Origin of the sequence: Streptomyces sp. NRRL F-525 (genome assembly GCF_000716605.1) — a bacterium.
In the GTDB taxonomy this organism is placed as follows: Bacteria; Actinomycetota; Actinomycetes; order Streptomycetales; family Streptomycetaceae; genus Streptomyces.
Genome location: NZ_JNXE01000005.1, coordinates 167,488 through 376,076 on the forward strand (window position 1 = coordinate 167,488; position 208,589 = coordinate 376,076).

Annotated in this window: 201 protein-coding genes, 3 pseudogenes and 1 riboswitch (1 of these 205 running past the window's edge); of the genes and pseudogenes, 108 read left to right on the forward strand and 96 right to left on the reverse strand. The window is 70.1% G+C overall.

Features of this window, described 5'->3' with window-relative positions:
- Window positions 1-284, forward strand: the 3' portion of a protein-coding gene (locus tag OO69_RS09825; protein ID WP_033280085.1) for a DoxX family protein. The gene continues 247 nt to the left of window position 1, outside the view; only the last 284 of its 531 coding nucleotides appear in the window; the start codon falls outside the window, past its left edge; its stop codon occupies window positions 282-284.
- Window positions 285-362: 78 nt separating this feature from the next.
- Here OO69_RS09825 and OO69_RS09830 read toward each other — a convergent pair whose 3' ends face one another.
- Window positions 363-605: a hypothetical protein gene (locus OO69_RS09830; RefSeq protein ID WP_033280086.1), complete on the reverse strand. Its 243-nt coding sequence runs from the start codon at window positions 603-605 to the stop codon at window positions 363-365.
- Window positions 592-2,013 carry a PspC domain-containing protein gene (locus OO69_RS09835; protein ID WP_078652357.1) on the reverse strand — a complete coding sequence of 474 codons (1,422 nt, stop codon included), beginning with the start codon at window positions 2,011-2,013 and terminating at the stop codon, window positions 592-594. Before OO69_RS09835 ends, OO69_RS09830 begins: the two co-directional genes overlap by 14 nt.
- Window positions 2,014-2,518: 505 nt before the next feature.
- Between OO69_RS09835 and OO69_RS09840 the strand changes: the two genes are divergently transcribed.
- Window positions 2,519-3,811, forward strand: a complete 1,293-nt coding sequence (locus tag OO69_RS09840) for an ATP-binding protein (protein ID WP_033280271.1) — start codon at window positions 2,519-2,521, stop codon at window positions 3,809-3,811.
- A complete protein-coding gene (locus OO69_RS09845; RefSeq protein WP_033280087.1) occupies window positions 3,808-4,527 on the forward strand; it encodes a LuxR C-terminal-related transcriptional regulator in 720 nt (239 codons plus the stop codon). The genes OO69_RS09840 and OO69_RS09845 overlap by 4 nt, the downstream gene beginning before the upstream one ends.
- Window positions 4,528-4,573: 46 nt before the next feature.
- Here the strand turns inward: OO69_RS09845 and OO69_RS09850 are convergent, their stop codons facing one another.
- Window positions 4,574-5,647, reverse strand: coding sequence for a C40 family peptidase (locus OO69_RS09850; RefSeq protein WP_033280088.1), 1,074 nt, complete (start codon window positions 5,645-5,647; stop codon window positions 4,574-4,576).
- 415 nt (window positions 5,648-6,062) lie between these two features.
- Between OO69_RS09850 and OO69_RS09855 the strand changes: the two genes are divergently transcribed.
- Window positions 6,063-6,416: a hypothetical protein gene (locus tag OO69_RS09855; protein WP_033280089.1), complete on the forward strand. Its 354-nt coding sequence runs from the start codon at window positions 6,063-6,065 to the stop codon at window positions 6,414-6,416.
- Here the strand turns inward: OO69_RS09855 and OO69_RS09860 are convergent.
- Window positions 6,394-7,383: a tellurite resistance/C4-dicarboxylate transporter family protein gene (locus OO69_RS09860; RefSeq protein WP_033280090.1), complete on the reverse strand. Its 990-nt coding sequence runs from the start codon at window positions 7,381-7,383 to the stop codon at window positions 6,394-6,396. The two genes, OO69_RS09855 and OO69_RS09860, sit on opposite strands and share 23 nt — an antisense overlap.
- A 97-nt stretch (window positions 7,384-7,480) precedes the next feature.
- The gene (locus OO69_RS09865; protein WP_420707863.1) at window positions 7,481-8,341 is read right to left on the reverse strand and encodes a C40 family peptidase; all 861 of its coding nucleotides are present in this window, start codon (window positions 8,339-8,341) and stop codon (window positions 7,481-7,483) included.
- Between the two features lie 325 nt (window positions 8,342-8,666).
- On the opposite strand from OO69_RS09865, the gene pcrA reads away from it, so the two are divergent.
- Window positions 8,667-11,162: a DNA helicase PcrA gene (gene pcrA / locus OO69_RS09870; RefSeq protein ID WP_033280092.1), complete on the forward strand. Its 2,496-nt coding sequence runs from the start codon at window positions 8,667-8,669 to the stop codon at window positions 11,160-11,162.
- A 40-nt stretch (window positions 11,163-11,202) separates the two neighbouring features.
- Here the strand turns inward: pcrA and OO69_RS09875 are convergent, their stop codons facing one another.
- Both OO69_RS09875 and OO69_RS09880 read right to left on the reverse strand, forming a co-directional pair.
- A complete protein-coding gene (locus tag OO69_RS09875) occupies window positions 11,203-12,723 on the reverse strand; it encodes a M23 family metallopeptidase (RefSeq protein WP_033280093.1) in 1,521 nt (506 codons plus the stop codon).
- Between the two features lie 239 nt (window positions 12,724-12,962).
- On the reverse strand, window positions 12,963-13,853 hold the full coding sequence (locus OO69_RS09880; protein WP_033280094.1) for an esterase/lipase family protein: 891 nt from the start codon (window positions 13,851-13,853) through the stop codon (window positions 12,963-12,965).
- Between the two features lie 476 nt (window positions 13,854-14,329).
- Between OO69_RS09880 and OO69_RS09885 the strand changes: the two genes are divergently transcribed.
- Entirely contained in the window at window positions 14,330-14,746 is a 417-nt protein-coding gene (locus OO69_RS09885) for a cobalamin B12-binding domain-containing protein (RefSeq protein WP_033280095.1), read from the forward strand.
- Between the two features lie 110 nt (window positions 14,747-14,856).
- Here the strand turns inward: OO69_RS09885 and OO69_RS09890 are convergent, their stop codons facing one another.
- Together OO69_RS09890 and OO69_RS09895 are read right to left on the reverse strand one after the other, a co-directional pair.
- Window positions 14,857-16,482, reverse strand: a complete 1,626-nt coding sequence (locus OO69_RS09890; RefSeq protein ID WP_033280096.1) for a DUF5691 domain-containing protein — start codon at window positions 16,480-16,482, stop codon at window positions 14,857-14,859.
- A 31-nt stretch (window positions 16,483-16,513) separates the two neighbouring features.
- Window positions 16,514-17,866, reverse strand: a complete 1,353-nt coding sequence (locus OO69_RS09895) for an SWIM zinc finger family protein (RefSeq protein ID WP_033280097.1) — start codon at window positions 17,864-17,866, stop codon at window positions 16,514-16,516.
- 216 nt (window positions 17,867-18,082) lie between these two features.
- On the opposite strand from OO69_RS09895, the gene OO69_RS09900 reads away from it, so the two are divergent.
- The 8 genes from OO69_RS09900 (at window position 18,083) to sucD (ending at window position 26,759) form a co-directional block, all read left to right on the forward strand.
- Window positions 18,083-19,213 (forward strand): ATP-binding protein, encoded by a 1,131-nt coding sequence (locus tag OO69_RS09900; protein ID WP_033280098.1) that lies wholly within the window; start codon window positions 18,083-18,085, stop codon window positions 19,211-19,213.
- 66 nt (window positions 19,214-19,279) lie between these two features.
- Window positions 19,280-21,763 carry a DUF5682 family protein gene (locus tag OO69_RS09905; protein WP_033280099.1) on the forward strand — a complete coding sequence of 828 codons (2,484 nt, stop codon included), beginning with the start codon at window positions 19,280-19,282 and terminating at the stop codon, window positions 21,761-21,763.
- Window positions 21,760-21,903, forward strand: coding sequence for a hypothetical protein (locus OO69_RS51900; RefSeq protein ID WP_158713368.1), 144 nt, complete (start codon window positions 21,760-21,762; stop codon window positions 21,901-21,903). The genes OO69_RS09905 and OO69_RS51900 overlap by 4 nt, the downstream gene beginning before the upstream one ends.
- Complete coding sequence (locus OO69_RS09910) at window positions 21,900-23,090, forward strand: vWA domain-containing protein (protein WP_033280100.1); 1,191 nt, start codon at window positions 21,900-21,902, stop codon at window positions 23,088-23,090. Before OO69_RS51900 ends, OO69_RS09910 begins: the two co-directional genes overlap by 4 nt.
- A 65-nt stretch (window positions 23,091-23,155) precedes the next feature.
- The gene (locus OO69_RS09915) at window positions 23,156-24,010 is read left to right on the forward strand and encodes a hypothetical protein (RefSeq protein WP_033280101.1); all 855 of its coding nucleotides are present in this window, start codon (window positions 23,156-23,158) and stop codon (window positions 24,008-24,010) included.
- 80 nt (window positions 24,011-24,090) lie between these two features.
- Window positions 24,091-24,276 (forward strand): hypothetical protein, encoded by a 186-nt coding sequence (locus tag OO69_RS50055; RefSeq protein WP_078652358.1) that lies wholly within the window; start codon window positions 24,091-24,093, stop codon window positions 24,274-24,276.
- A 398-nt stretch (window positions 24,277-24,674) separates the two neighbouring features.
- Entirely contained in the window at window positions 24,675-25,853 is a 1,179-nt protein-coding gene (sucC, locus tag OO69_RS09920) for an ADP-forming succinate--CoA ligase subunit beta (protein ID WP_033280102.1), read from the forward strand.
- Window positions 25,854-25,874: 21 nt separating this feature from the next.
- Window positions 25,875-26,759, forward strand: a complete 885-nt coding sequence (sucD, locus tag OO69_RS09925) for a succinate--CoA ligase subunit alpha (protein WP_019066811.1) — start codon at window positions 25,875-25,877, stop codon at window positions 26,757-26,759.
- Between the two features lie 350 nt (window positions 26,760-27,109).
- Here the strand turns inward: sucD and OO69_RS09930 are convergent, their stop codons facing one another.
- Window positions 27,110-28,309 carry a helix-turn-helix domain-containing protein gene (locus OO69_RS09930; protein ID WP_033280103.1) on the reverse strand — a complete coding sequence of 400 codons (1,200 nt, stop codon included), beginning with the start codon at window positions 28,307-28,309 and terminating at the stop codon, window positions 27,110-27,112.
- Window positions 28,310-28,405: 96 nt separating this feature from the next.
- Here OO69_RS09930 and OO69_RS09935 point away from each other — a divergent pair, with 96 nt between their 5' ends.
- Window positions 28,406-30,268, forward strand: a complete 1,863-nt coding sequence (locus tag OO69_RS09935; protein ID WP_033280104.1) for a DUF6350 family protein — start codon at window positions 28,406-28,408, stop codon at window positions 30,266-30,268.
- A 1-nt stretch (window position 30,269) separates the two neighbouring features.
- Here OO69_RS09935 and OO69_RS09940 read toward each other — a convergent pair whose 3' ends face one another.
- Window positions 30,270-31,034 carry a hypothetical protein gene (locus tag OO69_RS09940; protein ID WP_033280105.1) on the reverse strand — a complete coding sequence of 255 codons (765 nt, stop codon included), beginning with the start codon at window positions 31,032-31,034 and terminating at the stop codon, window positions 30,270-30,272.
- Window positions 31,035-31,317: 283 nt separating this feature from the next.
- On the opposite strand from OO69_RS09940, the gene purN reads away from it, so the two are divergent.
- Window positions 31,318-31,947, forward strand: coding sequence for a phosphoribosylglycinamide formyltransferase (gene purN / locus OO69_RS09945; RefSeq protein WP_033280106.1), 630 nt, complete (start codon window positions 31,318-31,320; stop codon window positions 31,945-31,947).
- Window positions 31,944-33,518 carry a bifunctional phosphoribosylaminoimidazolecarboxamide formyltransferase/IMP cyclohydrolase gene (gene purH / locus OO69_RS09950; RefSeq protein WP_033280107.1) on the forward strand — a complete coding sequence of 525 codons (1,575 nt, stop codon included), beginning with the start codon at window positions 31,944-31,946 and terminating at the stop codon, window positions 33,516-33,518. Before purN ends, purH begins: the two co-directional genes overlap by 4 nt.
- A gap of 78 nt (window positions 33,519-33,596) precedes the next feature.
- On the opposite strand, the gene OO69_RS09955 is transcribed toward purH, so the two are convergent.
- The 6 genes from OO69_RS09955 to OO69_RS09980 all read right to left on the reverse strand — a co-directional run bounded on the left by OO69_RS09955 (window position 33,597) and on the right by OO69_RS09980 (window position 38,173).
- The gene (locus tag OO69_RS09955; protein WP_033280108.1) at window positions 33,597-34,067 is read right to left on the reverse strand and encodes a hypothetical protein; all 471 of its coding nucleotides are present in this window, start codon (window positions 34,065-34,067) and stop codon (window positions 33,597-33,599) included.
- A 50-nt stretch (window positions 34,068-34,117) separates the two neighbouring features.
- Window positions 34,118-35,038 (reverse strand): hypothetical protein, encoded by a 921-nt coding sequence (locus tag OO69_RS09960; protein ID WP_033280109.1) that lies wholly within the window; start codon window positions 35,036-35,038, stop codon window positions 34,118-34,120.
- A gap of 94 nt (window positions 35,039-35,132) precedes the next feature.
- The gene (locus OO69_RS09965; protein ID WP_033280110.1) at window positions 35,133-36,686 is read right to left on the reverse strand and encodes a protein kinase domain-containing protein; all 1,554 of its coding nucleotides are present in this window, start codon (window positions 36,684-36,686) and stop codon (window positions 35,133-35,135) included.
- Window positions 36,683-37,450, reverse strand: coding sequence for an FHA domain-containing protein (locus OO69_RS09970; protein ID WP_033280111.1), 768 nt, complete (start codon window positions 37,448-37,450; stop codon window positions 36,683-36,685). Before OO69_RS09970 ends, OO69_RS09965 begins: the two co-directional genes overlap by 4 nt.
- Before the next feature lie 97 nt (window positions 37,451-37,547).
- The gene (locus tag OO69_RS09975) at window positions 37,548-37,967 is read right to left on the reverse strand and encodes an ATP-binding protein (protein ID WP_033280112.1); all 420 of its coding nucleotides are present in this window, start codon (window positions 37,965-37,967) and stop codon (window positions 37,548-37,550) included.
- Window positions 37,964-38,173, reverse strand: coding sequence for a hypothetical protein (locus OO69_RS09980; RefSeq protein WP_033280113.1), 210 nt, complete (start codon window positions 38,171-38,173; stop codon window positions 37,964-37,966). The genes OO69_RS09975 and OO69_RS09980 overlap by 4 nt, the downstream gene beginning before the upstream one ends.
- A 109-nt stretch (window positions 38,174-38,282) precedes the next feature.
- Between OO69_RS09980 and OO69_RS09985 the strand changes: the two genes are divergently transcribed.
- From OO69_RS09985 to OO69_RS10000, 4 genes are read left to right on the forward strand one after another with little or no spacing between them, the layout of a single operon-like run.
- Entirely contained in the window at window positions 38,283-39,134 is an 852-nt protein-coding gene (locus OO69_RS09985) for a helix-turn-helix domain-containing protein (protein WP_033280114.1), read from the forward strand.
- Window positions 39,115-39,318 (forward strand): DUF397 domain-containing protein, encoded by a 204-nt coding sequence (locus OO69_RS09990; protein ID WP_033280115.1) that lies wholly within the window; start codon window positions 39,115-39,117, stop codon window positions 39,316-39,318. The genes OO69_RS09985 and OO69_RS09990 overlap by 20 nt, the downstream gene beginning before the upstream one ends.
- A 25-nt stretch (window positions 39,319-39,343) precedes the next feature.
- Complete coding sequence (locus OO69_RS09995; RefSeq protein ID WP_033280116.1) at window positions 39,344-39,547, forward strand: DUF397 domain-containing protein; 204 nt, start codon at window positions 39,344-39,346, stop codon at window positions 39,545-39,547.
- A gap of 25 nt (window positions 39,548-39,572) precedes the next feature.
- Window positions 39,573-39,836, forward strand: a complete 264-nt coding sequence (locus OO69_RS10000; RefSeq protein WP_033280117.1) for a DUF397 domain-containing protein — start codon at window positions 39,573-39,575, stop codon at window positions 39,834-39,836.
- An 8-nt stretch (window positions 39,837-39,844) separates the two neighbouring features.
- Here OO69_RS10000 and OO69_RS10005 read toward each other — a convergent pair whose 3' ends face one another.
- Entirely contained in the window at window positions 39,845-40,219 is a 375-nt protein-coding gene (locus OO69_RS10005) for a VOC family protein (protein WP_033280118.1), read from the reverse strand.
- A 95-nt stretch (window positions 40,220-40,314) separates the two neighbouring features.
- Here OO69_RS10005 and OO69_RS10010 point away from each other — a divergent pair, with 95 nt between their 5' ends.
- Window positions 40,315-41,352 (forward strand): helix-turn-helix transcriptional regulator, encoded by a 1,038-nt coding sequence (locus tag OO69_RS10010; protein WP_051800893.1) that lies wholly within the window; start codon window positions 40,315-40,317, stop codon window positions 41,350-41,352.
- Window position 41,353: 1 nt separating this feature from the next.
- Here OO69_RS10010 and OO69_RS10015 read toward each other — a convergent pair whose 3' ends face one another.
- A complete protein-coding gene (locus OO69_RS10015; protein WP_033280119.1) occupies window positions 41,354-41,941 on the reverse strand; it encodes an RDD family protein in 588 nt (195 codons plus the stop codon).
- A 244-nt stretch (window positions 41,942-42,185) separates the two neighbouring features.
- Here OO69_RS10015 and OO69_RS10020 point away from each other — a divergent pair, with 244 nt between their 5' ends.
- From OO69_RS10020 to OO69_RS10045, 6 genes are all read left to right on the forward strand, one after another.
- Window positions 42,186-43,040, forward strand: coding sequence for a bifunctional methylenetetrahydrofolate dehydrogenase/methenyltetrahydrofolate cyclohydrolase (locus OO69_RS10020; RefSeq protein ID WP_033280120.1), 855 nt, complete (start codon window positions 42,186-42,188; stop codon window positions 43,038-43,040).
- On the forward strand, window positions 43,030-43,554 hold the full coding sequence (locus OO69_RS10025; protein WP_420707860.1) for a DUF3017 domain-containing protein: 525 nt from the start codon (window positions 43,030-43,032) through the stop codon (window positions 43,552-43,554). The genes OO69_RS10020 and OO69_RS10025 overlap by 11 nt, the downstream gene beginning before the upstream one ends.
- 255 nt (window positions 43,555-43,809) lie before the next feature.
- Window positions 43,810-44,271, forward strand: a complete 462-nt coding sequence (locus OO69_RS10030) for a helix-turn-helix domain-containing protein (RefSeq protein WP_033280121.1) — start codon at window positions 43,810-43,812, stop codon at window positions 44,269-44,271.
- 94 nt (window positions 44,272-44,365) lie between these two features.
- Window positions 44,366-45,514, forward strand: a complete 1,149-nt coding sequence (locus OO69_RS10035) for a helix-turn-helix domain-containing protein (RefSeq protein WP_033280122.1) — start codon at window positions 44,366-44,368, stop codon at window positions 45,512-45,514.
- Window positions 45,515-45,868: 354 nt separating this feature from the next.
- Window positions 45,869-46,858 (forward strand): malate dehydrogenase, encoded by a 990-nt coding sequence (locus OO69_RS10040; RefSeq protein WP_033280123.1) that lies wholly within the window; start codon window positions 45,869-45,871, stop codon window positions 46,856-46,858.
- A 157-nt stretch (window positions 46,859-47,015) separates the two neighbouring features.
- Window positions 47,016-47,783, forward strand: a complete 768-nt coding sequence (locus OO69_RS10045; RefSeq protein ID WP_033280124.1) for a hypothetical protein — start codon at window positions 47,016-47,018, stop codon at window positions 47,781-47,783.
- Between the two features lie 35 nt (window positions 47,784-47,818).
- On the opposite strand, the gene OO69_RS10050 is transcribed toward OO69_RS10045, so the two are convergent.
- Both OO69_RS10050 and OO69_RS10055 read right to left on the reverse strand, forming a co-directional pair.
- Entirely contained in the window at window positions 47,819-48,508 is a 690-nt protein-coding gene (locus tag OO69_RS10050; RefSeq protein ID WP_033280125.1) for a siderophore-interacting protein, read from the reverse strand.
- 42 nt (window positions 48,509-48,550) lie between these two features.
- Window positions 48,551-49,960 carry an MFS transporter gene (locus tag OO69_RS10055; RefSeq protein WP_033280126.1) on the reverse strand — a complete coding sequence of 470 codons (1,410 nt, stop codon included), beginning with the start codon at window positions 49,958-49,960 and terminating at the stop codon, window positions 48,551-48,553.
- A 94-nt stretch (window positions 49,961-50,054) separates the two neighbouring features.
- Between OO69_RS10055 and OO69_RS10060 the strand changes: the two genes are divergently transcribed.
- Complete coding sequence (locus OO69_RS10060; protein ID WP_051800894.1) at window positions 50,055-51,008, forward strand: LysR family transcriptional regulator; 954 nt, start codon at window positions 50,055-50,057, stop codon at window positions 51,006-51,008.
- On the opposite strand, the gene OO69_RS10065 is transcribed toward OO69_RS10060, so the two are convergent.
- Window positions 50,991-51,956: a bifunctional helix-turn-helix transcriptional regulator/GNAT family N-acetyltransferase gene (locus OO69_RS10065; protein WP_234444390.1), complete on the reverse strand. Its 966-nt coding sequence runs from the start codon at window positions 51,954-51,956 to the stop codon at window positions 50,991-50,993. The genes OO69_RS10060 and OO69_RS10065 overlap by 18 nt on opposite strands.
- Before the next feature lie 198 nt (window positions 51,957-52,154).
- Between OO69_RS10065 and OO69_RS10070 the strand changes: the two genes are divergently transcribed.
- Genes OO69_RS10070 through OO69_RS10090 form a run of 5 tightly spaced genes read left to right on the forward strand, consistent with a single transcriptional unit; the run spans window position 52,155 to window position 59,427 of the window.
- Window positions 52,155-53,681 (forward strand): aldehyde dehydrogenase family protein, encoded by a 1,527-nt coding sequence (locus tag OO69_RS10070; RefSeq protein WP_033280129.1) that lies wholly within the window; start codon window positions 52,155-52,157, stop codon window positions 53,679-53,681.
- 41 nt (window positions 53,682-53,722) lie between these two features.
- Entirely contained in the window at window positions 53,723-55,252 is a 1,530-nt protein-coding gene (locus OO69_RS10075) for a GMC family oxidoreductase (RefSeq protein WP_033280130.1), read from the forward strand.
- The gene (locus OO69_RS10080; protein WP_234444391.1) at window positions 55,252-56,514 is read left to right on the forward strand and encodes a quaternary amine ABC transporter ATP-binding protein; all 1,263 of its coding nucleotides are present in this window, start codon (window positions 55,252-55,254) and stop codon (window positions 56,512-56,514) included. The genes OO69_RS10075 and OO69_RS10080 overlap by 1 nt, the downstream gene beginning before the upstream one ends.
- Window positions 56,514-58,469: an ABC transporter permease gene (locus tag OO69_RS10085; RefSeq protein WP_033280131.1), complete on the forward strand. Its 1,956-nt coding sequence runs from the start codon at window positions 56,514-56,516 to the stop codon at window positions 58,467-58,469. The genes OO69_RS10080 and OO69_RS10085 overlap by 1 nt, the downstream gene beginning before the upstream one ends.
- Before the next feature lies 1 nt (window position 58,470).
- On the forward strand, window positions 58,471-59,427 hold the full coding sequence (locus tag OO69_RS10090) for an ABC transporter substrate-binding protein (RefSeq protein ID WP_033280132.1): 957 nt from the start codon (window positions 58,471-58,473) through the stop codon (window positions 59,425-59,427).
- Window positions 59,428-59,433: 6 nt separating this feature from the next.
- Here OO69_RS10090 and OO69_RS10095 read toward each other — a convergent pair whose 3' ends face one another.
- Both OO69_RS10095 and OO69_RS10100 read right to left on the reverse strand, forming a co-directional pair.
- Window positions 59,434-60,156, reverse strand: coding sequence for an isocitrate lyase/PEP mutase family protein (locus OO69_RS10095; protein WP_033280133.1), 723 nt, complete (start codon window positions 60,154-60,156; stop codon window positions 59,434-59,436).
- Between the two features lie 46 nt (window positions 60,157-60,202).
- On the reverse strand, window positions 60,203-60,700 hold the full coding sequence (locus OO69_RS10100; RefSeq protein WP_033280134.1) for a carboxymuconolactone decarboxylase family protein: 498 nt from the start codon (window positions 60,698-60,700) through the stop codon (window positions 60,203-60,205).
- Window positions 60,701-60,746: 46 nt separating this feature from the next.
- Here OO69_RS10100 and OO69_RS10105 point away from each other — a divergent pair, with 46 nt between their 5' ends.
- A complete protein-coding gene (locus OO69_RS10105; protein ID WP_033280135.1) occupies window positions 60,747-62,138 on the forward strand; it encodes a PLP-dependent aminotransferase family protein in 1,392 nt (463 codons plus the stop codon).
- 28 nt (window positions 62,139-62,166) lie between these two features.
- On the opposite strand, the gene OO69_RS10110 is transcribed toward OO69_RS10105, so the two are convergent.
- Window positions 62,167-63,012 (reverse strand): hypothetical protein, encoded by an 846-nt coding sequence (locus OO69_RS10110; protein WP_033280275.1) that lies wholly within the window; start codon window positions 63,010-63,012, stop codon window positions 62,167-62,169.
- Between the two features lie 95 nt (window positions 63,013-63,107).
- Window positions 63,108-64,325 carry an ornithine--oxo-acid transaminase gene (gene rocD / locus OO69_RS10115; RefSeq protein WP_033280136.1) on the reverse strand — a complete coding sequence of 406 codons (1,218 nt, stop codon included), beginning with the start codon at window positions 64,323-64,325 and terminating at the stop codon, window positions 63,108-63,110.
- Between the two features lie 91 nt (window positions 64,326-64,416).
- Window positions 64,417-64,506: riboswitch (ZMP/ZTP riboswitch) on the forward strand.
- 31 nt (window positions 64,507-64,537) lie between these two features.
- Between rocD and OO69_RS10120 the strand changes: the two genes are divergently transcribed.
- A complete protein-coding gene (locus OO69_RS10120) occupies window positions 64,538-66,001 on the forward strand; it encodes a glycine hydroxymethyltransferase (RefSeq protein ID WP_033280137.1) in 1,464 nt (487 codons plus the stop codon).
- Between the two features lie 43 nt (window positions 66,002-66,044).
- Here OO69_RS10120 and OO69_RS10125 read toward each other — a convergent pair whose 3' ends face one another.
- The 4 genes from OO69_RS10125 to OO69_RS10140 all read right to left on the reverse strand — a co-directional run bounded on the left by OO69_RS10125 (window position 66,045) and on the right by OO69_RS10140 (window position 69,274).
- Complete coding sequence (locus OO69_RS10125) at window positions 66,045-66,689, reverse strand: hypothetical protein (protein ID WP_234444392.1); 645 nt, start codon at window positions 66,687-66,689, stop codon at window positions 66,045-66,047.
- Window positions 66,690-66,762: 73 nt separating this feature from the next.
- A complete protein-coding gene (locus OO69_RS10130) occupies window positions 66,763-67,443 on the reverse strand; it encodes a hypothetical protein (RefSeq protein ID WP_033280139.1) in 681 nt (226 codons plus the stop codon).
- Between the two features lie 270 nt (window positions 67,444-67,713).
- The gene (locus OO69_RS10135; RefSeq protein WP_234444393.1) at window positions 67,714-68,685 is read right to left on the reverse strand and encodes a hypothetical protein; all 972 of its coding nucleotides are present in this window, start codon (window positions 68,683-68,685) and stop codon (window positions 67,714-67,716) included.
- Window positions 68,672-69,274, reverse strand: coding sequence for an RNA polymerase sigma factor (locus OO69_RS10140; protein ID WP_199810916.1), 603 nt, complete (start codon window positions 69,272-69,274; stop codon window positions 68,672-68,674). The genes OO69_RS10135 and OO69_RS10140 overlap by 14 nt, the downstream gene beginning before the upstream one ends.
- A 100-nt stretch (window positions 69,275-69,374) precedes the next feature.
- On the opposite strand from OO69_RS10140, the gene trpS reads away from it, so the two are divergent.
- Complete coding sequence (gene trpS, locus OO69_RS10145; protein ID WP_033280277.1) at window positions 69,375-70,388, forward strand: tryptophan--tRNA ligase; 1,014 nt, start codon at window positions 69,375-69,377, stop codon at window positions 70,386-70,388.
- Between the two features lie 186 nt (window positions 70,389-70,574).
- The gene (locus tag OO69_RS10150) at window positions 70,575-71,153 is read left to right on the forward strand and encodes a 2'-5' RNA ligase family protein (protein ID WP_033280278.1); all 579 of its coding nucleotides are present in this window, start codon (window positions 70,575-70,577) and stop codon (window positions 71,151-71,153) included.
- 6 nt (window positions 71,154-71,159) lie between these two features.
- Here OO69_RS10150 and OO69_RS10155 read toward each other — a convergent pair whose 3' ends face one another.
- Complete coding sequence (locus OO69_RS10155; RefSeq protein ID WP_033280141.1) at window positions 71,160-71,903, reverse strand: decaprenylphospho-beta-D-erythro-pentofuranosid-2-ulose 2-reductase; 744 nt, start codon at window positions 71,901-71,903, stop codon at window positions 71,160-71,162.
- 170 nt (window positions 71,904-72,073) lie between these two features.
- Here OO69_RS10155 and OO69_RS10160 point away from each other — a divergent pair, with 170 nt between their 5' ends.
- Complete coding sequence (locus OO69_RS10160; RefSeq protein ID WP_033280142.1) at window positions 72,074-73,027, forward strand: YihY/virulence factor BrkB family protein; 954 nt, start codon at window positions 72,074-72,076, stop codon at window positions 73,025-73,027.
- Here the strand turns inward: OO69_RS10160 and OO69_RS10165 are convergent.
- Window positions 72,975-74,282: a D-alanyl-D-alanine carboxypeptidase gene (locus OO69_RS10165; protein ID WP_324604550.1), complete on the reverse strand. Its 1,308-nt coding sequence runs from the start codon at window positions 74,280-74,282 to the stop codon at window positions 72,975-72,977. The genes OO69_RS10160 and OO69_RS10165 overlap by 53 nt on opposite strands.
- Before the next feature lie 91 nt (window positions 74,283-74,373).
- Between OO69_RS10165 and OO69_RS10170 the strand changes: the two genes are divergently transcribed.
- The 4 genes from OO69_RS10170 (at window position 74,374) to OO69_RS10185 (ending at window position 78,134) form a co-directional block, all read left to right on the forward strand.
- Window positions 74,374-74,613, forward strand: coding sequence for an SCO4848 family membrane protein (locus OO69_RS10170; protein ID WP_033280279.1), 240 nt, complete (start codon window positions 74,374-74,376; stop codon window positions 74,611-74,613).
- Window positions 74,614-74,617: 4 nt separating this feature from the next.
- Entirely contained in the window at window positions 74,618-75,853 is a 1,236-nt protein-coding gene (locus OO69_RS10175) for a metallophosphoesterase (RefSeq protein WP_033280144.1), read from the forward strand.
- A gap of 196 nt (window positions 75,854-76,049) precedes the next feature.
- Window positions 76,050-77,606 (forward strand): ABC transporter substrate-binding protein, encoded by a 1,557-nt coding sequence (locus tag OO69_RS10180; protein ID WP_033280145.1) that lies wholly within the window; start codon window positions 76,050-76,052, stop codon window positions 77,604-77,606.
- A 126-nt stretch (window positions 77,607-77,732) separates the two neighbouring features.
- Window positions 77,733-78,134: an ATP-binding protein gene (locus OO69_RS10185; RefSeq protein ID WP_033280146.1), complete on the forward strand. Its 402-nt coding sequence runs from the start codon at window positions 77,733-77,735 to the stop codon at window positions 78,132-78,134.
- Window positions 78,135-78,147: 13 nt separating this feature from the next.
- On the opposite strand, the gene OO69_RS10190 is transcribed toward OO69_RS10185, so the two are convergent.
- The gene (locus OO69_RS10190; protein WP_033280147.1) at window positions 78,148-79,605 is read right to left on the reverse strand and encodes a sensor histidine kinase; all 1,458 of its coding nucleotides are present in this window, start codon (window positions 79,603-79,605) and stop codon (window positions 78,148-78,150) included.
- The gene (locus tag OO69_RS10195; RefSeq protein ID WP_033280148.1) at window positions 79,602-80,288 is read right to left on the reverse strand and encodes a response regulator transcription factor; all 687 of its coding nucleotides are present in this window, start codon (window positions 80,286-80,288) and stop codon (window positions 79,602-79,604) included. The genes OO69_RS10190 and OO69_RS10195 overlap by 4 nt, the downstream gene beginning before the upstream one ends.
- Window positions 80,289-80,476: 188 nt before the next feature.
- Here OO69_RS10195 and OO69_RS10200 point away from each other — a divergent pair, with 188 nt between their 5' ends.
- The gene (locus OO69_RS10200) at window positions 80,477-82,879 is read left to right on the forward strand and encodes an MMPL family transporter (RefSeq protein ID WP_033280149.1); all 2,403 of its coding nucleotides are present in this window, start codon (window positions 80,477-80,479) and stop codon (window positions 82,877-82,879) included.
- 4 nt (window positions 82,880-82,883) lie between these two features.
- Here the strand turns inward: OO69_RS10200 and OO69_RS10205 are convergent, their stop codons facing one another.
- The 5 genes from OO69_RS10205 to OO69_RS10225 form a co-directional block, all read right to left on the reverse strand.
- Window positions 82,884-83,684 carry a TetR family transcriptional regulator gene (locus tag OO69_RS10205; protein ID WP_033280150.1) on the reverse strand — a complete coding sequence of 267 codons (801 nt, stop codon included), beginning with the start codon at window positions 83,682-83,684 and terminating at the stop codon, window positions 82,884-82,886.
- An 11-nt stretch (window positions 83,685-83,695) separates the two neighbouring features.
- Window positions 83,696-84,208 (reverse strand): thiol-disulfide oxidoreductase DCC family protein, encoded by a 513-nt coding sequence (locus tag OO69_RS10210; protein WP_033280151.1) that lies wholly within the window; start codon window positions 84,206-84,208, stop codon window positions 83,696-83,698.
- Window positions 84,209-84,212: 4 nt separating this feature from the next.
- Entirely contained in the window at window positions 84,213-84,620 is a 408-nt protein-coding gene (locus tag OO69_RS10215) for a hypothetical protein (RefSeq protein ID WP_033280152.1), read from the reverse strand.
- Between the two features lie 95 nt (window positions 84,621-84,715).
- Complete coding sequence (locus OO69_RS10220) at window positions 84,716-85,126, reverse strand: VOC family protein (protein ID WP_033280153.1); 411 nt, start codon at window positions 85,124-85,126, stop codon at window positions 84,716-84,718.
- Window positions 85,127-85,219: 93 nt separating this feature from the next.
- Window positions 85,220-85,681 (reverse strand): MarR family winged helix-turn-helix transcriptional regulator, encoded by a 462-nt coding sequence (locus OO69_RS10225; RefSeq protein WP_033280154.1) that lies wholly within the window; start codon window positions 85,679-85,681, stop codon window positions 85,220-85,222.
- 63 nt (window positions 85,682-85,744) lie between these two features.
- Here OO69_RS10225 and OO69_RS10230 point away from each other — a divergent pair, with 63 nt between their 5' ends.
- On the forward strand, window positions 85,745-86,113 hold the full coding sequence (locus OO69_RS10230) for a VOC family protein (RefSeq protein WP_033280155.1): 369 nt from the start codon (window positions 85,745-85,747) through the stop codon (window positions 86,111-86,113).
- A 59-nt stretch (window positions 86,114-86,172) separates the two neighbouring features.
- Here the strand turns inward: OO69_RS10230 and OO69_RS10235 are convergent, their stop codons facing one another.
- From OO69_RS10235 to OO69_RS10260, 6 genes and pseudogenes are all read right to left on the reverse strand, one after another.
- On the reverse strand, window positions 86,173-86,781 hold the full coding sequence (locus tag OO69_RS10235; protein WP_033280156.1) for a Uma2 family endonuclease: 609 nt from the start codon (window positions 86,779-86,781) through the stop codon (window positions 86,173-86,175).
- Window positions 86,782-86,939: 158 nt separating this feature from the next.
- A complete protein-coding gene (locus tag OO69_RS10240; RefSeq protein WP_033280157.1) occupies window positions 86,940-87,719 on the reverse strand; it encodes a succinate dehydrogenase iron-sulfur subunit in 780 nt (259 codons plus the stop codon).
- Entirely contained in the window at window positions 87,719-89,473 is a 1,755-nt protein-coding gene (gene sdhA / locus OO69_RS10245) for a succinate dehydrogenase flavoprotein subunit (RefSeq protein WP_033280158.1), read from the reverse strand. Before sdhA ends, OO69_RS10240 begins: the two co-directional genes overlap by 1 nt.
- A 30-nt stretch (window positions 89,474-89,503) precedes the next feature.
- A complete protein-coding gene (locus tag OO69_RS10250) occupies window positions 89,504-89,983 on the reverse strand; it encodes a succinate dehydrogenase hydrophobic membrane anchor subunit (RefSeq protein ID WP_033280159.1) in 480 nt (159 codons plus the stop codon).
- A gap of 5 nt (window positions 89,984-89,988) precedes the next feature.
- Window positions 89,989-90,420 (reverse strand): annotated as a pseudogene (gene sdhC, locus OO69_RS10255) (succinate dehydrogenase, cytochrome b556 subunit); the annotation flags it as partial.
- 209 nt (window positions 90,421-90,629) lie between these two features.
- Window positions 90,630-91,211, reverse strand: a complete 582-nt coding sequence (locus OO69_RS10260) for a 2-oxo-4-hydroxy-4-carboxy-5-ureidoimidazoline decarboxylase (protein ID WP_033280280.1) — start codon at window positions 91,209-91,211, stop codon at window positions 90,630-90,632.
- A 201-nt stretch (window positions 91,212-91,412) separates the two neighbouring features.
- On the opposite strand from OO69_RS10260, the gene OO69_RS10265 reads away from it, so the two are divergent.
- From OO69_RS10265 to OO69_RS10285, 5 genes are all read left to right on the forward strand, one after another.
- The gene (locus OO69_RS10265; protein WP_078652360.1) at window positions 91,413-93,056 is read left to right on the forward strand and encodes a beta-N-acetylhexosaminidase; all 1,644 of its coding nucleotides are present in this window, start codon (window positions 91,413-91,415) and stop codon (window positions 93,054-93,056) included.
- Window positions 93,057-93,176: 120 nt separating this feature from the next.
- Window positions 93,177-93,860, forward strand: coding sequence for a DUF4328 domain-containing protein (locus tag OO69_RS10270; RefSeq protein ID WP_078652361.1), 684 nt, complete (start codon window positions 93,177-93,179; stop codon window positions 93,858-93,860).
- 145 nt (window positions 93,861-94,005) lie between these two features.
- Window positions 94,006-94,611, forward strand: a complete 606-nt coding sequence (locus OO69_RS10275; RefSeq protein WP_033280162.1) for a hypothetical protein — start codon at window positions 94,006-94,008, stop codon at window positions 94,609-94,611.
- Between the two features lie 112 nt (window positions 94,612-94,723).
- On the forward strand, window positions 94,724-95,125 hold the full coding sequence (locus OO69_RS10280) for a hypothetical protein (RefSeq protein ID WP_033280163.1): 402 nt from the start codon (window positions 94,724-94,726) through the stop codon (window positions 95,123-95,125).
- A gap of 140 nt (window positions 95,126-95,265) precedes the next feature.
- Window positions 95,266-96,741, forward strand: a complete 1,476-nt coding sequence (locus OO69_RS10285) for an MFS transporter (RefSeq protein WP_033280164.1) — start codon at window positions 95,266-95,268, stop codon at window positions 96,739-96,741.
- Here the strand turns inward: OO69_RS10285 and OO69_RS10290 are convergent.
- Complete coding sequence (locus OO69_RS10290; protein ID WP_033280165.1) at window positions 96,738-97,925, reverse strand: Gfo/Idh/MocA family protein; 1,188 nt, start codon at window positions 97,923-97,925, stop codon at window positions 96,738-96,740. The two genes, OO69_RS10285 and OO69_RS10290, sit on opposite strands and share 4 nt — an antisense overlap.
- Before the next feature lie 155 nt (window positions 97,926-98,080).
- Between OO69_RS10290 and OO69_RS10295 the strand changes: the two genes are divergently transcribed.
- Both OO69_RS10295 and OO69_RS10300 read left to right on the forward strand, forming a co-directional pair.
- A complete protein-coding gene (locus tag OO69_RS10295; protein ID WP_033280166.1) occupies window positions 98,081-98,680 on the forward strand; it encodes an RNA polymerase sigma factor in 600 nt (199 codons plus the stop codon).
- Window positions 98,673-98,855 carry a hypothetical protein gene (locus tag OO69_RS10300; RefSeq protein WP_063744424.1) on the forward strand — a complete coding sequence of 61 codons (183 nt, stop codon included), beginning with the start codon at window positions 98,673-98,675 and terminating at the stop codon, window positions 98,853-98,855. The genes OO69_RS10295 and OO69_RS10300 overlap by 8 nt, the downstream gene beginning before the upstream one ends.
- A 358-nt stretch (window positions 98,856-99,213) precedes the next feature.
- On the opposite strand, the pseudogene OO69_RS10305 reads toward OO69_RS10300, so the two are convergent.
- The 7 genes and pseudogenes from OO69_RS10305 to OO69_RS10335 form a co-directional block, all read right to left on the reverse strand.
- Window positions 99,214-100,028: pseudogene (locus OO69_RS10305) on the reverse strand (enoyl-CoA hydratase/isomerase family protein).
- Between the two features lie 8 nt (window positions 100,029-100,036).
- Window positions 100,037-101,284 (reverse strand): cytochrome P450, encoded by a 1,248-nt coding sequence (locus OO69_RS10310; RefSeq protein WP_033280168.1) that lies wholly within the window; start codon window positions 101,282-101,284, stop codon window positions 100,037-100,039.
- 89 nt (window positions 101,285-101,373) lie between these two features.
- Window positions 101,374-102,750 carry a cytochrome P450 gene (locus OO69_RS10315; RefSeq protein ID WP_033280169.1) on the reverse strand — a complete coding sequence of 459 codons (1,377 nt, stop codon included), beginning with the start codon at window positions 102,748-102,750 and terminating at the stop codon, window positions 101,374-101,376.
- 8 nt (window positions 102,751-102,758) lie between these two features.
- Window positions 102,759-103,319 (reverse strand): GTP-binding protein, encoded by a 561-nt coding sequence (locus OO69_RS10320; RefSeq protein ID WP_033280170.1) that lies wholly within the window; start codon window positions 103,317-103,319, stop codon window positions 102,759-102,761.
- Between the two features lie 4 nt (window positions 103,320-103,323).
- Entirely contained in the window at window positions 103,324-103,710 is a 387-nt protein-coding gene (locus tag OO69_RS10325) for a DUF742 domain-containing protein (RefSeq protein WP_033280171.1), read from the reverse strand.
- Window positions 103,703-104,530 carry a roadblock/LC7 domain-containing protein gene (locus OO69_RS10330; RefSeq protein ID WP_033280172.1) on the reverse strand — a complete coding sequence of 276 codons (828 nt, stop codon included), beginning with the start codon at window positions 104,528-104,530 and terminating at the stop codon, window positions 103,703-103,705. The genes OO69_RS10325 and OO69_RS10330 overlap by 8 nt, the downstream gene beginning before the upstream one ends.
- 20 nt (window positions 104,531-104,550) lie before the next feature.
- Window positions 104,551-105,648: an ATP-binding protein gene (locus tag OO69_RS10335; RefSeq protein WP_078652362.1), complete on the reverse strand. Its 1,098-nt coding sequence runs from the start codon at window positions 105,646-105,648 to the stop codon at window positions 104,551-104,553.
- Between the two features lie 670 nt (window positions 105,649-106,318).
- Here OO69_RS10335 and OO69_RS10340 point away from each other — a divergent pair.
- Entirely contained in the window at window positions 106,319-106,981 is a 663-nt protein-coding gene (locus tag OO69_RS10340; RefSeq protein WP_033280174.1) for an RNA polymerase sigma factor, read from the forward strand.
- A complete protein-coding gene (locus tag OO69_RS10345; RefSeq protein WP_051800895.1) occupies window positions 106,981-108,150 on the forward strand; it encodes a hypothetical protein in 1,170 nt (389 codons plus the stop codon). The genes OO69_RS10340 and OO69_RS10345 overlap by 1 nt, the downstream gene beginning before the upstream one ends.
- 208 nt (window positions 108,151-108,358) lie before the next feature.
- On the opposite strand, the gene OO69_RS10350 is transcribed toward OO69_RS10345, so the two are convergent.
- Complete coding sequence (locus OO69_RS10350) at window positions 108,359-109,183, reverse strand: L,D-transpeptidase family protein (RefSeq protein WP_033280175.1); 825 nt, start codon at window positions 109,181-109,183, stop codon at window positions 108,359-108,361.
- 197 nt (window positions 109,184-109,380) lie between these two features.
- Here OO69_RS10350 and leuE point away from each other — a divergent pair, with 197 nt between their 5' ends.
- The 4 genes from leuE to OO69_RS10375 all read left to right on the forward strand — a co-directional run bounded on the left by leuE (window position 109,381) and on the right by OO69_RS10375 (window position 112,014).
- Window positions 109,381-110,028, forward strand: coding sequence for a leucine efflux protein LeuE (gene leuE, locus OO69_RS10355; protein WP_033280176.1), 648 nt, complete (start codon window positions 109,381-109,383; stop codon window positions 110,026-110,028).
- Between the two features lie 451 nt (window positions 110,029-110,479).
- Complete coding sequence (locus OO69_RS10365; RefSeq protein ID WP_033280284.1) at window positions 110,480-110,686, forward strand: hypothetical protein; 207 nt, start codon at window positions 110,480-110,482, stop codon at window positions 110,684-110,686.
- Window positions 110,670-111,191 carry a DUF6879 family protein gene (locus OO69_RS10370; RefSeq protein ID WP_033280178.1) on the forward strand — a complete coding sequence of 174 codons (522 nt, stop codon included), beginning with the start codon at window positions 110,670-110,672 and terminating at the stop codon, window positions 111,189-111,191. Before OO69_RS10365 ends, OO69_RS10370 begins: the two co-directional genes overlap by 17 nt.
- Window positions 111,181-112,014, forward strand: a complete 834-nt coding sequence (locus OO69_RS10375) for a helix-turn-helix domain-containing protein (RefSeq protein ID WP_033280179.1) — start codon at window positions 111,181-111,183, stop codon at window positions 112,012-112,014. Before OO69_RS10370 ends, OO69_RS10375 begins: the two co-directional genes overlap by 11 nt.
- 1,332 nt (window positions 112,015-113,346) lie before the next feature.
- Here OO69_RS10375 and OO69_RS10385 read toward each other — a convergent pair.
- The gene (locus tag OO69_RS10385; protein ID WP_033280181.1) at window positions 113,347-114,516 is read right to left on the reverse strand and encodes a phage major capsid protein; all 1,170 of its coding nucleotides are present in this window, start codon (window positions 114,514-114,516) and stop codon (window positions 113,347-113,349) included.
- Window positions 114,517-115,108: 592 nt separating this feature from the next.
- Between OO69_RS10385 and OO69_RS10390 the strand changes: the two genes are divergently transcribed.
- Window positions 115,109-115,810, forward strand: a complete 702-nt coding sequence (locus OO69_RS10390) for a hypothetical protein (RefSeq protein WP_033280182.1) — start codon at window positions 115,109-115,111, stop codon at window positions 115,808-115,810.
- A 121-nt stretch (window positions 115,811-115,931) separates the two neighbouring features.
- On the opposite strand, the pseudogene OO69_RS53835 reads toward OO69_RS10390, so the two are convergent.
- The 3 genes and pseudogenes from OO69_RS53835 to OO69_RS49780 all read right to left on the reverse strand — a co-directional run.
- Window positions 115,932-116,012 (reverse strand): annotated as a pseudogene (locus tag OO69_RS53835) (HNH endonuclease); the annotation flags it as partial.
- A gap of 816 nt (window positions 116,013-116,828) precedes the next feature.
- Window positions 116,829-117,266 (reverse strand): hypothetical protein, encoded by a 438-nt coding sequence (locus OO69_RS10395; RefSeq protein WP_033280183.1) that lies wholly within the window; start codon window positions 117,264-117,266, stop codon window positions 116,829-116,831.
- Between the two features lie 408 nt (window positions 117,267-117,674).
- Window positions 117,675-119,252 (reverse strand): recombinase family protein, encoded by a 1,578-nt coding sequence (locus tag OO69_RS49780; RefSeq protein WP_033280184.1) that lies wholly within the window; start codon window positions 119,250-119,252, stop codon window positions 117,675-117,677.
- Window positions 119,253-119,272: 20 nt separating this feature from the next.
- Here OO69_RS49780 and OO69_RS10405 point away from each other — a divergent pair, with 20 nt between their 5' ends.
- On the forward strand, window positions 119,273-119,521 hold the full coding sequence (locus OO69_RS10405; RefSeq protein ID WP_078652363.1) for a LysE family transporter: 249 nt from the start codon (window positions 119,273-119,275) through the stop codon (window positions 119,519-119,521).
- On the opposite strand, the gene OO69_RS10410 is transcribed toward OO69_RS10405, so the two are convergent.
- Complete coding sequence (locus OO69_RS10410; protein ID WP_033280185.1) at window positions 119,522-120,928, reverse strand: FAD-dependent oxidoreductase; 1,407 nt, start codon at window positions 120,926-120,928, stop codon at window positions 119,522-119,524.
- A 72-nt stretch (window positions 120,929-121,000) separates the two neighbouring features.
- On the opposite strand from OO69_RS10410, the gene OO69_RS10415 reads away from it, so the two are divergent.
- Window positions 121,001-121,651: a TetR/AcrR family transcriptional regulator gene (locus tag OO69_RS10415; RefSeq protein ID WP_033280186.1), complete on the forward strand. Its 651-nt coding sequence runs from the start codon at window positions 121,001-121,003 to the stop codon at window positions 121,649-121,651.
- A gap of 3 nt (window positions 121,652-121,654) precedes the next feature.
- On the opposite strand, the gene OO69_RS10420 is transcribed toward OO69_RS10415, so the two are convergent.
- The 3 genes from OO69_RS10420 to OO69_RS52930 form a co-directional block, all read right to left on the reverse strand.
- The gene (locus OO69_RS10420; RefSeq protein WP_158713369.1) at window positions 121,655-122,143 is read right to left on the reverse strand and encodes an RICIN domain-containing protein; all 489 of its coding nucleotides are present in this window, start codon (window positions 122,141-122,143) and stop codon (window positions 121,655-121,657) included.
- A gap of 94 nt (window positions 122,144-122,237) precedes the next feature.
- Window positions 122,238-123,077: a helix-turn-helix domain-containing protein gene (locus OO69_RS10425; RefSeq protein ID WP_051800896.1), complete on the reverse strand. Its 840-nt coding sequence runs from the start codon at window positions 123,075-123,077 to the stop codon at window positions 122,238-122,240.
- 35 nt (window positions 123,078-123,112) lie between these two features.
- Complete coding sequence (locus OO69_RS52930; RefSeq protein WP_033280188.1) at window positions 123,113-124,066, reverse strand: helix-turn-helix domain-containing protein; 954 nt, start codon at window positions 124,064-124,066, stop codon at window positions 123,113-123,115.
- A gap of 203 nt (window positions 124,067-124,269) precedes the next feature.
- Here OO69_RS52930 and OO69_RS10435 point away from each other — a divergent pair, with 203 nt between their 5' ends.
- Both OO69_RS10435 and OO69_RS10440 read left to right on the forward strand, forming a co-directional pair.
- Window positions 124,270-125,256: a glycosyltransferase family 2 protein gene (locus OO69_RS10435; protein WP_033280189.1), complete on the forward strand. Its 987-nt coding sequence runs from the start codon at window positions 124,270-124,272 to the stop codon at window positions 125,254-125,256.
- The gene (locus OO69_RS10440; protein ID WP_033280190.1) at window positions 125,253-126,605 is read left to right on the forward strand and encodes a polysialyltransferase family glycosyltransferase; all 1,353 of its coding nucleotides are present in this window, start codon (window positions 125,253-125,255) and stop codon (window positions 126,603-126,605) included. Before OO69_RS10435 ends, OO69_RS10440 begins: the two co-directional genes overlap by 4 nt.
- Before the next feature lie 77 nt (window positions 126,606-126,682).
- On the opposite strand, the gene OO69_RS10445 is transcribed toward OO69_RS10440, so the two are convergent.
- From OO69_RS10445 to OO69_RS10455, 3 genes are all read right to left on the reverse strand, one after another.
- Window positions 126,683-127,858: an acyltransferase family protein gene (locus tag OO69_RS10445; protein ID WP_199810917.1), complete on the reverse strand. Its 1,176-nt coding sequence runs from the start codon at window positions 127,856-127,858 to the stop codon at window positions 126,683-126,685.
- A 143-nt stretch (window positions 127,859-128,001) separates the two neighbouring features.
- Window positions 128,002-129,342, reverse strand: a complete 1,341-nt coding sequence (locus OO69_RS10450) for a polysialyltransferase family glycosyltransferase (RefSeq protein WP_033280191.1) — start codon at window positions 129,340-129,342, stop codon at window positions 128,002-128,004.
- Window positions 129,342-130,322: a glycosyltransferase family 2 protein gene (locus tag OO69_RS10455; protein WP_033280288.1), complete on the reverse strand. Its 981-nt coding sequence runs from the start codon at window positions 130,320-130,322 to the stop codon at window positions 129,342-129,344. Before OO69_RS10455 ends, OO69_RS10450 begins: the two co-directional genes overlap by 1 nt.
- A 198-nt stretch (window positions 130,323-130,520) precedes the next feature.
- Here OO69_RS10455 and OO69_RS10460 point away from each other — a divergent pair, with 198 nt between their 5' ends.
- From OO69_RS10460 to OO69_RS10480, 5 genes are read left to right on the forward strand one after another with little or no spacing between them, the layout of a single operon-like run.
- Window positions 130,521-131,831 (forward strand): DUF6716 putative glycosyltransferase, encoded by a 1,311-nt coding sequence (locus tag OO69_RS10460; protein ID WP_033280192.1) that lies wholly within the window; start codon window positions 130,521-130,523, stop codon window positions 131,829-131,831.
- A gap of 32 nt (window positions 131,832-131,863) precedes the next feature.
- Complete coding sequence (locus OO69_RS10465; RefSeq protein ID WP_033280193.1) at window positions 131,864-133,165, forward strand: N-acylneuraminate cytidylyltransferase; 1,302 nt, start codon at window positions 131,864-131,866, stop codon at window positions 133,163-133,165.
- A gap of 14 nt (window positions 133,166-133,179) precedes the next feature.
- Entirely contained in the window at window positions 133,180-134,118 is a 939-nt protein-coding gene (locus OO69_RS10470) for an N-acetylneuraminate synthase family protein (protein ID WP_033280194.1), read from the forward strand.
- Between the two features lie 48 nt (window positions 134,119-134,166).
- Window positions 134,167-135,255: a hypothetical protein gene (locus OO69_RS10475; RefSeq protein WP_033280195.1), complete on the forward strand. Its 1,089-nt coding sequence runs from the start codon at window positions 134,167-134,169 to the stop codon at window positions 135,253-135,255.
- Between the two features lie 37 nt (window positions 135,256-135,292).
- Window positions 135,293-136,051, forward strand: a complete 759-nt coding sequence (locus OO69_RS10480; protein ID WP_033280196.1) for a hypothetical protein — start codon at window positions 135,293-135,295, stop codon at window positions 136,049-136,051.
- On the opposite strand, the gene OO69_RS10485 is transcribed toward OO69_RS10480, so the two are convergent.
- Window positions 136,027-136,704, reverse strand: coding sequence for a class I SAM-dependent methyltransferase (locus tag OO69_RS10485; RefSeq protein ID WP_033280197.1), 678 nt, complete (start codon window positions 136,702-136,704; stop codon window positions 136,027-136,029). The two genes, OO69_RS10480 and OO69_RS10485, sit on opposite strands and share 25 nt — an antisense overlap.
- A gap of 231 nt (window positions 136,705-136,935) precedes the next feature.
- On the opposite strand from OO69_RS10485, the gene OO69_RS10490 reads away from it, so the two are divergent.
- The 8 genes from OO69_RS10490 to OO69_RS10525 all read left to right on the forward strand — a co-directional run bounded on the left by OO69_RS10490 (window position 136,936) and on the right by OO69_RS10525 (window position 147,053).
- On the forward strand, window positions 136,936-138,165 hold the full coding sequence (locus OO69_RS10490) for an amidohydrolase (protein WP_033280198.1): 1,230 nt from the start codon (window positions 136,936-136,938) through the stop codon (window positions 138,163-138,165).
- Between the two features lie 276 nt (window positions 138,166-138,441).
- The gene (locus tag OO69_RS10495; RefSeq protein ID WP_033280199.1) at window positions 138,442-139,482 is read left to right on the forward strand and encodes a BMP family lipoprotein; all 1,041 of its coding nucleotides are present in this window, start codon (window positions 138,442-138,444) and stop codon (window positions 139,480-139,482) included.
- A 216-nt stretch (window positions 139,483-139,698) separates the two neighbouring features.
- Entirely contained in the window at window positions 139,699-140,757 is a 1,059-nt protein-coding gene (locus OO69_RS10500) for a BMP family lipoprotein (RefSeq protein ID WP_033280200.1), read from the forward strand.
- 445 nt (window positions 140,758-141,202) lie between these two features.
- Window positions 141,203-142,888, forward strand: a complete 1,686-nt coding sequence (locus OO69_RS10505; protein WP_033280201.1) for an ABC transporter ATP-binding protein — start codon at window positions 141,203-141,205, stop codon at window positions 142,886-142,888.
- Window positions 142,885-144,012, forward strand: coding sequence for an ABC transporter permease (locus OO69_RS10510; protein WP_033280202.1), 1,128 nt, complete (start codon window positions 142,885-142,887; stop codon window positions 144,010-144,012). The genes OO69_RS10505 and OO69_RS10510 overlap by 4 nt, the downstream gene beginning before the upstream one ends.
- Window positions 144,009-145,271, forward strand: coding sequence for an ABC transporter permease (locus OO69_RS10515; RefSeq protein ID WP_033280203.1), 1,263 nt, complete (start codon window positions 144,009-144,011; stop codon window positions 145,269-145,271). Before OO69_RS10510 ends, OO69_RS10515 begins: the two co-directional genes overlap by 4 nt.
- Complete coding sequence (locus tag OO69_RS10520) at window positions 145,268-145,678, forward strand: cytidine deaminase (protein ID WP_033280204.1); 411 nt, start codon at window positions 145,268-145,270, stop codon at window positions 145,676-145,678. Before OO69_RS10515 ends, OO69_RS10520 begins: the two co-directional genes overlap by 4 nt.
- 97 nt (window positions 145,679-145,775) lie before the next feature.
- Window positions 145,776-147,053 carry a thymidine phosphorylase gene (locus OO69_RS10525; RefSeq protein WP_033280289.1) on the forward strand — a complete coding sequence of 426 codons (1,278 nt, stop codon included), beginning with the start codon at window positions 145,776-145,778 and terminating at the stop codon, window positions 147,051-147,053.
- 176 nt (window positions 147,054-147,229) lie between these two features.
- On the opposite strand, the gene OO69_RS10530 is transcribed toward OO69_RS10525, so the two are convergent.
- Window positions 147,230-148,150: an AEC family transporter gene (locus OO69_RS10530; protein WP_033280205.1), complete on the reverse strand. Its 921-nt coding sequence runs from the start codon at window positions 148,148-148,150 to the stop codon at window positions 147,230-147,232.
- 100 nt (window positions 148,151-148,250) lie between these two features.
- Here OO69_RS10530 and OO69_RS50070 point away from each other — a divergent pair, with 100 nt between their 5' ends.
- A complete protein-coding gene (locus OO69_RS50070; RefSeq protein WP_158713370.1) occupies window positions 148,251-148,643 on the forward strand; it encodes an STAS domain-containing protein in 393 nt (130 codons plus the stop codon).
- Here the strand turns inward: OO69_RS50070 and OO69_RS10540 are convergent.
- Complete coding sequence (locus OO69_RS10540) at window positions 148,527-149,543, reverse strand: sigma-70 family RNA polymerase sigma factor (RefSeq protein WP_033280290.1); 1,017 nt, start codon at window positions 149,541-149,543, stop codon at window positions 148,527-148,529. The two genes, OO69_RS50070 and OO69_RS10540, sit on opposite strands and share 117 nt — an antisense overlap.
- 139 nt (window positions 149,544-149,682) lie before the next feature.
- On the reverse strand, window positions 149,683-150,966 hold the full coding sequence (locus OO69_RS10545) for an MFS transporter (protein WP_033280207.1): 1,284 nt from the start codon (window positions 150,964-150,966) through the stop codon (window positions 149,683-149,685).
- Between the two features lie 63 nt (window positions 150,967-151,029).
- Here OO69_RS10545 and OO69_RS10550 point away from each other — a divergent pair, with 63 nt between their 5' ends.
- The gene (locus OO69_RS10550; protein WP_033280208.1) at window positions 151,030-151,983 is read left to right on the forward strand and encodes a LysR family transcriptional regulator; all 954 of its coding nucleotides are present in this window, start codon (window positions 151,030-151,032) and stop codon (window positions 151,981-151,983) included.
- A 92-nt stretch (window positions 151,984-152,075) separates the two neighbouring features.
- On the forward strand, window positions 152,076-153,170 hold the full coding sequence (locus tag OO69_RS10555; RefSeq protein WP_078652366.1) for a MerR family transcriptional regulator: 1,095 nt from the start codon (window positions 152,076-152,078) through the stop codon (window positions 153,168-153,170).
- A 90-nt stretch (window positions 153,171-153,260) separates the two neighbouring features.
- Here OO69_RS10555 and OO69_RS10560 read toward each other — a convergent pair whose 3' ends face one another.
- Window positions 153,261-153,638, reverse strand: a complete 378-nt coding sequence (locus OO69_RS10560; RefSeq protein ID WP_033280209.1) for a nuclear transport factor 2 family protein — start codon at window positions 153,636-153,638, stop codon at window positions 153,261-153,263.
- Between the two features lie 175 nt (window positions 153,639-153,813).
- A complete protein-coding gene (locus OO69_RS10565; protein WP_033280210.1) occupies window positions 153,814-154,578 on the reverse strand; it encodes a prolyl oligopeptidase family serine peptidase in 765 nt (254 codons plus the stop codon).
- A 113-nt stretch (window positions 154,579-154,691) separates the two neighbouring features.
- On the opposite strand from OO69_RS10565, the gene OO69_RS10570 reads away from it, so the two are divergent.
- The gene (locus OO69_RS10570) at window positions 154,692-155,849 is read left to right on the forward strand and encodes an adenosine deaminase (RefSeq protein WP_033280211.1); all 1,158 of its coding nucleotides are present in this window, start codon (window positions 154,692-154,694) and stop codon (window positions 155,847-155,849) included.
- 140 nt (window positions 155,850-155,989) lie between these two features.
- Window positions 155,990-156,349 (forward strand): hypothetical protein, encoded by a 360-nt coding sequence (locus OO69_RS10575; protein ID WP_033280212.1) that lies wholly within the window; start codon window positions 155,990-155,992, stop codon window positions 156,347-156,349.
- Between the two features lie 82 nt (window positions 156,350-156,431).
- On the opposite strand, the gene OO69_RS10580 is transcribed toward OO69_RS10575, so the two are convergent.
- The 5 genes from OO69_RS10580 to afsQ1 form a co-directional block, all read right to left on the reverse strand.
- Complete coding sequence (locus tag OO69_RS10580) at window positions 156,432-156,635, reverse strand: PspC domain-containing protein (RefSeq protein ID WP_033280213.1); 204 nt, start codon at window positions 156,633-156,635, stop codon at window positions 156,432-156,434.
- 94 nt (window positions 156,636-156,729) lie between these two features.
- Window positions 156,730-157,281, reverse strand: coding sequence for a VanZ family protein (locus OO69_RS10585; RefSeq protein WP_033280214.1), 552 nt, complete (start codon window positions 157,279-157,281; stop codon window positions 156,730-156,732).
- A gap of 117 nt (window positions 157,282-157,398) precedes the next feature.
- Window positions 157,399-158,043, reverse strand: coding sequence for a hypothetical protein (locus OO69_RS10590; protein ID WP_078652367.1), 645 nt, complete (start codon window positions 158,041-158,043; stop codon window positions 157,399-157,401).
- Window positions 158,040-159,626 carry an ATP-binding protein gene (locus OO69_RS10595; RefSeq protein ID WP_033280215.1) on the reverse strand — a complete coding sequence of 529 codons (1,587 nt, stop codon included), beginning with the start codon at window positions 159,624-159,626 and terminating at the stop codon, window positions 158,040-158,042. The genes OO69_RS10590 and OO69_RS10595 overlap by 4 nt, the downstream gene beginning before the upstream one ends.
- Window positions 159,623-160,300 (reverse strand): two-component system response regulator AfsQ1, encoded by a 678-nt coding sequence (gene afsQ1 / locus OO69_RS10600; RefSeq protein WP_033280216.1) that lies wholly within the window; start codon window positions 160,298-160,300, stop codon window positions 159,623-159,625. The genes OO69_RS10595 and afsQ1 overlap by 4 nt, the downstream gene beginning before the upstream one ends.
- 277 nt (window positions 160,301-160,577) lie before the next feature.
- Here afsQ1 and OO69_RS10605 point away from each other — a divergent pair, with 277 nt between their 5' ends.
- Entirely contained in the window at window positions 160,578-161,315 is a 738-nt protein-coding gene (locus OO69_RS10605; protein WP_033280217.1) for a SigE family RNA polymerase sigma factor, read from the forward strand.
- Window positions 161,316-161,492: 177 nt separating this feature from the next.
- On the opposite strand, the gene OO69_RS10610 is transcribed toward OO69_RS10605, so the two are convergent.
- Window positions 161,493-162,140 (reverse strand): uridine kinase family protein, encoded by a 648-nt coding sequence (locus OO69_RS10610; RefSeq protein ID WP_078652368.1) that lies wholly within the window; start codon window positions 162,138-162,140, stop codon window positions 161,493-161,495.
- Window positions 162,141-162,267: 127 nt separating this feature from the next.
- Between OO69_RS10610 and OO69_RS10615 the strand changes: the two genes are divergently transcribed.
- Entirely contained in the window at window positions 162,268-162,672 is a 405-nt protein-coding gene (locus OO69_RS10615; protein ID WP_033280218.1) for a hypothetical protein, read from the forward strand.
- 108 nt (window positions 162,673-162,780) lie between these two features.
- Here OO69_RS10615 and OO69_RS10620 read toward each other — a convergent pair whose 3' ends face one another.
- The 3 genes from OO69_RS10620 to deoC are packed head-to-tail and all read right to left on the reverse strand — an operon-like array spanning window position 162,781 to window position 166,077.
- Window positions 162,781-163,689 carry an aldehyde dehydrogenase family protein gene (locus tag OO69_RS10620; RefSeq protein ID WP_051800897.1) on the reverse strand — a complete coding sequence of 303 codons (909 nt, stop codon included), beginning with the start codon at window positions 163,687-163,689 and terminating at the stop codon, window positions 162,781-162,783.
- Window positions 163,682-165,115, reverse strand: a complete 1,434-nt coding sequence (locus OO69_RS10625) for an aldehyde dehydrogenase family protein (protein ID WP_420707861.1) — start codon at window positions 165,113-165,115, stop codon at window positions 163,682-163,684. Before OO69_RS10625 ends, OO69_RS10620 begins: the two co-directional genes overlap by 8 nt.
- A gap of 5 nt (window positions 165,116-165,120) precedes the next feature.
- Window positions 165,121-166,077: a deoxyribose-phosphate aldolase gene (deoC, locus tag OO69_RS10630; protein ID WP_033280220.1), complete on the reverse strand. Its 957-nt coding sequence runs from the start codon at window positions 166,075-166,077 to the stop codon at window positions 165,121-165,123.
- Window positions 166,078-166,265: 188 nt separating this feature from the next.
- Here deoC and OO69_RS10635 point away from each other — a divergent pair, with 188 nt between their 5' ends.
- The 12 genes from OO69_RS10635 (at window position 166,266) to OO69_RS49380 (ending at window position 181,723) form a co-directional block, all read left to right on the forward strand.
- A complete protein-coding gene (locus OO69_RS10635; RefSeq protein ID WP_033280221.1) occupies window positions 166,266-166,961 on the forward strand; it encodes a PH domain-containing protein in 696 nt (231 codons plus the stop codon).
- A 53-nt stretch (window positions 166,962-167,014) separates the two neighbouring features.
- A complete protein-coding gene (locus OO69_RS10640; protein ID WP_033280222.1) occupies window positions 167,015-168,667 on the forward strand; it encodes a hypothetical protein in 1,653 nt (550 codons plus the stop codon).
- 296 nt (window positions 168,668-168,963) lie between these two features.
- Complete coding sequence (locus tag OO69_RS10645) at window positions 168,964-169,314, forward strand: hypothetical protein (protein WP_158713371.1); 351 nt, start codon at window positions 168,964-168,966, stop codon at window positions 169,312-169,314.
- Window positions 169,315-169,518: 204 nt separating this feature from the next.
- Window positions 169,519-170,523 carry a phosphate ABC transporter permease subunit PstC gene (gene pstC / locus OO69_RS10650; protein ID WP_051800898.1) on the forward strand — a complete coding sequence of 335 codons (1,005 nt, stop codon included), beginning with the start codon at window positions 169,519-169,521 and terminating at the stop codon, window positions 170,521-170,523.
- Between the two features lie 76 nt (window positions 170,524-170,599).
- Complete coding sequence (gene pstA, locus OO69_RS10655) at window positions 170,600-171,856, forward strand: phosphate ABC transporter permease PstA (protein ID WP_051800899.1); 1,257 nt, start codon at window positions 170,600-170,602, stop codon at window positions 171,854-171,856.
- Window positions 171,853-173,556 (forward strand): phosphate ABC transporter substrate-binding protein PstS, encoded by a 1,704-nt coding sequence (pstS, locus tag OO69_RS10660; protein WP_199810918.1) that lies wholly within the window; start codon window positions 171,853-171,855, stop codon window positions 173,554-173,556. Before pstA ends, pstS begins: the two co-directional genes overlap by 4 nt.
- Entirely contained in the window at window positions 173,556-176,009 is a 2,454-nt protein-coding gene (locus tag OO69_RS10665) for a hypothetical protein (protein ID WP_051800900.1), read from the forward strand. Before pstS ends, OO69_RS10665 begins: the two co-directional genes overlap by 1 nt.
- A gap of 262 nt (window positions 176,010-176,271) precedes the next feature.
- Window positions 176,272-177,249, forward strand: coding sequence for a substrate-binding domain-containing protein (locus OO69_RS10670; protein WP_051800901.1), 978 nt, complete (start codon window positions 176,272-176,274; stop codon window positions 177,247-177,249).
- Between the two features lie 99 nt (window positions 177,250-177,348).
- Entirely contained in the window at window positions 177,349-179,028 is a 1,680-nt protein-coding gene (locus OO69_RS10675; RefSeq protein ID WP_158713372.1) for a hypothetical protein, read from the forward strand.
- A 138-nt stretch (window positions 179,029-179,166) separates the two neighbouring features.
- A complete protein-coding gene (locus OO69_RS10680; RefSeq protein WP_051800902.1) occupies window positions 179,167-180,120 on the forward strand; it encodes a sortase in 954 nt (317 codons plus the stop codon).
- Between the two features lie 35 nt (window positions 180,121-180,155).
- Complete coding sequence (locus OO69_RS10685) at window positions 180,156-180,989, forward strand: phosphate ABC transporter ATP-binding protein (protein ID WP_033280225.1); 834 nt, start codon at window positions 180,156-180,158, stop codon at window positions 180,987-180,989.
- On the forward strand, window positions 180,986-181,723 hold the full coding sequence (locus tag OO69_RS49380; RefSeq protein ID WP_158713373.1) for a hypothetical protein: 738 nt from the start codon (window positions 180,986-180,988) through the stop codon (window positions 181,721-181,723). Before OO69_RS10685 ends, OO69_RS49380 begins: the two co-directional genes overlap by 4 nt.
- Window positions 181,724-181,735: 12 nt before the next feature.
- Here OO69_RS49380 and OO69_RS10695 read toward each other — a convergent pair whose 3' ends face one another.
- From OO69_RS10695 to OO69_RS10705, 3 genes are all read right to left on the reverse strand, one after another.
- Entirely contained in the window at window positions 181,736-183,376 is a 1,641-nt protein-coding gene (locus tag OO69_RS10695; protein ID WP_033280226.1) for a phospho-sugar mutase, read from the reverse strand.
- Window positions 183,377-183,454: 78 nt separating this feature from the next.
- The gene (locus tag OO69_RS10700; protein ID WP_033280227.1) at window positions 183,455-184,279 is read right to left on the reverse strand and encodes a purine-nucleoside phosphorylase; all 825 of its coding nucleotides are present in this window, start codon (window positions 184,277-184,279) and stop codon (window positions 183,455-183,457) included.
- A 117-nt stretch (window positions 184,280-184,396) separates the two neighbouring features.
- On the reverse strand, window positions 184,397-184,834 hold the full coding sequence (locus OO69_RS10705) for a gamma-glutamylcyclotransferase (RefSeq protein WP_019055782.1): 438 nt from the start codon (window positions 184,832-184,834) through the stop codon (window positions 184,397-184,399).
- Window positions 184,835-185,045: 211 nt separating this feature from the next.
- Here OO69_RS10705 and OO69_RS10710 point away from each other — a divergent pair, with 211 nt between their 5' ends.
- Window positions 185,046-186,494 carry an NAD(P)H-quinone dehydrogenase gene (locus tag OO69_RS10710; protein WP_033280228.1) on the forward strand — a complete coding sequence of 483 codons (1,449 nt, stop codon included), beginning with the start codon at window positions 185,046-185,048 and terminating at the stop codon, window positions 186,492-186,494.
- 164 nt (window positions 186,495-186,658) lie between these two features.
- Window positions 186,659-187,624, forward strand: coding sequence for a DeoR/GlpR family DNA-binding transcription regulator (locus OO69_RS10715; RefSeq protein WP_078652370.1), 966 nt, complete (start codon window positions 186,659-186,661; stop codon window positions 187,622-187,624).
- Window positions 187,625-187,835: 211 nt separating this feature from the next.
- Here OO69_RS10715 and OO69_RS10720 read toward each other — a convergent pair whose 3' ends face one another.
- On the reverse strand, window positions 187,836-188,402 hold the full coding sequence (locus OO69_RS10720; RefSeq protein WP_033280230.1) for a TetR/AcrR family transcriptional regulator: 567 nt from the start codon (window positions 188,400-188,402) through the stop codon (window positions 187,836-187,838).
- A 116-nt stretch (window positions 188,403-188,518) separates the two neighbouring features.
- Complete coding sequence (locus tag OO69_RS10725) at window positions 188,519-190,291, reverse strand: acetyl/propionyl/methylcrotonyl-CoA carboxylase subunit alpha (protein ID WP_033280231.1); 1,773 nt, start codon at window positions 190,289-190,291, stop codon at window positions 188,519-188,521.
- 389 nt (window positions 190,292-190,680) lie between these two features.
- On the opposite strand from OO69_RS10725, the gene OO69_RS10730 reads away from it, so the two are divergent.
- On the forward strand, window positions 190,681-191,142 hold the full coding sequence (locus OO69_RS10730; RefSeq protein ID WP_234444395.1) for a hypothetical protein: 462 nt from the start codon (window positions 190,681-190,683) through the stop codon (window positions 191,140-191,142).
- Here the strand turns inward: OO69_RS10730 and OO69_RS10735 are convergent, their stop codons facing one another.
- Window positions 191,143-191,763 carry a Maf family protein gene (locus OO69_RS10735; RefSeq protein WP_033280233.1) on the reverse strand — a complete coding sequence of 207 codons (621 nt, stop codon included), beginning with the start codon at window positions 191,761-191,763 and terminating at the stop codon, window positions 191,143-191,145. It abuts the gene before it with no gap.
- A 31-nt stretch (window positions 191,764-191,794) separates the two neighbouring features.
- On the reverse strand, window positions 191,795-191,923 hold the full coding sequence (gene mmpB, locus OO69_RS53510) for a morphogenic membrane protein MmpB (RefSeq protein WP_267885198.1): 129 nt from the start codon (window positions 191,921-191,923) through the stop codon (window positions 191,795-191,797).
- Window positions 191,924-192,062: 139 nt separating this feature from the next.
- Here mmpB and OO69_RS10740 point away from each other — a divergent pair, with 139 nt between their 5' ends.
- A complete protein-coding gene (locus OO69_RS10740; RefSeq protein ID WP_033280302.1) occupies window positions 192,063-193,154 on the forward strand; it encodes an SGNH/GDSL hydrolase family protein in 1,092 nt (363 codons plus the stop codon).
- A gap of 51 nt (window positions 193,155-193,205) precedes the next feature.
- Here the strand turns inward: OO69_RS10740 and OO69_RS50075 are convergent, their stop codons facing one another.
- Together OO69_RS50075 and OO69_RS10745 are read right to left on the reverse strand one after the other, a co-directional pair.
- Complete coding sequence (locus tag OO69_RS50075) at window positions 193,206-193,415, reverse strand: acyl-CoA carboxylase subunit epsilon (RefSeq protein WP_078652371.1); 210 nt, start codon at window positions 193,413-193,415, stop codon at window positions 193,206-193,208.
- A gap of 14 nt (window positions 193,416-193,429) precedes the next feature.
- Window positions 193,430-195,031: an acyl-CoA carboxylase subunit beta gene (locus tag OO69_RS10745; protein ID WP_033280234.1), complete on the reverse strand. Its 1,602-nt coding sequence runs from the start codon at window positions 195,029-195,031 to the stop codon at window positions 193,430-193,432.
- A gap of 136 nt (window positions 195,032-195,167) precedes the next feature.
- On the opposite strand from OO69_RS10745, the gene OO69_RS10750 reads away from it, so the two are divergent.
- Window positions 195,168-196,034 (forward strand): biotin--[acetyl-CoA-carboxylase] ligase, encoded by an 867-nt coding sequence (locus OO69_RS10750; RefSeq protein ID WP_033280235.1) that lies wholly within the window; start codon window positions 195,168-195,170, stop codon window positions 196,032-196,034.
- Between the two features lie 118 nt (window positions 196,035-196,152).
- Window positions 196,153-197,280 (forward strand): adenylate/guanylate cyclase domain-containing protein, encoded by a 1,128-nt coding sequence (locus OO69_RS10755; RefSeq protein ID WP_033280236.1) that lies wholly within the window; start codon window positions 196,153-196,155, stop codon window positions 197,278-197,280.
- Window positions 197,281-197,291: 11 nt separating this feature from the next.
- Here the strand turns inward: OO69_RS10755 and OO69_RS10760 are convergent, their stop codons facing one another.
- Window positions 197,292-197,882 carry a hypothetical protein gene (locus tag OO69_RS10760; protein ID WP_234444396.1) on the reverse strand — a complete coding sequence of 197 codons (591 nt, stop codon included), beginning with the start codon at window positions 197,880-197,882 and terminating at the stop codon, window positions 197,292-197,294.
- 146 nt (window positions 197,883-198,028) lie between these two features.
- Between OO69_RS10760 and OO69_RS10765 the strand changes: the two genes are divergently transcribed.
- The 3 genes from OO69_RS10765 (at window position 198,029) to hutH (ending at window position 201,982) form a co-directional block, all read left to right on the forward strand.
- The gene (locus OO69_RS10765) at window positions 198,029-198,847 is read left to right on the forward strand and encodes an enoyl-CoA hydratase/isomerase family protein (RefSeq protein WP_033280237.1); all 819 of its coding nucleotides are present in this window, start codon (window positions 198,029-198,031) and stop codon (window positions 198,845-198,847) included.
- A 375-nt stretch (window positions 198,848-199,222) separates the two neighbouring features.
- Window positions 199,223-200,368, forward strand: coding sequence for a sensor domain-containing diguanylate cyclase (locus OO69_RS10770; RefSeq protein ID WP_033280238.1), 1,146 nt, complete (start codon window positions 199,223-199,225; stop codon window positions 200,366-200,368).
- A gap of 75 nt (window positions 200,369-200,443) precedes the next feature.
- Window positions 200,444-201,982 carry a histidine ammonia-lyase gene (hutH, locus tag OO69_RS10775; protein WP_033280239.1) on the forward strand — a complete coding sequence of 513 codons (1,539 nt, stop codon included), beginning with the start codon at window positions 200,444-200,446 and terminating at the stop codon, window positions 201,980-201,982.
- 42 nt (window positions 201,983-202,024) lie between these two features.
- On the opposite strand, the gene OO69_RS10780 is transcribed toward hutH, so the two are convergent.
- The gene (locus tag OO69_RS10780; RefSeq protein ID WP_078652372.1) at window positions 202,025-202,837 is read right to left on the reverse strand and encodes a hypothetical protein; all 813 of its coding nucleotides are present in this window, start codon (window positions 202,835-202,837) and stop codon (window positions 202,025-202,027) included.
- A 41-nt stretch (window positions 202,838-202,878) separates the two neighbouring features.
- Window positions 202,879-203,172: an LAETG motif-containing sortase-dependent surface protein gene (locus tag OO69_RS10785; RefSeq protein WP_033280240.1), complete on the reverse strand. Its 294-nt coding sequence runs from the start codon at window positions 203,170-203,172 to the stop codon at window positions 202,879-202,881.
- A gap of 130 nt (window positions 203,173-203,302) precedes the next feature.
- On the opposite strand from OO69_RS10785, the gene OO69_RS10790 reads away from it, so the two are divergent.
- Window positions 203,303-203,656 carry a hypothetical protein gene (locus OO69_RS10790; RefSeq protein ID WP_033280241.1) on the forward strand — a complete coding sequence of 118 codons (354 nt, stop codon included), beginning with the start codon at window positions 203,303-203,305 and terminating at the stop codon, window positions 203,654-203,656.
- 211 nt (window positions 203,657-203,867) lie between these two features.
- Complete coding sequence (locus OO69_RS10795) at window positions 203,868-205,118, forward strand: L,D-transpeptidase (RefSeq protein WP_234444397.1); 1,251 nt, start codon at window positions 203,868-203,870, stop codon at window positions 205,116-205,118.
- 487 nt (window positions 205,119-205,605) lie between these two features.
- On the opposite strand, the gene OO69_RS10800 is transcribed toward OO69_RS10795, so the two are convergent.
- Both OO69_RS10800 and OO69_RS10805 read right to left on the reverse strand, forming a co-directional pair.
- Window positions 205,606-205,827 (reverse strand): DUF397 domain-containing protein, encoded by a 222-nt coding sequence (locus OO69_RS10800; protein WP_033280243.1) that lies wholly within the window; start codon window positions 205,825-205,827, stop codon window positions 205,606-205,608.
- Complete coding sequence (locus OO69_RS10805) at window positions 205,799-206,632, reverse strand: helix-turn-helix domain-containing protein (RefSeq protein ID WP_033280305.1); 834 nt, start codon at window positions 206,630-206,632, stop codon at window positions 205,799-205,801. The genes OO69_RS10800 and OO69_RS10805 overlap by 29 nt, the downstream gene beginning before the upstream one ends.
- A 141-nt stretch (window positions 206,633-206,773) precedes the next feature.
- Between OO69_RS10805 and OO69_RS10810 the strand changes: the two genes are divergently transcribed.
- Window positions 206,774-206,959, forward strand: coding sequence for a hypothetical protein (locus OO69_RS10810; protein ID WP_033280244.1), 186 nt, complete (start codon window positions 206,774-206,776; stop codon window positions 206,957-206,959).
- On the forward strand, window positions 206,956-207,336 hold the full coding sequence (locus OO69_RS10815) for an ATP-binding protein (protein WP_033280245.1): 381 nt from the start codon (window positions 206,956-206,958) through the stop codon (window positions 207,334-207,336). Before OO69_RS10810 ends, OO69_RS10815 begins: the two co-directional genes overlap by 4 nt.
- A gap of 17 nt (window positions 207,337-207,353) precedes the next feature.
- On the opposite strand, the gene OO69_RS10820 is transcribed toward OO69_RS10815, so the two are convergent.
- Both OO69_RS10820 and OO69_RS10825 read right to left on the reverse strand, forming a co-directional pair.
- On the reverse strand, window positions 207,354-207,920 hold the full coding sequence (locus tag OO69_RS10820) for a DUF6817 domain-containing protein (protein ID WP_051800904.1): 567 nt from the start codon (window positions 207,918-207,920) through the stop codon (window positions 207,354-207,356).
- A 74-nt stretch (window positions 207,921-207,994) separates the two neighbouring features.
- Window positions 207,995-208,330, reverse strand: coding sequence for an FAD-dependent oxidoreductase (locus tag OO69_RS10825; RefSeq protein ID WP_033280246.1), 336 nt, complete (start codon window positions 208,328-208,330; stop codon window positions 207,995-207,997).
- Window positions 208,331-208,589: the final 259 nt, after the last annotated feature.

Genomic DNA, 208,589 nt, shown 5'->3' on the forward strand with positions numbered 1-208,589 from the left:
TGAAGAGTCCCGTCGGCTTCGGCTACGCCATCGCCTTCGGTGAACTCGCCGTCGGCATCGGCACGTTGATCGGCCTGCTGGCCCGCCTCGCCGCACTCGGCGGCGCGCTGATCTCGCTCAGTCTGTGGCTGACCATCAGCTGGGCCAACGACCCGTACTACTACGGCAACGACCTCGCCTACCTGATGGCCTGGCTGCCCCTCGTCCTCGCCGGAGCCTCCATGTTCTCCCTGGACTCGATGATCCGCGGCAGGCGGAGGCAACGGGCGGGCGGCTACCGGTAGCTCCCGAGGAGGGTGCCGCCGGCGGCTCGCCGCCGGGCTCTTTCCGGGCGGGCTGTCGGTCCCGTCCGTAGACGATCTTCAGCCGGATATGTCCGGACCCGGGTCGGCCGTGTTCCCGCGGCCGGCCCCTCGGCGTCTGCGGACCGCGCCGTTGATACCCGCCACCACGCCGGCCAGCACCAGGCCGACCGTGACCAGCGGGATCACCGCGAACCACTCGGTCACCCACAGCCCGCCCGCGTCCCCGGCATAGACCACGCCGGCGGCGGCGAGGAAGAGACCGGCGACCAGCTTTCCTGGCTGGAACTCATGACGCAGCACGGCTGACCTCCGCCTGTCCGACGCCGACCTGGAGGTCCAGGTCCAGCGTGCCGGTGCTCTTGACGCCCGTCGCCGGGGTCAGGGTGACCTGCTTGTGCTTGCCCGGCTCCACGTCCACGTCCTTCTTGTCGTCACCGGGCAACTGGATGTCCCCGACGCGTACGTCCACACTCAGGTTCACCGTCACGTTCGGCGGCACGATCACCTTCAGCTGACCGACGCCCACCTCGGCGTCCGTCGAGACCGTCTGCCCCTTGGTCAGCCGCAGTTGGGTCAGGTCGAGCGTGCCCACCCCGTTCCCCAGGTCGTACTTCTGCTGCACCTCCGCCACCGCCGCGGGCTGCCAGGTGAGGTGTTCCCAGTGCGTGGTGAGGTCCTTGGGCAGGGCAGCCGAGGCGGCGAGCAGGCCGGCCGTGACGATCGCGAGGAACACCGAGCTTGCCCCCGTCCGCCCGAGGAACGCGCTGACCGCGATCCCCAGGCCGAAGACGACGAGCGCACAGGCCAGGCCCGCCTGCAGGCTGGTGCCGAGCGTCTGGTCGTCCCACTTCGCGGCGGTGCCGAGGCCCCCCGCGAGCAGCGCGAGCAGGAACACCCAGCCGCCGATCCAGCGCGGACCGCGCGTTTTCGGAGGCGCCGGGCGCGGGACCCGCTGGTCCGCGGGCCAGTGCGGGTAGGAAGGGGCGAGCCTGAAGTCGATCACGTCCGCGATGTCTCGGTCGCGGGAGTCGCCGGGGCCCCACAGATAACCGGTGCCACCGACGTGTGTGCCGTCCTTGACGATCGGATCACGCCACCAGGAGGGGTAGGCGGTGGCCACCGGCGGCGCCTGGGCCTCCGGCGGGGCGTCGGCGACGGCCTGCGCGGCGAGCGGGTCGGGGTCGGGGGCGCCGCGCTGCTGCGACCAGTACCCCGCGCCCGCCAGCAGGAGGGAGAGGACGACGGCGAAGGTCAGCACACTCGCGTTGTTCAGCATCGACAGGAACACACCGCAGCCGACCAGCGCGAACAGCACGGCGGCCAGGGCCTGGCCGTCCACGCGGCCGGTGAAGAGCTTGCGGACCTCGTTCTCCTCCTCGTCGTCGTACGGGACGAAGAGCCATGCGAAGCCGTAGAAGATGAGGCCGATGCCGCCCGTCGCCGAGAGCACGGCGAGCGTGATGCGGAAGATCACTGGGTCCATGTCGCACTGCCGCCCGAGCCCCGCGCACACCCCCGCGAGCACCTTGGACCGCCGGTCCCGCCGGAACCGGTGCGGAGCCGCGGCCGCGGTGCCGCCGCCGGGCACGGCACCCGGCGAAGAGGCGGCACCCGCGCCGGGCACGGCGTCCTGCGGCCCGCCGCCCGCTCGGGGACGTGGGCCGGAGCCGGGTCCGGGACCCGTCGCGGCGCGCTCGTGATCTGTCATGCGTCCATGCTGCCCGCCGCGAGCCGCCGATGGCAGTCGGGACGACCCTGGCCGAACCCTGAAATCCGCCCTGACCCGGACCGGGGGAGTGTTCGAGGGGCTGAGGCCGTGGTGCGCGCCGGTGGGCTGTGCCGCGAGCGAGCTGTTCGCCGGGCGGGTGCGGTCGCCGCGGGCGGCCGGTTGCCCGCAGGGCTCCCGTGCCGTCGTGACTGACACCGCGACCGGCACCCGCGACCGGCCCCACGACTGGTACCGCGACCGGCTCGTGTGCCGGTGGCGCTCAGATCCCCCGCAGCCGCAGCCGCAGCCGCAGCCGCAGCCGCAGCAGCCATCGCAGCCGCCACCGACCCACGGACCGCCGTCACCCGCCTCGCCTTCCGGCAACCCGTCAGAACCCCCGCGGCACGCCGTTTTCGCGGACCGAGCGTGCCGGATTCGAAGATCAGGGGAGTCTCGGGGGTCGACCCTGATGCCCTGAACGGCGGGGCGTGTGAACATCGGTGGCATGCCGGAAGCCGCAGCATTGCCCGTCGAGGACCCGCGGCCGCCGCGCAAGCTCTACCGCAGCAGTGACGGACGCTGGCTCGGTGGTGTGGCGCGGGGGCTCGCCGGGCATCTCGGGCTGCCGGTGATCTGGGTGCGGCTGGTGTTCGTGGGGCTGTTCCTCGCGGACGGACTCGGCGCGCTGCTGTACGCCTCGTTCTGGTTCTTCGTGCCGCTCGGCGTCGGCGGCGTCGCCGGTCAGCGGCCCCCGTCGCTCGTCTCCACCGAGACCTCGCCGGACGGCCGTCGCAGGCTCGTCGCCCGCAAGCCGGACAAGGGCCAGATCGTCGCCCTCCTCCTCATGGTCGTCGTGGCGCTGGTCTTCGTCGGCAATGTGAACCTGGGCAATGGCGCCAAGGCCTATCTCTTCCCGACCGTCCTCGTCGGCGCGGGCGTCGCCCTCGTCTGGCGCCAGGCGGACAACGCCCGCCGGGCCCGCTGGGCCGAGGTCGGCAGCCGCCGCCGTACGCTCAGCCTGCTGCGCGCGGGCGGCGGTGTCCTGCTGGTCACCGCCGGCGCCACCGCGATCTTCGTCCTCCAGGGCTCCGCCGACCACCTCGGCTCGGTCCTCCAGGCCGCCCTCGCGGTCCTCGTCGGCATCACCCTGCTCGCCGGCCCGTACCTCGTGCGGATGACCCAGGACCTCTCCGAGGAACGCCTGATGCGCATCCGCGCCCAGGAGCGTGCCGAGGTCGCCGCCCATGTCCACGACTCCGTGCTGCACACCCTGACCCTGATCCAGCGCAACGCGGAGAGCCCGAACGAAGTGCGCCGCCTGGCCCGCGCCCAGGAGCGCGACCTCCGGGCATGGCTCTACAAACCGGAGGGCACCGGCAAGGACGAGGCCGACGAACCCGACACCCTCGCCGAGGCGGTGCGCCGCAGCGCGGCCGAGGTCGAGGACAAGCACGGTGTCCCCATCGAGGTGGTCATCGTCGGCGACTGCCCGCTCGACGACAGGATCGGTGCCCAGATGCAGGCCGCGCGCGAAGCTATGGTCAACGCGGCCAAGTACGGTGGCGAGGGCGGCGCCGTACAGGTCTACGCCGAGGTGGAGGGGAAGACGGTCTTCGTGTCCGTCCGTGACCGCGGACCGGGTTTCGACCTCGACTCGATACCCGCCGACCGCATGGGTGTCAGAGAATCGATCATCGGCCGTATGGAGCGCCACGGCGGTACGGCCCGACTGCGCGCGGTGCCGGACGGCGGTACCGAGGTCGAGCTGGAGATGGAGAGGGCGGAGAAGACGTCATGAGCGACGCGACCGAGACGAACGAACCGGCGGAGCCGACCGGCGGGAGCGCGGGCGGGCGTCACGTGCGCGTGGTCCTCGTCGACGACCACCGCATGTTCCGCACGGGGGTCCAGGCCGAGATCGGCCGCACCGACGAGACCGGGGTCGAGGTGGTCGGCGAGGCCGCGGACGTCGATCAGGCGGTCACGGTGATCACCGCGACCCGCCCCGAGGTGGTCCTCCTCGACGTCCACCTCCCGGGTGGCGGCGGGGTCGAAGTCCTGCGCCGCTGCGCCCCGTTGATGAGCGACGCCGAGCAGCCCGTCCGCTTCCTCGCCCTGTCCGTGTCGGACGCGGCGGAGGACGTGATCGGGGTGATCCGCGGCGGTGCGCGCGGCTACGTCACCAAGACGATCACCGGCACGGACCTCGTGAGCTCCATCTTCCGGGTCCAGGAGGGCGACGCGGTCTTCTCGCCCCGCCTGGCCGGCTTCGTCCTCGACGCCTTCGCGTCGACCGACGCCCCGCCGGTCGACGAGGACCTCGACCGCCTCACCCAGCGCGAGCGCGAGGTGCTCCGCCTCATCGCGCGCGGCTACGCCTACAAGGAGATCGCCAAGCAGCTGTTCATCTCGGTGAAGACGGTCGAGTCCCATGTCTCGGCGGTACTGCGGAAGCTCCAGCTGTCGAACCGGCACGAGCTGACGCGGTGGGCGACGGCACGTCGACTGGTGTGACCCGTAAGGGAGTTCACCCGGGACCTCTGGGGGATACCCCGGGGATTCACACCACCCGGGTCGCCCCCGCGAACGGCATCTCGTCGATCGGCGCCAGCCGGACCGGCGCCGTCGGGTTCGGGGCGTGGATCATCTGGCCGTCGCCGACGTAGATGCCGACGTGACTGATGCCGGAGTAGAAGAACACCAGGTCGCCGGGGCGCAGTTCGGACCGGGAGACCCGCTGGCCCGCGTTGATCTGAGCGTAGGTCGTGCGGGGCAGGGAGACCCCGGCGGAGCTGTACGCGGCCTGGACGAGGCCCGAGCAGTCGAAGGCGTTGGGGCCTGTCGCGCCCCAGACGTAGGGGCTGCCGAGCTTCTGGTAGGCGTAGGAAACGGCCGCCGCCGCACGGGAGTTGGGGGCGTCGGCCCGAGCGGCGGAAGAACCGGGAGCGGCCAGCGCGCCCCGGGCCGTGGTCGACGACCGTGACGCGCGGCCGGTGCCACCCGCCTCGCCGACCTGCGCCCGCTGCTGCGGGGGCAGGGTGGACAGCAGGCGGCGGGCCTGGTCCAGCTTGCCGTTGATCGTCTTCTTCTGCTTGCCCAGCTCCGCCTGCCGGGACTTCAGCGAGGTCAGCTCGATGTGCGCGGCGCCGCGCAACTGCTCGATCTCGCGCAGCTGTTGGCGGACCAGTTCCACGGCCGCCGTCTGCCGGTGGCCCACCCGGTCGGCGAACTCGGCGCCGTCCAGATACCGTTCGGGGTTGTCCGAGAGCATGAGCTGCACCGCGGGGTCGATCCCGCCGCTGCGGTACTGCGCGGCGGCGACGTAACCCAGCGAGTCCCGGGCCGAGTTGAGCTTCTCCGTCTTGCGTGCCGCCTCGTCCCGCAGGGTGTTCAGCCGCTTCTCGGCCGCGTCCGCCTTCTCCTTCGCGCCGTCGTACTTCTCGGTCGCGACCTCCGCCTCCTGGTACAGCTTGTCCACCTTGGCCTTGACCTGCGTCGGTGTCAGCTGTGGCTCGGCGTGCGAGGTCCCGTCGAAGGCGGTCGCCGTCGCCGCGCCCGCGAGGGCGATCGTCGCCGCCGTCCGGGCTGTGTTGCCGCTGAGCGAGCGCTGTCGGGGCTTGCGGTGCGCTGCCACGTGGACTGCACGTCCTTTCGTACGACCGCCGGGGGAGCGGGCGATTGCGCGTCCGGCGGCGGCCTGCACAGGGGGAGCGGGCCGCCGCCGGACAGTCTTCGGCGGTGGTGGCCGACTGCCGCCCCTGGTCCGGGCGGCGGTGGGGAGCCGGTCACCTGGTGGAGGACGCTAAACCTGATGGTGACGGCCCGGTAACGCATGTCCACAACTGGCATGAGGTGATCGGCGATTGACCGCAAGTGACGGTGATCCCGGTCCGGGGCCGCCGCCTTCGCACGGAGCGCTGACCGAAGCGGCGGTTCCGACGCGGGGCGGGACGGGACGGTGCTATGGGCCGCATATATGCAAGGACCGGGAAGCGCTAACGAGGGCCGGTGTCGGACGGTCCCCGAGCCCCTGATTAGGCTCCGGACCCATGGACGTACTCATCCATCTCTTCGTCGGCCTGCACATCATCGGCATCGCCGCGCTGCTCGGCGGTTTCCTCACCCAGATGAAGGCGATGGGCCAGGGCACGGCCCGCTTCGTCCCCGGCATGCTGCACGGCGCGCTGACCATGCTGGTCACCGGCGCGATCCTGGTCGGCCTCAACCAGGCCGACGATCAGCACGTCAACAACATCAAGATCGGCATCAAGCTCGCGCTGCTGATCGTGATCCTCGGCCTCGTCTATGTGAAGCGCGACGAGGAGGCGGTCGACAAGAGCCAGTTCGCGCTGGTGGGCGGGCTGACCATGGTGAACATCTTCATCGCGGTCCTGTGGACGTGACCCCGGACGCGGCGGCGAGGTAGAACCGGACCGTCCCCGCGGCGACCACCAGCCAGGCCGCCACCGCGATCCACAGCACCACCTCCCCGGGCGTCCGCAGCCACGAGACGTCCACGGCGGTACCCACGGACAGCATGGTCGCCGCCGTCATCCCCAACGGGAACACGGTCGACCAGCGGCGCACGTCGAAGCGCAGCCGCGGCCAGGCGGCCTCGGCGGCCACCAGGACCACGCACCAGGCCACGTCGAGCACCAGCAGCACGACGGTCACGGCCCGCAGGACGCCCCGGTCGTCGGAGTTCCACAGGTACAGGCGCGCGCTGTCGGCGGCGATCAGCTTCGACCCGGCCAGCGCCGAGACGGCCAGCGCGCCGCCGACGATCCAGTGGTCCCCGGCCCCGGTGATCACCTGCTGCCACTCGAAACGGGCGAGCGCGAAGCCGTAGAGGACCAGCCCGAACCAGAACAGCACCAGCGCCGTGTGTGCGAGCCAGGCCACCGACTCGGCCGCGGCGATCGTCGCCCCCAGGACGGCCAGCGACTGGGTGGCCACACAGCCGAGGAACACGGTCCCGGGCATACGTCCTTGCCAGGTCCGTACGACCCGCACGAGCAGCCAGGGCCACAGCACCGCCGCCAGCGCCAGCAGCGCCTCGGCCACCGTCTGCCGACCCGCCGCCGAGAACCGCGTTCCCAGTACGGCGGTCGCGGCCGTGGCGGTCAGCGCGCCGGGCGTCCCCGCTTCCGTGAGCCACCGCCGCCGGTCCCACAGCAGGCGTACGGCGAAGTCCGCGGCCAGTCCCAGCCAGAAGGCGCACGCCACCACGAAGGCGATGCGGGACAGCACCCCGTACCCCGTGACCCGCAGGCCGACCGACACGATCGCGGTGGCCATCACGACGGCCCCGGCCGCCGGCGGACGCTGCGCCCACCAGGCGCGGAAGCGGGAGATACCGGTATCGGACATGGCCCGATGCTAGGGAGCGGCCCCGGTGCCGACGACGGGCCACGCGCGCGTGGGGCTCAAAAACACCTGCACGCGTGTGTGCGTGCCGAGAACCCGCTCAGGCCGGCCGCACCACGCTGTGGACGGTCGCCGCGCCGTCGTGGTGGACAGGCTCCTCGCGGACGTAGGCGCCGGGCTTCGGGGCGTGGATCATCGTGCCGTCGCCTACGTAGACACCGACGTGGGTGATGTCGTCGTGGAAGAAGACCAGGTCACCGGGTTGCGCGTCGGCAAGGGAGACCGTCGTGCCGGCGTTCGCCTGGTCGGTGATCACGCGCGGGAGGGTCACCCCGGCGGCCTTCCAGGCGGCCTGGGTGAGGCCCGAGGAGTCGTACGAGCCGGGTCCGGCGGCGCCCCAGACGTACGGCTTGCCGACCTGCGCGCGGGCGAAGGCGACTGCCTGCTGCTGCGCGAGCGCCGCCGCCTCCTGCCGCTTCCGCGCGGTCGGCCGCGCCAGCAGTTCGCGCGCGGTGGAGAGCTTCTTCTGGACCGTGGCCTTGGCCGTCCTCAGGTCGCTCTGCGTGTCGTCGGGCGTGGGGAGGCTCTCGGGCGTCTCATGCCGAACCGCGTTCTTCTGGCGGCTGGTCAGCCGGCTCATCAGCTGGGCCTGCTCGAAGTAGTCCTGTGGGGTGTCCGGGAGCAGGAACGTCGAGGCGTCCGGGGCGGAGGCCCTGGTGCGGTACTGCGCGGCGGTGAACGAACCCAGCCGCTCCCGCGCGGAGTTGAGCGTCCGCGCGAGCTTGGGCACGTCCTCCGGGCCGGTGTCGACGCGCCCGCGCTGCCTGGCCGCCCTCTCCCTGGTCGCGTTGTACGTCTCGGTCCCCGACTCCGCCCGCCGGTAGAGGTCGTCGACCTTCCGCTCGACCTCTCCGAGGCTCCGGTCGCCGTCGTCGGCGGCGGGGGTCCATATGCCTGCGATGCGCGAACCCGCGGAACGCGGCTTGCGGTGCGACGACGCCAAAGGAGACGACTCCTTCCAGATGATGCCTACGGTCCGTGCCCGGAACGGGAGTTGGACCGACGCACCCCAGGTCGGCGGGGTCGTACGGCTTGATCGAACGCTAACCAATTCGTGTGGCTTGTGTGAAGGTTGATGGCCGATATGCCCGGTACGCGGCCGTGAGCTTGGCCATGCTCGGGGTCGGTCGTCGCTGGTCGTGACCGACCGGTTCTGGACCGTGAATTTTCCCGAGTTTTCGGGGTGGCAGTCGGTTGTCAGTGGGGCGCCCTAAACTCGGAAGGCGATGAGCAGCCTCTTTGACGACAGCTTCCTGGCGGATCTCCAGGGCCCCCGTGCCCACGAGGGAGAGCCCCCGCCCCCGCCCGAGGACGAGCACGGACCGGAGCCGATTCCGGACGACCTGTTCGGCGGGAAGTTCGACGTGCCCGCGAGCAGAGACGCCCACTACCGGGACGGCGCCCCCCGTCCGGTGGCCGACCCGGCGGCGCTGCTCGACGGGCTGAACGAGAACCAGCGCGCGGCCGTCGTCCACTCCGACACCCCGCTGCTCATCGTGGCCGGCGCCGGCTCCGGCAAGACCCGCGTGCTCACCCACCGCATCGCCTACCTCCTCGGCGAGCGCAATGTGCACCCCGGGCAGATCCTCGCGATCACCTTCACGAACAAGGCCGCGGGCGAGATGAAGGAGCGCGTCGAGCAGCTCGTCGGCCCGCGCGCCAACGCGATGTGGGTGATGACCTTCCACAGCGCGTGCGTCCGCATCCTGCGCCGCGAGTCGAAGAAGCTCGGCTTCACGTCCTCGTTCTCGATCTACGACGCCGCCGACTCCAAGCGGCTGATGGCCCTGGTCTGCCGCGACCTGGACCTCGACCCGAAGCGCTTCCCCCCGAAGTCCTTCAGCGCCAAGATCTCGAACCTGAAGAACGAGCTGATCGACGAGGAGGACTTCGCCGCCCAGGCCGCCGACGGTTTCGAGAAGACCGTCGCCCAGGCCTACGCGATGTACCAGTCGCGGCTGCGCGAGGCCAACGCCCTCGACTTCGACGACCTCATCATGACGACGGTCAACCTGCTGCGCGCCTTCCCGGACGTCGCCGAGCACTACCGCCGCCGCTTTAGGCACGTCATGGTCGACGAGTACCAGGACACCAACCACGCGCAGTACGCGCTGGTGCGCGAGCTGGTCGGCACCTCCGAGCACCCGGTCGACGTCCCGCCCAGCGAACACGACCTGCCGCCCGCCGAGTTGTGCGTCGTGGGTGACGCCGACCAGTCGATCTACGCCTTCCGCGGGGCGACGATCCGCAACATCCTCCAGTTCGAGGAGGACTACCCGAACGCGACGACGATCCTCCTGGAGCAGAACTACCGCTCCACGCAGACGATCCTGAGCGCGGCCAACGCGGTCATCGAGCGCAACGAGTCCCGCCGCCCCAAGAACCTGTGGACCAACGCGGGCGCGGGCGCGCAGATCACCGGCTATGTCGCGGACACGGAGCACGACGAGGCGCAGTTCGTCGCCGAGGAGATAGACCGTCTCACCGACGCGGGTGACGCGAAGGCCGGAGACGTCGCCGTCTTCTACCGGACGAACGCCCAGTCCCGTGTCTTCGAGGAGATCTTCATCCGCGTCGGCCTGCCCTACAAGGTCGTCGGCGGTGTCCGCTTCTACGAGCGCAAGGAGGTCCGGGACGTCCTGGCCTACCTGCGCGTCCTGGCCAACCCGGAGGACGCGGTCCCGCTGCGCCGCATCCTCAACGTCCCCAAGCGCGGCATCGGCGAGCGCGCCGAGGCGATGATCGACGCCCTCTCGCAGCGCGAGAAGATCAGCTTCCCGCAGGCGTTGAAGCGCGTCGACGAGGCCTACGGCATGGCCGCGCGGTCGACGAACGCGGTCAAGAAGTTCAACACGCTGATGGAGGACCTCCGGACGATCGTCGAGTCCGGCGCGGGCCCGGCGACGGTCCTGGAGGCGATCCTCGAACGCACCGGCTACCTCGCCGAGTTGCAGGCCTCCACCGACCCGCAGGACGAGACCCGCATCGAGAACCTCCAGGAACTCGCCGCCGTAGCGCTCGAGTTCGAGCAGGAGAACAGTGACGGGGAGAGCGAGACGCCGGTCGGGCTCGCCGCCTTCCTGGAGCGGGTGGCGCTGGTCGCCGACTCCGACCAGATCCCCGACGAGGACGAGGACGGCTCCGGAGTCATCACGCTGATGACCCTGCACACCGCCAAGGGCCTCGAGTTCCCGGTCGTCTTCCTCACCGGCATGGAGGACGGCGTCTTCCCGCACATGCGCGCCCTCGGCCAGGCCAAGGAGCTGGAGGAGGAGCGGCGCCTCGCGTACGTGGGCATCACGCGCGCGCGGGAACGCCTCTACCTGACCCGCTCGTCGCTGCGCAGCGCGTGGGGACAGCCGTCGTACAACCCGCCCTCCCGCTTCCTGGAGGAGATCCCGGCGGCGCACGTGGAGTGGAAGCGGACCGGCGCGATGGCCGCTCCGCCGTCGACGGGACCGGCCTCGGGTATCGCGTCCTCGCTGTCCTCGTCCCGCTCGCGCTCGTCGGCGGCGGGCGCCTCGGGCTTCGCCACCCGCCGCACCTCGGAGAAGCCGGTCGTGGCACTGGCCGTCGGCGACCGGGTCACGCACGACCAGTTCGGGCTCGGCACGGTGGTCGGCGTGAACGGCACGGGGGCGAACGCGGAGGCGACGGTCGACTTCGGGGAGCCGAAGCCGAAGCGGCTGCTGCTGCGGTACGCGCCCGTGGAGAAGCTGTAAGCCGTACTGGCTTGAGTCGTAAGGGAGTTGGGGCGGCGGCTTAGGTCGGGTCGAGCCCGTGGCTGCGGAGCCACGGGAGCGGGTCGATCGCCGCCCCGCCCGCCGGGCGCACCTCGAAGTGCAGGTGCGGGCCGGTGGAGTTGCCGGAGTTCCCGGAGTACGCGATCGAGTCGCCGGCCTTCACCGTCGTACCGGAGGCGACCCGGTAGCTGGAGAGGTGGCAGTACCAGGTCTGCGTGCCGTCCTTCTCCGTGAGGATCAGCATGTTGCCGTAGGCGCTGTTCCACTTCGTGGAGACGACGCCGTCGGTCGCGGCCATCACGTTCGTGCCGTACGAGACGGGGAAGTCGATGCCCGTGTGCACGGACATCCAGTTGACGCCGGCCTGGCCGAAGTAGGCGCTGAGGCCCTTCTGCGTCACCGGCAGCACGTACTTGGGGCGCAGCCGCTCCTTGCGGGCCGCCTCCGCCGCCGCCTTCTTCTTCTCGGCCTCCTGCTGGGCCTTGAGGTCGATACGTTCCTGCGTACGGCTGGCCCGGTCGGCGAAGTCGTCGGCACCGGCCGACAGGCTCTTGATCTGGGCGTCCAGCTTGTTGTTCGCGACGGACGGCTTGACCGAGGTCGCGTCGGACGCGGAGGCCGTCGTGTCGCTGCCGCCGGTGAACGTGCCGACGGACGCGGCGGCGATCCCGGCGACCCCCATCACACACGCGGACGGTACGGCGATGGTCATCAGCGCGGACCGCTTCGGGGGCGTACGGCGGCGGGAACGGCTCCCGTTGCGGGCCGCGGCGCGCGAACCGGCCGGGGCCGCGGAGGGGGTGAACTCCTCCTGGTCGTCGAGGAGTTCGGGCTGCGACGAGGACGCGTCCGGTTCCGGCTCGGCCTCGTCGAGGACGGGCATCTCGCCGGTGGCGGTCAACTCGCCGGTCAACTCGCCGTCTTCCGGGGCGGGTTCGTCGTACGTGCCCTCGTGCGTCCCGTCGTACGACGCCTGTTCAAAGGTGGTGGTCGCGTCGGCGGCGGTGCCGTCGGCGTTCCACTGCGTGGCGTCGTACGTGCCGGTGTCGAAGGTCTGCGTGCCCCATTGCCACTGCTGGGTCTGGTCGGCGGGGGTGGCGGCATGCGCCGAAGTGTCGGGCTGGAGCCAGGCGTTCGCGTCCCACTGGCCGCTGACATCGGGGGCACCGGTCTGCGGCGGGATGGCGGACAGCTGCTGGTAGTCGGCCGACCAGGCGGTGGTCTCGTAGGCGCCCGTGTCGTAGGCGGCGTGGTGCTGGGCCGCGTACGGGTCGTAGTTCAGGGTGTGTTGGGCACCCGTGGACCAGCCGGAGGAGTCGTAGGCGCCGGTGTCGTGGCCGTGGCTCTGACCGCCGCCCGGCATGTCGCCGAAGAGGGGGTCGGTCGCGAAGGTCGCGGTGGCCTGGGCGGCCGCGCCCGGGTGGAAATCCGTGGCGGTGTGGTCGCCGTACGTGGTGAAGTCACCGTACTGGGCGTCCTGCCCGCCGTACGACGCGTAGTGCGCCGAGGTGGCATCGGAAGCCGGAGCCGGGGTGGTCATGGTCCCCGACGGGTGACGATCGTTCACCAACTTCTCTATTCGCCTCGACAACAGGGGCTGCCAGAGCAGTGCGGTGGACTGTACCCGGCAGTATGCGGGCACGACAATCTTCGTCAGGTTTCGCGTCAGCAGGAAACGGGCATTCGGCCGTGTTTCGGGGGACGGCGGGCACGGGTTTGGCCGTGGGTTCGAATAGCGTTCGATCTTCGGGGTGCTGTGTGCCCGCTGTCGGTATCCGGTCAGGCCACTGTCAGACCTCCGGCGTGGGGGCTCGCGTGGGCGCCGGTGCGGTTCGCGGCCGGGGTTTTTGGCAGCGGGGTGTCGAGGGCCTGGCGGATGCCGGTCGCGACGGCCGGGTGGACCGGCAGGGCGAGGTGGCCGATGCCGCTGACCTGGACGTTCTGGGCGATCAGGTCGGGATGGTCGACGCAGGCCGTCTCCAGCGGCTCCATCAGGTGGTCGAGGTCGCTCCAGAAACTGACGAAGTGCGTACGGCAGCCGGGCGCGGGGCGGGCCAGCTCCTCGATCACCGGCGAGCCGGGCCGCATCTGCCGGACGATCGGGTGGGCGTTGGCCAGCGGGACGACGGCCGTGCCGGAGTGCGGGGTGCCGAGCGTCACCAGCGTGCGGACCCGCAGGTCGCCGCCGAGCCGCTGCACGTAGTACCGCGCGATCAGCCCGCCGAGGCTGTGCCCAACGATGTCGACCTCCCGGCTGCCGGTGCGCTCGCAGATCTCCTCGATGTGTCGGCCGAGCAGTTCGGCGGCGGTGCGGATGTCGCAGGTCAGCGGCGAGTAGTTGAGGGACTCGACTTGTCGGCGGCCGTGCTGGGCCAGGGAACGGCGCAGCAGCACGAAGACCGAGCGGTTGTCGATGAACCCGTGCAGCAGCACCACCGGCGGCTTCGCCTCGGTCGGCAGCTGCGTCGCGTCCTCCGGTGCGGGCGGCTCGGGCAGGGGTTCCCGGTGTTCCTGGGTGATGCCGGAGGGATAGAGGAGGAGGTGGCCCGCGAGGATCACGATCTCCAGGGCGGTCGCTTTCAGGAGGGTCATCGAGAGGCCCGCCAGCCTGCTGGGCAGGAGGCGCTGACATAGCGGGAGAAAGGGCGCTGCGACCCCGGTGACCTTCATGGCCGACCTCCTGTCGGCACACGGAACGACAGCTCCGTCCCCCGTGTGCCCTCGTGGGAGGCCACGGCGAGGATCACCGGCGGTGCCCGAGGGGTACGCGTGGGGTGGGTGCGGCGCACGGCGTGACCGACGCCGTCGATGTACCGAGGAGCCCTGTCGGTCTGGCGACGAGGCTTCCCGCTGTCGTGCCGTACCTGCCCTGCGTGCCCTACGTGCCTGCGCCGATGCGCCGTACCACCGGGCCGCGCGGCCTGCGGCGCGGTGGTACGGCGACCTCGTTGCGGCTCCCGGTGCGCTTGTTCCCGCTGGAACGCTGCGCGGTGAACGTGTCCCATCGTGTGATTTCCCCCTCGGTATCCGCCGCGAAACTGCCGGTTGCGGGATGCTGGAGATAACGTTCGTTCACTTCCCGCACTGATGCGGGTACCGCGGTACCCGTGGGTAGGGATGAACGCAGTCGCTTCATGGAGGCAGTGATGGGTGTGGCAGCCGGTCCGATCCGCGTGGTGGTGGCCAAGCCGGGGCTCGACGGCCACGATCGCGGGGCCAAGGTGATCGCGCGGGCGCTGCGCGACGCAGGTATGGAGGTCATCTACACCGGCCTCCACCAGACCCCCGAGCAGATCGTCGACACCGCGATCCAGGAGGACGCCGACGCGATCGGCCTCTCCATCCTCTCCGGCGCCCACAACACCCTCTTCGCCGCGGTCATCGACCTCCTCAAGCAGCGCGAGGCGGAGGACATCCTCGTCTTCGGCGGCGGCATCATCCCGGAGGCGGACATCGCCCCCCTCAAGGAGAAGGGCGTCGCGGAGATCTTCACGCCCGGGGCGACGACGCAGGCGATCGTGGACTGGGTGCGGGAGAACGTCCGGCAGCCGGCCGGGGCGTAGGGCCTGCAGGGGTTTCTTTTCAGCGCGGGCCGGCGTTTTCAGCCCGTCCGGCGTTTGAGGACGAGGCCGTTCAGGCCGAAGGGGGGTTTGGGGGCACAGCCCCCAAGCTTCTACGGCGCCTCCAACACCCCTAGTTCCTCCGTCATCGCCGCGCGCAACCGCAACGTCGTGACCAGCCGCTGAAACGCCTCCGCCCAATAACCCCCCGCACCCGGCGCCGCATCCTCCGTCTCGTCCGGCACCGCCAGCAACCCGTCCAGCCGACCCGCCTCGCCCGGATCGAGACACCGCTCGGCCAGCCCCATCACCCCACTGAAACTCCACGGGTAACTCCCCGCGTCCCGCGCGATGTTGAGCGCGTCCACGACAGCCCGCCCAAGCGGCGCAGCCCACGGCACCGCACACACCCCGAGCAGCTGAAACGCCTCGGACAGCCCCTGCGCCGCGATGAACCCGGCGACCCAGTCGGCCCGTTCGCCCCCGCCCAGCGTGCTGAGCAGCTTGGCGCGCTCGGCCAGGGACACGGCCCCCGGCCCGCCCGCCTCCGGTGCCGACGGAGTCCCCAGCAGCGCCCGGGCCCACTCGGCGTTCCGCTGCCGTACCGCCGCCCGGCACCACGCGGCGTGCAACTCGCTCCGCCAGTCGTCCGCCACCGGAAGCGCCACGATCTCCGCGGGCGTACGTCCGCCGAGCCGCCGCTCCCAGGTCCCGAGCGGCGTCGCCTCCACCAACTGGCCGAGCCACCACGAGCGTTCACCCCGACCCGCCGGAGCCTTGGCCACCACACCGTCCCGCTCCATCCCCGAGTCGCACTCGTGCGGCGCCTCGACCACCAGGCCCGGTTCCTCGCGCGTACGGTCGACGGCCACGCAGGCCGACGCCCGGACCGCCATCCGCGCGGCGAGCGCCGAACCGGGGAGCGCCGACAGCAACTCCGCCGCCGTGGCACGGACGTTGCGGCTCCGGTCGGCCAACGCCTGCTCCAGGAAGGGCTCGTCCTCGGCGGAGAGCCTCATCCGCAGCGAGTCGAGGAACATCAGCCGGTCCTCGGCCCGCTCCGTCGCCCAGGTCGTGACGAGCAACTCCCGCGCGGCGGGCGGCCGGTGCGTCCGTATCGCCGCGAGCAGGGCGACCCGCTCGGCGAACAGCCCCTCCTGCCACAGCAGTTGGACCTGCTCCGGGTCGGCGAGGTCCGGCAGGGCCGTGCCGCCGCCCGGCGTCGCGCGCAGGGCGAACCGCCAGTCCGGGTTCAGCCGGGCCAGCCACAGCGCGCGCGGGCCCGCGAACTCCAGCGCCGCCGGCCGCAGATCCGTACGCCCCCGGGCCGCGTCCAGCAGCGCGGGCAAGGCCTGGACGGGGGCGGCGAACCCGCGCGCGTTGGCCGCCGTCAGCCACTGGGGCAGCAGCTCCATGAGATCCGGCGAGGTGCCCCTACGGCCCCCACCGCCCGTACCCGGACGGTCGGTCAGCAGCATCGCCAGCCTGCGCGCCGCCGCGGCGGGCAGCGCCGGACGCGCGTCGGGCGCGGCCGGTTCCGGACGCTCGGCCGCCCGCGTCGGAGTCAGCCCCGCCCGCCGCCGTACGGTCTCCACGGCCGCCGCGTCCAGCAGGGCCACGGGTGCGTCCTGGCCCGGCGCGCACCCCGGAGGCGTACGACGGTCCGTGCCGAGCAGCGCGGCGGTGACGAGCTCTTCCCAGTCGCCCGCCGGGGGCGCCGGAGCGGAGGTGCTGTTCATGCGGTGCCTTCCGTCGAGTTGGTGAGTGGGCTCAGCACAGGGACACCGGCTCTCCCGCCCCCTCCGGCCAGGCCGTCAGTGGGGTGAAACCCCGGTGGCCCAGTTCGCCGAAGACCTTCACCGGGGCGCCGCCGGAGAGGGCAACGAGCCGCCACAGGCCGGGGCGGGAACGGGCGGTGGGCGTGAGAGGGAGCGCCAAGTCCGCGTCGGCGTCCGCCAGTTGCCAGGAGTCGCCGTCCGGGGTGGGGACGACCCGGTCCAGCGTCACGGGGACGGAATCCAGCCAGGGGTCGTGCCGTAGCGCTTCCCCGTAGTGGACGGCGGCCTGAGCCGTCGTCACCCCTTGCGGCCGTGCCGTCGTAGGCGAAGGTGCCGCGAACTGCTCACCCAGGGACGCCCGGAGCTGTCCGGCGCCCGGGAACGCGGACACCTCCGCGTCCAGGGCGAGCCCCATGGGCAGCGCCAGCTCGGGGGCGCGGCCGGCGGCGCCGTAGGAGAGGAGGAGGGACGTGCGGCCCGAGTCCGTGCCGTGCAGCCAGATTCTTCGGGTCGTCAGTTTCGGGTCCGTCGTGTCGTACTGGGCGAGGACCAGCCAGTGGTCGCGCAGGGGCGGGCCGTCCGGTGCGGCGGGCAGGCCGATGCGGGAGCGGACCGTGGCCGCCAGGTCGTCGGGCAGGTGCTCGCGGCGCAGCCAGGCCTGGTCGAGGAGGTGGAGCAGGGCGCTCTCCTCCAGCAGGCGGACCGGCCAGCCGGGGCCCGAGGACGGGATCGCCCCCAACTCCCTTGCGCGCGCGGCCAGTCCGGGGGCCTGGGCGTCGACCATGCGGGCCGCGGTCTCCTCCCACAGTCCGTACCCCGCCTGCTCCGCCGAGGCCAGGCCGGTGCGCAGCAGGTCCGTCAGCCGCTGCTCCAGCTCGCCCGCACCCGCGGTGATCCGCTCGGCCCGGCGCTCCGCCCGGCGCCGCGCGGCTTCCGGATCAGCGGCGGCCGGGGAAGCGGACGCCCCCGCCGCCCGCTTCTCCTCCGTCCGCTTCCGCCGCCCCGCCAGCCACTCCTCGGCCCAGCCCGGCGCCTGCCGCGACGGGACCGCGCCGTCCTCGCCCGCCCACAACAGCAGCAGTCCCAGCGCGTGCTTGCACGGGAACTTGCGGCTCGGGCAACTGCACTTGTACGCCGGACCCGCGGTGTCCGCGATGTCGACGACCGTCTGATACGGCTTGCTGCCACTGCCCTTGCACAGCCCCCACACCGTCCCCTCGTCAGAACTGCCCGCCTCGGACCACGGCCCCGCCGCCCCGAGCTTGCTTCCCGCTTTGCGTGACGCTGCGTCAGGCGCCAGTGCCAGCACCTGATCAGCCGTCCAGCGCACCCCCTGCTGAGTCATGTCATCGAAGGTAGATCCCGGCACTGACAATCGGTCCGCGAGCGGGCGGCGGGCGGCTGGCGGGGCGCTGGGGTGCAGGCGGGCTGCGGGTGGTGGTGCGGACGGTCCCGCGACCGGCTTCGCGAACGCGTTTTCGCAGGTCGGAACGCGTTGTCAGTGGGGTCGTGCAAGGTGGACACCAGATCCGAACCGGCCGAGCTGGAGGGGGCCTCAGCCATGACTGTGTCCGTAGGAACCACGCCTGAGCAGGCGAACGAGAAGCCGTCGGACGAGGCGTTGCGGCCGCACGCCGAAGACGCCTTTGCCGGTGAACTCGCCGCGCTGGCCGCGCAGGACGACCGGCCGCGTCCGGTCCGCTGGAAGATGTCGCCGTGGGCGGTCGCCACCTATCTGCTCGGCGGCACGCTGCCGGACGGCACGGTGATCACGCCGAAGTACGTCGGCCCGCGCCGCATCGTCGAGGTCGCCGTCACCACCCTCGCCACCGACCGCGCCCTGCTGCTGCTCGGCGTGCCCGGCACGGCGAAGACCTGGGTGTCCGAGCACCTCGCGGCGGCGGTCAGCGGTGACTCGACCCTGATCGTGCAGGGCACCGCCGGCACCCCGGAGGAGGCGATCCGCTACGGCTGGAACTACGCGCAGCTGCTGGCCAACGGCCCGAGCCGTGGCGCCCTCGTGCCCAGCCCCGTCATGCGGGCCATGGCGGAGGGGATGACCGCGCGGGTCGAGGAGCTGACCCGGATCCCGGCCGACGTACAGGACTCGCTCATCACGATCCTGTCGGAAAAGACGTTGCCGATACCGGAGTTGGGGCAGGAGGTGCAGGCCGTCCGCGGCTTCAATCTCATCGCCACGGCCAACGACCGCGACCGTGGAGTCAACGACCTCTCCAGCGCGCTGCGCCGCCGTTTCAACACGGTGGTGCTGCCGTTGCCGGAGAGCGCGGACGCCGAGGTCGAGATCGTCGCCCGCCGCGTCGACCAGATCGGCCGCTCCCTCGACCTGCCCGCCGTGCCCGAGGGCGTCGACGAGATCCGCCGCGTGGTGACCGTCTTCCGCGAACTGCGCGACGGGATCACGGCGGACGGGCGGACGAAGCTCAAGTCGCCCAGCGGCACGCTGTCGACCGCTGAGGCGATCTCCGTCGTCACCAACGGCCTTGCCCTGGCGGCCCACTTCGGCGACGGACTGCTGCGGCCCAGCGATGTCGCCGCGGGCATCCTCGGCGCCGTCGTCCGCGATCCGGCGGCCGACCGGGTCATCTGGCAGGAGTACCTGGAGGCGGTCGTCCGCGAACGCGACGGCTGGAAGGACTTCTACCGGGCCTGCCGGGAGGTGAGCGCGTGAGCGGCTTCAGGGGGACGGTCGACGACGACTCCGCGTGGAGTCTGACCCGGAGGGGAGGGGGACGGAGTGGCAGGAGTTGAGGGGGGCCGGGGCGCCGGACCGCTGTTGCTCGGGGTGCGGCATCACGGGCCCGGTTCGGCGCGGGCCGTGCGGGCGGCGCTGGACGCGGCCCGGCCGCGGGTCGTCCTGATCGAAGGGCCGCCGGAGGCCGACGCGTTGATCCCGCTGGCCGCCGACGAGGACATGCGGCCGCCGGTCGCGCTCCTCGGCCACGCCGTGGACGAGCCGGGCCGCTCGGCCTTCTGGCCGCTGGCCGAGTTCTCCCCGGAGTGGGTCGCCATCCGATGGGCGCTGGAGCACGAGGTCCCGGCCCGTTTCATCGACCTCCCGGCCACGCACACGCTGGCGTGGGGAAAGGACGACGCCGAGGGCGAGTTGACGGGGGAGGAGCAGCCGCCGGGCCCGACTGCCGAGCCCCCGACCGCAGAGACCCCGGCCGCCGGGACTCCGTCCAGCGAATCCCCTTCCGCTTCGGATCCCTCCGGCCCGGACCCCTCAGACCCGGGCACCGACATCCGTGTCGATCCCCTCGCCGTCCTCGCCGAGGCCGCCGGCTACGACGATCCCGAGCGCTGGTGGGAGGACGTCGTCGAGCACCGGGGTGTGGGGGAGCGGGACGCGTTCGCGCCGTTCACCGCGCTGGAGGAGGCGATGGGGGCGCTGCGCGAGACGTACGGGGTCGGCGGGCACGAGCGGGATCTGGTGCGTGAGGCGTATATGCGGCTCCAAGTGCGGGCGGCGCAGCGGGAGTTCGAGGACGACGTGGCCGTGGTGTGCGGGGCCTGGCATGTGCCGGCGCTGCGGCAGAAGGCGTCCGTCGCCGCGGACCGTGCGCTGCTGAAGGGGCTGCCCAAGGTCAAGGCCGATCTGACCTGGGTGCCGTGGACGCACCGCCGGCTGTCGCGGGCCAGCGGGTACGGCGCGGGGATCGACTCGCCGGGCTGGTACGGCCATCTGTTCAGCGCCCCGGACCGGCCGGTCGAGCGGTGGATGACCAAGGTGGCGGGACTGTTCCGGGAGGAGGACCGGATCGTCTCCCCGGCCCATGTCATCGAGGCCGTACGGCTGGCGGAGACGCTTGCCGTGATGCGCGGGCGGCCGTTGCCGGGACTCGGGGAGACCACCGACGCGGTGCGGGCGGTGATGTGCGAGGGCTCGGACATCCCGCTGGCGCTGGTGCACGACCGGCTCGTCGTCGGGGATGTGCTGGGCGAGGTGCCGCCGGGTGCGCCTGCCGTGCCGTTGCAGCGTGACCTCGACCGGTCGCAGCGCAGGCTGCGGATCAAACCGGAGGCGCTGGAGCGGGAGTTGGAGCTCGACCTGCGCAAGGAGACCGACGCCGGGCGCAGCAGGCTCCTGCACCGGCTGCGGCTGCTGGGTGTCGAGTGGGGCGAGCCGACCGCGTCGCGGGGGAGCACGGGTACGTTCCGGGAGACCTGGCGGCTGCGCTGGGAGCCGGAGTTGGCGGTGCGGGTCGCCGAGGCGGGGGTCTGGGGGACCACCGTGCTCGCGGCGGCGACCGCGAAGGCGGAGGCGGACGCCGTCGGGGCGCAGAGCCTCGCCGACGTCACCGCCCTCGCCGAGCACTGCCTGCTGGCCGAACTGCCGGACGCGCTCCCAGTAGTGATGAAGGTCCTCGCCGACCGCGCGGCCCTCGACACCGACGTCGGTCATCTCGCCCAGGCGCTGCCCGCGTTGGTCCGTTCGCTGCGCTACGGCGACGTACGAGGCACCGACACCGGCGCGCTGACGGAGGTCGCGGCCGGCCTCGCCGAGCGCGTCTTCGTCGGGCTGCCCCCGGCCTGCGCGGCCCTCGACGCGGATGCCGCGGAGGAGATGCGGCGGCATGTGGACGCGGTGCACGGGGCGGTGGCGCTGTTGGGCGACGCCTCTGGAACCGGCCACGGTGACACCTCTGAGCCTGGGCAGAGCGACGGACATGGCCCGGGACCTGGTCACGGTGGCCTGCGTGACCGCTGGCGCGCGGTCCTCCGCACGCTCTCCGCGCGGGACACCGTCCCCGGCGTCATCCGGGGCCGAGCCGTACGACTCCTGCTGGACGAAGGCGAGTTGGGGCCGGACGAGGCGGCCCGGCTGATGGGGCTCGTGCTCTCGCCCGGGACACCGCCCGCCGACGCGGCCGCGTGGATCGAGGGGTTCGTCGGCGGCGGGGGTGGGCTGCTCCTCGTGCACGACGAGCGGTTGCTCGGACTGGTGGACGCGTGGCTGACCGGGGTGCCGGCGGAGGCGTTCACGGACGTACTGCCTTTGCTGCGGCGAACATTCTCGTCGTACGAGCCCGGAGTGCGCCGGACACTCGGGGAGTTGGTGCGGCGCGGACCGGGGAAGCAGGTGGGTACGGCGGCGACGGCGGCCGGGATACCCGGGTTCGGGGCAGAGTTGGACGCGGGGCGCGCGGACGCGGTGGTGCCGGTGCTGCGGCTGCTGCTGGGGCTGGACGACAACGAGCTTGTGGGGGTGGCGGGATGACGGGCAACAGCAGGCAGGGCACGCGGAGGCCGGGGGAGCGGGTCCAACTGGCGCGTGCCGGTGGGGGCGTGGACCGGCCGGTGACGGCCGCGCGGGTCGTACCGCTGTGGGAAGGACTGCGTACGGGGGTGCGCGGATGACGGCCGAGGCGGTCGCGGTCGGCGGGGTCGCGGATCCCGGGCAGCCCGGCCAGGAGCGGTTGCGGCGGTGGCGGCTGGTGCTCGGGGGTGACGCGGCGGACGGCACCGGGTGCGAGCTGTCCGGGCAGGACGCCGCGATGGACGGGGCGCTGGCCGCGCTGTACGGCAGGCAGGACAAGGGGCGGGCGGCGAAGGACCGTTCGGCGGGGCTCGGGGCGTCGGCGCCGTCCGTCGCGCGCTGGCTCGGGGACATCCGGACGTACTTCCCGTCCTCCGTCGTCCAGGTCATGCAGCGCGACGCCATCGACCGGCTCGGGCTGTCCGCGCTGCTTCTCGAACCGGAGATGCTGGAGGCGGTCGAGGCCGACGTGCATCTCGTCGGCACGCTGCTCTCCCTCAACAAGGCGATGCCGGAGACCACGAAGGAGACGGCGCGGGCGGTCGTCCGCAAGGTCGTCCAGGACCTGGAGAAGCGGCTCGCCTCCCGCACCCGGGCCACCCTCACCGGCGCGCTCGACCGCAGCGCCCGTATCAACCGGCCGCGCCACCACGACATCGACTGGAACCGCACGATCGCGGCCAACCTCAAGCACTACCTGCCCGAGTACCGGACGATCGTGCCGGAGCGGCTGATCGGATACGGGCGGGCGTCCCAGTCCGTGAAGAAGGAGGTCATCCTCTGCATCGACCAGTCCGGTTCGATGGCGGCGTCGGTCGTCTACGCCTCCGTGTTCGGGGCGGTGCTGGCGTCGATGCGGTCGATCAACATCCGGCTCGTCGTCTTCGACACGGCGGTCGTCGACCTCACCGACCAGCTCGACGACCCGGTGGACGTGCTCTTCGGGACCCAGCTCGGCGGCGGTACGGACATCAACAGGGCGCTCGCGTACTGCCAGTCGCAGATCACCCGGCCCGCCGAGACGGTGGTCGTGCTGATCAGCGACCTCTATGAGGGGGGCATTCGGAACGAGATGCTGAAGCGGGTGGCGGCGATGAAGGCGTCGGGGGTGCAGTTCGTGACCCTGCTCGCGCTCTCCGACGAGGGCACGCCCGCCTACGACCGCGAACACGCCTCCGCGCTGGCCGCGTTGGGCGCGCCGGCCTTCGCCTGTACGCCCGACCTGTTCCCGGAGGTGATGGCGGCGGCGATCGAGAAGCGGCCGTTGCCGATACCGGACACCGCGTGACGAACTGGCGTGTGCAGTAGGGGGCTTGTGCGTACAGGGGACACCCGTGCGAGGATCGTCGCCTCATGAACTGGCCCGCCGCACTGTCCGGTGCCGCTCTGCGCGTGACGCGTACGGCGGTTGGGCGGCGTGTGCGTCGACGGGTGCTTCAAGTCGCCCTGCTGGTCGGTGGGTTGTTCGTGCTCGGCGTTGTCTTCGGGGGGCAGGCGCAGGCGGCGGAGGGCGGTTCGGTCCCGGCGCGGCCGGTGCGTCTGGGCCAGCCGCGGCCGCAGCCGGTGCATCTGGGCGAGCCCGGGATTCCGGTGGTGGCTTCGGTGGTGAAGTCGGTTCCGGTGCTGGTTCCGGAGACCGCGGCTCAGGTCGTACAGCCGGTCGCCGAGGTCGTGAAGGCGGTGACCGAGGTGTTGGCCAAGGTCCAGGTGCCGCCGCTTTCGTCGCTGCCGGCTCTGCCCTCGTTGCCCGCCGAGCCGACTCTTCCGGTGCAGACGCTTCCGGCACAGTCGACACCGGTGCCGGTCCCCGCCACCCCACAGCCCTCGCACGGCGCCGGAAGCAACGTGGGCGTGGCCACCACGGCTCACAGGCACGCCTCGGAGCCCGCGGCGGTCTCCACCCACGTGGCCATCAGCGCCACGTACGGGCCGAACGTCGGGGCCGTGGGCCGCGCAGCCGCCGTACGTCCCGCCCCGTCTCCTTCCGCCGGACGCACCCCCGCTCAGCACCAGGCACCCGTCGGCGACCCCGACGGCGCGCAGCGCAATCAGGCGGGTGTGGACAACGGTGGCTCGCGGCACTGTGACGCGTGTGCGGTGACCTTGGGCTTCCGCGTACCCGTGCGGATCGTGCCCGGTGTCGTCGTGGGCGCGGACGCGGCGGAGACCCGGGACAGGTACCGGGACGTTCCCGTCTTCCCAGGCTAGGCAGGGCCCTTCCGGCAGTTGAGCTGCCCGGAATGTCGCCATGCCCCCCTTTTCGGAACGCCTGAGGAACCGACGTACGCATGAGCAGCAACACGAGCCCGAGCATGAGCACGAACATCGACATTGCCCCGGCCGAACTCCGGCGACGCCTCGTCGACGCCCACGTTTCCGTCCCGAGAGGCTCCCGAGTCAGGGCCGCCGCGGCCATCCAGGGTGCACGGGCCGCACGCAATGTCTGCGCCCGGACCGTTCGGCACTGGGAGTGACGACTCCGTGAGGCAGTGACCCCGGACGGCCGAATGCCGTCGGCCTGTCCGGAGTCCGTCTCGCGGTATGGGGCCTCGCCGGGCCAACCCCAACCCGGTGAGGCCCCGCCCGAACCACCGGCCCGGGCCGGCCTCCCGAATCACCCACCCGAACGACCTGCCCGTACGTCCCGCCCGCGGCACTCCGTGTCACGGAATCCGGCATCATGTGACAGGTATCACCGCTCAGGTGTGACCCTCGATTTAGGGGCCCCCTGCAAGCAGCGATAACCTGCGAGACGGACATGCCGCGCGCTCGGTCACCGTGTGCGCCTCCCTTGTGACAGCGGACGTCACGTTGCCCTTCGCGGCACGCCCACGCATCCAACGAACCGCGATATCACTGAGGACGGAAGCGCGTGGACCTGTTCGAGTATCAGGCGAGGGACCTCTTCGCCAAGCACGATGTACCGGTGCTGGCCGGTGAAGTCATCGACACGCCTGAGGCGGCCCGCGCAGCCACCGAGCGGCTCGGTGGCAAGTCCGTCGTCAAGGCCCAGGTGAAGGTCGGCGGCCGTGGCAAGGCCGGTGGCGTGAAGCTCGCCGCCACCCCGGACGAGGCCGTCGCGCGTGCGACGGACATCCTCGGCATGGACATCAAGGGCCACACGGTCCACAAGGTGATGATCGCCGAGACCGCGCCCGAGATCGTCGAGGAGTACTACGTCTCGTACCTCCTCGACCGCACCAACCGCACCTTCCTCGCCATGGCGTCCGTCCAGGGCGGCGTGGAGATCGAGGTCGTCGCGGAGGAGAACCCCGAGGCCCTCGCGAAGGTCCCGGTCAACGCCAACGAGGGCGTGAGCATCGAGAAGGCCCGCGAGATCGTGGCGCAGGCCAAGTTCCCGGCCGACGTCGCGGAGCAGGTCGCCGAGATCCTGGTGACGCTGTGGGACACCTTCGTCAAGGAGGACGCCCTCCTGGTCGAGGTCAACCCGCTCGCGAAGGTCGCCGACGGCCGCGTGATCGCGCTCGACGGCAAGGTCTCCCTCGACGAGAACGCCGAGTTCCGCCAGGCGGACCACGCGGCGCTCGAGGACAAGGACTCGGCGAACCCCCTTGAGGCGGCCGCCAAGGCCAAGAACCTCAACTACGTCAAGCTCGACGGCGAGGTCGGCATCATCGGCAACGGCGCGGGTCTCGTCATGAGCACCCTCGACGTCGTCGCGTACGCCGGTGAGAACCATGGTGGCGTGAAGCCGGCCAACTTCCTCGACATCGGCGGCGGCGCGTCCGCGGCCGTGATGGCGAACGGCCTGGAGATCATCCTCGGCGACCCGGACGTCAAGTCCGTGTTCGTCAACGTCTTCGGCGGCATCACCGCGTGCGACGAGGTCGCCAACGGCATCGTCCAGGCGCTGCAGCTGCTCGCGGACAAGGGCGAGGAAGTCACCAAGCCCCTCGTCGTCCGCCTCGACGGCAACAACGCCGAGCTGGGTCGCAAGATCCTCTCCGACGCCAACCACCCGCTGGTCCAGCGCGTGGACACCATGGACGGCGCGGCCGACAAGGCCGCCGAGCTCGCGGCTGCGAAGTAAGGGACGAGGGACAAAACAGCCATGGCTATCTTCCTCACCAAGGACAGCAAGGTCATCGTCCAGGGCATGACCGGCTCCACGGGCATGAAGCACACCAAGCTCATGCTGGCCGACGGCACGAACATCGTCGGTGGCGTGAACCCGCGTAAGGCGGGCACGTCCGTAGACGTCGACGGCACCGAGATCCCGGTCTTCGGCACGGTCGCCGAGGCGATCGAGAAGACGGGCGCGAACGTGTCCGTCCTCTTCGTACCGCCGGCCTTCTCCAAGGCCGCGGTCGTCGAGGCGATCGACGCCGAGATCCCGCTCGCGGTCGTCATCACCGAGGGCATCGCCGTCCACGACTCGGCCGCGTTCTACGCGTACGCGGTCGCGAAGGGCAACAAGACCCGGATCATCGGCCCGAACTGCCCCGGTCTCATCACCCCGGGGCAGTCGAACGCCGGCATCATCCCGGGCGACATCACCAAGCCGGGTCGTATCGGCCTGGTCTCGAAGTCCGGCACGCTGACGTACCAGATGATGTACGAGCTGCGTGACATCGGCTTCTCGTCCGCCGTCGGCATCGGTGGCGACCCGGTCATCGGCACCACGCACATCGACGCGCTGGCCGCGTTCGAGGCCGACCCCGACACCGACCTGATCGTGATGATCGGTGAGATCGGTGGCGACGCGGAGGAGCGGGCCGCGGACTTCATCGCGAAGAACGTGACGAAGCCGGTCGTCGGTTACGTCGCGGGCTTCACCGCGCCCGAGGGCAAGACGATGGGCCACGCCGGTGCCATCGTCTCCGGTTCCTCCGGTACGGCCGCCGCGAAGAAGGAGGCCCTCGAGGCCGCCGGCGTCAAGGTCGGCAAGACCCCGACCGAGACGGCCAAGCTCGCCCGCGAGATCCTGGCCGGCTGAGCCACCCCGCTTCACGTCGATGGGCCCGTCCCCTTGGGTGGGGGCGGGCCCATCGACGCGTCATGGGGTACCGGGTCCGGTCGTCGGGCGGCCGCGGGCACGTCGTGGCCGTTCGCGCAGTTCCCCGCGCCCCTAAAGGACGGGCCTGCTGAATGGGTTGTCGGGTGGCTGCGGGTGCGTCGTGGCTGGTCGCGCAGTTCCCCGCGCCCCTGAAAAGCGCGGGCCGGCCTGCGTTTTTGAGCGACGCAGTTCCGCGCGCCCCTTAAAAACGCAGGTCGGCTGAAACGGGGCCGTCTTTAAGGGGCGCGGGGAACTGCGCGACCAGCCCCCACCGGGCCGCAGTCGACGGACTACCGGCTCAGCGGCGCCAACCTCTCCGGACCGTTCGTCATCCCGCTTCGCAAACGGTCCCGGAGAGCAACCTCCTCCTCGGACAAGGAACCCTGCACCACCCGCGCAGGCACCCCCTCCACCCGTTCCCCCACCGGCACCGGCGCCTCATAACGCGTGGGCGCAACCCGCACGGTGAACGTCGTCGCCCCGATGATCGCGACGGTGAACGCGATCGCCGCCCGGGTCCAGAACACGGTCCGGCGTTCGCCCACGAACCGAACCGTCGGCGGCTTGGCCGCGTGCAACCGCCCCGTGGAGGCGAGTCCGGTCATCCGCCGGTGCAACTCGGTCGGGTCGGACAACTCCGGCAACTGCGCGGCAAGCGCCTCGCGCGCGTGCAGCAGCCGGTTGGCCGCCGCCGGCGTACTCGCCTCCGTCTCCGCCGCCGTCTCCGCGAGCCCGAGCCCGACCCCGTCGAAGAGGAGAAGCGTGCGGCGGTACGACGGCGGGAGCTTGAGGAGGGCGGTCAGCAGGGCGCGGTCGGCGGCGTCCGGCGGCGGGGGTTCCGGGTGGCGGTATCTGGGCCGGAACCGGTGCCAGGGGGAGAGCGCGTGCTCGTACGCCACCGCCCGCACCCAGCCGGCCGGGTCACGGTCGACCGCCACCTCCGGCCAGCGCTGCCACGCGACCTGGAACGCCCGCTCCACGGACTCCCGCGCCAACTCGCGCCGCCCGGTGAGCAGATACGCCTGCCGTACGAGGGCGGGCGCGCAGAACGCGTAGAGCGCGTCGAAGGCCTGAGCGGGCGTCAGGGGCGCGCGGGACGGTTCGTCGATCGGTACGGGGACCGGGACGGGGGCAGGGACGAGGACGGGTTCGAGCACGGCGGTGTCATCCACCACCTCGACCTCGACCACCTCGATCTCGGCCTCGGCCTTGGCCAACTCGACCTCGACCACCTCAACCCCGACCGACTCGACCGGCTCGACCGCCAGAGGCTTCGTCACCGTCTCCTCTTCACCCAGGCTGGTGAGCAATTTCGCGTACGCCTCCCGTTTCCGGCCACGTGGTGTCGTACGGCCGGTCTCCCACGACCGCACCGTCTCGCGGCTGACGCCCACCCGCTCGGCGACCTGAGCCTGCGTCAGCGAGCCCGCCTCGCGCAGGCGTCGGCGTTCCTTGGGCGGAGGGAGCGGGGTTGCAGGGCTCTGCGTCACCGAACGCCCCTTCGTACGAAAAAGTACATAAACGTATATTGAGCGACACTTCCGAGGTTCGCCTGTTACGACGATAAAGCGCGTGTCGTTGGGAGCATGGCGGGCGTGATGCCGATGACCCACCGCCGAGCGCTGTTGTCGCCCCTGCTCACCCGGATGCGCGACCGATCCCCCGGACTGGCCGCCAGCCTGTTGGGTGGCGCGGTCGCGGCCGGGCTCGGGCTCGGCTCGTTCGCGGTGCTCGTGATGGTGCTCTGGATCAGCTCGCCGTACCCCGACAGCGGGCCCGGCGGCGCCCTGCACATGGCCGCCGCCCTGTGGCTCCTTGCGCACGGCGTCGAACTCGTCCGCGCCGACACGCTCTCCGGGGTCCCCGCCCCCGTGGGCGTCACCCCGCTGCTCCTCCTCGCCCTGCCCCTGTGGCTGCTGCACCGCGCGGCCCGGCACGCGGTGCTGGGCGGGAGCGACGGCGAGGACGACTCCGATGCCCCGCCTCTGATCGCCGCCCGCACCGCCTGGACCGGCGTCGCCCTCGGCTACCTCGCCGTCGGCACCGCCGCCGCCCTCTACGCGTCCGGCGGCGAACTCTCCCCCTCCTGGAGCTGGACCGCGGTCTGTCTGCCGCTGCTCGCCGCGGGCGCGGCCGGTTCCGGCGTGTGGACGGCGTACGGCCGCCCGCGCGAACCCGTGCTGAGCGTGCTGATCCACCTGCCGGCCGGGCTGCGACGGCTCGTCCTCGGCCCGGAGGCCCGTGAGTCGAGGGCACGTATCGGTACCGCGGTGCGCGCGGCGGGACTCGGTGCGGCGGTGCTCGTCGGGGGCGGCGCGCTGCTGCTCGGCGCGTCCCTGGTCTGGCACGGCGGTGCCGCCCGGACGTCGTTCCTCCAGCTGACGGAGGGGATGTCGGGCCGGTTCGCCGTCCTGCTGCTCTGCCTCGCGCTGATCCCGAACGCGGCGGTGTGGTCCGCGTCCTACGGCCTCGGCCCCGGCTTCGCCCTCGGCGTCCACCACACGGTCGCCCCCCTCTCCTCGGCCCCGGCCCCGCTCCTCCCGCCCTTCCCCCTCCTCGCGGCGGTCCCGGACGCGGGCACCGGAACCCCGCTGAACTGGCTCGCCGGACTGGTGCCGGTGGCTGCCGCCGTGATGGTGGGGTGGTTCGTGGCCCGGGTCGCGGTGGGCGGCTCCGCGCGTCAACGGGGCGATGGAGCAGGCGAGTTGACGGAGGATCAGAAGCGGAAGGCGGCCGGCGCCGGACTCCGCCAACAGCCGCCGCACGCCTCCTCCGTGCACACCTCCTCCTCCTCCAACGCCCCCTCCGCGCACGCCCCTTGGGCGCAAGGCCGCACCGCCGCCACCGCCCTGCTCGCCGCCGCGCTCTGCGCCGTAGCGCTGGGTCTGCTCGCGGAGTTGTCCGGGGGGCCGCTCGGGAGTGCCGCGCTGGCACGGTTCGGGCCGGTGTGGTGGCAGATCGGGGGAGCGGCGCTGGCGTGGATCGCGGCGGTGGCGGTGCCTACGGCGCTGGGGTTGCGCGCGTGGCGGCTGCGGGAACGGCGGGTGTCGGTACCGACGATCGGGAAGCCGAGGGAAGCCGAGGTCGCCCCCGCCCCCGTCCCTGCCCCCACCCCCGTCGCAGGCGACCCGGTGCCCTGGTTCCGGCGGCCGCTCGCGGTCGGCCGGGGTTGGTTCACCCGCAAGCCGAAGAAGCCGCAGCAGCCGGTCCCCGTACCCGTCCCGGCGCAGGCCCCCGTCGATCAGCCGTACATCGCCTACGACCACGACCCCACGTTCGACCCGTACGACTTCCTGCCCGTCGACGTGCCGTCGGAGCTGGCGCCCACCCCCTGGTACGACGACGCCTCCCGCGAGGCCCGCTGGGCGGCCTTGAGGGAGGCGTCCACGTCGTCCACGCCACCGGAACCCGCGGAACACACGGACGAGCCGGAACCGCCGGTGGGTTGAGTCAGTCGGCGGTGCCCAGGAACCCCCGCAGCTCCTTCGGCAGCAGCTGGTTGCAGGACTGCTTGGCCTGGTTCGTGAGGGCGTCGTTCGCGCAGGTGTAGTAGTCCTTGTAGACCAGCTGCGCGACGAACATCGCGGCCACCAGGGCGATCGCCAGGGACGCGGTGACCAGGCCGCTGATCGCCGCCGTCGTCTGCGGGCGGGCCTGTGTGTCGGGCACCGCGGGGGTGTCCGGGTTCGGCGTGGGGGACTTGGCGCGCAGGGCGCTGCCGCCCCAGTAGAGGGCCAGCGAGCCGAGCAGCAGGGACACGTACGGCCAGCCGAAGAGGACGAAGAAGAAGGCCCACATACCGCTCAGCAGGGCGTAACGCGCGCGGCGCTGGGCCGGGTCCGTCGGGTCCCAGCGCATGCCGCCCTGGCGGGGGCCGCCGTTGCCCGGGCCCTCGGGGCCGCTCTGTCCGGTGGGGCCGCCGGGCCGGTCGCCGAAGTTGCCCGAGGAACGCCCCGGCTGCCGGTCGCTCCACTGACTGCCCCACGGCGAGTGACCGCCGTCACCCTGCGGGGCGTCGCCGTCCTCGCCGGACTCCGGGCGCCGCGGCTGCCAGGGCCGGTCCGGGGTGCCCTCGGGCGGCGGCGCGAAGGGATTGTCGTCCTGCCCCGCACCGCTCTTCCCGTCCGAGGGCGCGTCGGGCGGCGACGAGGGCCGCTCCCGGAGCAGCACGGACTGCGGCGGGAACGTGAGAAGTCGCAGACTGCGGTCCGGCATCAAATGAGCGTCTTCCCCTTGATGGATACGTCTTTGTGGATACGTCTCTCCGAGATGAGCTGTCAGTCCGTGAACGCGTCGCACGACAAGCGCGTTCCCGGACCCGCTCTCCGCAGACGCTACCTTCCGGCCACGCCCCCGTCCCGTGGGGGCTGTCCGGTGTGCCGGTATCGTTGCTGACGGTCGGCCGCTTCGTAGACTTCCCCGTATCCCAGGGCGCGAAGCATTCGTATGAACGCACGAGTCGACCTGACGACACGCTCCCCCGAGAAAGGGCCCCGCCGTGGCCGCCAAGCCCGTGGCCAAGCGCCTCGTCGTGCTGGTCTCCGGATCCGGTACGAATCTGCAGGCGCTCCTCGACGCCGTCGAGACCGCCGGCACCGAGGCGTACGGAGCCGAGATCGTGGCTGTGGGCGCGGACCGCGAGGGCATCGAGGGCCTCGCCCGTGCCGAGCGGGCCGGACTGCCCACCTACGTGTGCAGGGTGAAGGACTTCGGGACGCGTGAGGAGTGGGACGCGGCCCTCGCCGAGGCCACCGCCGCCCACGAGCCCGATCTGATCGTGTCGGCCGGGTTCATGAAGATCGTGGGCAAGGAGTTCCTGGCCCGCTTCGGCGGCCGGGTCGTGAACACGCACCCCGCCCTGCTGCCCAGTTTTCCGGGAGCCCACGGCGTACGGGACGCGCTCGCGTACGGCGCCCGGGTCACCGGCTGCACCGTCCACTTCGTCGACGACGGCGTCGACACCGGGCCGATCATCGCTCAGGGCGTGGTCGAGATCCGGGACGAGGACGACGAGAGCGCTCTGCACGAGCGCATCAAGGAAGTCGAGCGCACGCTGCTCGTCGATGTCGTGGGGCGGCTCGCCCGCAACGGCTATCGCATTGAGGGACGAAAGGTAGTTATCCAGTGACCGCCGAGAACATCGAGAGCGGCAAGCGGGCCATCCGTCGCGCGCTCGTCAGCGTCTACGACAAGACCGGCCTGGAGGAGCTGGCCCGCGGCCTGCACGAGGCGGGCGTGGAGCTCGTCTCCACGGGTTCCACCGCCGCCCGTATCGCCGCCGCCGGTGTCCCCGTCACCAAGGTCGAGGAGCTGACCGGCTTCCCCGAGTGCCTGGACGGCCGGGTCAAGACCCTGCACCCCAAGGTGCACGCCGGCATCCTCGCCGACCTGCGCCTGGAGAGCCACCGTCAGCAGCTCGACGAGCTGGGCGTGGCCCCCTTCGACCTGGTGGTCGTCAACCTGTACCCGTTCCGGGAGACGGTCGCCTCCGGCGCGTCCGCCGACGAGTGCGTCGAGCAGATCGACATCGGCGGCCCGTCGATGGTCCGCGCCGCCGCCAAGAACCACCCGTCGGTCGCGGTCGTCACCAGCCCCGCGCGCTACGCCGACGTCCTGAACGCCGTACAGAACGGCGGTTTCGACCTCTCCACCCGCAAGCGGCTCGCGGCGGAGGCGTTCCAGCACACGGCGGCCTACGACGTGGCGGTGGCGAGCTGGTTCGCGAGCGAGTACGCGCCCGTGGACGAGTCGCAGTTCCCCGACTTCCTGGGTGCCACCTGGGAGCGCGAGAACACCCTGCGCTACGGCGAGAACCCGCACCAGCCCGCAGCCCTCTACGTCGACGGCAGCGGTGGCGGTCTCGCGCAGGCCGAGCAGCTGCACGGCAAGGAGATGTCGTACAACAACTACACGGACACGGACGCCGCCCGCCGTGCCGCGTACGACTACGAAGAGCCCTGTGTCGCGATCATCAAGCACGCCAACCCGTGCGGTATCGCGATCGGTTCGGACGTCGCCGAGGCGCACCGCAAGGCGCACGCGTGTGACCCGCTGTCGGCGTTCGGCGGGGTGATCGCGGTCAACCGACCGGTGACGAAGGAGCTGGCCGAGCAGGTCGCGCCGATCTTCACCGAGGTCATCGTCGCGCCCGACTACGAGGAGGGCGCGCTGGAGATCCTCGCCAAGCGCAAGAACCTCCGGGTGCTGAAGACCCCGGCCGGTCCGTCGAACGCGGTCGAGGTCAAGCCGATCGACGGAGGCGTCCTGCTCCAGGTCACCGACCGGCTCCAGGCCGACGGCGACGACCCGGCCAACTGGACGCTGGCGACGGGCGACGCGCTCTCCGAGGCCGACCTCGCCGACCTCGCCTTCGCGTGGAAGGCCTGCCGCGCGGTGAAGTCCAACGCGATCCTGCTGGCCAAGGACGGTGCCTCGGTCGGCGTCGGCATGGGCCAGGTCAACCGCGTCGACTCCGCGAAGCTCGCCGTCGAGCGGGCGGGCGAGGAGCGGGCCCGGGGGTCGTTCGCGGCCTCGGACGCGTTCTTCCCGTTCCCGGACGGGCTCGAGGTCCTGACCGAGGCGGGCGTCAAGGCCGTTGTCCAGCCCGGCGGTTCGCTCCGCGACGAGCTGACGATCGAGGCCGCGAAGAAGGCGGGCGTCACGATGTACTTCACGGGGACGCGGCACTTCTTCCACTGACGGGTCGCGCACGCGCCAGGAGTACGGGGCTCCCGCACAGGTCGACCTGTGCGGGAGCCCCGTCGTTCGTGCGGTGGATCAGGTGAGCCAGACCGAGCAGGACGCGGACGTCACCCACTTGTGGGAGCGGATGTTGTTGTCCACGACGAAGCCGTTGCTGAAGTGGTTGTCGCTCAGGTTGTCCGCGAAGTACTCGTTCGGGGACAGGCAGGCGTAACCGCCGCCGTAGCCGGCCAGGTACCAGAACTGGACGACGTCGTTGCCGCCGGTGTAGCCGGCGTTCATGACGGACGACGCCCGGTCCCAGACTCCGGTGAAGCCGCCGCCCGCCGCGTTCCAGTCGCTGTCGTTGCCGGCCGTCGACCCCAGGAGCGTGCCCTGGCAGTCCAGGCCGTCCCAGGCGTAGACGTTGCCGTTGCGGCCCGGCCACTTGTTGTTGCAGCCGGTGACCTGGGCGCCGGTGTCGGACGCCTGGGCGGCCGTGGCGGGCACGCCGAGCCCCAGGGCGGTCAGGCCGACGACGGCCGCCGCGATGGCGAGTTTGCGCATGGTGGATCCCCCTTGTTCTCGTGTGGGTGCTACAGATCTGCTGCTGTGCGTCAGGCGCGTTGCGGCACGATCCGTACCGCCCGGTCGTACGCCTGCCGCTCAAGGCGCCGGTAGGTGTCCAGCGCCTCGCCGTAGCGGCCGGGCAGCCGGTCGACGTAGTACGTCTCCCGGGCCGTGGCCACGGTCTTCAGGGAGGTCGCGCGGGCGCACGTGGCGTCGGCGGCCGCGGTCCTCCGTTCGGTCGCGAACGCCTTTTCCGCGCCGCCGGCGCCCAGGCGGGCGGTGTTCTCCCGCACCGCGTCCCGGGCGGCCTGCGGGTCGGCATAGGAGAGCCCGGCCCGCTTCACGCACCGGGACCAGGCGGTCACGGCGGTGGTCAACTGCCGGTCGCGCAGCAGCTGTTCGTCGTACAGGGCGGGCAGGCCGGTCGCGGTCTTCGAGGCGCGGAACCAGTCGGCGGGGTCGCCGTAGAGCGCCTTCTCGGCCGCCTTAGTGCAGCCGCCGAGCCGGGTGCGGACCTCCTGGCCGCCGGGGAGTTGAGCCGAGAGGACCTGTACGTCGTCGCCGCCGTCGAGCGCCTTGTCGAAGGCGGCCCGGCGCGTGGCGGACAGGCTCTGGCGGTACGCCGCGATGGGGTTGTGCAGGCGCAGCCGGTCCTGCCGCGCCTCGATGCGGCCGCCGTAGCCGTACTGGCGGGCCCACGCCACGTCGTCCTGGACGTACCGCACCGGCATGCTCTCGCGCAGGGTCAGCGTGCGGTCCTCCCAGTACGCGAACCCGTGGCTGTTCATGCACCGCCTGGTCAGGCGCTGTTGGGCGTCGCCGATCCGGAGTTCCTGCTGCCAAGTCAGTGGCCGCGGTACCGCGGTGGCCGGCCCCGGGGTGCCGGAGTCCGGGCCGTGACCGCATCCGGTCACGACGGTCCCCGTCACCGCCAGGGCCGCACACAGCGAAGCGAACGCACGCTTCATGACACGCCCCCGTTTTTCCCCCGCCGCCCCGTCCTGGGCGGCACTCACACCGTGGGGCACGCGGGCGGCGCGGGGTACCTCGGAACTCTCAGGGTCACGTCCCGGCGGGAGGCGTGTACTCCTTGAGGTAGTGCGCGACACGGGCGGCGTAGGCACGGTTCTTCGGGGGAACGCCGCCCGTGTCGTTCACCTTCTTGTACGAGGTCCGGTAGGCGGCGGCGATCAGCACGCGCCGGTCTCCGGGCAGGGTGGACTTCAGCCCGCTGTCGATGAAGCACAGGTAGCGGCCCATGGCCGGGATCGACTGGGCCGGGGTCAGGGGCGGGGCCGGGGTCGCCGAGGCCGGGATGCCGTCGGCGCGGATCCACCAGCGCAGGACGGCCGGGGTCCAGCGGGCGATGCCGTACTCGCCGCCGCCCGGCACGGACGGGTCGGAGAGGTCCGGGTCGAAGTTGCTCTCGGTCTTCAGCATCGCCGCGACGAGGGCCGGCGTGACCTCGGGCAGGGCGCACTGGTGGGCGGCGTCGACGATCATCCGGCGGTACTGGACCGGGACGCCTTTGTCCGTGCGGAGTTCGGAGGCGCCGTAGACGGAGGCCGAACTCTTCGCGTCCGGGGTCGTGCCCGTGCCGGCCCAGTGGCTGATGCCGTACCCGGCGGCGGCGACGGCCACCGTGGCGAGCACCGAGCCGACGGTCACGGCGGTCCGGCGGCGCCGCGGCAACAGGCCGCGCGGCAGCCGGGGCGGGGTGCCGGTGCCGGCCGCCGACTCGACGCGGCGCAGCAGGGCGGCCGTGTCGACGCGGTCGGCGTGGGTGCGGGTGAGGCAGGCGCGGACGATCTCCCGCCAGGCGTCGGGGAGTTCGGGGGAGAGGCGTAACTCGTCGGTGCCGGAGGCGTAGGCGGCGGCCGCGTCCCGGCGGGCGGCCGGGGTGGTGCCGGGGAGCGGGAAGGAGTCGGCGAGGACCAGGTGGGTCAGGACACCGAAGGCCCAGACATCGGCGGAGGGGCGGATCCGGCGGCCGCGTTCGTCGATCTCCGACCAGAGGACTTCGGGGGGTGTGTAGTCCGGGGTGGAGAACGCCGGGGTGTACGCGTGCGTGCCTTCCAGCTCCGCCGCCATGTTGAAGTCCGCGAGCCGGGCCGAACCGTCCTTCATCAGCAGGACGTTGGCCGGTTTCAGGTCACCGTGCACCCAGCCCGCGCGGTGCAGCTGGGCCAGCCCCTCACAGATCTGCGCGAGGAGGAGGGGCCCGGTGTCGGGGCGCGGGGTGCCGGACAGCAGGGACGCCAGTGACCGTTCGGCCTTCTCCAGTACGAGCACGGTGGCGCCGTCGAGGGCGGGGCGGGACGGGTCGTCGACGGTGAGGGTGTCGTACATCCGGATCAGCCGGGGTCTCTTCAGGCGCCGGTGCAACTCGACCTCGCGCTCGACGAGTTCGCGCAGATGGGCGAGTTGGCGCGGGGTGCCCGTACCGGTCGGCAGGAACTTCAGGGCGGCGGTACGGGGGAGATCCTCGCCGACGACATCGGCGGTGCGGCGGGCCTCGTAGACGCTGCCGAACGCGCCCGTGGCGATCGGTGCCCGCACCTCCCACACGCCGACGCGGTAGCCCCGGGGGACGTCGACGGCGTACGGCTCGCTCACCGCGCCAACCGGCCTAACCGGTCCGTCGGTGCGGCGGCGAGGACGAGCAGGTCGTGCTCCCGGACGAGGTCGAAGCGGAGTGCCAGCGACACCAGGGACTCCTTCTTGCCGTTGAGGCGCGGGCCCTGGTCGGCCTCGTCCGGGCCGGGCTTCAGACGCAGCTTCACGGCCAGGTAGTCGATGTTCCACTGGACCGAAGTGCGGGACGCGGCGGGCCAGTTGGGGCGCAGCCGGTCGACGACCTGGTCGACCGTCGGCAGCGGGGCGTGCGGGTCGCCGCGCAGGCGGGGTTCGCACAGGGCGGCGAGGACCGCGAAGTAGCGCTTGGTGCGGTCGACGGAGAACGCGGGCGCGGTGGTGTCGCCGACAGCGTTGTCGCCACCGGCCTCCGCGTGCAGGTAGTCGTGGCGGGGCGCCCACACCTCGATGGGCAGCAGGTCACCGGCGGCGGGCAGCACGATCCGCGAGAACTCGAAGGGAACGGGGGCGTCCAGCCGCCCCGGTCCGACCTTGATGTGCTCGCCCGCGCCCTCCGGGTTCTCGACGACGTACGTCTGCTCCCGGCTGAGGTTGCTGAGCGTCCAGAACGCGCCCTGGGCGCCGATCTCACCCGCCCGGCGCGAGACGCCCTCGTGCGCGATCGGCAGGTCGGCGCCGCACCCGGCACGTCCGAAGGTGATCCGCTCACCGGGGGCGAGCCGGTGCTGGGTGCGGTTTCGCTCGTCCTCCGAGATGGGCGGAGGTACCACGACGATGCTGTACAAGGTGCGTCTCCCCGTGCCCGACAGCTACCCGTGCCAGGGTAGGGCGACGTACCGGGCCGGTGTCCCCCTTCGGCGGCCAAGGCCCGGGCCCCGGCTCTTATTGGCGCGAACTGTTCAGTGGGGCGGGGCGGGTTCCGGGGGTGAAGTCGGGCTCGGGCGGGGGGAGTTCGCACCACACCGTCTTGCCCTCGGGCCCCTGTTCCACGCCCCACCGCGTCGCGAGCGCATCCAGCAGCACGAGCCCGCGACCGCTCTCGTCGCGAGGCCCGGCCGTGCGGAGGACGAGCCAGGCGTACGGTTCCGGGTCCGTGACGGCGATTCGGGTACGGCCGTCGGTGTGGGCCACTGTCAGGGTCACCGGGGTGCCCTCGCCCAGGTGCTTGATCACGTTGGTCAGCAACTCGCTGACGCAGAGCTGGACTTCGGGACACGGGACGCCGAGGTGCTCGCGTACGGCACGGCGGGCCTCCGGCACGATGTGGGGGGCGGCGAGGAGTTCGAGGACGAGCGGAGTCACCGGCCGGCCGCCTTGCGGAGGGCGGCGGTGAGGGCCCTGGCGGTGTCGAGGTTGCAGTTGCCGAGTTCGACGAGCGGGGGGCCGTAGGTCTGGACGACGGAGGCCAGGTCGAGGCCGAGGGAGGGGAGGGTGATCCCGTGTGCCTTCAACGCGGCTTGGAGGTCGGCCACTTCGGCGTTGGCCTCGTGGGAGTAGGGGCTGGTCATTTCCGGCTGCCTCTCTCTGTGACGAATTGCTCACAGAGTGGCGCGAAGTCTCGTACCGTGACAGTGGTTTGGGTTGCACCCGGGAACTGGCAAAAGGCGGTGGTGAGTTGTGCCCCCACGCAAGGACACCGACGCGTCGGCGAATGTCCCCTCCTTCTACGGCGCGGAGTTGCGCTTCAGGAGGGAGGCGGCGGGCCTGACGCTCGAACAGTTGGCGGAGGGAAGCTTTCGCGGCATCCCGTTTCTGAGCCTGATCGAGCGGGGTGAGCGGCGAATGCCGTTGGACCTGGCCCGCCATGTCGACAAGCGGCTCGGTACGGATGGCTTTTTCGAGCGGCGTTGTGAAGACGCGCGGAAGGCGAAGCGGTCGGGGCATGCGGAGTACTTCGCGGATGTCGCGGAGATGGAGAAGCATGCGGAGTCGATCGAAGAGTGGGCGCCGACGTTGCTTCCGGGGCTGTTGCAGACCGAGGCGTACGCCTTGAAGGTCGTGCAGACAGGTCTGCCGTGGCTGCGGCCTGAGACCGTCGACAAGCAGGTCACGGCGCGCATGACACGTGCGAAACTCTGGCAGCGGGAGGAACGCCCGTCGTTCTGGGCGATCGTGCGCGAGGAGCTGATCCGCAAGCCGCTGGTGTCGCCCGAGGAGATGGCAGCACAGTTGGAGCACATCGCGCAGGTGGTCCGCTCCACGCAGGGCGTTCTGCAGATCCTTCCGGAAACGGCGGTGGCCTACCCGATGATGATGGGCATGATCAAGGTGATGACCTTTCCGGACGCACCGCCGGTGGTGTACACGGAGGGTCTGCACAGCGGCCAACTGATCGACTATCCGGCCCTCGTGAAGGACTACCGCAGGTCGTACGATCTGCTCAGGGCCGCGGCACTGGCGCCGGAGACGTCCCTGAACATGATCGAGCAGACGGCGGAGGACTACCGAAATGGCAAGCACAGGGCCTGACTTGAGCACTGCGGTGTGGCGCAAGAGCAGCTACAGCAACGCCAGCGGCGGTGACTGCGTCGAGGTCCGCGACGATCTCCCCGGTGTCGTCCCCGTGCGGGATTCCAAGGTCTCGGACGGTCCGGCGCTGTTCATTCCTGCTTCCGCGTGGGCGCCTTTTGTCGACTGGGCCGGTACTGCGTAGCCATCTATCTCGGAGGATGACGGAAATGGCAAGCACAGGGCCTGACTTGAGCACTGCGGTGTGGCGTAAGAGCAGCTACAGCAACGGCTCCGGCGGTGACTGCGTCGAGGTCCGCGACGATCTCCCCGGTGTCGTCCCCCTGCGGGATTCCAAGGTCCCGCACGGTCCGGCACTGCTCATTCCCGCTCTCGCGTGGGTGCCCTTCGTCGACTGGGCCGGTACTGCGTAGCCATCTATCTCGGAGGATGACGGAAATGGCAAGCACAGAGCCTGACTTGAGCACTGCGGTGTGGCGTAGGAGCAGCTACAGCAATGGCACGGGCGGCGAGTGCGTCGAGGTCGCCGGCCTCTGGCGCGCGAGCAGCTACAGCAACGGCTCCGGCGGCGAGTGTGTCGAAGTCCGCGACGACCTCCCCGGCCTCGTCCCCGTCCGTGACTCCAAGGTCCCGGACGGTCCCGCCCTCCTCATTCCCGCCCCCGCGTGGGCGCCCTTCGTCGGCTGGGCCGGTGCTGCCTAGGACGGGTGTCAGTCCCGGGGTGCGACGCGGATGCGGTTCCCGTCGGGATCGGCTGCGACGAAGGTCAGTCCGAAGCCCGCGTCGTGAGGCTCACGCAGGATCGTGACGCCCTTGGCCTGCCATCGCTTGAAGATCTCGTCGATCTCGTCGATCTCGTCGGGTCCGCTGTTGACGGCCAGGCAGACCTCACTGGTGCGGGGGACGTCCGGGGACAGGTCCTCGAACTGGCCGGACCACAGGGCGAGATCGGCGCCCGGCCCGAGGTCGAAGGTGATGTATCCCGGCGTCTCTAACGAGGGGCTCATGCCGAGGAGGCCGCCGTAGAAGCGCGCTGCGGCGGGAGCGTCGTTCACGTAGACGATGGACACGACGGATGTGGTCATGGATGTTCCTTCTCCCAGGTCCCGGTGGGTACGCGTCCACCAGCCTGGCCGGGATGTGCGCCGTATCGTGTCGCAATTCCTGAAAAACTTGGCGGGTGACCCCGGACCGCTTCTTCTCCCTGATGCTGCTCCTCGGATCGAGGGACGCGGTGACCACTCAGGAACTCGCCTCGGCGCTCGGGGTGTCCCTTCGGACCATCACCCGGGACCTGAACTGGCTCCGCGACGCCGGACTGCCGGTGACCGCGCAACGGGGCCGCCTCGGAGGCGTGACCATGCTGCCCGGGGCCGGGCCCGACCTCACGCGGCTCACGCCGGGCGAGCGTGATCAGCTGTCGCTCACCGGGCTGGACGAGAGGCAGCGCGCGGAGCTCGACGCGTCGGCCGAGAGCCGGCGCGCGCTCTCCAAGGTCATGGCCGCACAGTCACGTGGAGGTCAGGAGCTTCTGCCGCTCACCGATGTGGTGCACGTGGACAGCCGTCCCTGGCTCCAGACACGGGCCTCCGGCCCGGCTCCGGCTTCGCTGATCGGCCCGGTCCGGCGAGGCCGCCGGCTACGGATCGCGTACGACAGCCCGCGCGAGTCATGCCCACGCGACCTCGTCGTGGATCCCTACGGGCTGCTGGCCAAGGCCGGCACCTGGTACCTCGTCGCCGACCGCGCCCGCGTGCCGCGGATGTACCGACTCGAACGGATCACGACGTGGGAGGAAGTCGACCGGCCACGACGGATCCGCGAGAGCCAGACCCTGGCCACCGTCGCCGCGGCGCTCATGGATCAGTGGGAGCACGAGTACGCGACAGAGGTCAGCGCCACCATCGACCAGAGCCAGATCGAGCGAGCGCAACGGATCTTCGGCCAACGACTCGTCCGGGACGACCATGAAGAATCCGCCACGGGCCACAAGGTGACGATCCGCTTCCCGCGGCTGGAGGACGTGCGGGCACTGCTGCCGTTCGGGAGCGCCATCACTGTGCACGGCCCCACCGAAGCCAGGGCCCACCTCCACGACCTCGCCACCGACCTCGCCCACCACCACGCGCCGGAGAAACGCCCCGGGGCCGTGCCACCACGTGGTGACACGGCCCCGGAAAAAGCCACAACCCGGCGAGTCGGCAGGGCTGCCCGGTGAATTACTGGGTGCGGATCACGATCGTGCCGCAGATCTTGTCCGCGAACGTCTGGCGCTTCGCGTCCCACGCCGGCCACAGGAAGCCGATGTAGCAGGCGATCGCGTCCACGAAGTGGGCGAGGCGGCGGACGAACGCCATACCGACACCGAGCGGCTGGCCGTCGCTCTCGCGGACCAGGCGGATGCCGAGCGCCTGCTTGCCGACCGTCTGGCCGGTGCGGCCCTCGCGGATCAGCTGCCAGATGAAGACGCCGAGGACGAGGAGGGCGCCGATGGCCAGCAGCGCGCCGTTCTTGCTGGTCATGCCGACGATGTAGAGGACGTACGGCACGGCGAGGATGAGCCAGTCGACCAGCGTGCCGAGGAACCGCTGGCCCCAGTTCGCGTACGGCGGGGTCGCGCCGTAACCCGCCTGCTGGTACCCGGGGTAGGCCGGCTGCTGCTGCGGGTAGCCGTAACCCTGCTGCGGCGGGACACCCTGGGGCGCGCCCTGCGGGTAGCCGTAGCCGGGCTGGCCCTGGGGCTGGCCGTAGCCCTGCTGGGGGTTCTGCTGAGGTTGCCCGTAGGGATTGTTCGGGTCGTAACTCATGGCGGGATTTCCTCCGTCGGCAATGCGGGGACGATGCGGATTGCGCGGAGGTACGTCACGAGATGAGCGGTTTGCCCCCCAACACCTACCGCAGTACTGCGGCGTTCATCGTTCTAGCCGAGGCTGGATTTTGTCCAGCGGCATTCCATAGGTGTTGTGTAAGTGCAACATCAGTGATCATGGCGATACACCCGGGGTGTACCCGGATTGGAACCCGGAGGGCGTCATCCGCGAGGATGGGTCCATGACCGCCCAGATTCTCGATGGCAAGGCCACCGCAGCCGCGATCAAGTCCGATCTGACCGCCCGCGTGGCGGCGCTGAAGGAGAAGGGCGTCACGCCCGGCCTCGGCACGATCCTGGTCGGGGACGACCCCGGCAGCCAGAAGTACGTCGCCGGCAAGCACCGGGACTGCGCCCAGGTGGGCATCGCGTCCATCCAGCGCGAGCTGCCCGCCACCGCCTCCCAGGAGGAGATCGAGGCGGTCGTACGCGAGCTGAACGAGGACCCCACCTGCACCGGGTACATCGTCCAACTCCCGCTCCCCAAGGGCATCGACGAGAACCGCATCCTCGAACTGATGGACCCGGACAAGGACGCCGACGGCCTCCACCCGATGAACCTCGGCCGCCTCGTCCTCAACGAGCCCGCCCCCCTGCCCTGCACCCCGAACGGCGTCCTGACCCTGCTCCGCCGCTACGGCGTGGAGATCAAGGGTGCCGAGGTCGTGGTCGTAGGCCGCGGTGTCACCATCGGCCGCCCGATGCCGCTGCTCCTCACCCGGCGCAGCGAGAACGCCACCGTGACCCAGTGCCACACGGGCACCCGTGACCTCTCCTCGCACCTCAAGCGCGCCGACATCATCGTCGCCGCCGCCGGTTCCGCCCACCTGATCCGTCCCGAGGACGTGAAGCCGGGCGCCGCCGTCCTCGACGTGGGCGTCTCCCGCAACGCCGACGGCAAGATCGTGGGCGACGTCCACCCCGGCGTCGCCGAGGTGGCCGCCTGGATCTCCCCGAACCCCGGCGGGGTCGGCCCGATGACCCGCGCCCAGCTGCTCGTCAACGTGGTCGAGGCGGCGGAGCGCAGTGTCGCCTGACAGCAACCCCGGCAAGACCGAGGGCACCCAGGACATCCAGGACGCTCAGGACACCGAGAGCGCGGACGACATCGAGGTCACGGACCCGGTCAGCGCGCCCGACGCCGACGGGAAACCGCGCCGCGCCACCCGCCGCTTCCCCCTCTTCACCCGCGACACCGCGCGCCCCGAGGGCGGCGGCCGGGCCGCCCCGCGCGACGCCCCGGCCCCGGCCCGCCAGTGGCCGATCCTCGCCGTCCTCGGCACGGTCGGCCTCGGCCTCCTCCTGACCGCCTTCGACGTCTTCCGCTACGGCATCCTGCTGATCGGCGCCGCGCTGCTGGCCGGCGCAGTCCTGCGCTGGGTCATGCCGGACGTCGGCATGCTCGCCGTACGCTCCCGCTTCACCGACATCGTCACCTACGCGATCCTCGGCCTCGCGATCGTCCTGCTGGCGCTGATGGCGCAGCCCAAGCCGTGGCTGACGATCCCGTACCTGAAGGACACGCTGCACTACACGGTCAACAGCAACTAGCCCACGGCGTAGCGCAGTTCGCCACACACGACGGCGGCCCGTCCCCTCCCCCGAGCAAGGACGCGCCGCCGTCTGTGTTCACCGTGGCGCCCGGCGGGGGCGCGGCTCAATAGCTGTCAGCGCGCTGTGGCACGGAGGTGACCGTTTCGCTACGCGCTCCGCACCGCCCGGCGACGAGGGAACCGTTCCCCTTCCGGTGTCGTCATTTCGCTCGGAGCGGGCGCAAGGGGACACGGGGGACACCGGGGAGGTGCGATGCGCGGCTGGCAGCCGCTGCCGGACGAACTGCCGGCGGAGGTACGGCACTTCGTGGAACAGCTGCGCCTCCTCAAGGACCGCACCGGCCTGAGCCTGGTGGCCCTCGGCGCCCGCACCGCGTACAGCAAGTCCTCCTGGCACCGCTATCTCAACGCCACCCAGCCCCCGCCCCGACAGGCCGTGCTCGCCCTGTGCCGGGTCGCCGACGCCGACCCCGAACGCATCGGCGTGCGCTGGGAGTTGGCGGTCCAGGCGTGGCCCCGGCAGGTGCCGGTCCCCGAACGGGCGGACGGCGGGGACGGGTACCGGGACGATCCCACCCTTCCGTGGTGGGACACCCCGCCCGGGGAACCGGAGCGCGGGCCCGGGGGACGGTTGCTCCGGTACGCGCTGGTGCTGTTGCTTCTCCTGCTCCTCACCGCTGTCGTGGGAGTCGTGGTCCTTGTGTCGATGTATTGACAAGTTTGCGGATATGCAACGAAGCCGACCAACAACCGCGTTAGCGTGGGCAATTCAGGGCAGAGGGGGGAAAGCAATGCCTCGTTGGAGGGCCTTGCCGGATGAACTCGATCCGCAGGTCAGGGAGTTCGCGAGCCAGTTGCGCAGGCTCGTCGACCGCAGCGGCCTGAGCATCGCGGCGGTGGCCGACCGCACGGGCTACAGCAAGACGTCCTGGGACCGTTACCTCAACGGCCGGCTCCTCGCACCGAAGGGCGCGATCATCGCCCTGGCCGAGGTCACCGGCACCAATCCCGTTCATCTCACCACGATGTGGGAGCTCGCCGAGCGTTCCTGGAGCCGCTCGGAGATGCGGCACGACATGACCATGGAGGCGATCCGGGTCTCCCAGGCGCGGGCGGCGCTGGGGGAGTTCGGGGCGGCCCCGGCACCCACGACACCGGCGGCACCCGCGAAGGGCGGCAAGTCGGCCCGCAAGGGTGGCGGCAGTGCCACCGCGACCCCGGGGATCGCGGGCCCGGCGGGAGTGTCGCCGACGGTGCCGCCACAGCCGGCGGCGCCCGACAGCGACGTACGGGAAGGTCCTTCGAAGGTCGCCAACTCGTGGGGGATGGCGGGGTATTCGGCACCGAAGCAGTCGGGTGCCGAGGCCGCCGCCGTGACGCCCCGGCCCGAGACGCCGGTCCCGAACAGCGAACCGCCGCAGCCGCCTCGCCCCGCACGGCCCGACGGTGTGGGCGGTGCCAAGCGCCGGGCACTGATGTTCGGGGCCGGGGTCCTCGGGGTGCTGGTCGTGATCGCGGCGGTGTTCCTGTTCACGAACAACGGCGGCGGGGGCGAGAAGGCCGCCGCCAAGCACACCTCGGCCGCGCCGTCCGTCAGCGCGAACCCCGACCTGCCCGCCGGAGTGAAGTGCGTGGGCGCCGGCTGCACCGGCAAGGACGCCGAGGCGATGGGCTGCACGACGGAGGCGGGCGCGGTGACCACCGCCAAGACCGCGACCGTCGGGACCACCGTCGTCGAGGTCCGCTACAGCAAGACCTGCGGCGCCGCCTGGGGCCGGATCACCACGGGCGTGGCGGGGGACTCCGTGCAGGTCAGCGCGGGGACTGCCAAGGAGACCGACAGCATCACCGCGTCCGGTGACGCCATCGCGTACACCCCGATGGTGGCCGTGAAGGACGCCGGCGAGGCGAAGGCGTGCGTGACGCTGGCGTCGGGGCAGAAGGGGTGCACCACGTAGTCCGCGCGTGCGGCGACCGTTTGTGGGGATTCTGTGTACGTGCGGAATGACCGCTCCGGATCGGGGGCAGGCGGAAAGTACCCCCACGGGATTCCGGACCCCCGGTTCCCCCCACGGCGGTCGTCCGGTGTTCCTCTCCCGAGCCGGACGGCCGCCTTTTGTGTGCCCCGGTCCGCGTTTCCCATGCGCAGGACCCGGCGCTGTGGGGTGGGCCACACGGACCCGGGAGTCCGGGATCGCGGATGCGCGATAGCCTGACCGGTGGATCTCTTGACGCCAAGAGATCGATCATTTGTACGTCCCGCACCCCGGGGCAGTGCCGCCCCACCGCCAGCTGTCATAACGGAGAACGCCATGACCCGCACTCCCGTGAACGTCACCGTCACCGGCGCGGCCGGCCAGATCGGTTACGCCCTGCTCTTCCGTATCGCCTCCGGCCAGCTGCTCGGCGCGGACGTGCCGGTCAAGCTGCGTCTCCTGGAGATCACCCCGGCGCTCAAGGCCGCCGAGGGCACGGCGATGGAGCTCGACGACTGCGCCTTCCCGCTCCTTCAGGGCATCGACATCACGGACGACCCGAACGTCGCCTTCGCCGGTGCGAACGTAGCCCTCCTCGTCGGCGCCCGCCCCCGCACCAAGGGCATGGAGCGCGGTGACCTGCTCTCCGCGAACGGCGGCATCTTCAAGCCGCAGGGCAAGGCCATCAACGACAACGCCGCGGACGACATCAAGGTCCTCGTCGTCGGCAACCCGGCCAACACGAACGCGCTCATCGCGCAGGCCGCCGCCCCGGACGTACCGGCCGACCGCTTCACCGCGATGACCCGCCTGGACCACAACCGCGCGCTGACCCAGCTCGCGAAGAAGACGGGCACCACGGTCGCCGACATCAAGCGCCTGACCATCTGGGGCAACCACTCGGCCACCCAGTACCCCGACATCTTCCACGCCACGGTCGCCGGCAAGAACGCCGCCGAGACCGTGAACGACGAGCAGTGGCTCGCCGACGACTTCATCCCGACCGTCGCCAAGCGCGGCGCCGCGATCATCGAGGCCCGCGGCGCGTCCTCGGCGGCCTCCGCCGCGAACGCCGCGATCGACCACGTCCACACCTGGGTCAACGGCACGGCGGACGGCGACTGGACCTCCATGGGCATCCCGTCGGACGGCTCCTACGGCGTCCCCGAGGGCCTCATCTCCTCCTTCCCGGTCACCACGAAGGACGGCGTCTACGAGATCGTCCAGGGCCTGGACATCAACGAGTTCTCCCGCGCCCGCATCGACGCGTCGGTGAAGGAGCTGGAGGAGGAGCGCGAGGCGGTCCGCTCGCTCGGCCTGATCTAGTCATCGGCCTCATGTAGTTACCTGCGGGGCCGTTCTCGACGGCTCTGTCACGGGCTTGCGCGGGCCCTGTTCCGGTTACGGCCGGAGCGGGGCCCGTTTCCTGTTTCCGCCGCTAACTTCGGAAGAGGTACGTGGTGGGTGATTCGGGGGGTTCGTGATGAGTGACTGGGATCGTTTCGCGGCCGGGCACGGGCCGAGTGAGGAGCGCGGACAGGCGCCCTGGTCGGTGTGGTCCACGGCGGAGACGCAGACCTCGCTGACCGCGCCGGCGTGGGTGTCACCACCGGCTCCAACTCCCGTTCCCGCGCCGGTTCTTGCGCCCGCTTCCGGCCGTCGCGCCTGGCGGCTGGTCCTCGCGGTGGCTCTCGCGGTGGTGCTGGGCGCGGGTGCCGGGGGAGGGGTCTGGTACGTCACGCACGGCCGCGCGAAGGTGGGTGCGGGTGAGAGTGCGGGCGTGACCCGGTCGGCATCGGCGTACCGCACAGCCGAGGACCCCGCCGGCTACACGGTCGACGTCCCCCGGGGCTGGACCCGTACCCAACGGCAGGGCGCGAAGGCCCCGGTGGTCACCTACGGCTCCCCGGACGGCACCCGCCGCCTCCAGATCTTCCGCGTCTCGGAGGACTCCCCGGCCGAGTCCCTCGACCTCGCCGAGAACGACCCCGGCTACGGCTTCGTCCGCCAGCCCGGCTACCAGGTCATCGACCGTGCCACCGGCCCCAGTTGGGCGGAACTCACCTATCGCTACGACGGTGGTCGGGGCGAGGGTGCGCGCCGGGTGATCGACCGTCGTTTCGAGGCGGCGGGCGGCTCGCTCTACGCGGTCCGGTCCAGTGGCCCCGAGTCCCTCGATCCCGCGCTGGTCAGGGGCCCGCTCACCGCGGCGGTGGATTCCTTCTGCCCGGCGGGCGCGAACTGCCGCTAGTCGGGCGCGAACTGCCCTTGGGCGGGGGCGGGTTCCTACTCCAGCCCCCGCTTCCCCGGCGCCCAGAACGGCTTCGTGAGGACCGAGCGCCGGTCCCAGCCCAACTCCCGTACGAGCACCTGCCGGACGTGCTGCACGGTACGGGCCTCCCCGGCGACGTACGCGATGCCGCCGGGCTCGGGGGCCAGGTCCTGCACCGCGCCCGGGAGTGAAGTCCCGCCCCTGGTCAGCCAGTTGAGGCGGTCGGAGTGGGCCAGCGGCAGCCGGTCCGCCGCCGATTCCGTCTCCACGACACCGGAGACCCGAGCCTCCTCGGGCAGCGCGGCCAGCATCGCGCCGAAGGCGACCGAGGCCGTCTCCTCGCCGACGAAGACGTGGTGGGAGGCGTCGGGGCGGAGCGTGAAGGTGCCCTCGGGCTTGCGCAGGCGCACCTGGTCGCCGGTGCCGACGCTCTTCCCCCAGCGGGTCCCGGGTCCGTCCTCGGAGTGGTCCAGCACGCACAACTCGACGGTGCCGGACGGGTCGTAGCGCCAGATCGAGTACGTACGCAGGGTCAGGCCGGTGACCAGGACACGGACCTGCTGGCCGGGGCGGACGTCGAGACCCGCGAGGGTGTCGCTCTCGATGCGCAGGCGGCGCATGCGGGCGGTGATGGGTTCGGCGGTGGTGACGGTGGCCCGGAGGGTGACCAGGTCGAGGACGGGGTTCAGGAGGGCGGACGGCACAGGGGGCTCCTCAACTGGGGTGCTCGTGTGGGGAGTTGGCGATCAGGAGTGGCGGGCTGGACGCGATAGTACGCGTTTCTCGTCGGACGCGATAGTGCGTGTGGTGGTCCTGCGGTCGCGGTGTCCGACGATCACGACCGCGGTGGCCGCGAGGACGATCAGGGCGACCGTGCGCAGCGCCGGGGCAATGCCGTGGGCGAGGTCGGGGTGGGCGGCCAGGATCGTGCCGGTGACCGCCACGCCCAGGGCCGCGCCGAGTTCGCGGGCCGAGGTGCCCAGGCCGGAACCGAGTCCCGCCTGGTGCGGTGGGAGCGAGGTGACGACGCCGACCGTGAGCGCGGGCATGGAGAGCCCGGTGCCCGCCGAGATCACCAGCAGCCAGCAGGCGTACGTCCAGTACGGGGTGCCCGCGTCGGCGGTGGACGCGCCGAGCAGGCCCAGGCCGATGAGGGCGAGACCGGTGCCGATGACCGGGCGGGGGTGGTGTGCCCAGCGGACGGCGAGCTTCGGGACGAGGGCCATGCCGATCGTCAGCGGCACGATCGCGACGCCGGTGACGGCGGCACCGTAGCCCTTGATTCCTTGCAGGTACTGGGAGTTGACGTAGAAGAGGGAGAACAGGCCGAAGAAGCCGGTGGCCGTGCCGAGGGTGGCCGCGCGGAGGGTGGGGGAGGTGAAGACGCGCGGGTCGAGGAGCGGGGTGCGGGAGCGCAGGGCGTGGACGGTGAAGGCGGCGATCAGTACGGCGGCCGCCGCGAAGGCCGTGATGATGCGCGGGGAGGTCCAGCCGTAGGCCGGGCCCTCGATGATGCCGAAGAGGAGCGCGACCAGGCCGGTGGTCAGGAGGGCGGTGCCGGTGGGGTCGAGGTTGCTGTGCGCGGAGCGTGCCGTGCGGGGTGTGGTGAGGGTGACCGCGAGGGCGAGCAGGGCGGCCAGTGGGACCATCGCCCCGAACAGGGCGCGCCAGGACAGGAATTGGCCGACCAGGCCGCCGCCGAGGTTGCCCGCGAGTCCGCCGAGGCCGAGCGCGAGGGTCCAACTGCCCATGGCGCGGGCCCTGTTCTCCGGGGCGGACAGGTGCACGAGGATCGACATCGTCGCGGGCGTGATGAGTGCCGCGCCCGCGCCGGACAGGCCGCGGCCCGCGATCAGCGTCGCCGGGTTCTGCGCGAGCGCGCTGGTGGCGGCGCCCGCCGCGAACAGGGCGAGCCCGGCGAGCAGCGCGCCCTTGCGGCCGTGCCGGTCGCCGAGCGCGCCGGCCGGGATGAGGAGTCCGGCGAAGACGATGACGTACGCGTCGACCATCCACAGCAGTTCGGTGTGCGAGGGGTGCAGGGAGGACGAACTCAGCTGCGGGATGAGGAGGTTGATGGCGGCGACCATGCTCTGCGCGACGAGGACGCAGGCGCAGAGGGTGAGGAGGGTGGAGCGCTTCAGGGCAGGCGGGGGCATGGCTCCTCCGGGGAGCTTCGGTGTGGTGTGGGGTGCCCTGTCACCGTAGGCTCGGCAGTGACCTGCTTTCCAGTGCAACCTTTGCAAGGGGAGAATGCGTGTGACGCAATCCGCGAGTTCCGGGAGTTCCGGCAGCTCAGGGGGCTTGGATCTCAATCTGCTGGTCGCCCTGGACGTGCTGCTGGAGGAGCAGAGCGTGCAGCGCGCCGCGCACCGGCTGCATCTCTCCGAACCGGCGATGAGCCGCACGCTCGGCCGCATCCGCAAGGCGCTAGGCGATCCCGTGCTGGTCCGGGCCGGGCGGCGGATGGTGCCCACCCCGCACGCGCTGGCCGTACGGGCGGAGGTGAGCGCGGTGGTGGAGCGGGCGCGTGCGCTGTTCGCTCCGGGCCGGGACGCCGACCTCAGGACCGTCACCCGTACGTTCACGATCCTCGGCCACGACGCGATCGCCGCCCTGTATGGCGCGGCCCTGTTCGCGCGCGCCGCCCAGGAGGCGCCCGGCATCCGCATCCGGTTTCTGTCCGAGAGCCATGTCGACGCGCCGTTCCTGCGGCAGGGGACCGCCGACCTGGAGGTGGGGGTCATCGACTCCACGGCGCCCGAGGTGCGTGTGGAGACCCTGTACGAGGACCGGATGGTCGGGATCGTCCGGGCCGGACATCCGCTGCTGGAGGGGGAGTTGACCCCGAAGCGGTTCGCCGAGTCGGGGTCCCATCTGCTCGTGTCGCGGCGCGGCAAGCTGCACGGTCCCGTCGATGCCGCGCTCGCCGAACTCGGCCTGGAACGGCGGGTGGTGGGCTCCGTCGGCACCCTGCCCGCCTCGATGTTCGTGCTGCGCGACACCGACCTGATCGGGCTGACCAGCTCCTGGGGCCTGCCGATGGCCGCCGCGTTCGGACTGGTCACCTTCGAGGTGCCCCTCGAACTCCCCCCGCTCCCGCTGGGGTTGGCCTGGCATCCGCGTCATGAGGCCGACCCGGCGCACGCCTGGCTGCGGGGTGTCGTGCGGGAGTTGATGGGGGACCGGTCAGCCGCCGTCGCCTAGCCGCTTCTCGAACCAGTGGTCCGCGTAGACATGATCGACGTACGCCGGAATCTCCGCGTACCCGCACGCCCGGTACATCGCCTGCGCCTCCGTGAGCGCCGCGTGCGTGTCCAGCCGTACGACAGTGAACTCGTGCTCTACGGCGGCCAGTTCGAGCTCCGTGAGGACGCGGCGGGCGAGGCCGAGGCGGCGGGCGTCGGGGTGCACCCAGACGTGCCGGATCTCGCCGACGCCCGGCTCCAGGGTCCGCAGCGCCCCGCAGGCCACGGGCCGCCCCTCCTCGTACGCGACGAAGAACGCGCCCGCGTCCCCGGTGACCTCCTCCGGCCGTACGAGATCCGTCTTGTCGAAGCCCTCCGGGAACCGGGCGTCGATGTCGGCGGCGTAGGCGTCCAGGCAGGCGCGGGCGTCCTCGGCGGCGCCGTCGACGAGGGTGACCGTGATACCGGCGAGGCGGAGGAGGCGTCGGGTGGTCGCCAACGCGTGGGTGAGTTCGGCGCGTTGGGGTGTGGTGAGAGTGGCGAGGAGGCCGGCGGCGAGCGCGTTGGAACGGCGGTGCTGCTCCTCGACCTCGACGCGGCCGGCGTCGGTCAGCTCGATCAGGCGCAGCCGGGTGTCGTGCGGCGGCACGGTCAGCCGCACCAGGCCCTGCGCCTCCAGCGACTTCGCCATCCGGCTCAAGTAGCCCGCGTCCAGGGCGAGTCGGCCGCGCAGTTCGCGCAGCGAGACCCCGTCCCCGATCTCGAACAGCAGGCGCGCCTCGCCGAGGGGGCGGTTCTGGCCGAGGTAGTGGTCGTCGAGGGCGCCGATGCGGCGGGTGAAGTAGCGGTTGAAGCGCCGGAAGGCGGCTACGTCCTCCGCGGTCACCGGTGCCGGGGCCTCTGCCGGTGCCTGTGCCGATGCGGGTGTGGGTGCCGAAGCGGGTGTCGATTCCGTGACTGGCTCCATATTCTTTGACTTTAGTCAAAGGAATCCGAGGAGTCCACGGTCGCGATGCGGCTTTTGTCCCCCTGTTCAGTGGCTCGGCCCACTTTCGGCCACGGATTGCGCATGCATACGGACGTCCCGGGCAGGCGCTCGCAGTCCCCGAGAGTGACAGTTAGGTGACGCTGGGGCGCTGAACAGGAACGGAAGGCAATACCGATCATGGCCGACAACACGGAACAGCAGGCGGGGAAGACCATTCACGCGGGTGGGGACTGGCTCGAAGCGGTCTCCGGCGCCACGCGCGAGATCATCGACCCCGCGGACGCGCTGCCGTTCGCCGTGGTCGCGGAGGGCGACGAGAAGGACACCGACATAGCCGTCGCCGCCGCCCGTGCCGCCTTCGACGGCGGTCAGGGGGCCTGGCCGCTCACCCCCGTCACCGAGCGCGCCGCCCTGCTGCGCCGCGTCGCCGACCTCCTCGTGCGCGACCGCGAGGAGCTCGGCCTGCTGGAGAGCCGGGACGCGGGCAAGACCGTAGAGGAGGGTCGCGTCGACATCGACTGTGTCGCCGACGCCTTCCGCTACTTCGCCGACCTCGTCGCCGGCGAGGCCCCCGGCCGGGTCGTCGACGCGGGCACGCCCGAGGTGCACAGCGTCGTCGTGCACGAGCCCGTCGGCGTCTGCGCGCTGATCACCCCGTGGAACTACCCGCTGCTCCAGGCGAGTTGGAAGATCGCGCCCGCCCTCGCGGCCGGCAACACCTTCGTCGTCAAGCCCAGCGAGATCACCCCGCTGACGACGATCGCCCTGATCGACCTGCTCGTCGAGGCAGGTCTGCCCGCCGGTGTCGCCAACATCGTCACCGGGCCGGGCCACTCGGTCGGCGCCCGGCTCGCCGAGCACCCCGACGTCGACCTCGTCTCCTTCACCGGCGGCCTGATCAGCGGCACGAAGGTGGCCCAGGCCGCCGCCGTGACCGTGAAGAAGGTCGCCCTCGAACTCGGCGGCAAGAACCCCAACGTCGTCTTCGCCGACGCCTGCGCCACCGAGGAGGGCTTCGACACCGCCGTCGACCAGGCCCTCAACGCGGCCTTCATCCACAGCGGCCAGGTCTGCTCCGCGGGTGCCCGCCTCATCGTCGAGGAAACCGTCCGCGAGCGCTTCGTCGCCGAACTCGCCCGCCGCGCCGAGAAGATCCGCCTCGGCCGCGGCACCGAGGACGGCGTCGAGTGCGGCCCGCTCGTCTCCGAACAGCAGCGCGCCAAGACCGAGTCGTACGTCGCCGCCGCCCTCGCCGAGGGCGCGGTGCTGCGCTCCGGCGGCAAGCGCCCCGAGCCGACCGCGGCCCGGCCCGCCACCGGCTACTTCTACGAGCCGACCGTCCTCGACCAGTGCCACCGCGAGATGACCGTCGTACGCGAAGAGGTCTTCGGACCGGTCCTCACCGTCGAGACCTTCCGCACCGAGGACGAGGCGGTCGCTCTCGCCAACGACACCGAGTACGGCCTCGCGGGCGCCGTCTGGACCGCCGACGCGGGCCGCGCGCGCCGCGTCGCCGGACGACTCCGCCACGGCACCGTCTGGATCAACGACTTCCACCCCTACCTCCCGCAGGCGGAGTGGGGCGGCTTCGGAAAGAGCGGCGTGGGCCGGGAGTTGGGCCCCGCCGGACTCGCCGAGTACCGCGAGGCCAAGCACGTCTACCAGAACCTGGCGCCGAAGCCGGTCCGCTGGTTCGCGGGCTGAGCCCCCCCGCCTCTTTCTTTCCGACTGGAGTGAGTACCCCCATGCCCGAGAACGAGTACATGTACGACTATGTCGTCATCGGCGGCGGCACCGCAGGCTCCGTCATCGCCTCCCGCCTCACCGAGAACCCCGACGTCACCGTCGCCGTCATCGAAGGCGGCCCCAGCGACGTCGGCCGCGAGGACGTACTGACCCTGCGCCGCTGGATGGGCCTCCTCGGCGGCGAACTGGACTACGACTACCCGACCACCGAACAGCCGCGCGGCAACTCCCACATCCGGCACAGCCGCGCCCGCGTCCTCGGCGGCTGCTCCTCGCACAACACCCTCATCGCCTTCAAGCCGCTGCCGTCCGACTGGGACGAGTGGGAGGCGGCCGGCGCGAAGGGCTGGGGCGCGATCTCGATGGAGGCGTACTACGCCCGCCTCCTCAACAACATCGTCCCGGTCGACGAGAAGGACCGGAACGCCATCGCCCGCGACTTCGTCGAGGCGGCCCAGGAGGCACTCGACGTCCCGCGCGTGGAGGGCTTCAACCAGGCCCCGTTCACGGACGGCGTCGGCTTCTTCGACCTCGCCTACCACCCGGAGAACAACAAGCGGTCGTCGGCGTCCGTCGCGTACCTCCACCCGGTGATGGACGAGCGCCCCAACCTCCGTATCTTCCTTGAGACTTGGGCCCACCGCCTGGAGCTGAACGGCACCCGCGCCGAGGGCGTCCACGTCCGCACCAAGGACGGCGAGGAACTCCTCGTCCGCGCCCGCCGCGAGGTCGTCCTCTGCGCCGGCGCCGTCGACTCCCCGCGCCTGCTCCTGCACTCGGGCATCGGCCCCCGCAAGGATCTCGAAGCGCTGGGCATCCCCGTCGCCGTCGACCTCCCGGGCGTCGGCGAGAACCTCCTCGACCACCCCGAGTCGGTGATCGTCTGGGAGACCAACGGACCGATCCCGGAGAACTCCGCGATGGACTCCGACGCGGGCCTGTTCGTGCGCCGCGACCCCGAACACCAGGGCCCCGACCTGATGTTCCACTTCTACCAAGTGCCCTTCACGGACAACCCCGAGCGCCTCGGCTACGAACGCCCCGAGTTCGGCGTCTCCATGACCCCGAACATCCCCAAGCCGAAGAGCCGCGGCCGCCTGTACCTGGAGAGCGCCGACCCGGCGGTCAAACCCGCCCTGGACTTCCGGTACTTCACCGACGAGGACGACTACGACGGCCGCACCCTCGTCGACGGCATCCGCATCGCCCGCGAGATCGCGAAGACCGAACCCCTCGCCGGCTGGCTGAAGCGCGAGGTGTGCCCCGGCCCGGAGATCCTCGGCGACGCCGAACTCAGCGAGTACGCCCGCAAGGTTGCCCACACCGTCTACCACCCGGCCGGCACCTGCCGCATGGGCGCCGACTCCGACGAACTGGCCGTCGTCGACCCAGAGTTGAGGGTCCGCGGCCTGGACGGCATCCGGATCGCCGACGCCTCCGTCTTCCCGACCATGCCCGCCGTGAACCCGATGATCGGGGTGCTCATGGTCGGCGAGAGGGCTGTCGACCTGATCGGAGGTGGTGCGTGATGAGTACCGCGACGACGAGTACCCCCAGTACCCCCAGCGTCTCCGGCAACCCCGTGTTCTCGGTGGACGGCCTCTGGAAGGTCTTCGGCCCGAAGGCCGACGAGGTCCCCGCCGACCCCGAACTCACCGCCCTCGACGCCGCCGCCCTGCGCACCCGCACCGGCTGCACCGCCGCCGTCCGCGACGTCTCCTTCGACGTCCGCAAGGGCGAGGTCTTCGTGGTGATGGGCCTCTCCGGCTCCGGCAAGTCCACCCTGGTCCGCTGCCTCACCCGCCTCATCGAACCCACCGCCGGCACCATCGCCATCGACGGCGAGGACGTCCGCGCGATGGACAAGTCCCGGCTGCGCGAACTCCGCCGCCACCGCGCCGCGATGGTCTTCCAGCACTTCGGCCTCCTCCCGCACCGCACGGTCCTCGACAACGTCGCCTACGGCCTGGAGATCCAGGGCGTCGGCAAGGCCGAGCGCCGCCGCCGCGCCGCCGAGGTCGTCACCAAGGTCGGCCTGGAGGGTATGGAACAGCGCCGCCCCGGCCAGCTCTCCGGCGGCCAGCGCCAACGCGTCGGCCTGGCACGGGCGTTGGCGGTCGACCCCCAAGTCCTCCTCTTCGACGAGCCGTTCAGCGCGCTCGACCCGCTGATCCGGCGCGACATGCAGGAGGAGGTCGTCCGGCTGCACCAGGAAGAGGGCCGCACGATGGTCTTCATCACCCACGACCTGAACGAGGCCCTCAAGCTCGGCGACCGCATCGCCCTGATGCGCGACGGCCGCATCGTCCAGCTCGGCACCCCCGAGGAGATCGTCGGCTCACCCGCCGACGACTACGTCCGCGAGTTCGTACGCGACGTACCGCGCGCTGACGTCATGACGGTCCGTACGGCGATGCGGGCCGCGTCCGCGGAGGAGGCCGGCGGGGTCGGCGGCGCGGGCAGCGGTCCCGCCGTCGCGCCCGACGCCACCGTCTCCGAAGCCATCGAGGCGGTGGCGCGCGCCGGGGTCCCGGCGAGGGTCGTCGACCAGGGCCGCTGCGTCGGAATGGTGGACTCGGACGCGCTGCTCGGCGTGGTCGCGGGCACGGGGGACAGCGGTGGCGCGGGAGGCGGTGGCGGCGTGGGCGCCGGCATCGCGACCGGCGACGGCACCGGCGGCGGCCCCAGCAACGGCGGCGGCCCCAGCAACGGCGACGGCTCCGGCACCGGCGACGGCCCCGGCACCGGCGTCCGCAAGGAGCTCGCCGATACCGGCAAGGAGGCGGTCTGATGGCCACGGTCACCGCACCCGCCCCGCGCCCCGCCCTTCCCGGAATCCTCCGGCACCGGGCCGCGCACAAACTCCTCCTGCTCGCGCTCGCCGCCGCGATCCTCGTACCGCTCGCCAACGCGCATTGGGCCAGCGGCAGTTGGCCGCACGCTCTCACCGTCGACCTGTCCGGTCCGCTGGGCCGGGCCAACGACTGGATCATCGACAACCGCGACAGCTCCCCGCTGTTCCTCTATTTCTTCGGCTACATCAGCAACGCCGTCGTCCTCTCCGTACGCGCCGTCTACCTGGTCCTGCTCGCCGCGGGCTGGGCCGGCGTCACCGCGTTCGGCGCCCTCGTCGCCTGGCGGGTGGCGGGCGTTCGGCTCGCGATCGGGACCGGCGTCGCCTTCCTCGCCTGCGGGCTGCTCGGCATGTGGGTACCGACCATGCAAACCCTCGCGCTGATGGTGGTCGCGGTGCTCACCTCGGTCGTCGTGGGCGCGCTCCTCGGCCTGGCCGGTGGCCTCTCCGAACGCACGGACCGCGCGCTGCGCCCGGTCCTGGACACCATGCAGGTGCTCCCGGCCTTCGCCTACCTCCTCCCCGTCGTCCTCGTCTTCGGCATCGGCGTCCCCGCCGCCGTCCTCGCCACCGTCGTCTACGCCGCCCCGCCCATGGCCCGCCTCACCGCGCTCGGCCTGCGCGACGCCGACCCGGAGGTCCTCGAAGCCGTCGACTCCCTGGGCGCCACCGGACGCCAACGCCTGCTGACCGCACGGCTCCCGCTGGCCCGCAAGCAACTCCTCCTCGGCCTCAACCAGACGATCATGATGGCCCTCTCCATGGCCGTCATCGCCTCCGTCATCGGCGCCGGAGGCCTCGGCGACCGCGTCTACCAGGCACTCGCCTCCGTCGACGTGGGCGCGGCCCTGGCCGCCGGCATCCCGATCGTGCTCCTGGCCGTCGTACTGGACCGCGTCACCGCGGCGGCCGGTGAGCAGACCGACGCGTCCGCGGGCGAGCCGGGGTCGAGCCTCCGCCCGTGGCTGTACGCGCTCGGCGCCACCGTGGTCGTAGCGGTCGCCGTCCGGCTCGCCGGCGCCCTGGACTGGCCCTCCGGCTGGACCCTGAACATCGCCGAACCGGTGAACCGCGTCGTCGACTGGATGACCGCCCACCTCTACTCCGGCGTCCCCTACCTCGGCGGCACCGCCGACTGGGCCGGCCACTTCACCACCTGGGTCCTGGACCCCGTACGCGACGGCCTGCAGTGGCTGCCGTGGTGGTCGGTGCTGCTGATCGTCGCCGCCCTCGCCTGGGTGATCGGCACCTGGCGCACCGCGCTCACCGCCGTCCTCGCCATGGCCGCGATCGGCGTGCTCGGGGTGTGGAAGCCGTCGCTGGACACGCTGTCGCAGGTGCTGGCCGCCGTGGCCGTCACCCTCGTCCTCGGCTTCGCGACCGGCATCGCCGCCGCCCGCAGCGACCGTTTCGAACGCGCCCTGCGCCCCGTCCTCGACGTCTGCCAGACGATGCCGCAGTTCGTGTACCTGATCCCGGTCGTCGCCCTCTTCGGTGTCGGCCGCGCCCCCGCCGTCGCAGCGGCGGTCGTCTACGCCCTCCCCGCCGTCGTCCGCATCACCACCCAGGGCCTGCGCCAGGTCGACCCGGCGGCCCTGGAGTCGGCCCGCTCGCTCGGCGCGACCTGCACTCAGCAGCTGCGCCAGATCCAACTCCCGCTCGCCCGACCGGCGTTGCTCCTCGCCGTCAACCAGGGCGTGGTCCTGGTCCTCGCCGTCGTCATCATCGGCGGCCTGGTCGGCGGCGGCGCCCTCGGTTACGACGCCGTGTTCGGCCTGGCCCAGGGCGACTTGGCGACCGGACTCGTCGCCGGCGCCGCGATCGTCTGCCTCGGCCTGATGCTCGACCGGGTGACCCAACCGACGGAACGCCGCACCAAGAAGGGAGCGTGACATGCGAGTTCGTACGGCTTATTCAGTGGCCGCGGTGACGTCCCTCGCCCTGCTCTCGGGCTGTGGCGCCGCCGACATGACCAAGCAGGCCTCGCCCTTCGCCAACGCGCAGGGCGCCAAGACCGTGACCCTCTCCGTCCAGTCCTGGGTGGGCGCACAGGCCAACGTGGCTGTCGCGCAGTACCTGTTGGAGCACAAGCTCGGCTACCGCGTCGACACCGTCCAGGTCGACGAGGTCCCCGCGTGGGACGCGCTCAGCCAGGGCCGGGTCGACGCGATCCTGGAGGACTGGGGCCACCCCGACCAGGAGAAGCGCTACGTCGACGACAAGAAGACGATCACGCGCGCGGGCGGCCTCGGGGTGACCGGGCACATCGGCTGGTACGTCCCGACCTACCTGGTCAAGCAGCACCCGGACATCACCGACTGGAAGAACCTCAACAAGTACTCCTCGCTGTTCCGCACCGCCGAGAGCGGCAGCAAGGGCCAGTTGATGGACGGCTCGCCCTCCTACGTCACCAACGACAAGGCCCTGGTGACGAACCTGAAGCTGAACTACCAGGTGGTCTTCGCCGGTTCGGAGGCCGCGCAGATCACCCAGATGAAGCAGTTCGCCAAGGAGAAGAAGCCCTTCCTCACCTACTGGTACGCACCCCAGTGGCTCTTCAAGAAGGTCCCCATGACGGAGGTCAAACTCCCCGCCTACAAGGAGGGTTGCGACGCCGACGCCGCCAAGGTCGCCTGTGCCTACCCCCACACCCCGCTGCAGAAGTACCTCAACACGGACTTCGCCAAGCGCGGCGGCAAGGCAGCGGCCTTCCTGAAGAAGTTCAAGTGGACGACCGAGGACCAGAACGAGGTCTCCCTGATGATCGCCGACCAGAAACTCTCCCCGGCCGACGCCGCCAAGAAGTGGGTGGACAGCCACCCCTCCACCTGGAAGGCCTGGCTGTCCTGACCCCACTCACCGCTTCAGCTCCACGGCCCTCCCCTTGAGCGCGAGGGCCGCCCAGCGCTGGAGCCCCGGCCCGAACGTGATGCGCGTGGCCCCGAGTTCACCGAGTGTGGTGGGCGAGGGGCCCTCGCCGTCCAGCCGCGCGAGCGCGTTGACCGGCCCCTGGATACCGGACCGCAGCAACAGCAGCACCTCCGTCGGAGCCATGATCGGATAGACGCAGTCGGCACCCGCCGCGACGTACAACGCGGCCCGCTCGATGGCCCGTTCGGGGTTCCCGTCACCGTGCAGGAAGGTGTCGACCCGCGCGTTGACGAACAACCGCTCCGCCGCCACCGCCCGCACCTCGGCCAGCCAATCGGCGTGCCGCCGCGGGTCCTTGAGCACTCCGTCCTCGGAGTCCTCGAGGTTGCACCCGACCGCCCCCGCCTCCAGCAGCCGCTCCACCAGCTCCTTCGGCGCGAGCCCGTACCCGCCCTCGACATCGGCGGACACCGGCACGTCCACGGCCCGCACGATCCGCGCGACCGCCGCGAACATCTCGTCCGCCGGCACAGCCCCGTCCTCGTACCCGAGCGAGGCGGCGACCCCGGCACTGGGCGTGGCGAGCGCCGCGAACCCTGCCTCCACGAACACCCGCGCACTCACCGCGTCCCACGGCCCGGGCAGCACCAGCGGATCACCGGGCAGCCGCCGCCGATGCAGACTCCGGAACAGCTCCACCTTGCTCACGGCCGACGCCCCCGCACCTCGCGCTCCAACACCCGTGCGGGCGACGTCACTTGAACTGCCCCGCCTTGTAGTGCCCCGGCACCATCCGCGTGCTCACCCCGAACCGGTTCCACGCGTTGATCACCGTGATCGCGGCGATCAGCTGCGCCAGCTCGGCCTCCTCGAACCGCTCGGCCGCCCGCGCGTACACCTCGTCCGGCACGAAGCCGTCCGTGATGACGGTGACCGCCTCGGTCAGCTCGATCGCCGCCAGCTCCTTCTCGGTGTAGAAGTGCCGCGACTCCTCCCACGCGCCGAGCTGGATGATCCGCTCCACGCTCTCGCCCGCCGCGAGCGCGTCCTTGGTGTGCATGTCGAGGCAGTACGCGCAGTGGTTGAGCTGCGAGGCGCGGATCTTCACCAGTTCCAGCAGCTTGGGGTCGAGGCCCCGCCGGGCGGCGATGTCGAGACGGACCATCGCCTTGTAGACCTCGGGCGCGTGCTCGGCCCAGTTCAGGCGGGGGCTGTGCTCGTGGGCGTAAGGAGTTTCCTGTGCTGTGGTCATGTCTCGACTCTAGAAGTCAGGCAGCCCAGGAGTATGGTCCATTTTCATGGCGAAATCTTGGGCCACTTTCGGCGTAGACCTGCATCTGGATCCGACCGCCACCAGCACCGGCGTCCGCCGCGGCCTCACGGACGCCCTGCGTGACGCCGTCCGCACCGGCCGCCTCGCCCCCGGCACCCGGCTGCCCTCCTCCCGCTCCCTCGCCGCCGACCTGGGCATCGCGCGCAACACGGTCGCCGACGCCTACGCCGACCTCGTCGCCGAGGGCTGGCTCACCGCCCGCCAGGGTTCCGGCACCCGCGTCGCCGAACGCGCCGTCGTCCCGCCCACCGACACCACCCCGCCCCGCCGGCTCCGCACCCGCCCCGCTTACGACCTCGTCCCCGGCACCCCCGACCTCGCCGCCTTCCCCCGCACCGAGTGGCTCAAGGCCGCCCGCCGCGCCCTCACCAACGCCCCCTACCAGGCCCTCGGCTACGGTGACCCCCGCGGCCGCGTCGAACTCCGCACCGCCCTCGCCGCCTACCTCTCCCGCGCCCGCGGCGTCCGCGCCGACCCCGAGCACATCCTGATCAGCGCGGGCATCTCCAGCGGCCTCCGCCTCCTCGGTGCCGTCCTGCGGGCCCGCGGCGCCCACACCATCGCGGTGGAGTCCTACGGCCTCGCCGTCCACTGGCAGATCCTGAACGAGGCAGGCCTGCGCACCCGCCCCCTCCCCTTCGACGAACTGGGCGCGAACCCCGGCCAGTTGACGGACGAACCGGCGGTCCTCCTCACCCCCGCCCACCAGTTCCCCATGGGCGTCCCCCTCCGCCACGACCGCCGCTCCGCCGTCGTCGACTGGGCCCGACGCACCGGGGGCCTGGTCCTGGAGGACGACTACGACGGCGAGTTCCGCTACGACCGCCAGCCCATCGGCGCCCTCCAGGGCCTCGACCCGAACCAGGTCGTCTACCTCGGCACCGCCAGCAAGTCCCTCGCCCCCGGCCTCCGCCTGGCCTGGATGGTCCTGCCCCCCTCGCTGATGGAGGAGGTCGCGCAGGCGAAGGGCGGCATCGACACCTGCGGAGTCCTGGACCAGCTGACCCTCGCCGAGTTCATCACCTCCGGCGCCTACGACCGCCACGTCCGCGCCGCCCGCCTGCGCTACCGCCGGCGCCGCGACACCCTGGTCGACGCCCTCGCCCAGCACGCCCCCGACGTCCACGTCACCGGCATCGCGGCCGGCTTCCACGCCGTCCTCAGCCTCCCACCCGGGACCGAACAGTCCGTGGTCCAAGCCGCCGCCTGGCAGGGCCTCGCCCTCCACGCCCTGTCCTTCTACTGCCACGAACACGCCCTCGCCGACCCCCTGGACGCCCTGGTGGTGGGTTACGGAACGCCGCCGGACCATGCGTGGGCTGGGGCGGTGGAGGCGTTGTGCCGGGTGTTGCCGTGACCAGCGCCGCCGTCTTCGTGCGGCCTGCCTACGCCGTTTCCACGGGAGCTTCGTCGGCTGCTTCCGCCGGCGCCTCACCAAAGCGCGCCAACGCCAGCGCTCCCACCACCGCCACCACGAACCCCAGCACCGCGAGCCACTCCAGCCCCTCCCGCGTCCGGTCCCCGAGCCACACCACCCCCACCGCAGCCGGCCCGATCGTCTCCCCGATCACCAGCCCGGCGGTGGCCGTCGTCACCGACCCCCGCTGCAGAGCCGTCGTCAGCAGCAGAAACGCGGCGCCCCCACCGACGAGCAGCGCGTACGTCGCCGGATTGCCGACCAGCGTCGAGGGCTTCAGCGAGTCGATCAGCCGCACCGCCACCTCGACCACCCCGAACCCGAACCCGGCACCGAGACCGAGCGTCAACGCCCGCCCCCGCTCCGGCAGTCGCCCACCCACCAGCCCGAGCAGCAGCACCACCACCGCTGTCCCGAGCATCGCCCACTTCAACGCCATGGACCCGTCCCGGTGCCCCTCCGCCCCGGACGCCAGCCCCAGCATCGCGAGGCCCGCGCACACCACGCCGACGGCTCCCCACTCCACGCCGCTGAGCCGTACCTTCAGCAGCCGCGCGGCCACCATCGCCGTCACCGCGAGGCTCGACGCCAGTGCCGCGCCGACCGCGTAGATGGGGAGCGACCGCAGCGCCGCGATCTGGAACACGAACCCCAGCCCGTCCAGCCCCAGCCCCGCCAGATACCGCCACTGCCGCAGCGCCCGCAGCAACAGCGCCGCGTCCCCGCCTCCACCGGTCGTGGCCGCCCGCGCGGCGACCGCCTGCAACACCGTCGCCGTACCGAAGCAGACCGCCGCGCCGAGCGCGCACACCATTCCAAAGAGCACAAAGTGACTCTAGGGGAGGGGAGATCGCCGCGGCCTCCCGCGTGGGCTCTCTCACCCAACTCCAGGAACTCCCGGGATGGTGTCTAGACCCCCAGCACCGCCCGCAGTTGGGCCAGCCCCCAGTCCAGGTCCTCCCGGCTGATCATCAGCGGCGGCGCGATCCGGATCGTCGACCCGTGGGTGTCCTTCACCAGGACGCCCCGGTCCATCAGCCTCTCCGAGATCTCCCGGCCCGTCCCGACCGCCGGGGCGATGTCGACCCCCGCCCACAGACCCCGCCCGCGCACCGCCGTCACCCGCCCGGTACCGGTCAACTCCCGCAATTCCCGGTGCAGATGCTCCCCGAGCTCTGCGGCCCGCGCCTGGTACTCGCCCGACCGCAGCATCGCGATCACCTCCAGCGCCACCGCACACGCCAGCGGATTCCCGCCGAACGTCGACCCGTGCTCCCCGGGCCGGAACACGCCCAGCACCTCCGCACTCGACACCACCGCCGACACCGGCACCACTCCACCGCCCAGGGCCTTCCCGAGCACGTACATGTCGGGCACCACCCCCTCGTGCTCGCACGCGAAGGTCCGCCCCGTGCGCCCGAGCCCCGACTGGATCTCGTCGGCGATGAGGAGCACGTTCCGCTCCCGCGTCAACTCCCGCACCCCCGCCAGATATCCGGCCGGCGGCACCAGCACCCCCGCCTCCCCCTGGATCGGCTCCAGCAGCACGGCCACCGTGTTCTCACTCACCGCCGCCCGCATCGCGGTGAGATCCCCGTACGGCACGATCCCGAAGCCCGGTGTGTACGGCCCGAAGTCCGCCCGCGCCTCCAGGTCGGTCGAGAAGCTGACGATCGTCGTCGTACGGCCGTGGAAGTTGTTGCCCGCCACCACGATCTTCGCCCTGCCCTCGGGTACCCCCTTGACCCGGTACCCCCACTTCCGGGCCGTCTTCAGCGCGGTCTCCACCGCCTCCGCGCCCGTGTTCATCGGCAGCACCAGCTCCATGCCGCACAACTCGGCCAACTGCTTACAGAACGCGCCGAACCGGTCGTGATGGAACGCCCGCGACGTCAGCGTCACCCGCTCCAACTGAGCCTTCGCCGCCGCGATCAGCCGCGGATTGCCGTGCCCGAAATTGAGCGCCGAATACCCGGCCAGCAGATCGAGATAGCGCCGCCCCGCCACGTCCGTCATCCACGCGCCGTCGGCGGTGGCGACGACCACCGGCAGCGGGTGGTAGGTGTGCGCGGTGTGCGCCTCGGCGGCGGCGATGAGGGCTTCCGTACTGGCTTCCGCACTGGTCACGGCGTCTCCCGGGGGTGAGGGTGCCCCTTTCCTATCCTCGCCCGCATGGTGGACGCGGGAGCCGCACCGTCCGGCACGCCCGGTAGGCTGACCGGCGGGCCGTGACTGGCGCGCTGGGATGGGACCGACCATCGGGGAGCGGCCCGAGCTGGAATGTGTGCCGTGCGCCTGGGCCGTACCGAGAACGCCGAACGCCACGTCCGGAGGTCCCCATGCCCGACAATTCCGTGCCTCTCTCTGCCCTCTCCAACGAGTCCACCGCCTTCCGCGCCGCCCTCGATGTGATCCGCGCCGTCGAGCCGCGCGTCGCCGACGCCATCGGCCAGGAAGTCGCCGACCAGCGCGAGATGCTCAAGCTGATCGCCTCCGAGAACTACGCCTCCCCGGCCACCCTCCTGGCCATGGGCAACTGGTTCAGCGACAAGTACGCCGAGGGCACCATCGGCCGCCGCTTCTACGCCGGCTGCCGCAACGTCGACACCGTCGAGTCCCTCGCCGCCGAGCACGCGCGCGAACTCTTCGGCGCCCGCCACGCCTACGTCCAGCCGCACTCCGGCATCGACGCCAACCTCGTCGCCTTCTGGTCGATCCTCGCCGACCGCGTCGAGGTCCCGGCCCTCGCGAAGGCGGGCGTCCGCCAGGTCAACGACCTCTCCGACGCCGACTGGGCCGAACTCCGCCAGGCCTTCGGCAACCAGCGCATGCTCGGCATGTCCCTGGACGCCGGCGGCCACCTCACCCACGGCTTCCGCCCCAACATCTCCGGCAAGATGTTCGACCAGCGCTCCTACGGCACCGACCCCGTCACCGGCCTCATCGACTACGAGGCCCTGCGCGCCTCCGCTCGTGAGTTCAAGCCGCTGATCATCGTCGGCGGCTACTCCGCCTACCCGCGCCTGGTGAACTTCCGCATCATGCGCGAGATCGCCGACGAGGTCGGGGCGACCCTGATGGTCGACATGGCGCACTTCGCCGGCCTGGTCGCGGGCAAGGTGCTGACCGGTGACTTCGACCCGGTCCCGCACGCCCAGATCGTCACCACCACCACCCACAAGTCGCTGCGCGGCCCGCGCGGGGGCATGGTCCTGTGCGACGACTCCCTCAAGGACCAGGTCGACCGCGGCTGCCCGATGGTCCTCGGCGGCCCGCTCCCGCACGTCATGGCCGCCAAGGCCGTCGCCCTCGCCGAGGCCAGGCAGCCCTCCTTCCAGGACTACGCCCAGCGCATCGTCGACAACTCCCGCGCGCTGGCCGACGGCCTGATGCGCCGGGGCGCCACCCTCGTCACCGGCGGCACCGACAACCACCTCAACCTGATCGACGTCGCCTCCTCCTACGGCCTCACCGGTCGCCAGGCCGAGGCCGCCCTGCTCGACTCGGGCATCGTCACCAACCGCAACGCCATCCCCGCGGACCCCAACGGCGCCTGGTACACCTCCGGCATCCGCATCGGCACGCCCGCCCTGACCACCCGTGGCCTGGGCACCGCGGAGATGGACGAGGTCGCCGGTCTCATCGACCGCGTCCTCACCACCACGGAGCCCGGCACCACCGGCAAGGGCGCGCCGTCCAAGGCCCAGCACGTCCTCGACCCGAAGATCGCGGACGAGATCTCCCACCGCGCCACCGACCTCGTCGCCGGCTTCCCGCTCTACCCGGAGATCGACCTCGGCTGACAGCTGACCCACGCTCACTCTTGAGTTGTCAAAGACCGGCGACTCACAGATCGATGAGTTCCTGTCGTGGTTCCTCGCGCGGCGGTCCGGCCTCACGCCGGGCCGCCGCGCGGCGTATCAGCAGCGTGCCGCCGACCCCGACGGCCACCCCCGCCGCTGCCCACGAGACGGGTCCGGCCAGCCCCGCCGATCCAGGTCCGCCCCCAACTGCCTTGCCGGCGCCACCCGTTCCACCGAGCACCCCCGCCCGCTCCATCTGCGCGAAGACCGCACGCGGCGCCCGATGCCAGCGGATGTCGTCGTCCGCCACCTCCGGAGCCGGATCCGTCCGCACCCACGGGGTGCCGTCCGCGGCCACGAACAACTGGTCCTCCCGCTCCACCGCCACGTCACCACCCGGAGCCCGATTCGTCCGGGGCCAGCCCCCGACCCCGGTCAGCCCCCACACCACGGTGATCCGCACCGCCGGATACCGGCCCGCCTCCCACTCCGGCGACACCCGCTCCGTCCCCGCGTACGTCGGCTGCAGCAACGTCCACAGACGGGCGAACGACGACTGCCCGGAGCGCCAGGTCTCCGTCCGGCCGGTGTCACCCGCCACGACCAGCGCCAGATCCGGGATGTCCCGGCGCGGAGCCGCTTGGGCCTGGTGCATCCCGACCAGGGCCATCAGCACCGGCCCGGCCATGAGACACAGGGCCCGCGACCTCGCCCGTCCCCTCCCGAGTTCCATTCCTCCCCCCTCCGTCTCCTGCCGCCCCTCACACGTCCCGCAGCTCCTGCCGAGGCCCCTGCTCCCGCCCCTTCCGCCACCGGTCCAACGGCAGCCGCGCGGCGAACGGCCGCAGCACCAGGGCCAGTACCGCTCCGGCAGTCGCACCCGGTATCGCCCACCACCAGTCGGTGCCGCGACCCTTCTCCTGTGCCGCGACCCGCACCGTGGTGGTCCCCGTATCGGTGTCAGGCGCGGTGGTGGCGGGCTCGGTCGACTGCCACGGCGCCGGGAAGATCCCGGAGTAGCCGTCACCCGTGCCTTTGCCCGTCACGCCCAACTTCTTCAAGAGGGCGCGCAGTTGGGCGGGTTGCCCGGCCCGGTGCCAATAGCCGTTCAGGTTCGTGTTCTCCGACGGGTCGGCCGCCGTGTGGATCCAGACCGCCTGCGGCCGGGACTCGACCGGAAAGACCCGGTCGATCCGCCAGGGCGATATGTCGTGCGCCAGCCAGGTGACGTTGATCTGCCGGGCGTGGGCCAGATCGGCCTCGGGCGGCTTGTCGCGGGTGCCCTTGCCCTCCAGCCCGAGCAACTGCTGAAGCTTTCCGTACTGTTCGTCCGAGTAGTACAGCGCTTTGGCCTGCCCGCTCTCCGGAGAGGTCACGAGCACGCTCGTCGGCCCACCCGCCGCCGCGTCCGACGCGCCCCACACCATCAGGGCCAGCGTCATCGCCAACGCCCCGCTCAGAGCCGCCAGTTCACGAACTCCGCCCGCACTCCTCCTACGCCTGCCTGCACTCCCGCCCGTAACTCCGCCTGCCCCGCCCGTACTTCCGCCTCCGAACACCAGAACCCCCAACCAGCCGCTCCCCGTACGGCCCGTCCGTGAGCCGCCTGTCACTTCTGGTACACCGCTCGGCCCGCCGAGGTTCCCACCCCGCCCGAGCCGTCTGGACTACCCGCACTGCTCGCACGGTTCGCGCCACTTGCACAGCTCGCCCTACCCCCGCCGATCGAGCGACCGCGCGATCTCCAGGGCCCGCCCCTTCGACCCCACCCCCTCCAGACGGAACGTCAGATTCTCGCCCGGTACCCCACCGGCCACATGGGTCCACAGCAGCGTCGGCCCCGCCGTCCGCTCCTCCCGCGTATAACGGTCCCCGTCCGCGTCCACCAGCCAGAAGCTCAGCAGATGCGGTCGCGCGAACCACAGCGCCGGGTCCTGTATGCCCTCCGGCGGGACGGTCCCGCTCAGCGACAGCCACTCCGGCGGCTCGCGCACCGTCTTGGCGAAACCGATGTCCAGCCGCGCCGGATACTCGTCGACCCGGACCGTGCGACCGCCCTCCCGCCAGCACAGGCTCACCAGGAAACGCCCCCGCGGCTCGCCGGTCACCGTCACCGCGTCCGGTACGCCCAACGCGTCCGGCACCACCGGCTCGAACCCCGCCCGCCGACCGGCCTGCGCCAGCGTCACCGACCGCCCGCACCCGGGCACCTCGGCCCCGGCCGAGGGCACCGCCGACGGGTCGTACCGCACCTCGACCCCGCCGAAGCCGAACCAGTCGAAGACCGCCGCCCGCACCGGAGGCGTGAGCACGAGCACCGTCAGCACGCCGCACAGGGCCGCCACCAGCGACCGCCGCCGCATCCGCATCCAGCGCCGGACGGCACGCAGCCGCTCCCGGACCCCGGTCGGCCCGGCCTCCTGGACGGGGACCGGGATCTGCTCGGCCAATATCTGCGCCAGCACCCGCTCGACCATCGTCTCGGACCCCGAGGCCTCGCCCCCGTCACCACCCCGCGCGTCCAGCGAACGCCCCAACGCCCGCAACTCCGCGGGCAACCGAGAGGCATCCACGCGCCCATCGCGGCCCACCTGCCGACGCCCGGCCTCCTCACCCGTACCGGCACGGGCACCTTCATCGGCGCCCTCACCGTCGTACGACTCCCGTCCGTCACTCACACTCATCACCCCCTTCCCGAGGTCGGAAATCCGGCAGCAACCGCCCGAGTTTCTTCAGTGCGCGGTTCAGCCGGGACTTCACCGTGCCGCGTGGCCAGCCCAGGGCCTGGGCCGTCTCCGGTTCGTCCATCTCCAGGAGATAGCGGTAGGTCACGACCAGGCGGTGGTCCTCGCTCAGCTGGTCCAGGGCGGAGAGCAGGGCCGCGCGGCGCTCCGTCTCCAGCGTGGCGACCGCAGGGTCCGCCGATTCCGGTATCAGCGGCTCGGCCTCCGCGAACGCCGCCTCCCGGCCGGCGAGCGTGCGCTGACGCGCCGCTGTACGCACTGTGTTCCTCGTCTCATTGGCGACGATCGACAGCAGCCACGGCTTGAACGCCGCGCCGTCCCGGAACCTGCCCAGCGCGCAGTACGCCTTGACGAAGGCCTGCTGCACCACGTCTTCTCCGTCCGCTCCCGCCCCGAGTGCCGCGGCCGCCCTGAGTGCGATGCCCGTGTGGGCCCGCACCAGCTCCGCGTACGCCTCCGGCTCTCCGGCGCGTACGCGTGCGATCACCGCGGCCTCATCGACGATGCGGCCCCCCTCCCGCGTCTCCACACATTTGGTACACCGCCCGAACCGGATCGGTTCCCACCCGTGTCACATCTCTTCCGAACCAGTTCCGGACCGGGTCCCGAGACCTGAGAGAATGGTGAACATGGCGACAGACCGACCCCGCGTGCTCTCCGGAATCCAGCCCACAGCAGGCTCGTTCCACCTCGGCAACTACCTCGGCGCCGTCCGCCAGTGGGTGGCCCTGCAGGAGTCCCACGACGCGTTCTACATGGTCGTCGACCTGCACGCGATCACGGTCCCGCAGGACCCGGCGGACCTGCGCGCCAACACCCGGCTCGCCACCGCGCAGCTGCTGGCCGCCGGGCTCGACCCGGAGCGCTGCACGCTCTTCGTCCAGAGCCATGTCCCCGAGCACGCCCAGCTCGCCTGGGTCATGAACTGCCTGACCGGCTTCGGTGAGGCGTCCCGCATGACTCAGTTCAAGGACAAGTCCGCCAAGCAGGGCGCCGACCGCGCCAGCGTCGGCCTGTTCACGTACCCGATCCTCCAGGTCGCCGACATCCTGCTGTACCAGGCGCACGAGGTGCCGGTCGGCGAGGACCAGCGCCAGCACATCGAGCTGACCCGCGACCTCGCCGAGCGCTTCAACGGCCGCTTCGGCGAGACCTTCACGATCCCGAAGCCGTACATCCTCAAGGAGACGGCGAAGATCTACGACCTTCAGGACCCGTCGATCAAGATGAGCAAGTCGGCGTCGACCCCGAAGGGCCTCATCAACCTTCTCGACGACCCGAAGGCGACCGCCAAGAAGGTCAAGAGCGCGGTCACCGACACGGACACCGTGATCCGCTACGACGCGGAGCACAAGCCGGGCGTCAGCAACCTGCTCACCATCTACTCGACCCTCACCGGCACCGGAATCCCGGAACTGGAGCAGAAGTACGAGGGCAAGGGCTACGGTGCGCTCAAGACGGACCTCGCCGAGGTCATGGTCGAGTTCGTGACGCCCTTCAGGGAGCGCACCCAGCAGTATCTGGACGACCCGGAGACGCTCGACTCGATCCTGGCCAAGGGCGCGGAGAAGGCGCGAGCCGTCGCGGCCGAGACCCTCGCCCAGGTGTACGACCGGGTCGGCTTCCTGCCCGCCAAGCACTGAGGCGTACGGCCGCACCCAAGTACCGACTGACGTACCACTGGACAGAGCGCTGCACATCACTACGGTTGCGCCTGCCCACAACTCAGGTGTGGCCGTACAGTCGATAGCCGGGTGGCCGCGCGCGTGACCGCCCCGCTCACCATGAAGACCACCATCAGGACCATCGACAGGACGACAGGAGACGACGTGGGGACCGTAACGATCGGTGTGTCGATCGCGGTCCCGGAGCCTCACGGCAGCCTGCTCCAGGAGCGGCGCGCGGGCTTCGGCGACGCCGCTGCTCACGGCATCCCCACGCACGTCACGCTGTTGCCGCCGACCGAGGTGGACGCCTCACAACTCCCCGCGATCGAGGCCCACCTGGTCGACGTCGCCGCCGCCGGGCGCCCCTTCCCGATGCGGCTGTCCGGCACCGGGACCTTCCGGCCGCTGTCCCCGGTCGTCTACGTCCAGGTGGCCGAGGGAGCCTCCGCCTGCACCTGGCTGCAGAAGCAGATCCGCGACGCCTCCGGTCCCGTGGCGCGCGACCTGCACTTCCCGTACCACCCGCACGTCACCGTGGCGCACGGCATCGACGACGAGCTGATGGACCGCGCCTACGAAGCGCTCGCCGACTACCGCGCGGAGTGGTCGTGCACCGGCTTCGCGCTCTACGAACAGGGCCCCGACGGCGTCTGGCGCAAGATGCGCGAGTTCGCCTTCGGAGGGGCCGTCGTGCCGCCCCAGGCGGCCCACACCGAGCGCGGCACGATCCCCAGCCACTGAGCGCTCTCAGACCGCCAGCCGCCGGAACAGCCCGCGTGGCAGGTGCCGTACCAGCGATGTCACCACGCGCAGGGTTCCCGGTACCCACACCGTCTCCGAGCCGCGGCGCAGGCCCAGTTCGATGGCTGCGGCGACGGCTTCGGGGGTGGTCGTGAGCGACGCCGCCTTCGGGTCGGCCATGGTCCTCGACCGGACGAGCCCCGGGCGTACGATCATGACGTGCACGCCCGTGCCGTGCAGCGCGTCGCCCAGCCCCTGGGTGAAGGTGTCCAGGCCGGCCTTGCTGGAGCCGTAGATGAAGTTCGCGCGGCGGGCCCGTTCGCCGGCGACCGAGGAGAGCACCACCAGGGAGCCGTGTCCCTGGGTCTGCAACGCCCGCGCGCTGACCAGACCGGCCGCCACGGCACCGACGTAGTTGGTCCGCGCGACACGCACCGCGGCGGCCGGTTCGCGCTCGTCCCGCGCCTGGTCACCGAGGACGCCGAAGGCGAGCAGCACCATGTCGACGTCGCCCTCGGCGAAGACCTTGCCGAGGACCATCTCGTGGGAGTCGGGGTCGAGCGCGTCGAAGGCGACGGTGTGGACCTCGGCCCCCAGGGCGCGCAGTTCCGAAGCGGCACTCTCCAGGGCGGGTGACGGACGGCCCGCCAGCCACACCGTGCGGGTCCGGCGGGCGATGAGTCTGCGGGCGGTGGCCAGCGCGATCCGGGACGTACCGCCGAGGACGAGGAGGGACTGTGGAGGACGCATGCCGGTGACCGTATCGCCCGCTTATGGGCAGTTCACCGTACGGCGTCGGCGCCCTCCCTGAAATGGGCGATTAATCGGATGCCGTCCAATTGCCACTCCCCGGGACGCCACGCACGCGAGTTCCCTGGGTACCCGCACATCGGTCTCGCGGACGAGGGCAGAATCGGATCATGGACTGGCTGAAGAAGCTCCCCTTCATCGGGCCGCCGGTGGCGCGCCTGATGCTCACGCACGCGTGGCGGTCGTACGAGCGGCTGGACCGGGTGAAGTGGTCGCAGCTGGCCGCCGCGATGACGTTCATCAGCTTCATCGCGCTGTTCCCGCTGCTGACCGTGGCCGCCGCGATCGCCGCCGCCACCCTGAGCACCGACCAGCAGCACCAGCTGCAGGACAAGATCGCCGAGCAGGTCCCCGGCATCTCCGACCAGCTCAACATCGGTTCCCTGGTGGACAACGCGGGCACCATCGGTCTCATCGCCGGTGCCGTCCTGCTGTTCACCGGCATCGGCTGGGTCGGCTCGATGCGCGAGTGTCTGCGCGCGGTGTGGGAGCTGCCCGACCGCGACGAGAACCCCCTCCTGCGCAAACTCATCGACACCGGGGTGCTGATCGGCCTGGGCGGCGCCGTCCTCGCGACGATCGCCATCTCCACCGTCGCCTCCGCCCTGGTCGACTGGATCAGCCGCGAACTGGGCCTGGTGCAGGGCGGCTGGGGCGGGATCCTGCTGCGTATCGCCGCGTTCGCCGTCGCCGTGTTCGTCGACTTCCTGCTGCTGCTCTACGTCCTGACGCTGCTGCCCGGCGTCGAACCGCCGCGCCGCCGGCTCTCCGTGGCCGCGCTGATCGGCGCGGTCGGCTTCGAACTCCTGAAGCTGCTGCTCAGCGGCTACATCCAGGGCGTGGCCGCGAAGAGCATGTACGGCGCGTTCGGCGTCCCCGTGGCACTGCTCCTGTGGATGAACTTCACCTCGAAGCTGGTCCTGTTCTGCGCCGCCTGGACGGCGACGCCGAGCAAGGGGGACCCCGAGGACGACGAGTACGACCCGGCCGACGAGACCGAGAACCCGAAGGTCAGGGACGAGGGCGACGACGGACCAGATCCGGCAGCGGCCAGCGCCGGTTGACCAGGAAGACCCCGGCCGCGAGCAGCACCAGCAGCCCGCCGGCGACCGCGAGCGCGATCCCGACCCCGCTCGAACCGTCGTCCTCGGAGGCCGTCGCCGAGGCCGACCCGCCGGCGCTCGGCTTCGTGGAGGTGTCCCCGCCCGCCTCCCCGGTGGCCGTAGCACCCGGCTGTGCGCTCGCCTGCGGGACGTTCTTGGGTGCGACGAGCTCTCCCACCGGCTGGACCTTCCCGTCCGCCTGGAAGCCCCAGTCGAGGATCTTCGCGGCCTCCTTGTAGACCTCGTTGTGCTCGTCCTTCTCCGGGTTCATGACCGTCACCAGCAGCACCTTGCCGTTGCGCTCGGCGACTCCGGTGAAGGTCGCGCCCGCGTTGGTGGTGTTGCCGTTCTTGACGCCCGCGATGCCCGGGTACACCGACACGTCCGAGTCGCCGCTCAGCAGCCGGTTGGTGTTCTGGATGTCGAAGGTCCCGCGGACCGACTTGCCCTTCTTCTTCGTCGTCTCGCCCGGGAACTTCGCGCTCACCGTCGAGCAGTACTCCCTGAAGTCCTTCTTCTGCAGCCCGGAGCGCGCGAACAGCGTCAGGTCGTACGCCGACGAGACCTGCCCCGGCTCGTCGTAGCCGTCCGGCGTCACCACGCGCGTGTCGAGTGCCTGGAGGTCCTGGGCGTGCGCGTTCATGTCGGAGACGGTCTTGGCGACGCCCCCGTTCATGTGGGACAGGACGTGCACCGCGTCGTTGCCGGAGCGCAGGAAGACCCCGAGCCACAGGTCGTGGACCGTGTAGCTCTCGCCCTCCTTTATCCCGACGAGGCTGGAACCGGTGCCCATGCCCGCCAGGTCCGACGCGACGACCTTGTGCTCGGTCGTCTTCGGGAACTTCGGCAGCACGGTGTCCGCGAACAGCATCTTCAGGGTGCTCGCCGGAGGCAGCCGCCAGTGCGCGTTGTGCGAGGCGAGCACCGCGCCCGACTCGGCGTCGGACACGATCCACGACCGCGCGGTCACGTCCTTCGGCAGCACCGGGACGCCGGACGTCAGATTGACCTGGGTCCCCGCCTGGCCGAGGCGGGTGCCGCCCACCGACGACATGTTCGCCGGGGGAGTGGCCGTAGGACTCGCCGACGAACTCGAGGTCGGCGTCGGCGTCGGACTCGGGGCCGCGAGGGCGACGGGCGCGGTGAGCGCGAGGGACGACAGGGCGGCGGAAAGCACCAGCAGGGGTCGCCTGATGGTCTGCAGTGGAGCGGGCACGGACGAGAACGTACATGCCGGGGGACCCGAAGTCCCGTCACCGGCCCCACCCCGGACACGGGCCCCCGGGGACGACGGCGATACTGGACTCATGAAGCTCAGCCGCCCCGTCTCCTGGTTCCTGCTCGCCTTCGGGGTGTGGAGCTGGGTCATCTGGGTCACTTTCGTCAAGAACCTGGTCAAGGACACGAGCGGACTGGCCTTCGACGACGGCCATCCGACGGCGTACTTCTGGGTGCACCTGACCCTCGCCGTCGTCTCCTTCGTATTGGGGACGGTCATCGGGGGCCTCGGGTTGCGTGGACTGCGCGCACTGCGCGAGACGTCATAAAGAAGTGGCCGTCGTCGTCATCGCCCTCGTGGCCCTGGTCGCCGTCGCCGTCCTCGGCGGGCTCCACTGGTACGTCTGGCGCCGTCTCGTCCGCGACACCACGCGCGCGTGGGGCCCCGCCCGGATCACCGGCACGGCCGTGCTCGTCGCCGGCCCGGTGCTGATGATCGCGGCCCTGGTTGCCGAACGCGGCGGCGCGCCCTTCTGGCTCCAACAGGTCCTCGGCTGGCCCGGCTTCCTGTGGATGGCCCTGGCGATCTACCTGCTCCTGGCCGTCCTCGCGGGTGAGGTCCTACGACCGCTGCTGCGCCGGCTCCTCGAACGGCGTGGGCGGCCCGAGACGGCCGTGGAAGCGCACGAGGCCCCGGACTCCGCGACCGTTCCCGCAGAGGCCCCTGAAGCGCCGCGGAGCGCCCCCTCGCGTCGTCTCTTCGTCTCCCGTGTCGTCGGGGGTGCCGCCGCCGCTGCCGCCGTCGGGACCGTCGGATACGGCACCTACGGCGTGCTGCGCGGGCCGAGCGTCAAGCGGGTCACCGTGCCGTTGGCCAAACTGCCGCGGTCCGCGCACGGGTACAGGATCGCTGTCGTCAGTGACATCCACCTGGGGCCGCTTCTGGGGCGGGGTTTCGCGCAGAAGGTCGTCGACACGATCAACGCGACCCAGCCCGATCTCATCGCGGTCGTCGGCGACCTGGTCGACGGCAGTGTCAAGAACCTGGGGCCCGCCGCGGCACCCCTGGCCGGGCTGAAGGCGCGGCACGGCAGCTTCTTTGTCACGGGTAATCACGAGTACTTCTCCGGCGCCCAGCAGTGGCTGGAAGAAGTCCGCACGCTCGGGATCCACACCCTGGAGAACGCCCGTACCGAACTGGCCGGTTTCGACCTCGCCGGGGTCAACGACCTCCAGGGCGAGAGCGAGGGGCAGGGGCCCGACTTCGGGAAGGCGCTCGGGGACCGGGACACCACGCGCGCGTGCGTGCTGCTCGCGCACCAGCCCGTGCAGATCCACGAGGCCGTCAAGCACGGCGTCGACCTCCAGCTCTCAGGACACACCCACGGCGGCCAGTTGTGGCCCGGCAACTTCATCGCGGCGGCGGCCAATCCGACGGTCGCTGGCCTGGAGCGGTACGGCGACACCGAGCTGTACGTCAGCAGGGGCGCGGGCGCCTGGGGACCGCCCACGCGCGTGGGGGCGCCGTCGGACATCACGGTCGTCGAACTGGCCTCGAAACAGGCCTAGTTGCCCATGCCGGAGGATGCCTGCGCACTGGCTGAGAACCGCCTGTGAAACGGGCAATTAACACTGGTCGGTAAGTTCTTTCTCATCTCGGCAGAACCCTCTTCCCCCGGATGAAACTCCTGTGGTTAGGTGATCCGCGCCACTAGGGGAGTGGCATATGGGAGGGGCCCGGGAGGGCCCTCGGGAGGGCACACCGATGCGGTCGGTTCGCATACGGATTCTCGCGACGCTGCTGGTTCTGGCGGCCGTGGGAGTCGGGGGCTGGCAGTTGCTGCCCTCGGACGGGAGCAAGGACAAGACGATCACGGTCGGGACGACGGACGCTGTCACGTCCCTCGACCCGGCCGCCGCGTACGACGCCGGTTCGTGGGCGCTGTACAGCAACGTCTTCCAGTCGCTGATGACGTTCGACTCCGGCGGGACGACACCCGTGCCGGACGCGGCCAAGAGCTGCGCGTTCGTGGGCGGCGGGCTGACGACGTACCGCTGTGTGGTGCGCGAGGGGCTCACCTTCCCGAGCGGGCGCGCGATGACCGCCGAGGACGTGAAGTTCTCCTTCGACCGGGTCAAGAAGATCAACTCCGATGTGGGTCCGTCGTCGCTGCTCTCCACGCTCGGCTCGGTCGACGCCTCCGGGATGACGGTCACTTTCCATCTGTCGTCCCCGGACGCCACGTTCCCGTTCAAGGTGGCCACCGGTGCGGGCGCGATCGTCGACAGCACCAAGTACCCGAAGGACGCCCCGCGCAACGGCTACCAGGTCGACGGCACCGGGCCGTACACCCTGTCCGCGTATACGAAGGACAAGAAGGCGGTCCTTTCGCCGAACAGCCACTACAAGGGTGCCGTCAGCAGCACCGGGAGCCCGATCGAGCTGCGCTACTACGCCGACTCGGACGCGCTGCAGAAGGCGTACCAGGCGAAGCAGGTCCAGGTCGCCACCCGCCAGTTGCCCCCGAAGATGCTCTCCGGGCTCTCCGCGAGCGATCCCAACCAGCGCGTGTCGGAGGCGGACAGCTCCGAGACCCGCAACCTGTACCTCAACACCCGTAAGGGCACGCCCCTGCACGACGTCCTCGTCCGGCGGGCGATGGCCTGGCTGATCAACCGCGAGCAGCTGGCCGCCACGGTGTACGACGGCACGGTCGACCCGCTGTACTCGCTGATCCCCACCGGCATCGTCGGCCACACGACGTCCTTCTTCGACGACTACCCCTCCCAGAACGTCGAGAAGGCGAAGGAACTCCTCGAAGAGGCCGACGTCTCCGTCCCGGTGCACTTCACCTACGGCTACGGCATCGGGCACGGCGCCGGCAAGGAGGAGGCCGCCGAGCTGAAGAAGCAGCTGGAGGCGAGCGGGCTCTTCAAGGTGGACGTCAAGGGCTACGAGTGGACCGACTTCCAGAAGCGCTGGGCGACCGGCAAGCTGGACGCGTACGCCGTCGGCTGGGTCGCCGACTACCCCGACCCGGACACCTTCGGCTCCCCGCTCGTCGGCACCGGCTCCACCATGAACACCGGTTACAGCAACAAGATCGTCGACCAACTCATCCTCAGCAGCCAGAAGTTCGCCGACCGCAGCCGCGTCGACGACGACTTCCGCGACCTCCAGTCGGACGTGGCCGCGGACGTGCCGCTGATCCCGCTGTGGCAGCGCAAGGAGTACGTCGTGAGCAGCGAGGACGTCGGCGGCATCTCCTATCTCACGGACGGCACAGGCGTGTTCCGGCTGTGGGCGCTGGACTGGATCTGAGGTGGTCCCGCGGCACCGGACGTGATGCCGCGGGACTGACCTTTGTTCGATCTTTTGTCCGAGTGACGCCGGTGGGCCATCGCACGCAGCACCATGTGACGGAGGTGTGCGGGGTGAGGAGCCGACGTGGTCAGACGCAACGCCTTCCGGCTGCCCCGGCACCCGGCTTCCGTGGGTCTCGCCCGGCGCCGGGTCCGGGACCATCTGGCCGACTGGGGACACCGGAGTGACGACCCGGCGCTCCAGGACGCGGTGCTGCTGGTGTCCGAGCTGGCGACCAACGTCGTACGCCACGGGCCGCTCCTGGAGCGGGAGTTCGAGGTGGCGGTGACGGCCCTCGCGGACGGCTCCTGCCTCATAGAGGTGTCGGACGAGGGCCGCCTGGAGCCCCGCCTGCGGGTCGTGACGGCCCTGGAGGAGGCCGGCCGGGGTCTCCACCTCGTGGAGGGCATCGCGGCCGCCTGGGGCGTCTGGAGCCGCGGTCCGCACGGCAAGACGGTGTGGGCCCTGGTCCAGGCCGACACCTGACTCCCGCGGACTCCTACGACGGCACCGGCGTCCGCGTCGGCAGCGTCACCGTCACCGCGAGCCCCTCGCCCGGCGCCGTCCGCACCGCCACGTCCCCGCCGTGCGCCTTGACGACGCCCTGCACGATCGCCAGCCCCAGACCGCTGCCCGCGCCACCGCCCGCCCGGAAGAAGCGGTCGAAGACGCGCGCCGCGTCGTCCTCGCAGAGCCCCGGACCCTGGTCCGCGACACACAGCCGTACGACGCCGTCCTCGCGCTCCAGACCGAGCCGTACGGGCACGTCCGCGGGCGTGTGCGTGCGGACGTTGGTCACCAGGTTGCCGAGTACCTGGCGCAGGCCCGACTCGTCGGCGCGCACCAGGAGGGAGCCGTCGGCGCCGACCGTGACGGGCCGCTCCGGCTGCTGCACCCGGAGATCCTCGGCGGCGTCGCGCACCAGGCGGCTCAGATCGACGCTGCGGAAGCGCAGTTCGGGCTGCTGGTCCAGGCGGGCCAGCATGAGGAGTTCGTCGACGAGACGGCCCATGCGGTCCGCCTCCGCGTTCATCCGGTCCCAGGCCCGCTTGCGCTCGTCGGGCTCGGTCAGCATGCCCTTGTCGTACAGCTGGAGGTAGCCGCGTATCGCCGACAGCGGGGTGCGCAGCTCGTGCGAGGCGTCCGCCACGAAACGGCGTAGCTGGGCCGCCGTCCGCTCGCGCGTGCGGTACGCCGACTCCACCTGGTGGAGCATGGAGTTGAGGGCGACCCGCAGCTGCTCGACCTCCTGCGTCGGATGGTGGCTGGAGGGCACGCGCCGGGTCAGGTCGCCCTCGGCGATGGCCGTCGAGGTCTCGACCATGTCCTCCAGGGGCAGCATCCGCCGTCGCACGCTCATCATGGTCAGCGCGGCGAGCAGGACGAGCAGCAGGCTGCCGAAGGCGAGGTCCAGCTTGAGGGCCTTGGCCATGCCGTTGTGGAGGCCGCCGGTGGAGGCGGCGATCAGGATGTACGTGCCGTCGGCGAGCCGGGTCCCGATCGCCCGGTAGGGGGCGTGGCGCAGCGAGATGTCGCGCGGTGTGCCGTCGGCGGCCAGCGCTGCCGGGTCACTGAAGACGGCGGCGAGCGCCCGCTGGTCGGTGGTCGGGGCGAAGCCGGCGATCGTGAGCACCGTGCCCTGGGAGTCGACCGCCGCGAACACCTTGTCCGGGTTCGGTGAGTCGGCGCTCTCCTGGGGCATCAGATGGTCGCCGATGCCGGACAGCGTGCTCAGCATGTTGAGCTGCGGAATGGTGAGCTGCGAACCGCTCAGCGAGTCACGGGACTTGGTCAGCTCGGTGTCGACCTGGGCGAGCAGATAGTGCCGCATGCCCATCAGGCTGACGGCGGTGGCCATCACGATGCCGAGCGCCAGCAGCGCGAGGTTGGCCAGGGTCAGCTTGGCGCGCAGGGAGTGGGCGCCGCGCTCGCAGTTCGGGAGGGTGAACTTCCTCATGCGAGCCCGTATCCGACGCCCCGCCGCGTGGTGATCACGGGCGGTCCCAGGGTCTCCAGCTTGCGCCGCAGATAGCTGATGTAGGTCTCCACGACGGTCGACTCCGGCGGGGTGTGCTCGTACTGCCAGACGTGGCGCAGCAGTTGCTCCTTGGGCACGACCCGCCCGCCGTTGCGCACCAGGAAGCGCAGCAGGGCGTACTCCGTGGGGGTCAGCTCGACCGAGTTGCCCGCGCGGTGCACCGAGTACGTCGTCTCGTCCAGCTCCAGGTCGCCGTAGCGCAGGGGCGGGCGCTGGGGGAGGACGTCGGCGGGGCGGGTGCGGCGCAGGACGGCGGTGATGCGGGCGACGACCACGTCGATGTCGAAGGGCTTGGTGATGTAGTCGTCGCCGAAGCCCAGGGCGCCGACGATCTCGGCGGGCGCGTCCCGCGCGGTGAGGAAGACGACCGCCAGGTCCGGCCTGCGGGCGCGCAGTTCCTGCCCCAGGGCGCGGCCGTCGCCGTCCGGGAGCATCACGTCGAGCAGCGCGCAGTCCGGGCGGGTGCGCTCGGCGAGGGCGAGCGCCTCGCGCACGGTGCCCGCGACCATCACCTCGAAGCGGTGGTAGCGCAGCGCGATGGCGAGGACGTCCGCGATGCTCGGTTCGTCCTCCACCACCAGCACGGTTCCTGGAGCCGTCATGCCCCCAGTATCGGCCCGGGCACTGACAACCGGGCCGGTCCGGTCTTTGGAGTTCCTTGAGAGTCATGCCCGATGCGTGTCCACGCGTGCGTGCCGCCGCCAATTCTGTAGCGCAGGACCTGGGGGACCATCCGACCGATCGACCGGGTCAACCCGGTTGCGAATAAGGAGCGTTGAGCGTGGCGGCATTGGCACGGTGGTGCTATCGGCACCGGCTGGTGGTCCTGTTGCTGTGGGTGGGGGCGTTGTTCGGCCTGGGCCTGTCGGCCTCGGCGGCGGGGACGGACTACGCGAACGTCTTCTCCCTCCCGGACACGGACTCCAAGAGCGCGTACGACCAGATGGCGAAGGCCTTCCCGAACACCTCGGGCGACACCGACACGGTGGTCTGGAAGGTCGACTCGGGTTCGGTGAAGGACCCGTCCGTACGGTCCCGGATCCAGCCCGCCCTCGACAAGATCGCCGGCATGAAGGGCGTCGGCGGCGTCACCGGCCCTTACTCGGGCGCCCGGGGCGCGACGCAGATCAGCTCCGACGGGACGATCGCGTACGCGCAGATCACCTTCGCCGAGCAGGCGAACGCCGTCCCCAAGGACCTCGTCCAGAACGTCGTGGACACCGCTCAGAACGCCGAACGCAAGGGCCTGAAGGTCGAACTGGGCGGCCAGGCCGTCCAGCGCGTGGAGGAGCCGCCGGGCGGCATCGCCGAGGGCGTCGGCATCCTCGCGGCGGCGATCGTCCTGTTCCTGGCCTTCGGCTCGTTCTACGCGATGCTGCTCCCGATCGGCGTCGCGATCTTCGGCGTCGGTACGGGCCTGTTCTCCACCCAGCTCCTGAGCCACACCACCGACATCCCCGACCTGGCCCCGCTGCTGGCCACCCTGATCGGCCTCGGCGTCGGCATCGACTACGCCCTATTCATCGTCACCCGGCACCGGCGCGGCGTCCAACGCGGCCTGGATCCCGAGGAGTCGGCGGTCATCGCCCTCAACACCTCGGGGCGCGCTGTGCTGTTCGCGGGCGGCACGGTGTGCATCGCGCTCGCCGGGATGCTGGTGACGAACCTGCGCTTCCTGGACGGCGTGGTCATCGGCACCTCGCTCACGGTCGTCCTGAGCGTGCTCGCCGCCACGACGCTGCTGCCCGCCCTGCTCGGCTTCCTGGGCGTGCGGGTGCTCAGCCGCAAGCAGCGCCGCAAGCTGGCCGCCACCGGGTCCGAGCCGGAGCGCACCGACAACCTCGCGGCCCGCTGGTCGGCCGCCGTCCAGAAGCGCCCGCGCCGGATCGCCGCGTTCGCCCTAGTCGTCATGGCCGTCCTCGCCTTCCCCATCCTGTCGCTGCGCCTCGGCGCCACCGACCAGGGCAACGACGACACCTCGACGACCACCAGGCAGGCGTACGACCTGCTCGCCGACGGCTTCGGGCCGGGCTTCAACGGCCCCCTCCAGGTGGTCACTTCGGGCGGCGACACCGCCACGCTGGTCGAGAACATCCGGGCGACGAAGGACGTGGCCCAGGTCGCCGCGCTGCCGCCCGCGCACGGTGTGACGGTGATCCAGGTCGTTCCGAAGACCTCACCGCAGTCCGTGCAGACGGACGACCTGATCGACACCCTGCGCGACAAGGTCATACCCGAGGCCGGTGTGACCGGCCACGTCGGGGGCGTGACAGCGATCTCCAAGGACTTCGCGACCGTCACGGGCGACCGCCTCCCGCTCTTCGTCGCGACGATCATCGGCCTGAGCTTCCTGCTCCTCCTGCTGGCCTTCCGCTCGCTCGTGGTGCCGCTGACGGCCGCCCTGATGAACCTCATCGCGGCGGCGGCCTCCTTCGGTGTGCTGGTGGCGATCTTCCAGTGGGGCTGGGGCCTGGACATGCTCGGCCTCGGCAAGGAGGGCCCGATCAACGCCTTCCTGCCGGTCATCATGCTGTCCCTGCTGTTCGGCCTCTCCATGGACTACCAGGTGTTCCTGGTCAGCCGTATGCACGAGGAGTGGGTCCACACCAAGGACAACGCCCGCGCGGTCCGCGTCGGCCTCGCGGAGACCAGCCGCGTCATCAACAGCGCGGCCCTGATCATGGTCTGCGTCTTCCTGGCCTTCGTCCTCAGCGGCAACTCCGGCGCGGCGACGGCGGGCGTCGGCCTGGCCGCCGCGGTCGCCCTCGACGCCTTCATCCTGCGTACGGCCCTGGTACCGGCCGCGATGCACCTGCTGGGCAAGTCCAACTGGTGGCTGCCCGGCTGGCTGGACAAGGCGCTGCCGCACCTCGCCGTGGAACCCGCCGAGGAGCCCGTACAGGCCGCCCCTGAGGGCCCGGCGTCGGCCGTTCACGGTTTCGTCCGCACGGCCGAGGGCGAGCCCCTGGAGGGCGCCTCGGTGACGCTCCTGTCGGCGGGCGGACGCCAGCTGGACCGCGTCGAGACCCTGGCGGACGGCTCGTACATCGTGTCGGTGCCGGGCCCGGGGACCTACCTCCTGGCGACGACGGCGACCTCGTACGGCTCGATCGCCCGCCACGTGGCGGTGACCGACGGTCCGCTGGTCTACGACGTCGAGCTTGCGGAGGGCGAGGTGGACGCCGTCAACTGAGCGTTCAGGGGCGCCCGTTGTCGTCAGGCACGTCGGCGGGCGCCCCGCGCCTTTCCTGCTTCTTCTTCGGCTTCGCCGGATCGGGCAGCGCGTTGGTCATGCCCGGCAGGAAGTCCGTGAACAGCTCGTGCACCTCCAGGACGAGCGGTCGCAGCACCCTGAAGCGCGCGAGGGACACCCCGCGCGCGGTGAGACGCGCTCCGCGTTCCGCGAGCCGGTAACTCCGCTCACGGCCCTCGGTCCGGTCGAACACCCAATAGAGCACGAGCCCCATCTGGGAGAGCCACATCAACTCCGGGAGCACGTCCCGCAGTTCCGGCGCCACCTTGGTCTTCGCCCCGAACAGCACCTCCTTGTGGACGTCGATCGCCTGCACACGCGCGTGCTCACTCTCCGCGGAGAACGGGCTCAGCGGGCTGTCCGGGTCGGCGGCGTTCTTGAAGAACTGCACCGCGAACTCGTGGTACGGCTTCGCGACGTCCAGCCACACGCGCAGCACGCCCGCGAGCCGCGCCTCCAGATCGGTCTCCCGGTCCAGCACCTCGCGGACCGCGATCCGGTGCTCCTCGGCGAGCCGGTCGTAGAAGCCCTGGATCAGGTGCTCCTTGCCGGCGAAGTAGTAGTACGCGTTGCCGACGGAGACGCCGGCCTCCTTGGCGATCGCCCGCATCGTCGTCTTGTCGTAGCCGTGCTCCTGGAACAGCCGCATGGCTGTCTCCAGGATGAGCGCACGGGTCTGCTCGGACTTCGCGGACCTGGCGGGCGTACCGCCGTCCTCTTCGGGGCTGTCGTTCTTCGCGGGCACGGAAAGAGAGCCTATCCAGTGGGACAGGAACCGTCGGCGCAGCCCGGCGCGGTGTAGGTCCACCCCCGGCGCGGGTCGTACGACCAGCCGTCCCCCTGCCGGTACACCCCGCCGCCCCACCGCCCGGCGCCCCACTGCGCCCCGCGCCACTTGGCGGCGGCGAGGACGGCGCCCCGGGCGAGGCGGGCCCCGGCCGGGGTGTTCAACCGGTGTGCCAGGGGCCGCTGTTCGCGCAGGGCCCACAGGGTGACGATCCAGGCGGCGGCGCCCTGGTAGACCTGCCCGGAGTCGCCGACGACGGTGACCTCGTCGAGGGGCGCGCGGTGGTCGAGCCCGGGAAAGCGCCGCCGGGCCTCCTCGGAGGACGCCGGTACCAGCTCCAGGGGCACCAACTGCGGCTGCCGTACGAGCCAGTCGCGTACGAAGGTGCACAGGGCGCAGTCGGCGTCGTAGAGGACGGTGAGCCCGTGGACCGGGACGCGCGAGGCGTCCCGGTCCTGGGTCCCGCCGAGGGCCGGGGCCACCCCGTCACGCCCCGGCCGTCGGCGGAACCCACCCCTGCGGCGCGATGGGCGGCACCTGCTCCCGCTCCATGACCCCCCGCCGCCGGATCTTGTTCAGCACGAACACGTTCCCCAGGTGCATCACCCCGAGCACCAGCAGCACCACGCCCACCTTCTTCGACAGGGCCTCGAAGATGCCCCGGGTGTCGTCGATGGTGCCGTCGCCGCTCAGGTACAGGGCGACGAACCCGAGGTTGACGAGGTAGAAACCGACCACCAGGAGGTGGTTCACGGCCTCCGCGAGTTTCTCGTTCCCCTGGAGGACGTCGGCGAGGAAGATCCGCCCGTTGCGGCTGAGCGTGCGGGCCACCCAGACGGTGAGTCCGATGCTGACGATCAGATAGATGACGTAGGCGATGACCGTGCGGTCCATGCGCCTCCCCCTTCTGAACACGTTCAAAAGTGCTGACAGGAAGAACTGTAGGGGCGTTTTTGAACGTGTTCAACTCGCGTGCGCTGGGACCTGCGTCACACCCGCCGCGCCAGCTCCGGCCGCTTCGAGTAGTCGGTGAATCCGATGACGTTGCCCCAGGGGTCGGCGATCTCGACGGTCCACCCGGTGGCCACGGAGGACGGCGCGTCGAGGAGGGGAATCCCGGCGGCGGTGAGGTGCTGGGCGGCCCTCCGCGCGTCCGGTACCTCCAGCCACACGCGGGGCGAGGGCCATGGCGGCGGCCGGTGTCCCAGCCCCTCCTCGTGGCGCAGCAGCACCCCGGGCGTCTCGCCGCCGACCTTCAGGATCGCGATCCCGGCCTCGTCGAGGCGGAACCCGACGGTGAATCCGGCGCGTTCGTAGAAGGGGACCGCCTCGGCGAGGTCCCCGACGGGGAGGAGGAGGTTGTCGAAGCCGAGCAGTTCGTACGACTCTTCATCTGACATTCCGTCAGATTAGAGGGTGAAGAGGGAGGGGTGCGGGCGGCGGTCCGACGGCCCGGTGAGGTGATCACTCGTTGAGGCGACGCGAGGTGATCTTTACGGCGCCGGTGTGGGCGGCAGGGTCAGTGAGGCGATGCACGTGGTGAGCAGGCGTCGCATCTGGTCCTGTTCGCCGGCGCTCAGATCGGCCAGCATGTTCTGCTCGACGCGGCGGACCGCGGCGCTGGCCTCCTTGAGCTGACGGCGCCCGCGGTCGGTCAGCTCGGTGGGCAGGGCCCTGCCGACGGGTGCCTGTGCCGGGCGGACGACGAGTCCCTGGCGTTCGAGGGCCTGCAGAAGCACGTTCATCGACTGCCGGGTGACGAAGGTGCCGCGGGCGAGCTCGGAGTTGGACAGGCCCGGTCGCTGGGCGAGCAGCTCCAGGCAGGAGTAGTGGGTGATCGTCATGCCCAACGGCTTCAGTACGGCCTCCAGTGCGGAGTGCAGGGCGCTCGCGGCCGCCTTGAGCATGTACCCCACCGATGTGTCCAGCTCGACTCCGGGCTCGCCTTGACTCATGTCAGTAGTCTGACATACCGTGGGTTATGTCAGAAGACTGACATGCGTGAGGAGGTAAGGATCATGGCCGTTACCGGACCCGACTTCATCTCGCTGCAGGTGCGCGACCTGGAGCGCTCCGCCGGTTTCTACGAGCGGTACCTGGGGCTGAAGCGCTCCGACGCGGGACCGCCGCACGCCGTCGTGTTCGACACCAAGCCGATCGCGTTCGCCGTCCGCGACGTCGTCGCGGGCGTCGACCTGGACGCGATCGCCCAGCCGGGCCAGGGAATGGCGCTGTGGCTGCACGCCCCCGACGCGCAGGACATCCACGACGCCCTCGCCGCCGACGGCACGACGATCGTCTCGGCACCCGTCGACGGACCGTTCGGCCGCACGTTCACGTTCGCGGACCCCGACGGCTACCAGGTGACACTCCACGACCGGGGCTGAGGTGTGAGAGGGAGATCTCTCGGCCACGGAAGCGCTGACCGCCGCCTGTGGCTTGAGCCTCAATCGCCCTTAGGCTGACCGGCCTTGAGGATTTCCGCCACGTCGAGGGTGACCTTCGCGCCGAGGGTGTCGGGGAGGGTGACGAGTTCGCCGGGGGCGTGGATGCGGTGGTTGGTGTACTCGCCTGTGGCCGGGTCCGTCAGGACGTGGAGACGCTGGTGTTTGCGGTCGACGATCACGTACACGGGCACGTTGGAACCCGCATAGGCAGTGACCTTCGTGCGCAGGTCGGCCTGGTAGTTGCTCGACGTGACTTCCAGGACGAGGCGGAAGGCGATGGGGTCGTAGCAGCTGTTCTCGACGAGGTGTTCCTGGAAGTCCGCGTCCACCAGTGCGAGGTCCGGGATCGCGTAGTCCTCGGCGCCGCTGGACAACCAGAGCCCGATGCCTTGGAGCACCATCGACTCGGTTCCGTGCAGTCCGGCTGCGATGAAAGGAACCATGAGGTCGGTCAGGGCGGCGGCGTGGGCTCCGTCCGGGGGCGGGGACATGACGATCAGGCCTCCGATGATCTCGACTCGGTTGCCCGGGTTGCGGTCCGCGAGACGGTTCGCCTCCGCGATCAGCGAACGGTCGTCGTGGGGCCGCTCGACGGATGCTGCGGACATCGCGTGCCTCCTGCTGGGCTGGTGTCGAGAGCATCATCGTAGGCCGGGCAGCCCTCAGGAGCCCTGAAAGAGGCGCTTCACCCGATCGTGGCCCCCCACGCCCGAGGGCCCCGTTCCACAACAGGAACGGGGCCCTCGGGGACGTACAGGAAACAACCTCAGAAGCGCCGAGTGATCAGTGCCCGCTTCACTTCCTGGATCGCCTTCGTGACCTCGATGCCTCGCGGGCACGCGTCCGTGCAGTTGAAGGTCGTGCGGCAACGCCACACGCCGTCGCGGTCGTTGAGGATCTCCAGGCGCTGCTCGCCCGCGTCGTCACGGCTGTCGAAGATGAAGCGGTGCGCGTTGACGATGGCGGCCGGGCCGAAGTACTGGCCGTCGTTCCAGAAGACCGGGCACGAGGACGTGCAGGCCGCGCAGAGGATGCACTTCGTGGTGTCGTCGAAGCGCTCGCGGTCCTCCGCCGACTGGAGGCGTTCCCGGGTCGGCTCGTTCGTGTCGTGGGTGATCAGGAACGGCATGACGTCGCGGTACGCCTGGAAGAACGGGTCCATGTCGACGACCAGGTCCTTCAGGACCGTCAGACCCTTGATCGGCTCGACCGTGATCGGCTTCTCGGGGTTGAGGTCCTTGATCAGGGTCTTGCAGGCGAGACGGTTCTTGCCGTTGATCCGCATCGCGTCCGAACCGCAGATGCCGTGCGCGCACGAGCGGCGGAACGTCAGCGTGCCGTCGAGGTCCCACTTGATCTTGTGGAGGCCGTCGAGGACGCGCTCCTTGGGGTCGATCTCCAGCTGGAAGTCCTCCCAGACCGCTTCCGCCGAGACCTCGGAGTTGAAGCGGCGGATCCGGAAGGTGACCGTGATGTAGGGGGAGTCGGCGAAGCCGGGCTCGGGCTGGCCGGCCGCTTCCGCCTTGTCCAGAACAGGGGTAGCCATCAGTACTTACGCTCCATCGGCTGGTAGCGGGTCTGGACGACCGGCTTGTAGTCGAGACGGATGGACTCGGTGCCGTCGTCGCCGACCTCGCGGTACGCCATGGTGTGGCGCATGAAGTTGACGTCGTCGCGGTTCGGGTAGTCCTCGCGGTAGTGACCGCCGCGGGACTCCTTGCGGGCGAGCGCCGAGACCGCCATGACCTCGGCGAGGTCGAGCAGGTTGCCCAGCTCGATGGCCTCAAGCAGGTCCGTGTTGAACCGGCGGCCCTTGTCCTGGATCGAGACGTTGCGGTAGCGCTCGCGCAGCTCCGCGATCTTCTCGACCGCCGTCTTGATGGTCTGCTCGGTGCGGAACACCATGACGTTCGCGTCCATGGTCTCCTGCAGCTCGCGGCGCAGGACCGCCACGCGCTCGGTGCCCGTGGAGTTGCGCAGGTTCTCGACCTGGTCGATGACCTGCTGCGCCGGGTCCTCAGGCAGCTCGACGTAGGACGCCTTCTGGCTGTACTCCGCCGCCGCGATGCCCGCCCGGCGCCCGAACACGTTGATGTCCAGGAGCGAGTTGGTGCCGAGGCGGTTGGCGCCGTGGACGGAGACGCAGGCGACCTCGCCGGCCGCGTACAGGCCCGGGACGACGGTGGTGTTGTCGGTGAGGACCTCACCCTCGACGTTCGTCGGGATGCCACCCATCGCGTAGTGCGCGGTGGGCTGGATCGGGATCGGGTCCGTGTACGGCTCGATACCGAGGTAGGTGCGCGCGAACTCGGTGATGTCCGGGAGCTTCGCGTCGAGCTGCTCCGGCGGGAGGTGCGTGAGGTCGAGGTAGACGTGGTCGCCCTCGGGACCGCAGCCGCGGCCCTCACGGATCTCCGTGTAGATGGAGCGGGACACGACGTCACGGGACGCGAGGTCCTTCATGACCGGCGCGTACTTCTCCATGAAGCGCTCGCCGTCCTTGTTGCGGAGGATGCCGCCCTCACCGCGGGCGCCCTCCGTCAGCAGGATGCCCATGCGCCAGATGCCGGTCGGGTGGAACTGGAAGAACTCCATGTCCTCCAGCGGCAGCCCGCGCCGGTACACCGCGGCCTGGCCGTCGCCGGTCAGGGTGTGCGCGTTCGACGTCACCTTGAAGAACTTGCCGCAGCCGCCGGACGCGTAGATCACGGCCTTCGCCTGGAAGACGTGGATCTCGCCGGTCGCCAGCTCGTACGCGACCACGCCGACCGACGTCTTCACGCCGTCGACGTCGGCGATCAGCTGGTCGAGGACGTAGAACTCGTTGAAGAACTCCACGCCCTCCTTCACGCAGTTCTGGTACAGCGTCTGGAGGATCATGTGGCCGGTGCGGTCGGCCGCGTAGCAGGACCGGCGGACCGGGGCCTCGCCGTGGTTGCGGCTGTGACCGCCGAAGCGGCGCTGGTCGATCGTCCCGTCGGGCGTGCGGTTGAACGGCAGGCCCATCTTCTCCAGGTCGAGGACCGAGTCGATGGCCTCCTTCGCCAGGATCTCGGCGGCGTCCTGGTCGACCAGGTAGTCACCGCCCTTGATCGTGTCGAAGGTGTGCCACTCCCAGTTGTCCTCCTCCACGTTGGCGAGCGCGGCGGCCATACCGCCCTGCGCGGCGCCCGTGTGGGAGCGGGTGGGGTAGAGCTTCGTCAGGACCGCGGTGCGGCTGCGCTTCGTCGACTCGATCGCGGCGCGCATACCGGCGCCGCCGGCGCCGACGATGACGGTGTCGTATTTGTGGATCTTCATCAGAATTCCTCAGTCCCTCAGCCCGATGGCCTAGCGGATGTTCGGGTCGAAGGTGAAGATCACCAGCGTGCCCAGCAGGATGGTGAACACCGTGGCGGTGTAGAGCAGGCCCTTGAGCCACAGCCGGGTGTTCGCGCGCTCCGCGTAGTCGTTGATGACCGTGCGCAGGCCGTTGGCGCCGTGCAGCATCGCCAGCCAGAGCATCAAGAGGTCCCAGACCTGCCAGAACGGCGAGGCCCAGCGGCCCGCCACGAAGGCGAAGCCGATCTTGGAGACACCGCCGTCCAGCACGAGCTGGATCAGCAGGTGGCCGAGGACCAGGACGACCAGCACGACGCCGGACAGGCGCATGAAGAGCCAGCCGTACATCTCGAAGTTGCCCCGGGTCGACTTCGGGGACTTCTTGGTGCGCTTGCGGGGGGCCTCGATGAGGGGCGCGGGGTTGTCTACGGTGTAGACGGACGCGCTCTCGACCGGGCCGATGCCCGACGCGGTTTCAGTCGTGGACATCTGCGTCAGCTCCCGAACAGAACACGAGCGGCGTGGCCGAGCACGGGGTAGATCGCCCCGAGCATGAGCACGAGCCACAGGCCTACGACGGACCAGAGCATCTGCTTCTGGTAGCGCGGGCCCTTCGACCAGAAGTCGACGGCGATGACGCGCAGGCCGTTGAGGGCGTGGAAGAGGATCGCGGCGACGAGGCCGTACTCCAGCAGTGCCACGATCGGCGTCTTGTAGGTGGCTACGACCTTGTCGTAGTCCTCAGGGGAGACACGCACAAGAGCGGTGTCCAGCACGTGTACGAACAGGAAGAAGAAGATGAGGACGCCGGTGACTCGATGAGCCACCCAGGACCACATTCCTTCCCGGCCGCGGTACAGCGTTCCAGCCGGCACGGAAGCCCTCCGGGAGCGGGGATGTAGGGCCGCGCCGGCTTCTCTGTCGGTCGGGCCCGGCCGGGTACGGTCCTCCGGCCCTCAGCATCGTATCCAGCCGTTGACGCCGGTCTTACGGCGGGCCTGCTGGTGTGATCAAACTGGCACCCAAAGGGGTACGTACGGGCTAGTTTCGAGCGGCTAATGGGAGGGGGGTTCTTGTTGATTGCCGGGTGCGGCGCCGTTGTGGCTGGGCGCGCCCCGCGGCGGAGCCGCAAATGTCACAGCCCCGCGCCCCTAAAAGACAGGGCATCGAGCAGCCGCCCTCTTGCCAGGCGCCGGAGTTCCTCCGCCACCACCACCCGCTCCTCTTCCGGGTCGTTCGTCAGGCGGGATCGGATGCCTGCCAAGACGTGGTCCAGTACCTCGTCCGGGGCCACCCCATCCACGCAGATGACGAACACGTGGCCGAATCTCGCCTCGTACGCCGCGTGGGCCGCGTCCAGGGCCATATGTGCGGCCTCGTACGTGTCATCCGGGAGGACCGGGAGCGACTCGCCCGCCAAAGCCTCCGCCAGGTCACCCGGCGTCAGGTCGTACGACGCCTCGTCGGATGCGGCGAGTAGGGCGTCGAGGTCGGGGTAGGGGCGGTGGTCTGTGAGGCGGCGGGTCCAGCGGTGGCTGTGGAGGCAGTTCAGCAGGGTGTGCCGGATGTCGTCGGCGGGCGCGGTGTTGAACGCGTCCAGCGATTTCGGGGACCGCGAGGTGCGGGACTGCTCGGGCAGCGCCGGTATGGCCACTCGGCCGGGAAGGTCGGGGAGCTGGGGGAGGCGGTGCGCAGGCAGGGTGGATCCTCGCGTCACGGACGATGCGGCAGGGGATGCGGTGCTGAAGAGTGAGAAGTGCGTCACCACGTTATCGGGAGTGGTCATGAGGTGTCCGACAGATGCCCGAATTTCACCCGGACGGGAGAGTTTCGGAACGCGTGGTGGACACCCGCGATCCACCCGGGGCCGTAGGTTGGCGCCGTGAGCCAGCACAGGCGCCGTTCGTCGGCGAAGCAGGTGAAGCAGACCAAGCAGAGGCGCGGGTTGATCGCCGTCGCCGCTGCCACTGCGGTGGTCGCGGGCGGTGTGGGCCTCGGGCTGTGGGCCGCCTCCGGCGACGAGGGAGGTTCCGGGGGTACGGCGGTCGGGTCCGCCGACGAGACCTCCGCCGCCTCGCGCGGCGCGGCCTCCCGTTCCGCTTCCCCTTCCCCCACGCCGAGTCCGACCCGGTCGTATCCGCTGTCGCAGACGCCCCGCACCATCCCCGCCGTGCGTTCCCACACCCCCGCGCGCGGTCCCGGCTGGCGGCCCGCCAAGGGGAACCGGGTCGTCGTCGAGGACGCCGATCTCATCGACGAGGGGCGGCTGATCGCCGGGGAGCTGGGGCTGACGTACGGCGGCGAGGCGAGTGACGTGCGGGCCGGGGACGTACGGCTGGCGCTGAACGACGACGAGGGCGCGAACCCGGAGTCGTACGCGATGACCGTGCGCGGCGGGCGGGTCAACATCAGCGGGCCCTCGGACGCGGGGGTGTTCTACGGGACGCGCACGCTCAAGCAGGAAGTGCACGGCGGCGGTACGGCGCCGGAGGGCGTCGTGCACGACCAACCCGCCAAGCCGCGGCGGGGGTTCATGCTGGACATCGCGCGCAAGCCGTTCACCGCGGGCTGGATCGAGGACCGGGTACGGGAGTTGGGGGACCTCAAGTTCAATGAACTGGGGCTGCACTTCTCCGACGACCAGGGTTTCCGGATCCAGTCCACGACCCACCCCGAGGTCGTGTCGAAGGATCACCTCACCAAGGCGCAGGTGAAGCAGATCGTCGATCTCGCCGCCAGTCGGCACATCACCGTCGTGCCCGAGATCGACTCGCCGGGGCACTTGGGTGCGGTGCTCGCCGCTCATCCGGATCTGCAGCTGCGGAACGCGTCGGGGGTCGCCACGCGCGGTGCGATCGACATCTCCAAGGACGCGTCCGCCGCGATCGTCGACGAACTCCTCGACGAGTACGCCGGGTTGTTCCCCGGTGACCAGTGGAACCTCGGCGGCGACGAGTACCAGGCGCTGACCGTCGCCAACCCCCAGGCGTCTTTCCCTCAGTTGGCGGCCGAGGCCGTGAAGGCCTACGGCTCCGGCGGGACCGTCGCAGACCTCACCACCGGCTGGCTCAACGACCGCGCCGACACCGTCCGCGACCACGACCGCACGATGCGGGTGTGGAACGACGGCTTCCTCAAGGGGACTTCGGTCGCGGCGGCCAAGGATCTCCAAGTCGCGTACTGGACGGGCAAGGAGATCGGCGCCCGGCAGCCCGTCGCGTATCTGAGCGCCGGGCGCAAGGTCCTCAACTACAACGACGAGTACCTCTACTACGTCCTCGGCGAGCCGCAGACCTTCGTCTATCCGACGGGGCGGCGGATCTACGAGCAGTGGACCCCGCGCGTGCTGCGCGGCACGACGGCGGTCCCGGCGAAGTACGACTCCCAGATCCTCGGCGGGTCGTTCGCGGTCTGGTGCGACCTGGCCAACTCGCAGACGCAGAACCAGGTCGCGGCCGGAATTCGTATGCCACTGCGCGCGACGGTCCAGAAACTCTGGGACCCGGGGACGCCCGGACTGACCTGGACGCAGTTCAAGTCCCTTGCGGACAAGGTGGGTTGAGCGGGGCGCTCGGCGCGGTTGGACGGGCAGGGGGCGGGGAACGTATGTTCCCCTCTCTTTGTCTCTTCTCTTTGTCTCTTTCCGCTCGCACTCGGGGGTCGCTTCACCATGTCCGTTTCCATGCCCACGCCCAGACCCGCGCCCGGTTCCTATCTGCGCTCGCCCATCGGGCTCGGCCGGGCCGCCGTCGCACTGCTCGGCCTCGTCATCGCCGTCGACCTGTTCGCCGTCTACGCCGATCTCGTCCTCTACGACGTGACGGGCGACCTCTTGGACGGCGCGTCCGCCGGTGCGGCCGCCGGGAGGCTGGACGACGCGAACTCGCTCAACACGGTGGCCGGTGGCATCCAGTCGGGCGCGCTGATCGCGTGCGCCGTCGTGTACCTGTGCTGGTTCGTGCGGGTGCGGGCCAACGCCGGGGTGTTCGCTCCTGACACGCAGAGCATGAAGCCCGGGTGGGCGATAGGGGGGTGGTTCGTCCCGTTCGTGAACCTCTGGTACCCGCGCCGGATCACCCGTGACATCTGGGACGCCAGCAGCCCGCTGGGCGCCCGCAGGTCGTATCTGCTGGTCAACGCATGGTGGACGCTGTGGCTCCTGTCGCTCGTCGGCGACCGGGTGGGCTCCGCGCAGTCCACGGACGCCGACACGGTGGACGGGACCCACGCCGGTGCCTACGCGTTGATGATCTCCGACGCGCTCGACATCGCGGCCGCGGCGCTGGCGATCACACTGGTGCTGCGGCTGACCCGGATGCAGCACGCGAAGGCGCTGGCGGGGCCGGGCATTCCCGCCGGGGCCTGAGGGATCCCGTTCAGTTGGCCGAAAACCTCTTCTTCCCTTTTCTCTGCCTGCTCGGGGGTGTCCCGTGTGACACTCCCGGGGTGGGGCGCGCCGCCAGGGGAGATGCGGGCTCCATAGGGGAGGGGCCCCGCCGAGGGAGGTCTGGATGAGTCTGGTGGAACTGATCGCGCAGGCCGACGAACGCGCGCTGGCTGCCAGTGGACTGGCTTGTTTGGATCGGTGCGTGCCGCTGCTGGGCGGCGACGACGAGGTGCTGCGCCCGCTGTGGACCAGCCTCGCCGACCCGGCCGCGGGGGAGACGTGGGGCGAGTGCCTGGAGCGGGCCCGCGCCAAATTCCCCGCGCTCTTCGAGGAACCAGGTGAGGAGCCCGGAGCGGGATCCGGTGAGGAACCCGGTGAGGACCGCGCCGTTCAGCTCGCCCGGCGGATGCTCGCGACCGCACCGGCGGTTCCGGCCGGCGCCGAGGTGCGGGAGTGGGCCGACGCCTGCTCGGTCGCCGCGCTGCGGATCCACCGGCTCCTGGAGGTCATGGCCCCCGCCGACGGCGCGGACGCGATCGACTCCCGCCGAGCGGGCCGTACGGAGGGGATCTCACCCCTCGTGGCCGCCGAGCTGCGCCGCCAGATCGCCGTCCTCGAACTCCTCGCCGGAAGCGGCGCGGGTGGACTGCGGCAGGTGCTCGCGGTGTCGACGGAGGGGCGCCGGGTGCTGCGCGCGGTGGTCTCGCGGCGGGCGCGCGGGCGGAGTTGAGCGCGCGGTCTGTGACCGTTGTGCGGTGGGGGTGGGTCGGTCCTGCGCCGGTCCGGGGAAATGCCCGGATCGGGGTGCCGGGATCCCCCGTGACTAGGGTTTTCTCGGTGCGATGACACACGTGATGACAGCGCGCGAGCACAGGCCCTCCGCCGCCGCGCGGCCCGTGCGGTGGGCGGCGGACGCGGTGGCGACGATGCGCGAGGGGGCCCGGGTGCGGCTCGACTACTCGGCGCAGAGCCTGTGGCGGGTCGACCGGATGATCGAGGAGATACGGCGGGACGGGGCGCCGTACGCCGCCGTCGAGAGCGAGTTGCGCGGGTTCGGGGCGTACGCCGGTGAGGTGATCGCGCGGCAGACCGGCGGCGAGTGGTGGGCGACCGGGGGTGAGCACTGGCTGCGTACTCCGGAGGGGCGCTTGTGGGACCCCATCGACGAGGCCCGGCGGTGTTTCGGCGGGCACGGGTCGCTGCGGCTGCTGTGCCGGGACGCGGTGAACGGCGTTCGCCGGTAAGGGAGTTCGGCGCCTGGCGGCAGGCACCCGGCACGCGGCGGGACGCGTCGGCAAAATCGGCGTAATAAGAGACGCTGGCGTTCCCAAAGGGTGGGGTGCGGGAGGACGATGAAGGCGTTCGCCGGACCCGGGGAGGATCCATGGCCGAGAACCGTCGTTGGTGGGCGCTGGTCGTCATCGCGCTCGCGCAGTTGATGGTCGTCCTCGACATGACCATCGTCAACATCGCACTGCCGTCCGCCCAGACCGACCTCGGCATGTCGGACGGGAACCGGCAGTGGGTCATCACCGCCTACACCCTCGCGTTCGGCGGGCTGTTGCTGCTCGGTGGCCGGATCGCCGACCTCGCCGGGCGCAAGAACACCTTCATGATCGGGCTGATCGGCTTCGCCGCCGCGTCCGCGCTCGGCGGGGCCGCCGCCAACCAGGGCATGCTGTTCGGCGCCCGGGCACTGCAAGGAGTCTTCGCCGCCCTGCTGGCCCCCTCCGCGCTCTCGCTCCTCACGACGACGTTCACCGACCCGAAGGACCGCAGCAAGGCCTTCGGGGTGTTCGGCGCAATTGTCGGCGCGGGAGCGGCAGTTGGGCTGCTGGCAGGCGGCTTCCTCACTCAATACCTGGACTGGCGCTGGTGTCTGTACGTCAACGTGCCCATCGCGCTGGTCGCGTTCGCCGGTGCGTGGGTCCTGCTCAGCGACAGCTCCCGGCACCCGGACGCGCACCTCGACATACCCGGCGCGCTCCTCGGCTCCCTCGGCATGCTGACGCTGGTGTACGGCTTCTCCGAGGCGGAGTCGCGGAGTTGGGGCGACGGGCTGGTCCTGACGCTGCTCGCCGCCGGGGTCGTCCTGCTCGGCGCCTTCGGGTTCTGGCAGACGCGGGCGAAGGTTCCGCTGCTGCCGATGTCGGTGGTGAAGGACCGTCAGCGGGTCGGGGCGTTCCTGACCATCCTGTTCGTCACCATCGGCATGTTCGGTGTCTTCCTCTTCCTCACCTACTACATGCAGCGCGTCCTCGGATACTCGCCGGTCAAGACGGGCGTCGCCTATCTTCCCATCACCGTCGGCATGATCACCGGCTCGACGCAGATCGCGGCCCGGCTGCTGCACCGGGTCCCGCCGCGCACCCTGATGGTCCCGGGCCTGCTGTGCGCGGCGGGTGCGCTCGCGCTGATCGCGCAGGTCGGGGTGGAGCCCGCGTACGCCACGTACATCCTGCCCGGCATGCTGATGCTCGGCCTCGGCATGGGTACGGCGATGATGACCTCGGTGTCCCTGGCCACCGGAGGCGTCGCACCCCGCGACTCCGGCGCGGCCTCCGCGACCTTCAACACGGCCCAGCAGGTGGGTGGTTCGATCGGTACGGCGCTCCTCAACACGATCGCCGCCACGGTCACCACCCGTTACGCCACCGCCCACGCGGGCCCCGGTGTGAACAAGCAGCTGCTGGAGGCGAAGGCCGCGGTGCACGGCTTCAACGTCGCCACCTGGTGGGCGATGGCCTCGATCCTGCTGGCCGCCCTCATCGCCGGCGTCCTGGTGAACGCGGACCGGGTGCCCACGCCGGGCGCGGTGGCCAAGGAGACCCCTCAACAGCCCGTGGACACCACCCTTTAGGGCTCCTGTCCCCGCTCGAAATACGCGACGAGGTCCGGATCGAGCGGCGGCACCTCGCGCGGGGTGCCGCCGTCCCGTAGCGACTCGGTCGCCCCCGACCCCGCCGCCACGGCCATCCGTGCGGCGACGGGTGAGGTGTCGGTGCGCCCGCCGTGCCGTACGAAGCGGAGGAACTCGTCGATCAACAGCGGGTCGGCGCCGCCGTGTTCGCCGTCCTGCCCGGTGACGTCCGGGACCCGGTGCTCGGCGTCGGCGTGCTCGCGGTACTCCGAGCGGCGGCTGTTCCAGACCTTCACCACCGCGCCCGGTCCGTCGCCGAAGTTCTCCAGGCGGCCCGCGTCGCCGATGACGGTGTAGTTGCGCCAGTAGTCGGGGGTGAAATGGCACTGCTGGTAGGCGGCCAACACCCCGTTGTCCAGGCGCATGTTGACCAGCGACACGTCCTCGACGTCGATGACCGGGTTGAGCGCCCGCTGGGTGTGCGGCGGCCAGTGTCCGTCCTCGGTGTACCAGTCGGCGGTCTTCGGCTCGCCGGGCGCGCGCCGGTGCGGGAGATCGCCGTAGACCAACAGGTCCCCGAACGCCTGGACTTGGCGGGTGTAGCCGCCGGACAGCCAGTGGATGACGTCCAGGTCGTGCGCGGCCTTCTGGAGCAACAGGCCTGTGCTGTAACGGCGTTCGGCGTGCCAGTCCTTGAAGTACCAGTCGCCGCCGTAGCCGACGAAGTGCCGTACCCACACCGTCTTCACGGTGCCGATCGCGCCGCCCTCGACGAGGTCGCGCATCAGGCGGATCACCGGCATGTGGCGCATGTTGTGGCCGACGTAGAGGCGGGTGCCGGTCTCCTGGGCCGTGCGCAGGACGCGGTCGCAGCGGTCGACGGTGATGTCGAGCGGCTTCTCGACGAGGACGGGCGTGCCCGCGCGCAGCGCCTCGCAGGCGAGGTCGGCGTGGGTGTGGTCGGGGGTGAGGACGAGGACCGCGTCGATGTCGGGGGACGTGACAACTGCGCGGTGGTCGGCGGCTGTTGAGACGCCCGGGAAGTCTTCTGCCGCTTGTCCGCGGGCCGCCGGGTCGGGGTCCGCGAGGGCGGTGACGCGGGAGCCCGCGCCGGGGCGGTGGGCGACGCGGGCGAGGCTGCCGCGCAGGCCGTAGCCGAGGACACCGATACGGAGGTCGGACATGGGTCTCCTTCGTTCGCGGGGACACCACGGGCGGACGTGCGCCGGGGCCAGAGGGACCGTGCCCCGTGGGCGGGCCGGAGATGTGCCGGGCGGGCCGCGGGCTGTGACGTTTCTGTGAGGGGCGGCGCTGAGGGCGATGGGGGGGTGCACAGTCCTTGGGCCAGACAGGCGAGCCCCGGCGCGGGCACGCGTACGACGGGGAGTTGGGCGCGGCCGTGGCGCGGGCCCAGGAGGGCGACGACGGCGCGTTCGCGGTCGCGTACCGGCTCGTGCAGCCCGGGTTGCTCGGGTATCTGCGCGGGCTCGTCGGCGACGACGCCGAGGACGTGGCGTCCGACGCGTGGCTGGAGATCGCCCGCGACCTGGGCCGGTTCCGCGGCGACGGGGCGGGCTTCCGCGGCTGGACGGCGACCATCGCCCGGCACCGGGCGCTCGACCATCTGCGGCGGTCGAGGGTGCGTCCGAGACCGGCGACGCTGGAGCAGGACGTACTCGAACTGCCGGGTCCGCACAGCACCCACGACCAGGCGCTGGAGTCCCTCTCCACGGAGTACGCGCTCGGGTTGGTGCGGGGGCTGCCGCGGGACCAGGCCGAGGCCGTGCTGCTGCGGGTGGTCGTGGGGCTGGACGGGCCCGCCGCCGCGCGGGTGCTGGGCAAGCGGCCGGGGGCGGTGCGTACGGCCGCCTATCGGGGGTTGAAGCGGCTGGCGCGCGAACTGGGCGTGCGGGAAAGGGATGGGGACGGACATGGCTGAACACGACACGGGTCTGCCCGGCCTTCCCGGCCTGCTGGGCGCGGCTCTCCGCGAGGGTGACGTGGACGGGGAGGCGGAGCGGCGGGCGGTGGCGGCGTTCAGGGCGGCGCGGGACGCGGGGGGCCGGGCGGCGCCGACGCGTAGTCAGGACGACTGGCGGCCGAGGGGGCGCTGAAGGGGAAGTTCCGTGTGCGGGAGGGGTGTTCGGCTGTGGTGCTGGCGCGTGGTCAGGGCGGCTGGTGGCTGCGGGGGCGTTGAAGGGGAAGTTCCGTGTGGGGTCGGGGGGTTCGGCTGTGGTGCTGGCGCGTGGTCAGGGCGGTTGGTGGCTGCGGGGGCGTTGAAGGGGAAGTTCTGTGTCCGGGAGAGGTGTTCGGCCGCGGCGCCGACGCGCAGTCAGGACGACTGGCGGCCGAGGGAGCGCTGAAGGAGAAGTCCCGTGTCCAGGAGCGGTGTTCAGCCCCCGCGCCGACGGCCCGGGCGGTCACGGGCCGTCCGGGGCGAGGCTCCCCGGACGGCCCGCGCCGGCCCACCAGTCAGCGGGGTCGCGCGAGTTGGGCGGCCAGGAGGTGGGAGTCGAGCAGGGCGGTGTCGGTGGTGCGGGCGGCTTTCGCGTAGCCGGCGAGCATGTGTTTGGTCAGGACGAGCGCCTGGGGGGAGCGCCGGGCGAGGGGGCTGGTCCAGGCGCTGACGGTGTCGTCCAGTTGGTCGAGGGGCGCGACCTTGTGGAGGCGTCCGAGCCGTTGGGCGGTGGGGGCGTCGAACTCGTCGCAGGTGAGCAGGAGTTCACGGACCCGCGCGGCACCGGCCTCCGAGATCAGGCGCCCCGTCGCGCCTCCCCAGGTGGGGGCCATGCCGAGGCCGATCTCCGGCATGCGGAAACGGCAGGTGTCTGCGCCCGCGCGCAGGTCGCAGTAGGCGGCGAGCCCGAGGCCGGCGCCGATGACCTTGCCGTGGAGCCGGGCGATGGTGACGGCGTGGGTGTTCTCCAGCGCCTGGCACAGCCGGTGGGCCTTGTCCGCGATGCGCCGCAGGGTGGCCCCGGTCGGATCGGTGGCCGGCGTCTCCCGGAACTCCCGGCGGTCGCCTCCCAGGCAGAAGTCCTCGCCCAGGGAGGAGAGCACCAGGATCTGGACGTCGGGCTGGTCGTGGAGGCCGTCGAGGACGGAGATGAGCGCGTCCATGACGGCGGAGCTCAGGACGTCGTCGTCCTGGGCGGAGGGGTTGAGTCGTACGTGGAGGACGGATCCGGTCCGGGTGAGGCGAGGCTCAGGGCGGCGGCGGGAGGTGCGGGCTCCGCGTCGTCCGCGGGCTGCCGCGCGGGGGCGGGTGCGGCCGTACCGGGCGGCATTGGCGGGTTCATGTCAGTGAAACGTCCAGGTTGAGGAGTCGTCTGAACGCCACCCGGGGTGCCCGCGAGGGGCGGCGGACCAGGGTGAGTGCGGGCAGGCGGGCGATCATGCGGCGGAGCAGGGTCTGCGCCTCCATCCGGGCCAGAGGTGCGCCCAGGCAGTGGTGGATGCCCCCGCCGAAGGCCAGGTGGGGCGTCTTGCGCCGGAGGTCGAAGGAGCCGGGGTCGGGGAAGTGGGCGGGGTCGTGATGGGCGGCGCCCACCATGAGGTGGACCATCTCCCCGGCCCGGATCTCGGCGCCTTCCAGGAGGCAGTCCTCGGAGGCGACCCGGTCGACGAGGTGGAGCGGAGGGTCGTGGCGAAGGGACTCCTCCACGAACTCGGGGACAAGGTCCGGGTGTTCGGCGAGCAGGCTCCAGCGGTCAGGGTCCTCGACCAGCCGGAGGACCAGGGTCGACAGCATGGTCGCGGTCGTCTCCATGGCCGCCAGCATGACGAACAGGGCGAGGAAGTAGACGGCCTCGTCGGCCTTGTCCCGGTCCGGTTCGAGCTCGTCCCAGGTGTGGATCCACCGGGAGACGGGATCGTCCCCGGGGTGTTCGCGCCGCTCGCGCACCAACTCCGTGAAGTAGGTGCGCAGTTCCGCGGTGGCGGCGTCGGAACGGGCCAGTTGGCTGGCGTTCGGGAGCAGTTCCTGGGAGAAGACCTGCTCGTGGGCCAGCGCGCGCAGGCGGGGCCAGTCGGCTCGGGGCAGCCCGAGCCAGCCGCCGAGGGTGGCGACCGGGAGTTCCTCGCCGACCAGCGCCGTGAAGTCGGCCTCGCCCGAGCGCAGGCGCTCGTGCAGAGTGTCGAGGAGACCGTCGATGATGTGGCCCACCCGGCGGCCGAGCTGTTCGACGGTGCCGCGGTCGAAGGTGCCAGCCGCCCGGCGCACGCGCGTGTGCTCCGGAGGATTGAGCGCGAGCAGGGTCCGGCCGGTCTCCCGTGAGGAGGGGGCGTTCCAGCGGCTGCCCGCACCCTGCTGTTCCCGCCAGCTGGTGTCCGGTTCGAGCCAGAGGCTGTTGCGCAATACCTGGTCGCAGGCGCTGAAACCGGTCACGAGGTGACCGCCCCAGGGCGCGGGGCTGACGGTGCCGCGCGCCCTGAGGTCCGCGTAGATGGGGAAGGGATCGGCCTGTCCCTCAGCCGTCCGGAGACGGGAGAACAGGGAGATGGTGGCCCGACGGTCCGATTCCGGAGTCGCGACGCTTCCCACGATGGTGGCTCCTCTCTGCCAGCCGCCATCCGTACCCGTGGGATGTTTGAATCATCCGATAACACAGTGCTTTCGTAGGGTTACTTACGTCACTCGCCATTCACCCAGGCCCGGAAGCGGCTGAACATCCCGCCCTTGGGGCGCGGGGCGGCGTGGGACGGACGGACGGCCCCGGCCGGCTGAGGCATCGCGGCGGGCTGCTGCCCGGCCTGGGCGGGGGCCGGCCGCGCGGGCTGGGCCCTGGCCGCGGACGGCACGGCGCGGGGGGTGTAGCGGATGGGCACGGTCACCAGCTGGCGGCTCCACGGCGCCGGCACCCACGAGAGCTCCTTGAAGGGGACGCGCATCTCGACGTCGGGCAGCCGGTTGAGCAGGGACTCGACGGCCGTGGCCGTGATCATGAAGGCCGGGTCCTTCGCCGGGCACCCGTGCGGGCCGGCACCGAACGCCAGATGGGCCTTGGAGCTGAGCTGTTCGCGGTGCGCGGTCAGCTTGGGGTCGGTGTTGGCCGCCGCGAAGGAGATCACGACCGGGTCGCCCGCGCGGAGGGTCCGGTCGCCCAACTCGACGTCCTGCGTGGGGTAATGGCCCGCGTAGTTGGCGATCGGCGAGTAGTTCCACAACGTCTTCACGACCGCGTCCTCGACCGGCAGGCCGGTCGGCCAGTCGTCGCTGAGGTACAGCGCGGCGCTGGTGCCGATCGAGGCCGCCAGGGGCGCGGTTCCGCCGCCCAGCAGCGTCACGAGCTGGTGCAGCACCTCCTCGTCGGTCAGCCGGGAGGAGTGCACCATCAGGCGGGTGGTGATGTCCTCGCCGGGCTGCCGGCGCTTGAGGGCGATCAGTTCGGCGACCGCGCCGCCCAGGGTCTCGTCGGAACCCGGGACGCCCTGGAAGACGCCGGTGATTCCGGCGATCACCCGGTCGCCGAGCTCGGGCGGGCAGCCGAACAGCTCACCGAAGACCAGCAGGGGCAGCGGCTGGGCGTACGCGGACATCAGCTCCGCCTGCCCCAGGGCCTCGGAGCCGAACTGGCTGATCAGGTAGTCGGCCGACTGCTGCGTCAGCCGGACGATCCGGCTCTGGTCGACGGTCGCGAGACTGTCCGTGACCGCCTGCCGCAGCCGGGCGTGCGCCGCGCCGTCGCTGAACATGGCGTTGGGGCGGTACCCCATCATGGGCACGGCCGGGCTGTCCGCGGGCACCCTCCCCTCGTTCAGCGCGTTCCAGCGGCGCGAGTCCCGCACGAACAGGGTCGGGTTCTGCAGGATGTACAGACTGGCGTCGTAACTGGTCACCAGCTCGACCTCGACGTCCGGCGCGATGTCGACCGGGGCGCTGGGCCCCAGCGTGCGCAGCCGGGCGTAGGTGCTCTCGGGGTCGGAGCCGAACTCGGACCCGTACAGCGGGACGTTGCCGTGCGCGGGGCAGCCGGCCGGCGCCCCGGACGGGTCGAAGGACTGTTGCATGCTGGCTCCTAGCCGAGTGAGGACAAGAGGTGCTTCACGAGCGTGATGAGTGCCTGCATCGAGGAGTCCTGGTCACGGACGTCGCAGTGGATGACCGGGGTCTCCTCCGAGATGTTGAGTGCCTCGCACACTTCGTCGAGCGGGAACTGGTGCTTCCCCTCGAACGTGTTGACGCCGATGACATAGGGCAGGCCGAACGCCTCGACCAGGTCGAGGACGGGGAACGTCTCCTCCAGCCGCTCGGGGTCCGCCAGGACCAGCGCCCCCAGCGCTCCCCGGGACAGCCCCTCCCACATCTGCTTGAACCGCTCCTGCCCGGGCGTTCCGAAGATGTAGAGGACCAGGTCCTCGCCGAGGGTGAGCCGCCCGAAGTCCATCGCGACGGTCGTGGTCGTCTTGTCCGGGGTCTCGGACAGGTCGTCGAGACCCTCGCTGGCCTCGGTGATCTCCTCCTCGGTCTGGAGCGGTTCTATCTCGGAGACACTGCCGATGTACGTGGTCTTCCCGACCGCGAAGTGGCCCACGACCAGGATCTTCACGGAGCGGGAGACGTCGGGATCCAGATACACGGGACTACGCTCCGGTTCGAATTCGCATCAGGCCGTCGAGCACGGCGGTCAGCAGGACGGGGTCGTGGCGTTCGGCGTGGGGGACCGGATCGCGCACATGGATCAGACCGTCCTCGGCCATCTGCGCCAACAGGATGCGGACGATGCCCAGCGGCAGCCGGGTGTGCGCGGCGACCTCGGCGACCGAGAGGAACCCGTCCGCGATCAGGTCCATGACCGTGCGGGCCTCCGGCGCCAGCGTGCGCGCGGCCGCTACGGCACCCTCCTGGGCCGTGATGATCGTGGTGTGCTCGTACTCGCTCTCCCGTGGCAGCGCGCGACCCTGCGCGATGACGAAGAGTGGGACTAATGGAGCCGTCAGCTCCAGCTCGCCGTCCAGTTCGTCACTCATCGCCCGTCCTTCCTCCGCGAGTGGCCGACCCGGCGGTGAGCGCCGCCATCGTGTCGCCCAGCCGTACGGTGAACTCCTCGATGTCACAGGTGTGTTCGGCGGCCGCCGCGAGGAAGGCCCCCTCGCCGGCCGCGATCAGGAACACCCAGCCGTGCTCGAACTCGATGACCGTCTGCATCCATTCGTCGTCCTGCTGCCCGCCGGCGAACGGCGCGGTCGCCCGGCTGTAGGCGTGGATGCCGGTCATGGCCGCCGAGATGGTGTCCGCGAGGTTCCTGCCGATGCCCGAGCTGGCCCCGCGCGGCAGACCGTCCGCGCCGAGCAGCAGAGCGTGCAGGGCGCCCGGTACCGACGCCACCGCCTTGTCCAGCTCCACGAGCGTGAAGACATTCCCGCCCCCGCCGTCCCGCAGCGCGGCGGAGGTGTCCCCGCTCTGGGCCGGGTCACCGGCGGTCACCCGGGGCGGGGCCGTGAGGTTGTTGCCCAGCCGGGAGACCAGCCGGTTCATCCGGAACGAGAGCTGCTCCATGTCGACGTCGGGCTCCGCGGCGGCGGCCAGGTAGGCGCCCTGTCCGGCCCCGATCAGGAAGACCCAGCCGTGCTGGAACTCGATGACCGTCTGGATCCAGTTCCGGTCCCGGGCCAGCCCGGCGAAGTGGGCCGTGGCCCGGCTGAGCGACTGCATCCCCGCCATGGCGGCGGAGATGGTCCGCACGTCCTGGCCGGTCAGGTCGTCCGTGGACCCGCGTGGGATGCCGTCCGCGGACAACACCACGGCGTGCCGTGCCCTCGGCACGTTGTCCACGATGTCCTGGACCATCCAGGACAGGTCTCCTGTACTCATGCGTTTTCGGACCCTCCGGGCGTTGGGGTGTCGAAGGAGGCCGTGTCACGCGCGGACTGCGTACCGCGCTGCAGGGCGGCCAGGCTGCCGGAGCCGCGGCGGGCGGTGCGGCGGGGCGCCTGCTCCCCACCCGTGGTGACACCGGCGGGCGAGATGCGGGAGCCACGCTTCGGCAGGCCGCCCGCCGTACGCGCCGACCGTCCGGCGTCCATCGGCCGGATGCTGCTCACGGGCGCCTCGGTGGCGGGCGGCAAGGCCTCCTCCATGGTCCACAGCTCCTCGGGCAGGAGGACGACGGCCCGTACGCCGCCGTACCGGGAGACACCGGTGACGTCCACCGTGAAGCCGTGCTGACGGGCGATCAGTCCGATGACGGGGAAGCCGAACTTCGGCTGGGTGCCCAGCTGGGACAGCCGGGGCAGGCCCTCGCCGGACAGCTGCGCGCTCGCCCGCTGGCGGTCCTCGTCGCCCATGCCGACACCGGCGTCGTCGATGACGATGCACAGGTTCTTCTGGGCCTGCCGGAACGTGACCTCGATCGGCGCGTCCGCCTGGGAGAAGCTGGCAGCGTTGTCGAGGAGTTCGGCGACGGCCAGGGCGACCGGCGCGACGGCGGAGGCCTTCAGCGCGATGCCGCTGGGCTGCATGATCTCGACCCGCTGGAAGTTGCGGATCTGGCTCTGGGCGCTGCGGACGACGTCGTAGACGCTGGCGGGCTGGTTGCGGCGGCCCAGCGGGGCGCCGCACATGACGGCGATGCCCTGTGCCTTGCGGGCCATCTGGGCGTTGGCGTGGGTGATGTCCATCAGGTCGGAGAGGACCGCGTGGCCGCCGTACTCGCGCTGGACCCCGTCCAGCAGCGTGGTCTGCTCGGCCGCGAGGCTCTGCAGGAAACGGGCGGCGCCCTTGAGGACCGCCTTGGTGTTCTCCTCGGCGGCCTGCCCCGCCTCGCGGATGACATCGTCCTGCTCGTCCCGCATCTTCACCAAAGAGGCCTGGACGCGGTCGAGTTCACCCTGGGCATACCGCAGCCTCGCCTCCAGCGCGGCCTCGGACTCGTTCTTCCTCCTGCCCAGGGCTCTGCTGCGGAGCACGAGTGCGACGACTGCGGCTGTGGCTATCACCGCTATCGCAACCAGGCACCAAAGAAGCACGTCTTGAGTCATGGAAACCTTTCCCGGCGCGTGGCATGCAGGCGTCGTCGAGTACGCCTTGCAGGGATCCGCAACCCGTCCAGGGGACTGCATGGCTGATCTACGCGGAGAGATGTCCGCGTTCAGACTCGAGGCCTGAACAAAAGTGGATCAAGGTCGCAGACGGCGGAATGCTATCACCGTCAACCCTGGTCCCAGAGGTCGCTCCATCGGGTTAACACGGAGTCAACATGTCTGCTTCGTAAGGGGTGTTGACCGTGTCGATATAGAGGGGCGAGTACGCGTCCCCCCGTAGCAGGTCGCTGATGTCCGCGAGCGCGGGAGCCGGCCGTCGCGGATCCACACACGCGACGACGGGTTGACGGGGGAGAGAGACACCGCGGAGACGGCCGGGGCCGCCACCCCCCACAGGAGAGGCCCCGGCCGTCGCGCTGTACGGGCCGCGCGGCGGCCCGTACTTTTTACAGCGCCGGGAGTGCGTTTTCTGTCACACCAAGGGTCCGAACCAAGTAGTTGCGTCTTGTACGGACATGGACGAGGAACAGTTTCAGGTCGTAACGTGCCTTTCGCGCCGGAGTGCGGACGCGACCGACACCATTCGAGGGACCACGTGCTGGGGGACGACGCGGAGCTGACCGCCGCGGTGCTTGCGGCACAGGACGGGGACGAGACCGCGTTCCGGACTGTGTACCGCACGGTGCACCCACGGTTGCTCGGATACGTACGGACGCTGGTCGGCGATCCGGACGCCGAGGACGTCGCGTCCGAGGCCTGGCTGCAGATCGCCCGGGACCTGGACCGGTTCAGCGGGGACGCGGACCGGTTCCGCGGCTGGGCGGCCCGGATCGCCCGCAACCGCGCCCTGGACCACATACGGATGCGCGGCCGCCGCCCCGCGATAGGCGGCGACGAGACCGAACTCACCGGCCGCGCCGCCGAGTCCGACACCGCCGGCGAGGCCATCGAGGCCCTGGCCACCGACAGCACCCTCTCCCTCATCGCCCAGCTGCCCCAGGACCAGGCCGAGGCCGTCGTCCTGCGGGTGGTCATGGGCCTCGACGCCAAGACCGCCGCGGAGACCCTCGGCAAGCGGCCCGGCGCCGTCCGCACGGCCGCCCACCGCGGGCTGAAACGGCTGGCGGAGCTGCTCGGCGGCGATCCGGAATCGGCCGCGGCCCTCGACGCCCTGCCGCCCCAGCGAGACCCGCGCGACCGCGCGGTGACGTCCGCCACTGTGACGCATACGCGCGCGCGGACGCAGAAGGACATGTGATGGCCGACGAGCGCTCTGCTTTTCCGGGGGACACCCCTCGGACCCCCGGCCGATGGCTGGACCGTGAGACCGCCGAACTGCTGTTGCGCGGCGAGTCCCTGGAAGCCGTCGACCCGGCCGCCCGCGCCCAGGCCGAGCGGCTCGCCAGAACCCTCGGCGCGCTGTCCGTGGAACCCTCGCCTGCCAAGGTCGAACTCCCGGGCGAGGAAGCCGCGTTGGCCGCCTTCAGGGCCGCGCGCACCGGCAAGGATGTCGAGCGGGCCGCCCTCGCCCGGCGCGGCCGCGGGCCGTCCTCCGACGCCGGTCTCGTCCGGCTCGGGCGGCCGACCGTGACCGTCCCGGGCCCCCGCTGGGGAAGACCCGTACGGGTCGGCCTGACCGCCGCGCTCGCCGTCGGCATGCTCGGCGGGGTAGCGGCCGCGGTCGGCACGGGAGCCCTTCCGACGCCGTTCTACGACGATCCGACGCCCGCCTCCTCCATCTCCGCCGCCGTGACACCGCCCGACCGCACGCTCGTCTCGCCCTCGCCGAGCGGCACCGGCCGCCCGGGCACGCCCACGGCGGGCGGCGGTTCCGACGACTCCTCCGGCGAGGCCGCCGGCAGCGGCACGGTCCCCACGCCCTCCGCCGGCACCGGTGACGGCAAGTCCTTCGGCTCCGGCGGCTGGTGGAAGGGCGTCACCTCGTCCTGCCGTGCCGTGCGCGACGGCAAGCCCCTGGCCCCCGGCCGCAAGCGCACCCTGGAGGGCGCGGCGGGCGGTACGTCCCACGTGTGGACGTACTGCAAGGGCCTCCTCCAGGACACCGGCACCGGCACGGACGACAAGAACGCCGGCGGCAAGGGCAGTGGCAACAGCGGCGGCAGCGGTGACAGCAACGGGCAGAACGCCGGCGGTCAGGGCGGCGACCAGAACGGTTCGGACGAGCAGGCCGGCGGCCAGGGCGGCGGCGGGCACATAGCCCCGATCGCACCGGGCGGCGGAAACGGCGGCAACGGCAGCAACAGCGGCGGCGGCAACGGCGGTTACCAGAACAACGGCGCCGCCACCTCCGGCCCCTCGGTCCTCACCCCGCTCGCCCGGTACCAGCCGCCGTCCGCCCCGGCCCCTTCGCACACCACGGTCACCCGGCAGACCCCGTCGCCGAGCCCGACGTACAGCGTGCTCTGAACCGATCGCGCGTCGCTGACCTGCGCTTTCGCGGTTCGTGGAAATTTCTTCGCGGCAGGTGTGACATTTCCGGCCGCCGTGGCGCAGTACTGAGTGAGCCGACTGGTCATCGGCCATCGCACAGAGCCGGGGTTCCCCCCGTACCTACGGCTCGTGCACATGGCGCGGGTGGGACACGTTCCCCCGGTCCCGCCCGCGCCTCATACATCTACTGGTGGACGACGACCTTGTCGCCGGTCCGCACCTGGGCGAAGAGACTCGCGATCGCCGCCTCGTCCCGTACGTTGACGCAGCCGTGCGAGCCGCCCGCGTAACCCCGCATCGAGAAGTCGTACGAGAAGTGCACCGCCTGGCCGCCGCTGAAGAACATCGCGTACGGCATGGGGGAGTGGTAGAGCGTGGACACCCAGTTCCGGGCCTTCCAGTAGACCTGGAACACACCGTCGCGGGTCGGGGTGGGCTCCGCGCCGAACCGCACCGACATCGTCGACACCGTCCGCCCGTCGATCATCCAGCGCAGGGTCCGGCTCGTCTTGTCGATGCACAGCACCCGGCCGGTGAGACAGCGCGGGTCGGGCGCGCCCGCCGGCTGGCCGCCCATCAGATACAGGTCCCACTTGCCCGGCTCGTGCGTCATCTTCAGCAGCCGCTGCCAGGTGACGGTGTCGGTCTGGCCCGTCTTCGGCAGCCCGCGCTTGCCCTGGAAACCCGCGACGGCCTGCTCGGTGAGGTCGTCGTAGGTCCCGGTCGGCCCGTCGAAGAGCCAGTCGACCTGCCGTAGCCGTGCCTGCAGTTCGCGCACGTCACCGCCGCTGTCGCCGCGCGACCACAGGACGTTCGCGGCGCGGGCGGTGCTCGGGGAGGCGGAGGGTTTCCCGTCACCGGTGCTGCTACTGCCACTGCTGCTGCCGGGAAGCTCGATGCGGACGGGCAGATGGTGTCCGCCGTCCGCGTCGGTGCCCTGCGCCGTGCAGCCGCACACCGCCACCAGGGCCGCCGCGGCGACGATCGCTCTCATACCCGTAGTACGCATCGCGGACCCCCGCCGTCTCACCGGTCTCGTACCCCGGAGACGTACCCCGGATGACGGGTCGCGAACGGCGTCCGGGGTGGGGGACCTCCAGAGGCCGGGGTCATTTCTAACCGGTCATCGCGCAGGACAGCGGTTAGTTTTACCCCCAGCCTTTTCGCACCTGTGGGGCCGTGCGCCCGCGTGCGACACTCGTTCCCATGTTCGGTGTCATAGACCTCCCCACCTACCTGGCCGGCCTCGTCCTGATCGTTCTGCTGCCCGGTCCCAACTCGCTCTACGTCCTCTCGGTCGCCGCCCGGTGCGGGACCCGGGCCGGGTACACGGCCGCCGCCGGTGTGTGGTGCGGGGACACCGTGCTGATGACGCTCTCCGCGGCCGGGGTCGCCTCGCTGCTGCAGGCCAACGCCGTGCTGTTCGGGATCGTGAAGTACGCGGGGGCCGGGTATCTGACCTGGCTCGCGTTCGGGATGCTGCGGGCCGCGTGGTCGATGTGGCGCAGCCGCAAGGAGCGGGCGGCGACGGAACCGGCGCCCGTCGCGGAGGCGGCCGAGGAGCGGCCGTACCGCCGTGCCTTCGTCGTGAGTCTCTTCAACCCGAAGGCGATCCTGTTCTTCGTCGCGTTCTTCGTGCAGTTCGTGTCAGAGTCCAACCCGGTCATGGGCTTCGTGACTCTGGGCGTACTCGCCCAGTTGGCAAGCGTGTTGTACCTGTCTGCGCTCATCTTCGGCGGGTCTCGTCTAGCCGCTGCGTTCCGTCGTCGGCGGACGCTCAGCGCGGGGGCCACCTCGGCCGCCGGGGTGCTCTTCCTGGGGTTCGCCGTCAAGTTGTCTCTGGCAAGCGTGTAGAGGCTGGCATGTCTCAACTTGACGATGCTGCGGCCCTGTTCGCCCGCATGAGCCTCCAAGAGCAGCATGAGGCACTGGGAGCCCTCGGCCTGCCCAAGAGGCTCCCCAAGGAGTCCCAGGAGCCCCCCAAGGTCACCCCGTTCTCGGCCCTTGTCAGCACGCCCAGCAGGCGGAAGCGACAGCCACTCACCGTCACGGCTGTGAGTGGCCCTGAGGCGTCCTGAGTTCTCAGAGGCTTTGCCAGCCCTCTAGGCCCCGCGTTGGGCGTCCCGCTCCCCGGCCGCAGGCCGTACGTGCCCATGCCTTTCTCGGACCGCGTGAGCCCCCGCGCGCCCACCTGCCAATACCCGACAACGCGAATATTGGCGATGCCGCATAGACGACCATGAGCGACCCCCGTACGGTCGTGTTCAAGGGCCCCAACTGGGGCCAGACACAAGGGGGTTTCGGCATGGCCCGCGAAGAACTGACCCGCCTTACCGGCAACGGCAACGGTGAGTGCAATCAGAACGACTGCCCCAACGTGTACCGAACCGCAAGCGGCTCCATCATCGTCCAGGGCGACCTGTTCGAGGCTTTCAAGCCTCCGCAGGGTGAGGCCCTGGTGGAGATCCCGGAATCGGTACTCAGGGAGGCTGTTCGTGCTCTTGGATGGTGAAGCGTGGCAAGCCAAGTTCCGGGACTTCCAAAGCGAAGCATGGCGCCTGGAGACCCTGCCCGAATACAGGGTCCCTCAAGAAGAGGAAGAGATTCGGGCCTTTCTGGCGGGTGATCGAATCGACCCCCACACGCACTCGAACTCCTACACAGAAGACCTCAAGAGGGTGCGTCGGGAAGGAAGGAGCAAGGGGCGCGTACACATCGTGACTCGCCCTCTAACGATATACCTTCGGTACGAGTTCATGTATTACCGTCCGCACGTATGGGCCGGAGAAGACATTCGAATCATGGACGTGACCGATCGGGAAAATCCTCTGGCGGGCGTCCAAGACTTCTGGATGTTCGACAAAAAGGAAGTCGTCCTCATGAACTATGAGGACGACGGCACGCAGATCGGCCGGGAATTGTACGAGGGCGACGTGGCGCGGTACCTCGGATATCAGCGCATTGCACTGACCGCGTCGGTGCCTTTTGAGGAGTACGTGAAGGGTCTTGACGTTTGAGCCAGAGGAGATGGGGCAGTCCAAGGCGGACCTAGCCGACACTCTCAAGATGCTCCGAAAGCGAGCCGGGATCACACAGACCCGGCTCGCTCGGCTATGCAACATGAGTCAAACAAAGATCAGTAATATTGAAGGAGGGAAACTAACTCCCACCCTAGTTGATGTTGAACTAATTCTAAGAGCCTTGGACGCACCTCCGGAACTCGTTTCACGAGTCGCGTCCCTGGCGCGTAACGCAAACAGTGAATGGCAAGACGTTTGGAATCAGCGTCGAACAGGTCTAGAGAAGAAGCAGAACGAGCTAGCCGGGTTCGAGCAGTCGTCCACAGAATTTCGATACTTCCTGTTGTCGATGATTACCGGGCTACTAGCGACGCCCGAGTACGTGAGGGCGAGTCTCGCCCACATCCCTGGGGACCACAGTAAGGCGATTGCCAAGAAACTAGAGCGACAGGCAGTTCTATACGATACGCCGAAACGGTTCACATTCATTCTCACTGAGCAGGCCGTTAGATGGCCATTCCTGCCCCCGGCAGCCATGGCCATGCAGGTTGACCGACTGGCATCGATTTCCTTGCTGCCAAATATCCGTCTCGGAGTCATCCCGCTTGAAGGTCATATGCCGGTGGGGCCGCTGAACACATTCACCGTATATGACACGCGGATTGTGACCGTCGAGACGCAAACGGGTGCCATGGTTTTCAGGGACCACCGGGATGTATCGGCATACCTAGATGAGTTTGCCGTATATGAAGGCTTGGCCCTGTTCGGGGACCAATGCAGGGAACGGCTGTCCGAGTGGGCCGATAGGTTCCGCTCATGATTCCTACCCGACAACGCGAATAAAACTCGTTCGACTGCACGCTTCGCGGCACCATTACATGACAGACGTGGAGCCGAGGGGCGATCGATGCTTAAGGACAAGTCGGAGGCTGAATCCAGTTCCGGACCAGTAGCGAGGAGCATCCCCGGACTTGAACCTGTCGGGGTCGAGGGGTGCATGACGTGCGCAGCCCTCGGGAATTCACGAGAAGTGGCCCGCGAAGCAGGCGTGCCGGAAGCTGTGGCGAGTGCCAATCAGCAGATCAGCAACCATCCGCACAGCGGCGTGGGCCAAGGGAGAGAGCTTCCCATGGCGACGGTGTGGGGGGTGCCCGTATGAGGCCACCTAGCTACCCGAGTGAGGCCGTCGACCTACCCCTAGACGATTGGTTGTATGAAGCCAAGCCGCGCGAAGGGTGCCACCAATGCGCGGAGTCTCTTGCTGAATTGACGGCGGCCAAGAAGGCCGGTGACGCCTCCGCTCGCTTCGAGGCGGCCCGCAGGATTCGACAATGCGCGCACGGCGGCTAGGTCATGGCTACGGCACCAGAAAAGCCGAGGGCTGGTCGGCGGGGCTACGACAATGGCCGCCCTTCCATTATCGAATGGTTGAACGGCGTATCCGCGATCTGTGGAGAGTGTTTCGGGAGCCGTGAAGTCTGGTGCCCTGCGTGCGGTGGATTCGGTGGATGTGGCATCTGCAACGGCCGGGAAAAAGTCCGGTGCACTCAGTGCGCGGGCGGGCGCGTCACCGGGTATAGGTTTTGAAGTAGAGCTGAGCTGCGTGCCCAGAGCACACCAGAACGAGCCTCGCACTGATCAGAACGCCCGAGAACTGCCCCGTCCGAACGTCGTCCCCCGTGGCGTTCGGGCGGGGCTTCTGCATATCTGCAAGATGAATGATCCGGAGCCCTCTCGGGTGAAACGAAAAAGCAGGGGTACCCCGAGCCGGCTCGGGGTACCCCTGCTTTTTTAGTGGTCTTTCAGTGATCTCTTGGAACAGCGCCGATCGGGCAAGACCAGGTGAGTCACTGTGATGCAGAGCTGGTTCCCGCACCGGTTCTCGAAGGTGTTCGCGATGATCGGCCCTCGGTACTTCTTCGCCGTGAGATATCTCTTCACTAGAGTTTCACGGCCGCGCCCAAAAACGGGCTCACCCTGCGCCGTGGTCTTCCCTTTCCAGACTCGACAGCCAGTCTCGATAACCGGGATAGACAACATCATGATCTCATCGAGCGGTGTCTTCACTCTTTAACCTTTCCCCCGAGTAATATTCCTTCTCAGATTGCGGGGAACGGAGCAATCAAACCCCGTTCCCCGCACTGTCAGCCGCTTAGCTAGGGGCAGCCTTCACGATCTGCGCCGAAGAAGTCTCGGCCAGAGAAACGCCAGCAACTCGCATAGTCAGCTTGAAGCCCACCTGGTCGGAGTCGAATCGAGCGTCCTCGGAAACCTTCACCGAGGCATTGCGGCGAATGCCAACCATGATGCGCGAGCCATCAGCCACCGCCACGGTCTTGGGCGGCAGGAAGGCACTCGGAAGGATCGGCAGACCCCATGCAGTCGAAGCGGGAGAGTCAACCGGAGAGCCACCCTGGTAGGTGCCAGAACCAGCGGCCTTTTCCTTTCGGAGAGCCGCAGCCATATCAACGGAAGCCCATACGACAGAAGGCGTTCCGTTCATAGACTCGATCCGGGCCACGGCGTCCGCCAAATCGTCGTAAGTGATCGACGTCTTTCCGGAACCAAGAGTCGTAGAGACGCCCCGAGAAAGAATGCCCTTGATCGGATTGGTCCCCGACCCGGTGAACGCGTCAGCGTCGAACTTGAGGCTAGCGTCACGAAGAAGGTTGCTAGCAATCACGTTACGCAGATTGACGGCACTGTCTTCCAACACCTCGACGGACGCCCACTGAATGCGGCCGATCTTCTGACTTTCGAACTTAACCTCACCCCAGACCATTTCCCCTTCCGGGATGGTCTGACCCTCTTCTACGTAATCACCGCCAGTAGAAGAGACAAGCTGGGGAACCGAGAAGGTATCCGAATTGAACGGGACTATGCTGTCGGCAGGGAGACCCCGGAGGAAGGTCGAGTTAGCCTTTAGCGCGTCTACGTACTTGGAAGCCGTCTCGGACGGCACCGTATAGCCACCACTGCTCGGAGAATTCTCGGCGATAAGTTCGCGGTACTCGTTCGCGGACGGCATCAGGCCGCGCCACGAATCCCCCTTGTCCTGATGCCGGTTCCCGGTCGGTGCGAACAGGCCGGAGCGCGAAGTCAGAGACCGGACCTCGGCTTCCCGCTCGCCCCGCTCGACAGCATCTCGGGCCTCGGCCTCGTAACCGTTGATATCAACGTCGAGACGCTCGATGCGCTCTCGCTTTTCGGCGTCCGAAAGGTTCGCGTCGTCCCGCACGGCGCGCATCTCGGCAACGAGTTTCGCACGCTTCTCCAGAGCAGCCTTAGCGTGAGCCTTGAACAGGGGAGGGCAGTTAGTCATGGTGTTCCTTCATTGGTCGCGGCCGGAAATGGCCATGAAAAAACCGCCCATCACCCTGATTTCGGGTGGGGCGGCTAGCTATGTATGAAATTTGTTTACGGAGATGCTTCAGCGCGTAACACGCGCTGAAGCTCAATCCGCTCTACGAAGCGGACTCTGCGCGTAATCTTGCGCGCTAGGTTCTTGCAAGAAGGGCCGCAATACCGGGGCGGACGACCAGGGCCGTATTCGGTATCGAAGGGCTTCTCACAAGCCCAGCACTTCAGCTCGACTGTGTTCTTCATGTTCCATGCCTCTTCGAGGTTCAGCTTTCACCCTTCATAGAACCGTTAGGTAGCGCGAAACATCACGCGCTACCCGGCTCGATACTGCGCAATCCTCTGAATGCCTCGGCCGAGTTACGAACCGGCTATCAGGCCCACGGGTTCCGGCTAACCCCCGCGCGTTCACGGGGAGGGAAAGACGCGGGTGCGTAAAGTGATCCCAAAAAAGTTTCAGATCCCCCCTCCCCCTGACGTACAGCGCAAAGCGCCGCCATGAAAGATCAGAGAAGGGCCCTGCAAGGCAAAGAGACTTGTACTAGCCTGCGCGCATGACAACCGCGCATCAGCAGCTACTCGCCATCAACTTGGGAGCATGGACTCCGGAAGACTGGTCTGCCGCTGCGACGGTCGCCACGGCGATCTTCACCATCTTTACCGTTGGTATCGCCCTGGCTGCCGCGCTGTACGCGAAGCAGCAAGTTGACTTGGCTCGGCAGTTGAGAGAAGAGCAGGCTCAACCCTTCGTCGTTGTCGACTTCGCCGACAATCCGGTGATGAGGCAAGGCATCGACTTTGTCGTTGAGAACATGGGGCAGACACTCGCGAGGAACGTCAAGATCGTCGTCGATCCTCCATTTGCAACGACATTCGACCAGTACGGGTATCCGTTGAAGGACGCTCCGCTCATTACCGAGGGAATCCCGTCGCTTCCGCCAAGGAAGCGAATCACTGCGCTATTCGATGGAGCCCCCGAACGTCGTGAATCGGGGTTGCCCATGAAGTACACCGCTACAGTTCGTTTCGAGGATGCCCACGGCAGGGCGCAGGAGCCGTTGACTTACATCCTCGATCTGTCTATTCGCTACAGCCTGCTTTCACCCACCGAGTACGGCATGTCCGATGCTGCTGAGGCCCTACGAAAGATTGCTAAAATGCTAGAGGAGTCTCGGCGTGATTTGCGTACGGAACTCAGGCGGAGGCAAGCAGAGCGAACAGTGGAAGGGAATACAGGCGAGAGTTCCACCGATTAAAGGTCGGGGCCCTCGGCCGACCTCTAACCTTGATGCAAGTATTTAGCTTGGTAGGGGGCGCCCCACTAAGGTGCCCCTCTTACTTCGACATCCAGCCTTCACCCCTCGGCCAGGCTTGCTCCTAGGGCGTTCTATTGCCTCGGCTGAAGTTGCACGGCCCGCAGGCCGGGCGAAGGTTCTCTATGTCATTCGTTCCGCCTCGGCTGAGCGGAACTTACCAAACCAAAAGCCCTCTTCCCGAGAAAAGGCCGCCATGCCGAAGTGGATAATCACCGCGCACACATTTGACCCACCGCCCGCGATGCGCACGGTTTCGAATATCGAAGGAGATGAGGCGGAAGCTCTCAAGGAGCTCCATGTAATCATAAACACATACAATCCGGTCATCAAAAAAGTCACCCGTCGCGAGATGTATAGATACTCCGAACGCCAGTATTTGGTGCGGATTCACGGGAGCTGGAACATAGTCGAATACTTCATTCAATTGGGCGAACTATGCGATCAGCCGTGGTAGCCGGCCGTGAATAGCAGATAGAGCAGACTGGATTATCCGCGAGGATCGCGGCTCTAGCTTTCCGATATTGAGTTGTGTCACGCGCCCGGGCCGAAGGGCGTGTGTGCTTTCTCTTCTGAATCCCGTCGCTTCGCTCCGGACCGGGCACACGGCTCAGGGCGGGAGCCGAGCGGATAGAGTCGCTTACAGCGGTTGTACATAGACATAGGCATAGCTACTCCAATAGAGCGCCCCTGCAGGGGACGCTTTTAGATAGAAAGAGTTAGGGCACCCTCGGCGGGGTGCCCGTAGTGAGGTTGTCTCGCCCTGGCCTCCGTTACTCGGCCAGGGCGAGAAGCGAGCGGCAGAGAGCTTCTATAGAGCAGCGCCCTTCGGGGGGCGCTGCCTCTCTAAGGCCATAACTTCTCCTGGCCTTGATCGGCCAGGGCATAGCTGCGTAGCGGAGCGCAGCAGCTAACGGCCCCGGAAGGGTCCTTACTAAGGCCATAAGTAGCCGAGGGCCGTTCAGGCTGCCCCGGCGAACCACTCCGCATCATCGATCCACCCCAGGCATTCCGAGGAACGCTCACCAGCAAGGAGTCGGAACGTCGTCTTCGCTCCGCGTTTGCTCCCGACCGTTTCAACTTCCAGCCATCCGGCATCGGTTAGAGCTTTTGCCCCGCGTTCGGTGTAGCGGCGCAGGTTCCCGGCCCGGTCACGCACGCCGACGGCATCAGCGAGCGAACGCCATGGAATGGTGACCTCGGATTCGTCGCCGCACAGGCGGGCTATCTGCCTGGCCACGGCCTGACCGCTGCGCGGGACGCACTGAACTGCGTCGGCGTACCACAGGGCGGCTTGCCCGGTCGGCAGTGCCGTCTCAGCCGCGAGGGCAACCCCGCGCTTCCGTAGCTTCACTCTGCTGATCTCGATAGCGTCCGCATACCGTTCGAGAAACGTCATTCACGTAGCTCCATTTCAGGTGGGGCATAAGGAAGGCCCCGACTTGAGTGCTGGGCTGTGATCCGGTTGTACGTCAGGGAGGGTGGCGGAATCAAAGGTGGTTGCGACATAACATCAAACGACTGGCGGTTTCAATGGAAGGTGTTTAAACGGGCACCGCAGAAGGTGTTTAAACGATTCCTTTGACTTCGCCAGGGGGTTGCGATGCAAGGTTCCTTCACCACTAGCACCTGGCGCATGGCCTCGGGGTCGAGACAGGGGGAATATGCGCGTTGTAACCGTGATCCAGGATCAGGACGGTAACCGGAGAGTTGTTGCTGATGTCGTCTATCCCTCCGAGAGTTGACATAAGAAATGCCCCCTCCTTCCGGAGGGGGCATTTTGGTTTCGCGGAGTGTGCCGGTATGGCTAACTCCAGTTGTTGTCCATCCTGATCAGTCGCTTCTCGACATCGTGCGGAATGATCAACCTCCCCAACAGTTCCCCATCGTCCTGTTTTCCAAGTTCGAAAGTGATTCCGGCGCTCAGTAGATCTTTTTCCATGGCTTCTACACCACCGGTCTTCCAATGTTGGCTGTAGGTAATACCGGTGCTTTCGTAGACCCACCTGTCTTTTGTGGACTCCGGGTCGATCTTCGTCAAGTCGTTCATGAGAGCGTCTAGTGTGGTCTCTGCCTTCTCGCGGATGAATCCGGCCTTATCGAACCTTCCGCCGGGCTCCAGCCCAGACATGTAGTAGGCGATGGAATCTTCCAGTCGCTTCCGCTCACGCCTGTTCTCGTCGCCTCGGGCGTACTCACGGCGGATCACCTCGAAATCACCCAGGGCCTCAAAGACGGCCTGTGCCAGAGCCGAGTACACATGCTCAGGATCTGGTGTCACGAATCCGGGCTTCCGGCACTCGGGGCACCGCAAGTATCGGTACTCTTTCGCTTCGCCAGTAGAGAGCGTTTTGTAGTTGTTCGTTTCGTTAACGTTTCTACCGCACTGGTGTTTCATGACGCCGAGGAACCTGGTGGGACGGCGGTTCTTCTCATGATGGCGCTTGTTCTTCGAGCGGGTGGCAAGTGCTGCTTGTACGTTCTCGAACTCTTCATCAGTCAAGATCGGGTTATCCGTGACCCGAATTTCCTGGCCGTTCTTGTCCAGTACCGGTGTGGATTTGTAGGTGACCGCTTTCGTTCCTCCCTCCGTGCGAATCCCCTTAACGGCAGGATTCCTAAGGGTCCTGAGAACTTGCTGGTTGTTCCATTTCCCGTTGCTGTAGGTCGGCACCTTGGCCCTGTCAAGGACCTTAGCGATTCGGTTTGCCGGAACCCCCCGCATCGCAGCTTCGTACATGTAGCGCACTACCCGCGCTTGCTTGGGATCTTGTACTAGACGGAGTTTCCCGCGCACCCTGCCAGTCTTGTAGCCATACGATGGCTTACCGATACGCCATTGGTCCTGCTGCTTAGTGTATTCCCAGTGGGATGAAACGCGGGTTTTGGTGTTGGCGGCTTCAATCTCTGCAACTGCCGCGACGAATGTCACCATTGCCTGGGCCATGGGAGATGACAGGTCCAGCGTGTCATTCAGGGAAATCAGGTTCTTCCCGAACTTCTCGCACCACTTGATGACCTCGTGCAGGTCGGAAATTCGCCTAATGAACCGGTCCAGCTTCCAGAACAGAATCAGGTCGAACTCAGGTATCCGGTTGTTGAGCCAATCTCCAAGTTCCTTACGCTCCCAAGGTGCTTTCTTGGTTGCAGAAACTCCGAGGTCCCGGGCCACACCGACAACCCTGACGCCCTCTCGGATGGCATGGCGACGAAGGTCAAGTTCCTGCCGCGCTGGGCTGGTGGTGTCCTCCGTGAGGATGGACAGGCGTACCGACAGGAGCCCACGGGGCGCACCCTCCGGTAGCGCATCGTTCCGGTCCTGGAGTTCGGCCAGCTCTGCCAGTTCGTCAGGGGTCCACTCGGGAGCGGTCTTCGTAGCGGTCATGGGCGCGAGCGTACAGGCAGTTGGATTCTGGAACGTTCTTCGTGCAGTTCGTCGACCCGGGGTACGCCTACCCCGCCCTGTCGTTCGTCGTGCTCGGCGCCTTCGCGCAGCTGGCGAGCTTCCTGTACCTCAGTGCCCTGATCTTCAGCGGGACCCGGCTGGCGACGGCCTTCCGCCGTCGCAGGCGGCTCGCGGCGGGCGCCACCTCGGCGGCGGGGGCGCTGTTCCTGGGCTTCGCGCTGAAGCTCTCACTGGCCAGCTCCGTGTAACTAGACGTCCAGGCCGAAGCGTTCCGCGTACGCGGCCAGGCCGTCGTCCGTGTCGCCGGCCCAGCCGACGTAGCCGTCGGGGCGCACCAGGAAGAGGCCCGTCCCGTACGTCTCGGTCGCCGGGCCTTCCACGACGCGTACGGCGTCCCCGGTCGCCGGTGCCTTCGTGCCCAGCGCGAGCAGGGTCCAGTGCGGGCCCCGGAAGGCGTCGAGGAGGCGGACGCCCGCGACGGTCCGGTTCGGGGCGCGGTCCCCGGCGCGGATCCCCTCTCCCGGTGCCCGGGTCTCCTCCGTGAGGCTCGACTCCCGGTAGCCGATGCCCAGTTGGCGGGTCGCCTCGCCTCGGCGGGTCTCGCCCCGGTGGACCTTGGTGGACAGGCCGAGCATCTCGGCGGCGTTGGGGAGCCGCTCCTCCTCGTAGGTGTCGAGCAGGCTCGCGGGCGCCCCGCCGCGCAGCACCGCGCCCAGCTTCCAGCCCAGGTTGTAGGCGTCCTGGACGCTGGTGTTGAGGCCCTGCCCGCCGGCAGGCGAGTGGACGTGCGCCGCGTCCCCGGCGAGGAAGACCCGGCCTTGCTGGAAACGGTCCGCGAGGGCCGTGCGGGGGCGGAAGTCCGAGGCCCAGCGGAGTTCGGTCACGTCCTCGGGGGCGAGGTGGGTGCGGGCGGCCACGGTCTTGCGGACGCCGTCGAGCGAGAGGTCGACGGCGGTGCCCTCCGGGAACTGCGCGATGACCTGGAAGTCCTCGGTGCCGGCCAGCGGGAAGACCGCGAGGAAGCCGTCGTCGCCGCGCGGCGGGAAGACGTGCACGTTGTCGCGGTCCAGGCCGGTGATCCGGACGTCCGCCACCAGCATCGGGTTCGGGTCGACCGTCTCTCCGGTCATGCCGATCCCCAGGGTCCGGCGGACGACCGAGCGACCGCCGTCGGCGGCCACGACGTACCGGGCGCGGACGGCCGTCCCGGAGGCGAACCCGACGGTCACCCCGGTCTCGTCCTGGGTGAAGCCGGTGACCTCCCGTCCGAAGGCCACCGTCCCGCCCAGCTCCCTCAGCCGGGCGGACAGGATCTCCTGGGTGCGCCACTGCGGCACCATCCACGGAGCGCCGTACGGGGTGTCGGGGTCCGTCACGGACGGGTCGAACATCTGGTGTTCGCCGACCTTCCGGCCGTCCTGCCAGACCGCCCCGACCGGGTAGGCGCCGCCCCGCGCGAGGATCGCGTCGATCACGCCGAGGTCGTCGAAGACCTCCATCGTGCGCGGCTGGATCCCCTTGCCGCGCGAGCCGGGGAACAGCGCGTCCGCCTTCTCCACGACCAGCGCGTCCACCCCGCGCCGGGCGAGGTCGATGCCGAGGGCCAGTCCGGTGGGGCCGGCGCCGACGATCAGTACGTCCGTGTGATCGGTCATGATCCAGTCTCCTTAACGCTGTTAAGTGCCGTCGGTTCCGAGCGTGGCCTTAACGGTGTTAAGTTGTCAAGCGTGAGTACGGAACGACGCACCCCCCTCGACCGCAAGCGCGTGGCGGACACGGCCCTGAGACTGCTGAACGAGGTCGGTCTCGACGGGCTGACCCTGCGCGCCATCGCCAAGGAGCTGGACGTCAAGGCGCCCGCGCTGTACTGGCACTTCAAGGACAAGCAGGCGCTGCTCGACGAGATGGCGACGGAGATGTACCGGCGGATGGTCGCCGACGCCCCGCTCGCCCCCGAGGACACCTGGCGGGACCGGCTGCTGAAGTCCAACCGCGGACTGCGCGACGCGCTGCTCGGCTACCGCGACGGCGCCAAGGTCTTCAGCGGCTCCCGCTTCACCGGCACGCCGCACGCGGTGGAGATGGAACGCACCCTGCGCCTGTTCACCGAGGCCGGCTTCACCCTCGCCCAGGCGGTCCGCGCGGCCTCGACGTCGTACCTCTACACGATCGGTTTCGTCACCGAGGAACAGGGCGTCCAGCCACTGCCGGACGAGCGCCGCGAGGGCTACGACGTACACGAACGCGCCCGCCTGATGGCCGACTTCCCTCTGTCGGCCGCGGCGGGCGCGGAGATCTTCGAGGACTATGACCGGCACTTCGAGGAAGGGCTGGCCATAGTCGTGGCGGGCGTGGAGGCGTGGTCCGGGGTCAGGTGAGGGTCAGTTGTGGGTGCCCCACCAGATGAAGGTGTCCTCGTCGATCCCCGCCTGGGGGTGGTCGGTGGCGTAGACCGCGTTCTGGACGGTGCTTGTCCTCAGGTGCCCCTCTTCTTGCGCGCCGAGGCCGTCGACGATGAACCCGGTGGCGCCGTTGTACGTCCACAACTGGCCGAGGGAGGCGGTGCAGGAGCTCATCCAGACGGCGTTGGTGTCCGTGTTGTTGTCGCTCATCAGGCAGGTGCCGGTCTCGCGGTTTCTGAGTTCCTGGTAGCTGCCGGTGCCGACGAAGTCCCACTGCTGACGGTTGCTCCCGACACACGACGTGGCGAACGCCGTGCCGGTGTCACCGGCGGTCAGACACGTGCCGTACCTGGCGTTCTGGAACTGCCAGTACGTCGGCGCCGCCTGCGCGGTCGCCGGGAACATCAGCCCGGCGCTCGCGGCGAGCGCGCCCACGGCGCTGACTGCGGCAAGACGGAATTTCTTCACTGCAACCTCTTTCGGAGCGTTGGAAGTGGAGCGGTCGTCCTGATCAACAGCCTGCCGGGAAGGGGCGGTTGGGGCGTTGGCGCACAGAGCACACTCATGTGGCAATGCGTCCACGGAAACCGCGGGAGTGCTTGCGGAAGTCACCCGGCGCCAGCCCGTACGCGGCGCGGAAGGCGCGCGCGAAGTCGGTGGCGCGGGCGAAGCCCCAGCGGGCCGCGACGGCGTGCACGGGGGTGTCGGCCTGGGCCGGGTCCGCGAGGTCGAAGCGGGCCCGCTCCAGGCGCCTGCGGCGGACGAACGCGGCGACGGTCTCGCTCTCGTCCTCGAAGAGCCGGTGCAGATAGCTGAGCGAGATGCCGTGCGCGGCGGCGATGCTCTGCGGGGTCAACTCCGGGTCGCCCAGGCGGTGTTGGATGAACGCCGTGATGCGCGGGGTCAGCGGCGCCCGGGGCGTCAGCGGCGGGCAGGGGGTCGGTTCCGCGGCGCGGGTCAGCAGGGCGGCGGCCATGCTGCTCAGGACCGTGCCCAGCCGGGGTCCGTCGGCGGGGCGGTAGGCGCCGGTGTGTTCCATGACCTGGACGAGGAAGCGGGCGAGCAGCTGGGCCATGAGGTCCCGGCCCGGGATGCGGTGGCCCGGCACCCGGTCGGCGCTGTCCCGCGGCAACGGCAGCAGCGCCTCCGGGATGACGGCGCCGACGGCCCGGACGGGGCCGGTGCGGATCTCGTGCGGGCGTGAGCCGTCGTCGCAGTAGAAGTCGCCCGCGCGCAGGCGGGTCTCGCGCCGGCCGCAGGTGATCACGGCCTCCCCCTCGACGAGGAGCGCGAGGCGGTAGCGGTCCGCGCCGGTCCTCCGGGTGGAGCGGCGTAACTCCAGCGGCTGGAAGGCCGCCGACCACACCGGCGTCGCACCGAGTCTGACAAGTCGTCCGGTCATGAACTCCCCCTGGGTGTGCGGTCATTCGATACAGGTCATTCGGTACGGGTCTCGCGGTACTCCCGCGGCGGTACGCCGTAGGCCGTGCGGAACGCCCGGGTGAAGGCGGAGTGGTCCCGGAACCCCCAGCTGGCGGCGATGCGGTGCACCGGGGTCTCCCGCAGGCGCCGGTCGGCGAGGTCGCGGCGGGCCCCCTCCAGGCGGCCGTGGCGGATCAGCTCGGTGACCGTGGTCCCGCCGGTCCGGAAGAGCCGGTGCAGATAGCTGACGGAGATGTGGTGGGCGGCGGCCACCGTGCGCGGGGTCAGCCCGGGATCGGCCAGGTGCTCCTGGACGTAGGCCTCGATCCGCGCGGGCAGCTCGCACGCGCTGGGTTCGGGCGGCGGGCCGAGGGTGCCGTCGAGGTGGTGGGTGAGGGTGGCCGCCAGCAGGTCCAGGGCGACCGCGCTCAGCCGGGTCTCGTCGGCGGCCGGATAGGCGCACACCTCGGCGGCCATGTCGGCGAGGAAGCGGGTGAGCAGTGCGCCCAGTCCCTCCTGGGCCGGTAACCGGGTCCCGGCCAGCCGGTCGGCGTGGCGGGCCGGGGGCGGCAGCAGCGACCGGGGCACCTGGACCCGCAGCAGGGTGGTCGGCTCCGGGCCCGCGATCCCCAGCCGGAGGGGCAGCGAGCTGTCGTAGAAGGTGAAGTCCTGGCCGCGCAGGAGTGCCTCGCGGCCCTTCTGGGACACCGTGAGGGTGCCCCGTAGGGGGAAGACCACCGCGCACACGGCGGGGTCGCAGCGGCGCGTCCGGCGGATGACGGACGCGGAGGAGGTCAGCTCCAGGATGTGGAGGGGGCCGAGGTCACGGGCGCGGGCCGTGGCCCGGAACCGGTCCGGTGCCGCGCTCGTGACGCGCATCGGGGGCTCGCAGGTGTGCAGGAATGCGTCGAAGGCGGCCAGGCGTTCGGCCGGTGGCAGGTCCTCGCTCCGGAACACCGTTCTGATCACGCGACCCCCGGATCGATCAGCCGTTCATTTCGAACGTTGGATCGTCGAGCGGGCGTTCGGGATGTGTCCTGGAGCGGCTATTTGTAAATGGAGGGCGGCCCGTAACTTCGCGTTCACCTGTTGGCCCCGGCAGGGTTGATATCAGGGCTCGAACATCTCCTACGGTCACAAGAATCCGCCCCGGAGAGAGCCCAGGTGTACGCGTGACCAACCGCCCCCCAACACTGTCCGTGATCGTCCCTTGCTACAACATCGAGGCCTATGTCCCGGAAACGGTGACCAGCCTGATCAACAACGCGCGGGACGAGTTCGAGTTCCTGTTCGTCGAGGACCGCTCGACCAAGGACAAGACCTATGAGGCTCTCCTGGAGCTGACGAAGCGGCTCCCGAACAGCAGGGTCATCCGGCACGAGAAGAACGGCGGTCTGGCCACCGCCCGCAACACCGGCATCGACGAGGCCGAAGGCCGCTACCTCACGTTCCTCGACGGCGACGACTGGCTCGCGCCCGGCTATCTCGCCGACCTGGTCGACGTCATCGAGCGGTTCGACGTCGACTTCGTGCGCACCGACCACGTCACGGTCACCGGCGTCGAGCGCGCCATCCAGCGTTCTCCCGAGGGTCGCCGGCACACCCCGCTCGACCCGCGCAGCTCGATCCTCCCGGTCGACGACACGACGATGGTCGACTACCCGTACGCCTGGGCCGGCGTCTACCACCGCCGCCTCCTCGACCGCGGCCTGCTGCGCTTCCACGACGGCCTGCGCACCGCCGAGGACCGCCCCTGGATCTGGGAACTGCACCGCAAGGCGGAGTCCTACGTCGCCGCCAGCCTGCGCGGGGTCTTCTACCGCCGGGGGCTCGCCGGTTCCCTGACCCAGATCGGCGACGTCCGCCAGCTGGACTTCTTCCGCTCCTTCGACCTGGTCCTCGCCGAACTCGCCGACGACCCGGAAGCTGCGAAACTGAGGAAGAAGGCGCTGCGCAACTACTGCGTCGTCATCGCCCACCAGCTCCTGGACCGGGGCCGCTTCGAGCGCAGCGTGCACGCCAAGCTGCGCCAGATGGCCGCCGAGGCGCTCGGCCGGATGACGGAGACCGAACTCAACGAAGCGCTCGTCGGCATGGGCGAGGAACGCGTGCACACGCTGCGGCGCATCCGCGGTGGCATGAAGGGAGTCGCGGCATGAGCGGCGGCACGACACAGATCTTCTTCTCGGCCACGCAGTACGCCGCCGCGACCGTCACCGCCGCGATCCGGGCCGGCTTCTTCGGCCCGCGCGCGGCCCACCGCCGCATCCTGGTGGTCAGCAACACGGCCGCCGTGCCCGAGGTCGGCACCCCGCTGGACCGGATGCCCGGCTTCGAGAAACTGCGCCCCGAGTTCGACGAGGTCCGCTCGTGGAACGAGTTCATCTCCCCGTTCCACCCGGCCGGTTGGTCCCCGCGCGCCCAGGACGCCGCCTTGTGGGAGAAGGCCGTACGCCTGGCCTGGAACCTCGGCGACGAGGACGTGGAGATCGCCTGCGAGTCCATCCAGGCCAACCCCTCCCGCGCGGTCGCCGACATCTTCGCCGACAGCCCGGTGCACGTGTACGCGGACGGCCTGATGAGCTACGGCCCCACCCGCAACCGCATCCCGCACAACCTGAACAGCCGCATCGCGCGCGTGCTGCACCTCGACCTGATACCCGGGCTGCGGCCGATGCTGCTGTCCGAGTACGGCGTCGAGCCGCAGCCCGTCCCGAACGAGGCGATCGTCGACGTCCTCGCCCAGATCGGCGAGGAGGGCGCCTCGATCCTCGCCGACAAGCTGCCCCAGGAGAACCGGCCCACGGCCGTGATGCTCGGCCAGTACCTCTCCGCCATCGACCTGATCACCCAGGACGAGGAGGAGCAGCTGCACGTCCGCATGCTGCGCGCCGCGGCGAAGGCGGGCCACCAGGACGTCCTGTTCAAGCCCCACCCCAGCGCACCCGCCGTCTACAGCACGTCACTCGAGCAGACCGCCGACCAACTCGGCGTCCGCCTCACGGTGTTGCGCGAGCCGGTCCTCGCGGAGACCGTCTTCGCCTATCTCCGCCCGCAGTTGGTCATCGGCTGCTTCTCCACGGCGTTGATGACGGCCGCCGCGCTCTACGACATCCCCGTCGCCCGCGTCGGCACCGGCCTGCTCCTCGAACGCATCACGCCGTACGAGAACAGCAACCGCATCCCGCTCACCGTCATCGACGCGATCCTGCCGGACGCCGAGAAGGACAAGGTCGGGCAGCCGCTCGAACTGGGCGCCCTGGCCGAGGAGTTGGCGCCGCTGGTGCGGGCCGTCGGCTACTGCATGCAGGCCCTGAAGCACCACGCGATGCGCGACGAGGTGGCGGCCTGGCTCGCCGTCCACCTCGACGAGTACCCGCAGTACTTCAAGAAGCGCCGCCTCACCAGCCTCCGCCTCCCCGGCGGCAGCGCGGTCCGCGCGGAGTCGCTGCGCAGGAACCCGACCGTACGGCGCGTGGTGCGCCGTATCCGGGCCGCGCAGGCCTGAGACGCACACGGCACAAGGAAAGGGCCCCTCGACCGGCACATCGGTCGAGGGGCCCTTTCGGATGCCCGGTGCGGCGGCTACTTGCCGAGCTTCGCCGCCAGCTGCTTCGACTGCAGCGACATCGTGCGCTTCAGCCGTGGCCCGAACGGTTTTTCGACGAAGCGGTGCATCAGATACGCCAGGCACAGCAGCCCCGGCACGGTCAGCGCCAGCGTCTCGTACGGGCCGAGCCCGAAGCCCCGGTGCAGCACGCGGATCGCGAACCAGCCCAGGTGCTCGTGGATCAGATAGAACGGGTACGTCAGCGCGCCGGCCAGCGTCAGCCAGCTCCAGTTCGCCCAGCTCGTCCAGCCCAGCGCCACCGCCGCCACCGCCGCGAAGGCGACGAACACGATCGCCTGGATGACATGCGGGTTGCGGTGGAAGTCGCCGGTCATGCCCGGGTGCCACAGGGCCGTCACCGAGTAGCGCTGACCCAGCAGGAAGGACATCCCCACGATGCCCCACAGCAGCAGGTCGCTGCCGTAGCGGTAGATCAGGTAGAAGGCGAGGCCGCCGATGAAGTACGGCGCGTGGTCGCGCATCGTCAGCTCTGTCGTCAGCGGGTTGTCGGCGACCCGGGCGAAGCAGCCGGCGAACGTCCACAGGATGCAGAAGGTCACCACCCGGCGGTAGGTGACGCCCTTCCAGATCACGAACAGCGCGAAGAACAGGTAGAACCGCATCTCCACCCAGAGCGTCCAGTCCACGCCGATGACGCGGGGCACGCCCAACGGCTGCTGGAGCATGGTGAAGTTGACGAGGAACTCGTCCGAGCGCAGCGGCTTGACGACCACCGGCATCAGCACCGACGCGGTGCCCACCAGGATCAGGGCCACCCAGTACGCCGGGTAGAGGCGGGCGATGCGGGAGCGGAAGAACTCGCCCATCGACTTGCCCCAGCTGCTCATGCAGATCACGAACCCGCTGATGAGGAAGAAGAACTGCACCCCGAGCGAGCCGTAGGTCCCCGCCTCGGACAGGGTCGGGAACATCTTCCCGGGGGACTGGTGCCAGGAGGCGGCCACCTCACCGTTCTTGCCGGTGAAGTGGTACAGGCACACCATCAGCGCGGCCAGCAGCCGCAGTCCGTCCAGGGCGCGCAGCCGGTTCTCCCGGGGCGGGCGGGACGGGGCGACGGGTGGCTGCTCCGGTTCCTGCCCAGGGTCCTGGCCCCTCAGGGTGGGTGCCAGGGCCTGGTCAACCGCGTTCATCCTGGGCCTTTCTAGCCGACGTCGAATGGCTGTTCCGCTGGGGAACGATGTGACGCTACGAACGTTCGACGGATGAGAGGCAATTCACCGGCGACACACAGGGGTCTCCTACATGTCGCCCGGATGAACAATTTGAATGGACGCTAACGTCCGGACAAAGCACGGGCGCGACGCGCGATGCGCCGGACCGTCTGATTCCGCGGAATGAACGACAGTTGTGCCGGTACGGCCCCGGGCAGTGCCAGCGCGGTCAGGCGGCGGCGTTTGAAGTAGCGCCACGTGTGCGGATTGAGGTGGGCCGAGAGGTACCGCTCGGCGTCCGCGCGCAGCCGCGGGTAGATCTTGGGCTGCATCGCGAAGCCGACCGCCTTGAGGAGTCCGGCCAGTTCGTCGACCCGCTCCGGCGACGGCATCCGCCAGTCCGTCACCGCCTTCTTGTCGCCGAGGTCGGGCAGCACGTGGTCCACGATGGTCAGCGGCACCCGGTTGCTGTTCTGGTAGGGCGCGAGCCGGGCCAGCAGGGTGTCCGTGCCGACCCGCGCGACCGGGATGTCGTAGAGACCGGCGGCGGTGAACAGCGCGGTGGAGAAGCAGCCGACGACCAGGGCGGGCCGCATCCGCTGGAAGGCGACCTCGGCGAGCACCGGGCGGTCCAGCAGGGTGAGATGAGCACCCAGCTTCTTCGCCTCGTCCTCCAGGAGGCGCGACCAGCGGGAGGGCGCCACGGGGTGCGGCTTGAACACCAGCTCGCGATGGCCGAGGGCAACGGCGCCGCGCACCATGCGCAGATGCAGCTCCTCCTCCTGCTGGTCGGTGAGGATGCCGAGCGCGGCGAGGTACTGGCCGAGCAGCAGGGCGGGTTGGCCCTTCACGGCGGGCAACTCGCTCTCGGACTCGGCGAGTTCGCCAAGTACCTTGAGGAAGGCTTCGGTTGGGACCAGCTCCGGCGGGACGCCGAACTCGGTGAGCAGCAGCGGGGTGAGGCCCGGGACGAGATCGAGGTGCAGCAGCCGCTCGATGCGGGTGCCGACCAGCGGGTCGATCTTGTCGCGCGTGGGGCCGTAACTTATGAGGCCGTCCGCGTAGACGTCGACCGGGGCGCCGGTGAACAGCTGGCACAGCGCGAGCGACGGATTGACCTGGACGGACTCCACGGCGAGCCGGATCTCGTCGTCGCCGAGCTTCCACAGCAGCCGTACGTACCGCTCCCACATCGGGACGTCGTCGCCCCGCGGGCTCCAACCGCTCGGGTGGAAGGGGGAGATGGTCTCGTTCCACGACAGCACGTCGTCGAAGCGTTCCCGGAGCCGGTCGAAGCCCGGCATGGTGTCCACCGACGGGGTGGTCTCCGGGTTCGCCGCGTTGTTGGTGATCAGCAGCAGCCTGCGGTCGGCCTCGCCGAGGAGCCCGGCGTCCAGCGCGGCGGCCAGGGTCGCGGCGCCGTACAGGGTCGACGCGCACAGGATCTGGGTGGTGCGGGGCATCAGGCGGCCACCGTCCGCGCCGAGGTGGGACGGCGGCGCAGTCGCCGCAGCCGGCTCGCGCGCTGGGGGTCCATCGAGTCCATTACCTCCGCCAGAACATCCTGGGGCATGCGCTTGAGCGCGGCGGAACTCAGTGAACGCAGTTTTCGAGCCACGGCGGGTTCGAACCTCTCGATCGATCCGAGATGATGAGCCATGATCGCGCAATACGTGCGCACCGCTTTTGGCAGCAGTTTATCGGCGTCGCGGTCAGCCGCCGTCTCCTCGATTACCTGGTCGAACGCACGAATGAAATCGAGCTGCCTGACATCCCCGATCTGGGTCAGCGACGAGGCGACCCCCCGCCGGTAGAACACCCCCAGCAGCCCCACCGTGGCGAAGGACTCCGCCTCCCGGTGCAGCTTCCAGATCCACGGCCGGTCCTCGGCCGTGCGCAGCCCGTCGGTGAAGTGCAGCAGGCCCCGGTCGACGAGTCTGCGGTGGTAGATGCCCGCCCAGGCGTAGGCGTAGTCCACGGAGGTGGAGCGGTCGGCGGGCAGGATCGCGTCCCGCGGGTTCATCACCACACCGCGCCGGCCCTGCGGAACCCGGGCGATCGAGCGGGCCTTGGCCGTGCACACCACGTGGTCGGTGCGCACGAAGTCGCAGCCGAGTTCCTCGATGGCGGCCAGCAGGCGCGGGAAGTAGTCCGGGGCGAGCCAGTCGTCGCCGTCCAGGAACGTCAGATACTCGCCACGTGCCTTGTCGATGCCGGTGTTGCGGGCGGTCGCCAGCCCTCCGTTCTTCTGGTGTCTGACATGCACGACGCCTGGCAGCTCCCGCTCCGCGCGCGCGAGAATGTCAGGGGTCTCGTCGGTCGAACAGTCGTCGACGAAGATGAATTCGAAGTCCTCCCGTGTGTTCGCACGCAGGCTCTTCAGGGTGTCGGGCGCGTATTGCTGCACGTTGTAGAACGGCACGATGACGGAGAGCTTGACCACCCGCATGACGTTAGAGGGCGCTCCGGCATCGGTCTTTACCATTGGTTTGATGTCGGGTGAACGCCACGTGGCGAACCTGTGAACCAGGAATTTTTACGGCCCTACCACGCCCTGATTCGCCATTCGGCGGTGTGCTGTTAACCGTTTGTTGCCTTCTGGTTGGGCCGATCAACGGAATGGCTTCCTAGCGTCTTCGGTGTGCCAGCAAGTGCAACGCAGACCCTGCGAGTAGCCGTCCTCGCGGATTCCGACACCCGGTGGAAATGGGGTTCGCTCACCGCGAACCGTATTGCCCCGCCTAATTCGGACATCTCTCTGGACGGGTACCTCCTGCGGGGTCGTGCCACCCCAACAGCCCGCCAGCTGAAGGAAGTCGGCGTCACCGCCGACTCCCTCCGCGAGGTGACCGCCGTCGAGTTCCTGCGCGCCATGGAGAAGGAGCCGTACGACATCCTCGTGCTCTCCCTCGTCGGCGGCGGGGTCCAGGCGATGCTGCACGGTCTGGCCCGCGCCTGGGACGGACGCGCCAAGCGCCCCGTGGTCGTCACCGGCTACGTCGGCGTCGTCTACGAGAAGCTCACCGACGGTCTGCTGCTCCGGCACGGCGCGGACCTCGTCCTCGCCAACTCCCGCCAGGACGCGGACCGTTTCAAGGCGGTCTACGACGGGGTCGGCGCCGACTCCTCGGCGGTCACCGAGGTTGCCCTGCCGTTCCTCGGCGGGGACGCCTACACCGGCGAGCACGACCCGTACACGGTCGTCTTCGCCGTGCAGCCCTCGGTGCCCGACAACCGCCGGGACCGCGACTACCTGCTCAACAGGGCGATCCAGCACGCCCGTTTCCACCCGGGCCGCGAGGTGCTGCTCAAGCTGCGCTCCAAGCCGGGCGAACACACCACGCACATCGAGGAGTTGCCCTACCAGAAGCTGGTCCAGGGCAAGGACCTCCCCGCCAACTTCAGCCTGGTGTACGGGCACATGGGCGACGTGCTCGACCGCACCGACCTCCTGGTGACCATCAGCTCGACGGCCGCCCTGGAGTCCCTGCACCGCCGTATCCCCACCGTCGTGCTGACCGACCTCGGCATCCGCGAGGGGCTCGGCAACCACCACTTCGTCGGCTCCGGGTGCCTCGCCTCCTGGGACCAGCTCGACGCCGGGTACAAGCCGGTGCCGGACGCGGAGTGGGTGGCGCGGCAAGGGGTCATGGCCGACGGATCGTACGAGTCGGCCTTCGACGCGGCCCGGGAGCGGATCACCAAGCTGCTGGCCGGCGACGAGATGGCGCCGCTGACCCCGTACTACACGCCCGAGACCGCCCCCGGCTATCTGCCCGGCATCCTCGCCCGCCACCACCTCGGCCCGGACGGCACCCCGCTGCCCGGCGCCCCCGCCGCGGACAAGGCGCCCGGGCCCGTCCGGCAGATCGTCCGCCGGGCCGCGCGCGGCGCCTACCGCCACGGCGTGCAGCGCGTGGCGCCCGTCATCCGCCGGATGGGGGAGCTGTGACCGCCGAGTCTTCCGCTCAAGGAGTAGAGCCCATGTCCAACTCGCAAGCGGGCCAAGGCGCTTCGATGCGCCGGGTGCTCGCGGTGATCCCCGCGCGCGGCGGCTCCAAGGGCGTCCCCGCCAAGAACCTCGCCCCCGTCGGCGGAGTGCCGCTGGTGGCCCGCGCCGTGCGCGAGTGCCGTGCCTCGCGGCTGGTGACTGACGTGGTCGTCTCCACCGACGACCAGGCCATCGCCGCCGCCGCCCGCCAGGCCGGCGCCGAGGTCGTGCTGCGGCCCGCCGCCATCGCCGGTGACACGGCGACCTCCGAGGCCGCCGTCCTGCACGCCATGGACGCCCATGAGGCGCTGCACGGCTCCGCGGTCGACGTCGTCCTCCTCGTCCAGTGCACCAGCCCCTTCATCGTCCGCGAGGACGTCGACGGCATCGTCAACGCGATCGTCGCGAACGGCGCCGACACCGCGCACACCGTCGCCCCCTTCCACGGCTTCGTGTGGCGCGACGCCGACGACGAGGCCACGGCGGTCGTCGAACCCGCCCGCAGCGAAGAGGTCGGGGGCGCCACGAAGGTCGCCAACTCGACGGTGGCCAGCGGCGGTTACGGCGTCAACCACGACAAGTCGTTCCGCCCGCGCCGCCAGGACCGCCCCCAGGACTTCCTGGAGACCGGCGCCGTCTACGGCATGGACGCGGCCGGCTTCCGCAAGGTCGGCCACCGCTTCTTCGGTCGCACGGAACTCGTCCGGACCGACCCCGCAAGGGTGTTGGAGATCGACGATCCCCACGAGCTGGCCAGGGCACGGGCGTTGGCCCCGCTCTTCGACGCGGACCGCCCCGGCTCGCTCCCGACCGCCGACGACATCGACGCGGTCGTACTCGACTTCGACGGCACCCAGACCGACGACAGGGTGCTGATCGATTCCGACGGACGGGAGTTCGTCTCCGTGCACCGCGGAGACGGGCTCGGCATCGCCGCGCTGCGCAAGAGCGGCCTGAAGATGCTGATCCTGTCCTCGGAGCAGAACCCGGTCGTCGCCGCCCGGGCCCGGAAGCTCCAACTCCCGGTCCTGCACGGCATCGACCGGAAGGACCTCGCACTCAAGCAGTGGTGCGAGGAGCAGGGCATCGCGCCGGAGCGCGTGCTCTACGTCGGCAACGACGTCAACGACCTCCCGTGCTTCGCCCTCGTGGGCTGGCCCGTGGCGGTCGGGAGCGCCCACGACGTCGTACGCGGCGCCGCACGCGCGGTCACCACCGTGGCCGGTGGCGACGGCGCTGTCCGAGAGATCGCCAGCTGGATCCTCGGCCCCTCTCTCGATTCCCTCACCAAGTAAGGAAACCCGCTGTCATGAGCATCAACTCCCGTCTGCGCCAGTTCGGTTCGAAGACTGCAGGCCCCGGCCAGCCCGTGTACGTCGTCGGCGAGATCGGCATCAACCACAACGGTGAGCTGGAGAACGCCTTCAAGCTGATCGACGCCGCCGCCGAGGCCGGCTGCGACGCCGTCAAGTTCCAGAAGCGCACCCCGGAGATCTGCACCCCGCGCGACCAGTGGGACATCGAGCGCGACACTCCCTGGGGCCGCATGACCTACATCGACTACCGCCACCGTGTGGAGTTCGGTGAGGACGAGTACCGCCAGATCGACGAGTACGCCAAGTCGAAGAACATCGACTGGTTCGCCTCCCCGTGGGACACCGAGGCCGTCGCCTTCCTGGAGAAGTTCGACGTGCCCGCCCACAAGGTGGCCTCCGCGTCCCTGACGGACGACGAGCTGCTCCGCTCCCTCCGCGCCACGGGCCGTACGATCATCCTCTCCACCGGCATGTCGACCCCGAAGCAGATCCGCCACGCGGTGGAGGTCCTCGGTTCGGACAACATCCTGATGTGCCACGCCACTTCGACCTACCCGGCGGTGGCCGAGGAGCTCAACCTCCGCGTCATCAACACCCTCCAGGCCGAGTACCCGAACGTCCCGATCGGCTACTCCGGTCACGAGACGGGCCTGCAGACCACCCTCGCCGCGGTCGCGCTCGGCGCCACCTTCGTCGAGCGTCACATCACCCTCGACCGCGCCATGTGGGGCTCGGACCAGGCCGCGTCGGTCGAGCCGCAGGGCCTGACCCGCCTCGTCCGCGACATCCGCACCATCGAGGCCTCCCTCGGCGACGGCGTCAAGAAGGTCTACGAGTCGGAGCTCGGCCCGATGAAGAAGCTGCGCCGCGTCAACGGCGTGGTGGCCGAGGCGGAGATCGCCGCGGCCGCGGGCGAGCCGGTCTCGGTCTGAGTCTGAGCCATTAAGCGCCACTTACGGTCACGGGACGGTCGTACGACAATGAGCCCCCACGCCGGCGATGCCGGCCTCACCCCCCACACTCTCGCGTTCGTGGAGAGTCCGGTACAGCTTCTGAACGTGCTGGAGTGGGCGCACCTCCGTGCGCCCAGGGCCGAGGCGGCACCCGGCGAGGGGCTCACCCTCGTGGTCCTGTCGCCGACCGACCCGATGACCCGCGGCCAGCTGCGCCGCATGGCCGACCTCGCCCGCGACGAGGGCCACACCGTGCGCTGGGAGGAGGCGCGGGGCGGACCTGCGGCCCCCTTTCAGACGATCGGCGGCCTCACCCGGCTCCTCCGCAAGGCGGACCGGATCGTGATGGGCGACCCGTTCTCCCGGTATGTGCAGTTGTTGCTGACGATCACCAAGGCCCGCGAGCTGGTGGTGGTCGACGACGGCACCGCGACGATGGAGTTCGTCGCCCAACTCGCCAGCGGCGAACGCCTGGTGCGCTGGCACCGCAAGGGCGGCCGCCCCGGCCCCCGCGACCTGATCTTCGCCCCGGTCTCCTCGGCGGCCCGGCGCCGTCTGACCCCGAGCGCCCGCCGCACGGTGGAGGTCTTCTCGTCGATGCCGATCGAGACGACCCCCGAGGGCGTCACGATCACCCCGAACGAATTCGCCTGGACCCGCGCCACGTTCGGCCCGCCGCGCATCACCAAGGGCGCGGACATGGTCGGAACGTCCCTGGTGGAAACGGGAGTTGTCGACAACGACCGCTACCTGGAAGCGGTGGCCACCCTCGCCAAGACCCACGGCGCGACCCGCTACTTCGCCCACCGCCGCGAAAGCACGGAGAAACTCCACCGGTTGGCGGTGGAGACAGGCCTGGAGATCGTCCGCCCGGACCTCCCCCTGGAACTGATCGCCCGCCGCGGCCCCATCGGCCGCACGATCCTGAGCTTCCCGTCGACGGTGGTGCATACGTTGCCGCTGGCGCTGGTGGGCACGGAGGTGCGGGTCGCGGTGTGCGACATCGACCCCGCGTGGCTGACGGAGAACGCGTCGCCCCGGGCGCAGGGGTTTTTGTCGGGGGTCACGGGGACGGCTCGGGATGTGCACCGGCTGTCGGCGGTGACGGCCGCGTAGCGCGGTCCGGACGGGGGCGTCCTGTCACCCTCAAGGCGTGCAACCACAACCAGGAATCGCGCCTACGACCCCGCCCACCGCCGGCACCCTCTTCGCCGCCCTGTACGGCGAACTGACCCCGCACGCCTGGCACGACCCCGAGCACGACGCTTATCAGCTCTTCTACCAGCGGTCGCTCGCGATGGGCTGGCTGGACGAGCGGACAGCGGGCGGTCCCGGGCTGTGGGCCATGAACGACGCGGGGTCCAGTCCTCCGCAGGCCGCGCCCGGTACGGGACGGATCTCCTGGTTCCAGGTCGAGGCCGGTCCCGTGACAGCCGAACGGCCGCTCCCCGTACAGCAGTTCCTCCGCTGCGCCCAGGACGTGACGGCGCGGATCGGCACGGTGCGGCTCTCCGCGGTGCGGGTGCTGCTGCCGGTGCGGGGGATCGATCCGGCGGCGCGGCCGGCCTACGCGGCCGTACCGTCGATGCTGACCGTCGCCTGGTTCGGTGAGCGCGATCCGGCGGCCAGGACCCCGGTGGACGTCCGGATCGGCAGTGGCCGGGATCCGTTGATCCCGGCCGTCGCTCGTCAACTCGTCCTGGACCTGCGGGACTTGGAGCAGGACGTGTTCATGTGCGGGGACTACGAGGTCACCGTGCACGGCATGACACTGCGCGGTGAACTCGCCGAGTGGTCCTGCGACGCGGTCGGCTGGCTGGCCGCTACCGTCGCCGACTGTGCCGCGCGGCTCGGGGTGCGTTCACCGCTGCCGCTCACCGTCACGGCTCAGTCGGCCGCCGGGGGCTTGTAGGCCAGGATGAAGACCCGCGGCCGCTTCTCCTCGCCCTGGGGCTTGCGGAGGACCTCGGCGTACAGGGGCAGGCCCGCCTGCTTGAGGAACGAGGCGACCGCGGCCGGAGTGCGGAAGTAGTAGTCCAGCGAGATGTCCTGGCCGTAGCGCTCCGACAGGTGCAGGTGTTCGTCCTCGGCGCCCTGGAAACCGAGCAGGACGTGGCCGCCCGGCCGCAGAGCCCGGTGGAACTCCGCGAAGACGCCGGGCAGTTCGGCGTCCGGGATGTGGATCGTCGAGTAGAGCGCCACGACACCGCCGAGCGTTCCGTCCGGTACGTCCAGAGACGTCATCGAGCCCACCTCGAACCGGAGTTGGGGATGCGCCTCGCGGGCCAGCGCCACCATGCGAGGCGAGATGTCGATGCCGAAGGCCGGGAGGCCGAGGGCGTTCAGCCGCGCCGTCACGTATCCGGGGCCGCTGCCCACGTCGGCCACCGGCGCCTCGCCCGCCGTACGGACCAGGTCGGCGAAGGCGGTCAGCAGTGAGCGGTCGAGGGGGCTCTCGACGAGACTGTCGGGATGCTCGGCGCCGTACGCGGGCGCGATCGCGTCGTAGGAGGAGCGGGTGGCCTCTATGAAGTCCGCGGTCGGAGCCGCGTTCGAGTCGGTCACGTCGGCGGACCCTACCAAGGGACACGGTGGGTAACCATGTCCGTGATACGGACGGGACGCGCCGTGCCGGGGTGAGCCGTGGTATCCCAGAAGGAGCAGGGAGTTTACCCATCTCCGTGAGCGGCTATGCGGTCGGCGGTCAGATTTTCTTCGACTAACGGGTTGAACTTTTGTTGATCGAGGGTCAGTTGACCACCCGGGCGCCCTACCCTTCAGAGGGTGAAGCAATTGATGTCACCAGAGTCCGAGGCAGCGTCCGAGGCCGAGCCCGTCGGGAATGTGCTTCCGGGCACCCTGTCGGAGACCTTGCGTGCCGAACTCGTCGCGTTCCGGCGGGACTTGCACATGCACCCCGAGCTGGGCAACCAGGAGTTCCGGACCACCGCGGCGATCAAGGCGCGGCTGGAGCTGGCCGGTCTCGAACCCCGGGTCCTCGCCATGGGGACCGGGCTCGTCTGTGACATCGGACCCCGCGACACCGCCGTACCGATGCTCGCGCTGCGCGCCGACATCGACGCCCTGCCCATCCCGGACACGAAGAGTGAGTGCTCGTACCGCTCCACCGTGCCCGACCGCGCCCACGCCTGCGGCCACGACGTGCACACCACCGTCGTCCTCGGCGCCGGCCTCGTGCTCGCCCGGCTGCACGAACAGGGACTCCTGCCGCGTGCCGTACGGCTGCTCTTCCAGCCCGCCGAGGAGGTCCTGCCCGGCGGTGCCGCCGACGCCATCGAGTGCGGGGTGCTCGACGGGGTCGGCCGGATCATCGCCGTGCACTGCGACCCCAAGGTCGACAGCGGGCGGATCGGGCTGCGCATCGGCCCCATCACCTCCGCCTGCGACCGGCTGGAGGTCTCCCTGGACGGCCCCGGCGGCCACACCGCCCGGCCGCACCTCACCACCGACCTGGTGACCGCCGCCGCCCGCGTCGCCACCGACGTGCCCGCCGTCGTCGCCCGAAGGATGGACGCGAGGAGTGGGGTGTCGGTGACCTGGGGCCGGATCGAGTCCGGCCACGCGCCCAACGTCATCCCGCAGCACGCCGAGCTGTCGGGCACCGTCCGGTGTCTCGATCTCGACGCCTGGCGGCAGGCGCCCGACATCGTGCACGCGGCGATCGACGAGGTCGCCGGGCTGCACCGGGCCAAGTCCGCGATCACCTACGTGCGCGGGGTGCCGCCCGTCGTCAACGACGCGCTCGTCACCGAGCTGCTGCGGGACGCGATGACCGCGCGCCGCGGTCCCCTCTCCGTCGAGGACACCGAACAGAGCCTGGGCGGCGAGGACTTCTCCTGGTACCTGGAGCACGTGCCCGGCGCCATGGCCCGGCTCGGCGTCCGCACCCCGGGGGAGCGGACCGTACGGGATCTCCACCAGGGCGACTTCGACGCGGACGAGTCCGCGATCACGGTCGGCGTGGAGCTGTTCACCGCGGCCGCGCTGATCGACGGCGCGATCTGAGCACGAGGGGGGCGCAGGAGTGCCCGTTCGGTACCCCTACGTCCCCTTGTGTCACCCGGGTGTAACCATCGGCGCGTGAACGTAACGCGGCGGCGGCACGATCCGGTAACGGCACGGAGAAACACCGTTCCCCTCCTCGTCTACGCGCGTTACTGTGCGCGGAAATCGCCACAGAGGCGGCGGCTTGGGGAAGCGGTCCGGTGACGGTGCCGTGAGGACGAAGGAGTGCTTGCTGTGCGTCAGACAACTCGGAGGACGAAGTTCTCCCAAGCAGCGGTGGCCGTCACGGTCATCGCCCTCGCGGCGACCGCCTGCGGTAGCTCCAGCAAGGACGCCGACAAGGCGAGCGACAGCTCGTCGTCCTCGTCCGGCAAGTACACCGGCAAGGGCATCGGCCTCGCCTACGACGTCGGCGGCAAGGGCGACCAGTCCTTCAACGACGCCGCGTACGCCGGTTTCCAGAAGGCCGAGAAGGAGTTCAACCTCACCGGCCGCGACATCGAGCCGCAGGACAACGAGTCCGACGCGGACAAGGTGCAGCGCCTGGAGAGCCTGGCCACGGCCGGCTACAACCCGGTGATCGGTGTCGGCTTCGCCTACGCGCCGGCCGTCAAGGAGGCCGCGGCGAAGTTCCCGAACATCACGTTCGGCATCATCGACGACGAGCAGGACAAGGCCGCCAACGTGGCCGACCTCGTCTTCCACGAGGAGCAGTCCTCGTACCTGGCGGGCGTCGCCGCGGCCAAGGCCACCAAGAAGAACCACATCGGGTTCATCGGCGGCGTGGACGTCCCCCTCATCCACAAGTTTGAGGCCGGTTTCGACCAGGGCGCCAAGTCCGTCAACCCGAGCATCAAGATCGAGTCGCAGTACCTGACGCAGACCGCGGCCCAGGGCGGCTTCTCCAGCCCCGACAAGGGCAAGGACGCGGCGAGCGGCCAGATCGACGCGGGCGCGGACGTCCTGTACGCCGCCGCCGGTCTCTCCGGCCAGGGCGTCATCTCCGAGGCCTCCGCCAAGGGCGTGTGGGCCATCGGCGTGGACTCCGACCAGTACAACCAGAAGGCGCTCGCCAAGTACAAGGACGCCATCCTCGGCTCGGCGCTCAAGAACGTCGGCGGCGCCGTGTACGACCTGGTGAAGTCCGTGTACGAGGGCAAGCCCAAGACCGGCGTGATCCGCTACGGCCTCGACAACGACGGCGTCGGCTTCGCGGACTCCAACCCGAAGTACAAGGCCATGACCGCCGCCGTGGCGGCCGTGGACAAGGCCAAGCAGGACATCATCGACGGCAAGGTCACCGTCAACACGAAGTAGTAATACCCCGTAGGACTACGCCCTCCGGGCATCGTTGCAGCCTGTACGCCCCTTGCCTCCCGCAAGGGGCGTACCGGTGTCCGTAGTCTGTCGGGCATCTGTGGCCACAGCTCTATAACGGACCGGACAGATGGGGTTTTCCGTCTGGTCTACGCGCGTTACGCTGCGGCGGAACCAGCGCCTGGTTTGGGCGCTTGCACGAAGGAGTCTCGTTCCATGCGCCGGGTGTCCCGAATCGCGGTTGCAGGCGTTGCAACCGCAGCTCTTGCAGTAACCGTCTCCGCCTGCGGCAGCTCGTCCAGCGAGTCCAGCTCCAGCAGCAGCAGCTCCGGCACGTCCAAGGGTATTGGTCTTGCCTACGACGTCGGCGGCAAGGGTGACCAGTCCTTCAACGACGCCGCCTACGCGGGTCTCGTGAAGGCCGAGAAGGACTTCGGCGTCAGCGGCCGCGACGTCGAGCCGCAGGACAACGAGTCCGACGCGGACAAGACGCAGCGCCTGGAGACCCTCGCCAGGTCCGGCTACAACCCGGTGATCGGTGTCGGCTTCGCCTACGCCCCCGCCGTCAAGGAAGCCGCCGCGAAGTTCCCGAAGATCACCTTCGGCATCATCGACGACAACACCATCACGGCCGCCAACGTCGCCGACATGGTCTTCCACGAGGAGCAGTCCTCGTACCTGGCCGGCGTCACCGCCGCGCTCACCACGAAGTCGAACACCGTCGGCTTCATCGGCGGCGTGGACGTCCCGCTGATCCACAAGTTCGAGGCGGGCTTCGAGCAGGGCGTCAAGGACACCAAGAAGGGCGTCACGGTCAAGGCGCAGTACCTGACCCAGACCGCCGCGCAGGGTGGCTTCTCCAGCCCCGACAAGGGTGAGGCCGCCGCCGACGGTCAGATCGAGGCCGGCGCGGACGTCGTCTACGCGGCCGCCGGTCTCTCCGGCCAGGGCGTCATCAAGTCCGCCGCCGCGCACAAGGTGTGGGCGATCGGTGTCGACTCCGACCAGTACAACCAGGCCGCGCTGGCCAAGTACAAGCCGTACATCCTCACCTCGGCGCTGAAGAACGTCGCGGGCGCGGTCTACGACCTCTCCAAGTCCGTCATCAAGGACAAGAAGCCGCTGAGCGGCGAGATCCGCGGCTCGCTGAGCAACGGCGCGGTCGGCCTGGCCGACTCGAACCCGACCTTCAAGAACAACGCCACCCTCCAGGCCGCCCTCGCGAAGGCCGAGGCGGGCATCAAGGACGGCTCGATCAAGGTCAAGACCTCCTGAACCGTTGGTTCTAGGCCAGTCACGACCATGGCCAAAAGAGCGCTGTAATGACAGCGTTACGGCCACGGAACGGGGTGTGGGGAGGATGTCTGCCCAGGCGCCCCTGCCGTCGATCTCCCGCCTGCCGCGCGACGCCTGGCACGCACGCTCGCCGCGTTGCCGAAACGCCCACGTGGCTCCGCCACGAGGACGCTTCGGCGCCTTGCGATCGCACGCACCAGACGCCGCGCGGCCCGCCCTCCGGGCGGACGACGGGAGATCGACGGCAGGGACGCACCCCGTTCGCGCGGCAGAATGCTCGGAACGGATCGGATGCCAGACAGAAGACGATCAGGTCCGGGCACTATTTAAAGCAGGGGCGCTACGCGCGTAGAGAGGCCCCTTTCCACGAGGAGAGTTCGCCATCGACGCGTCCAGCAACCCTCCACTCGGCGATCAGTCGACGATCGCGGTCGAGCTGGTGGGGATCACCAAGCGGTTCCCGGGTGTCGTCGCCAACAGCGACATCCGCTTCAGTGTCCGAAAAGGCACCGTGCACGCCCTCGTCGGCGAGAACGGCGCCGGCAAGTCGACCCTGATGAAGATCCTCTACGGCATGCAGAAGCCGGACGAGGGCACCATCGCCGTCGACGGCGAGCTCGTCACCTTCTCGTCCCCCGCCGACGCCATCGCCCGCGGCATCGGCATGGTCCACCAGCACTTCATGCTCGCCGACAACCTCACCGTCCTGGAGAACGTCGTCCTGGGCAGCGAGAAGCTGCACGGCATCGGCGGCGGCGCCCGCAAGAAGATCAAGGAGATCTCCGACCGCTACGGCCTGAACGTCCGCCCGGACGTCCTCGTCGAGAACCTCGGTGTCGCCGAGCGCCAGCGCGTCGAGATCCTCAAGGTCCTCTACCGCGGCGCCCGCACCCTGATCCTGGACGAGCCCACCGCCGTCCTGGTCCCGCAGGAGGTCGACGCCCTCTTCAGCAACCTGCGCGAGCTGAAGTCCGAGGGCCTCGCGGTCATCTTCATCTCCCACAAGCTCGGCGAGGTGCTGTCCGTAGCCGACGAGATCACGGTCATCCGGCGCGGCACGACCGTCGGCACGGCCGTCCCCTCCGCGACGACCCCCCGCCAGCTCGCCGAGATGATGGTCGGCAGCGAACTCCCCACCCCCGAGACGGCGGAGTCCACGGTCACCGACACCCCGGTCATCGAGGTCGAGGGCCTCACCGTCTACGCGGCGGGCGGCGCCTCCCTGGGCGCCGAGTCCGAGCCCGCGGCCGGCGGACTGCTCGGCGACCTCGCCACCCCCGGCGGCACCGCCAAGCGCGTCCTGGACGACGTCACCTTCACCATCCACGCCGGTGAGGTCATGGGCATCGCCGGCGTCGAGGGCAACGGCCAGACCGAGCTGATCGACGCGCTGATCGGCCTGAAGAACGCCGACTCCGGCACCATCGGCTTCCTCGGCGACGACATCACGCCGTGGGCCACCCGCAAGCGCCGCGAGAAGGGCATCGGCTACATCCCCGAGGACCGCCACCGCCACGGCCTCCTCCTGGAAGCCCCGCTCTGGGAGAACCGCATCCTCGGCCACGTCACCGAGAAGCCCAACTCCAAGGGCGTCTGGCTCGACATCAAGGGCGCCCAGGCCGACACCCGCCGGATCGTCGAGGAGTACGACGTCCGCACCCCCGGCATCGACGTCACCGCCGCCTCCCTCTCCGGCGGCAACCAGCAGAAACTGATCGTCGGCCGCGAGATGAGCCACAAGCCGAAGTTCCTGATCGCCGCCCACCCCACCCGCGGTGTGGACGTCGGCGCGCAGGCCGCGATCTGGGACCAGATCCGCGAGGCCCGCCGCGAGGGCCTGGCCGTGCTGCTCATCTCCGCCGACCTGGACGAGCTGATCGGCCTGTCGGACACCCTGCGCGTGATCTACGACGGCAGGCTGGTCGCCGACGCCGACCCGGCCACCGTCACCCCCGAGGAACTCGGCTCGGCCATGACCGGCGCCGCCTCCGGTCACCTCGAACACGTCGAGGAAGAAGCGGACGGCGCGGAGAGCACCGTAGAAAACGGCGCGGACAGCACCGTAGAAGACGCGGACGACACCGCCGCCCCGGAGGACGAGGCCCGATGAAGAAGTTCGACAAGGAGCGCGTGCTCCTCGCCGTGGCCGGACCGGTCATGGCGCTGGTCGCCGCGATCCTGCTGACCTCGGTCGTGCTGCTCGCCTCGGGCAAGAACCCGATCGAGCCGTACAACCTGATGCTCCAGCAGATCGGGTACTCCGACGTCCAGGTGCTGATCATCAACCAGGCGTCGATGTACTACATCGCCGCCCTGGCGGTCGCCCTCGGCTTCCGGATGAACCTGTTCAACATCGGCGTCGACGGCCAGTACCGCCTCGGCGCCGTGATGACCGCGGTCGTCGGCGCGCACGTGGGCCTGCCGGCCGTGCTCCAGGTGCCGCTGCTGCTCCTGGTCGCGATCCTCACCGGCGCCTTCTGGGCCGGGATCGCGGGTGTCCTCAAGGTCACCCGCGGGGTCAGCGAGGTCGTCGCGACGATCATGCTGAACGCGATCGCCACCAGCCTGATCCTCTACCTCACGCAGACCAACACGTGGGGCGTGCAGGTCGGCAACAACATGACGACCGGCATCATGAAGAAGTCCGGCTGGATCCCGGGCATCGACCTGGGCTCGGACGTCGGCGAGATCTACGGCCTGGTCTTCCTCGCCGTGATCATGGGCGTCCTGTACTGGCTCGTCCTCAACCGCACCCGCTTCGGCTTCGACCTGCGCGCCACCGGCGAGTCCGAGTCGGCCGCCGCGGCCTCCGGCGTCGACGCCAAGCGCATGACCCTCACCGCGATGCTGATCTCCGGCGGTGTCGCGGGCCTCGCCGGTCTGCCGCTGCTGCTCGGCGACAGCCACACCTACAGCCTCACCTTCCCCGAGGGCCTGGGCTTCACCGCCATCGGCATCGCCCTCCTCGGCCGCAACAACCCGGGCGGCATCGCCCTCGCGGCCCTCCTGTGGGCCTTCCTCGACAAGGCGTCCCCCGCCCTGGACTACGCGACCCCGGTCGCGTACCAGAAGGAGATCGCCACGATCATGCAGGGCCTGATCGTCTTCGCGGTCGTCATCTCGTACGAGGTCGTCCGCACCTGGGGCCTGCGCCGCCAGCAGAAGCGCGTCGGCGAGGAACTCGCCGCGGCCGCCCGCAACAACTCCGAGAAGAAGGAGGTGGCGGCCCGATGAGTACCGCGACCATCGCCAAGCCGCAGGCGCAGCAGCCCGGCAAGGGCGGCCGCCGTTTCTCGCTCCCCGTGCTCCTGCTGATCATCGCGGGCGCCCTGATCCTCACCTCGCTGGTCCGCGTGATCACCGGCGCGGACGGCATCACGTCCACCGGCCAGATGTCCACGGCCCTGCGCGCGGCGGTGCCGATCGGCCTCGCCGGTCTCGGCGGCCTCTGGGCCGAGCGCGCGGGCGTCGTCAACATCGGCCTCGAAGGCATGATGATCCTCGGCACCTGGTTCGGCGCCTGGGCGGGTTACCAGTGGGGCCCGTGGGTCGGCATCGTCTTCGGCATCATCGGCGGCTGCCTCGGCGCGCTGCTGCACGCGATCGCCACGGTGACGTTCAACGTCAACCACATCGTCTCCGGTGTCGCCATCAACATCCTGGCGCTCGGCACCACCCGCTATCTGTCGAAGTTCACCTTCGCCAACACCGAGCAGGGCTCCGCCAAGCAGTCCCCGCCGATCGACTCGCTCGGCACCTTCGACATCCCGGGCCTGTCCACCTGGCTGGACAAGCTCAACGAGAAGCACTGGTTCCTGCTCTCGGACATCGCGGGCCTGATCGGCGGTCTGATCACCGACCTCTCCCCGCTCACGGTCATCGCGGTGGCCCTCGTCCCCGTCACCTGGTGGGTCCTGTGGCGCACGGCCTTCGGCCTGCGCCTGCGCTCCTGCGGTGAGAACCCGGTGGCCGCCGAGTCGTTGGGCGTCAACGTCTACAAGTACAAGTACATCGCCGTGATCATCTCCGGCGGCTTCGCCGGTCTCGGCGGCGCCTTCCTGTCGATCGTCGCGTCCAACGTCTACCTCGACGGCCAGACCGGCGGCCGCGGCTACATCGGCCTCGCCTCGATGATCTTCGGCAACTGGATGCCGGGCGGACTCGCCCTGGGCGCGGGCCTGTTCGGCTACACCGACAGCCTCAACCTGCGCGGCGGTTCCACCAACGTGCACGCCCTGATCCTGCTGATCGGCTTCCTGCTGGTCGCGGGCGTCGCCTACCTGGTCTGGAAGAAGCGGTACGTCCCGGCCGGCATCACCGCCGTCGTCGCGGCCCTGATGTTCGTCTGGTACGCCACCACGGACGACGTCCCGACCCAACTCGTCGGCGCCAGCCCCTACATCGTCACCCTGCTGGTGCTCTCGCTCTCCGCGCAGCACCTGCGGATGCCGAAGGCGGACGGCCTGCCGTACCGGAAGGGACAGGGCAAGTGACCTCGCCCGCCGCCGAGTTGGCCGTCGACTGGGACGAACTGCGCGCCGAGGCGCGGGAGGCGATGTCCCACGCGTACGCGCCGTACTCGGGCTATCCCGTAGGGGTCGCCGCCCGGGTCGACGACGGCCGCACGGTCTCCGGCTGCAACGTGGAGAACGCGTCCTACGGCCTCGGCCTGTGCGCCGAGTGCGGGCTGGTCTCCAACCTCCAGCGCACCGGCGGCGGCCGCCTGACCCACTTCACGTGCGTCGACGGCAAGGGCGACATCCTCGTCCCGTGCGGCCGCTGCCGCCAGCTGCTGTACGAGTTCGGCGGCCCCGGTCTGCTGGTGGAGACACCGGCGGGCATCCTGCCGCTCTCGGAGATGCTCCCGCAGGCCTTCGGGCCGGACCATCTCACCAGGTAACTCCCGTACGGCCCCGCCGAGTCGGTCCATCCCCCTCGGCGGGGCCGCACATTTTCTGAACGTTCGGAAGGAAAGCCAAGCCATGGCGCAAGTCTCGATGGACGCCATCTCCGTCATCCGCACCAAGCGGGACCGCGGCGAGTTGAGCGACGAGCAGATCGACTGGGTCATCGACGCGTACACCCGCGGGGACGTGGCCGACTACCAGATGGCCGCCCTCAACATGGCGATCCTCCTCAACGGCATGAACCGCCGCGAGATCGCCACCTGGACCGCCGCGATGATCGCCTCCGGCGAGCGCATGGACTTCTCGTCCCTGTCCCGCCCGACGGCCGACAAGCACTCGACGGGCGGCGTCGGCGACAAGATCACGCTCCCCCTGGCCCCGCTGGTCGCGGCCTGCGGCGCGGCCGTCCCCCAGCTCTCCGGCCGGGGCCTCGGCCACACCGGCGGCACCCTCGACAAGCTGGAGTCCATCCCCGGCTGGCGCGCGCTGCTCTCGAACGAGGAGATGCTGTCCGTACTGGACACGACCGGCGCGGTGATCTGCGCGGCGGGCGACGGCCTGGCCCCCGCGGACAAGAAGCTGTACGCGCTGCGTGACGTGACGGGGACAGTGGAGGCAATCCCGCTGATCGCCTCCTCGATCATGTCGAAGAAGATCGCCGAGGGCACGGGCTCCCTGGTCCTGGACGTGAAGGTCGGCACGGGCGCGTTCATGAAGACGATCGAGGACGCGCGTGAACTGGCGTCCACGATGGTGGGGTTGGGCACGGACCACGGCGTGAAGACGGTGGCCCTGCTGACGGACATGTCGACCCCGCTGGGCCTGACGGCGGGCAACGCGCTGGAGGTCCGGGAGTCGGTGGAGGTCCTGGCAGGCGGAGGCCCCTCGGACGTCGTAGAACTGACGATCGCGTTGGCCCGGGAGATGCTCGACGCGGCTGGAGTGAAGGACGCCGACCCGGCGAAGGCCCTGGCCGACGGTTCCGCGATGGACGTCTGGCGCCGGATGATCGCGGCCCAGGGCGGCGACCCGGACGCGGAGCTGCCGGTGGCGCGCGAACAGCACGTGGTGACGGCGTCGACGTCCGGCATCCTCACCCGCCTCGACGCCTACGACATCGGCATCGCGGCCTGGCGCCTCGGCGCGGGCCGCGCCCGCAAGGAGGACCCGGTCCAGGCAGGCGCGGGCGTGGAGATGCACGCCAAGCCGGGCGACACGGTGACCGCGGGCCAGCCCTTGCTGACCCTGCACACGGACACGCCGGAGCGCTTCGAGTACGCCCTGGAGGCGGTGCAGGGGTCGTACGACATCGGCGCGGAGGGGACTAAGTTCACTGCTTCGCCGGTGGTGCTGGAGCGCATCGCCTGATCGGTAGTTGGTAGTTGGTAGTTGGGGGAGGGGCCGGACCTTCGGGTTCCGGCCCCTTTCGCTTTGCCTGAGGACAGCGGGCTGGGCAGGTCAACTCCGGCCCGGCTTGCCCACCTAGGGGCGCGGGGAACTGCGCGACCAGCCACAACGCACCGGCAGACAAACAACGACCGAACCTACCCAAGCAGCGCAGCAATCCCCACCAACACCGGCACCGACAACACCGTGGACAGCAGAATCGAGTCCCGAGCCAACCCCTCACCCACCTGATACCGACTCGCGTACGTGTACAGATTCTGCGCGGCAGGCAACGCCGAGGTCACCACCACGTCGAGCAACCCCGCCCCATGAATCCCGAACACCCCCACAGCCAACACCCACGCAACCACCGGCTGCCCCACCGACTTCAGCGCAACCGACAACAACACCGGCCACCGCTCAACGCCCCGCGCAGGAACCGAACTGCCCCGCAACGAAATCCCGAACCCGATCAACACCGCCGGCACAGCCATGTTCCCGATCAACGTGAGCGGATCCATCACCGGCCCCGGAACATGAACCCCGGCCCCCGCAACCGCGACCCCCGCAAGCGACCCCACCGCGACCGGATTCCGCAGCGGCGTCAGCAGCCGAAGCCACAACGGCCCCTTCTCACCCGCCCCCGACAGATCGAGGACCGTCAACGCGAGCGGGCTCACCACCACGAGCTGGAACAACATCACCGGCGCCACGAGCGAGGCATTGCCCAGGACGTACACCGAGATCGGGATCCCGAGGTTGCCGGAGTTCACGTAACTGGAACAGAGCGCCCCGATCGTCGTACGGCCGACACCCCAGCCCCGTACGACCCCCACCGCCACGAACACCCCCGCCACCGCCGCCGTGCTGAGCACCGTCACCAGCAGCCCGCTGGAGAAGATCACCGACAGGTCGGCCCGCGCGAGGGTCGTGAACAGCAGGGCCGGGGACGCGACATTGAAGGCCAGCTTGGTCAGGACGTCCCGCCCGTGTTCGCCGAGGGACCCGCGCAGCCCGAGCAGATAGCCGACCGCGATGACCACACCGATGACCGCGAACCCGGTCAGAACCCCCTGCACGGCACCCCCTCGGCGGCGATGTCGGCGCGCGCGAGGGCGTCGGGTATCCAGGGCGGGGCTGATCCGTGGGGCATACAGCAAACCTAGGCGGTCGCCCCCGATGAGTTACGACCGCCCACCCGGTCTACCGATCGTGGACGCCAAGACACCCGCTGTACTCGTGCCGGCCCGCCCCGTCACCCGTGACGAGGTGGCGGGGCTGTGCGCCGAGGTACGGGCGCTGCTGGAGGCGACGCCCGGTGCCGGTGTGGTCCTGGTCGAGATCGTGGGACCAGGACCACCGGGGCTCGGTACCGTCGACCTCCTGGCCCGGCTGCACCTCACCGCCCGGCGGACCGGGGGCGGCCGGATCAGACTGCGCGACCCCGCCCCCGCGCTACGCGCCCTCCTCGACCTCGTCGGACTCCGCTTCGAGGTGGAGGGGCAGGTCGAACAGCGGGAACCAGCGCTTGGTGTCCAGGAAGAAGTGGAACCCGGTGAGCCCGCCGTCTGAGATCTCCAGGATCTGGACCGCCCAGGGGCTGAAGCCGCCGGTGTCCGGGTCCGGCTTGTACTGGGCGAAGCCCGGCAGGCCGTTCACCTGCACCGGGATCAGGCGGGAGCCCTCGCAGGCGGAACCGATCGTCGTCATGAAGCCCGTGATGTCGTCGTGGCCGGTCAGCCACAGGTCGAACGGCGGCATCGTCATGATGGCGTCCTCGTGCAGCAGCGCGGTGAGCGCGGCCATGTCGTAGCCCTCGAAGGCGGCGACGTAGCGCTCGAGGAGCTTGCGCTGCTCCTCGTCGAGCGGGTCCGAGACGGCGGCGTCGGCCGCCTTGTCGTCCCGCTCGGCGAGGGTCGCCCGGGCCCGCTGCAAAGCGCTGTTGACCGACGCGACGGAGGTGTCGAGGAGCTCGGCCACCTCGTTGGCCCGCCAGGCCAGCACCTCGCGGAGGATCAGCACCGCCCTTTGCTTGGGCGGGAGTTGCTGCAGGGCGGCCATGAACGCGAGCCGTACGGATTCCTTGGCCACGGCCGCCTCCGCGGGGTCTGCGACGGTCGGCAGCACGCGCGCGTCCGGTATCGGTTCGAGCCAGGTGTTGTCCGCGCGGGGCGACAGCGCGGCCTGCGCGAGCGGGGTGGAGTCGCTGAGGTCGACGGGCCGCGCCCGCTTGTTGCCGGCGGACAGCATGTCCAGGCAGACGTTCGTGGCGATCCGGTACAGCCAGGACCGCAGGCTCGACCGGCCCTCGAACTTCTCGTAGTTCCGCCAGGCGCGGACCATCGTGTCCTGCACCGCGTCCTCGGCCTCGAAGGAGGAGCCGAGCATGCGGTAGCAGTACCCGGTCAGCTCGACGCGGTGCTTCTCCAGCCTGACGTCGAGGTCCGTCGTCGTAACAACGCTGTCACTCATGGTCTCGCCCACCCACCCCTGTGGCCGTTCTTCCCTTACCCCGCAACGTAGCGCAGCCCACTGACAATGGCGCGAGGACTGGACGAACGCGCAGGTCAGCGCGATTACAGGTCGCCCGGTATTGGTGAGCCCCCGCCCCTCACACAGCCGCCGCCTCAACCCCCCGCCGCTCAACCCGCGCAGCCCGCGACCCGAGCACAGTGATCGTCACGACACCGGCCACCGCCAGCAACCCGACCCCCACCGTCCCGGCCCAGCCCCCCGCGTGGAACGCCATCGCGCCGACCGTGCTGCCGGTGCTGGAGCCGATGTAGTACGCGGACTGGTACAGAGCCGACGCCTGCGCACGCCCCGTCGTGGCCGTCTTGCTGACCGACGAGGACGCGACCGCGTGCCCCGCGAAGAAGCCGGCCGTGATGAGGACCAGGCCGAGCAGCACCAGGGGGAGTGAATCGGCGAGGGAGACCAGCAGACCCGCCGCCGTCGTACCGCCCGCCAGGTACAAGGCTCCCCGGCGCCCCAGTCGGCCCACCAGCCGGCCCGCCGTGGACGCCGATACCGTCCCCACCAGGTACACGAGGAAGATCGAGCCGATGAGGCCCTGGGGGAGGGAGAAGGGGGCCTCGGTGAGGCGGTAGCCGATGACCGTGTAGACGCCGCCGAAGACCGTCATGAACAGGGCGCCGATCGCGTACAGCCGGCACAGCAGCGGGTTCGCGAGGTGGTCGCGGACCGTGCGGGCCAGGACGCGCGGGCGCAGCGAACCCGGCGTGAAGTGCCGAGGGGCGGGGAGCAGCAGCCGGAAGGCGACCGCGCAGCCGACCGCGATCACGCCGATCACCCCGACCGCGACCCGCCAGCCCCACTCCTGCGCGACCCACCCGGTGATGACCCGGCCGCTCATCCCGCCGACGCTGTTGCCCGCCACGAACAGGCCGATCGCCGTGACCAGCGCCTTCGGCCGGACCTCCTCCGCCAGATACGCCGTCGCCGAGGCCGGCAACCCCGCCAGCGCGGCACCCTGGAGGAACCGCAACGCCACCAACGCCCCCAGCGACGGCGCGAACGGCACCACGACCCCGATGCTCACCGCGACCACCAACGACGCCGTCATGACCGTACGACGTCCAAAACGTTCCGACAGCGCGCTCATCGGCAGCACGAACAACGCGAGCCCACCCGTGGCCGCCGCCACCGTCCAGCTCGCCGCACTCGCCGACACCGCGAAACCGGAGGAGATCAGCGGCAGCAGCGCCTGCGTGGAGTAGAGGAGCGCGAAGGTCGCCACGCCCGCGAGGAACAGCGCGAAGCTCATACGGCGATAGCCGGGACCACCCGGCGTCAGCCGTGAGTCGGACTCGGAGTCGGGGACAGGGAGGCTGGCGGCCACGACCGTGGACGCCCCGGTATCGGCGGAAGGCATGCTTCGACGCTACGTACGCGCCCGCTCATCCGTCCAATGCACGGAAACGCCATAATCGTTCCCATGGTGCATCAGTACAGCTCACAGGCCCGGCTGTCACCGTCCGGTGACACAGAAGACATCGTCGCGCTGCTCGCGCCCCGCCTCGCGTACTTCGCCGGCGTCGCCCGCACCGAACACGTCACCCGGGCCGCGCAGGAGATGCAGGTCCCGCAGTCCACCCTGTCGCGGGCGATGGTCCGCCTCGAACAGGACCTGGGCGTGGACCTGTTCGCCCGCCGAGGCCGCACGGTGTCGTTGACCCCCGCCGGCCGCACCTTCCTCACCTCGGTCGACCGCGCCCTCGCCGAGATCGAGAAGGCCGCCGACGAGGTCCGCGCCGACGCCGACCCCACCACCGGCAAGGTCGCCTTCGGCTTCCTCCACACCCTCGGCTCGGAAACCGTCCCCGGCCTCATCCGAGCCTTCCGGGCCGACCACCCCCGCGTCCGCTTCAGCCTCGTCCAGAACTACGGCGAGGCCATGCTGGAGCGCCTACGGGCAGGGGAGTTGGACCTCTGCCTGACCTCCCCGGTACCTGACGCCCCCGACCTGATCGCCCGCCGCCTCGACGAACAGAAACTCCGCCTCGTCGTCCCGGCCGACCACCGCCTGGCCACCCGCAAACGCGTCCGCCTCGCGGAAGCGGCCGACGAGACCTTCGTGACGTTGGAACCGGGCTACGGCTTGCGCCGCATCACGGACGACGTCTGCAAGGAGGCCGGCTTCCGCCCGCGAATCGCCTTCGAGGGGGAGGAGGCCGAGACCCTACGGGGCCTGGTGGCGGCGGGCCTGGGGGTCGCCCTCCTGCCCCCACCGGCCGTACCCCGCCCGGGAGTTGCGGAACTGACGGTCACAGCTCCGAGGGCGGTGAGGGAGATCGGCGTCGCGTGGCTGGACGGCCACCCCGACACACCTCCGGTGGCGGCCTTCAAGCAGTTCCTCATGTCAAAAAGGGGCAACTTGCTCCCAACGTGAGGGTGTTCCCCTCAGTGGTCGGCTCCGGACGTCCTTCGGGGGTTGACCCTCGACTTGGTGGAGGGCCCAGGGTTCCGGGTGTGGAGAGCGAGATGCGCAGCATTGGTGAGATGGCTCGGGACAGTGGACTGAGCGTGAGCGCCCTGCGGTTCTACGACGGTGCCGGCGTGCTGGTCCCGGCCTGGGTGGATCCGGTGAGCGGTTATCGCTGGTACGGCCCCGAGCAGCTCGAAGAGGCCCGGTTGCTGGCCCGGTTGCGGCGGGCCGGTATGGCGTTGGCGGACATCCGGCTGGTGCTGGCCGGCTGGTCCAGTGCGGACACCGACCTGGTCCGGAAGCTGCTTCAGGCGCATCTGCGCCGTCTTGAACTGGGGCTGTCCGATGCCCGCGTCGAGTTCTCCATGGTCCGAGCGCTACTCGAATCCAGGGAGAATCCCATGGCCTTGCCCCGCACCGACACCACCGTCCGACTGGCCGTCCCCGCGCCTGAGTTGGCCGCGGCGCTGGACGCGGTCCGCTTCGCCGCCAGTACCGACCCGGAGCTGCCGATGCTCGGCGGTGTCCTGTTCGACATCGAGGGCGAGACGCTCCACGTCGTGGCCACCGACCGGTACCGGATGGCAGTCGCGCAAGCCGGTACCACCGGGCACGGCGGGCCCCGTGTGCAGGTCGTCGTGCCGTCCCCGCTCGCCGACGCGATGCGAGCGCTGCTGAGTGACGACGCGTCCGTCCAACTCACCGTGGACGGTGACCGCGTGGCCTTGGAGGCAGGGGACCGTCAGGCGGCCGGTCAGTGTCCCCACCACGACTTTCCTGACTACCGTCGCCTCGTCCGCCTGCCGGCCGGGAACCGTGCCCTCGTCGATGTCCCGGCTTTCCGGGCGGCGGTGGAAACCGGCTCCGTCCGCGTCAGCGAGGTGCGCGAGCAGGACGGCGTGCCCTGTGACCTCAGCGTGCTCAAGGTGACGGGCGACGGCACGGTCCGCGTCTGTGAAGACGGCGACGACGGTGACGACGGCCAGGGCGACATCGCCGTCAACCGCGAGTTCCTGCTGCACGCCCTCGCCGCCGGGGCCCGGGACCAACTGATCCTGGAGTTCGGCGCCGCCACGGCACCCCTGGCGATCCGCCGGCCCGACACCGAGGGCACCTTTTCGATGCTGATGCCTGTCCGCCTGGAGAATTGATCCGTGCGCGCGGACCGGCCGACCAGGAGGGGCAGCGGTCGGCTGCGCAAACTCGTCGCGTACCCGCGGACGGCGCCGTAGGAGAACGACTCAGGAGGCGGACGGCTCGATCTCCCCCGCGAAGACGATGACCTGGTCGATGAGGCTCCGCCGCAGATGGACGATGTCCGTTCCCGCCAGGCGGGGGCCTCCGTCCGGCGTCGTGAAGACCCACTGGTACCGGGCCCACTCGTCCGGCATGTCCACCGCCGAACAGCGCACCATCGTGCCGGTCCCCGCGGGGTGGCGCCGGATGTCCAGCACGAACCGCTCGACCGCCTCGATCCCCTCACTGCGGCCCAACGGTCCCCAGAAGACCACGTCCGAGGTCAGGGCCTGGGAGAGCAGCGCAGTCACATAGCTGTCGTCCGAGGCGTTGAACGCGGAGATGAACGTGTCGATCGCGGACCGCGCGGTCTCTTCCTGCATGCACCAGTAATACCAGTCGCCTCGCGGACCGCGCTCGTCCCGTGAGCCGTCTCCCGACCACGGTGAACCATCCCGGTCACAGCACCAGTTGAGGTCAAGCCGTGCGGGCTCACGCGGTCAGTTCACCGCGTGCGCGCGACCCGCCCCCACCGCCCCCGCACCCCGCAACGACCCCTCACCCCTTACGAAGCGACCGCCCGAACCCCGCGGCCAACGGCATCCTCAACCCCAACGGCGGCGGAGCCATCAACGCGTCCTCGACGGGACGCGAGAACGCCCGCCCGAACAACGCCCCCATCGCGAAGTCCTCGGTCAGCGCGTGCACTTCCTGCCGGTGCTGATGCAACCCGTGCCCGTCGGAGTGGACTTCGAACCGGCAGATGTCCCGGTTCGCCTTCTTCGCCCGGGCCGCCAACCGGAACGACAGTTCGGGATCGGTTCGTTCGTCGTTCGTGCCGTGCACGATCAACACCCGCCGCCCCGCCAGCTGCTTCACCGGTTCGGGTGGCGCGGCGACATCCTGTTCCGGCAGCCAAGGAGCCAGCGCGACCACGGAGTTCACCGCCTCGTGCCCCGCGGAGCGCAACGCCGCGCGGGCGCCCATGTCGATCCCGGTGAGACAGACCGGCACGTCCCCGTACCGCCGTACGACCTCCTCCACCGCCCACGCCGCGTCGTGCGCGAGAGACGCCTCGCTGCCGTTCCAGCCGCGGCAGCGGTAGTGGACGACATGCGCCGCCAGCCCGTCGGCCGCGCCCGCGCGGGCCAGCCGGCGGCCCAACGTCCGTACGGAGGCCGTCGCCAACATGGGGGAGGGCCTACGGCTGGACACCTCCTCGCCACCGGGGAGCAGCAGCACCACGCCGCTCACCGAGGTCGGTTCGGGACCGAGCGCTCTCCCCAGCCGGGCCGTCCTGACCGGCGTCGCTTGCTGTGCCATGACAGAACAGTGTCAGAAGCGAGCGTGTACGCCATCCTTCCGCGCGGTCACCGTTACGTATCGACGGATTCGTACAGCGGGCGATCTACGCGCGTAGGAGTTAGAGTGCGGAAATGACGAGCCAGAGCACCCCGAACACCCCGACGCCGGACCAGATCCGCCGGGCGCCGAAGGTTCTGCTGCACGACCACCTCGACGGCGGTCTCCGCCCGGGGACGATCGTCGAACTCGCCCGCGACGCCGGGTACACCGGACTCCCCGAGAGCGACCCCGACAAGCTCGGCGTGTGGTTCGCCGAGGCCGCCGACTCCGGTTCGCTGGAGCGGTACTTGGAGACGTTCTCGCACACGGTCGCCGTGATGCAGACCCGGGACGCGCTGATCCGGGTCGCCCGCGAGTGCGCCGAGGATCTCGCCGAGGACGGCGTCGTCTACGCGGAGGTGCGGTACGCGCCCGAGCAGCACCTCGACGGCGGGCTCAGCCTCGAAGAGGTCGTCGAGGCCGTCAACGAGGGCTTCCGGCAAGGGGAGTCGCTCGCGCGGGAGAGCGGTCGGCGGATCCGTGTCGGGGCGCTGCTCACCGCGATGCGGCATGCGGCCCGTTCCCTGGAGATCGCCGAACTCGCCAACCGTTACCGCGACTTGGGCGTCGTCGGCTTCGACATCGCGGGCGCGGAGGCCGGGTTCCCGCCCACCCGGCACCTGGACGCCTTCGAGTATCTGAAGCGCGAGAACAACCACTTCACGATCCACGCCGGTGAGGCCTTCGGGCTGCCGTCGATCTGGCAGGCGCTGCAGTGGTGCGGTGCCGACCGGCTCGGGCACGGGGTGCGCATCATCGACGACATCCAGGTCAAGGAGGACGGCTCGGTCGAGCTGGGCCGCCTCGCGTCGTACGTGCGCGACAAGCGCATCCCGTTGGAGCTGTGCCCCAGCTCCAACCTGCAGACCGGGGCCGTCGACTCGTACGCCGAGCACCCGATCGGGCTGCTGCGGCGGCTGCACTTCCGGGCGACGGTCAACACCGACAACCGGCTCATGTCCCACACCAGCATGAGCCAGGAATTCGAGCACCTTGTCGAGGCGTTCGGTTATTCGCTCGACGACATGCAGTGGTTCTCCGTCAATGCTATGAAGTCAGCATTCATTCCTTTCGATGAACGACTCGCCATGATCAATGACGTGATCAAGCCCGGATATGCCGAGCTGAAATCCGAATGGCTGTTCCGGCAGACCGCTTCCACCAGCGGTTCTGCGGCAGATGAGGGCTGAACTGGGTTGAGGGGTGGGACCGGAATGCGGGCGGGTGTTCACAATCCGTCCGCATTTCGATGTTTGCGGCGGGCGCCTTCGCGTGTTTACGGTCTTGGACCGCTCACATCCCCGTCATCCCATTCAAGGACGCATTCACCATGAAGCAGTCTGCTGCCAAGACCCTCGGTGTCGCCGCCCTCGGTGCCGCTTTCGCCGCTGTAGGCGCGGGCGCCGCGAGCGCGGCTCCGGCGCTTCCGGACGCCACCCAGGCGCTGGGCACCGTGACCCACACGCTGCCCGCGGAGAACGTCGCCAAGGCGCTGCCGGGTGCCGGCCAGGCGCTGAGCCAGGCGCAGCCCGCGCTCGCCGGTGGTCTGTCCGCCGTGCAGCCGGCCGCCGAGAAGGTGCTGTCCGACGGTCCCACCGCGCCCGTCGCCGGACTGCTGGGCGGCCTGCCCCTGTCGCAGACGGGCCTGCCCACCCACGGCCTGCCGGTGAACGGCATCCCGCTGGGCTGAGCCCCGCCCCCTGAACGCGCCGATGGGGCGCACCCTGGACGAGGGTGCGCCCCATCGGCGTACGTGCGCCGGGGTCCGGGTGTCACCAGGCCTCGGTGCGCACCTTGTCCTCCGCCGGGAACAGGATCCACAGCGCGATGTAGAGCAGGAACTGCGGGCCGGGCAGCAGGCAGGAGACCAGGAAGATCACCCGCATCGTGGTCGCGGAGGTACCGAAGCGCCGCGCCAGCGCTGCGCACACTCCGCCGATCATGCGGCCTTGGGTGGGGCGGGCAATGGCGGTCATGGCGGGCTCCTTCGTGAGCGTCTCTCCGAGGCCTCCCCTGCGGCTGCCTCATCTGTCTTCAACCGTACGGAGCCGCCGTCCGCCCCGCGTCGCTCTACGGTGCGATGCCGACCCTGGGAATCGTCGGGGTCCGTCCCTGAGTCGGTTCCTCCTGGAGGACGGTCAGAGGCTGCAGGCTCTCGGTCCTGCGGCGTAGCCAGGCGCGGGCCGCCGGGACGATCGCGGCGTGGGCGAGGGCGACGCCCACCGTGTTCATCAGCAGGGAGTCGATGTCGACCACCTGGCCCGGTACTCCGGTCTGCAGGAGTTCGATGCCCAGGGAGATCAGGGCGCCCGCCGCGACCGTACGGATGAAGGACGCGAGCGGGGAGACATGGAGCCGGCCGCTGACCATCGGGAGCAGGACGCCCAGGGGGGCCAGCAGGGCGAGGCCCTCGCCGATCCGCTTCGACGCCTCGGGCCAGCCCATGGCCAGGTCGGCTCTGATGCTGGCCAGCGGGTGCAGGTTCGGGGGCATCACCCAGGGGACGTCCCGGGGGCGCAGCGTGACCCAGGCGACGAGCACGAGATGTGCGACGAGGAGGACACCTCCTGCCACACGGATGCGAATCGCGGCGCTGCCGCCGATGGAGCCTTGACGCTGCACGCCCCACAAGACGCCCTGTCCGGCACGATCGGTTCCGGGTAGGTGCCACGCACCAGGGTGAGGCCTGCGCCACACGCCCCTTTTCGCGCCTCGTTCACCCCCGGGGCGCACGCGGCTTCAGCCGCCCGTCACCTCGCTGGACGGCGGCGCCTTGGTGCCCGGATCGGAGCGGACGTCGTCCGTGCACTCGTAACGGCGCAGCGGCGAGCCGTCCGGGCCGCCGAGGATCACGGAGCCGTCGCCCTCGGCCGCGGCCGAGTCGGAGAACGTGCAGACGATCTGGGCGAGCGCGTACGACGTGAGGTCGGCCGGTGAATTGCTGAGCCGCAGCGCGTCCTTGGGATCCTTCGCCCGCGGCCCGCTCACCGTCATGCCGCCGCGCACGTCGGTCGTGTACCCGGCGTCCTTCTCGCCCGACGAGGGCGACTCCGCGAGCTGGTCCAGGAGCCCCTGGGCGACGATCACGCGCCGCAGCACGTCCGCCGTGCCGTCCGGCACCTGTACGGCCCGGTCGACGGTCACCAGCGACGACCCGCACAGCAGGAACACCTGCACGGGCACCCCGCGCGCGGCCTGCGGTGACACGTCCGGCTCGGTGAGCGTGCACGGCACCCGGGACGGCGCCGCCCCGAAGTCGGTCGGCACCTCGGTAGCCCGGATCCCGCACCCGGCGAGCAGCAGGCCCAGCAGCGGGAGCGCCAGCAACGGCCGTACCGCCAGGGCACGTTCGCGGGGCCGGGCCATCAACTGTCGTACGGTCATGACGCGTTCCCCTCGGAGCCGTCCGAGCCGTCGCCCTCGCCCTTGTCGGTCTCCGGGTCCTCCGTGAGCGTGGAGGCGTCCCGGGGCAGCCGCAGGGTGAACACCGCGCCGCCGTCGGGGGAGTTGGCGGCGGTGATCTCGCCGCCGTGGATGTGGGCGTTCTCCAGGGCGATGGAGAGGCCGAGGCCGCTGCCCTCGGAGCGCGGCCGGGAGGCGCTCGCCTTGTAGAAGCGGTCGAAGACGTGCGGCAGGACGTCCTCGGGGATGCCGGGGCCGTGGTCGCGGACCGCGATGACGAGGTCGTCGTCCTCCAGGCGGACCGAGACCCGGACCGGAGAGCCGCCGTGCTTGAGGGCGTTGCCGATGAGGTTGGCGAGGATGACGTCGAGGCGGCGCGGGTCGAGCCGGGAGTGGATTCCCCGCTCGGCGTCCAGGTCCACGGCGTCCAGCCAGGCGCGGGCGTCGATGCACGCGGTGATCTGGTCGGCGAGGTCGACGTCGTCCAGGACGAGGCGGGCGGTGCCCGCGTCGAAACGGGTGACCTCCATCAGGTTCTCGACGAGGTCGCCGAGCCGCTTGGTCTCGCTGACGACGAGGCGTACGGCGGGCTCGATCATCGGGTCCACGCTGCCGGTCTCGGCGTCGAGTTCCTCCTCCAGGACCTCAACCACCGCCGTGATCGCGGTCAATGGCGTACGCAGCTCGTGCGACATGTCGGCGACGAACCGGCGCGAGGCGTCGTCCCGGGCGGCCATGTCGGCGACCCGCTTCTCCAGCGCCTCGGCGGTCTGGTTGAACGTCCGTGACAGTTCGGCGAGTTCATCGGTTCCGGAGACCCGCAGCCGGGTGTCGAGCTTGCCCTCGCCGAGCCGGCGCGCGGCGATGCCGAGCCGGTGCACGGGCTTGAGGACGGTCGTCGCGGCGGCCTGCGCGAGCAGCGCGGAACCGATCAGCGCGAGCCCGGTGGCGATACCCAGCGACCAGGCAAGGGAGTTGAGGTCCTTGGCCTCCGGCTCGAGGGACTTGAGCATGTAGCCGGTCGGCCCGCCGCCGATCATCCGCGTCCCGGCCACCAGATACGGCGTGCCGTGCTCGGTGACCCGCTGCCAGTACAGGTGGTACGGCTCCTTGTTGCCGTCGGACACCGACTGCTGCTTGTTCACCGCCGTCCGCAGCGACTTGGGCACGTCCTCCAGCGAAAAGCCGTTCAGGCCGCCGGAGTTGCCGTAGACCGTCTTGTCGTTGGCGTCCTCGCCGACGAGCAGGACGCTGAAGCGCTGGCTGCTGTTGGCCATCTGGCCCGCCGTGCGCATCAGTTCGTCCTGGGTGGGGTGCACGGGCAGGGCGCCCGCGCGGTTCTGCATCTCCTGGCGGAAGTCGCGCAGGACGGCGTCCTGGGCGCGGGTGAGGACCGCCTCGCGGTTGAGCCAGTACGCGATGCCGGACGCGGAGACGGCGGCCGTCAGCGCGACCAGGCCGAAGACCACGACCAGCCTGAGGCGCAGGCTGGTGAACCGCAGCCGCCACAGAACTCCCTTACGACCCGGGCGCCAGCCGCGGATCCCCCCTGGTGCGTCGGTCACTGAGGCGAGTCCAGGCGGTAGCCGACGCCGCGCACGGTACGGATGAGGGTCGGGGACGACGGGATGTCCTCGACCTTGGCGCGCAGCCGCTGGACACAGGCGTCCACCAGCCGCGAGTCACCGAGGTAGTCGTGCTCCCACACCAGCCGCAGCAACTGCTGCCGGGACAGGGCCTGTCCGGGCCGCCGGCTCAGCTCCAGGAGCAACCGCAGCTCGGTGGGCGTGAGTTGGAGGTCCTCGCCGTTCTTCGTGACGGTCATCGCGGCGCGGTCGATCACCAACGAGCCGAACGTGGCCGCGTCGTTGGCTTCTCGCTCACCGCGCCGCAGCACGGCCCGGATCCGGGCGTCGAGCACGCGCCCCTGCACGGGTTTGACCACGTAGTCGTCGGCGCCGGACTCCAGTCCGACCACGATGTCGATGTCGTCGCTGCGCGCGGTGAGCAGAATGATCGGCAGCTGGTCCGTGCGCCGGATACGACGGCACACCTCGAAACCGTCGATGCCGGGCAGCATCACATCCAGCACGATCAGGTCCGGCCGCTGCTCACGCAACAGCTTCAGACCGTCCTCGCCGCTGGCAGCGGTGGCTACCCGGTGTCCCTGGCGCGTCAGCGAGAGCTCCAGGGCCGTCCGGATGGCGTCGTCGTCCTCGATCAGCAACAGGGAAGGCACGGGGCTCATTCTGGCCCATGGTGGGCTGCGGTTTCGACACCTGTACGTGTACGTAGCCCTTGTAGGCAGGTGTGCGCACCCCTAGCGCCCTTTTCTGTGACCGGACTGTCCGTTTTCTGAGGCCGGCTCCAGAGACCGACCCCTGTGACAGGTCTGTGACAGTCGGGGGACACGTCCATGAAGTGACCCCGGCAGGATTTTCGGCACAGGCAAGGAACCACGAGGAACCGAGCCGGAACATCCGAACACCGGGCAAGTCCACTACGGGGGGCGCGAGATGAACACGCTGCACAGCACCAGCAACAACGCAGTCATCACGCGTCTGCACGACGTCACCCGGGGTTCCGAGAAGTCCGGCGCTGTGAACGGGCGGGGGTGCGCTCGCAGCGTCGGGCGTCAGCACACCGGTTACATGACGGTGGTTGACGCGCACACGGGGGAAGCGCACGGGGGAAGCGCGTACAGGGAGGACACGGGGGAGCGTCGCTCGCTGTCGGAGGCGGAGTTCACCGCCTACGTCCAGGAGCGCCGCGCCTCCCTGTACGCCACCGCGTACCACCTGACCGGCGACCGCTTCGAGGCCGAGGACCTGCTGCAGAGCGCGCTGTTCTCGACGTACAAGGCATGGGACCGGATCAGCGACAAGGCCGCGGTCGGGGGCTACCTCCGCCGCACCATGACGAACCTGCACATCAGCGCGTGGCGCCGCCGCAAGCTGAACGAGTACCCGACCGAGGAACTGCCGGAGACGCCCGGCGACACGGACGCGATGCGCGGCACGGAACTGCGCGCGGTCCTGTGGCAGGCGCTGTCCCGGCTGCCGGAACTCCAGCGCACCATGCTGGTCCTCCGCTACTACGAGGGCCGCACGGACCCGGAGATCGCGGAGATCCTCGACATCAGTGTCGGCACGGTGAAGTCCAGCATCTGGCGCTCTTTGCGCCGCATGCGCGAGGACGAGGTCCTCAGCTTCGGCCGTGACGAGGAGGACGCCTTCGGGGAGCTTGTCGCCTGAGGGTTGGGGGGAATGGGTAACGGGGGAGGTCCGGGGGGACCACGGGGGATCGGTACCGGGGGGTGCCGACGGGGTCACGGGGACCATGGGGGGAAACACGGGGGAAGTACCACGGGGGAAAAAGGGAGAGCGGGACTGGAGGGCCGGGGGGTCCGTCCAGTCCCGCTTTTTCATGTCCTACGAGGGAGAGGCCGCCGGAGTCGTCCGTGCCGGGCGCCGGCCCACCGCCGCCGCGGCCAGCCTGCCCAGCGCCTCGTCCTTGTCGCAGGCGTACGCGCCGAGTCCGGTCTGCCGGGCCACGATCGACCGCTCCAGCCGCATCAGCCGCCAGCCGCGCCGCAGCAGGAACGGCACGGACTTACGGCCCTCCCGCAGATCCCGCAGGAAACGGCGCCGGAAGGTGCGCATCGGGCCGCGGCTCAGGCACAGCGCGTCCGCGAGGACGCCCAGCTCCTGGCACCGGGTGATGACCTCGGCGGCGAAGATGCCCTCCGCTATGAACAACGGGGTCCGGCCGACGTCGACGGCCTCCGTGCCCGTGCGGGCGCTGAGCGAGATGTCGTAGACCGGCACGTCCGTACGGCCCGTGCGGCACAGCTCGACGATCGCGGCGACCGCCACGTCCGCGTCCCAGGAGTCGGGGTGGTCCCAGTCGATGTCCGAACTCCCCGCCACCAGCGGCAGTGTCGGGTCGTCGCCCTCTTTGTAGAAGTCGTCGAGCCGCAGCACGGGCAGGCCGGACCGGGCGGAGACGAGGGACTTGCCGGAACCCGAGGGGCCGCACAGCAGCACGACACGGGCCGGTGACGGGGAAAGGATGCTCACGGGACACCAGTTTGACGCATTCCGTACGTCCTGCCGACCCCGCGGGTCGCCAGTGGAACGCGCATCACACGTCAACTACCCTTCGTGCTGACCTGATTACCCTGCGCACCAGAAGGTGGCACCAGCAATGGCACGACACACGTCCCCCCAGCATTCGACCGCCCAGCGCGCCCTCGTCGCCCTCGCGACCGCCGGAGTCGCCCTCGGCGCGGGCGCGGCGTCGGCCGCCGCGGACACCTCGCCGGTGGGTGACGTGGTGCGGACCCGGCCCACGTCGCTCGGCAAGGTCGACCCTGCGGCGGGGCTTGGCGCGGTCGCCGGCACGGTCGGGTATGTCACCGGGCCGGTTGCGGGTCTCAAGCCGAACCCCCTTGCGGGTACGGGAGTTGACCCGCTCGACAACGGGGTCGCGACCCAGCTCGCTGACTTTCAGCCGCTTGCCTCGCGGGCGTTGACGGGGCCGGTTGCCGAGGCTCAGTCGATCGGGAGTATGCCGGTTGTTGGGCAGGTGACGGGGCTGTTGGGGGGTTGAGGATTGCGGGGGAGGGGTGGGGAACTGCGGTTTCGTTGCCGGGTGTCGGCCCGTCGTGGCTGGTCGCGCAGTTCCCCGCGCCCCTGGGGGGGATTGCTCTGAAGTTGATCAGTACGACGAGCCGGATGCTCCTAGCGAACCCGTGGGGTGCCAGACCGTTTTTGTTTCCAGGAAGGCTGTCAGGCGGTCTGTGCCCGGGGTCTCCGTGTAATCCACAGGCTGTGGACGGAGGACTCGCTTGAGGTTGTCGGCCGCTGCGATCTCCAACTCCTTCGCCAGTACGTCGTCCGCGCCCGCGAGGTCGATCGCGTTGACGTCCTGGTGGGCGGCCAGGGAGGGTGCGATTTCCGACGTCCTGCCGGAGAGGATGTTGACGACTCCGCCGGGGAGGTCGGAGGTGGCCAGGACTTCGCCCAACGACAGGGCGGGGAGCGGGGAGTTCTCGCTCGCGATGACGATGGCCGTGTTGCCGGTCGCGATCACCGGGGCGATGACCGAGATCAGGCCGAGGAATGAGGATTCCTGGGGGGCCAGGACGGTGACCACGCCTGTCGGCTCGGGGGAGGAGAGGTTGAAGTACGGGCCCGCTACCGGGTTCGCGCCGCCGACCACCTGGGCGATCTTGTCCGTCCAGCCCGCGTACCAGACCCAGCGGTCGATCGCCGCGTCGACGACAGCGGCGGCCTTCGACTTCGACAGGCCTTCCGCGTCCGCGACTTCGCGCGCGAACTGGTCCTTGCGGCCCTCCAGCATCTCGGCGATGCGGTAGAGGATCTGGCCGCGGTTGTAGGCCGTCGCGCCGGACCAGCCGCCGAACGCCTTCCGTGCCGCTACGACCGCGTCGCGGGCGTCCTTGCGGGAGGACTGCGGCGCGTTCGCGAGCCACTTGCCCTTTGAGTCGGTCACCTCGTACACCCGGCCGCTCTCGCTACGGGGGAACTTGCCCCCGACGTACAGCTTGTAGGTCTTGAAGACGCTCAGACGCTGCTGTTCGCTCTTGTCGGACTTCTCAGACATCGAGGTACGCCTCCAGGCCGTGGCGACCGCCCTCGCGGCCGTAGCCCGACTCCTTGTAGCCGCCGAACGGCGAGGTCGGGTCGAACTTGTTGAACGTGTTGGACCAGACGACGCCCGCGCGCAGCTTGTTGGCGACGGCCAGGATGCGGGAGCCCTTCTCGGTCCAGATGCCCGCCGAGAGGCCGTACTGCGTGTTGTTGGCCTTCGCGACCGCCTCCTCGGGCGTACGGAAGGTCAGCACCGACAGCACCGGGCCGAAGATCTCGTCGCGGGCGACGGTGTGCGCCTGGGTGACGTTCGTGAAGAGCGTCGGGGCGAACCAGTAGCCGGAGGACGGGAGTTCGCAGGACGGGGACCAGCGCTCGGCGCCCTCCGCCTCGCCCTGCTCGACGAGTGAGGTGATCCGCGCGAGCTGCTCGGCGGAGTTGATCGCGCCGATGTCCGTGTTCTTGTCCAGCGGGTCGCCGAGGCGGAGGGTGGACAGGCGTCGCTTCAGCGAGTCCAACAGCTCGTCCTGGATGGACTCTTGGACGAGCAAGCGGCTGCCCGCGCAGCAGACCTGGCCCTGGTTGAAGAAGATGCCGGTGACGATCCCCTCCACCGCCTGGTCGATCGGGGCGTCGTCGAAGACGATGTTCGCGCCCTTGCCGCCGAGTTCGAGGGTGACCTTCTTGGTCGTACCCGCGACTGTCCGTGCGATCTCCTTGCCGACGGCCGTGGAGCCGGTGAAGGCGACCTTGTTGACGTCCGGGTGCGCGACGAGCGCGGCGCCCGAATCGCCGTAGCCGGGAAGGATGTTGACGACGCCCTTGGGGAGACCGGCCTGGCGGCAGATGTCCGCGAAGAACAACGCCGAGAGGGGGGTCGTCTCCGCGGGCTTCAGGACGACCGTGTTGCCTGTCGCCAGTGCCGGGGCGATCTTCCACGCCAGCATCAGGAGCGGGAAGTTCCAGGGGATGACCTGGCCCGCGACACCGAGGGGCTGCGGGTTGGCGCCGAAGCCGGCGTGGTCCAGCTTGTCGGCCCAGCCCGCGTAGTAGAAGAAGTGCGCGGCGACCAAGGGGAGGTCGGCGTCGCGCGTCTCCTTGATGGGCTTGCCGTTGTCCAGGGTCTCCAGAACGGCCAGTTCGCGGCTGCGCTCCTGGATGATCCGGGCGATGCGGAACAGGTACTTCGCGCGCTCGGAGCCGGGCAGCGCCGACCACTTCTCGAAGGCCTTGCGGGCGGCCTTCACCGCGCGGTCGACGTCCGCCTCGCCGGCCTGGGCGATCTCGGAGAGGACTTCTTCGGTGGAGGGGGAGACGGTCTTGAAGACCTTGCCGTCCGCCGCTTCCGTGAACTCGCCGTCGATGAACAGGCCGTAGGAGGGCGCGATGTCGACGACCGAGCGGGACTCGGGGGCGGGTGCGTAGTCGAAAGTAGCCATGATGGTCAGTCCACCGTCACGTAGTCGGGGCCGGAGTAGCGGCCGGTGGCCAGCTTCTGACGCTGCATCAGCAGGTCGTTCAGGAGCGAGGACGCGCCGAAGCGGAACCAGTGGTTGTCCAGCCAGTCCTCGCCCGCCGTCTCGTTGACGATGACCAGGAACTTGACGGCGTCCTTGGAGGTGCGGATACCGCCCGCGGGCTTCACGCCGACCTGGATGCCGGTCTGGGCGCGGAAGTCGCGGACCGCCTCCAGCATCAACAGGGTGTTCGCGGGCGTCGCGTTGACGGCGACCTTGCCCGTCGACGTCTTGATGAAGTCCGCGCCGGCCAGCATGCCGAGCCAGCTCGCGCGGCGGATGTTGTCGTACGTCGACAGCTCGCCGGTCTCGAAGATGACCTTCAGCCGGGCGGCGCCCGAGGCCTCCTTCACGGCGACGATCTCGTCGTGGACCTTCATGTAGTTGCCCGCGAGGAACGCCCCGCGGTCGATGACCATGTCGATCTCGTCGGCGCCCGCGGCGACCGCGTCGCGCACGTCGGCCAGCTTCACGGCGAGCGCGGCACGGCCGGCCGGGAACGCGGTGGCGACGGAGGCGACCTTCACGGAGGAACCGGCGACGGCCTCCTTCGCGGTGGCCACCATGTCGGGATAGACACAGACGGCCGCGGTCGAGGGGCTCGTCCGGTCGGTCGGGTCGGGGCGGACCGCCTTGGCGCCGAGCGCCCGGACCTTTCCGGCGGTGTCCGCGCCTTCCAGCGTCGTCAGGTCGACCATCGAGATGGCGAGGTCGATGGCGTACGCCTTCGCGGTGGTCTTGATGGAACGGGTCCCGAGCGAGGCGGCACGCGCCTCCAGGCCGACCGCGTCGACGCCGGGCAGCCCGTGAAGGAAACGGCGCAGCGTGCTGTCGGACGCGGTGACGTCGCCGAGAGCGTGTGCTGTGGGTGCAGTGGTGGGCATGGTCACCAGACGAGCATATCTACGCGCGTAGCAGCTGTACACCCCAGAGGTATAGCTTGGTGATCCCGCCCAGGTGCAGCCCCCTAAGGGGCGCGGGGAACTGCGCGACCAGCCACAGCGCACCCGCAGTCGCGAACGCACAGAACCCCAACGGCGAGCAGGCGCACCCCTGAGGCACAATCGGCATCATGACGACCCCGCACCCCGAGCCCAAAGACCGGATCTACCGCTCACCCGCGGGCCTCATCGGCGGTGTCCTGCTGCTGGCCATCGCCTGCTGGCTCGGCATCGACGCCCTGGTCTCCGGCCACGGCCGCACCCCGTGGCTCGCCCTGGCCGGCCTGATCCTCGTCGTCCCCGCGATCGCCGCGTTCACGCTCCGCCCGGCGGTGTACGCGGGCCCGGACCGGCTGCGCGTCCGCAACCCGTTCCGGGTCGTCGTGCTGCCGTGGGGCGAGATCGCCAGCCTGCGGTCCGGGTTCTCGAACGAGGTCGTCACGAAGGCGGGCGCCAAGTTCCAGCTGTGGTCGGTGCCGGTCTCGCTGCGCGGCCGCAAGAAGGCGGCACGGCGCGAGGCGAAGGCCGCGGCGGAGGCGGCGGGGGCGCAGCGCGGCGGCAGGTCCGGCGCCCTGGGCTTCGGCGGCGGGCTCGGCGGGTTCGGCGGCGGCATGGGCGCGGGCAGCGCCATGCGGGGCGGCGCCGCCCCGAGCGGACCCGCGCGTGCGGAGTCCGACCAGATCATGGCCGACCTGCGCGAGCTGCTGGAGACCAGGGAGCAGGCGGAGTCGGCACAGGGCGAGGTCACCGTGCGCTGGGCGTACGAGGTGATCGGTCCGGTGGCCGCCGGTGCCGTACTCCTGGCGATCCTGCTGGCGACGGGCTGACCGGACGGGCACCGCCCGCCCTCCTCCGTTCCCACCTCTCACCCAGGGATGTCATGACCACGAACGTCCGGGAGCCGTCGGCGCTGCCCGCCTCCGCGATACCCGACGGGTGCGTGGACTGGAACGGGGAGCACGCGCGTGTGTGGGCCGATGCGGCGGTGCCGTGGTGGGTGCCGGTCCGGCCCCGGCGCTGGTCCGTCGAACTGTCGCTCTGGTGCGCCCTGTTCGTCGCCTTCGCCCTGCTGACGACGACGGACCTGCCCCCGGAGCTGGCCACGCTGCTGCCGCTCCAGGCCCTGTGGTGGCTGTGGCGCCCCGAGGCCGTACGGGTCTCCGCGCCCGTTCTGATCACGCTGATCGCGATACGGGCCACCGAACTGTCGTGGCCGGCCCTGGTGTGCGCCGCCCTGCTGGTCCTGGCCTCCGTGACGGCCACCGAACTGCGGGCACGCGCGCGTGCCCGCCAGCGGCACAGCGCCCTGGCGGCGGCGGGCGGTGTCACGGCCCCGCTGCCGGACGCCGACGGGCGGGTGCGGCGGGGCGGGCTCTTCCTCAAGTTCGGGGCCGGCATCGGCGTACCCGGTGTCGTACTGCTGGCCACCTCGGGCCTGTGGGGCGGGGCGAGCGACCGTGAAGTGGCCCTGGAGGAGGGCTTGTTCATCGTCGGCCTCGCCCTCACCCTGCTCCTCTCCGGCACCCTCGGCCGACGCCGGGCGACCGCCCTGCGCACATCACCCGCGCCCGTCCTGCGCGTCCTCGTCGGCAAGGACGACCACGCGGACGCGGTGATCTACGCGACGGACGACACGGAGGCGCTGCGGCCGTTGTTCACGGTCGCGACGAGGGTGGAAACGGAGGGGAAGGTGGACGACGAGGCGGAGGCGGAGGAGCTGGAGGATCTCCTCGACGCGCCCGCGAAGACCGGCGCCCGCGCACCCCTGCGGGAAGCCGTCCTCTACGGCACCCCCTGCGACGGCGCCGAGATCCTGCTGGTCGGCGCCGCGGAGGAGCCCGGCGAACCGCCGGTCGCGGAGTGGTCGACCGGTCCCGTACGACCGTTGCCGGAGGGCGCCGCGCGGCGGCGGCTCGCCCGGGAGAAGCGGGCGGCGCTGCGGGCGGAGGTCCGGGCGGCACGGGACGGGGAACTGGCCGCGACCGTGCGGGCGGGGACCACCGTGGTGCCGGTACGGCGCTGGCGGGCGGGGCCGGTGGACTGGCTGGCGGGCTTCCTGACCGCGCAGTGGTGTCTGGGGTACTTCCTGCTGGGGATCGACCACAGCCTCTGGTTCCGAGGTGTGCTCCTCCTCTTCGGCCTGATGTGCGCCGTCCGCGTCCCCGTGAAACTGCGCTGGCGCGTCACCGCCGACCGCACCGGCGTCTGGCTGAACCGGCTGCGCGCCCCGCGCCACATCCCCTGGGACGACCTCCGGGCGGCCCGCACGGAGTCCTTCGAACTGCAGCTGCGCGTGCGCGACGGCGACGACTGGTCGATGGCCGCGCCCCGCTGGGCCTGGTGGCAACGCCGGCGCGGGCTGATCCATCCCTACGACGCCCTCGCCGCCGAACTCTCCGCGATGATCGCCGACCCCGCCCTGCGTCCCACGGGGGAGAGCGAAGTGGGCGAGCGGGGACGCCAGTTGTGGCCCTTCGCCGTACTCCTCGCGCTGGCCTGGACCGTGTTGCTCGTCACCCGCTGGCTGTCCTGACCGCTGTGCGGGGCGGTGCCCCATGCCGACGCTTCCGTCCGCTTATTGGCAACGTTGTCCAGACCGTGCGGTGAGCGCTTTCCCTGTGCCTGTCCTAGGGGTTACCTAGGGGATACTTCGACATGAAGCGTGGGCCGGGCCACCACATTTGTCTCGTGCCGTTCACTCGTGCCTCAGTAGATTGCTGCTGCCGTCCATAGCGCCGTACCTGCGGGTTTTACTCATCAATGGGCGGCAGGGGTGGGGACATGGAGCGGTCCGGTGAGGCGGCAAGACCTGCCGTCGCGGTGATGGGCATGAGATGTCAGATCGACATCGACGGCCGGGGCGGGTTCGGCTGGCGGCTGGTCGCCCCCAACGGGCGGGCGGTGGCGGTGTCGTTGACCTCGCACGACAGCCACGCGCGATGTCGTACGGCCTTCGTGCGGCTGTGCGCGCGCCACGCCGAGATGGGCGGCGGCATCCAGCACAGCACCGAGGGCGGCGGCTGGGTGTGGGTCGTGTGGGAGACGTCGGGACGGCATCTCGCCGGTGCGGCGCGGACGTACGAGCGGCATGCCACGTGCCGGGCCGCCTACGACCGTTTCCGCGCGATGCTGCCCGAACTGGTGGGTGCGGGGCCGGAGTTATTCGGAGACAGTAGCTGACTTCCGGTCAACTCGCCTGTCCCGCAAGCTAGTTCATCAACTGATACTGCCCCTGGGCGAGTTGGCCATGGTGCGCGCGGGGTGGCCGCAACGGTTGTTGCCCCCAGGGCACCTCTCGTTCACACCTCGGGGTGAGCATGTCAATCGCGGGCCCGGAGCGTCGGGGCCGTGCCTGTGCCGAGACGAACCAGACAGCCGCAGCCCGTGACCGCTCTCGCGGCCGGGCCCGGCGACGACGTGCCGAGACGCCTGTACGCCGACCCGGGTCTGCCCGACCGGATCTTCCGCGTGGTGCTGCGCTCCGGCGGCACCTTCGTGCTGGCCGTCATGCTGCTCGTGGGCGGCTTCCTGCTCTACCGGGCGTGGCTGGCGCTGGACAAGGCCGGCTGGTCCTTCCTCACCACCGCCCAATGGGCCCCGGACCAGGGGAACTTCGGGATCGCGGCCGTGCTCGTCGGTACCGTGCTGATCGCGGTCGTCGCCGTGCTGGTCGCCGTACCGCTGGCCACCGGCGCGGCCCTGTACATCTCGGAGTACGCACCGGCCCGGTTGCGCCGGACGCTGATCAGCACCGTCGACCTGATGGCCGCCGTGCCGTCGGTGGTCTACGGCCTGTGGGGGGTGTTCTTCCTCCAGGACAAGGTGCTGCCGGTCGCCCGCTGGATCTCCACCTACTTCGGCTGGATCCCCGTCTTCGACGTGCGCGGCGCCGACCCAGCCGACCCGCTGGCGCCCGAGAGTCTCTACACCTCCTCGACGTTCATCGCGGGACTCGTCGTCGGCATGATGATCGCGCCGATCGTCTGCTCGATCATGCGCGAGGTCTTCTCCCAGGCCCCCGCCGGTGAGCGCGAGGGCGCCTACGCGCTCGGCGCGACCCGCTGGGGCATGATCCGCAGCGTCGTGCTGCCGTTCGGGCGCGGCGGGATGATCGGCGGCACCATGCTCGGGCTCGGCCGGGCGCTCGGCGAGACCATCGCCATCTTCATGATCATCTCGGTGACCTTCGACATCCAGTGGCACGTCCTGCAGTCCGGCACCAGCTCGATCGCCTCGCTGATCGCACTCCACTACGGCGAGGCCAGCGAGTTCGGCATGTCCGCGCTGATGGCGGCCGGCTTCGCGCTGTTCCTCATGACGCTGATCGTCAACTTCGCGGCCTCCTCCATCGTCGCCCGGTCCCGCTCGGGCGCGACGAGCGACGCCTGACGAACCCCTGCTCTTCCCCCCCAACTCCCCGGTGCCCGCAGCCCGTTACACCACAGCCAGACAGGAATGAGCGACCATGACCGTTGCCCCTGAAGCGCCCGGCGCGCGTCAGGCGACCGGCCGTCCGCGCACCACGCTGCCGGGCCCCGCGCGCACCGCCGAGCCGGGCGGCGAGCGCCGCCGCGCCCTGACCCGGCTGCGCGCCACCGACACGTACGCCGTCGTCGGCGCCGCCGCCTCCGCGCTGTCGCTGACCTGGCTGCTGTTCGCCTGGGTGCTCCCCTTCAACGGCGCGGTCGGCTTCGTCGTCCTGGCGTACGGCCTCTTCCTGCTGGTCTACGCGCTGCTGGTCTCCTTCGACGAGGACGGGCCCGCCATAGTCGACCGGATCGCGGCGGCGGTCGTCCGGTCGATGGGTGTGCTGCTGGTCGTGATCCTCGCGTTCGTCGTCGTGTACGCGCTGGTCGAGGGCCGCAAGGCGCTGGTGCACCTGAACTTCTTCACCCAGGACATGAAGCTGGCGGGACCGCTGGAGCCGCTCAGCGTGGGCGGCGCGCTGCACGCGGCGGCCGGCACCCTCATCATGATCACCATCGCGCTGCTGATCACCGTCCCGGCCGGGCTGGTCTGCGCGGTGTTCCTCACCGAAGTGCCCGGCGGCTACGCCCGGTTCGTGCGCACCATCGTCGAGGCGATGACAGCGCTGCCGTCGATCGTCGCCGGCCTGTTCATCTACGCCACCGTGATCCTGGGCCTCGGCCTGAGCCAGTCGGGTCTCGCCGCCGGGCTCGCGCTCTCGGTGATGATGCTGCCGATCATCATCAGGGCCGCCGACGTCGTCATCCGGCTGGTGCCCGGCACCCTGCGCGAGGCCAGTTACGCGATGGGCACGAGCCGTTGGCGCACGGTGTGGCACGTCGTCCTGCCGACCTGCCGCTCGGGCCTGACCACCGCCGTGATCCTCGGCACCGCGCGCGGTATCGGCGAGACCTCCCCGGTGCTGCTGACCGCGGGCTACACCAACGACCTCAACCTCAACCCGCTGCACGACCCGATGGTCTCCCTGCCGCTGGTCACCTTCGAGTACGTCAAGTCGCCCGAGCCGAACATGATTTCGCGCGGTTTCGGTACGGCCGCTCTGCTGATGACGCTGGTGCTGCTGCTGTTCGTGGCCGCGCGCATCGTCGGCGGGCGCGGACCAGGGCAGTTGAGCCGCCGTCAGGAACACCGGCGCGTCCTCGCGTCGCGACGTGACGCGCGTCGCTTCGACGACCGCCCCGCCCTCTCCGCTCCCAGCCCCAACGCCCTCACCGAACCCGGGAGTTCGTCGTGAAACCCGCCGCTCGATTCCGTCTGGCGGCCACCGTGCTGTCACTGCTGTGCGCCGTGCTCGCCGCCCAACCGTCGTCCGCCGCTGCCGCCTCGTACGCGAAGATCACCGGCTCCGGCTCGACCTGGAGCTCCAACGCGGTCCAGCAGTGGGTCCGCAACGTCAAGGCCAACTACGGCATGACGGTGAACTTCTCGGCCAACGGCTCCTCGCAGGGCCGCCAGCAGTTCAAGAACAACACCGTCGACTTCGCGGTCTCCGAGATCCCCTACGGCCTCAAGGAGCAGGGCGTCACCGAGGTCCCGCCGAGCCGCGGCTACGCCTACATGCCGATCGTGGCCGGCGGTACGGCGTTCATGTACAACCTCAAGATCAACGGCAAGATGGTCACCAACCTGCGGCTCTCCGGCGACGTACTCACCAAGATCTTCACCGGGAAGATCACCCGCTGGAACGACCCCGCGATCGCCGCCGACAACCCGGGCCTGACCATGCCGGCCCGCGCGATCGTCCCGGTCGTCCGCTCGGACGGCTCGGGCACCAGCGCGCAGTTCACCACCTGGATGTCCAAGGAGTACCCGGCGCTGTGGAGCGACTACTGCTCCCGCACCGGGCGCGGCAGCGGCAACTGCGGCATGACCTCGTTCTACCCGCTGCTCAGCGGCTCCACGATGGTCTCCAAGTCCGGCTCGCTCGGCGTCTCCGGCCATGTCCGCCAGCCCTCCGGCGAGGGCGCGATCACCTACGTCGAGTACTCCTACGCCAAGAACACCGGCTTCCCGGTGGCCAAGGTGCTCAACAAGGACAACTACTACGTCGAGCCGACCGCGGCGAGCGTCGCGGTGGCGCTGACCAAGGCCGAGATCAACGAGAACAAGCAGTCCTCGAACTACCTCACCCAGATCCTCGACAACGTCTACACGAACCCGGACGCCCGCACCTACCCGCTGTCCAGCTACAGCTACATGATCCTGCCGACGAAGGTGGAGGCGGGCTTCACCACCGCCAAGGGCAACTCCCTCGGCACGTTCGCCCGTTACTTCCTGTGCGACGGACAGCAGCAGGCGGACGACCTGGGCTACTCGCCGCTGCCGAAGAACCTCGTCGAGGCGGGCTTCGAGCAGATCCGCAAGGTCCCGGGCGCGCCCACCAGCACCATCAACATCAACGACTGCCGCAACCCCACCTTCTCCGGCGGCGTCAACACCCTGACCAAGAACGCCCCTTACCCCAAGTCCTGCGACAAGAAGGGGTCGACGCAGTGCACCACCGGCACGGCCGGCGCGGCGGGCACCGACACCCCGGTGAAGCCCGCGGCCAACGGCGGTAGCACCTCCGGCGGCACCAACTCCTCGACCGGCGGCTCCACTTCGGGCGGTTCCGCCGCCCCGGGCACCACCGGCGGCACCGACACCAACGGCGACGGAAAGCCCGACAGCACCGCGAGCGCCGCGGCCGGCGGCACCTCCGGGGCGTCCATCGACCCCGACACCGGCGAGGTGGTCAGCGGCGACGGGACCGGCACCGGCACCGGCGACACGTCCGTCGTGGCCAACCCGGTCGCCCTCGCCTCCGACAACGGCCTAGGGATGCGCGGCGCCCTGATGGCGCTGTCGGCCGTCCTGCTCGTCGCGGTGGTCGTCGGACCACCGCTCACCGCGCGGATGCTGGCCGCCCGCTCGCGCCGCAGGAGGGAGTTCTGATGAGACGGCTGACGGTACGACGGCGGGTGACCGCGGGCGTGGGCTGTCTGGTGTCCGCCCTGGTGCTGGCGGTGCTGCCGCTGCCCCGGGGAGCGGACCAAGCGCAGGCGGCCACGGCCGAGAGCTCGGCGGTGACCGAGAGCGGGACGAAGGGGCCGTACGACGACTTCTCGAACCTCAAGGTCACCGTGCATCAGACGAAGGACCTGACCGGGCAGGGCGTGCGGGTGACCTGGACGGGCGGGGCGCCGTCCGAGAACTCGTACTCCAACTTCCTTTCGGTCATGCAGTGTTGGGGGGACGAGGCGTCCGGGCCGGACCGTACCCAGTGCGAGTACGGACTCGCGTCGGGCGCGCAGGCGGGAAACGGCCGGTTCGTGTACCAGGGCGGCGGTTCGCTCGGTGATCCGCTGGAGACGGAGTCCGCTACCCCGGTCGACCGGAACGGCACCCACTACGCGCCGTTCCGGCCGGTCGAGGGGCAGGGCGACCCGACCACGAGCGGCACGGACATCACGTACTTCAACGACGGGGACACCAACGCCGTCGCGTTCCTGCCGAACGACGGGAACGGCGGCGGCGACATGTCGTTCGAGCTGAAGTCGGCCGTGGAGCAGCCCGCCCTGGGCTGCGGCGCCCGCACCACCTCGGCCGGCACGATCCAGCCCTGCTGGCTGGTGGTCGTGCCCCGCGGCACCCACAACGCCGGTGGCAGTCCCTACAAGTCGGGCGACGCGGTCTCCTCCTCGCTGAGCCGGTCGAACTGGGACCAGCGCATCGCGTTCCGGCTCGGCTTCGCGCCGGTCACCGACAACTGCGACCCGAGCAAGCCCGAGCGCGGGATCATGGGCTCCGAACTGGCCACCGACGCCGTCACGTCGTGGCAGAGCGCGCTGTGCCGGACCGGCACGTACCGGTTCAACTACACCCAGTCCGGCGAGCAGCAGGCCCGGGACGCCGTGACCTCGGGTGACGCGCTGGCGGGGCTCGCCATGACGGTGGATCCCGTCGAACCGGTCGACGGGGGACCCCAGGTGGTGCACGCGCCGGTCGCGGTCACCGGGCTGACGATCGGCTTCGTCTGGATGTACGACGTCACGGGCGGCACGGTGCCGCTGACGGAGCTCAAGCTCAACCAGAGGCTGCTGGCCAAGGTGCTCACGCAGTCCTATCCCCTCAGCCTGATCAAGCCGGGCGACAAGGTGCCCAGCTACCTCGCCGCCAACCCGGACTCGCTCGTCAAGGACCCGGAATTCCTCAAACTCAATCCCGGTCTCGCGGGCCAGGCGGCCGCCAACACCCCCTTGGGTCTGGCCGTCGCCGTGGACAACACCGACTCCGCCAACCTGGTGTGGAAATACATTCTGGCGGACAACGACGCGAAGGAATTCATCGCGGGGAAAGCCGATCCCTGGGGAATGAAGGTGAATCCCGCGTACGAGAACGGGGTGCTCTCGGATTCCCTGGATTTCTTCCCCAAGACGGATCTCACGCCCACGACCACCCAGTGCGGGGGCGGCTACCCCGATTTCACGTACACCGGCCTTGACGTGGTCCCGTACATGAACGACATGCACGACGCGGCGCTGAAGATACGCCGTGGCTCCATCGGCACCGCGTACAACTGCGATTTCACCACCCTTCCGACGAAGCCGGCCGCGATCGACCGCCCGATTCCCACGCAGCAGCGCCAGTTCGGCCTGGTCGACAACGCCTCCGCGGTGCGTTACCTGCTGGGCGCCGCCGCCCTGCCGAACGCCGACGGGCAGTACGTCAAGCCCACCACCGACTCCCTGCTCAAGGCCGTCGCCGAGATGCCCGACTCCGACGTGTCCGGCGTCAAGGCGCCCGCCCCCGGCAGCATGAAGGACGGCGCCTATCCGCTGACCGCCGTGGTCTACGCGGCGGCCTCCCTCGACCAGGCCAAGGACGCCCGCCTCGACTACGCCAGGGTGATGCGCTACGCGGCCGGGGACGGCCAGACCCAGGGCACCGTGAAGGGCCAACTGCCGTACGGATACGCCCCGTTGCCCACGGCGATGCGCACGCAGGCGCAGCAGGCGGCGGCCCGGCTGGAGAAGGGCGTGCCGGACGCCGACGGGTCCGCCGGCGGTACGTCGTCCGGAGGCGGCGGCGACCTGAGCGGCACCGGCAGCGGCGGCTCGGTGTCCGGCGGTGCGGACGGTGGCGTCGGCGGTGCCACCGGCGCCGGTGCGGGCAGCACCTCGGGCGCCACCGCCGACGCCTCGGACACCGCCAGGCCCTCCACCGCCCCGACGGAGACCGACCCGGCCAGGCAGAACGTTGCCCAGTCCGGCGGCGCCACACCGTCGGAGGTGCTCGGGATCGTCCGCTGGGTCCTGCTCGGCGTCCTCGTCGCCGGCGGAGCGGCCGCCCTCGCGGGCCCGGTCGCGCTGCGCCTCTCGACGCGGCGTCGGGCGGCCGCCGACTGAGTTTCCCGGGTGTCCGGATTTCCCGGGGCGCATTCCGTCCCCGGGAAATCCGCACACCGTCGGGTGAATTCCCTTGGAGTCACTTAGGAAAGGGAGTCGTAACCTGATGACCGGCTGGAATTAGTGGTCCTGGGAAGCGATTCTACGGAATTGTTCTGCGTGGCCGGCCGACGGGCCGGTGGCGAAAGAGATCCGGATTCTTCTTGTGCGTCTTCCGCTTGTACGTCCTTTGCTCGATCCGTTTCCACGGAGGAGAACCCAAGTGAACGTCAAGACCCGCCTGCGTATCGGTGCCGGTGTCGGAGCGGTCGCCCTCGGCCTCGGAGCCCTGGCCGCCCCCGCCTACGCGGACCCCGGCTCGGCCACCGACTACCGTCAGCTCGCCGGTGTCGGCTCCGACACCACCCAGGACGTCGTGAACGCCCTGGGCGACGCGATCACGAACAGCAGCGGCAAGGTCATCGCCTCGTGGAACGCCACCGGCACGACCCCGATCACGACCAAGGCGACCGGCAGTTGCACGATCCCGCGTCCCGACGGCTCCGGCGCCGGCATCACGGCCCTCAACGCCGCCGTCGACGGCTCCACCGGCTGTGTGGACTTCGCCCGCTCCTCGCGCGGCCCGAACAACACCACCACCACGGACCTGACGTTCATCCCGTACGCCAAGGACGCGGTGTCCTGGGTCAAGCAGGACGGCAGCGCGCTGCCCGACAACCTGACGACCGCCCAGCTCAAGGCGATCTACGAGTGCACCCTGACCACGCTCAACGGCGTCACGCTGACCCCGATCCTGCCGCAGTCGGCCTCCGGCACCCGCGCCTTCTTCCTCAGCTCCATCGGGGTGACGGCCCCCGGCTCCTGCGTCACGTCCGACTCCACGATCCAGGAGAACGACGGCTCGGCCGTGGACAGCGCCGGTGACATCTTCCCGTACTCGGTGGCCCAGTACACCGCCCAGGAGACCCTGGTCACGGACGACCGCCGTGGCTCCGCGGTGCTCGGCTCCGTCAACGGAGTCGGCGCGCGCAACGACGACCTCACGCTGAACCTGGACTTCCCCTACCTGCGGAACGTCTACAACGTCGTCCCGACCGCCAAGCTGTCGGACTCCCTGATCGCGGCCACCTTCGTGGGCACCGGCTCCGCGGTCTGCCAGAACACCTCCACCATCACCGACTACGGCTTCGGCGCCCTCGGCACCGACTGCGGCAGCACGACCCTCAAGGGCGAGAGCTGAGCACCGTCCAGTAGCCGCGCACCGGCCGGGCACCCCCGTGGGTGCCCGGCCCTGTCGGCGTATTCATCCACGACCCGAACCCCGTGGGGGGACCACCACATGACTCACCGTCTCGCACACCTCAGATCCCCAGTGGCCCTGTTGAGCTGCTGCGCGCTGCTGTTCGCCGCCCTGGCCGGGGTCCTCGCCCTCTCGGGTCGGGCACAAGCGGCCACGACACTGGGCAAGTTCACGGTCGCACCGGCCACCGGCAGCATCTCGGACAACCCCATGACCACCTCGGTCACGTCGAGCGCGGGCTGCCCGAACACCGCCCAGGTCACGGCCGTCCTCAAGGTGTACAAGCCGACCGACTCCGCCGTGCAGACCAACCTCGCCCAGAGCGTCACCAAGCCCCCGCTCGGCACCGCCCCCTTCACCGTGGACATGAAGGCGCTGGCCGGGACCACCGCGAAGAGCCTGGAGCAGGCGCTGCGGGTGTGGATCCCCGACGGGTCCCTCGACGGCACCTACACCCTGGGCCTGGGCTGCGGCGGCGGCACCACCGCCGACGGCTTCCTCGCCAAGGTCCGGGTCACGGGCACCAGTTGGGCCCTGCTCGAACAGCAGCCCACGTCCCTCGCCCTGACCGCGGCCTCCGGCGTCCAGGTCGGCGGCGACCTCAAGCTCACCGCCGCGGTGACCCCGGCCGCGGCCGGCTCCGTCGAGTTCAAGAACGGCGACACGTCGCTCGGTACGGCGGCGGTCGCGGACGGCAAGGCCGAACTCACCGTCAAGGCACCGGCGATCGGCGGCCTCACGACGTACGGCGCCGTGTTCACCCCCACCGACCTCGACGCGTACGCCGGCTCCGAGGCCACCGTCACCCCGACCGTCGACTACGCCATCTCCGCCAAGGACGCCGACGGCAAGGCCCTCGCGGCCGACCCCACGCTGGCCATCGGCCAGAAGGTGAAGGTCACCGTCCAGGGCTTCACGCCGGGGGCCACCGTGGGCGTGACCCTCACCGGTTCCAACGCGACCTACGCCGATGTGACCGCGGGTGCCGACGGGGCCGTCACGGACTACGCGTTCACCGTGCCCGACGCCCTGCCCAACGGCGACCACGGCCTCCACTTCACCGAGAAATCGGGCGTGTTCGGGTCCTTCGCCTTCGTCAGCACCGACGCGGCCACCTCCAGCCCGAGCCCCAGCGACAACCCCGACCTCACCGTGACCGACGAGGACGGCACCGACCTCGGCACCGACCCGGCCCTCGAACCCGGCCAGAAGGTGAAGATCACCGCCCGGGGCTACACCGCGAGCGCCGCGGTCAAGGTCACCCTCGCCGACAGCGACGCGACCTTCACGGACGCCAAGGCCAACTCGGCCGGAACCGTGGACAGTTACGCGTTCACCGTGCCGAGCGACATCGCCGACGGCGACCACACGCTGACGCTCGCCGAGGACGGGACCGACGGGCACAGCGTTGCCTTCGCGTTCACGACCGGCGACGACTCCAGCGAATCCCCCTCGCCCACCCCGTCCGACACCACTTCCGGCGGCACGGACACCGGCGGCTCCACGAGCGGCGGTTCGGACACGGGCGGCACGACGGGCGGTGACAGCGGCACCGGAACCGGTTCGGGCACCGGGTCCATGGCGGCCACCGGCACCGAGGCCGGCGCGATCGGCCTGGCCTCGCTGGCGTTCCTCGCCGCGGGTTCGGCGCTCGTCCTGCACATGCGCCGCAAGGGTCTGCTGACCTTCGGCACCGGCGACACCCCGCACCACCGCTGACCGGCCGGGCGGGTGGGGCCGGAGGCGTACACCGACACGCCCCCGCCCCACCCGGCCACCGCACGAGACGCCGTACGAGACGCCGTACGAGACGCCGTACGAAGGAAACCGTCCCGCTCGCTTCGAGGAGCGCACCCCGTGACCACGCTCGCCCCGCCCCCGGCCGGCGCGTCGGCGCCGACCGACGGCCCGCCACCGCCCCCGCCGACCACGCAGCCGCGGCAGGAGACCCCGCGGCCCCCCGCCCGCCCCGGGCTCGCACTCGCCGGGGCGGCCCTGTGCGTCCTGGCCGCCGTGCTCCTCGGCTTCGCCGCGAACCTCACCGTCGTCGGCCACCTCCAGCACGCCCGGAACCAGCGGACCGCGTACGACGAACTCCGCAAGGAACTCGCCCTGGGCACCGCCCCCGTGGGCCAACGCGACTACGAGGGACGGATGTTGAAGCCGGGCGCGCCCGTCGCCCTGCTGCGCATTCCCGCCCTCGGCATCAAGGAGGTCGTCGCCGAGGGCACCACCTCCGAGGTCCTGATGTCGGGCCCGGGCCACCGCCGGGACACCCCGCTGCCCGGCCAGGCCGGCACGTCGGTGATCATGGGCCGCCAGTGGGGCTACGGCAGCCCCTTCCTCGACCTGCACAACCTGCCCGTCGGAACGGCCGTCGAGCTGACCACCGGCCAGACCAAGGCCGTCTACCAGGTCACCGGCATCCGCCGCGCCGGCGACCCGCTGCCCACCCCCATCGGCCAGGGACAGGGCCGGCTCACCCTGATCACCGCCACCGGCGGCCCGTACACCCCGAGCGGTGTGCTGCGGGTGGACGCCAGGCTGATCACCCCCGTGCAGGCCAACCCGCCGCGCGACCTGCGCGCCGGCTGGATATCCGCCTCCGAAGAGGCACTCGGTGGCGACGGCAGCGCCTGGCTCCGCGTCTTCCTCTGGTCCCAGGGCCTGTTGCTCGCCGCTCTGCTCGCGGTGGTCGCCCACCGGGTCTGGGGTCGCTGGCAGACCTGGATCTGCGCGGGTCCCCTGCTGCTCGCCCTGGGCCTCGCCGACTCCGGGGCCATCGTCTCCCTGCTGCCGAACCTCCTCTGAACCACCCCACCCCGTACGGGAGTTGACCTCACCACATGTCCACCGACCTCACCGACACACTCATCCAACGGCCGGTGTCCCTCTCCGGTCAGGGCCCCGCGAGCCTGCGCGCCGACTCGGTCTCCGCCTGGTTCGCCGACCACAAGGTCCTCGACCGGGTCTCGCTCACGATGCCCGCCCGCGAGGTCACCGCGCTCATCGGCCCCTCCGGCTGCGGCAAGTCGACCTTCCTGCGCATCCTCAACCGCATGCACGAACTGATCGGCTCAGCCTCCCTGGCCGGCCGGGTCCTCCTCGACGACGAGGACATCTACGACCGCGGCCGCCGCATCACCCACGCCCGCCGCCAGATCGGCATGGTCTTCCAGAAGCCCAACCCCTTCCCCGCCATGTCGATCTACGACAACGTCCTCGCCGGCCTCAAGCTCAACGCCATCAAGGCGAGTCGCGACGGCAAGGACGACCTGGTCGAGGAGTGCCTGATCAAGGCGGGCCTGTGGAAGGAGGTCAAGGACCGCCTCCGCCAGCCGGGCGGCGCGCTCTCCGGCGGCCAGCAGCAACGCCTGTGCATAGCAAGGTCGTTGGCGGTACGCCCTCGGGTCCTCCTCATGGACGAACCCTGCTCGGCGCTCGACCCGACCTCCACCCGGCGCATCGAGGAGACCATCGCCGAGCTCAAGTCCGAGGTCACGATCGTCATCGTCACCCACAACATGCAGCAGGCCGCCCGTGTCTCGGACAGCTGCGCCTTCTTCCTCGCCTCGCAGAACACCCCGGGCGTGATCGTCGAGCACGGGGACACCCAGGCGATGTTCAACTCGCCCCAGGACGAACGGACTTCGGACTACGTGAACGGACGGTTCGGATGACGGCAGGGCCGGGAGCGAGGCGGCTGGTGGGCGTGGCGGCGGCGGTCCTGCTCGTGGCCGGGTGCGGGGCAGGGGCGCGGGCCACGGACACGGCGGCCGGACGACCGGCCACGACGACCGCCCCGGCCGCCCTCGCACCACCGGTGCCGCCCGCGCCCGCCCCGACGGCCTCCTCGGCCACTCCGCGCCCCCGTACACCGGCATCGGTCCCAGCCCTCCCGTCCACCTCCGAGGCCCGGGTACCCGGCCCGGACCTCTCCCGGAAGACCCCGTCCGCCGCTCCCACCCGTACGCCCACGCGGTCCGCCGGCCCTGGCACCGACACGGCGACGACCGGCCGCCCCACCGTCACCACGATCCGGATCGGCGGCTGGTCCTCGACCGTGGTCCGGGGCGACCAGGCGGAGGTCGACGCGTGTCGGCACGCCGTGCAGTGGACGGGCCCCGCGATCGGCACCGAGGACGGCTACGAACTGCGGACCGTGGTGATCGTCGGCCACGACTACTGCCGCTTCGACCGCTTCGCCACGCTGCCCGTCGGCACCAGGGTCGACATCAGTACCCCGCGCGGGAGTTGGACGTACAAGGTCTACGCCCACTACGTCACCCCGGGCCGGGGCGTCCCGGCGGCGGGCCTCTACTGGGGCGACCTCACCCTCCAGTCCTGCGTGGGACCGGACACGGGGTTCAGTTACCTGATGCGTGTCCCGGTGAATCCGGGGGAGCCGGGCTGACGTGACGGTGTCTCAGATACCGGCCGCCGCCGACAGGTCCCGCTTGATCGTCGCGAGGGTCTCGGCGGCCTGGGCGCGGGCGGCCGGGAGGTCGGCGTGCGCGGCGACCGGCACCACGACCTCCAGGTAGCACTTCAGTTTGGGCTCGGTGCCGCTGGGCCGGACGATGACCCGGGCGCCGTCGAGGGTGTAGCGCAGGCCGTCCGTGGGGGGCAGCCTGTCGGTCCCCTCGTTCAGGTCCTCGGCCTTGGTGACGGCCAACCCGGCGAGCGCGGTGGGGGGTTGCTCGCGCAGCCGCCGCATGGCGTCCGCGATGACGGTCAAGTCCTCGACGCGGACGGAGAGTTGATCGGTGGCGTGCAGCCCGTGCTCCACGGCGAGATCGTCGAGGAGGTCGAGCAGATCGCGCCCCTCGGCCTTCAACTCCGAAGCCAGTTCGGTGATGAGGAGGGCGGCGGTGATGCCGTCCTTGTCGCGCACGCCGTCCGGGTCCACGCAGTAGCCGAGGGCTTCCTCGTAGCCGTAGCGAAGGCCCTCCACCCGGGCGATCCACTTGAAGCCGGTGAGGGTCTCTTCGTAGGGGAGACCCGCCTTCTCGGCGATACGGCCGAGGAGGGACGAGGAGACGATCGACTCGGCGAAGGTGCCCTGGGCGCCGCGCCGGACGAGGTGGGCGGCGAGGAGGGAGCCGACCTCGTCGCCGCGGAGCATGCGCCAATCGCCGTCCGCTTTCACGGCCGCGGCGCAGCGGTCGGCGTCAGGGTCGTTGGCGATGATCAGGTCGGGGTCCGTGGCGCGGGCCTGTGCGAAGGCGAGGTCCATCGCGCCGGGCTCCTCCGGGTTGGGGAACGCGACGGTCGGGAAGTCCGGGTCGGGCTCGGCCTGTTCGGCGACGAGCACAGGCTCGGGGAAACCGGCCCGCGCGAACGCGGCCAGCAGCACGTCCTTGCCGACGCCGTGCATCGCCGTGTAGACGGTGCGGGCGGTACGGGGGGAGTCCGGGGCGAGGACGGCGTCGGTGCGGGCGAGGTAGGCGTCGAGGACGGCGTCGTCGAGGGTTTCCCAGCCGGTGTCCGGACGGGCCACGTCGTGCAGGGAGTTGACAGCCTCGATCTCGGCGGCGATCTCCGCGTCGGCCGGGGGCACGATCTGGGAGCCGTCGCCGAGGTAGACCTTGTAACCGTTGTCCCGGGGCGGGTTGTGGCTGGCGGTGACCTCGACGCCCGCGATCGCGCCCAAGTGCCGTATGGCGAAGGCGAGTACGGGGGTGGGGAGGGGGCGGGGCAGTACGGCGGCCTTGAGTCCCGCGCCGACCATCACGGCGGCGGTGTCGCGGGCGAAGTCGGCCGACTTGTGGCGGGCGTCGTAGCCGATGACGACGGTTCCGGTCCCGTCGGTGTGGCCGTTCGCCTTCAGGTACGCGGCGAGTCCGGCGGCGGCCCGGATGACGACCGCGCGGTTCATCCGCATGGGCCCGGCGCCGAGTTCGCCCCGCAGGCCGGCGGTGCCGAACTGAAGCGTGCCGCTGAAGCGCTCGGCGAGCTCGGCGACGTCCCCTGCGTCGATGAGCTTGGCGAGCTCGTCACGGGTGTCCGCGTCGGGGTCCTCGGCGAGCCAGGTCCTGGCCCGCGCGATGAGTTCGTCGTCGTGCACGTCGGGGCAACCTCTCGTGGGGTATGTCGGTTTTACGTCAGCGGGTTCCAGGGGGCGGGAGCCCCCTGGGGACGGTGCTTACAACCGCCCGAGCACCTGGGCCAGCAGGGAGCCCATCTGCGTGGCGGAATCCCGGCCCGCCTGGAGGACTTCCTCGTGGTTCAGGGGCTCGCCCGTCATACCCGCGGCGAGGTTCGTCACCAGGGAGATACCCAGCACCTCCGCACCGGCCTCACGCGCGGCGATCGCTTCCAGCACCGTGGACATGCCCACCAGGTCCGCCCCGATCACCCGGGCCATGCGGATCTCGGCCGGAGTCTCGTAGTGCGGCCCGGGGAACTGGGCGTAGACACCCTCCTCCAGCGCCGGGTCGATCTCCTTGCACAGGGCGCGCAGCCGAGGCGAGTACAGATCGGTGAGGTCGACGAAATTGGCGCCGACGATGGGGGACGTGGCGGTGAGGTTGATGTGGTCGCTGATCAGCACGGGCTGGCCGGGCCGCATGCCCTCGCGGAGCCCCCCGCAGCCGTTGGTCAGCACGATGGTCTTGCAGCCGGCGGCGACGGCGGTACGCACGCCGTGCGCGACGGCGGCGACCCCGCGGCCCTCGTAGTAGTGGGTACGCCCGAGAAAGACCAGCGCGCGCTTGTCACCGATCCCGTACGAGCGGATGCGACCGCCGTGGCCCTCGACGGCCGGCGGCGGGAAACCGGGCAGCTCGGTGACGGGGAAGTCGGCCTCGGGTACGCCGAGCGCGTCGACGGCCGGTCCCCAGCCGGAGCCCATCACAAGGGCGACGTCGTGGGTCTCGGCGCCCGTCAGTTCGCGCAGGCGCGTGGCGGCGGCGTCAGCGGCGGCATGGGGGTCGCCCTGGATGTCGTCCGGAAGAAGAGATGCGTTCACGCGGATGAGCGTAGCTGGTCTGGGCCTACGCGCGTAGATGACAGAGCGCACGGGATGGCGATCGTTGTCTTGTCGTTTCCAACGAGACCTGTGACGGGCGTTATGTGTGGGAAGCCCTCAGCAGGGCCGCTTCCGCAGCTCCATCACATAGTCGTGCGGGGCGCCCGCGGACTCGGCGGCATCGGCGAGCTCACCGAGATAACGGGCGGACGGGAGCCCTCCCTCGTACCCGTTCAGCACGTACACCCAAGCGGGTTCCTCGCCCTCCAGCGTGTGCACCCGCACCCGCATCCGGCGGTAGACGTCGAGGCCGACGCCCTCCCACCGGTCCATGGAGTCCTCGTCGGGCGGCGCGATCTCGTACAGCGCGACGAAGACCTGGGAGCGCGGGGCCTCCACGATCGTCGCGAGCGCGCCCTCCCAGCCCATGTGCTCGCCGCCGAAGGTCAGCCGCCACCCGTTCAGCCAGCCCGTGGCGCGCAACGGCGAGTGCGGGGCGCGGCGGGTCATCAGCCGCGCGTCGAGATTGCCGGCGTACGCGGCGTAGAGCGACATGCTTCGAGAGTACGGCAGCGAAACCACCCGTCACTCCCGTAACCGGCGGTACCGGCACCGCCGCCGCGAGTGCCGCCCGCCACCCAGGGCACCTTCCGCAGGCTGTGTCTTTTTCTAACCGGTTATCTGAGGTGAAGGTGGTTAGTTTTGCCCCCGGCTTCCTGGGACCCCCCGTGCCCCCGGGCGGAAGCACCTTGAAGCGTGCGGGACAATGGGGTACGTGACTCGGATCGTGATCATCGGTGGCGGACCCGGCGGCTATGAAGCGGCGCTGGTGGCAGCGCAGCTCGGCGCGGAGGTGACCGTCGTCGACTGCGACGGTCTGGGCGGGGCGTCGGTACTGACCGACTGCGTCCCGTCGAAGACCCTTATCGCGACGGCCGAGGTGATGACCACCTTCGACTCGTCGTACGAGGAACTCGGCATCATCGTCGCCGACGACACCCCACCGCTGGAACAGGCGGCCCGGGTCGTCGGCGTGGACCTCGGCAAGGTCAACCGCCGTGTGAAGCGCCTCGCGCTCGCCCAGTCGCACGACATCACCGCCTCCGTGACCCGGGCCGGCGCCCGCGTCATGCGCGGCCGGGGCCGGCTCGACGGCATGCAGGCCATCGACGGTTCCCGCAAGGTCGTCGTGAAGGCGGCCGACGGCACCGAGGAGACCCTCGTCGCCGACGCCGTCCTCATCGCGACCGGCGGCCACCCCCGCGAGCTGGACGACGCCCGCCCGGACGGCGAGCGCATCCTGAACTGGACCCAGGTCTACGACCTCACCGAACTCCCCGAAGAGCTGATCGTGGTCGGCTCCGGTGTCACGGGTGCCGAGTTCGCCGGCGCCTACCAGGCCCTCGGCTCCAAGGTCACCCTCGTGTCGTCCCGCGACCGGGTCCTCCCCGGAGAGGACCCGGACGCAGCCGCCGTACTCGAAGACGTCTTCCGGCGCCGCGGCATGAACGTCATGGCCCGCTCGCGCGCCCAGTCCGCCAAGCGCGTCGGCGACAAGGTCGAGGTCGTCCTCGCCGACGGCCGCGTCATCACCGGCTCGCACTGCCTCATGGCCGTCGGCGCCATCCCGAACTCCGAGGGCATGGGCCTGGAGGAGGCGGGCGTCAGGCTCCGCGACTCGGGCCACATCTGGACCGACAAGGTCTCCCGTACGACCGCTCCTGGCGTGTACGCCGCCGGTGACGTGACCGGCATCTTCGCGCTCGCCTCGGTGGCCGCGATGCAGGGCCGTATCGCGATGTACCACTTCCTGGGCGACGCGGTGGCCCCGCTGAACCTGAAGACGGTGTCGTCGAACGTCTTCACCGACCCCGAGATCGCCACGGTCGGCTACTCCCAGGCCGACGTAGACGGCGGCAAGATCGACGCCCGCGTGGTCAAGCTCCCCCTCCTCCGCAACCCGCGCGCGAAGATGCAGGGCATCCGGGACGGCTTCGTCAAGATCTTCTGCCGCCCGGGCACCGGCATCATCGTCGGCGGTGTGGTCGTGGCGCCTCGCGCCTCGGAACTGATCCACCCCATCTCGATCGCCGTCGACAACAACCTGACGGTCGAACAGATCGCGAACGCCTTCACCGTCTACCCGTCTCTTTCGGGCTCGATCGCCGAGGTGGCCCGCCAGCTCCACACGCGGAAGGCGACGGGCGAAGTCTGAGCCGAAACGGACTCCCCGCTGGTCACGGGGAGTTGTCGACCATTCGGGCGGCATAGGCGGCGAGACTAGGCCCTATACCACTTCCGGTCCCGCTGTACGAACAACTTCCGTTATTCGGCGCAAACACCTGAAAGCAGACGGTCGTTGGGGTTACTGTCAGTTTCGTGTTCGCTGCAGAACGTCGCCAATTGATCCTCGAAATGGTGCGAGCGAATGGGGCCGTATCGCTCCGTGAGCTCGCCCGCGTCGTCCAGACCTCCGAAGTGACCGTACGGCGGGACGTGCGCGCACTGGAGGCAGAAGGACTCCTCGACCGCCGGCACGGCGGTGCGGTATTGCCGGGCGGGTTCACGCGAGAATCCGGCTTTCCGCAGAAATCGCATCTCGCGACCGCCGAGAAGACGGCCATCGCCGATCTCGCCGCGAGCTTCGTCGAAGAGGGCGAAGCGATCGTGGTGGGGGCGGGTACCACCACCCAGGAACTGGCCCGCCGACTCGCCCGGGTCCCCGGACTGACCGTGGTCACCAACTCCCTTCTGGTGGCCCAGGCGTTGGCCCATGCCAACCGCGTGGAGGTCGTCATGACCGGCGGCACCCTGCGCGGCTCCAACTACGCGCTGGTCGGGTCGGGGGCGGAACAGTCCCTCCAGGGCCTACGCGTCTCCCGGGCCTTCCTCTCCGGAAGCGGCCTGACCGCCGAACGCGGCCTCTCCACGTCCAACATGCTCTCCGCGTCCGTCGACCGGGCCCTCGTCCAGGCGGCCGCCGAGGTCGTCGTCCTGGCCGACCACACCAAGCTCGGTACGGACACCATGTTCCAGACCGTGCCCACGGACGTCATCACCCGCCTCGTCACCGACGAGCCCCCGGCCCACGACGACCGCGCCGCCACGGAGTTGCAGGCGCTGGCCGACCAGGGGGTGCAGATCGCTGTCGCGGGCGGTTCGGGAGCCCAGGGGGGTGATCAGACCCCGACGCGCGACCAACGCCGCCGGGATGTCCCCCTCCCGGCACCGCGACGGGGTCAAGTACCGGGCGGGGGACCGGGGTTGAGGTCGGCCGGCGTCCTGGGCGGGGAGTCCCCCGAGCGGGAGCGCGCGGCAAGGGTGGCAGATCTGCGCAGGCGTTGACCGAGGGTCCGGTTGTCGGGTGCAGGCCCGGTGGGGGCTGGTCGCGCAGTTCCCCGCGCCCCTAAAAGACATGGGCCGACCCGCGTTTTCAAGGGGGCGCAGTTCCCCGCGCCCTTAAAAGCAGGTCGGCTGCAACGGGCCCGTCTTTTTAGGGGCGCGGGGAACTGCGCGACCAGCCACGACGGCGCCGCACCCGAAAACCGAACCCGCGTTACGGCTTCAACCCGCGCAACGTCAACGTCAGCAACCTGTCCGCCAGTTCAGGATCCCCAGGGTTTCCCTCAGCCGCCAAAGCGATCGCGTGGGTCAGCTGGAGAAGGTCACCGATCTCGACATCCCCGCGTACGTCACCCGCCTCCTGCGCCCGGACCAGCAGCGCGCTCCCCGCCTCCCGGATGGGCCCGCTGCACCTGGCCAACGCCGACGAGTCGTCGTAGGCGACGGCCATCAACGTCCGCGACAGCCCCCGGTACTCGCTGGAGTGGGTCACCATCTCCCGCAGCCAGGTCACCAGAGCAACACACGGCTGCGGAGCCAACAGCAACTCCCGGGACCGCGCGAGGAGTTCACTCGCCGCGTCCTCGAACACCGCGCTCATCAGGGACTGCCGATTGGGAAAGTGCCGGTACAGCGTGCCGATACCGACCCCCGCACGCCGAGCCACGTCCTCCAGAGACGCGTCCGTACCGTGCGCGGCAAAGCACACCCGCGCCTCGGCAAGCAGCCGCTCGTAGTTGCGACGGGCATCCGCGCGCAGCCCGACAGGCGGCTTGGCCATGGCTCCCACCTGCCCTCCTCGACTGGTTCCCTCAGCATGCCAGGCGTTGATGACAGAAGTGCCCGGCGAAGACAGGCTGTTCCTGTCCGCCGGGCACCTCTGGACGTGCGGTGGGGTCAGTCCTTGATCTCGCAGATCGCCGCGCCGGACGTGATGGACGCCCCGACCTCCGCGCCAAGTCCCTTGACCGTGCCGGACTTGTGCGCGTTCAGCGGCTGTTCCATCTTCATCGCCTCGAGTACGACGATGAGGTCGCCCTCCTTGACCTCCTGGCCCTCCTCGACCGCGACCTTGACGATCGTGCCCTGCATCGGGGAGGCGAGGGTGTCGCCCGAGGCGACGGGGCCGGACTTCTTGGCCGCGCGGCGCTTCGGCTTGGCGCCCGCCGCGAGGCCGGTGCGGGCCAGGGACATGCCGAGCGAGACCGGGAGGGAGACCTCCAGGCGCTTGCCGCCGACCTCGACGACGATCGTCTCGCGGTCCGCGTCCTCGTCCGCCTCGGCGTCCGTGGGGGCCGCGAAGGGCTTGATCTCGTTGACGAACTCGGTCTCGATCCAGCGGGTGTGGACCGTGAACGGGTCGGCGGAGCCGGTGAGTTCGGGGGCGAACGCCGGGTCCTTGACGACCGCGCGGTGGAAGGGGATGGCCGTGGCCATGCCCTCGACGGTGAACTCGTCCAGCGCACGCGCGGCGCGCTGCAGCGCCTGCTCGCGGGTCGCGCCGGTGACGATCAGCTTGGCCAGCAGCGAGTCCCACGCCGGGCCGATGACCGAGCCCGACTCGACACCGGCGTCCAGGCGGACGCCCGGGCCGGTGGGTGCCGCGAACGTGGTGACGGTGCCGGGCGCGGGCAGGAAGCCGCGGCCCGGGTCCTCGCCGTTGATGCGGAACTCGAAGGAGTGGCCGCGCAGTTCGGGGTCGCCGTAGCCCAGTTCCTCGCCGTCGGCGATGCGGAACATCTCGCGGACGAGGTCGATGCCGGCGACCTCCTCGGTGACCGGGTGCTCTACCTGGAGGCGGGTGTTGACCTCCAGGAAGGAGATCGTGCCGTCCTGGCCGACGAGGAACTCGACGGTCCCGGCGCCGACGTAGCCGGCCTCCTTGAGGATCGCCTTCGAGGAGGCGTACAGCTCGGCTACCTGGGCCTCGGAGAGGAACGGCGCGGGCGCCTCCTCGACCAGCTTCTGGTGGCGGCGCTGGAGGGAGCAGTCACGCGTCGAGACGACGACCACGTTGCCGTGGGAGTCGGCCAGGCACTGGGTCTCCACGTGCCGCGGCTTGTCCAGGTAGCGCTCGACGAAGCACTCGCCGCGGCCGAAGGCGGCGACCGCCTCGCGCACCGCGGAGTCGTACAGCTCGGGAACCTCTTCGAGCGTCCGGGCGACCTTCAGCCCGCGACCGCCGCCACCGAAGGCGGCCTTGATCGCGATGGGCAGCCCGTGCTGCTCGGCGAACGCGACGACCTCGTCCGAGCCCGACACCGGGTCCGGCGTACCGGCCACCAGCGGGGCACCGGCGCGCTGCGCGATGTGCCGGGCGGCGACCTTGTCGCCGAGGTCCCGGATCGCCTGCGGCGGCGGACCGATCCAGATCAGGTCCGCGTCGAGGACCGCCTGGGCGAACTCGGCGTTCTCCGACAGGAATCCGTAGCCGGGGTGGATGGCGTCGGCACCGGACTCGCGGGCCGCGCCCAGGACCTTGCCGATGTCCAGGTAACTGCTCGCCGGTGTGTCACCGCCCAGGGCGAACGCCTCATCCGCGGCGCGGACATGCAGAGCGTCCCGGTCCGGGTCGGCGTATACGGCCACGCTCGCGATCCCGGCGTCCCGGCAGGCCCGGGCTACGCGGACAGCGATTTCGCCACGATTGGCGATGAGCACCTTGCGCACGATTGAGGCTCCCTCCTTGAAACAAGCCGAGTTTAGGGACTGCCGACACGGCGCATCGACCCGTCCCCAGTGGTGAGCTTGCCCACACGGAGCGTGATGCGAGGCCTGCTCGACCCGCGAAATCCCTTGTCGCACCTCGGTACGCAGGACTCCTCGTGGAAACCCTAGCTCTCCGGTGTGGGCAAGGTCTCTGTGAGAGCGTGCCGCGTGCCACGCCGTTTCTTTGTGGAGTCCCTACGAATGGCCCAATGATTCTTTGCCCCCAACACAACCCTTGTCCCGCGGTTTACCCGTTAGTAGCGTTCGGGTTGTCTCGAACGTACTTGAGGTAACCAGGCTCTTGATCGAGCGGTAGTGGGAAGTGGGTGGAGCCGGTGGTGCGCAGGCCGGTGGCATGGATCTTGGCGCTCGTCCTCTTCGTGGAGGCGCTCGGAGTGGCCGCGCTGAACTGGTTCCTGGGGATCGTCGTCGACCGCCAGGACATGTCCCTGGCCGGCCTCGACCCGGACGCGATGTCCGTCTCCTCGAAGGTCGGCGGCATAGTCTTCGGCCTCTACTTCGCCCTGTGCGGAGTGGTCGCCCTGCTCGTCGCCCTGCGCGACCGGGCGCCGGCCGGCTTCGGCCGCATCCTGCTGATCAGCGTGGCGGTCGTGCACGGCCTGCTGGGCGCGTTCGCGTGGGGCCTGGTGGGCCCGGGAGCGTTCGTGTCCATGGTGGTGGTGCTCGCCCTGGTCGTCCTGCTCCTGATGACGTACGACCGCATGGAGGCCCCGTCCGAGGGGAGGCCCGAGCAGGGCGAGAGCGAGGGCCCGGGGCCGATCGCTCCGCCGGCCGCCCCCAGCCCCTCCTGATCATCCCTCCCGGGGTGTCCACAACTCCGTGATGCCGACGCCCAGTTGGGCCAGCAGCCGGCGAACCAGCGGCAGGCTGATGCCGATCACGTTGCCGTGGTCGCCGTCGATGCCCTCGATGAACGGTGCGGAACGGCCGTCGAGCGTGAACGCCCCTGCCACGTAAAGGGGTTCGCCCGAGGTGACGTACGCGGCGACCTCGGCGTCGGTCGGTTCGCCGAAGCGGACGACGGTGGACGCGGTCGCCGAGACGTACCGGCCGCTCGTCGTGTCGTAGACGCAGTGTCCGGTCTGGAGCGTCCCGGCCCGCCCGCGCATCGCCTTCCAGCGGGCGGTGGCCTCCTCGGCGTCGGCGGGCTTGCCGAGGGCCTCGCCGTCGAGGTCGAGGACGGAGTCGCAGCCGATCACGAGCGCGCCCTTGACCTCGGGCTTCGCGGCGACGACGGAGGCCTTGGCCTCGGCGAGCGCGAGGGCGAGTTCGGCCGGGGTGGGGGCGCTGACGGCGTCCTCGTCGACCCCGCTGACGATCACCTCGGGGTCAAGTCCGGCCTGGCGCAGCAGGCCCAGCCGGGCGGGGGACTGGGAGGCGAGCACGAGTCGGCGGCGCGGCTGATCTGTCATGCGTTCAGCGTATCGGCGCGGCCCCGGGCGCTCACGTCAGCCCGAGCACGATCATCGCCAGCACCATCGCGAGCGCCATGAGGATGCCGAGCCGCCGCAACATGACCTCTGTCTCCCGCAGGTCTTTGGGAGGCTCGTCATCGGGGTCGGACCACAACATGCTTCCGAGCTTGCGGTGGTTTGGGCCGGGGCGCCTGAGTACGGGTACTCAACTTCCCCGCCTTCCTCTCGATGCCTCCAAAAGGGTCCAGGGTTCCGTTAGAGTAATGGGACTGTGGTTCCTTTTGGAGAGGTGCGTCATGTTCGCTGCTGCCTGGACCGCGTCACCCCAGCTCCCGAGCGAGGGCTTCACGCCGAACTGGTCCCGTGAGGGCTTCTGGCGTCAGTCGCTGCGGCAGGTCGTGCGGCTGACCGCGGGCGGGGAGAGGGTGCGGGTGCGGTTCTCGAACGCGTACGGGAACTCGCCGGTGCGGATTGCCTCCGGCTCGGTGGCTCGTGGCGGGGCTGCGGTGCGGCTTACCTTCGGGGGTGCGGTGGAGGGGGAGATGCCGGCTCGGGGGGAGTTGGTGAGCGACGGGGTCCAACTCGCCGTAGCAGCGGGGGAGTCGGTGGTTGTCACGCTGTACTTCGACTCCGCCACCGGGCCGGCCACCTTTCATGCGCAGGCGTTCGCGACCAGTTGTCGGGGTGCGGGGTGTCTGCTGGGTGGGGAGGGGTTCACCGAGTCGAGTGAGTCCTGGTACTTCCTGTCCGCCGTCGAGACCGACTCCGGGCGGGGGGACGGGATTGTTCTCTTTGGCGACTCCATCACCGACGGGTTCGGGTCTACGGCGGGGGCCGATCGGCGGTGGTCGGACGCGTTGGCCTCGCGGACGGGGCGGGCCGTGTTGAACGCGGGGATCGGGGGGAATCTGCTGCTCAACGACTCCGCGTGGTACGGGGAGCGGGGGGTGCGCAGGTTTGGGCGTGATGTGCTTCAACTGGCCGGGGTGGACACGGTCGTTGTGTTGCTGGGGCTCAATGACATCGGGTTCAGCGAGACGGATGTGCAGCCTACGTACAAGCCGGCGCCGGTGGTTTCGGCGGGTGAAGTCATCGCTGGGTACCGGGAGTTGATACGGCAGGCTCGTGGACTGACCGTGGTCGGGGGGACCTTGTTGCCGTTCGGGGGGTCGGATCACTGGGGGGAGCGGGCGGCGAAGGTGAGTTGTGAGGTCAACGAGTGGGTGCGGGGTTCGGGGGAGTTCGATCGGGTTGTTGATCTGAATCGGGTGATGGCCGATCCGGGGGAGTTGGATCGGCTGCACCCTGCTTATGACTTTGGGGATCGGCTGCACCCCAATGACGAGGGGTACGGGGTGATGGCTGAGGCTGTGGTGCGTTGTTTGTAGCCTGCCGGTCGGTGGGGGCTGGTCGCGCAGTTCCCCGCGCCCCTGAAAGACCTAGCCGGGCCAGAAAGTTCGGGTCCATGCACTCGGGCCCGGGTGGGGGAGCCTTGCGCCCGCGATGCGTGACGGGTCGGACCAGGCGTCGCGGGGCCTTGGGGTGCCCGGCGGTGTTGATGTTGCCGCTGCCGCGCGCGCCCTCACCACCGCCAACGCGGCTGCCAGTTCCTCTGGGGTCGGGTTGCCCCGTACGACTTTGATGTTCATGGGGGGGCGCTCCTTTACAGGGGGATGTTGCCGTGCTTCTTCGGGGGCAAGGACTCGCGCTTGGTGCGGAGTTGGCGTAGGCCCCGGACGACGTGGCGGCGGGTGTCCGAGGGGAGGATGACCGCGTCGATGTAGCCGCGTTCGGCGGCGATGTAGGGGTTGAGGAGGGCGTCCTCGTACTCCTGGATCAGGCGGGCCCTCGTCGCCTCCACGTCGCCTGCCGCCTCGGCCTCCGCGATCGTGCGGCGGTGCAGGATGTTGACCGCGCCCTGGGCGCCCATGACGGCGATCTGGGCGGTCGGCCAGGCGAGGTTGAGGTCGGCGCCGAGGTGCTTGGAGCCCATGACGTCGTAGGCGCCGCCGAAGGCCTTGCGGGTGATCACCGTGATCAGGGGGACTGTTGCCTCCGCGTACGCGTAGATCAGCTTCGCGCCCCTGCGGATGATGCCGTAGTGCTCCTGGTCGACCCCGGGGAGGAAGCCGGGGACGTCCACGAAGGTGATGACCGGGACGTTGAACGCGTCGCAGGTGCGGACGAAGCGGGCCGCCTTCTCGGAGGCGTCGATGTCCAGGCAACCCGCGAACTGCATCGGCTGGTTGGCCACGATGCCTACCGGGCGGCCCTCCACCCGGCCGAAGCCGGTGAGGATGTTGGGCGCGAACAGGGGCTGCGTCTCGAAGAACTCGGCGTCGTCCAGGACGTGTTCGATCACCGTGTGCATGTCGTACGGCTGGTTCGCGCTGTCCGGGACCAGGGTGTCCAGCTCGCGGTCCTCGTCCGTGATGGCGAGGTCCGCCTCCTCGGGGAACGCCGGGGGCTCGCTGAGGTTGTTGGACGGGAGGTACGACAGCAGCTGCTTGACGTACTCGATCGCGTCCTTCTCGTCGCCCGCCATGTGGTGGGCCACGCCCGACACCGCGTTGTGGGTGCGCGCGCCGCCCAGTTCCTCGAAGCCGACGTCCTCGCCCGTGACGGTCTTGATGACGTCAGGGCCGGTGATGAACATGTGCGAGGTCTGGTCGACCATCACCGTGAAGTCGGTGATCGCGGGGGAGTAGACCGCGCCGCCCGCGCATGGGCCTACGACGAGGGAGATCTGCGGGATCACTCCGCTCGCGTGCGTGTTGCGGCGGAAGATCTCGCCGTACGCGCCGAGCGAGGCCACGCCCTCCTGGATGCGGGCGCCGCCGGAGTCGTTGATGCCGATGACCGGGCAGCCCGTCTTCAGCGCGAAGTCCATCACCTTGACGATCTTCTGGCCGTAGACCTCGCCCAGGGCGCCGCCGAAGACCGTGAAGTCCTGGGAGAAGACGGCGATGGGGCGGCCGTCGACCGTGCCGTACCCGGAGACGACCCCGTCGCCGTAGGGGCGGTTCTTCTCCAGGCCGAAGTCCGTGGAGCGGTGCCGGGTCAACTCGTCGAACTCGACGAAGGACCCCTCGTCGAGGAGCAGGTCGATCCGCTCACGGGCCGTCAACTTGCCCTTGGCGTGCTGCTTTTCGACCGCACGTGCCGAGCCGGCGTGCGTCGCTTCCTGGATACGGCGCTGAAGATCCGCGATCTTCCCGGCGGTGGTGTGGATGTCGATCTCTTGAGGCGCTTCCGGCTCGGACATCGGGATTGCGGCTCCCTGCCTGCTCAAAAGGGGGACGGGTTACTCATCCGTAGAGTAGTGGCGGGCCTACCGATCGGCAGTGCGGCGTACAACACACCTTGGGTGGCTTGCACGACACACACCTAGGGTGGCTTGCATGACGCCGCGAGATGCATCAGACGCGAACAGCAGCCGGTGGTCCGATCTGGAACGGCCTCCCCTCAACCCCGACGCGCTGCGCCGCGGCCTCGTGCGGGCGGGCGGCCTGTGGACCGGCGTGGAGGTCGTGCAGCGCACCGGTTCCACCAACTCCGACCTCGTCGCCCTCGCCGCCGCCGGCAAGGCCGCCGAGGGCACCGTCCTGGTCGCCGAGGAGCAGACCTCCGGGCGCGGACGGCTCGACCGGCAGTGGACGGCACCGGCCCGCTCGGGTCTGTTCTTCTCCGTGCTGCTGGAGCCGGGTGATGTGCCGGTGGCCCGCTGGGGCTGGCTCCCGCTGCTGACCGGGGTCGCCGTCGCAACCGGCCTGTCCCGGGCGGCAGGGGTCGACACGGCACTCAAGTGGCCCAACGACCTCCTGGTGACTGTCGGCGGTGAGGAACGCAAGGCCGGCGGCATCCTCGCCGAGCGCGCGGGCGACGACGCGGTGATCGTCGGCGTCGGCATCAACGTCACCCTGCGCGAGGACGAGCTGCCCGTGCCGCAGGCGGCCTCCCTGGCCCTGGCGGGGGCGGTCACGACCGACCGGGACCCCCTCCTGCGGGCGGTGCTGCGGTCCCTGGAGCACTGGTACGACAAGTGGCGCGCGGCGGGCGGCGACCCGCTGGAGAGCGGCCTCCAGGAGACCTACGCGGCCGGCTGCTCGACGCTCGGCCGGGTCGTCCGGGCCGAACTGCCGGGGGACCGTTCCATCACCGGCGAGGCCGTCGCGATCGACGGCGACGGGCGGCTCGTGCTGGCCACGGAGGACGGCGTGCAGGAGCCCGTGGGGGCGGGCGACATCGTCCACCTGCGCCCCGCGTGACCCCGACCGCTCTTGTGGCGGCTCTTCCCGTGTGACTCACGGAGTGAGCTGGCCCACACCTGCCGTAGCATTGGGCCCGGTCGATACCTGACCGTGGCAGATCGGAAGGGCAGCAGGCGTGACCGTCGACGACACGGGCTCCGGCGCGGACGCGGACGGCCGGGTGGCCCCCGATGCCGCCGAACCCGGCGAGGACCCGCTCGCGCTGCGCCTCGAAGGGCTCATCCTGGGCGCCGAGCGCCGCTACACCCCCTTCCAGGCGGCCCGCACCGCCGGCGTCTCCATGGAGCTGGCCACGCGCTTCTGGCGGGCCATGGGCTTCGCCGACGTGGGCCAGGCCAAGGCGTTCACCGAGGCGGACGTCCTCGCGCTGCGCCGCCTCGCCGGTCTCGTCGAGGCGGGGCTGCTCAGCGAGGCGATGGCGGTGCAGGTGGCCCGCTCCACCGGGCAGACCACCGCGCGGCTGGCCGGCTGGCAGATGGACTCGTTCCTGGAGGGCCTGACCGAGCCCCCGGAACCGGGCATGTCCCGCACCGAGGTGACGTACCCGATCATCGAGCTGCTCCTGCCCGAGCTGGAGGAGTTCCTCGTCTACGTCTGGCGCCGCCAGCTCGCCGCGTCGGCCGGCCGGGTCGTGCAGGCGGGCGACGACGAGGAGATGGTCGACCGGCGGCTCGCGGTGGGCTTCGCCGACCTCGTCGGTTTCACGCGGCTGACCCGGCGCATGGAGGAGGAGGAACTCGGCGAACTGGTCGAGGCCTTCGAGACCACGGCCGCCGACCTGGTGGCGGCTCGCGGTGGCCGTCTCATCAAGACCCTGGGCGACGAGGTCCTGTTCTCCGCCGACGACGCCGGGGTCGCCGCCGAGATCGCCCTGCGCCTCATCGAGACCATGGCCAACGACGAGACGATGCCCGAACTCCGCGTCGGCATCGCCTTCGGCACGGTGACGACCCGTATGGGCGACGTCTTCGGCACGACGGTCAACCTCGCCTCCCGGCTCACGTCGATAGCTCCTCGCGACGCCGTCCTCGTCGACAGCGCCTTCGCCGAGGAACTCATCCGCAGCGGCGAGGCCCCGGCCTCCGAGGCGGAGGCGGCGGAAGCCGCGGCGACGGCCGAGAAGGAGGGCGAGGAGCCCCCGACCTACCGCTTCGCCCTCCAGCCGATGTGGCAACGCCCCGTGCGCGGCCTGGGAGTTGTCGAACCCTGGCTGCTCACGCGCCGGGACTCGTCACCGGCGTAGCCCCAACTCGCCTACGGAACCGAGTGGTTGGCGAGCCCGTCCACGCAGAGCCCGATGATCGGCACGCACAGCCTCGGCCGACTCGGCGCGGGGGCGGGGGAGTCGACGGTCCGGCTGGGGGTCGGCGTCGGCGTGGGCGTCGAGGTCGGCCGGGGAGCCGGTGCCTGGGGCGGCGGGGTGGTGGCCGACGTCGTCTCCGGGATGGTCGTCGGGTCCGCGTCCACGGGTGTCGTCGGCGTCGCGGTCGCGTACGGAGTCGCTACGACCCCGGAGGCCGCCGTGGGGGTGGGAGTGCTGCCGCCCATCACCGAGGTCGCGGAGGGGATCGCGGCCGGGTCGGCGCTGATGGTCGCGGCGGCGTTCGCCGGGCGGTCCGCGCTCCGGCTCGCTTCCGGGCTCGGCTCCGCCTCCGCCGTGCCCAGGCCGCCGACTCCCGACTCGGGCGCCAGCCGTACGAGGCTCAGCACCCCGGCGGCCACGGCGAGCCCGCTGACGGCGAGGAGGACCTTGCGGGGGCGGGGACGGCGGTGCCGTCCGCGCGGGAGCGGCGTCTCTATCTCCGCGGTGTCCTCGGCCCGCTCCGCCTTCGTGGTCGTCGTCACGATCCCTCCCCTGTGGTGTGGCGGACGCACGTTATGCGCTTCTACGGGCGGTGCGGCGGGAGTTGGGCGTGATGTCACCCGAACGGGGAAGCCGCGTGCGATGATCGGGGCGAGGTCAGTTAACCCACGTTAACCAGGAGGCGGGCATGAGCGAGGAGCGGTTCGAGTCGCGGTTCGAGTCGCGGTTCGGGGAGTTCGTGCTGGTGCGGCGGCACGGGTATGTCGCGGAACTGGTCCTGGACCGGCCCAAGGCCATGAACGCGGTCTCCACGGCGATGGCGGTCTCGATCGCCGAGGCCTGCGCGGCGCTGGCGGCGGACCGGGACGTGCGCGTGACCGTGGTGACCTCGTCGCACGAGCGGGCGTTCTGCGTGGGCGCGGACCTGAAGGAGCGCAACTCCCTCACGGACGCGGAACTCGTACGGCAGCGCCCGCTCGCACGCGGCGCGTACACCGGCGTCCTGGAGCTTCCCATGCCGACGATCGCCGCGGTGCACGGCTTCGCCCTCGGTGGCGGCTTCGAACTCGCCCTGTCCTGCGACCTGATCGTGGCGGACGGTACGGCGGTGGTGGGGTTGCCGGAGGTGTCGGTGGGGGTGATTCCGGGGGGCGGCGGTACGCAGCTGCTGCCTCGGCGGGTGGGGGCGGCTCGGGCGGCTGAACTGATCTTCACCGCAAGGAGGTTGGAGGCGCCCGAGGCGTCGGAACTGGGTCTGGTGGACGTCCTGGTGGAGCCGGGTCAGGACCGCGAGGAGGCTCTCGCTCTGGGTGCGCGCATTGCCGCGAATTCTCCTGTCGGCCTGCGCGCGGCCAAGCGGGCCCTGCGGCTGGGGCATGGGTTGGATCTGCGGGCTGGGCTTGAGGTCGAGGATGCGGCTTGGCGGTCGGTGGCGTTTTCGGGGGATCGGGCGGAGGGGGTTGCGGCGTTCAATGAGAAGCGGGCGCCGGAGTGGCCTGGAGAGTAGCGGGGGAGGGGCAGGGGGCTTGCGTGCGTTGCCGGGTGCGGGTGCGTTGTGGCTGGTCGCGCAGTTCCCCGCGCCCCTAAGGGGTTGGGGCTGGCGGTGTTGGTGAGTGGGCCTGTGCTGGTCGCGCTCGCGCGGCGGAGTCGCATATCGATACAGCCCCGCGCCCCTGGGGGGTGGGTGCCGGCCTGTGTTGACGGGTGGGCCTGCATCAGTCGCGCCCACTCACCAACACGCCCAGCCCCAACCCCCTAGGGGCGCGGGGAACTGCGCGACCAGCCCCCACCGGGCCCGCACTCGACAGGCAACCCAAGGTCCATGACACCTGTTCGCCGCATCAATATCCCGCTATGCCCTAAATGTCCCTAGCCTGGAGTGATGGGTGAGGACAGGCGGCTCGCGGCCGTGGTGGAGCTGGCGCAGGGGATGGCGGCGGCACACACCCCTCGTGAGTCCTGGCGGGCGGCGGCAGCCGGGGCATGCCGGGCCCTGGACGGCAGTTTCGCCGCGCTCTCGGTGTGGGAGCGGGAGCTGGGGCGGCTGCGCGTCCTCGTGAACGTGGGGGAGCGGGCCGAGGGCGAGGAGGAGTTCCCGGACGGCGAGACCTACCCGGTGCACCAGTTCCCGGAGATCACCGAGTTCCTGCACGAACGCTGGGCGGGCGGCGGCGAGCCCAACGCCTGGGTCGAGACCGCCGAGGGCCCGGCCGCGGGCAGCCCCGGCTACTGCCACCAACGCGTAGCCGCTCTACGGCGTCGTAGGCGCGGATGCTGTGTCGTCGCCCCGATCGTGCTGCACGGGCGGGCGTGGGGCGAGCTGTATGTGGCCAGGCCCGTCGGTGCGCCGGTCTTCGACCGGGGTGACGCCGACTTCGCCACGGTCCTGGCCTCAGTCGTCGCGGCCGGGATCGCCCAGACCGAGCGGCTGGAGGAGGCGCGACGGCTCGCCTTCACGGACGCGCTCACCGGGCTCGCGAATCGGCGGGCCGTCGACGTACGGCTCGACGAGGCGATCGAGCGGCATCGGCGGGACGGGGTCGTGGTCAGCCTGGTGGTGTGCGACCTCAATGGGCTCAAGCGTGTCAACGACACCCGGGGGCATGCGGTCGGAGACCGGTTGCTTGAGCGCTTCGGGTCGGTGCTGTCGCTGTGCGGGGCGATGATCCCGGGCGCGCTCGCCGCGCGGCTCGGCGGGGACGAGTTCTGTCTGCTCGCGGTCGGGCCGCCCGCCGATGAAGTGGTCGACGCGGCGATCGAACTGTGCCGTCGCGCCGCCGAGTTGGAGCTGGGCGAGGGTGTCGCGTGCGGGGTCGCGTCGACGGAGGATCCGATCGGGGCGGTGCGTTCCGGCCGTCGGCTCTTCCGGCTGGCCGATGCCGCCCAGTACCGCGCGAAGGCCCTCCGCGCCGACAAGCCGGTGGTCGCCGGGCGGGACGGGCCGGACGATCCGGTGGTGCGGCTCGCGGACTCCTCGACACCGGAGATGCCGGCGGAGCGGCGCCGCTTCCGGGGCCGTCGGACGTGACCTACCTGTAAGGGTCTAAGTGGCTACCCGGTAGTGACACCGCCGCATTCAATGCGTACGCTCCTGAATATGGATATGCACACTGTGGTGGTGGGGACGTCCGGGGTCACCGCGTCCGACGTTCTTGCCGTGGCGCGTGGCGGCGCCCGGATCGAGCTTTCCGGTGAGGCCGTCGCGGCGCTCGCCGCGGCGCGGGAGATCGTGGACGCGCTGGCGGCCAAGCCGGAGCCCGTGTACGGGGTGAGCACCGGGTTCGGGGCGCTGGCGTCGCGGCACATCAGCCCGGAACTGCGGGCACAGTTGCAGCGCAACATCGTTCGTTCGCACGCCGCAGGGATGGGGCCGCGGGTGGAGCGGGAGGTCGTGCGCGCGCTGATGTTCCTGCGGCTCAAGACCGTCTGCTCCGGGCACACCGGTGTGCGGCCCGAGGTCGCGCAGACCATGGCGGACGTGCTGAACGCCGGGATCACCCCCGTCGTCCACGAGTACGGCTCCCTCGGCTGCTCCGGCGACCTCGCGCCGCTCTCCCACTGCGCGCTGACGCTCATGGGCGAGGGCGACGCCGAGGGCCCGGACGGAGTTGTACGACCCGCCGGTGAGCTGCTCGCCGAACACGGCATCGCGCCGGTCGAGTTGCGCGAGAAGGAGGGCCTCGCCCTTCTCAACGGCACCGACGGCATGCTCGGCATGCTGGTCATGGCCCTCGCCGACCTCGACATGCTCTACAAGTCCGCCGACGTCACCGCCGCCCTCTCCCTGGAGGCGCTGCTCGGTACCGACAAGGTGCTCGCGCCCGAGCTGCACGCCATCCGCCCGCACCCCGGGCAGGGTGCCAGTGCCGCCAACATGCTTGCCGTGCTTGCCGGTTCGGAGCTGACCGGGCACCACCAGGACGACGCGCCCCGCGTCCAGGACGCGTACTCGGTGCGGTGCGCCCCGCAGGTCGCCGGTGCCGGACGCGACACGATCGCGCACGCACGGCTCGTCGCGGAGCGGGAGTTGGCGTCCGCCGTCGACAACCCCGTTGTGCTGCCCGACGGTCGGGTCGAGTCGAACGGCAACTTCCATGGCGCGCCCGTGGCTTACGTCCTCGACTTCCTCGCCATCGCGATCGCCGACCTCGGTTCGATCGCCGAGCGCCGTACCGACCGGCTGCTCGACAAGAACCGCTCGCACGGGTTGCCGCCGTTCCTCGCGGACGACGCCGGTGTCGACTCCGGGCTGATGATCGCCCAGTACACGCAGGCCGCGCTGGTCAGCGAGATGAAGCGGCTGGCCGTACCCGCCTCCGCCGACTCCATCCCGTCCTCCGCGATGCAGGAGGACCATGTCTCCATGGGCTGGTCGGCCGCGCGCAAGCTCCGCACCGCCGTCGACAACCTCACCCGGATCATCGCCGTCGAGCTGTACGCGGCGACGCGTGCCGTGGAACTGCGCGAGGGGCTGGCCCCGGCGCCGGCGTCCCGTGCGGTCATCGATGCCGTACGGGCGGCGGGAGTTGAGGGACCCGGCCCCGACCGGTTCCTGTCTCCCGACCTCGCCGCGGCCGACGCGTTCGTGCGGGGCGGGCATGTCGTCGAGGCCGTGGAGAAGGTCACCGGGCCGCTGCGGTAGGGCGGTTGGGGCCCGGCCACGGCAAGGGCCGGGCCCCGTACGTCACTTCAGCTTGGCGGCCTGTGCGTCGATCACCGCGGACGGCACGGTGTAGGTCTTGTTCGCGATCAGGGCGCCGATGTTGACCGTGTAGTACGTGACGAGGGTGCTGCCGTGGCGCACCACCTCGGTGTGCACGGTGCCCTTCTGGCCGCCGGTGTCCTCCATGACGCTGCTCGCGCCGAACGCCACCGATTCGTCACCGGTGTCGGACGCCTTCTCGGCGACGACCCCGGTGTACTTCGTGCCGTCCTTGCCCACGGTGAGGGCGAAGCCGCCGGAGCAGCTCTTGATCCCGTCGGAGACGGACTTGAAGGCCTTCTCCGCGCCGTCGCCGTCGTACGAGGACAGTCCGATGAGGGTGACCGGGTGGTCCAGCGAGGCGTTGAACGCGTCCTCCATCTCCTTCTCGGTCATGTCCTCCACGGACTTGGAGGGAGAGGCGGAGGCCTTCTTCGTCTCGGTGGCCGTCTCGTTCGTGGCCGAGGCGGCGTCACCCGGCGCCTGCGCGGACATGGCCCAGGCCAGCGGCTGGCACTGCTGCTTGTCGACGGTGACAGCGGTCTTGGTGGCCGGGACCGACTTGTCGACCGGCGCGACCTCGTAGCCGACGAGATCGGCCTTCGCGAGGATCAGCTTCTTCAACTCTGCGGCGGTGAGCGCCTTGTCGGTGTTCTTCGCCGAACCCTGCGCGGCATTCCGGGTGTTGCTCTCGGCCGTGTCCGAACCGCCGTCGGAGCAACCGGTGATGAGGGCCAGCGACAGTGCGCCCACCGCGACGGTGACGCACAGCCGTATGCCCGATGATCTCTTCATGAGCGGACTATGAAGCTTGGGTCAAAGAAGCGTCAAGCCGGTTAAAAGCCCAGGCGTTCCCGTCGTACCGAATACGCCACGAAACCGGCGCCGAGGCCGAGGAACACCGTGCCGCCGACGATGTACGGCGTGGTGTTCGGGCTGCCGGTGTCGGCGAGTTGGGTGTCGTCGGAGGAGGCGGTGACGGCCGTCGAGGTGACCCGGGCCTGCTGGGTGACCTGCGAGGCAGGTGTCGCCGAAGTCTCCACTCTGGCCTGGTCGGTCACCGTCGCGTTGGCGGAGGGGACGAACCAGAGGGCGCCCAGCAGGGTGCCCGCGGCGGTGGCGGTCAGCATCGTTCGGCGAGCGGTTGACACGGAATATCGATCCCCTTGTGGCGCTGGCGAATTGGCCGTGTGGAGCGATGCTAATGAACTGTGCGGGTCGCGGGAAAGTCACGGGAGCTGTGGGCCGTACGCTCCCGGCATGAGCACCCAAGAGACATCACGTTTTGTACGCCTTCGTGTCGAACTCGTTCTTGAAGTCGAGAACGAGGACGCCGTGACCAAGGCCGCGCTGGCCAAGATCGCCGAGGATCCCGAGCTGCCCGGTGACGAGCGCGGGCACGCCGAGACCGCTGTGACGGAAGACACCGCCGAGGCGCTCGCGTATCTCGTGGACCCGTTCGACCTGGTCAGCGAGATGCCCGGGGTCGAGCTGGCCCAGGCCTCGTGGAGCAGCGAGGAGATCGACTACGACCCGGATTCGCCGGATTGGGACCTCGACGAGGATGATGTCGACGGCGATGAGGAAGCAGACGGGGTGGCAGTGGTCGGCTGAGCCGTGCGCGGGAGCAGGTGACCCCGGGCGGCTGCCGCTGCCCGGGGTTTCGTCGTGGACGTGGTGTGCCCCACATCTGGGCGACAGGCGGAACGGTACGCATCAGTCGTAGCGTTGGTTTCTTAAGAATTTGTTTAACGGGGACTACGTGCGGGGCCAACGGGGTCACTCGGGGTTTTCAGGTTTTTCGGCAACGATGGAGAAGCGTGTGATGACGGACAGTAAGCGGCGCAAGGGTCTTGTGACCGCGTCCGCACTGCTCGGCGGTGTGCTCGTGCTCACGGCGTGTTCCGGCAGCGACGACAAGTCGTCCGGGAGCGATTCGAGCCAGAGCTCGCAGTCCAAGGCCGACGAGGCGGCCGCGAAGAAGTCCTCCGAGGCGCAGATCAAGATCACGCCCGCGGACGGTTCGGACAACGCCTCCATCAACAACTCGGCCACGGTGAAGGTCACCAAGGGCACGCTGACGGCCGTGACGATGACGACCGCGGACGGCAAGGCCGTCGCGGGCACCATCTCCGCCGACAAGCTCAGCTGGAAGCCCAGCGCGCAGCTGGACCGCTCGACCACGTACAAGGTCGCGGCCACCGCGAAGGACTCCGCCGGGCTCGCCGCCCACGAGAACGCCTCCTTCACCACGGTCTCCCCGGCCAACAGCTTCATAGGGAACTTCACGCCCGAGGACGGTTCGACGGTCGGCGTCGGCATGCCGGTGTCGATCAACTTCAACAAGGCGATCACGAACAAGTCCGCCGTCCAGAAGGGCATCACGGTCACCTCCACCAGCGGCCAGGAAGTCGTCTGCCACTGGTTCAACACCCAGCGCATGGACTGCCGCCCCGAGGACTACTGGAAGGAGAACTCCACCGTCACGCTGAAGCTCGCGCTCGACGGCGTCGAGGGCGCCTCCGGGGTCTACGGCGTGCAGCAGAAGACGGTCACCTTCCACATCGGCCGCAACCAGGTCTCGTACGTCGACGCGAAGTCGAAGCAGATGAAGGTGGAGCAGGACGGCAAGGTGATCAAGACGATCCCGATCTCCGCCGGTTCCCCCGAACACACCACGTACAACGGCCAGATGGTGATGTCCGAGAAGTTCACGCAGACGCGTATGAACGGCGCGACGGTCGGTTTCACGGATGACGACGGCAAGGGCGAGTACGACATCAAGGACGTCCCCCACGCCATCCGCCTCACCAGCTCCGGCACGTTCATCCACGGCAACTACTGGGGCTCGCCCTCGGTGTTCGGCTCCGTCAACACCAGCCACGGCTGTGTGGGCCTGCAGGACGTGAAGGGCGCGGGCGACAAGAACATGCCGGCGGCCTGGTTCTACAACAACTCGATGGTCGGCGACGTGGTCGTCATCTCCAACACCGGCGACAAGACGGTGGCCCCGGACAACGGCCTCAACGGCTGGAACATGGACTGGGCGCAGTGGAAGGCGGGGTCGGCGGTCTGAACTGACCCGACCTGACCTGTCGACTCCGGTCAACTTCGGTTTGCTTGAAGGCGGTTGCCCCTGGCGGGGCGGCCGCCTTTTGCGTTGCGGAAGTCAAGTGGTCCATGGGGGCGGAGAGTTGGCAGTAGCATACGGAACGTGACGTACCTCGGGTGCGCCTCCCTTGTTCCGGGCCCCTCTCCTCGGGGCCCGGCCCGAAGCGGGGCGGTTCCGGGTAAAGAAAAAAGGCCGCCTCCCTATGGAAAGGGAGGCGCACCCTATGGGACGTCATGCCAGGCCAAGGCTGACTCTTGTGTGTCGACTCACCCGGTTGCTGCCGGAATCGTGGGCCAAGCACGTGAGGAGGTGGTGGCTCTGGTGGCTCAGCAGGTAGCGGGAGATCCCCCGAAGGACTAGGGACCTCCCACCAAGCTCCTGACCGAGCTTGAGCCCCTGTCGCGGTATCCGGCCGTGGCGGGGGCTCGTTCCTCGTCTACGACGATACCGGCTACGGCGCCCGCAGCAAGCCCGACTGGTCAACAGGGGTCTTCAGCGCGGTGACGAAGGGGGCCCAGGCGGAGGCGGTGAGGATGAGGGCGGGGCGGTACGGGGCCTTTGAGTCGCGGACGGGGATGAGGCCGGGGAGGTTGGCGGCGACCTCTACGCAGTGGTCGTCGTAGTTGCTCCCGAACGAGAGGGCGTCACTCAAGTCGCCCCGGCTGCTTGCCATTTCGGTAGTCCTCCGCTGCTTGCTCGATGAGTCTCAGGGACGCCTCGGGCGGGAGTGCGGCGGCCCTGAGTCGACCGTACGCCTTCGAGTACTGGCTCACGAGTGCCGGATCGTCGATCAACTGGCCGCTGTACATCCCCTCCGTGTACATGATCGGCGGGGCGTCAGCAAAGGCCAGGAACCTGGTGGCGCCCATCATGAACGGGTGCGCCCCTGAGTTCCGCAGAAGGATCTGCGGAATGGATCGGCGGTGCTTACGCGTCACCTCTGCGATATGGGCGAGCTGTTCGGCCATGTCGCCGGGCGGGAGGATCGGATTCGTGAGGATCTCCTCGTGGAGTACGAGCCAGCTCTCGGGTGCCTCCTGATCCTCGAAGAGCCAGGCACGCTTGCGCCGCGCCTCGATCTTCTCCGTCACCGCCTCTTCGGAGTACGTCGGGTGCGATGCCAGGACAACGGCCCTGACGTATGTCGGCAGTTGGAGAGGGCCCGGGATCAGGGACGGGTCCCACTCCTCGACCTCTCTCGCGTGCTCCTCCAACTCCAGGACATCGGCGAAGTACTCGGCGTGGGCATTCTTCCGCGCCGTCCGCACATCCTCACAGTTCCGCTCGAAGAACCCGTCCGTCCCCAACACCCGGTCCGCGTGCTGGGCCAGATCGAGTGGGATCCTCCGCTCGCCGTGCTCGATGTCGCTGAGGTAGGTCTTGCCGTAGTAGATCCCCTTGAGGAATCCCTCCAGGGACAGCCCCGCGGCTTCCCGCTGCCACCTCAATTCCTTGCCGTAGAAGGCCGGAACGCTCATCGACCCGTCAATGTCCTTGCCCCGTGCCACCACTTACTCCCCTCCGCAAATCCGGTCGCGAACGCGAAACCTCTTTTACGGTAGCCAGCTGAACGTCAGCCTGTGAGGGATTCGTTACAGAGCGCACGGAGGCCCCCGTTCATGTCCACCCCCTACGACACAACCCTCTGCGTGGAGGAACTCCGCGACGCCCTTGCCCTGCACGACATCACGCTCCCTTCCCTCGGCGTGGACATCCTGTACGCCGGCCTCGTCGCGCTCGGGAACTGCAACACCGCCACCGCCCGCGAACTCGCCGCCGCGCTACGGAAGGCGGCGGAACGGTGACGTTCGAACTCAGGCTCCTCGCCACCCCCAAGGCCGTACCGGAACTCCGCCACCACCTCCGCCACCACACCTACGACGTCCGCCTCTGCGCAACGGAGTTGGTGACGAACGTGATCGACCACGTCGGCGACGGAACGCCGGTGACCGTCAGAGTCCTGGCCACGGCTGACGGCCGCACGCGCATCGAGGTCACCGACCCGGACCCGAGGGCGTTGCCGTTGCTGCTCCGGGCGACCGCGACGGACGAACACGGCCGGGGGATGGCGCTGCTTGACGCGCTGGCGCGGCGCTGGGGCGTGGAGCAGGGGCCGGATCGCAAGACGGTGTGGTGCGAGCTGGAGGACGATCTCAACAGCCTCACCGCAAAGGGGTGTTGAGGCGATCGGAGCTGAACTCAGCCCAGTTGCCGGGCCACGGCCTCGCGGGCGGCGGGGGAGAGCAGGGCGCCCGCGCGGGTGAGGAGGGAGTGCAGGGCCGGGCCGTAGCGCTCGGCCAGTTCCGTGTTGTGGGCCAGTACGTCCAGTTCGTTGGCGGCCGTGATCTCGAAGAACGCCCGCAACTGGTCGGCGGGTGGGCTGAGTTCGCGGCCGGTGAAGCGGTCCCGGAAGGCGAACTCCGTGGTGCCGTCGACGCGAGGGTAGACAGCGCCGCGGTCGCAACTGGCGTAGAGATAGACGAGCGCCTCCGCCGGTTCAGCGATCAACGCGACGAGCGTGGCCCGCTCGGTCAGGGGCAGCAGCGCCGGTGCGAAGCCGTCCGTTCCGTACGTCGCGTGGCACAGCCCCGCCGTCAGGACGACGGCATCCGCTCCCCACTCCGCCAACAGCCCCTGAACACGCCCCAGATGGGCCAGCAACGTCCCACCCGGATGGGGCATCTCGTCAGCTCCCCGGTCGCGCAGAAACGCGTCGATCGCGGCGCGTCCCTTGCCCGCCAGGTGGTGCTGCTCGGCTGGTGCCATGGCTGGAGGTCCTCTCGCCGGGGTGCCGTCGTCTCCGACCGGGCCGCCTGACAACTCTGGCAGGAGACGCCCGGTCAGCCGACGGACATGCTGCCAAGGCTGTTCTCGCGGTCGGGCCAGACGTCCCCGTGGTCGTCGTGGGTGGGCAGACGCTTGAGGACGGACAGATCCGTTGTGAGGATCGTGGTGAAGGGCTCGGTGAACCGTGAGGTTGCCTCGAACAATGCGGTCAGGTGGCTGGGGAGTACTTCGCGGGCGGCGTTGATGGCGTCGGTGTCGAGGTGGAGGCGGTAGCCCTGGGGGCGGTCCCACGGGCTCGCGTCACGTTCGAAGACGGCGACGTCGATTCCGCTGCCCAGCAGGGCCTGCGCCAGCGTCAGGCCGCCGAGACCGGAGCCGATGATGAGCACTCTGCTGAGTGGTTCGACAAAGGACGCACTGCGGTGGTGGTTCGGTGAGCCTTGTCCACTGCGGGTCGTGCGGAGCAGCACGCCTCCCGCACCGGGCAGAAGCCCGAGGCTCTCGGGGAGGCGTGCGTACTCCTCGGGGTGGGGTCAGCCCACCGCGTTCGCCCGCTCGGCCGCGCTCAGCGACGAGAGGGGTTCGGCGACAGACTTGGCGTGGACCGGGGCCGCGTGGGTGGCCGGGGCCGGGTCGGCGTGGGTGGCC

Bases quoted from the DNA above. Each gene is read 5' to 3' on its own strand.
- OO69_RS09835 (WP_078652357.1), bottom strand. From the start codon at position 2,013: ATGACAGATCACGAGCGCGCCGCGACGGGTCCCGGACCCGGCTCCGGC.
- OO69_RS09840 (WP_033280271.1), top strand. From the start codon at position 2,519: ATGCCGGAAGCCGCAGCATTGCCCGTCGAGGACCCGCGGCCGCCGCGC.
- OO69_RS09845 (WP_033280087.1), top strand. From the start codon at position 3,808: ATGAGCGACGCGACCGAGACGAACGAACCGGCGGAGCCGACCGGCGGG.
- OO69_RS09855 (WP_033280089.1), top strand. From the start codon at position 6,063: ATGGACGTACTCATCCATCTCTTCGTCGGCCTGCACATCATCGGCATC.
- OO69_RS09860 (WP_033280090.1), bottom strand. From the start codon at position 7,383: ATGTCCGATACCGGTATCTCCCGCTTCCGCGCCTGGTGGGCGCAGCGT.
- pcrA (WP_033280092.1), top strand. From the start codon at position 8,667: ATGAGCAGCCTCTTTGACGACAGCTTCCTGGCGGATCTCCAGGGCCCC.
- OO69_RS09875 (WP_033280093.1), bottom strand. From the start codon at position 12,723: ATGACCACCCCGGCTCCGGCTTCCGATGCCACCTCGGCGCACTACGCG.
- OO69_RS09880 (WP_033280094.1), bottom strand. From the start codon at position 13,853: ATGAAGGTCACCGGGGTCGCAGCGCCCTTTCTCCCGCTATGTCAGCGC.
- OO69_RS09885 (WP_033280095.1), top strand. From the start codon at position 14,330: ATGGGTGTGGCAGCCGGTCCGATCCGCGTGGTGGTGGCCAAGCCGGGG.
- OO69_RS09890 (WP_033280096.1), bottom strand. From the start codon at position 16,482: ATGAACAGCACCTCCGCTCCGGCGCCCCCGGCGGGCGACTGGGAAGAG.
- OO69_RS09895 (WP_033280097.1), bottom strand. From the start codon at position 17,866: ATGACTCAGCAGGGGGTGCGCTGGACGGCTGATCAGGTGCTGGCACTG.
- OO69_RS09900 (WP_033280098.1), top strand. From the start codon at position 18,083: ATGACTGTGTCCGTAGGAACCACGCCTGAGCAGGCGAACGAGAAGCCG.
- OO69_RS51900 (WP_158713368.1), top strand. From the start codon at position 21,760: ATGACGGGCAACAGCAGGCAGGGCACGCGGAGGCCGGGGGAGCGGGTC.
- OO69_RS09910 (WP_033280100.1), top strand. From the start codon at position 21,900: ATGACGGCCGAGGCGGTCGCGGTCGGCGGGGTCGCGGATCCCGGGCAG.
- OO69_RS09915 (WP_033280101.1), top strand. From the start codon at position 23,156: ATGAACTGGCCCGCCGCACTGTCCGGTGCCGCTCTGCGCGTGACGCGT.
- OO69_RS50055 (WP_078652358.1), top strand. From the start codon at position 24,091: ATGAGCAGCAACACGAGCCCGAGCATGAGCACGAACATCGACATTGCC.
- sucD (WP_019066811.1), top strand. From the start codon at position 25,875: ATGGCTATCTTCCTCACCAAGGACAGCAAGGTCATCGTCCAGGGCATG.
- OO69_RS09935 (WP_033280104.1), top strand. From the start codon at position 28,406: ATGGCGGGCGTGATGCCGATGACCCACCGCCGAGCGCTGTTGTCGCCC.
- OO69_RS09940 (WP_033280105.1), bottom strand. From the start codon at position 31,034: ATGCCGGACCGCAGTCTGCGACTTCTCACGTTCCCGCCGCAGTCCGTG.
- OO69_RS09955 (WP_033280108.1), bottom strand. From the start codon at position 34,067: ATGCGCAAACTCGCCATCGCGGCGGCCGTCGTCGGCCTGACCGCCCTG.
- OO69_RS09960 (WP_033280109.1), bottom strand. From the start codon at position 35,038: ATGAAGCGTGCGTTCGCTTCGCTGTGTGCGGCCCTGGCGGTGACGGGG.
- OO69_RS09980 (WP_033280113.1), bottom strand. From the start codon at position 38,173: ATGACCAGCCCCTACTCCCACGAGGCCAACGCCGAAGTGGCCGACCTC.
- OO69_RS09990 (WP_033280115.1), top strand. From the start codon at position 39,115: ATGGCAAGCACAGGGCCTGACTTGAGCACTGCGGTGTGGCGCAAGAGC.
- OO69_RS09995 (WP_033280116.1), top strand. From the start codon at position 39,344: ATGGCAAGCACAGGGCCTGACTTGAGCACTGCGGTGTGGCGTAAGAGC.
- OO69_RS10000 (WP_033280117.1), top strand. From the start codon at position 39,573: ATGGCAAGCACAGAGCCTGACTTGAGCACTGCGGTGTGGCGTAGGAGC.
- OO69_RS10005 (WP_033280118.1), bottom strand. From the start codon at position 40,219: ATGACCACATCCGTCGTGTCCATCGTCTACGTGAACGACGCTCCCGCC.
- OO69_RS10015 (WP_033280119.1), bottom strand. From the start codon at position 41,941: ATGAGTTACGACCCGAACAATCCCTACGGGCAACCTCAGCAGAACCCC.
- OO69_RS10020 (WP_033280120.1), top strand. From the start codon at position 42,186: ATGACCGCCCAGATTCTCGATGGCAAGGCCACCGCAGCCGCGATCAAG.
- OO69_RS10030 (WP_033280121.1), top strand. From the start codon at position 43,810: ATGCGCGGCTGGCAGCCGCTGCCGGACGAACTGCCGGCGGAGGTACGG.
- OO69_RS10040 (WP_033280123.1), top strand. From the start codon at position 45,869: ATGACCCGCACTCCCGTGAACGTCACCGTCACCGGCGCGGCCGGCCAG.
- OO69_RS10045 (WP_033280124.1), top strand. From the start codon at position 47,016: ATGAGTGACTGGGATCGTTTCGCGGCCGGGCACGGGCCGAGTGAGGAG.
- OO69_RS10055 (WP_033280126.1), bottom strand. From the start codon at position 49,960: ATGCCCCCGCCTGCCCTGAAGCGCTCCACCCTCCTCACCCTCTGCGCC.
- OO69_RS10060 (WP_051800894.1), top strand. From the start codon at position 50,055: ATGCGTGTGACGCAATCCGCGAGTTCCGGGAGTTCCGGCAGCTCAGGG.
- OO69_RS10065 (WP_234444390.1), bottom strand. From the start codon at position 51,956: ATGGAGCCAGTCACGGAATCGACACCCGCTTCGGCACCCACACCCGCA.
- OO69_RS10070 (WP_033280129.1), top strand. From the start codon at position 52,155: ATGGCCGACAACACGGAACAGCAGGCGGGGAAGACCATTCACGCGGGT.
- OO69_RS10075 (WP_033280130.1), top strand. From the start codon at position 53,723: ATGCCCGAGAACGAGTACATGTACGACTATGTCGTCATCGGCGGCGGC.
- OO69_RS10080 (WP_234444391.1), top strand. From the start codon at position 55,252: ATGAGTACCGCGACGACGAGTACCCCCAGTACCCCCAGCGTCTCCGGC.
- OO69_RS10085 (WP_033280131.1), top strand. From the start codon at position 56,514: ATGGCCACGGTCACCGCACCCGCCCCGCGCCCCGCCCTTCCCGGAATC.
- OO69_RS10090 (WP_033280132.1), top strand. From the start codon at position 58,471: ATGCGAGTTCGTACGGCTTATTCAGTGGCCGCGGTGACGTCCCTCGCC.
- OO69_RS10100 (WP_033280134.1), bottom strand. From the start codon at position 60,700: ATGACCACAGCACAGGAAACTCCTTACGCCCACGAGCACAGCCCCCGC.
- OO69_RS10105 (WP_033280135.1), top strand. From the start codon at position 60,747: ATGGCGAAATCTTGGGCCACTTTCGGCGTAGACCTGCATCTGGATCCG.
- OO69_RS10110 (WP_033280275.1), bottom strand. From the start codon at position 63,012: ATGGTGTGCGCGCTCGGCGCGGCGGTCTGCTTCGGTACGGCGACGGTG.
- OO69_RS10120 (WP_033280137.1), top strand. From the start codon at position 64,538: ATGCCCGACAATTCCGTGCCTCTCTCTGCCCTCTCCAACGAGTCCACC.
- OO69_RS10125 (WP_234444392.1), bottom strand. From the start codon at position 66,689: ATGGCCGGGCCGGTGCTGATGGCCCTGGTCGGGATGCACCAGGCCCAA.
- OO69_RS10130 (WP_033280139.1), bottom strand. From the start codon at position 67,443: ATGACGCTGGCCCTGATGGTGTGGGGCGCGTCGGACGCGGCGGCGGGT.
- OO69_RS10135 (WP_234444393.1), bottom strand. From the start codon at position 68,685: ATGAGTGTGAGTGACGGACGGGAGTCGTACGACGGTGAGGGCGCCGAT.
- trpS (WP_033280277.1), top strand. From the start codon at position 69,375: ATGGCGACAGACCGACCCCGCGTGCTCTCCGGAATCCAGCCCACAGCA.
- OO69_RS10155 (WP_033280141.1), bottom strand. From the start codon at position 71,903: ATGCGTCCTCCACAGTCCCTCCTCGTCCTCGGCGGTACGTCCCGGATC.
- OO69_RS10160 (WP_033280142.1), top strand. From the start codon at position 72,074: ATGGACTGGCTGAAGAAGCTCCCCTTCATCGGGCCGCCGGTGGCGCGC.
- OO69_RS10170 (WP_033280279.1), top strand. From the start codon at position 74,374: ATGAAGCTCAGCCGCCCCGTCTCCTGGTTCCTGCTCGCCTTCGGGGTG.
- OO69_RS10180 (WP_033280145.1), top strand. From the start codon at position 76,050: ATGCGGTCGGTTCGCATACGGATTCTCGCGACGCTGCTGGTTCTGGCG.
- OO69_RS10190 (WP_033280147.1), bottom strand. From the start codon at position 79,605: ATGAGGAAGTTCACCCTCCCGAACTGCGAGCGCGGCGCCCACTCCCTG.
- OO69_RS10195 (WP_033280148.1), bottom strand. From the start codon at position 80,288: ATGACGGCTCCAGGAACCGTGCTGGTGGTGGAGGACGAACCGAGCATC.
- OO69_RS10215 (WP_033280152.1), bottom strand. From the start codon at position 84,620: ATGGACCGCACGGTCATCGCCTACGTCATCTATCTGATCGTCAGCATC.
- OO69_RS10220 (WP_033280153.1), bottom strand. From the start codon at position 85,126: ATGTCAGATGAAGAGTCGTACGAACTGCTCGGCTTCGACAACCTCCTC.
- OO69_RS10225 (WP_033280154.1), bottom strand. From the start codon at position 85,681: ATGAGTCAAGGCGAGCCCGGAGTCGAGCTGGACACATCGGTGGGGTAC.
- OO69_RS10230 (WP_033280155.1), top strand. From the start codon at position 85,745: ATGGCCGTTACCGGACCCGACTTCATCTCGCTGCAGGTGCGCGACCTG.
- OO69_RS10235 (WP_033280156.1), bottom strand. From the start codon at position 86,781: ATGTCCGCAGCATCCGTCGAGCGGCCCCACGACGACCGTTCGCTGATC.
- OO69_RS10240 (WP_033280157.1), bottom strand. From the start codon at position 87,719: ATGGCTACCCCTGTTCTGGACAAGGCGGAAGCGGCCGGCCAGCCCGAG.
- sdhA (WP_033280158.1), bottom strand. From the start codon at position 89,473: ATGAAGATCCACAAATACGACACCGTCATCGTCGGCGCCGGCGGCGCC.
- OO69_RS10250 (WP_033280159.1), bottom strand. From the start codon at position 89,983: ATGTCCACGACTGAAACCGCGTCGGGCATCGGCCCGGTCGAGAGCGCG.
- OO69_RS10270 (WP_078652361.1), top strand. From the start codon at position 93,177: ATGCCCACGCCCAGACCCGCGCCCGGTTCCTATCTGCGCTCGCCCATC.
- OO69_RS10275 (WP_033280162.1), top strand. From the start codon at position 94,006: ATGAGTCTGGTGGAACTGATCGCGCAGGCCGACGAACGCGCGCTGGCT.
- OO69_RS10280 (WP_033280163.1), top strand. From the start codon at position 94,724: ATGACACACGTGATGACAGCGCGCGAGCACAGGCCCTCCGCCGCCGCG.
- OO69_RS10285 (WP_033280164.1), top strand. From the start codon at position 95,266: ATGGCCGAGAACCGTCGTTGGTGGGCGCTGGTCGTCATCGCGCTCGCG.
- OO69_RS10290 (WP_033280165.1), bottom strand. From the start codon at position 97,925: ATGTCCGACCTCCGTATCGGTGTCCTCGGCTACGGCCTGCGCGGCAGC.
- OO69_RS10300 (WP_063744424.1), top strand. From the start codon at position 98,673: ATGGCTGAACACGACACGGGTCTGCCCGGCCTTCCCGGCCTGCTGGGC.
- OO69_RS10315 (WP_033280169.1), bottom strand. From the start codon at position 102,750: ATGCAACAGTCCTTCGACCCGTCCGGGGCGCCGGCCGGCTGCCCCGCG.
- OO69_RS10325 (WP_033280171.1), bottom strand. From the start codon at position 103,710: ATGAGTGACGAACTGGACGGCGAGCTGGAGCTGACGGCTCCATTAGTC.
- OO69_RS10330 (WP_033280172.1), bottom strand. From the start codon at position 104,530: ATGGTCCAGGACATCGTGGACAACGTGCCGAGGGCACGGCACGCCGTG.
- OO69_RS10345 (WP_051800895.1), top strand. From the start codon at position 106,981: ATGGCCGACGAGCGCTCTGCTTTTCCGGGGGACACCCCTCGGACCCCC.
- OO69_RS10350 (WP_033280175.1), bottom strand. From the start codon at position 109,183: ATGCGTACTACGGGTATGAGAGCGATCGTCGCCGCGGCGGCCCTGGTG.
- leuE (WP_033280176.1), top strand. From the start codon at position 109,381: ATGTTCGGTGTCATAGACCTCCCCACCTACCTGGCCGGCCTCGTCCTG.
- OO69_RS10365 (WP_033280284.1), top strand. From the start codon at position 110,480: ATGGCCCGCGAAGAACTGACCCGCCTTACCGGCAACGGCAACGGTGAG.
- OO69_RS10385 (WP_033280181.1), bottom strand. From the start codon at position 114,516: ATGACTAACTGCCCTCCCCTGTTCAAGGCTCACGCTAAGGCTGCTCTG.
- OO69_RS10390 (WP_033280182.1), top strand. From the start codon at position 115,109: ATGACAACCGCGCATCAGCAGCTACTCGCCATCAACTTGGGAGCATGG.
- OO69_RS10395 (WP_033280183.1), bottom strand. From the start codon at position 117,266: ATGACGTTTCTCGAACGGTATGCGGACGCTATCGAGATCAGCAGAGTG.
- OO69_RS49780 (WP_033280184.1), bottom strand. From the start codon at position 119,252: ATGACCGCTACGAAGACCGCTCCCGAGTGGACCCCTGACGAACTGGCA.
- OO69_RS10410 (WP_033280185.1), bottom strand. From the start codon at position 120,928: ATGACCGATCACACGGACGTACTGATCGTCGGCGCCGGCCCCACCGGA.
- OO69_RS10425 (WP_051800896.1), bottom strand. From the start codon at position 123,077: ATGACCGGACGACTTGTCAGACTCGGTGCGACGCCGGTGTGGTCGGCG.
- OO69_RS10440 (WP_033280190.1), top strand. From the start codon at position 125,253: ATGAGCGGCGGCACGACACAGATCTTCTTCTCGGCCACGCAGTACGCC.
- OO69_RS10445 (WP_199810917.1), bottom strand. From the start codon at position 127,858: ATGAACGCGGTTGACCAGGCCCTGGCACCCACCCTGAGGGGCCAGGAC.
- OO69_RS10450 (WP_033280191.1), bottom strand. From the start codon at position 129,342: ATGCCCCGCACCACCCAGATCCTGTGCGCGTCGACCCTGTACGGCGCC.
- OO69_RS10465 (WP_033280193.1), top strand. From the start codon at position 131,864: ATGTCCAACTCGCAAGCGGGCCAAGGCGCTTCGATGCGCCGGGTGCTC.
- OO69_RS10470 (WP_033280194.1), top strand. From the start codon at position 133,180: ATGAGCATCAACTCCCGTCTGCGCCAGTTCGGTTCGAAGACTGCAGGC.
- OO69_RS10475 (WP_033280195.1), top strand. From the start codon at position 134,167: ATGAGCCCCCACGCCGGCGATGCCGGCCTCACCCCCCACACTCTCGCG.
- OO69_RS10490 (WP_033280198.1), top strand. From the start codon at position 136,936: ATGTCACCAGAGTCCGAGGCAGCGTCCGAGGCCGAGCCCGTCGGGAAT.
- OO69_RS10500 (WP_033280200.1), top strand. From the start codon at position 139,699: ATGCGCCGGGTGTCCCGAATCGCGGTTGCAGGCGTTGCAACCGCAGCT.
- OO69_RS10510 (WP_033280202.1), top strand. From the start codon at position 142,885: ATGAAGAAGTTCGACAAGGAGCGCGTGCTCCTCGCCGTGGCCGGACCG.
- OO69_RS10515 (WP_033280203.1), top strand. From the start codon at position 144,009: ATGAGTACCGCGACCATCGCCAAGCCGCAGGCGCAGCAGCCCGGCAAG.
- OO69_RS10525 (WP_033280289.1), top strand. From the start codon at position 145,776: ATGGACGCCATCTCCGTCATCCGCACCAAGCGGGACCGCGGCGAGTTG.
- OO69_RS50070 (WP_158713370.1), top strand. From the start codon at position 148,251: ATGAGTTACGACCGCCCACCCGGTCTACCGATCGTGGACGCCAAGACA.
- OO69_RS10540 (WP_033280290.1), bottom strand. From the start codon at position 149,543: ATGAGTGACAGCGTTGTTACGACGACGGACCTCGACGTCAGGCTGGAG.
- OO69_RS10545 (WP_033280207.1), bottom strand. From the start codon at position 150,966: ATGCCTTCCGCCGATACCGGGGCGTCCACGGTCGTGGCCGCCAGCCTC.
- OO69_RS10550 (WP_033280208.1), top strand. From the start codon at position 151,030: ATGGTGCATCAGTACAGCTCACAGGCCCGGCTGTCACCGTCCGGTGAC.
- OO69_RS10555 (WP_078652366.1), top strand. From the start codon at position 152,076: ATGCGCAGCATTGGTGAGATGGCTCGGGACAGTGGACTGAGCGTGAGC.
- OO69_RS10560 (WP_033280209.1), bottom strand. From the start codon at position 153,638: ATGCAGGAAGAGACCGCGCGGTCCGCGATCGACACGTTCATCTCCGCG.
- OO69_RS10565 (WP_033280210.1), bottom strand. From the start codon at position 154,578: ATGGCACAGCAAGCGACGCCGGTCAGGACGGCCCGGCTGGGGAGAGCG.
- OO69_RS10570 (WP_033280211.1), top strand. From the start codon at position 154,692: ATGACGAGCCAGAGCACCCCGAACACCCCGACGCCGGACCAGATCCGC.
- OO69_RS10575 (WP_033280212.1), top strand. From the start codon at position 155,990: ATGAAGCAGTCTGCTGCCAAGACCCTCGGTGTCGCCGCCCTCGGTGCC.
- OO69_RS10580 (WP_033280213.1), bottom strand. From the start codon at position 156,635: ATGACCGCCATTGCCCGCCCCACCCAAGGCCGCATGATCGGCGGAGTG.
- OO69_RS10590 (WP_078652367.1), bottom strand. From the start codon at position 158,043: ATGACCGTACGACAGTTGATGGCCCGGCCCCGCGAACGTGCCCTGGCG.
- OO69_RS10605 (WP_033280217.1), top strand. From the start codon at position 160,578: ATGAACACGCTGCACAGCACCAGCAACAACGCAGTCATCACGCGTCTG.
- OO69_RS10615 (WP_033280218.1), top strand. From the start codon at position 162,268: ATGGCACGACACACGTCCCCCCAGCATTCGACCGCCCAGCGCGCCCTC.
- OO69_RS10620 (WP_051800897.1), bottom strand. From the start codon at position 163,689: ATGTCTGAGAAGTCCGACAAGAGCGAACAGCAGCGTCTGAGCGTCTTC.
- OO69_RS10625 (WP_420707861.1), bottom strand. From the start codon at position 165,115: ATGGCTACTTTCGACTACGCACCCGCCCCCGAGTCCCGCTCGGTCGTC.
- deoC (WP_033280220.1), bottom strand. From the start codon at position 166,077: ATGCCCACCACTGCACCCACAGCACACGCTCTCGGCGACGTCACCGCG.
- OO69_RS10635 (WP_033280221.1), top strand. From the start codon at position 166,266: ATGACGACCCCGCACCCCGAGCCCAAAGACCGGATCTACCGCTCACCC.
- OO69_RS10640 (WP_033280222.1), top strand. From the start codon at position 167,015: ATGACCACGAACGTCCGGGAGCCGTCGGCGCTGCCCGCCTCCGCGATA.
- OO69_RS10645 (WP_158713371.1), top strand. From the start codon at position 168,964: ATGAGATGTCAGATCGACATCGACGGCCGGGGCGGGTTCGGCTGGCGG.
- pstA (WP_051800899.1), top strand. From the start codon at position 170,600: ATGACCGTTGCCCCTGAAGCGCCCGGCGCGCGTCAGGCGACCGGCCGT.
- OO69_RS10665 (WP_051800900.1), top strand. From the start codon at position 173,556: ATGAGACGGCTGACGGTACGACGGCGGGTGACCGCGGGCGTGGGCTGT.
- OO69_RS10675 (WP_158713372.1), top strand. From the start codon at position 177,349: ATGACTCACCGTCTCGCACACCTCAGATCCCCAGTGGCCCTGTTGAGC.
- OO69_RS10685 (WP_033280225.1), top strand. From the start codon at position 180,156: ATGTCCACCGACCTCACCGACACACTCATCCAACGGCCGGTGTCCCTC.
- OO69_RS49380 (WP_158713373.1), top strand. From the start codon at position 180,986: ATGACGGCAGGGCCGGGAGCGAGGCGGCTGGTGGGCGTGGCGGCGGCG.
- OO69_RS10705 (WP_019055782.1), bottom strand. From the start codon at position 184,834: ATGTCGCTCTACGCCGCGTACGCCGGCAATCTCGACGCGCGGCTGATG.
- OO69_RS10710 (WP_033280228.1), top strand. From the start codon at position 185,046: ATGGGGTACGTGACTCGGATCGTGATCATCGGTGGCGGACCCGGCGGC.
- OO69_RS10720 (WP_033280230.1), bottom strand. From the start codon at position 188,402: ATGGCCAAGCCGCCTGTCGGGCTGCGCGCGGATGCCCGTCGCAACTAC.
- OO69_RS10735 (WP_033280233.1), bottom strand. From the start codon at position 191,763: ATGACAGATCAGCCGCGCCGCCGACTCGTGCTCGCCTCCCAGTCCCCC.
- mmpB (WP_267885198.1), bottom strand. From the start codon at position 191,923: ATGTTGTGGTCCGACCCCGATGACGAGCCTCCCAAAGACCTGCGGGAG.
- OO69_RS10740 (WP_033280302.1), top strand. From the start codon at position 192,063: ATGTTCGCTGCTGCCTGGACCGCGTCACCCCAGCTCCCGAGCGAGGGC.
- OO69_RS50075 (WP_078652371.1), bottom strand. From the start codon at position 193,415: ATGAACATCAAAGTCGTACGGGGCAACCCGACCCCAGAGGAACTGGCA.
- OO69_RS10745 (WP_033280234.1), bottom strand. From the start codon at position 195,031: ATGTCCGAGCCGGAAGCGCCTCAAGAGATCGACATCCACACCACCGCC.
- OO69_RS10750 (WP_033280235.1), top strand. From the start codon at position 195,168: ATGACGCCGCGAGATGCATCAGACGCGAACAGCAGCCGGTGGTCCGAT.
- OO69_RS10765 (WP_033280237.1), top strand. From the start codon at position 198,029: ATGAGCGAGGAGCGGTTCGAGTCGCGGTTCGAGTCGCGGTTCGGGGAG.
- OO69_RS10770 (WP_033280238.1), top strand. From the start codon at position 199,223: ATGGGTGAGGACAGGCGGCTCGCGGCCGTGGTGGAGCTGGCGCAGGGG.
- hutH (WP_033280239.1), top strand. From the start codon at position 200,444: ATGCACACTGTGGTGGTGGGGACGTCCGGGGTCACCGCGTCCGACGTT.
- OO69_RS10780 (WP_078652372.1), bottom strand. From the start codon at position 202,837: ATGAAGAGATCATCGGGCATACGGCTGTGCGTCACCGTCGCGGTGGGC.
- OO69_RS10785 (WP_033280240.1), bottom strand. From the start codon at position 203,172: ATGCTGACCGCCACCGCCGCGGGCACCCTGCTGGGCGCCCTCTGGTTC.
- OO69_RS10790 (WP_033280241.1), top strand. From the start codon at position 203,303: ATGAGCACCCAAGAGACATCACGTTTTGTACGCCTTCGTGTCGAACTC.
- OO69_RS10795 (WP_234444397.1), top strand. From the start codon at position 203,868: ATGACGGACAGTAAGCGGCGCAAGGGTCTTGTGACCGCGTCCGCACTG.
- OO69_RS10800 (WP_033280243.1), bottom strand. From the start codon at position 205,827: ATGGCAAGCAGCCGGGGCGACTTGAGTGACGCCCTCTCGTTCGGGAGC.
- OO69_RS10805 (WP_033280305.1), bottom strand. From the start codon at position 206,632: ATGAGCGTTCCGGCCTTCTACGGCAAGGAATTGAGGTGGCAGCGGGAA.
- OO69_RS10810 (WP_033280244.1), top strand. From the start codon at position 206,774: ATGTCCACCCCCTACGACACAACCCTCTGCGTGGAGGAACTCCGCGAC.
- OO69_RS10820 (WP_051800904.1), bottom strand. From the start codon at position 207,920: ATGGCACCAGCCGAGCAGCACCACCTGGCGGGCAAGGGACGCGCCGCG.